General features: G+C 55.4%; 205 protein-coding genes, 2 tRNA genes and 1 other RNA gene (2 of these 208 only partly in view). 46 read left to right on the forward strand and 162 right to left on the reverse strand.

The window, feature by feature from the left end; genetic code table 11:
• The 12 genes from A2V21_304265 to A2V21_304320 all read right to left on the reverse strand — a co-directional run.
• Nucleotides 1-198, reverse strand: the start of a protein-coding gene (locus A2V21_304265) for a tyrosine--tRNA ligase (protein OIJ73544.1). 999 nt of this gene lie to the left of the window's left edge; only the first 198 of its 1,197 coding nucleotides appear in the window; it begins with the start codon at nucleotides 196-198; its stop codon lies beyond the left edge, outside the window.
• An 11-nt stretch (nucleotides 199-209) separates the two neighbouring features.
• Entirely contained in the window at nucleotides 210-1,010 is an 801-nt protein-coding gene (locus A2V21_304270; protein ID OIJ73545.1) for a metallophosphoesterase, read from the reverse strand.
• A gap of 111 nt (nucleotides 1,011-1,121) precedes the next feature.
• A complete protein-coding gene (locus tag A2V21_304275; GenBank protein ID OIJ73546.1) occupies nucleotides 1,122-2,687 on the reverse strand; it encodes a ribonuclease Y in 1,566 nt (521 codons plus the stop codon).
• A 54-nt stretch (nucleotides 2,688-2,741) separates the two neighbouring features.
• Complete coding sequence (locus A2V21_304280; protein ID OIJ73547.1) at nucleotides 2,742-3,353, reverse strand: 5-formyltetrahydrofolate cyclo-ligase; 612 nt, start codon at nucleotides 3,351-3,353, stop codon at nucleotides 2,742-2,744.
• A 202-nt stretch (nucleotides 3,354-3,555) separates the two neighbouring features.
• Nucleotides 3,556-3,730: non-coding RNA, 6S RNA (gene ssrS, locus A2V21_304285), on the reverse strand.
• A gap of 3 nt (nucleotides 3,731-3,733) precedes the next feature.
• Nucleotides 3,734-4,006 (reverse strand): hypothetical protein, encoded by a 273-nt coding sequence (locus A2V21_304290; GenBank protein OIJ73548.1) that lies wholly within the window; start codon nucleotides 4,004-4,006, stop codon nucleotides 3,734-3,736.
• Between the two features lie 7 nt (nucleotides 4,007-4,013).
• Nucleotides 4,014-4,244, reverse strand: coding sequence for a hypothetical protein (locus tag A2V21_304295; GenBank protein OIJ73549.1), 231 nt, complete (start codon nucleotides 4,242-4,244; stop codon nucleotides 4,014-4,016).
• A 128-nt stretch (nucleotides 4,245-4,372) separates the two neighbouring features.
• Entirely contained in the window at nucleotides 4,373-5,104 is a 732-nt protein-coding gene (locus A2V21_304300) for a hypothetical protein (GenBank protein OIJ73550.1), read from the reverse strand.
• A 37-nt stretch (nucleotides 5,105-5,141) separates the two neighbouring features.
• Complete coding sequence (locus A2V21_304305; protein ID OIJ73551.1) at nucleotides 5,142-6,650, reverse strand: glutamate synthase; 1,509 nt, start codon at nucleotides 6,648-6,650, stop codon at nucleotides 5,142-5,144.
• A gap of 65 nt (nucleotides 6,651-6,715) precedes the next feature.
• Nucleotides 6,716-7,792 (reverse strand): hypothetical protein, encoded by a 1,077-nt coding sequence (locus A2V21_304310; protein ID OIJ73552.1) that lies wholly within the window; start codon nucleotides 7,790-7,792, stop codon nucleotides 6,716-6,718.
• Nucleotides 7,793-7,815: 23 nt separating this feature from the next.
• Nucleotides 7,816-8,274: a hypothetical protein gene (locus tag A2V21_304315; GenBank protein ID OIJ73553.1), complete on the reverse strand. Its 459-nt coding sequence runs from the start codon at nucleotides 8,272-8,274 to the stop codon at nucleotides 7,816-7,818.
• 17 nt (nucleotides 8,275-8,291) lie between these two features.
• On the reverse strand, nucleotides 8,292-9,239 hold the full coding sequence (locus A2V21_304320; protein OIJ73554.1) for a hypothetical protein: 948 nt from the start codon (nucleotides 9,237-9,239) through the stop codon (nucleotides 8,292-8,294).
• Between the two features lie 144 nt (nucleotides 9,240-9,383).
• On the opposite strand from A2V21_304320, the gene A2V21_304325 reads away from it, so the two are divergent.
• The gene (locus A2V21_304325) at nucleotides 9,384-9,767 is read left to right on the forward strand and encodes a hypothetical protein (protein ID OIJ73555.1); all 384 of its coding nucleotides are present in this window, start codon (nucleotides 9,384-9,386) and stop codon (nucleotides 9,765-9,767) included.
• Nucleotides 9,768-9,867: 100 nt separating this feature from the next.
• Here the strand turns inward: A2V21_304325 and A2V21_304330 are convergent, their stop codons facing one another.
• Entirely contained in the window at nucleotides 9,868-11,289 is a 1,422-nt protein-coding gene (locus A2V21_304330) for an aldehyde dehydrogenase (GenBank protein ID OIJ73556.1), read from the reverse strand.
• A 112-nt stretch (nucleotides 11,290-11,401) separates the two neighbouring features.
• Between A2V21_304330 and A2V21_304335 the strand changes: the two genes are divergently transcribed.
• Entirely contained in the window at nucleotides 11,402-13,078 is a 1,677-nt protein-coding gene (locus A2V21_304335; GenBank protein OIJ73557.1) for a GTPase HflX, read from the forward strand.
• A 68-nt stretch (nucleotides 13,079-13,146) separates the two neighbouring features.
• Here A2V21_304335 and A2V21_304340 read toward each other — a convergent pair whose 3' ends face one another.
• The 4 genes from A2V21_304340 to A2V21_304355 all read right to left on the reverse strand — a co-directional run bounded on the left by A2V21_304340 (nucleotide 13,147) and on the right by A2V21_304355 (nucleotide 16,711).
• A complete protein-coding gene (locus tag A2V21_304340; GenBank protein ID OIJ73558.1) occupies nucleotides 13,147-14,217 on the reverse strand; it encodes a hypothetical protein in 1,071 nt (356 codons plus the stop codon).
• Nucleotides 14,218-14,262: 45 nt separating this feature from the next.
• Nucleotides 14,263-15,303: a hypothetical protein gene (locus A2V21_304345; protein OIJ73559.1), complete on the reverse strand. Its 1,041-nt coding sequence runs from the start codon at nucleotides 15,301-15,303 to the stop codon at nucleotides 14,263-14,265.
• Nucleotides 15,304-15,643: 340 nt separating this feature from the next.
• A complete protein-coding gene (locus tag A2V21_304350) occupies nucleotides 15,644-16,021 on the reverse strand; it encodes a hypothetical protein (GenBank protein ID OIJ73560.1) in 378 nt (125 codons plus the stop codon).
• A gap of 231 nt (nucleotides 16,022-16,252) precedes the next feature.
• Complete coding sequence (locus A2V21_304355; GenBank protein ID OIJ73561.1) at nucleotides 16,253-16,711, reverse strand: hypothetical protein; 459 nt, start codon at nucleotides 16,709-16,711, stop codon at nucleotides 16,253-16,255.
• Nucleotides 16,712-16,891: 180 nt separating this feature from the next.
• Here A2V21_304355 and A2V21_304360 point away from each other — a divergent pair, with 180 nt between their 5' ends.
• Nucleotides 16,892-17,524, forward strand: coding sequence for a hypothetical protein (locus A2V21_304360; protein OIJ73562.1), 633 nt, complete (start codon nucleotides 16,892-16,894; stop codon nucleotides 17,522-17,524).
• A gap of 106 nt (nucleotides 17,525-17,630) precedes the next feature.
• Here A2V21_304360 and A2V21_304365 read toward each other — a convergent pair whose 3' ends face one another.
• From A2V21_304365 to A2V21_304445, 17 genes are all read right to left on the reverse strand, one after another.
• Nucleotides 17,631-19,355 (reverse strand): hypothetical protein, encoded by a 1,725-nt coding sequence (locus tag A2V21_304365; GenBank protein ID OIJ73563.1) that lies wholly within the window; start codon nucleotides 19,353-19,355, stop codon nucleotides 17,631-17,633.
• Nucleotides 19,356-19,478: 123 nt separating this feature from the next.
• A complete protein-coding gene (locus A2V21_304370; GenBank protein OIJ73564.1) occupies nucleotides 19,479-21,305 on the reverse strand; it encodes a hypothetical protein in 1,827 nt (608 codons plus the stop codon).
• Between the two features lie 118 nt (nucleotides 21,306-21,423).
• A tRNA-Ala gene (locus A2V21_304375) sits at nucleotides 21,424-21,499 on the reverse strand.
• Between the two features lie 272 nt (nucleotides 21,500-21,771).
• The gene (locus A2V21_304380) at nucleotides 21,772-22,659 is read right to left on the reverse strand and encodes a hypothetical protein (GenBank protein ID OIJ73565.1); all 888 of its coding nucleotides are present in this window, start codon (nucleotides 22,657-22,659) and stop codon (nucleotides 21,772-21,774) included.
• Nucleotides 22,656-23,018: a two-component system response regulator gene (locus A2V21_304385; GenBank protein OIJ73566.1), complete on the reverse strand. Its 363-nt coding sequence runs from the start codon at nucleotides 23,016-23,018 to the stop codon at nucleotides 22,656-22,658. The genes A2V21_304380 and A2V21_304385 overlap by 4 nt, the downstream gene beginning before the upstream one ends.
• A 31-nt stretch (nucleotides 23,019-23,049) precedes the next feature.
• Nucleotides 23,050-24,279, reverse strand: a complete 1,230-nt coding sequence (locus A2V21_304390) for a hypothetical protein (protein ID OIJ73567.1) — start codon at nucleotides 24,277-24,279, stop codon at nucleotides 23,050-23,052.
• Between the two features lie 45 nt (nucleotides 24,280-24,324).
• On the reverse strand, nucleotides 24,325-25,323 hold the full coding sequence (locus tag A2V21_304395; GenBank protein OIJ73568.1) for a galactose-1-phosphate uridylyltransferase: 999 nt from the start codon (nucleotides 25,321-25,323) through the stop codon (nucleotides 24,325-24,327).
• 81 nt (nucleotides 25,324-25,404) lie between these two features.
• Nucleotides 25,405-25,767: an RNA polymerase-binding protein DksA gene (locus A2V21_304400; protein ID OIJ73569.1), complete on the reverse strand. Its 363-nt coding sequence runs from the start codon at nucleotides 25,765-25,767 to the stop codon at nucleotides 25,405-25,407.
• A gap of 45 nt (nucleotides 25,768-25,812) precedes the next feature.
• Nucleotides 25,813-26,316, reverse strand: coding sequence for a molybdenum cofactor biosynthesis protein C (locus A2V21_304405; GenBank protein OIJ73570.1), 504 nt, complete (start codon nucleotides 26,314-26,316; stop codon nucleotides 25,813-25,815).
• A gap of 54 nt (nucleotides 26,317-26,370) precedes the next feature.
• The gene (locus A2V21_304410) at nucleotides 26,371-27,936 is read right to left on the reverse strand and encodes a hypothetical protein (protein OIJ73571.1); all 1,566 of its coding nucleotides are present in this window, start codon (nucleotides 27,934-27,936) and stop codon (nucleotides 26,371-26,373) included.
• Nucleotides 27,933-29,048: a molecular chaperone DnaJ gene (locus A2V21_304415; protein OIJ73572.1), complete on the reverse strand. Its 1,116-nt coding sequence runs from the start codon at nucleotides 29,046-29,048 to the stop codon at nucleotides 27,933-27,935. Before A2V21_304415 ends, A2V21_304410 begins: the two co-directional genes overlap by 4 nt.
• A gap of 6 nt (nucleotides 29,049-29,054) precedes the next feature.
• On the reverse strand, nucleotides 29,055-29,597 hold the full coding sequence (locus A2V21_304420) for a nucleotide exchange factor GrpE (GenBank protein ID OIJ73573.1): 543 nt from the start codon (nucleotides 29,595-29,597) through the stop codon (nucleotides 29,055-29,057).
• Nucleotides 29,598-29,760: 163 nt separating this feature from the next.
• Nucleotides 29,761-30,786, reverse strand: coding sequence for a heat-inducible transcription repressor HrcA (locus A2V21_304425; protein OIJ73574.1), 1,026 nt, complete (start codon nucleotides 30,784-30,786; stop codon nucleotides 29,761-29,763).
• 130 nt (nucleotides 30,787-30,916) lie between these two features.
• Nucleotides 30,917-32,101, reverse strand: coding sequence for a hypothetical protein (locus A2V21_304430; GenBank protein ID OIJ73575.1), 1,185 nt, complete (start codon nucleotides 32,099-32,101; stop codon nucleotides 30,917-30,919).
• Complete coding sequence (locus A2V21_304435; protein ID OIJ73576.1) at nucleotides 32,053-32,520, reverse strand: hypothetical protein; 468 nt, start codon at nucleotides 32,518-32,520, stop codon at nucleotides 32,053-32,055. The genes A2V21_304430 and A2V21_304435 overlap by 49 nt, the downstream gene beginning before the upstream one ends.
• 29 nt (nucleotides 32,521-32,549) lie before the next feature.
• Nucleotides 32,550-33,830 (reverse strand): hypothetical protein, encoded by a 1,281-nt coding sequence (locus A2V21_304440; GenBank protein OIJ73577.1) that lies wholly within the window; start codon nucleotides 33,828-33,830, stop codon nucleotides 32,550-32,552.
• A 134-nt stretch (nucleotides 33,831-33,964) separates the two neighbouring features.
• A complete protein-coding gene (locus A2V21_304445; GenBank protein ID OIJ73578.1) occupies nucleotides 33,965-34,834 on the reverse strand; it encodes a hypothetical protein in 870 nt (289 codons plus the stop codon).
• Between the two features lie 230 nt (nucleotides 34,835-35,064).
• Between A2V21_304445 and A2V21_304450 the strand changes: the two genes are divergently transcribed.
• Entirely contained in the window at nucleotides 35,065-35,547 is a 483-nt protein-coding gene (locus A2V21_304450) for a hypothetical protein (GenBank protein ID OIJ73579.1), read from the forward strand.
• 298 nt (nucleotides 35,548-35,845) lie between these two features.
• Here A2V21_304450 and A2V21_304455 read toward each other — a convergent pair whose 3' ends face one another.
• From A2V21_304455 to A2V21_304485, 7 genes are all read right to left on the reverse strand, one after another.
• Nucleotides 35,846-36,277 (reverse strand): hypothetical protein, encoded by a 432-nt coding sequence (locus A2V21_304455; GenBank protein ID OIJ73580.1) that lies wholly within the window; start codon nucleotides 36,275-36,277, stop codon nucleotides 35,846-35,848.
• Between the two features lie 186 nt (nucleotides 36,278-36,463).
• A complete protein-coding gene (locus tag A2V21_304460; GenBank protein OIJ73581.1) occupies nucleotides 36,464-39,115 on the reverse strand; it encodes a hypothetical protein in 2,652 nt (883 codons plus the stop codon).
• Nucleotides 39,112-39,687: a hypothetical protein gene (locus tag A2V21_304465; GenBank protein ID OIJ73582.1), complete on the reverse strand. Its 576-nt coding sequence runs from the start codon at nucleotides 39,685-39,687 to the stop codon at nucleotides 39,112-39,114. Before A2V21_304465 ends, A2V21_304460 begins: the two co-directional genes overlap by 4 nt.
• A 15-nt stretch (nucleotides 39,688-39,702) precedes the next feature.
• Entirely contained in the window at nucleotides 39,703-39,888 is a 186-nt protein-coding gene (locus A2V21_304470; protein OIJ73583.1) for a hypothetical protein, read from the reverse strand.
• 4 nt (nucleotides 39,889-39,892) lie between these two features.
• Nucleotides 39,893-40,231 (reverse strand): hypothetical protein, encoded by a 339-nt coding sequence (locus A2V21_304475; GenBank protein OIJ73584.1) that lies wholly within the window; start codon nucleotides 40,229-40,231, stop codon nucleotides 39,893-39,895.
• A 10-nt stretch (nucleotides 40,232-40,241) separates the two neighbouring features.
• Complete coding sequence (locus A2V21_304480; protein OIJ73585.1) at nucleotides 40,242-42,377, reverse strand: hypothetical protein; 2,136 nt, start codon at nucleotides 42,375-42,377, stop codon at nucleotides 40,242-40,244.
• Between the two features lie 229 nt (nucleotides 42,378-42,606).
• On the reverse strand, nucleotides 42,607-42,774 hold the full coding sequence (locus tag A2V21_304485; protein ID OIJ73586.1) for a DUF1328 domain-containing protein: 168 nt from the start codon (nucleotides 42,772-42,774) through the stop codon (nucleotides 42,607-42,609).
• Between the two features lie 252 nt (nucleotides 42,775-43,026).
• On the opposite strand from A2V21_304485, the gene A2V21_304490 reads away from it, so the two are divergent.
• On the forward strand, nucleotides 43,027-43,668 hold the full coding sequence (locus tag A2V21_304490) for a hypothetical protein (protein OIJ73587.1): 642 nt from the start codon (nucleotides 43,027-43,029) through the stop codon (nucleotides 43,666-43,668).
• 64 nt (nucleotides 43,669-43,732) lie between these two features.
• Here A2V21_304490 and hppA read toward each other — a convergent pair whose 3' ends face one another.
• The gene (gene hppA, locus A2V21_304495) at nucleotides 43,733-45,760 is read right to left on the reverse strand and encodes a sodium-translocating pyrophosphatase (protein OIJ75047.1); all 2,028 of its coding nucleotides are present in this window, start codon (nucleotides 45,758-45,760) and stop codon (nucleotides 43,733-43,735) included.
• Between the two features lie 327 nt (nucleotides 45,761-46,087).
• Entirely contained in the window at nucleotides 46,088-46,762 is a 675-nt protein-coding gene (locus A2V21_304500) for a hypothetical protein (GenBank protein ID OIJ73588.1), read from the reverse strand.
• 125 nt (nucleotides 46,763-46,887) lie between these two features.
• Between A2V21_304500 and A2V21_304505 the strand changes: the two genes are divergently transcribed.
• The 4 genes from A2V21_304505 (at nucleotide 46,888) to A2V21_304520 (ending at nucleotide 56,456) form a co-directional block, all read left to right on the forward strand.
• Complete coding sequence (locus A2V21_304505) at nucleotides 46,888-49,287, forward strand: phosphoketolase (GenBank protein OIJ75048.1); 2,400 nt, start codon at nucleotides 46,888-46,890, stop codon at nucleotides 49,285-49,287.
• A gap of 132 nt (nucleotides 49,288-49,419) precedes the next feature.
• Nucleotides 49,420-51,249, forward strand: a complete 1,830-nt coding sequence (locus A2V21_304510) for a malto-oligosyltrehalose trehalohydrolase (GenBank protein OIJ73589.1) — start codon at nucleotides 49,420-49,422, stop codon at nucleotides 51,247-51,249.
• Nucleotides 51,250-53,670, forward strand: coding sequence for a glycoside hydrolase (locus A2V21_304515; GenBank protein OIJ73590.1), 2,421 nt, complete (start codon nucleotides 51,250-51,252; stop codon nucleotides 53,668-53,670).
• Nucleotides 53,667-56,456, forward strand: a complete 2,790-nt coding sequence (locus A2V21_304520; GenBank protein ID OIJ73591.1) for a malto-oligosyltrehalose synthase — start codon at nucleotides 53,667-53,669, stop codon at nucleotides 56,454-56,456. Before A2V21_304515 ends, A2V21_304520 begins: the two co-directional genes overlap by 4 nt.
• Here the strand turns inward: A2V21_304520 and A2V21_304525 are convergent.
• From A2V21_304525 to A2V21_304665, 29 genes are all read right to left on the reverse strand, one after another.
• The gene (locus tag A2V21_304525) at nucleotides 56,419-57,807 is read right to left on the reverse strand and encodes a hypothetical protein (GenBank protein ID OIJ73592.1); all 1,389 of its coding nucleotides are present in this window, start codon (nucleotides 57,805-57,807) and stop codon (nucleotides 56,419-56,421) included. The two genes, A2V21_304520 and A2V21_304525, sit on opposite strands and share 38 nt — an antisense overlap.
• Nucleotides 57,808-57,818: 11 nt before the next feature.
• Nucleotides 57,819-59,006 carry a hypothetical protein gene (locus tag A2V21_304530; protein ID OIJ73593.1) on the reverse strand — a complete coding sequence of 396 codons (1,188 nt, stop codon included), beginning with the start codon at nucleotides 59,004-59,006 and terminating at the stop codon, nucleotides 57,819-57,821.
• Nucleotides 59,007-59,009: 3 nt separating this feature from the next.
• Entirely contained in the window at nucleotides 59,010-60,050 is a 1,041-nt protein-coding gene (locus tag A2V21_304535) for a hypothetical protein (protein OIJ73594.1), read from the reverse strand.
• Entirely contained in the window at nucleotides 60,047-61,555 is a 1,509-nt protein-coding gene (locus tag A2V21_304540; GenBank protein OIJ73595.1) for a B12-binding domain-containing radical SAM protein, read from the reverse strand. Before A2V21_304540 ends, A2V21_304535 begins: the two co-directional genes overlap by 4 nt.
• Complete coding sequence (locus tag A2V21_304545) at nucleotides 61,552-62,520, reverse strand: hypothetical protein (protein OIJ73596.1); 969 nt, start codon at nucleotides 62,518-62,520, stop codon at nucleotides 61,552-61,554. Before A2V21_304545 ends, A2V21_304540 begins: the two co-directional genes overlap by 4 nt.
• Nucleotides 62,517-63,773 (reverse strand): hypothetical protein, encoded by a 1,257-nt coding sequence (locus tag A2V21_304550; GenBank protein ID OIJ73597.1) that lies wholly within the window; start codon nucleotides 63,771-63,773, stop codon nucleotides 62,517-62,519. Before A2V21_304550 ends, A2V21_304545 begins: the two co-directional genes overlap by 4 nt.
• Entirely contained in the window at nucleotides 63,773-64,555 is a 783-nt protein-coding gene (locus A2V21_304555) for a hypothetical protein (protein OIJ73598.1), read from the reverse strand. Before A2V21_304555 ends, A2V21_304550 begins: the two co-directional genes overlap by 1 nt.
• 275 nt (nucleotides 64,556-64,830) lie before the next feature.
• The gene (locus tag A2V21_304560) at nucleotides 64,831-65,739 is read right to left on the reverse strand and encodes a hypothetical protein (protein OIJ73599.1); all 909 of its coding nucleotides are present in this window, start codon (nucleotides 65,737-65,739) and stop codon (nucleotides 64,831-64,833) included.
• Between the two features lie 58 nt (nucleotides 65,740-65,797).
• Nucleotides 65,798-67,627: a hypothetical protein gene (locus A2V21_304565; protein ID OIJ73600.1), complete on the reverse strand. Its 1,830-nt coding sequence runs from the start codon at nucleotides 67,625-67,627 to the stop codon at nucleotides 65,798-65,800.
• 1 nt (nucleotide 67,628) lies between these two features.
• Nucleotides 67,629-68,324 carry a hypothetical protein gene (locus tag A2V21_304570; protein ID OIJ73601.1) on the reverse strand — a complete coding sequence of 232 codons (696 nt, stop codon included), beginning with the start codon at nucleotides 68,322-68,324 and terminating at the stop codon, nucleotides 67,629-67,631.
• 7 nt (nucleotides 68,325-68,331) lie between these two features.
• A complete protein-coding gene (locus A2V21_304575; GenBank protein ID OIJ73602.1) occupies nucleotides 68,332-69,285 on the reverse strand; it encodes a hypothetical protein in 954 nt (317 codons plus the stop codon).
• Nucleotides 69,282-69,803, reverse strand: a complete 522-nt coding sequence (locus A2V21_304580; GenBank protein OIJ75049.1) for a hypothetical protein — start codon at nucleotides 69,801-69,803, stop codon at nucleotides 69,282-69,284. The genes A2V21_304575 and A2V21_304580 overlap by 4 nt, the downstream gene beginning before the upstream one ends.
• 5 nt (nucleotides 69,804-69,808) lie before the next feature.
• Entirely contained in the window at nucleotides 69,809-71,296 is a 1,488-nt protein-coding gene (locus A2V21_304585; GenBank protein OIJ75050.1) for a B12-binding domain-containing radical SAM protein, read from the reverse strand.
• 1 nt (nucleotide 71,297) lies between these two features.
• Nucleotides 71,298-72,248, reverse strand: coding sequence for a transketolase (locus A2V21_304590; GenBank protein OIJ73603.1), 951 nt, complete (start codon nucleotides 72,246-72,248; stop codon nucleotides 71,298-71,300).
• A complete protein-coding gene (locus tag A2V21_304595) occupies nucleotides 72,245-73,072 on the reverse strand; it encodes a transketolase (GenBank protein OIJ73604.1) in 828 nt (275 codons plus the stop codon). Before A2V21_304595 ends, A2V21_304590 begins: the two co-directional genes overlap by 4 nt.
• On the reverse strand, nucleotides 73,063-74,016 hold the full coding sequence (locus A2V21_304600; protein ID OIJ73605.1) for a GDP-fucose synthetase: 954 nt from the start codon (nucleotides 74,014-74,016) through the stop codon (nucleotides 73,063-73,065). The genes A2V21_304595 and A2V21_304600 overlap by 10 nt, the downstream gene beginning before the upstream one ends.
• On the reverse strand, nucleotides 74,009-74,950 hold the full coding sequence (locus tag A2V21_304605) for a hypothetical protein (GenBank protein ID OIJ73606.1): 942 nt from the start codon (nucleotides 74,948-74,950) through the stop codon (nucleotides 74,009-74,011). Before A2V21_304605 ends, A2V21_304600 begins: the two co-directional genes overlap by 8 nt.
• A 58-nt stretch (nucleotides 74,951-75,008) precedes the next feature.
• Nucleotides 75,009-76,175 (reverse strand): pyridoxamine 5-phosphate oxidase, encoded by a 1,167-nt coding sequence (locus A2V21_304610; GenBank protein ID OIJ73607.1) that lies wholly within the window; start codon nucleotides 76,173-76,175, stop codon nucleotides 75,009-75,011.
• 10 nt (nucleotides 76,176-76,185) lie between these two features.
• On the reverse strand, nucleotides 76,186-77,181 hold the full coding sequence (locus tag A2V21_304615) for a kinase (protein OIJ73608.1): 996 nt from the start codon (nucleotides 77,179-77,181) through the stop codon (nucleotides 76,186-76,188).
• Between the two features lie 31 nt (nucleotides 77,182-77,212).
• Nucleotides 77,213-77,911: a hypothetical protein gene (locus A2V21_304620; GenBank protein ID OIJ73609.1), complete on the reverse strand. Its 699-nt coding sequence runs from the start codon at nucleotides 77,909-77,911 to the stop codon at nucleotides 77,213-77,215.
• The gene (locus A2V21_304625; protein OIJ73610.1) at nucleotides 77,908-79,113 is read right to left on the reverse strand and encodes an aminobutyraldehyde dehydrogenase; all 1,206 of its coding nucleotides are present in this window, start codon (nucleotides 79,111-79,113) and stop codon (nucleotides 77,908-77,910) included. The genes A2V21_304620 and A2V21_304625 overlap by 4 nt, the downstream gene beginning before the upstream one ends.
• Entirely contained in the window at nucleotides 79,113-80,234 is a 1,122-nt protein-coding gene (locus A2V21_304630) for a hypothetical protein (protein ID OIJ73611.1), read from the reverse strand. The genes A2V21_304625 and A2V21_304630 overlap by 1 nt, the downstream gene beginning before the upstream one ends.
• A 15-nt stretch (nucleotides 80,235-80,249) precedes the next feature.
• Nucleotides 80,250-82,004: a hypothetical protein gene (locus A2V21_304635; protein ID OIJ73612.1), complete on the reverse strand. Its 1,755-nt coding sequence runs from the start codon at nucleotides 82,002-82,004 to the stop codon at nucleotides 80,250-80,252.
• 5 nt (nucleotides 82,005-82,009) lie between these two features.
• Nucleotides 82,010-82,633: a hypothetical protein gene (locus A2V21_304640; GenBank protein OIJ73613.1), complete on the reverse strand. Its 624-nt coding sequence runs from the start codon at nucleotides 82,631-82,633 to the stop codon at nucleotides 82,010-82,012.
• Entirely contained in the window at nucleotides 82,630-84,105 is a 1,476-nt protein-coding gene (locus A2V21_304645) for a hypothetical protein (protein ID OIJ73614.1), read from the reverse strand. Before A2V21_304645 ends, A2V21_304640 begins: the two co-directional genes overlap by 4 nt.
• Nucleotides 84,095-85,045: a hypothetical protein gene (locus A2V21_304650; GenBank protein OIJ73615.1), complete on the reverse strand. Its 951-nt coding sequence runs from the start codon at nucleotides 85,043-85,045 to the stop codon at nucleotides 84,095-84,097. Before A2V21_304650 ends, A2V21_304645 begins: the two co-directional genes overlap by 11 nt.
• An 11-nt stretch (nucleotides 85,046-85,056) precedes the next feature.
• Complete coding sequence (locus tag A2V21_304655; protein ID OIJ73616.1) at nucleotides 85,057-86,292, reverse strand: hypothetical protein; 1,236 nt, start codon at nucleotides 86,290-86,292, stop codon at nucleotides 85,057-85,059.
• A gap of 1 nt (nucleotide 86,293) precedes the next feature.
• Nucleotides 86,294-87,550, reverse strand: a complete 1,257-nt coding sequence (locus A2V21_304660; GenBank protein OIJ73617.1) for a hypothetical protein — start codon at nucleotides 87,548-87,550, stop codon at nucleotides 86,294-86,296.
• A 233-nt stretch (nucleotides 87,551-87,783) separates the two neighbouring features.
• Nucleotides 87,784-88,035: a hypothetical protein gene (locus A2V21_304665; protein OIJ73618.1), complete on the reverse strand. Its 252-nt coding sequence runs from the start codon at nucleotides 88,033-88,035 to the stop codon at nucleotides 87,784-87,786.
• A 167-nt stretch (nucleotides 88,036-88,202) separates the two neighbouring features.
• On the opposite strand from A2V21_304665, the gene A2V21_304670 reads away from it, so the two are divergent.
• On the forward strand, nucleotides 88,203-89,516 hold the full coding sequence (locus A2V21_304670) for a hypothetical protein (GenBank protein OIJ73619.1): 1,314 nt from the start codon (nucleotides 88,203-88,205) through the stop codon (nucleotides 89,514-89,516).
• 29 nt (nucleotides 89,517-89,545) lie between these two features.
• Here A2V21_304670 and A2V21_304675 read toward each other — a convergent pair whose 3' ends face one another.
• A complete protein-coding gene (locus tag A2V21_304675; GenBank protein OIJ73620.1) occupies nucleotides 89,546-90,571 on the reverse strand; it encodes a hypothetical protein in 1,026 nt (341 codons plus the stop codon).
• A 285-nt stretch (nucleotides 90,572-90,856) separates the two neighbouring features.
• On the opposite strand from A2V21_304675, the gene A2V21_304680 reads away from it, so the two are divergent.
• Entirely contained in the window at nucleotides 90,857-93,277 is a 2,421-nt protein-coding gene (locus A2V21_304680; GenBank protein ID OIJ75051.1) for a DNA gyrase subunit B, read from the forward strand.
• Nucleotides 93,278-93,340: 63 nt separating this feature from the next.
• Nucleotides 93,341-94,165, forward strand: a complete 825-nt coding sequence (locus tag A2V21_304685; protein ID OIJ73621.1) for an NYN domain-containing protein — start codon at nucleotides 93,341-93,343, stop codon at nucleotides 94,163-94,165.
• 47 nt (nucleotides 94,166-94,212) lie between these two features.
• On the opposite strand, the gene A2V21_304690 is transcribed toward A2V21_304685, so the two are convergent.
• The 6 genes from A2V21_304690 to A2V21_304715 all read right to left on the reverse strand — a co-directional run bounded on the left by A2V21_304690 (nucleotide 94,213) and on the right by A2V21_304715 (nucleotide 98,088).
• Entirely contained in the window at nucleotides 94,213-94,944 is a 732-nt protein-coding gene (locus A2V21_304690; protein OIJ73622.1) for a twin arginine-targeting protein translocase TatC, read from the reverse strand.
• 2 nt (nucleotides 94,945-94,946) lie between these two features.
• A complete protein-coding gene (locus A2V21_304695; protein OIJ73623.1) occupies nucleotides 94,947-95,171 on the reverse strand; it encodes a twin arginine-targeting protein translocase TatB in 225 nt (74 codons plus the stop codon).
• A 5-nt stretch (nucleotides 95,172-95,176) separates the two neighbouring features.
• The gene (locus A2V21_304700; protein ID OIJ73624.1) at nucleotides 95,177-95,638 is read right to left on the reverse strand and encodes a hypothetical protein; all 462 of its coding nucleotides are present in this window, start codon (nucleotides 95,636-95,638) and stop codon (nucleotides 95,177-95,179) included.
• A gap of 96 nt (nucleotides 95,639-95,734) precedes the next feature.
• Nucleotides 95,735-96,889 (reverse strand): nicotinate phosphoribosyltransferase, encoded by a 1,155-nt coding sequence (locus A2V21_304705; protein ID OIJ73625.1) that lies wholly within the window; start codon nucleotides 96,887-96,889, stop codon nucleotides 95,735-95,737.
• A 27-nt stretch (nucleotides 96,890-96,916) separates the two neighbouring features.
• Nucleotides 96,917-97,582 (reverse strand): rhomboid family intramembrane serine protease, encoded by a 666-nt coding sequence (locus tag A2V21_304710; protein ID OIJ73626.1) that lies wholly within the window; start codon nucleotides 97,580-97,582, stop codon nucleotides 96,917-96,919.
• Entirely contained in the window at nucleotides 97,579-98,088 is a 510-nt protein-coding gene (locus A2V21_304715; protein OIJ73627.1) for a hypothetical protein, read from the reverse strand. The genes A2V21_304710 and A2V21_304715 overlap by 4 nt, the downstream gene beginning before the upstream one ends.
• A 133-nt stretch (nucleotides 98,089-98,221) precedes the next feature.
• Here A2V21_304715 and A2V21_304720 point away from each other — a divergent pair, with 133 nt between their 5' ends.
• Nucleotides 98,222-98,872, forward strand: a complete 651-nt coding sequence (locus A2V21_304720; protein ID OIJ73628.1) for a nitroreductase — start codon at nucleotides 98,222-98,224, stop codon at nucleotides 98,870-98,872.
• Nucleotides 98,873-98,879: 7 nt separating this feature from the next.
• Entirely contained in the window at nucleotides 98,880-99,410 is a 531-nt protein-coding gene (locus A2V21_304725; protein OIJ73629.1) for a lipid hydroperoxide peroxidase, read from the forward strand.
• Between the two features lie 8 nt (nucleotides 99,411-99,418).
• Here the strand turns inward: A2V21_304725 and A2V21_304730 are convergent, their stop codons facing one another.
• Nucleotides 99,419-100,243 (reverse strand): aldo/keto reductase, encoded by an 825-nt coding sequence (locus A2V21_304730; protein ID OIJ73630.1) that lies wholly within the window; start codon nucleotides 100,241-100,243, stop codon nucleotides 99,419-99,421.
• Nucleotides 100,244-100,354: 111 nt separating this feature from the next.
• On the opposite strand from A2V21_304730, the gene A2V21_304735 reads away from it, so the two are divergent.
• From A2V21_304735 to A2V21_304745, 3 genes are all read left to right on the forward strand, one after another.
• On the forward strand, nucleotides 100,355-101,128 hold the full coding sequence (locus A2V21_304735) for a hypothetical protein (protein ID OIJ73631.1): 774 nt from the start codon (nucleotides 100,355-100,357) through the stop codon (nucleotides 101,126-101,128).
• A 168-nt stretch (nucleotides 101,129-101,296) separates the two neighbouring features.
• Entirely contained in the window at nucleotides 101,297-101,959 is a 663-nt protein-coding gene (locus A2V21_304740; protein OIJ75052.1) for a deoxyribose-phosphate aldolase, read from the forward strand.
• Between the two features lie 28 nt (nucleotides 101,960-101,987).
• Nucleotides 101,988-102,470 (forward strand): adenosine monophosphate-protein transferase, encoded by a 483-nt coding sequence (locus A2V21_304745; GenBank protein ID OIJ73632.1) that lies wholly within the window; start codon nucleotides 101,988-101,990, stop codon nucleotides 102,468-102,470.
• Nucleotides 102,471-102,484: 14 nt separating this feature from the next.
• On the opposite strand, the gene A2V21_304750 is transcribed toward A2V21_304745, so the two are convergent.
• From A2V21_304750 to A2V21_304800, 11 genes are all read right to left on the reverse strand, one after another.
• A complete protein-coding gene (locus tag A2V21_304750; protein ID OIJ73633.1) occupies nucleotides 102,485-103,558 on the reverse strand; it encodes a two-component system response regulator in 1,074 nt (357 codons plus the stop codon).
• On the reverse strand, nucleotides 103,555-106,572 hold the full coding sequence (locus A2V21_304755; GenBank protein ID OIJ73634.1) for a hypothetical protein: 3,018 nt from the start codon (nucleotides 106,570-106,572) through the stop codon (nucleotides 103,555-103,557). The genes A2V21_304750 and A2V21_304755 overlap by 4 nt, the downstream gene beginning before the upstream one ends.
• A 193-nt stretch (nucleotides 106,573-106,765) precedes the next feature.
• Entirely contained in the window at nucleotides 106,766-107,311 is a 546-nt protein-coding gene (locus A2V21_304760; GenBank protein OIJ73635.1) for a hypothetical protein, read from the reverse strand.
• A gap of 76 nt (nucleotides 107,312-107,387) precedes the next feature.
• Nucleotides 107,388-107,723 (reverse strand): hypothetical protein, encoded by a 336-nt coding sequence (locus tag A2V21_304765; protein ID OIJ75053.1) that lies wholly within the window; start codon nucleotides 107,721-107,723, stop codon nucleotides 107,388-107,390.
• Nucleotides 107,724-108,408: 685 nt separating this feature from the next.
• Nucleotides 108,409-109,173, reverse strand: a complete 765-nt coding sequence (locus A2V21_304770; GenBank protein OIJ73636.1) for a hypothetical protein — start codon at nucleotides 109,171-109,173, stop codon at nucleotides 108,409-108,411.
• 9 nt (nucleotides 109,174-109,182) lie between these two features.
• Nucleotides 109,183-110,037: a protoheme IX farnesyltransferase gene (locus A2V21_304775; GenBank protein ID OIJ73637.1), complete on the reverse strand. Its 855-nt coding sequence runs from the start codon at nucleotides 110,035-110,037 to the stop codon at nucleotides 109,183-109,185.
• A gap of 177 nt (nucleotides 110,038-110,214) precedes the next feature.
• A complete protein-coding gene (locus A2V21_304780; protein OIJ73638.1) occupies nucleotides 110,215-111,840 on the reverse strand; it encodes a hypothetical protein in 1,626 nt (541 codons plus the stop codon).
• Nucleotides 111,840-112,589, reverse strand: coding sequence for a cytochrome c oxidase subunit II (locus A2V21_304785; GenBank protein OIJ73639.1), 750 nt, complete (start codon nucleotides 112,587-112,589; stop codon nucleotides 111,840-111,842). Before A2V21_304785 ends, A2V21_304780 begins: the two co-directional genes overlap by 1 nt.
• 29 nt (nucleotides 112,590-112,618) lie before the next feature.
• Nucleotides 112,619-113,386, reverse strand: a complete 768-nt coding sequence (locus tag A2V21_304790; GenBank protein ID OIJ73640.1) for a hypothetical protein — start codon at nucleotides 113,384-113,386, stop codon at nucleotides 112,619-112,621.
• Nucleotides 113,387-113,404: 18 nt separating this feature from the next.
• A complete protein-coding gene (locus tag A2V21_304795) occupies nucleotides 113,405-113,845 on the reverse strand; it encodes a hypothetical protein (GenBank protein OIJ73641.1) in 441 nt (146 codons plus the stop codon).
• Between the two features lie 281 nt (nucleotides 113,846-114,126).
• Nucleotides 114,127-115,233 carry a hypothetical protein gene (locus tag A2V21_304800; protein ID OIJ73642.1) on the reverse strand — a complete coding sequence of 369 codons (1,107 nt, stop codon included), beginning with the start codon at nucleotides 115,231-115,233 and terminating at the stop codon, nucleotides 114,127-114,129.
• 137 nt (nucleotides 115,234-115,370) lie between these two features.
• On the opposite strand from A2V21_304800, the gene A2V21_304805 reads away from it, so the two are divergent.
• Nucleotides 115,371-115,658: a hypothetical protein gene (locus A2V21_304805; GenBank protein OIJ73643.1), complete on the forward strand. Its 288-nt coding sequence runs from the start codon at nucleotides 115,371-115,373 to the stop codon at nucleotides 115,656-115,658.
• A 56-nt stretch (nucleotides 115,659-115,714) separates the two neighbouring features.
• Here A2V21_304805 and A2V21_304810 read toward each other — a convergent pair whose 3' ends face one another.
• The 5 genes from A2V21_304810 to A2V21_304830 form a co-directional block, all read right to left on the reverse strand.
• Nucleotides 115,715-117,913 (reverse strand): hypothetical protein, encoded by a 2,199-nt coding sequence (locus A2V21_304810; GenBank protein ID OIJ73644.1) that lies wholly within the window; start codon nucleotides 117,911-117,913, stop codon nucleotides 115,715-115,717.
• Nucleotides 117,914-118,071: 158 nt separating this feature from the next.
• Nucleotides 118,072-118,713 (reverse strand): hypothetical protein, encoded by a 642-nt coding sequence (locus A2V21_304815; protein OIJ73645.1) that lies wholly within the window; start codon nucleotides 118,711-118,713, stop codon nucleotides 118,072-118,074.
• Between the two features lie 9 nt (nucleotides 118,714-118,722).
• Nucleotides 118,723-119,919: a hypothetical protein gene (locus tag A2V21_304820; GenBank protein ID OIJ73646.1), complete on the reverse strand. Its 1,197-nt coding sequence runs from the start codon at nucleotides 119,917-119,919 to the stop codon at nucleotides 118,723-118,725.
• A gap of 2 nt (nucleotides 119,920-119,921) precedes the next feature.
• Nucleotides 119,922-121,979 carry a hypothetical protein gene (locus A2V21_304825; protein ID OIJ75054.1) on the reverse strand — a complete coding sequence of 686 codons (2,058 nt, stop codon included), beginning with the start codon at nucleotides 121,977-121,979 and terminating at the stop codon, nucleotides 119,922-119,924.
• Between the two features lie 81 nt (nucleotides 121,980-122,060).
• Nucleotides 122,061-122,597 (reverse strand): hypothetical protein, encoded by a 537-nt coding sequence (locus tag A2V21_304830; protein ID OIJ73647.1) that lies wholly within the window; start codon nucleotides 122,595-122,597, stop codon nucleotides 122,061-122,063.
• Nucleotides 122,598-123,003: 406 nt separating this feature from the next.
• Here A2V21_304830 and A2V21_304835 point away from each other — a divergent pair, with 406 nt between their 5' ends.
• Nucleotides 123,004-123,231 carry a hypothetical protein gene (locus A2V21_304835; GenBank protein ID OIJ73648.1) on the forward strand — a complete coding sequence of 76 codons (228 nt, stop codon included), beginning with the start codon at nucleotides 123,004-123,006 and terminating at the stop codon, nucleotides 123,229-123,231.
• Between the two features lie 274 nt (nucleotides 123,232-123,505).
• Here the strand turns inward: A2V21_304835 and A2V21_304840 are convergent, their stop codons facing one another.
• The 4 genes from A2V21_304840 to A2V21_304855 form a co-directional block, all read right to left on the reverse strand.
• The gene (locus A2V21_304840; GenBank protein ID OIJ73649.1) at nucleotides 123,506-125,215 is read right to left on the reverse strand and encodes a hypothetical protein; all 1,710 of its coding nucleotides are present in this window, start codon (nucleotides 125,213-125,215) and stop codon (nucleotides 123,506-123,508) included.
• 82 nt (nucleotides 125,216-125,297) lie between these two features.
• Entirely contained in the window at nucleotides 125,298-126,029 is a 732-nt protein-coding gene (locus tag A2V21_304845) for a hypothetical protein (protein ID OIJ73650.1), read from the reverse strand.
• Nucleotide 126,030: 1 nt separating this feature from the next.
• The gene (locus A2V21_304850) at nucleotides 126,031-127,137 is read right to left on the reverse strand and encodes an aminotransferase DegT (protein ID OIJ75055.1); all 1,107 of its coding nucleotides are present in this window, start codon (nucleotides 127,135-127,137) and stop codon (nucleotides 126,031-126,033) included.
• 347 nt (nucleotides 127,138-127,484) lie between these two features.
• The gene (locus A2V21_304855; protein OIJ73651.1) at nucleotides 127,485-128,213 is read right to left on the reverse strand and encodes a hypothetical protein; all 729 of its coding nucleotides are present in this window, start codon (nucleotides 128,211-128,213) and stop codon (nucleotides 127,485-127,487) included.
• 764 nt (nucleotides 128,214-128,977) lie between these two features.
• Between A2V21_304855 and A2V21_304860 the strand changes: the two genes are divergently transcribed.
• The 4 genes from A2V21_304860 (at nucleotide 128,978) to A2V21_304875 (ending at nucleotide 136,028) form a co-directional block, all read left to right on the forward strand.
• Nucleotides 128,978-130,885, forward strand: a complete 1,908-nt coding sequence (locus tag A2V21_304860) for a hypothetical protein (protein ID OIJ73652.1) — start codon at nucleotides 128,978-128,980, stop codon at nucleotides 130,883-130,885.
• 29 nt (nucleotides 130,886-130,914) lie between these two features.
• Nucleotides 130,915-132,249, forward strand: coding sequence for a hypothetical protein (locus A2V21_304865; GenBank protein OIJ73653.1), 1,335 nt, complete (start codon nucleotides 130,915-130,917; stop codon nucleotides 132,247-132,249).
• Nucleotides 132,250-132,614: 365 nt separating this feature from the next.
• Nucleotides 132,615-133,754, forward strand: a complete 1,140-nt coding sequence (locus tag A2V21_304870; GenBank protein ID OIJ73654.1) for a hypothetical protein — start codon at nucleotides 132,615-132,617, stop codon at nucleotides 133,752-133,754.
• Nucleotides 133,755-136,028: a hypothetical protein gene (locus tag A2V21_304875; protein OIJ73655.1), complete on the forward strand. Its 2,274-nt coding sequence runs from the start codon at nucleotides 133,755-133,757 to the stop codon at nucleotides 136,026-136,028.
• 196 nt (nucleotides 136,029-136,224) lie between these two features.
• Here the strand turns inward: A2V21_304875 and A2V21_304880 are convergent, their stop codons facing one another.
• From A2V21_304880 to A2V21_304905, 6 genes are all read right to left on the reverse strand, one after another.
• On the reverse strand, nucleotides 136,225-137,943 hold the full coding sequence (locus A2V21_304880) for a hypothetical protein (protein OIJ73656.1): 1,719 nt from the start codon (nucleotides 137,941-137,943) through the stop codon (nucleotides 136,225-136,227).
• Between the two features lie 43 nt (nucleotides 137,944-137,986).
• Nucleotides 137,987-139,027, reverse strand: coding sequence for a hypothetical protein (locus tag A2V21_304885; protein ID OIJ73657.1), 1,041 nt, complete (start codon nucleotides 139,025-139,027; stop codon nucleotides 137,987-137,989).
• A 2-nt stretch (nucleotides 139,028-139,029) separates the two neighbouring features.
• Nucleotides 139,030-139,593, reverse strand: coding sequence for a hypothetical protein (locus tag A2V21_304890; GenBank protein ID OIJ73658.1), 564 nt, complete (start codon nucleotides 139,591-139,593; stop codon nucleotides 139,030-139,032).
• Nucleotides 139,594-139,611: 18 nt separating this feature from the next.
• Complete coding sequence (locus A2V21_304895; protein ID OIJ73659.1) at nucleotides 139,612-140,655, reverse strand: hypothetical protein; 1,044 nt, start codon at nucleotides 140,653-140,655, stop codon at nucleotides 139,612-139,614.
• A 103-nt stretch (nucleotides 140,656-140,758) separates the two neighbouring features.
• Nucleotides 140,759-141,193, reverse strand: a complete 435-nt coding sequence (locus A2V21_304900) for a hypothetical protein (protein OIJ73660.1) — start codon at nucleotides 141,191-141,193, stop codon at nucleotides 140,759-140,761.
• Between the two features lie 15 nt (nucleotides 141,194-141,208).
• Entirely contained in the window at nucleotides 141,209-142,138 is a 930-nt protein-coding gene (locus A2V21_304905; GenBank protein ID OIJ73661.1) for a hypothetical protein, read from the reverse strand.
• 93 nt (nucleotides 142,139-142,231) lie between these two features.
• On the opposite strand from A2V21_304905, the gene A2V21_304910 reads away from it, so the two are divergent.
• The 7 genes from A2V21_304910 (at nucleotide 142,232) to A2V21_304940 (ending at nucleotide 148,731) form a co-directional block, all read left to right on the forward strand.
• Nucleotides 142,232-143,224 (forward strand): hypothetical protein, encoded by a 993-nt coding sequence (locus A2V21_304910; protein OIJ73662.1) that lies wholly within the window; start codon nucleotides 142,232-142,234, stop codon nucleotides 143,222-143,224.
• Between the two features lie 8 nt (nucleotides 143,225-143,232).
• Nucleotides 143,233-143,895, forward strand: coding sequence for a hypothetical protein (locus A2V21_304915; protein ID OIJ73663.1), 663 nt, complete (start codon nucleotides 143,233-143,235; stop codon nucleotides 143,893-143,895).
• Between the two features lie 470 nt (nucleotides 143,896-144,365).
• The gene (locus tag A2V21_304920) at nucleotides 144,366-145,460 is read left to right on the forward strand and encodes a tRNA 2-thiouridine(34) synthase MnmA (protein OIJ73664.1); all 1,095 of its coding nucleotides are present in this window, start codon (nucleotides 144,366-144,368) and stop codon (nucleotides 145,458-145,460) included.
• Between the two features lie 5 nt (nucleotides 145,461-145,465).
• A complete protein-coding gene (locus A2V21_304925; GenBank protein OIJ75056.1) occupies nucleotides 145,466-146,782 on the forward strand; it encodes a tRNA (N(6)-L-threonylcarbamoyladenosine(37)-C(2))-methylthiotransferase MtaB in 1,317 nt (438 codons plus the stop codon).
• A gap of 65 nt (nucleotides 146,783-146,847) precedes the next feature.
• The gene (locus A2V21_304930; protein OIJ75057.1) at nucleotides 146,848-147,531 is read left to right on the forward strand and encodes a ribonuclease III; all 684 of its coding nucleotides are present in this window, start codon (nucleotides 146,848-146,850) and stop codon (nucleotides 147,529-147,531) included.
• Nucleotides 147,521-148,327, forward strand: a complete 807-nt coding sequence (locus A2V21_304935; GenBank protein ID OIJ73665.1) for a hypothetical protein — start codon at nucleotides 147,521-147,523, stop codon at nucleotides 148,325-148,327. The genes A2V21_304930 and A2V21_304935 overlap by 11 nt, the downstream gene beginning before the upstream one ends.
• Before the next feature lie 95 nt (nucleotides 148,328-148,422).
• Entirely contained in the window at nucleotides 148,423-148,731 is a 309-nt protein-coding gene (locus A2V21_304940) for a hypothetical protein (protein OIJ75058.1), read from the forward strand.
• A gap of 46 nt (nucleotides 148,732-148,777) precedes the next feature.
• Here A2V21_304940 and A2V21_304945 read toward each other — a convergent pair whose 3' ends face one another.
• From A2V21_304945 to A2V21_304965, 5 genes are all read right to left on the reverse strand, one after another.
• Complete coding sequence (locus tag A2V21_304945) at nucleotides 148,778-151,612, reverse strand: excinuclease ABC subunit A (protein ID OIJ73666.1); 2,835 nt, start codon at nucleotides 151,610-151,612, stop codon at nucleotides 148,778-148,780.
• Between the two features lie 110 nt (nucleotides 151,613-151,722).
• Complete coding sequence (locus tag A2V21_304950; GenBank protein OIJ73667.1) at nucleotides 151,723-152,742, reverse strand: 4-hydroxythreonine-4-phosphate dehydrogenase PdxA; 1,020 nt, start codon at nucleotides 152,740-152,742, stop codon at nucleotides 151,723-151,725.
• A gap of 34 nt (nucleotides 152,743-152,776) precedes the next feature.
• The gene (locus A2V21_304955; protein ID OIJ73668.1) at nucleotides 152,777-153,712 is read right to left on the reverse strand and encodes a hypothetical protein; all 936 of its coding nucleotides are present in this window, start codon (nucleotides 153,710-153,712) and stop codon (nucleotides 152,777-152,779) included.
• Nucleotides 153,709-154,638 (reverse strand): hypothetical protein, encoded by a 930-nt coding sequence (locus A2V21_304960; GenBank protein ID OIJ73669.1) that lies wholly within the window; start codon nucleotides 154,636-154,638, stop codon nucleotides 153,709-153,711. Before A2V21_304960 ends, A2V21_304955 begins: the two co-directional genes overlap by 4 nt.
• A 44-nt stretch (nucleotides 154,639-154,682) precedes the next feature.
• Nucleotides 154,683-158,159: a transcription-repair coupling factor gene (locus A2V21_304965; GenBank protein OIJ73670.1), complete on the reverse strand. Its 3,477-nt coding sequence runs from the start codon at nucleotides 158,157-158,159 to the stop codon at nucleotides 154,683-154,685.
• 366 nt (nucleotides 158,160-158,525) lie between these two features.
• Between A2V21_304965 and A2V21_304970 the strand changes: the two genes are divergently transcribed.
• A tRNA-Asn gene (locus A2V21_304970) sits at nucleotides 158,526-158,601 on the forward strand.
• 54 nt (nucleotides 158,602-158,655) lie between these two features.
• Here the strand turns inward: A2V21_304970 and A2V21_304975 are convergent.
• From A2V21_304975 to A2V21_304995, 5 genes are all read right to left on the reverse strand, one after another.
• Nucleotides 158,656-161,253 (reverse strand): nitrate reductase, encoded by a 2,598-nt coding sequence (locus tag A2V21_304975; protein OIJ75059.1) that lies wholly within the window; start codon nucleotides 161,251-161,253, stop codon nucleotides 158,656-158,658.
• Between the two features lie 47 nt (nucleotides 161,254-161,300).
• On the reverse strand, nucleotides 161,301-161,606 hold the full coding sequence (locus A2V21_304980) for a nitrite reductase (GenBank protein ID OIJ73671.1): 306 nt from the start codon (nucleotides 161,604-161,606) through the stop codon (nucleotides 161,301-161,303).
• Complete coding sequence (locus tag A2V21_304985; GenBank protein ID OIJ73672.1) at nucleotides 161,603-164,023, reverse strand: nitrite reductase large subunit; 2,421 nt, start codon at nucleotides 164,021-164,023, stop codon at nucleotides 161,603-161,605. The genes A2V21_304980 and A2V21_304985 overlap by 4 nt, the downstream gene beginning before the upstream one ends.
• 34 nt (nucleotides 164,024-164,057) lie before the next feature.
• Nucleotides 164,058-165,272 (reverse strand): MFS transporter, encoded by a 1,215-nt coding sequence (locus A2V21_304990; protein ID OIJ73673.1) that lies wholly within the window; start codon nucleotides 165,270-165,272, stop codon nucleotides 164,058-164,060.
• 422 nt (nucleotides 165,273-165,694) lie between these two features.
• A complete protein-coding gene (locus A2V21_304995; GenBank protein OIJ73674.1) occupies nucleotides 165,695-166,411 on the reverse strand; it encodes a hypothetical protein in 717 nt (238 codons plus the stop codon).
• A gap of 347 nt (nucleotides 166,412-166,758) precedes the next feature.
• On the opposite strand from A2V21_304995, the gene A2V21_305000 reads away from it, so the two are divergent.
• Nucleotides 166,759-168,081: a UDP-N-acetyl-D-glucosamine dehydrogenase gene (locus A2V21_305000; GenBank protein ID OIJ73675.1), complete on the forward strand. Its 1,323-nt coding sequence runs from the start codon at nucleotides 166,759-166,761 to the stop codon at nucleotides 168,079-168,081.
• Nucleotides 168,082-168,207: 126 nt separating this feature from the next.
• Here A2V21_305000 and A2V21_305005 read toward each other — a convergent pair whose 3' ends face one another.
• Entirely contained in the window at nucleotides 168,208-168,996 is a 789-nt protein-coding gene (locus tag A2V21_305005) for a hypothetical protein (protein ID OIJ73676.1), read from the reverse strand.
• Nucleotides 168,997-169,484: 488 nt separating this feature from the next.
• On the opposite strand from A2V21_305005, the gene A2V21_305010 reads away from it, so the two are divergent.
• Genes A2V21_305010 through A2V21_305035 form a run of 6 tightly spaced genes read left to right on the forward strand, consistent with a single transcriptional unit; the run spans nucleotide 169,485 to nucleotide 175,752 of the window.
• Nucleotides 169,485-170,156, forward strand: a complete 672-nt coding sequence (locus A2V21_305010) for an ABC transporter (protein ID OIJ73677.1) — start codon at nucleotides 169,485-169,487, stop codon at nucleotides 170,154-170,156.
• A 2-nt stretch (nucleotides 170,157-170,158) separates the two neighbouring features.
• A complete protein-coding gene (locus A2V21_305015; GenBank protein ID OIJ73678.1) occupies nucleotides 170,159-171,379 on the forward strand; it encodes an ABC transporter permease in 1,221 nt (406 codons plus the stop codon).
• Between the two features lie 3 nt (nucleotides 171,380-171,382).
• Nucleotides 171,383-172,141 carry a hypothetical protein gene (locus A2V21_305020; protein ID OIJ73679.1) on the forward strand — a complete coding sequence of 253 codons (759 nt, stop codon included), beginning with the start codon at nucleotides 171,383-171,385 and terminating at the stop codon, nucleotides 172,139-172,141.
• Entirely contained in the window at nucleotides 172,142-173,821 is a 1,680-nt protein-coding gene (locus A2V21_305025) for a hypothetical protein (protein OIJ73680.1), read from the forward strand. It abuts the gene before it with no gap.
• Nucleotides 173,811-174,713 carry a hypothetical protein gene (locus A2V21_305030; GenBank protein OIJ73681.1) on the forward strand — a complete coding sequence of 301 codons (903 nt, stop codon included), beginning with the start codon at nucleotides 173,811-173,813 and terminating at the stop codon, nucleotides 174,711-174,713. The genes A2V21_305025 and A2V21_305030 overlap by 11 nt, the downstream gene beginning before the upstream one ends.
• Nucleotides 174,697-175,752, forward strand: a complete 1,056-nt coding sequence (locus A2V21_305035) for a hypothetical protein (GenBank protein ID OIJ73682.1) — start codon at nucleotides 174,697-174,699, stop codon at nucleotides 175,750-175,752. The genes A2V21_305030 and A2V21_305035 overlap by 17 nt, the downstream gene beginning before the upstream one ends.
• A 49-nt stretch (nucleotides 175,753-175,801) precedes the next feature.
• Here the strand turns inward: A2V21_305035 and A2V21_305040 are convergent, their stop codons facing one another.
• Together A2V21_305040 and A2V21_305045 are read right to left on the reverse strand one after the other, a co-directional pair.
• On the reverse strand, nucleotides 175,802-176,680 hold the full coding sequence (locus A2V21_305040) for a hypothetical protein (protein OIJ73683.1): 879 nt from the start codon (nucleotides 176,678-176,680) through the stop codon (nucleotides 175,802-175,804).
• 232 nt (nucleotides 176,681-176,912) lie between these two features.
• Nucleotides 176,913-179,177, reverse strand: a complete 2,265-nt coding sequence (locus tag A2V21_305045) for a histidine kinase (protein ID OIJ73684.1) — start codon at nucleotides 179,175-179,177, stop codon at nucleotides 176,913-176,915.
• Between the two features lie 341 nt (nucleotides 179,178-179,518).
• Between A2V21_305045 and A2V21_305050 the strand changes: the two genes are divergently transcribed.
• Entirely contained in the window at nucleotides 179,519-180,355 is an 837-nt protein-coding gene (locus A2V21_305050; GenBank protein ID OIJ73685.1) for a phospholipase, read from the forward strand.
• A 10-nt stretch (nucleotides 180,356-180,365) separates the two neighbouring features.
• Here A2V21_305050 and A2V21_305055 read toward each other — a convergent pair whose 3' ends face one another.
• The 30 genes from A2V21_305055 to A2V21_305200 form a co-directional block, all read right to left on the reverse strand.
• Nucleotides 180,366-181,748, reverse strand: a complete 1,383-nt coding sequence (locus A2V21_305055; protein ID OIJ73686.1) for a PEP-CTERM-box response regulator transcription factor — start codon at nucleotides 181,746-181,748, stop codon at nucleotides 180,366-180,368.
• A gap of 27 nt (nucleotides 181,749-181,775) precedes the next feature.
• Complete coding sequence (locus A2V21_305060) at nucleotides 181,776-183,854, reverse strand: hypothetical protein (GenBank protein ID OIJ73687.1); 2,079 nt, start codon at nucleotides 183,852-183,854, stop codon at nucleotides 181,776-181,778.
• A gap of 11 nt (nucleotides 183,855-183,865) precedes the next feature.
• Nucleotides 183,866-184,498 carry an EpsI family protein gene (locus A2V21_305065; GenBank protein ID OIJ73688.1) on the reverse strand — a complete coding sequence of 211 codons (633 nt, stop codon included), beginning with the start codon at nucleotides 184,496-184,498 and terminating at the stop codon, nucleotides 183,866-183,868.
• Nucleotides 184,482-185,345, reverse strand: a complete 864-nt coding sequence (locus tag A2V21_305070; GenBank protein ID OIJ73689.1) for an exosortase — start codon at nucleotides 185,343-185,345, stop codon at nucleotides 184,482-184,484. The genes A2V21_305065 and A2V21_305070 overlap by 17 nt, the downstream gene beginning before the upstream one ends.
• Nucleotides 185,329-185,982, reverse strand: a complete 654-nt coding sequence (locus tag A2V21_305075; protein ID OIJ73690.1) for a hypothetical protein — start codon at nucleotides 185,980-185,982, stop codon at nucleotides 185,329-185,331. The genes A2V21_305070 and A2V21_305075 overlap by 17 nt, the downstream gene beginning before the upstream one ends.
• A gap of 4 nt (nucleotides 185,983-185,986) precedes the next feature.
• The gene (locus tag A2V21_305080) at nucleotides 185,987-186,916 is read right to left on the reverse strand and encodes a hypothetical protein (protein ID OIJ73691.1); all 930 of its coding nucleotides are present in this window, start codon (nucleotides 186,914-186,916) and stop codon (nucleotides 185,987-185,989) included.
• A 15-nt stretch (nucleotides 186,917-186,931) separates the two neighbouring features.
• Nucleotides 186,932-187,963: a hypothetical protein gene (locus A2V21_305085; protein ID OIJ73692.1), complete on the reverse strand. Its 1,032-nt coding sequence runs from the start codon at nucleotides 187,961-187,963 to the stop codon at nucleotides 186,932-186,934.
• Nucleotides 187,960-189,078, reverse strand: coding sequence for a hypothetical protein (locus A2V21_305090; protein ID OIJ73693.1), 1,119 nt, complete (start codon nucleotides 189,076-189,078; stop codon nucleotides 187,960-187,962). The genes A2V21_305085 and A2V21_305090 overlap by 4 nt, the downstream gene beginning before the upstream one ends.
• Complete coding sequence (locus A2V21_305095) at nucleotides 189,075-190,313, reverse strand: hypothetical protein (protein ID OIJ73694.1); 1,239 nt, start codon at nucleotides 190,311-190,313, stop codon at nucleotides 189,075-189,077. Before A2V21_305095 ends, A2V21_305090 begins: the two co-directional genes overlap by 4 nt.
• A complete protein-coding gene (locus A2V21_305100) occupies nucleotides 190,310-191,446 on the reverse strand; it encodes a hypothetical protein (GenBank protein OIJ73695.1) in 1,137 nt (378 codons plus the stop codon). Before A2V21_305100 ends, A2V21_305095 begins: the two co-directional genes overlap by 4 nt.
• Nucleotides 191,443-192,582, reverse strand: coding sequence for a hypothetical protein (locus A2V21_305105; protein OIJ73696.1), 1,140 nt, complete (start codon nucleotides 192,580-192,582; stop codon nucleotides 191,443-191,445). The genes A2V21_305100 and A2V21_305105 overlap by 4 nt, the downstream gene beginning before the upstream one ends.
• Nucleotides 192,582-193,763 carry a hypothetical protein gene (locus A2V21_305110; GenBank protein OIJ73697.1) on the reverse strand — a complete coding sequence of 394 codons (1,182 nt, stop codon included), beginning with the start codon at nucleotides 193,761-193,763 and terminating at the stop codon, nucleotides 192,582-192,584. Before A2V21_305110 ends, A2V21_305105 begins: the two co-directional genes overlap by 1 nt.
• Nucleotides 193,760-194,557 carry a hypothetical protein gene (locus A2V21_305115; GenBank protein OIJ73698.1) on the reverse strand — a complete coding sequence of 266 codons (798 nt, stop codon included), beginning with the start codon at nucleotides 194,555-194,557 and terminating at the stop codon, nucleotides 193,760-193,762. The genes A2V21_305110 and A2V21_305115 overlap by 4 nt, the downstream gene beginning before the upstream one ends.
• Nucleotides 194,558-194,670: 113 nt before the next feature.
• Nucleotides 194,671-195,753, reverse strand: a complete 1,083-nt coding sequence (locus tag A2V21_305120; GenBank protein OIJ73699.1) for a hypothetical protein — start codon at nucleotides 195,751-195,753, stop codon at nucleotides 194,671-194,673.
• Nucleotides 195,750-196,256, reverse strand: a complete 507-nt coding sequence (locus A2V21_305125) for a hypothetical protein (GenBank protein OIJ73700.1) — start codon at nucleotides 196,254-196,256, stop codon at nucleotides 195,750-195,752. Before A2V21_305125 ends, A2V21_305120 begins: the two co-directional genes overlap by 4 nt.
• Nucleotides 196,253-197,563 carry a hypothetical protein gene (locus A2V21_305130; GenBank protein OIJ73701.1) on the reverse strand — a complete coding sequence of 437 codons (1,311 nt, stop codon included), beginning with the start codon at nucleotides 197,561-197,563 and terminating at the stop codon, nucleotides 196,253-196,255. Before A2V21_305130 ends, A2V21_305125 begins: the two co-directional genes overlap by 4 nt.
• Nucleotide 197,564: 1 nt before the next feature.
• On the reverse strand, nucleotides 197,565-198,695 hold the full coding sequence (locus A2V21_305135) for a hypothetical protein (protein ID OIJ73702.1): 1,131 nt from the start codon (nucleotides 198,693-198,695) through the stop codon (nucleotides 197,565-197,567).
• The gene (locus A2V21_305140; GenBank protein OIJ73703.1) at nucleotides 198,692-200,869 is read right to left on the reverse strand and encodes a hypothetical protein; all 2,178 of its coding nucleotides are present in this window, start codon (nucleotides 200,867-200,869) and stop codon (nucleotides 198,692-198,694) included. Before A2V21_305140 ends, A2V21_305135 begins: the two co-directional genes overlap by 4 nt.
• A complete protein-coding gene (locus A2V21_305145; protein ID OIJ73704.1) occupies nucleotides 200,866-201,546 on the reverse strand; it encodes a uridine kinase in 681 nt (226 codons plus the stop codon). Before A2V21_305145 ends, A2V21_305140 begins: the two co-directional genes overlap by 4 nt.
• A gap of 1 nt (nucleotide 201,547) precedes the next feature.
• On the reverse strand, nucleotides 201,548-202,414 hold the full coding sequence (locus tag A2V21_305150; GenBank protein OIJ73705.1) for a polysaccharide deacetylase: 867 nt from the start codon (nucleotides 202,412-202,414) through the stop codon (nucleotides 201,548-201,550).
• Between the two features lie 44 nt (nucleotides 202,415-202,458).
• Nucleotides 202,459-203,691 carry a hypothetical protein gene (locus A2V21_305155; GenBank protein ID OIJ73706.1) on the reverse strand — a complete coding sequence of 411 codons (1,233 nt, stop codon included), beginning with the start codon at nucleotides 203,689-203,691 and terminating at the stop codon, nucleotides 202,459-202,461.
• Nucleotides 203,692-203,700: 9 nt separating this feature from the next.
• A complete protein-coding gene (locus A2V21_305160) occupies nucleotides 203,701-204,864 on the reverse strand; it encodes a hypothetical protein (GenBank protein OIJ75060.1) in 1,164 nt (387 codons plus the stop codon).
• Nucleotides 204,865-204,883: 19 nt separating this feature from the next.
• Nucleotides 204,884-205,699, reverse strand: a complete 816-nt coding sequence (locus A2V21_305165; protein OIJ73707.1) for a polysaccharide biosynthesis protein — start codon at nucleotides 205,697-205,699, stop codon at nucleotides 204,884-204,886.
• Between the two features lie 31 nt (nucleotides 205,700-205,730).
• Nucleotides 205,731-207,266, reverse strand: coding sequence for a hypothetical protein (locus A2V21_305170; protein OIJ73708.1), 1,536 nt, complete (start codon nucleotides 207,264-207,266; stop codon nucleotides 205,731-205,733).
• Nucleotides 207,267-207,276: 10 nt separating this feature from the next.
• The gene (locus A2V21_305175; GenBank protein OIJ73709.1) at nucleotides 207,277-208,080 is read right to left on the reverse strand and encodes a sugar ABC transporter substrate-binding protein; all 804 of its coding nucleotides are present in this window, start codon (nucleotides 208,078-208,080) and stop codon (nucleotides 207,277-207,279) included.
• Nucleotides 208,081-208,092: 12 nt separating this feature from the next.
• Nucleotides 208,093-209,442, reverse strand: coding sequence for a glycosyl transferase (locus tag A2V21_305180; protein ID OIJ73710.1), 1,350 nt, complete (start codon nucleotides 209,440-209,442; stop codon nucleotides 208,093-208,095).
• Nucleotides 209,443-209,455: 13 nt separating this feature from the next.
• Nucleotides 209,456-212,236 (reverse strand): hypothetical protein, encoded by a 2,781-nt coding sequence (locus tag A2V21_305185; GenBank protein ID OIJ73711.1) that lies wholly within the window; start codon nucleotides 212,234-212,236, stop codon nucleotides 209,456-209,458.
• Complete coding sequence (locus A2V21_305190; GenBank protein ID OIJ73712.1) at nucleotides 212,229-212,606, reverse strand: hypothetical protein; 378 nt, start codon at nucleotides 212,604-212,606, stop codon at nucleotides 212,229-212,231. The genes A2V21_305185 and A2V21_305190 overlap by 8 nt, the downstream gene beginning before the upstream one ends.
• 308 nt (nucleotides 212,607-212,914) lie before the next feature.
• Complete coding sequence (locus A2V21_305195; protein OIJ73713.1) at nucleotides 212,915-214,279, reverse strand: sigma-54-dependent Fis family transcriptional regulator; 1,365 nt, start codon at nucleotides 214,277-214,279, stop codon at nucleotides 212,915-212,917.
• On the reverse strand, nucleotides 214,276-215,283 hold the full coding sequence (locus A2V21_305200; protein OIJ73714.1) for a hypothetical protein: 1,008 nt from the start codon (nucleotides 215,281-215,283) through the stop codon (nucleotides 214,276-214,278). The genes A2V21_305195 and A2V21_305200 overlap by 4 nt, the downstream gene beginning before the upstream one ends.
• A 269-nt stretch (nucleotides 215,284-215,552) precedes the next feature.
• Between A2V21_305200 and A2V21_305205 the strand changes: the two genes are divergently transcribed.
• Entirely contained in the window at nucleotides 215,553-216,266 is a 714-nt protein-coding gene (locus A2V21_305205) for a CAAX prenyl protease-related protein (protein ID OIJ73715.1), read from the forward strand.
• An 88-nt stretch (nucleotides 216,267-216,354) separates the two neighbouring features.
• Here A2V21_305205 and A2V21_305210 read toward each other — a convergent pair whose 3' ends face one another.
• The 7 genes from A2V21_305210 to A2V21_305240 all read right to left on the reverse strand — a co-directional run bounded on the left by A2V21_305210 (nucleotide 216,355) and on the right by A2V21_305240 (nucleotide 221,897).
• Nucleotides 216,355-217,038: a hypothetical protein gene (locus A2V21_305210; protein ID OIJ73716.1), complete on the reverse strand. Its 684-nt coding sequence runs from the start codon at nucleotides 217,036-217,038 to the stop codon at nucleotides 216,355-216,357.
• Nucleotides 217,039-217,231: 193 nt separating this feature from the next.
• On the reverse strand, nucleotides 217,232-217,951 hold the full coding sequence (locus A2V21_305215) for a hypothetical protein (protein ID OIJ73717.1): 720 nt from the start codon (nucleotides 217,949-217,951) through the stop codon (nucleotides 217,232-217,234).
• Nucleotides 217,952-218,087: 136 nt separating this feature from the next.
• Entirely contained in the window at nucleotides 218,088-219,284 is a 1,197-nt protein-coding gene (locus tag A2V21_305220; GenBank protein OIJ73718.1) for a threonine ammonia-lyase, read from the reverse strand.
• A gap of 62 nt (nucleotides 219,285-219,346) precedes the next feature.
• Nucleotides 219,347-220,078: a 23S rRNA (guanosine(2251)-2'-O)-methyltransferase RlmB gene (locus A2V21_305225; protein OIJ73719.1), complete on the reverse strand. Its 732-nt coding sequence runs from the start codon at nucleotides 220,076-220,078 to the stop codon at nucleotides 219,347-219,349.
• Nucleotides 220,075-220,704: a hypothetical protein gene (locus A2V21_305230; protein ID OIJ73720.1), complete on the reverse strand. Its 630-nt coding sequence runs from the start codon at nucleotides 220,702-220,704 to the stop codon at nucleotides 220,075-220,077. The genes A2V21_305225 and A2V21_305230 overlap by 4 nt, the downstream gene beginning before the upstream one ends.
• A complete protein-coding gene (locus tag A2V21_305235) occupies nucleotides 220,704-221,276 on the reverse strand; it encodes a hypothetical protein (protein ID OIJ73721.1) in 573 nt (190 codons plus the stop codon). Before A2V21_305235 ends, A2V21_305230 begins: the two co-directional genes overlap by 1 nt.
• Before the next feature lie 210 nt (nucleotides 221,277-221,486).
• Nucleotides 221,487-221,897, reverse strand: a complete 411-nt coding sequence (locus tag A2V21_305240; protein ID OIJ73722.1) for a hypothetical protein — start codon at nucleotides 221,895-221,897, stop codon at nucleotides 221,487-221,489.
• 141 nt (nucleotides 221,898-222,038) lie between these two features.
• Here A2V21_305240 and A2V21_305245 point away from each other — a divergent pair, with 141 nt between their 5' ends.
• The 4 genes from A2V21_305245 to A2V21_305260 all read left to right on the forward strand — a co-directional run bounded on the left by A2V21_305245 (nucleotide 222,039) and on the right by A2V21_305260 (nucleotide 224,090).
• The gene (locus tag A2V21_305245; protein ID OIJ73723.1) at nucleotides 222,039-222,320 is read left to right on the forward strand and encodes a hypothetical protein; all 282 of its coding nucleotides are present in this window, start codon (nucleotides 222,039-222,041) and stop codon (nucleotides 222,318-222,320) included.
• On the forward strand, nucleotides 222,317-222,595 hold the full coding sequence (locus A2V21_305250) for a hypothetical protein (protein ID OIJ73724.1): 279 nt from the start codon (nucleotides 222,317-222,319) through the stop codon (nucleotides 222,593-222,595). The genes A2V21_305245 and A2V21_305250 overlap by 4 nt, the downstream gene beginning before the upstream one ends.
• 149 nt (nucleotides 222,596-222,744) lie before the next feature.
• Nucleotides 222,745-223,356, forward strand: coding sequence for a hypothetical protein (locus A2V21_305255; protein ID OIJ73725.1), 612 nt, complete (start codon nucleotides 222,745-222,747; stop codon nucleotides 223,354-223,356).
• Nucleotides 223,353-224,090, forward strand: a complete 738-nt coding sequence (locus A2V21_305260; GenBank protein ID OIJ73726.1) for a bifunctional hydroxymethylpyrimidine kinase/phosphomethylpyrimidine kinase — start codon at nucleotides 223,353-223,355, stop codon at nucleotides 224,088-224,090. Before A2V21_305255 ends, A2V21_305260 begins: the two co-directional genes overlap by 4 nt.
• Here A2V21_305260 and A2V21_305265 read toward each other — a convergent pair.
• Genes A2V21_305265 through A2V21_305280 form a run of 4 tightly spaced genes read right to left on the reverse strand, consistent with a single transcriptional unit; the run spans nucleotide 224,077 to nucleotide 227,561 of the window.
• Nucleotides 224,077-224,763 (reverse strand): hypothetical protein, encoded by a 687-nt coding sequence (locus A2V21_305265; protein OIJ73727.1) that lies wholly within the window; start codon nucleotides 224,761-224,763, stop codon nucleotides 224,077-224,079. The two genes, A2V21_305260 and A2V21_305265, sit on opposite strands and share 14 nt — an antisense overlap.
• Before the next feature lie 3 nt (nucleotides 224,764-224,766).
• Complete coding sequence (locus A2V21_305270; protein ID OIJ73728.1) at nucleotides 224,767-225,531, reverse strand: hypothetical protein; 765 nt, start codon at nucleotides 225,529-225,531, stop codon at nucleotides 224,767-224,769.
• 18 nt (nucleotides 225,532-225,549) lie between these two features.
• Nucleotides 225,550-226,848: a serine protease gene (locus tag A2V21_305275; GenBank protein ID OIJ75061.1), complete on the reverse strand. Its 1,299-nt coding sequence runs from the start codon at nucleotides 226,846-226,848 to the stop codon at nucleotides 225,550-225,552.
• Nucleotides 226,849-226,880: 32 nt separating this feature from the next.
• Complete coding sequence (locus tag A2V21_305280; protein ID OIJ73729.1) at nucleotides 226,881-227,561, reverse strand: hypothetical protein; 681 nt, start codon at nucleotides 227,559-227,561, stop codon at nucleotides 226,881-226,883.
• A gap of 69 nt (nucleotides 227,562-227,630) precedes the next feature.
• On the opposite strand from A2V21_305280, the gene A2V21_305285 reads away from it, so the two are divergent.
• Nucleotides 227,631-228,485 (forward strand): hypothetical protein, encoded by an 855-nt coding sequence (locus A2V21_305285; GenBank protein ID OIJ73730.1) that lies wholly within the window; start codon nucleotides 227,631-227,633, stop codon nucleotides 228,483-228,485.
• A gap of 18 nt (nucleotides 228,486-228,503) precedes the next feature.
• The gene (locus A2V21_305290; protein OIJ73731.1) at nucleotides 228,504-228,878 is read left to right on the forward strand and encodes a hypothetical protein; all 375 of its coding nucleotides are present in this window, start codon (nucleotides 228,504-228,506) and stop codon (nucleotides 228,876-228,878) included.
• A 196-nt stretch (nucleotides 228,879-229,074) separates the two neighbouring features.
• Here the strand turns inward: A2V21_305290 and A2V21_305295 are convergent, their stop codons facing one another.
• Both A2V21_305295 and A2V21_305300 read right to left on the reverse strand, forming a co-directional pair.
• Nucleotides 229,075-230,277, reverse strand: coding sequence for a phosphopantothenoylcysteine decarboxylase (locus A2V21_305295; GenBank protein ID OIJ75062.1), 1,203 nt, complete (start codon nucleotides 230,275-230,277; stop codon nucleotides 229,075-229,077).
• 40 nt (nucleotides 230,278-230,317) lie between these two features.
• Nucleotides 230,318-230,686 carry the 3' portion of an MBL fold metallo-hydrolase gene (locus tag A2V21_305300; protein OIJ73732.1) on the reverse strand. The gene runs 279 nt beyond the window's last position, so the window shows 369 of its 648 coding nt (coding positions 280-648); its start codon lies beyond the right edge, outside the window; the stop codon is at nucleotides 230,318-230,320.

Here is a 230,686-nt window from a genome sequence, read left to right on the forward strand (position 1 = left end):
CTCCTGAAAGTGCCTGAGCTTCTGTATGAGGACCGTGTGCCCCAGATGGAGGTCCGGCGCGGTCGGGTCGAAGCCCGCCTTCACGCGCAATGGCCTTCCCTTGGCCGCCGAGGTCTGGAGCTTTTTAAGGAGCTCTCCCTCGGTGATTATCCCTGAGGTGCCTCTTTTGATTATCTCAAGCTGACCTTTAGCGTCCATAGCCCCTTTTTTTACAATTCCTTCTCAAGCGGCATCTTTATCCGCTCGATCTTCCTTGCCTTGCCGTCGCCCAGGCCTATGGTCACGACCACGCCCTGGAGCTCGACCCCCTTGGTGGCCACGTCGAACCTTACCGGCATCTGCCCGAGGAACCTCTCGAGGATTATCTCCTTTTTCATCCCGATGACCGATTCCGTCGGCCCTGTCATGCCAGCGTCGGTTATAAAGGCCGTCCCGCCCGCGAGCACCCTTTCATCGGATGTCTGCACGTGCGTGTGAGTGCCGATGACGGCGCTCGCCAGTCCGTCAAGATGCCACGCAAGGGCCATCTTCTCAGAGGTGGTCTCAGCGTGCATGTCCACAATCACTACCTGTGCCTCTTCCCTGAGCTTCCCTACGAGCTCGGAGCCGACCCTGAACGGGCACTCAAGGCAGTCCATAAAGACCCTGCCCATGAGGTTTACGACAGCGACCTTCGCGCCTCCAGCGCACTCGTATACGCCCCAGCCGCTCCCAGGAGCGCCCGCCGGGTAGTTGGCCGGACGCAGGAGCCTCCTTTCGGAGCGTATGTAATCGTAGATGTCCTTCTTGTCCCAGATGTGGTTTCCGGAGGTGATTACATCGACCTGGAGTTTTTTAAGCTCCTCGGCTATCTCTGGCGTTATCCCAAAGCCGCCAGCGGCGTTCTCGCCGTTGGCGATGACGAGGTCAGGTGAATAGTTCCCCACAAGGCGCGGCAGAAGCTCCCTTACCGCCAGCCTGCCGGGCCGCCCGACTATATCGCCTATGAAAAGTACCTTTAACTCTTCCATCTCACCGTGCCAGCGCACCGCGCCAGGCACGGTCCTGTTTTCAATTCAGTTGATACCTTAATTGGCATGCCTGCCGGATCTTCTCCGGCCGCAAACCCTCTGCAAGACAGACTACTTCGCGAACTCCACGGCCCTTGATTCCCTTACCACCGTGACCTTTATCTGCCCCGGATAGGTAAGGTCCTTCTCGATCTGTCTGGCTATGTCCTTGGAGAGGACCACGGCCCCCTCGTCGCTCACGGCCGTCTCGACTATGACCCTGATCTCCCTGCCGGCCTGAAGGGCATAGGCCTTCTCGACCCCGCCGAAGCCCTTGGCTATCTTCTCAAGGTCATCGAGCCTGTTAATGTAGCTCTCGAGCATCTCTCTTCTTGCCCCCGGCCTCGCAGCGGAAAGCGTATCGGCGGCCTGGACCAGTATCCCGAAGATCGACTCCGGCGTGTCGTCGTGGTGCTGCCCTATGGCTGCGACTATCTTAGGCGCCTCGCCGTACTTCTTGGCCATATCGGCGCCTATAGCGGCGTGCGGCCCTTCTATCTCGTGGTCTACCGCCTTGCCTATGTCGTGGAGGAGCCCGGCCCTCCGGGCTATCTTGGTCGGAAGACCCAGCTCGGAGGCCATGACGCCGCATATGAAGGCGACCTCCAGCGAGTGCGAATAGACGTTCTGCGCGTAGCTCGTCCTGAACTTGAGCCTCCCGATGAGCTTCTGTATCTCCTTGTGTATGCCGTGGAGGCCCGTGTCGAATATCGCCCGCTCGCCGGCCTCCATTATGGCCTGGTTCACCTCGGTTTCGACCTTCGTGACGATTTCCTCTATCCTCGACGGGTGTATCCTGCCGTCGGTTATGAGGCGCTCCAGCGAGAGTTTTGCGATCTCTCTCCTCACCGGGTTGTGCCCGGAGAGTATCACCGCCTCAGGGGTGTCGTCGATTATGATGTCTATGCCTGTTGCGGCCTCGATGGCGCGGATGTTCCGTCCTTCCCTGCCTATGATCCGGCCCTTCATCTCGTCGTTGGGGAGGTTCACGACGGAGACGGTCCTTTCCGCCACGTACTCGCCTGAGTACCTCTGTATGGCCAGCGCGATTATATCCTTCGCCTTCTTGTCGGCCTCGGCCTTGCTCTCATCCTCTATGCGCTTTATGAGTTTGGCGCCCTCGTGCTTGGCCTCGTTCTCCATGTTCTCAAGGAGCATCCGCTTGGCTTCCTCGGCGGAGATGCCGGCAAGCCCCTCAAGCCTGGCCTTCTGCTCGGCTATTACGCCTTCGACCTCTGTCTCCATGTCCTTGAGCTTCTTTTCCTGTGTGGCGACCGTCTTCTCCCTCTTCTGGAAGTCGGCGTCCTTGCGGTCCATCGCCTCAGACTTCTTATCCAGGTTCTCTTCCTTCTGCTGCACCCTCCTCTCAAGGGACTGCAGCTCTTTTCTCCTCTCCCTGGTCTCCTTTTCGAACTCGTTCTTGCCCTCGAAGATCATGTCCTTGGCTTCGAGCTCGGCAGCCTTTTTTACGTTCTCGGCCTCTTTCGTTGCGTCAGCCACGATAGAGTCGGCCGTCTTTCTGCCGGAGTGCAGGTTGCCCTCATCTATCTTCTTCCTTGTGACGAACCCGATCCCGACCCCTATGATAATCGCAAAGACCGCTATTCCAGCAACGATGATGATGGTTGATAATTCCATAACCGGATGTGCCCCTTTCTGCCGTGTATTTAATAGGGGGGGCTAACGACGCCCTCAGACGCCGGATCCTCCCCTTTGCGTCCCCTCATGCGCCCCTGTCAACACGACTCGCTTCTCCGTTACGATAGCCGAGACCGTTACGTCGTGGGGCTCAAGGGGGATTTTTGTTTTAAGAACCTGAAACTCGTAAGCCAGCGCCACTATGGAGCACTTTGCGGAACCGAGTGCCGCGTCATAGTAGCCCTTGCCGAAACCGATCCTGCCTCCGCGCTCGTCAAATGCGACTCCCGGCACCACTATGAGGTCAAACGCCTCCGCCCCGACTGCCGCGGTCCCATCCAGCGGCTCGCGGACCTCGTAGGCGCCTGGCTCCATCTCATCGAGCGAGCGGACCCTGAAGAACTTAAGGGCTCGCCCGTTGCCTGCCGCCACCCTCGGATAGTAGACCTCTTTGCCGGAGCCGATGGCGGCCCTGAAGACCTCGTCGGTGAGGACTTCATTCCCAAAGCTGTAGTACAGGGCCAGCTTCGCCGAATCCCTGAAAAAATGAGAGTCTATGAGCCTTTGCTGGACCTTGAGGCTCAAGGCATAGACATCCTCGAACGAAAGTTCCCTTCTCGTCTCGAGAAGTTCGCCTCTCAGGGACTCTTTTTTGGCAAACCTCATCATTTACCTTTGGAAGGAAGGGGTGGACAGAGCTTGGGTGAGACTGAAGAAATGACAGAAAAGCGTGCGTCCCGGCTGGCGCGGGGTCCTGGGTACTCTATTTCCTCACATCAATCGGTTTTATCATTGGGAAACACGTTATTTAAAAACGAGGTATCTGAATCGGCCTTTAACCAGGTTATCTGCCCCAGCGCTTTTTATACATCCCCCCGCGCAAGCCGTGTCGATTGTTATTTGAACCTGCCATGCAGGTGGGCGCCCTGTGGAAGCTTTCGGCTTTCCCTCAAGGGGACATGCCGGCCGCAGCCAGGGGAGGCTCCCTTATTCAGAGTATTGGTTCGAAATACACTGACCGATCACAAACCTGGCAGGGGGAAAGGCTAACTTACCAGCCTTCTGTCTATCTCATGAGCAAGCTCTTCGGATTTCCTTCCCAGCCTTTCGAGTATCTCCTTTGTCTTGATGACCTCGCCGGTGATATTGAGCGCGGCTAATAAAGCCAGGTCCAGGGTAGATACCGCCTTTGTGCTCTCCTTTACCTCCTCTATCTTAGTGTTAAGGTAATCTTCGACAGCGCGTATGTACTCTTCGCCCTCATCACTTTTGACAAGAAGCTTGTGGCCGAATATCCTGAGCTCAGCTACCTTCTTCAAACGAGCCTCACGCGCCCTGTATCAGGGACTCCATCCTGGCAAGGAGACCGTCGACCTTTTCCCTGACCTGGTCCCGCTCTCCTTCAAGCCTTTTGAGCTTCTCTTTTAACCCTGCAATTTCAAGGTCTTTTGAGCTAACTGCCTCTTTAAACCCCTCTTTTTCAGCTGAAAGCGTCTCGTAGGCGGCCAGAAGGCGTGTCATTCCCTCTTCCAGCCTCTCAAATCTATCCAGGGCCATTAAAAATCCTCCAATACTGTTATATATTACTTTTTTAAACCCCTCAAGTCAAGGGTTATGACCTTTGGCCAAAAGAGCAAAAAAAATCCCTGTCCGGTACAACCGGACAGGGATTTTCCAGGTCTATTTTAATAGGCGTAAAGGTTGCCGTAAGGCCTTGCCGATACCGGGATGAGCTTTTTAAAGCCCTTTTTCATGATATCCTCGAGCTTAAGCCCAAGGTCGGCGCAATAATCGGCAAGGGCCTCTTTAAGAACCTTGATATCATCCTCGTCAGGCTCCATGATGCCCACCTCTGCCCCGCAGAACTCCTTTTCCACCTCTCCCCTTATGAATATGGTCCCGCCGTGCATGCCGGTGCCGAGGTAGTCCCCTACGATGGGGCCGTCATTGCCGAGCCCAAGCAGCACGAGAAGGCCTCCGGCCATGTACTCCCCGAAGAAATCCCCGGCTGTGCCGCCGACTATTATCGTGGGCGCCTGCTTTTTATTGCCCTTCATATGGATGCCGACCCTGTAGCCTACGTCGCCCCGGATGTGGAGCTTGCCGCCCCTCATGCCGTAGCCGAGCACGTCGCCGGCGTTGCCCTCGACGATGACCTTGCCGCTGTTCATGGTATTGCCTATATTGTCCTGGGCGTTCGACTTGATCCTTATCGTGGGGCCGTCCATGAAGGCCGCCAGGTCGTTGCCGGGCACGCCCTCGACCGTGATCGAGGCATTGCCGCGAAGCCCATCGCCTATGTAGTACTGGCCGTTCACGTTCTTGAGGACTATATCCTTCTCGCCCTTCTCTACAGCCTCGCGCACCTTCTTGTTAAGGTCGCGGTAATATGTCCCTGCAGCGTTGATCTCTACCATCTCTTTATATCCCTCTCAAGTTCTCGGTTACCGTCTTCTATCTGCCAGCTGGCTTCACGCCGAGTATGTCGAGCGTGAATGTGTCGAGGCCAACGCCGCGGAGCCTTTCGCGGTTGCCCCTCAGGCTTTCTATCGAGTTTATGCCGAGGGCGCCGAGGATCTCTTTCAGCTCATGGGTCCATGCGTGTATGAGGTTGATGAGCCGTTCGGAGTAGACCTCCGGGTCGAGCCTGGCCGTAAGCTCCGGCCTCTGGCTGGTGATGCCCCAGGAGCAGTTCCCGGTGTAGCACTTGCCGCATGTGGTGCAGCCCATCGTTATGAGGGCGGCTGTGGCGATGCCGACGGCGTCGGCGCCGAGCGCTATGGCCTTTGCCGCGTCAGCGCTGGACCTGATGCCTCCGGCGGCGATGATGGAGGCCTCGTTCCTTATGCCCTCCTGCCTGAGCCTGTCGTCTACGGCGGCTATCGCGTGCTCAATGGGTATGCCGAGGTGGTCCCGTATTATCGAAGGCGCCGCGCCCGTGCCGCCCCTGAAGCCGTCTATATAGACGATGTCCGCGCCGGCCCTTACGATGCCGGAGGCTATGGCCGCAACGTTATGCACGGCGGCGATCTTAACCGAGACAGGCTTGTAGTTGGTCGCCTCTTTTATGGCGTAGATGAGCTGCCTTAAGTCCTCGATCGAGTAGATATCGTGCTGCGGCGCGGGAGAAAGGGCGTCGGTCCCGACCGGTATCATCCTAGTCCTTGCGACTTCAAGCGGTATCTTCTCTCCGGGCAGATGGCCGCCTATGCCGGGCTTCGCGCCCTGGCCTATCTTTATCTCGACCGCTACTCCTGCGTTCAGGTAGTCAGGGTTCACGCCGAACCTTCCGGAGGCGACCTGGACGATTATGTTGTCCTTATAGGGGATGAGGTCCTCGTGGAGGCCGCCCTCGCCCGTGTTCATGACTATGCCGCAGGCCTTGGCCGCCGTCGCGAGCACCTTTTGCGCGTTAAGGCTGATAGAACCGAAGGACATCGGAGAAAAGATTATCGGCACGTCGAGCTTTATCTGCGGGGGCATCGGCTCGGCGAGCTTGAGCTTGCCGTCCTTTGCCTTCTCGATCTTAACGCTCGACGGCTTCTTGCCGAGGTAGGTCCGGAGCTCCATCGGCTCCCTCAGGGGGTCGATGGAAGGGTTCGTTACCTGGCAGGCGTCTATAAGGAGGTTGTCGAAAAGTATCGTATACGGCATGTCGCTGCCCATGCCGGTAAGCGGTATGCCGCCTGTCTCGGCCTGCTTCTTTATGTTCCGTATATTATTGAAGCTCCAATAGGCGTTCTGCTTGAACTTGGTCGGGTTCTCCAGTATCTGTATCGCCTCTTCGGGGCAGTAATGGTAGCACCTCAGGCATCTCACGCATTTAAAGGTGTCTATGAGTATACTTTCACCGCCCCAGGAGTAGACCCCCCAGCCGCAGTTCTGGATGCACCTTTTGCACCGAATGCACTTTACCTTGTCTATTGTCGCCAGATACTCAGGTGGCGCAAGGCTCTTGAACATTTTCCTCTATTCCTCCGTCTACGCCGCCAGGTTCAAGCGGCGCGCCTTCTTTTTTTATTCAACCTTCAGTCTTCCAGGTCGACTATGACCGGGTCTCCGGCCTTTGGCGCCCAGACCTTGTCCGGCGCCGGGCATATCGCCCTTATGGCCGACTCCTCCGAGGCCATGTAGGTCACGTCGTCCTTTATCGCCGCCACAAGGGGACGGAGCTTTATCCTGTCGTTTATCCCGACAAGGCCGTTGCTGTGGCCGAAGAGTATCGAGAACGGGCCGTTAAGGAGCGCGCTCCCGTAAGTGAGCCTCAGCGCGGTAAGCGCCTCTTTCTCCGCCTGGTCCATCCCGTCTATCTTCTTCCAGAACGGGGCGGCCAGCGCCGCGCAGGCAACCGGGATGGAAAGCCCGTGCCTCCTGATAAGCAGGTCGAGCAGATAGGCCGCGACCTCGGTATCCGTAAGGAGAGTCAGCTTGTAGCCGTACATCTCGAGATACCTCTTGTTGATGCCATAAGATGATATCTCGCCGTTATGGACTATCGACCAGTCAAGGAGGGTAAAGGGGTGCGCCCCTCCCCACCAGCCCGGCGTGTTCGTCGGGAACCTCGTATGGGCTGTCCAGATGTAGCCTTCGTACTCCTCTATCTTGAAGAACTCCGCTATATCGCACGGGTTGCCGACGCCCTTGAAGGCGCCCATGTTCTTGCCTGAGCTGAATATGTACGCGCCGTCGATCTCGGAGTTTACCTTCATGACGGTCGAGACCACGAAGTCGGACTCCTTGGCGTCACCCACGATCTTCTCCTTCAAGGGAGAGACGAAGTACCTTACCAGCAGCGGGCTTATGGGTATGGCCTTCACGGGCCTTGTGGGTATCTCCTCTATCTTCTCTATATGGTAGCTGCCCTTGAGGAACTCCTCCACGGTCCACCTGACCGAGGGCTCGTCGAACATTATATGGAAGGCGTAGAAGTCCTTGAACTCGGGGTATATGCCGTAGGCGGCGTACCCGGCCCCAAGGCCGTTGCCCCTGTCGTTCATGAGGCAAAGCGATTTGACTATGTGGCTGCCGCTGAGCCTCCTCCTCTTCCTGCTTATAAGGCCGGTAAGCCCGCAGCCAGATATGTCCTTCTGGTAGTTATGGTTCACAGCTTCACCTTCTCCAAGTAATTTTACTTCTTTGTTTCGCCTGAGCCGGCGCGCCTGTCCTGCATGAGCGCATAGAGCTTCCTGAACTCTTCCGCCCCTGAAGCCTTCGGCTCCGGAAGGCCAAGCTTTTTCCTCGCCGGCAGGGAAGGCTCTCCAAGCCTGCTCGTCTTGACGAACATATCCCAGCCCCTCTTTACCTGCGGCGGGTGCATGCCCTTCCTCGCCGCGATGTTCCTCAGGGCGGCCATGGCGTTCTCGAACCCGTAATGCTGGTAGCACATCTCAAGGCAGTAGTGGCACTCAAGGCACTCCCATATATGGCGGGAAGAGAGCCACTTTTCGTGTTCGCCCTTGAGTATGTCCTGGATGACGGCCCTGGGGTCGTACCCGGGTATGTGCATGCATGAAGGGCATATGGAGTAGCAGCCCCCGCACTTCGAGCACATCTCAAGGAGCTTGAAATCAAGTGTGGCTTCGAACATGGCGGTCCTTGTCTCCCTTAGCCCAGGGCGTTAGGGCCTGTAAGCCCGGCCTCTATGCCCTCTGACGGGGCCGGCTTCTTTGAAAGCGCCTCCCACCTGGCGATAAAGGGGCTGCAGTCGACCCTGTGGCTGTTGATACCGAGCTCTTCGGCGCTGTAGCCCAGGGCAAGGCCAAGGAGCTCTGTGAAATATATTACGGGGATCCCGAACTTCTCCCCTTCCTTTTCCATGAGGAACTGGTTGTTGTCGAACTGAAGGAAACAGGACGGGCAGCAAAGGACGAGCGCGTCAGCGCCTATGGCCTTAAGCTCACGGAGCTTTACCCTTGCGAAATCCAGCGCCCTGTCGTGCTCGTCGACCCTGTCGAGCCCCTGTCCGCAGCACATGAGCTTGCTCATGTGCTGGAGGCTTTCCGCGCCGAGGCCCCTTATGAGGTTGTCGAACTTCTTCGGGTTGAGCGGGTCGTCGTTATTAAGGGCGTGCGAGGGCCTTATCATGTGGCAGCCGTAGTGGAGCGCTATCCGCATTCCTGTAAAGTCCCTCTTTATCTTCTGCCTTATCTTATGGATGCCCACCGCGTCGTGGAAGAACGGGACCAGGTGCTGCAGCCTTGAAGCCCCCTTGAACTCGCGCCCCACCTCTTTCAGAAGGCTATTCACCTCGGCCTTCTCCCTGGGGTTCGCGTTTAGCTCGCCCTTTACGGTGGCAAGGTTGGAAACACAGCCCGTACACGGGCTTACGAGGTCGATGTCAAGCTCGTCCACGACAGCGACGTTCCTCGCGGCCGTCAGCACGAAGGCCCCGTGGTCTATGTTGTTTACGAGCGACTTCTCAGGACAGCACGTGAACCCGTCTACGTCCCTGTACGGAAGCTGGAAGCTATCCAGGACCAGGCGGGTCGATTTCTCAATGAACGGGAAACGGGTCTGTATGGTGCAGCCCCAGAATACGGCAAACTCTCTCATCGAACGGGCCTTCCGCCGCCTTAAAGCGGCAATCAGAAACTCACAGGGAAAGATACAAACAGAAAAAATAACCCCGCTCTACTACCGGGGTCTCAAGAGTCCAGAGCATGCGCCGCCCTGCCTTCAGCGGCAGGGGCAGGCTACATGATCAGAATCAAACACTATACGGCTGCCAACCGATGTAACAGCGGACCCCCATGGGTCCTGCCGCGAACATTAGGCAGGCACGCAGCAGTCGACCGGGCAAACCTCAGCGCACTTCGGTGTGTCAAAATGGCCTTTGCATTCGACGCAGGCATTGGGGTCGATCACATAGATATCCCCCTCAGAGATGGCATTAACAGGGCACTCCGGCAGACAAACCCCGCAAGCAACGCAGTCTTCGGTAATCTTAAGCGCCAATTCCTATCACCACCCTTTCCGGATTTTTTTGGTTTAAAAGAAGCGGATAGAACTCCATTCTTATGTATACAGTATACTAACCCACAAAAAAATGAAATACAAGATTTTTTTGAAAGAGCCTATTGATGCTCTTATACCATTTCCCGGGCCGGTTTATGATGATAAATATCCATATTTCACCACAACATATGGAAAATCCAGCCTGAAAGGCTACTTACGCCTGCCCTCAGCACCTTACGGCAAGGAGCCTTGGCTCTGTCATCTCCTCGATGGCGTACCTGACGCCCTCCCTGCCAAAGCCGCTCATCTTGACTCCGCCATAAGGCATGTTGTCTACCCTGTAGGCAGGCGCGTCGTTTGCGACCACCCCCCCGACCTCAAGCCTGGCAAACGCGCTCATTATCCTGCCCATGTCCCTTGTGAAAAGACCTGCCTGCAGCCCGTAAAGCCCGCTGTTCACCAGATCGATGGCCTCGTCGAATGAATCATATGGCTCTATCGATACCAAAGGCGCGAAGGCCTCCTCTCCGCAGACCTTCATCGAGGGCCTTGTCCCGGTCATGACCGTCGGCTCCATGAAGCTCCCGTGGCGCTTGCCGCCAAGAAGGACCCTGGCCCCCTCTGCCTGAGCCTCCTTTATCCACTGCTCGGTCCTTATCGCGGCGGCCTCCTCTATCATCGGGCCAAGGTCGGTTGGCTCATCGAGCGGGTCTCCCATCTTTATCTTCCGGCACTCATCAAGGTATCTATCCATGAACTCATCGAATACAACCCTGTCCACGAATATCCTCTGCACCGATATGCAAACCTGTCCGGCGTTTGAAAAGGCCCCGATGGCGCACCTCGCCGCGGCAAGCGCCAGGTCAGCGTCCCCGTGGACTATAGCCCCCGCGTTGCCGCCCAGCTCAAGCGTCACCTTCCTCGTGCCAGCAAATTCTTTTAACGCCCACCCGACCTTCGCGCTGCCGGTAAAAGAGAGCTTCTTTATCCTTTCGTCCTGCCAGAGGCTTTGAGCCTGCTCATTCGAGCAGTTCACGATATTGAGCCCGCCGGATGGCCAGCCCGCCTCCGTGACTATCTCGCCCATGAGCAGGGCTGAGATGGGCGTTTTGGGCGAGGGCTTAAGGATAATAGGGTTTCCTGAGGCCATGGCCGGGGCGACCTTGTGGGCGGCAAGGTTCAGGGGAAAATTAAAGGGAGATATGCCGAGCACCGTGCCTATGGGAAACCTCCTCACGATGGCAAACCTGCCCTCAGACCCCGGGCTTATATCAAGGGGGATGACCTCGCCCCCGAGCCTTTTGGCCTCTTCGGAGGCGAGCTGGAACGTATTGACAGCCCTTCTTACCTCGCCACGGGCGTCTTTTATCGGCTTCCCTGACTCTAAAGTTATCGCGGTCGCTATCTCTTTTTCGCGTTCCTCAAGCCCATTGACGACCTTTCTCAATATCTCGGAGCGCCTGTATGCTGGCAGACCTTTGATCTCGCCGAAGGAGGCAACAGAGGCCGCGAGGGCCTCTTCCAGCTGAGCATCGGTTGCCAGAAAGGTCCTGCCCACTACAGAGCCGTCGTAAGGGCTTTTGACCTCCAGGGCCTTATCCGATCTCCTCCATTGCCCTCCTATGAGCATGCCCTTGTCTTTTATCATGATCTTCCTCCCGCTATTTAAAAGGTCTTAACAAAAAACAGAGCCCCAGTCAACTTCTGATAAATGTAACCATAATCAGATTGTTTTCGACCGCCCATATGATATAATTTTAATGGAACTGTTTAAAGAGGAGGTCTTTCGCATAGCACAGGTATTCGGAAACCTCTCCGGCCTCAAGGCGAGCCAGCTGAAGGCCATAGAGAGGATATACACCCGCAAGGTCACGCCTTCAAGGGTCATTACGCCTGAGCTCGGCAGGTCCCTGACCGAGCTTTCAAGGGAGATCAAAAGGCAGCTCGGCATAATCGTCAACAGAAGAGGGGCTATCGCCGCCGTTATCGTGGGCGACGAGCGCGAAATAGTCATCCCTGTACTCTCTGGCTATCCGCTTGGCAGAAAGCACCTTCGCGGGGTGAGGTGCGTACACACACATCTGAAGAACGAACCGCTTTCCCAGGACGACTTGACAGACCTCGCGCTCTTGAGGCTCGACCTCATCGCCGCCATAGGCGTTAAAGAGGACGGCCTTCCGGCAGATATCCATATCGCGCATCTGCTGCCGTACTACCCTGACGGCGAGACCTACGAGGTCGACCAGCCGAAGCCCTTCCACGCCCTCGATATCGACGCCGAAAGCTTCGCTTCATCCCTTGAAGAGGAGATGGGGCGCGCGATAACCCGGGACGTGCGCGACAAGCGGGAGCGGGCCATCCTGGTGAGTGTTGCCACTCGTCCAAGGGAAGAGCAGATGGAATCCCTTGAAGAGCTTAAAGAGCTTGCCAGGACCGACAACGTGGTCGTCCTCGACATGGCCTGCCAGAGGCCCGAAAAGCTCAACCCGAAGTACCTCATGGGCACAGGGAAGATAAAAGACCTCATAATCAAGGCCCTCCAGAAGGACGCCACCCTCCTCATCTTCGACCAGGAGCTTACGCCCACGCAGATAAGGGAGCTCGGCGAGATAATGGAACTTAAGGTAATAGACAGGACCCAGCTCATACTCGACATATTCGCCAGGCGCGCCCATTCAAGGGACGGCAAGGTGCAGGTGGAGCTCGCGCAGCTCAAGTACCTTCTGCCCAAGCTCACCGGCAAGGGGACATCGCTATCGAGGCTCATGGGCGGCATAGGCGGAAGGGGCCCTGGAGAGACGAAGCTCGAGGTAGACAGGCGCCGCGTGCAGGACAGGATAACTCACCTTGAAAAGGAGCTTAAGTCTTTAAGCCGCGGCAGGTACGAGAGAAGACGGAGAAGGGCCGGAAGCGGCATACCCATCATCTCGATCGTCGGCTACACGAACGCCGGCAAATCGACACTTCTCAACGCGCTCACCAGAAGCGACACTCTCGTCGAGGACAAGCTCTTTGCCACCCTCGATACCGCCTCCCGGAGGCTCCGCTTCCCGAAAGAGCGGGACACGGTCATAACCGACACCGTCGGCTTCATAAAAGACCTGCCTGAGGACCTATTCAAGGCCTTCAAGTCTACCCTTGAAGAGATGGAGGACGCAAACCTTCTCATGCACGTCGTAGACCTCAGCAACCCCGCATTTGAAAGCAGGATCAAGACCGTTGAAGACGTGCTCGATGATATAGGGCTAAAAGAGATCCCGCGCCTTCTGGTCTTCAACAAGACGGACCTCATGGACCCCGTGGTGGCGAATAACCTCGCCCGGAGGTATGAGGCCATCAACATATCTGCCATTGACTCAAAGAGCCTGGCCGTTCTTTTAAAAGAGCTTGAAAAGAGGCTCTGGCCCGGAGAGGCGCTTGAGAAGACCGCCAATTGAAAGGTCAGCCGGACAACTTACCTGATATCTTCCAGCCCCTTATTCAGCAAAAAACGATTTTCCCATTATCAGTGCTTATGGAAGTGATGGAGGTCCGGCACATGGGCATGTGAGTGGGCCATGGCCCCGTGCTCGTGATGATGGGAATGTGGTACTTCCGTGCCTTCTTCGTGGTCGTGATGCTCGTCATGGACATGGCTGTGCTCGTGGCTCAAGGCCTCATGCGTGTGCATATGCGCATGGAACTCCTTCATGACGAGCCACAGGCCTCCCGCCATAAATACAAAAGCCGCCGCCAGCATGAGCGTGACCGGCTCGCCCAGTACGACGATGGACGCCGCCATGCCCACGAATGGCGCGATCCCGAAGTATGCCCCTGTCCTTGCCGCCCCGAGATGCCTCAGGGCATAGACGAAAAATACCAGGCTGACCCCGTAGCTCAAGGCGCCAAGAATGAGGGCTGAAGCGAGCGGCGCGGGCTCCGGGATATTCTCGTTCGCGACAAGGGCCAGGAAGAGGCTGGCCGTCCCGGCGGCAAGCCCTTTTATCCTGGCTATAAGGAACGGGTCCTTATGTGACAGGCGCCGGGTAAGATTATTGTCGATAGACCACATGAGGGCGGCTCCGGCCACAAGGACTGGACCGGCGTTTATCCGGAACCATCCGGCCGGGGAAGGACCTGTTGTAAGGACAGAGCCTGCGATGAGCATCAACCCTGCCGCGCACCAGACACGGCGGCCTACCTCTTCCTTAAAGACAAAAGAGGCGATGAGCGCGGTAAACACGACCTCTACATTGAGTATCAGCGAGGCGACCGAGCCAGCCGAGCCCTTTAGTCCCAGGATAAGCAGTATCGGGGCCGCGATGCCGCCCGCGGCTATCGAGCCGACGAGGTAGATGTAATCCCCTTTTTCAAGCCCGGGTTCGCGGACGTATCTCGCGTTAAGTCCCCTTACCAAGGAGACGAGGCATAGCCCCGCCCAGCTGCCGAGATACAATAGGCCGGCGAGCATAAGCGGGCTCATCATCCCCGCGAGGATCTTGGCAAAAGGGGTGCTTAGACCGAAGAAGGCGGCCGCAATGAGAGCCGAGACGACCCCGAAGCGGGAGTACCGCAAATATCCTTTATCTGTACCCATCTTGTAGAAATCAGAAGCGCCGTTCCTGAGGGGGCAGGCACTTCTTCACTCAAGGTTAGAGACCTTCACACCGACCAGCCTTATAGGCCGGTCGAAGTCGACCGCGTCGACGAGCTTCAAAACGGCGGCCCAGATATCGTTCATCGACTCTGTAGTGAGTTCCATCGTCTCTGCCCTTGCAATGGTCCTGAAGTCGTTGAAACGCACCTTTATGGAGACCGTCCCAGCCTTGTACCCCTCGGCCTTGATCCTTCTAACAAGGTCCTGGGTAAGCCCGCTCAAGGTCTCTTTGACGACATGGAGGTCGGTGGTGTCCTCCTCGAAGGTGACCTCCCTGCTGAAGGAAGACGGCTCATAAAAGGGCACCACAGGGCTCAAGTCCACCCCCCTGGCGTGCTCATGCAGGCTCCTCCCGATATTCGGCCCGAAGTTCCTCACAATATGCTGCACGGGCGTCTTTGAGAGATCCCCGACGCTATTTATCCCCAGCTCCTTGAGCCTCGCCTCGGTCTTTGCGCCCACGCCCCAGAGCCTCCTTACCGGCAGGTCACGGAGGAACTTCTCGGCCTCATTCTCCTCCACTACTAAAAAGCCGTCGGGCTTGCCCGCGTCCGTAGCCATCTTTGCCAAAAGCTTATTTGGCGCCACCCCTACCGATACCGTAAGCCCAAGCTCTTTTTTAACGCGTCTTTTCATCTCGCGGGCCATGGCGACCGCGTTCGGGAACGGGTCCTGCCCAGGGCCTTGCTGGACCTCGACAAAGGCCTCGTCAAGGCCGAATGACTCGACCAGGGGACTATAGTCCCTGAGTATCGACAGGAACTTTTCTGAGGCGCTTTCATACGCCTCGAAGTCTACCGGCAGGAATACAGCCTCTGGACAGCGCCGGAGGGCCTGCTTCAAAGGCATGCCGGCCTTTATGCCTTTCTTTCGCGCCTCATAGGATGCGGCCGAGACCACACCCCTTTTCGAGGGGTCGCCGTCTGCGCCGACCACCACAGGCCTGCCCAGCAGTTCCGGCATTTTTTTGATCTCGACCGACGCGAAAAAGGCGTCGAGGTCAAGGTGTATTACAGCTCTACCCATTTATCACCGCGCTCAGAAAAAATATAAAGGCCAAGGGGGTAAACCCAGGGCCTTTGCGAGACAAAAGTATAGCACACGTTGGGACGCCCAGCCAAAAGATTACTTGAGGGAGGTGAAATCTTTTTTGGATGAAAAAGATATGCCGGCAGGACGCTTTTGATTAAAAATTTGCTGAAAAACACAGATTTTCTTAAGGTTCAAAAACCATATGCGAGGCTACCATTAAATCGGGGGGCGAGAAAGGAGGCGTACTCTTCCGCTACTACAAGCTTCTGAAGCCAACGACGCAAATGGACTTTTTCGGCAGCCTGTTAAACGGCGGCATGGAGTGGAATATGGCTCAGGCGTACTTCCTTGCCGAGCGCACTATCTCGTCGGCAAAATACGGCTTCCTTATGAATTCGTCTATCATGCCTTCCCTGATGCCCTGAAGGATGACGTCCTCAGCGTCCCTGAAGTATCCTGTAAAGAGCACCACCCTGGCGTTCGGCCTTATCTTTTTTATCTCCCTGTAGGTATCAAGGCCGTTCATCCCGGGCATGATCATGTCCATAAAGACAAGGCTGTATGGCGTTGCCTTGATGGCCTCTACCGCCTCCTTGCCGTTTACGACGTAAGCTGCCTCAAACCCGTCATCCTTCAGTATCTCGCTTATTCCAAGTCCAACGGTCTCCTCGTCATCGACTATCAGCACCTTGCGTTCGTTCCTGTCAGCCACAAATACCCCTCCACCATGGGCCTTTTCGGAGAAATGCCCATGGTTAAATTGCCTAACAGACGCTTCCATTTTCCGCAGCTCTCGAACCGGCACGTAAACAATATGGCTCAGAGATGCTTTTCTGTCATGCTGAGGGTTATGTGGGTTTGACGGAGAGAGGCTTCAAAGATGCGATATGTGTGTAAATTATAGCGATCTTGACGGATATGTCAACCCGTACCAACGGACAGGTTAATCCTTGCCCATGAAGTAGCTGAAGGCGATGAGGGCCGCGGAGACCAGGGTTATCGCGCCGGCGAACATGAGGGTTTCCCAGGCGTCCTTCCATTTGATGAGGTTTTCAAGGAAGGCTACGGCCATAACGAGGATTATAACGCTCCCCAGCTTGGCCTTGAGGTCATGGAGGTCGTGTACGACCAGCCACTCAGGGAAATCCACCTCGCCTATGAAGAGCTCGTACATGCCGAGGGCGAATATCAATAAAGCGGTCGCTATGAGGAAGGTATCCATTATGGGGATGAGCTCTATTATCGCGTGGCCTTCCTCCATCGTCCCGATGGTGGAGACGAGATGGGCTATCACGCTGACGGTCCTGTAGCCCCCCCAGATGAAGGCGGCGGCGGCGGCCAGAAGGGAGACCGCGACCGGTATGATGACAAGATACCTGCTATTTGAAAGCAACCTGTTCATTTATCATCCCCTTTCGCAGTGGTAATTTACAGAAACCATCGGCGCAAGTCAAGCAATACAGGGGCGCCTGGTTATGGTTTTTATATTTTTTGACCGCGAAAAGCTGGTGCGATATAATGAAAACGAAATTCAATTTCAGTGTTTGGGCCCGATCTCTCTTTTAAAAACGGAGGTGCTATTATGACACGCATGAACTGGAAAAAGAACCTGGCAGAGGCGATCTCGGAGGCGGCCGGCGGCACAAGGCTTCCGCTCCTTGTATTCACGAGCCCCGGGTGCGAAGGCTCTCAGAAGGTCTTGCAGGAGGTCCTCACCGACGAAAAGTGCGTTGCGGCCATCGAGCGCGAAACCGTGCCAGTATCGATCGACATCACGAAAGATACGGAGATGGCCATGAAATACAGGGTCGACTGGACCCCGTCGTTCGTAGTCTGCGACGAGGAGGGCAACGCCCTTGAGCGCTGGGAGGGCTACCTGCCAGCCGAGGACTTCATCCCTCAACTACTGCTCTCCAAGGGGCTGTCGGCGTTCCACATGCAGCGCTTTGATGAGGCCGAACGGGAGTTTGAGATGATAGTAGACGATCACCCAGCCTCAGAGCTCGTGCCGGAGGCCGAGTACTATCTCGGGGCCGCGGCATTCAAGCTCACAGGCGAGACCGACAAGCTCTCGGAGGTCTGCCGCCAGCTCGTGATGACTCACCCAGAAAGCCCCTGGACCAAGAGGTGCTCCATATGGGGGCGTAACGCCAATTACCTTAAGCCGTTCGTGGGGTACAATGGCGGCGGGTCAGCCGGGAGCGGCGCATACTGAGGCTTGCCTGGCAAGGGTTAAAAAAAGCGGCGCGGGCCAAAACCCGCGCCGCTTTTTTATTGCGCTTAAACACCTTTGTCTTCTGTACTGCGTGGTAAAAAAACGGTTACGGCGTCGGCACATCCGACCCAAGGTAGTCGCTCGCCGCGGGAAGCCCCAGCCGGGCGGCCTCCCTTATAAGCTCGATCCCCTTTTCCGACTCTCCCGCCGTTGAGTAGGCTATCCCGAGGTTAAAGAGCGCGGCCGGGTTTCCCGGCCTTATCTCCAGGACCTTCTGGAAGCTCGATATAGCCCCGGAGAGGTCCCCAACTTGAAAAAGAACGGCCCCCTTCCCGGAATAAGCTGCCCCGTTTCGCTCATCCAGGCCGATGACCAGGTCATAGTCCCGGATAGCCATCCTGTTATTGCCTGCCTTCACGTATACCTCCGCCCGCTTCAATAGCAGTAGCTGGAGGTCAGCGGGCGCCTTGTTTATTATGCCCGTATAATCCTCGGCCGCTTTATCGAAGATGCCGGCCTTCTCATATGCCTTGGCCCTTTTCGCGTAGGCCTGTATCATCGTGGGATAGACCTTTATCTGCTGAGTCCAGAGAGAAACGGAGTCCTTCCAGACATATATCTGCTTCACGGTAAGAAAGGCCATGACCAGGGCCGCAGGTATGAATACGGCGGCCAGAAGAACGAGCCTTCTATGGCTTCTTGAGACAAACAAGGCCGCCACGCCGGACAAGAAGAGCACTGGACCGAGGCTCGGCAGGTAGCTGTACCTGTCAGCGGCAGCCATATCGCTTACCTGGACCAGGCCGATGACAGGGAGAAGCGTTATCAGATAGTAGAGGTACGCGGCTGAAAGCGCCCTTCTCCTTAAAACGACAGAGGCCGCCCCGATGGAGGATAGGGCAAAGAGGCTCAGGAAAAATCCAGGATTGTAAAATTCTCCCGCCAACGGCCTCACGTAAAACGGGACAAGATCGGCAGGGAAAAAGAGTTTTTTGAGATAGAAGGCAAATCCCCTTATGGCGATATCTATCCTCTCGCTTATGGGAGAGACCATCAGAGGGGCTATGGCTCTATCCCCGCCCTGTGCCCATACCGTTACCAGGGCTACTACAGGAATAAGCGCGAGGAAAGGGAGCTTCTCGATTACTGCTTTTTTGAGTCCCATAAGCCCATGAGCCCTTCCCAGCGGATAGAAATCAAGGATGAGGAGCGCTATAGGGAGTGTTATGGCCATGGGCTTGCTTAAAAGAGCGAGGGAGAAGGAGATGAAAGAGAGCGCATAAAAATAAGCCCGCCTTCCCTCCCCTTTCGCATAGCGGATATACAAGAGCACGCTCAAGAGGAAAAAGAAGGCGCTTAAGACGTCCTTCAGCTCCGAGACCCATGCCACCGACTCGACGTGTTGGGGGTGAAGGCCGAATACAATGGCCGCCATGAAAGCGCCCGCAAGGACGGCCTTCTCCCGGAGCAGATGTGCGTCGCTGCTTTTTTGAAACGCAAGGACGAACAACTGTGAGGCAAGGACGAAGACCAGAAAGGTATTTGCCGCGTGAAGCAGGACGTTTACGAGATGGTAGCCGAAAGGATCGAAGCCCCAGAGCTCGTATTCGACCCCGTATGTGATGATGGTGAGCGGGTGCCAGTTCGAGTGCACGATAGACGTAAACGCCCACTTGAGGAATTGTAGCCCGGTGAGCCTTAGCCCCTCGCTCTCATAGAGATAGACGTAATCGTCCCAATCGACAAAACCGTTGCCGAGGGCAGGCAGGTAGACAGCAGCTGTAACGAGGGCCGCTATAAGGGCGAAAAAGGCTGTTCTTCTGGATAGCATGGCTTGTAATGGCGGAATGGGCCGGATACCTCGCCGGACACATCCATTCACATCCTGCCAGTTTACATTTTTTGGTTTAAAATGAAAATGAAAAACAGAAAGGGGAGATCATGGGAAAGAGCTTCAGGGCTTTACAGGGGCTTTTCCGGTGGACTTCGTTTTAACGCAGGCAGGGCAGTATTCGTTCAAGGCATGGCCGCAGACCATGCAAAGCCTGCCTGAGCCCCCTGGCACATGCACATGCCCGGCGTCACCGGCTTCCTCGTCCGCGAGGCAGACCACCCTTGAAAGCTCCTCTACGGTTGTCAGGCCTGCCAGGACCTTCCTTAAGCCGTCCTGACGGAGTGTCACCATGCCAGCTTCGATGGCGGCTTCAAGGACCACCTCTTCAGGAGAATCCGAGGCGATGAGGTTTTTTATCTTCCTGTTCACCGTCATTATCTCGAAGATGCCTGTCCTGCCGAGATAGCCGCTGCCGCCGCACTTGCCGCAGCCCCTTCCCCTGTAAAGCATCCCAACGGATGGCCTGGCGCCAAGGAGGTCTAAATCATCCGCGCTCGGGACGTACGCCGCCTTGCAGTGCTCGCATATCTTCCTTACGAGCCTTTGGGCCACTATGCCGTTCAAGGCCGAGGCTATCATGTAGACAGGCACGCCCATGTTCTTAAGCCTTGTTACGGAAGATACGGCGTCGTTCGTGTGCAGGGTCGAGAAGACGAGATGGCCTGTCATGGAGGCCTGGTGGGCTATTATAGCGGTCTCCTCATCCCTTATCTCCCCGACGAGTATGACGTCCGGGTCCTGCCGGAGGACCGACCGGAGCGTATAGGCGAAGGTAAGGCCGGTCTTTTCATTGACCGCCACCTGGTTTACGTCCTTTAGCTCGTACTCTATAGGGTCCTCTATGGTTATGATGTTTATCCTGTCGCTCTTTACGCGGCTTATCATGGAATAGAGGGTGGAGGTCTTCCCGCACCCGGTCGGTCCGGTCACGATGACCACGCCCTGGGGCTTGGAGATGGCCGTTACGAGCCGTTTTGTCTCTTCTTTGGCGAACCCTATATTATCAAAGCTCAAGGCCGCGGCCTTCGGGTCAAGGAGCCTCAGGACAGCTGTCTCGCCGTACTGGGTCGGCAGCGTAGAGACCCTCAGGTCGAGCCCCTTTTTCCCGAGCCTGACCTTGATCCTGCCGTCCTGAGAGACCCTCCTTTCGGCTATGTCCATCTTGGCCATGAGCTTGATCCTCGATACCACCGGGCCGTTGACCCATTTGGGAAGCTGAAGCATCTCCCGCATGATGCCGTCTATCCTGAACCTGAGCTTTACGAAGGTCTCCTGCGGCTCGAAATGGATGTCGCTCGCCCTTTTTTCAAGGGCCTGGATGATGATGGAATCGACCATCTTTATTATGGGCGGTGTCGCGCTCTTCTGGATGTAAGTGGAGAGGTCCTCATAGTCCGTCTCGTGGACGACTTCGACGTACTGGTCCCTCTTGAAGCTCTGGACAAGGTCCTCCATAGGCTCGTTCATGTGGTGATACCTGCTGATGGCCGTTGATACGTCGGCAAGGGTAGCCACGAAAGGCCTTATGTCGAGGCCGGTCGAGAACCTCAGGTCGTCTATGGCGTTAAGGTTCAGCGGGTCCGCCATAGCGACATGCAATACCTTGCCGTCGCGGTAAAGCGGCATAAGGACGTATTTTTTGCAGATAGATTCCGTGACGAGCTTGATGGATTCGAGGTCTATGGTAGACTCGATGTCCACAAAAGGTATGTTCAGCTGGAAAGAGAGGGTCTGGGCGATGTCCATCTCGGTCGCATACCCTTTCTTTACGAGTATGGTCCCGAGCCTCTGCCCTTTGCCCTTGCCCTCCTTAAGGGCTTCGTCGAGCTGTTCCGTGCTTATAAGGCCCGACTCGACGAGTATTTCTCCGAGCTTCTTTACAGCCATTTAAACGCTTCCAATCTTACCGGATTATAGCATGTCTGCTAATGAAATCAAATGGTTTGCCCTGAGGCGATGGATTGAAAACAAAAAAGGGCCGCCTGAGAGCAGCCCCTGATATTGATGGTGGAGGGTACCGGGATCGAACCGGTGGCCTGCACGTTGCGAACGTGCCGCTCTCCCATCTGAGCTAACCCCCCGGGAGAAAAGACAACGATAATTAATAGCAGAAAAAAAAGCCCACCGCAAGATTTAATTGCGCCGCCGGTGGCCGGTTAGGCTCGCTTTTATTAAGGTTGCTGAAAAACACAGTTTTTATTCAGGCTGCTCAAAAAAACTCCATATGCGAGGCCCCATTAAATCGGGGAGCGAGGAACAAGGCGTACTTCTTTGGTACGCCGTAGTAGAAGCGAAGCGACGAGGACAACGACGCAGATGGACTTATTTCATGCTGTTAGCAGATTGCGGACTGTCAGTGAAGATAGGTCTGTAAGCCCTCAGAGAGACTTACCGGCCTCATGCGGAAGACCTCTACAAGGGCGTTCCTGGATGTCGTATTCTCCTCCAGGAGCATCTTGAGGGCATCCCTCGAGAATGGTGGGCTCGGCAGGAGCATTTCCGCGAAAAACGCCGCTACGTTCATAACAGGCATCGGCACGTGCGCCAATGGCCGCCGCCTCCCTATGGCTTCTCCTATCCGGCCTATTATCTCGTCGAATGTCAGGGGCTCCGGCCCCGCGACCTCAAGGGCCTTTCCTATGGTCTCTTTTTTCTTGAGCGATTGAACAAAGGAGCGCGCGACGTCCTCCACGAAGACAGGCTGCATCCTGTTCTGCCCGTTGCCCGGCACGAACACAATGGGCACGAGCCTCATCGCCCTGGCGAATACGTTGGTGAAACGGTCTTCCCTGCCAAATATCACCGAAGGCCTGAATATCGTATACTCGAGGCCTGAGGCGCGGACTATCTCCTCGGCCTCCCATTTGGTCCTGTGGTACTCGCTCGGGGCGAGCGCGCGGGCGCCGAGCGCGCTCATGTGTATGAGCCTGGACACACCCAACCCCTTGCATGCCTCCACGACATTCCGGGTGCCTTCGACGTGCGCCGCCCTGTAGGAAGCGCCCCTTGATTCGGCCAGGATCCCCACGAGGTGCACGACTGCCTCGATCTCCGGCGTTATGGCCTTGAGGACGGTCGAGATGCTGGTCACGTCGCCCTTGAAGAGCTGGCAGCCGGCTTCACCAAGGGCCGCAGCCCTCTCCGGGCGCCTGGCGAGGCAACGCACCCTGTACGAGTTTTTAAGAAGCTCTCTTGCCAGGCTGCTACCGACGAAACCTGTTCCGCCGGTAACAAGGATCATCGCTTCTTTCCGAGGATATCGGTGATGGTCTGCTTGAGCTCGGTGAGGTCAGAGGACTTGGTGATATAGGCGTCAGACGCCCATGTGCCGAAGTCGTGCTTGTAGTGGGGGTACGCCGTGCAGAGGATGACCGGCAGGTCCTTCCATTTCTCCTTTACGCGCCGGAGCACCTCGACCCCGTCCATTCCGGGCATCTTGATATCGAGGAGCACCAGGTCTATGGAATCCTTCTCCAGCTTCTCGAGGGACTCTTCTCCAGAGGACGCAAGCTCTACTTCCCAGCCCTCGTCCTCGAGCTCCTCCTTGTAAAGGAGCCTCAAGCCCTCTTCATCGTCTACGACAAGGATCTTTTTTTTCATAAAGACTCCATGGACATGGATAGGCCGGGCTTCAGAGCGCCTGCCCTTTCTCAGCGGCCACCTCGGTCTCCTTCATCGCGCCGGGTAAAGGGAGCTTGATAGTAAATACGGCGCCAGGGCCCTCGTTAAGGACCTCTATCACCCCTTTATGCCTCATTATGATGGAATTGGCTATGGGGAGTCCCAGGCCGGTGCCGTGCTTCTTAGTCGTGAAGAAGGGGTTGAATATGTAGCCCATGGACTTCGGGTCTATCCCACCGCCGGTGTCAGAGACCTTTGCGACCGAGAACTCGCCCGCCAGAGAGGTCACGACAGAGATCGTGCCTCCCTTCTCCATCGACTGTATCGCATTGGCTATAATATTGTCAAAAGCTATCTTCATCTGCTCCCTGTCCGCAAGCACCGGGAGCGCCTGTCCGCTTGAGCGCCTGTCAACCCTTATCGCGTGGGCCGAAAGCTCGTCGCTGAAAAGCTCGAGAGCGTCATCGACTATCTCGTTAAGGTCATCCGGCTTGAGTTCGACCACGTTGTCCTTGAGGAACCGGATGATGCCGTTCATTATCTTTTCAATGCGCCCTATCTCGGCAGACATCTGCTCGATGTAGCATATCCCGGGAGAGCCGGGAGGAAGCTGCCTTCTAAGCCTTGCGGCGTAGCCGCCGATGCTCAAAAGCGGGTTCCTTATCTCATGCGCCATAGTGGCCGCCATGTCCCCAAGCGCGAGAAGTTTTTCCGAATTAACGAGCTTTTGCTGCATATCGACCAATTCCGCATAGACCCTGTGATGGTCCCTCAGAAGCTCGGAGCTTTTTACGAGGAAGAGGAACTGCATGGCAGAGAGCTTCAGTGCCTGCCTTTTAGGGAGCGTAAGCCTCACCCTCTTCCTTGCCTTCAGGTAAAGGACGCCGTAAGACCTCTCCTTTTCCCTCAGCGGATAGACCAACGCGGTCCTGAATCCCTCAAGGCCCCAGTCCTCCACACCTTCCCAGACCTTGCCCGGAGCCTCCTTATGGACCTCGACCGGCGCCCCTTCCTTCACGGCCAGCCTTGGAAGACCCTCGCCCCTCCTGTACCCGGCCGTGGTATCAATGGGACCGGCGGCAACAGGCTCAAACCCACCGTCATCCCCGATAAGATATACGACACACTGGTCAAAATGGAGATATCCGGCGAGCATACCCGCGGCCCGCCCAAGCTTCTCCTCGACACTGCCCTCCGAGACAGCAAGCTCGCTTACTTGTTCTATTATATCATATTCCATGTGAAAACCCCGGAACAGGGTGAAGAGGCGCCGGAGCGCCTGGCTTTAGACCTTGGCCTCTCTCAGGAACTTGGCAGCCTCCTCCGGAGGGGTCGGATTGATGTAAAAGCCCGACCCCCATTCGAAGCCAGCCACCTTCGTAAGCTTTGGTATCAGCTCGAAATGCCAGTGATAGAACTGGGACGCGCCGTCCTTGATGGGCGCTGCGTGCAGGATGAAGTTGTACGGGGGGAAGTTAAGGACCTTGTCTATCCTTTTCAGCACGTCGGAGAATATGAGCGAAAGGTTCTCGTACTGGTGCTTCTGCGAGTTCTCGAAGCTGCTCTCGTGGACCTTTGGCAGTATCCACAGCTCGAACGGGGCCTTCGGAGCGTACGGGGTTATGGCTATGAAGTCCCTGTTCTCGGAGACTACCCTGTGCCCCTGCATTATCTCCTGCCGTATGATGTCGCAGAAGACGCATCTTTCCTTGAAGTTGAAGTACTCAAGTGAGCCGTCAAGCTCCTCGGCCACCCTCTTCGGTATGATGGGCAGGGCTATAAGCTGGGAATGGCTGTGCTCGAGGGTCGCCCCGGCGGCCTCGCCGTGGTTCTTGAATATCAGTATGTACCTGAGCCTCTGGTCCTTCTTGAGGTCGATCATCCTGTCCCTGTAGGCCCACAGTACCTCTTCGAACTGGCTCGGGGATATCCTGGAGAGCGTGTCCGTATGCACCGGGGACTCGATTATGACCTCATGGGCCCCGACGCCGTTCATCTTGTCATATACGCCGTCGCCTTCCCTGTTGAGGTCGCCCTCGACCTTAAGAGCCGGGTACTTGTTCGGGACCACGCGTACATGCCAGCCGGAGGAGTTCGGAGCGCCGCCGTTTTTGCGGTACGCGAGCACCTCACCCGGGGTCTTGGGCTCGTTGCCCGGACAGAACGGACAAAATCCCGCCTTTACGGTAGGCTGGGTGAACTCAAATTCCGAGGGGCGTTTTCCACGCTCCGTGGAGATGATGACCCATCTCCCTACTATGGGGTCTTTTCTAAGTTCTGGCATTTATGCTCCCCGTTAAAAGAGGCCAAAGAGGATGAGGCGGAAAGTACCTGAGAGTATTTACTTGAGGAGGTCCGGTTGTAGCTATGTGTTTCTCGCCTTTTCGAGCTCTTCTTCTTCCTTTTTACATTCTATACAGCAAGTAGTGACCGGTCTTGCCTCAAGCCTCTTCTCAGAGATGTCTTCGCCGCAAAGTTCGCAGACGCCGAAGGAACCATCGTCGATCCTGCCGAGCGCCTCATTGACCTTCGTTATGAGCTTCCGTTCCCTGTCCTTGACCCGGAGGAGAAAGTTCCTGTCCGTCTCAAGAGACGCGCGGTCTGTAGGGTCAGGGAAGTTCTCTTCCTTCTCGCTCATCCCGGATACGACCTTGCCAGCGCCGTTCAACAGCTCTTCGAGCTTACCGTTGAGGATCGTCCTGTAGTACTCGAGCCTATCCTTTTCCATAATCCAGAAGTATAACCGAAAAAGCTCGGCGATGTAAATAGCAAATTAACCGGCGGTTTCCTCGGCAAGGGTCTCGCCTTTTCTCATAAAGGTGCCGCTTTTGCCCCCGGTCTTCTTTACAAGCCTTATATCCGTGATGGTCATCTCCTTGTCAGCGGCCTTGCACATGTCATAGATGGTAAGGGCAGCAACCGACGCCGCCACGAGCGCCTCCATCTCTACCCCGGTCTGCGAGGAGACCTTCGCCGTAGCGGTTATATCTATGCCCGGAGGCTCGCTTGCCGGTGAGAACTCGACGGCCACGCTCGTGACATTCAGCGGATGGCAAAGAGGTATCAGCTCGCCCGTCCTCTTGGCGGCCATTATTCCAGCTACCCTCGCCACACCGAGGACGTCGCCCTTTTTCACCTCGTTCGCGACAATGAGGTCCAGGGTCTCTTTCTTCATGAGCACCCTGCCCCTGGCGGTAGCTACCCTTTCAGTGGTATCCTTCGCGGTGACGTCGACCATCCTGGCCTTGCCGCGTTCGTCTATGTGCGTAAGCCCCATAACCCTCCTCGGATATACTACGGGTTGCTGAAAACTCAAAATCACGTCAGGCTGCTAATTGCCGGCCTCTACTATGCGCCCGCCCTCTACCGTCAGGATAAAGAGCTTTTTCCGGGCCTCCCTCTTGCTGTTGAAAGAGATATCGCCTGTGGCGCCCCTGAACTCCTTCGTGGACCTGAGCCTTTCCTTTACCCCGTCCCTGTCGGCATCCACACTTGCCGCGTTCAATAGCATCCTCGCCGCGTCAAAGGCCTGGGCCGAGAGGGTCCCCGGGGCGTGGCCGAAGACCGAGCCGTAGCTTCTGGAGAACCCTTCCGCGCTTTCGCCCGCCGCGAAAAACCCGTCAACGAATACAGCCCCCTCGACGTTCTTTCCGGCCAGATCCACGAGCCTCGGAGAGTTCCATACGTTCGGCCCCATGAGCCTTACACCCTTTACATTATAATAATCGAGATAGGGGGCTATGAGGGCCACCGGCTCATGGGAATCCGGTATGAACAGGGCGTCGACCTTGATCGTGGGGTTGAATTCCCTTATCTTCCGCCTCCCCTCCATCCGCTCATTCACCTGAACGCCAAAGAGCCTCTTTATGGTCTCGCTGAAATCCATCGTGCCCTGTGGATAGGAGGCCTTACGGACGACAACCCCGCCTTTTGCCTTGACCGCGGCCTCAAAATGCCTGGCGAGGTCGACCCCATACGCGCTCTGCGGGTGGAGTATGGCGAACCGCCTGGCCGCCATAGGGCCAGCGGCGTAATCGGCAAGCGCCCTGGCCTGGTCCTCTGAGGTAAGAAAATTACGGAAGACGTAATCGCCCGCGTCGGTTATGCCGTCCTTCTGAGAGAGGGTGATAAGGGGGAGCTTCTGCGTCTGCGCGTGCCTGGCGGCCTCTGCGGCGGTAGAGCTCATAAGCGGCCCGATGGCTCCAACGACCCTTTTATTTGAGGCGAGCTCCGCCACCGCGCTCCATACAGATGATGCGTCCGTTATATCTTTTACTATTACATCCACCTCGGCTCCCCCGGTTCCCTGAGAGTCGCCGAAGACACCGGCCGCCATAAGGACCCCTGACAGGGCGTCCTCGCCAAAGGAGGCGTAGTCGCCCTTGAGCGGCAGGAGCACCCCTATGGCCGGAAGGTCTGCCTGGGGCTTCAAGCCGTAAGCGGCCTTTTCCACTTCCTTCAGGAACCTCGCCGAGCGCGCGCGCATCTGAAGGCTGGCGCCCTTATCGCGGCTTATCGCCTCGAAGGCAGCCCTGGCCTCATCTATCCTGCCTGTTCTGTAGTCGATGAGGGCAAGCTCGTAGGCGGCGTCGTTCCTGAACCTGCTCTGCGGGAAGTTCGCCAGGAGCATATGGTAAGCATCTGCGGCCCTCTGAAGCTCCTTCTTATCGCTGTATATGCGCCCCAGCCTCAAAAGGGCCTCGTCGATATACTCCGCTGACGGGTTGCCATCGACATAGGCCGCGAGCTTCTTTACGGTCTCTGCCTGGGCGCCCTTCAGGTCGAGCTCCTCAAAGATGGTCATGAGGTCGCCTCCCTTGCCGGGCCACGCGGCATGGGCCGTTGGGCCGGAGAGCGCGGCAAAGAGGACGAACAGTACTGTTATCGCCTTTATCATTCGAAGATTTCCTTGACCTTTGAAAAGAAGTTCTTCCTTAGAGGTGTTGTCTCCTCGCCGCTTATCTCGGCGAACTCCTGCAAAAGCTCCTTCTGCCTTTTGTTGAGCTTCGTCGGGGTCTCAAGCGTTATGACAACCCGCTCGTCCCCGCGCTTGCCTGTGTGGACCGAGGCTATGCCCTTGCCGGGCATCCTGAAGACCTTGCCGGACTGAGTGCCGGCTGGTATCTTGAGCTTCGCGGGCCCCTCGATGGTGGGCACCTCTATCTCGGAGCCGAGGGCCGCCTGGGCGAAACTTACGGGCACCTCGCAGATAACGTCGTCGTTCTCGCGTTTGAATATCGGGTGGGCGGCTACCGTTATGAAGATATAGAGGTCTCCCGACGGGCCGTTACGTTCGCCGTACTCGCCCTCCCCTGAAAGCCTCAACCTTGAGCCGGTATCGATCCCGGCGGGGATCTTGACGGTGAGCGGGGCAACCGACCTGGTCTTGCCAGCCCCCCTGCACTCCGTGCAGGGGTCCTTTATGGTGACCCCTTTGCCCTGGCAGCCGGGGCAGGTCCTGGCTATGCTGAAAAACCCCTGCTGGAACCTGACCTGGCCGGCGCCTCCGCAGGTGGTACATGTGGCCGGGCTGGTGCCTGGCTTCGCCCCGCTGCCCCCGCATGTATTACAGGCGACCGTCCTCGGCACCCTGATGGTCTTTTCCGTGCCGAAGGCCGCCTCATCAAACGTTATATCGAGGTCGAACCGGAGATCAGAGCCGCGCTCCGGGGCGGGCCTCCTCCTGCCTCCTCCGCCGCCGAAGAAATCAGAGAAAACATCCGTGAAGATACCCTGGAAGTCCGAGCCGAAGCCCCCGTACTCGCCGCCGACACCTGCGCCGGAGCCCGCGTAGCCGAAGCGGTCATAGTTGGCGCGCTTGCCCGGGTCTTTAAGCGTCTCATATGCCTCGTTTATGCGCTTGAACTTCTCCTCTTTTTCCTTGTCGCCGGCGTGCTTGTCGGGATGGTACTGGTGGGCGAGCTTCCGGAAAGCCCTCTTTATATCGTCTTCGGTTGCGTCCCTCGCGACCCCGAGTATCTTATAAAAGTCCTTCTCTTCGCGGTCCATTATCTATCAGTGCACCTCTGGCTTTTTAGCCACAGCCACCATCGCGGGCCTCAGAAGCCTTCCTTTCAGGTAATAGCCCTTCTGGAACTCCTTGACGACCGTCCCCGGCTCGGCCTCAGCTGTCTCTTCTTCCGTTATGGCATGGTGTATCGCCGGGTCGAACCTCTCGCCCGCGGCCTTGATCTCCTGGAGGCCGAACTTCTGGAGCGCGCCGAACATCTGGTCGATGGTGAGCTTGACTCCCTTTCTGAGGGATTCGAGGTTCTCCTCCCCGTTCGCGTGCTGAAGGGCCCTCTCGAAGTTGTCCACTATCGGGAGTACATCTTCTATAAGGCTCTCGTTGGCGAAGCTTATCGCCTCCGCCTTCTCCTTCTCCGTCCTTTTCCTGTAATTATCCAGGTCGGCGAGGGCGCGGAGATACTTGTTATTGTTCTCAGAGGCCTCCCTCGACTTGGCTTCGAGCTGTTCGGTCAAGCGCCGTATCTCCTCTTCCGGGGTCTCGGCTATCTGCGCCCCGGCCTCGTTTTCCTGCATCTCTTCTTTTTCCATGCCTTCGTCCTTCTCCATATGCGAATTCCCCGATAATCATTTTTTAAGGCGCCAGGCGCATAAAGTCATTGCACGGGCCTCAATAAAATTTAGGGCCGTGCGCCCGGAAAATCAACCCCTGGCACAGCGCCCCTTAAAAAAAAGTCTTTTCTGGATTTCCAGGCTACAGGACCTTGCTCAAAAGCCCGGAGGCATAATCCACAAGCGGGATGATCCTCGAATAATCCATCCGGACTGGCCCGGCAACCCCGAGTGTGCCGAGCGTTTCATTCCTGCCGTAAGGCGAGGTGACGAAGCTCAAGCCCTCAAAGCCCTCTACGGCGCTCTCAGAGCCGAGGTATATGCGGATACCGCTCTCCTCGAGGCTCTTGTCGAGTATCCTCACAAGGAGGCTCTTCTCCTCGAAGGCGGCGAATATCCTCTTCATCATCTCGATATCGCCCCTGAATTCGGGCTGCTCGATGATGTTGACCTTGCCCTCCACCACCACATCGCTCTCTTCCGGCCCCAGGTCGTTCTCAAGCGCCTGGGCCCCGAGCCTCAATGCCTTGGCGAGGAGCTCGTCGTAGAGGTTCTTGTCCCTGTGCATCTCCTCCACTATCCTGCCCCTCAGCTCCCTGATGGTCAGCCCCTCGGCTATGGAATTGAGGTAATTCGATATGCTCTCCAGCTCGAGCTTCTCGATGCCGGCCATGCGCACGACCTTGCTCTGCACAAGGTCGTTCCTGGAGACCAGGAGCACTATAAGGCCTGAAGAGTCTATGGGAAGCAGGTTTATATGCCTGATGACGAAGCTCTCGCGCCTGGGTATGAACATCAACCCGGCGCAATTAGTTATGGTCGAGAGCGCCTTGGCCGTGTCTGAAAGGATATCCTCTATGGCGGCGGTCTTCTCGCAGCCCTTCTTAAGGAGGTCCTTGTCCCCCTGCCCGGGCTCTTGAAACTCCCGCATGCTGTCTATGTAGAACCTGAAGCTCTTCTCGGTCGGGACCCGGCCCGCCGATGTATGTGGCTGATGGAGAAAACCGAGGCTTTCAAGCTCGGCCATGACGTTACGTATGGTGGCCGGGCTCACCCCGAGGGAATACTTCATGGCTATGGCCTTTGAGCTTACCGGCTCAGCGGTCCTTATATAGTCCTGTACTATAGCCTTGAGTATATTGCTTGTACGTTCGGAAAAGCCGTTCATACCCCGATAAGACCCCTTAAAGTACGGGCGTTTTTAAAAAAAGAACTGATTCTATTATATACGAATCCCCATCAATAGCCCAATAAAAATAACAGCCGCAAAAAGGCTTGTCAAGGACGTATGGCCAGCGTCAGATAATCCTTACGGCCACCTCGTTTAAAAGAAGAAGGCCCCTTTGCGTAAGACTTATATCCTCGCCTTTTTTCTCTACAAACCCGTCCCTTACAAGTGTATCAAGGCCGCCGAGCGCCTCGATGGTAGACAGGCCGAACCTTTCCCTGAAGCGCGAGCCGTCTATCCCTTCCTCCACCATCCTGAGCCCCAGCATGACGGCTTCGAACATGGCCTCGCGACGTGTAAGCTCCTCGCTGCCATCTATGGGAGGGCTCCCTTCCCCGACCACGCGCATATAATCTTCAGCGCCAGAGATATTCCACCACCTCTTGCCCCAGCCGGGCCCCGGAAGGTAAGAATGTGCCCCGGCCCCAACCCCTATATAGCCAGCGCCTTTCCAGTAGAGCGTATTATGCGCGCTCTCAAAGCCTGGTATGGCGAAGTTTGATACCTCATAGTGCCTGTAGCCCGCGGACTTGAGCACCTCTATCGCCTTCAGGTACATCTCGGCCTCAGCCTCTTCCCCTGGCAAGCCAAGCTTACCAGGGCCGTACTTACGGTAAAAGGGCGTACCCTCCTCCACGGTCATGCCGTAAAGGGAGATATGCTCCGGCCTCAAGGCCGCGGCCCTGGATAAGGTCTCCTCCCACTGGCCTATCTCCTGCCCGGGGGTGGCGAAGATGAGGTCTATCCCGATATTGCGAAAGCCCGCGTCCCTCGCCCATTGGAAGGCCGCGAGCGAGGCTGAAGCCGTATGTCTCCTGCCAAGGGCTATGAGGGCGCTGTCCTCAAGGGACTGAAAGCCGATGGAAAGCCTGTTGACGCCCGCGCCCATATAGCCTCTGAGCTTTTGAGGGCTTATAGCGTCAGGGTTGGCCTCGATAGTCACCTCACGAGGCGCTCCGAGAAGGATTTCAACCGTTTCCATGAAGCGGCCTATTGCATTGGGAGAGAAGATGGATGGTGTGCCGCCGCCGAAGTAGACCGTCGCCGCACGCGCGGAGATACCCTCACTTTGAACGGACGACTCAAGCTCTTTGGCAAGAGAGTCGACGTATCTTTCTTCCGGCGGCCCGGCGGGGGGCGCCTCGACGGAATTGAAGGCGCAGTAGGGGCATTTCCTCAGGCAGAAAGGGATATGGGCGTATACGCCTATCTCGTCTTTTCCGCGTAGTCCCACAGCCTCTTGAATATGTCCCATGGCGAGATTATCCCCAGGAGCGTTCCCCTGTCGTCTACCACCAGGACCGATTCTGCATGTTTTTTCGCGTTCACGAGGAGGGCCGCCACTTCCATGCTCGAAGTCTCCGGGGAGACGGCTATGAAGTCCCTGTCGAGGAGGTCGGCCACCTTCTTTTGCGAAAGGGCGTCTATATTATGGACGAACTCCGGCAGCTCCGGGGCGAACCTTACGTCTGCGATAAGCCCCTCGCTCACATACCTCGGCAATATGGACTTAAGGAGGGTCCTCGGGGTTATTACGCCTACGACCTTTCCTTCCCCGCCAACGACCGGTATCTGCCGCACCCTGGAATCGCGCACCAGCTTGAAGGCGTCGAGCATGGTGGCCGCCACCGGGATCGTCAGCACTTCCTTTGTCATTATGGTAGCCGCTATCATAAGCCCCCTCCTTGAAGACCAATAAATTGCTATCCGAGAAACCTTATATAAATGTAGACCGTCGATATGGCGATGGATAAGAGCATCAGCGGATAGGCTATCAGCATGAACTTGAAGAACCTGATCTTGTGCCCGTTCCTGTGGGCTATCCCGCAGACGACCACGTTTGCCGAGGCGCCTATGATAGTGCCGTTACCGCCAAGGCATGCCCCGAGAGAGAGCGCCCACCAGAGCGGCAGCACCGCCGCGTCCCCGCCGAATGAAGGGGCCATGTCCTTTATAAGAGGTATCATGGTCGCAACAAACGGGATGTTATCGACTATCGATGAGGCGATTGCCGAACCCCATAGTATCACATAACCTGTCGTGGCCATATGCCCGCCGGTCGCCGCTATCATCTTATCGGCCATTAGCCTTATGAAGCCTACCTCGACAAGGCTGTGGACGACTATGAATAAGCCTATGAAGAAGAATATAGAGGTCCACTCGACCTTCTCCATCACGCTGTGCAGGTCCTCTTTGGAGATAAGCAGAAGGAAGGCCGCGCCGAAAAGGGCTATCGTGGCAGGTTCAAGGTGGAGCTGCCTCTGGAGCATGAAGCCCCCGATGACCATTGCCAGCACAAAAAGACACTTTCTGAGGAGAGGCTTGTCGGAGAGCGCCTCCGATTCCCTGAACTCCATTATCCTCTTCTTCTTCTCTTCCGACACCTTGAAGGACTTGCCGTAGATGAACCTCAAAGGTATGAGGGTAGCAATGAATATTATCGGGATAACCGGCCCAACGCCGAATACGAAGTCCATGAAGGTGAGGCCCGTAGCGCTCCCTATCATTATGTTAGGCGGGTCGCCTATGAGGGTCGCCGTGCCGCCGATATTGGACATGAGTATCTGAGAGACCAGGAAAGGATAGGGGTTGACCTCGAGCTCCTCCGCTATGAGGAGAGTTATCGGGACGGTAAGGAGGACGGTCGTTACGTTGTCGAGAAAAGCAGAGAGGATCGCCGTGACTATAGAGAGCGAGATGAGTATCTTCCAGGGGTCGCCCTTGGAGAGCTTCGCCCCCTTTATCGCTATGTACTGGAACATGCCGGTCTTCTGGCAGATGAAGACGATTATCATCATGCCTATAAGGAGGCCGATGGTGTTGAAGTCTATCCCGTGGACAGCGGCCTCCTGGCTGATGACGCCAAGGAGTATCAGCGAAGAGGCGCCGAGGAGCGCGACAACCGCCCTGTTCAGCTTGTCCCATATAAGAAGGGCGTACACGATCACGAATACCGCGATCGCGAGGTAGAGCCTGTGTTCCATATAAGAAAGACTCCGGAAAACGGGATTTAGTGAAGGAGCGGGTATTATTATTGAATTCTATGAAAAAAGTCAAGCGGTCATTAAAGAAGCCGCGGTGCATCAAAAAGTCTTACAAATCAATATGATATAAGCCATCAGGCACCCTTCCCAATGGCCCGGTATTTTTTTGTGAACCCGACCGGCCTGTAGCTCTCCTTTGCCTTTCTTAAGCCGGTATCGCCCAGGTCCTGCTCCCGGTTGATCTGTGTATACTTATCCGGAAGTATGGCCGCGAAGCTTTTGACAACGAACTGCAGAAGCCCCTTCAGCCCTGAGACCCCTTTCTCGAAATGGATGACAAAGGTCGAGCTGTTGAGCTCCTCTCCCAATGTGTAAGCGGCGGGAGAGCCTTCTACAAAATAGATGGCGCCGCAAAGGCCGAGCTCTTCAGAGCGCTCGAGGGCCTCTTTCGCCGCCTCATAATCACCAGGCTCCTGCTGCCTTGACCTCCACTCATCGAGTACCTTGAGGGCCTCTCCCACGTACCCTTCCTGAAAGGGCCTGGCCTCGTAGTTGTAAGATCCCGTAAAATAGTTCACGAGGTTCTTCTTCCTGTGGAACCTGCGCCCGGCAAGCCTTGACAGCTCTTCGCGGGAATAGATGTAATCGTAGTTGTCCCTGTCTTCCGTGACCTCGTAGCCGAGCGATAGCAGCCTTCCGGCAACTCTTTCAGGTACGCATTTCATCGATGAGAACCTGCCGAAAAGCTCGCGCAGCAATTCCGCTGAAGGAAGGCCTGCGGGGAGCATGAAAAAGTCCTCGCCCCTGTCATTGCCGGCGATGACAGGGCTTCCGTCCGGCAGGAGAGATAGCCTGTAGTTGTGGGCAGCCCTGAAAAGATAAAGATTGGCGAAGGTGAACTCGGCTACCTCCGGCTCGAGCCCCCTCAGAAGCGGGTAAAGAAGCGCCCTGGCATCGAGCGTAAGCGAAGTAAAATCAGGATATCTGTCGACCTTGAAAGGCATATCGCTCCTGTCTGAAAAGATCAGCCCTTTAGCCCTTTTAATTTTATCCCACCTTTACTACTTTTAATCGATTTCAGGGCCGATAAGAAACTTCATTTAAAAACCCTATCATTTTCAACTACTTAAGCAACGGAAGAGTCAAGCTTACGTTGAAATACTCACAGCTCCGGTGACCAGGGTCACTGCCCCTTGTAGCTATCGGTGATATAAGAAGGCTGTGTCAGAATCCGTTGAGGAGGAAAAGGGCCATGAAGAGATTCAGCAGGTTTTTAGCGATATCGACTCTGTTCGCATTCGCCTCCGGAATAGCCCAAGCTGAGCTGGTCCCGATCTATGGCCCGGTCTATGTCGCGAAGAGCGAGAAGGACGTCGAGCACAGGGGCACAGAGGCACGGTTCACCTTCTCGGCGCCGGTTGCAGGCAGCGGTAAGATAGTCGTCAAGAACGGCGGGGACTCTGGCAAGAGGTCGCGGGCCGCGAGCGCGGAGATAGAGCTTAACGGGCTTGACGTAGCAAAGCGCAAGGACTTCAACAAGCATGTAGAGGTGCTCGAATACGAGGTAAGCCTCCTTTCAGAGAACAAGATGGAGGTCGAGGTAAAGTCCTGCAGGAAGTGCGAGATAGAGATAACTGTGATGGGAGAGAAGCCTGCGCCATTGCCGGCCCCTCTTCCCCCGGAAAGAGCGCCTCTGCCCCCTGAGAGGCTGCCCTGAGAGGCATAAAGCAAAGAACTCCCGCTCCTACACTCCCTCAGGCCCCGCGTCCATCCCCCCTGACTAACAGGACGCGGGGCCTGCCCACCAAAACAAAGTCCGCTCAATGAACACATCACACACATCACCGCCGCAAGCATCGGAGTATCTGAATATCCTTCTATAACGCTTCTGCTCCCTCTCCACACCGGGGAGAGGATAAAAAACAGCGCGGCAAGCAACTGGTATTAAAACCCTGTGAGAAAATAAAAAAAGCCCCGCGCTCACAAGCGCGGGGCTTTTCAGAAGCTTTAGTCCGCTAACTGGCGATCTTCTCGACCAGGATGCCCAAGAACCTGTTGACTACGTTCTGTCTGGGGAGAAACGATATCATGGGCTTTCTGCGAAGACCCAGGCTCTTCATCTCGCTCAGCAGGGCGAAATGGTCGCTGTCGAACTTGAGCCCCTTCCTGAAGGCCCTCACGGCCACGGACTTCTGGCCGTTAAGCAAAAATATCCTGCCAAGGTTCAGGTATATCTCTGGGTTATAAAACTCCTTTTCAGCCGCCATGAGACAGAGCGATATGGCCTTGTCAAAGTTACCTTCAACGCTTGCCAGGCTCACGGCATAATATGACGTTGCCGTGGGGTGCTGGGTAAAGCAGAGGTCCTGGTCAAAGACCTTTACCGCCTCGTCAAACCTCCCCGCCCGCGCAAGCCCGATACCTCTTTCGATCACTTCATTGCTCATAGATAGCCTCCTAAGGAATGGACCGGTTTATCTGGAGTAAACGTCAGTCAAAAAGGTAGATGAAGTCCGAAAGACGATTGTCGTTGGTTCGATAATAAACCTGAAGAGGATTTTTTTATGTGACGCGGGTCACCGAATTTGGAGGGAAGGCGCTCTGGGTTAAGGCAATCGGTTGGAATTACAATGTCACTGTAGCTTTAGCCCTGTCTCTACGAGCTTTTCCTCAGGGCCGTACTTTACAGCCAACTCTCCGGAAGAGCTTAAGCAGAAGGTCAGGCGCACTTCATCAGGCACATTTTCCCCGAAGGACAATGTCACCGGCTTGAGCCCTGTAAGGCCCGCCTCAGCGGCCTCCTTTATCTCCTGCTTGAGGAACTCGACCCCTTGCTCAGAGACCCACCTCCTTACGAGCGTGCTTTCAGGTATCTCGAAGAGCTCTATCGTGACCTCCTTCTGGAGCCCCAGCTTCCTGGCGGGCTTAACGCTGAAGCTCTTCTCCAGGGGCAGCTGCTCCCCCTTTTCAAGCACGATAGAGTACGAGTGGGTCACGTCCTTGCCATGCGGCGAGTACCTGAGCGCATAGGCAACCGCCAGGTGCCTGTCGGTTACCTCCCTTGTCCCGTAGGAGGCGGCGCCCATACAGACGGCCGTAAGCGGGCTGTGGTCGTATATCAGATTCCTTCCCCTCAGCTCCGGGAATATGTCGCCGATCTTCTCCTTAAAGGACGGTATCTGGGAAGAGCCGCCAGTCAAGAGCACGGCGTCTATCATCTCTTTCCTGAGCCCCACCTTCTCGGCCCTCTTGAGGATACCGACAACGGCCCTGTCTACGGAGCTATAAAATTCGCGCCCGTCAAGGACCTCCTCAAACTCGTCCCTCGTCATCCTGCACGCCTCCCGCCCGTTCCAGATGAACGGGGCATCCCTTCTCTCGGAAAGCCTTATCTTCACCTCTTCGGCGGCGAGCATAAGATTGTACTGGGACGCGCCCTCTATCCCGGCCTTCTTGCCGAGGTACTCCGAGAGCCAGAGGTCTATGTCATGGCCGCCGAGCATAAGAGCCCTCTCGGGCTTCGCCACGATATGGACCTCGTTCATGTTGAGCCTCACGAGCATCGTATTGAAGGTGCTGCCCCCGAAGTCCACGACCATTATGAGCCTGTCCTTCTCATCGACCACCTGGTATCCGACAGCGGCGGCCAGCGGCTCTTCTATAAGCTCTACCCTCGCACCCTTCATGACCTTCCCGGCTATCTCCCTTAGCGCAAAGCTGTAGTCCTGGTAGCCGACCGGCACGGTTATGTATATGACGTCGGCTGCGCTCCTGGGCAGGATGGAGAACCAGGGAGCGCCCGCGGAGGACTTCTTCAACTGCTGATAGAGGATCCTTATGAACCTCTCCATGTGCTCCCTGCCCCGCGGGTTACCTTCAAGGAGCATCTGCTTGATATTGGATATCGGGTCGCCGCCCGCGGCCTCCGCGCCTATGTTGTTGGTATCCGCGCTCAGAAGCGTCGGCACAAGTGAGATGTTGTCGTATTGTCTGGCCGCGGGGCCCAGGTTGATGAATTCCGGCGCCTCGTCCTTTTTCTTCCTCAACACAACGGTATTCGTGGCGCCCAAGTCTATCGAGACGCACTCGGATGACGCAAGGTCCCTCCTGCTGATGACGGCCCCGCCGGATTCAGGATGAAGTTCAGCTATGAATACAGGCCTTTCGACCTCCGCCCCGTGGAATGTGCTCTTCAATGTCTCCAGCCTGTCGACGACCTTCTTTACAGAATCGCGGAGCCCCCTGGGCTGGACCCAGACGTGGGTGTAGGGCTTGAGAGTCTCTAAAAAACGGGTGTCGTTCAGGGCGGCGCCGAACTTCTCGATCTCCTTGCCCAGTGTCTTCGCGTACTTCTCCCGCGCGAACCTGTTCTTCTTCGAATCGGTTATGCCGTTGTCCTCAGCGGAAAGTATGTAATCGACCACGTCGAATACATCCACGTCCTCCATCCATTTCCTGACTGTAAAAAAGGCGAGCGAGCGCTCTAAGGTCTTCTGTATAAGGGAAAAGAACTCACGCGCCCTTGGCGCTATCTGGAAGAGCTCTATCAGGCAGTACTCCCTGGCGAACGGATCTACCATCTCAAGGGTGGCGTCGAAGGCGTCCTCCATAGCCTTTAGCTCAAGGCCCCTCCACTGCCCTGTCTTCGGCAGCTCCCCCGCTATGGAGATGAGCGAGTACCTCCTGTAATACGGCTCGGCTATCGCGTGGGCGGCCGTTATCGCGAGCTCTATCGCCTCTTTATAGACCGGCTGGAAAGGCCCGTCCCTGGGCGCTATCCTCGCTACCCCAAGGAGCGTAAAGCTCGCGAAAAACGATATATCGCTCGCCTTGGGAAGCTCACTGGCTATCTTTTCCATGTTGGGCCTGGCAAAACGCGGGCTATCGGGCAGGCCGAGCGCGAGCCTCCACGCTCTCACCCTGAGGTCCAGAAATTCTTTCGTCCCGGGCAGCTCGTTTGCGAGCCTTGCCAGCTCGGTGACCCTGCGGTTGGTCTCATCGAGGGCATCCGCGGCTGCAAGGGCGGCTTCCATAGCCCTGATGTAGAGGCGCTGGAACGGTATAGTAAAGGGGATCTCTTTTACGAACTCGAGGAGGGCAAGCCTCCTGTCGGAGGGGTCCTCGATCCTGTCGAGGAGGTCAAAGGCGATCGTGAAAAGCTCTACAGCCTCCGCGGTTTTGGGAAGCTCCCTGCCGGCGCGGACTATGAGGCTCCGTATGCTCGAATTGTCCTGGGTATCTCTGGCGGTATCGATGTACCGCCTCGGGGCTTCGAGGTTGCTCATCTTATTTCCGGCCTGGCGGTTATGCGGCTGAACCCGGTCTCCCTCACCATCCCGTCGGCCCCTATGAAGACCTCTGACCTGCCCGGCATATAGAGGTCATGAAGGCTGTACCTCGGCGTGAGAAAATGGAAGCTCTGGTTCGTGGAGCCGCGGGGCAAAAGCGTAGCCTCCTGCCTGGTCTCATCATAAGGCCCGTCTACGAGTACATCTATCGACGCGAGGCAGGCTCTCATCGCGGGGTCCGCTTCTATCTCTTCGATCTTGAAGCCGGTATAGACGAGGGTCGTGAGTCCGCGCGCCCTGGCTGATTCGAGCAGAGCCTTCAACCCCCTTGGTTGCGAAAACGGCTCTCCGCCGCTCACGGTAAGGCCTTCGATATCTATCGCAACGTATCTTTCAAGGATGTCTTCGGCAGGGGTGAGAACGCCAGCGTCAAAGGGGTGCGTGGCAGGGTTAAAGCACCCCTCGCAGCGCCTCTGGCAGCCCTGGAAGAAGACAACGACCCTTTTTCCCGGCCCGTTGACGCTTGAGCGCGGCAGCACCGCGTGTATGTTTATGAGCCCGCCGTCCATAAAAACAGAGACCGGTCAATCCTTGGCGTCGAGCTTGACCCGGACATCGCCATCAAGGATCTCGTCCTTTTCCACAAAGCTCTCTATCTTTCCGAGGTGCTTTGTGAGCTGACTGGCGACCTCCTTGCAGTCATTGTAGACGCTGGAGTCTATCTCGACGCGTCCGTCCGGCGTTATTTTTATCCTTATCTGCCTGTCCATGCCCTTACCCTTTGAGGACTATCTGTATCTCGCCGGCCGTCTCGGTTTCGCTCGCTATCTCGAAATCCAGCGGCAGGTTGTCTTTTATCGATTCATAGGCGTATATCTGTTTGAGCCTGTTGGAGAAGGCGCCGACCACCCGGTTGTCCCCCGCCATCTGGTAGTTGCCTGTCTTCTCCTGCGACATGCTTATGATGTCCCCGTCCCTGTCGACCTCGACCGTATCCTTCCGGACGTTTTCCACGAAGCCGGTTATCTCGCCGCGCTTCTTTAATTCCTCAAGGGCGCAGACAAGATATTTCTTGCTCGAAAGCTCTGTTTTTATGACGGTGTAGAAAGACATCCTCTCTCCCTCACTGGACCGGGTTTTCCCTGAAGAAACGGTTGAGGCCTTCTCCGTTTATGAGCACTTCCCCTACGAGCTTCTCTACGAGGGCCATGACGACCTCTTTATTGTCAGAGACGACCTTGGCTGTGGCCTCCTTGGCCGAATCGAGTATCCTCTGGATGTCCTCCAATACGTCCCCGCCAGAGGTGAGGGCGTAGTCCTGGAGGACCATGAGGCTTTTGTTCCTCATTATCTCGCCGAAACCGTACTCGATGACCATCTTGCGGGCGATCCCGGTTGCCTGTATGAGGTCGTGAGAGGCCCCTACCGTCTTGGAGTCGTTCCCGATTATCTCGTCCTCCGCCACCATGCCGCCGAGTATGACGCCTATCTCCTTTTCAAGGTCCCTCTTTGTGTAGGTGGTCCTTATGGCCTCGTCTACCGGGATGAAGGCGGCGTAAGACTTATAGTTGTCTACGCTTACGAAGGCCGGGGTCTTGTTGAAGTAGAGCTTCATCATGACCGCGTGCCCGGCCTCGTGGATGGCTATGTTCCTCTTTTCCGTATCAGAGAGGGACTCGGCCCTCTGGAGGAAGAGCGACTTGGAGGCCGGCCTCGCCCTCTGGTGGCTCCATGCCCGGAGCTCCTCTATCTCCTCTTTCTTGAGTACCGAAAGGGGCGTTATGTGCCTTATGGACTTAAGGAGGCTCTCCTGCGTTACGTCAAGCGAAAGGAGCCCCTCTATGACCTCTTCGATGTTCCTGCCGCCATGGTCCTCGTGGAGCTGGTTGAAGATGGTCACCACGGCGTCCTTTACCGCCTGCTCTATCTCGGCGCCTGTGAAGCCCTGGCTGTTGAGCGAAAGCTCCTTTACGTCGAGGCGCGAGAGGTTCTGGACCCTCCTTTCGAGGTGTATCCTGTATATCTCCTCGCGCTCCTCCTGGCTGGGGAGGTCGACGAAGAAGACCTCGTCGTAGCGCCCCTTCCTCCATAGCTCCGGCGGCAGGTTCTTGGGCTCGTTCGCGGTCGATATGACGAAGACCGGGTGCTCCTTCTCCTGAAGCCAGGTGATGAAGGTCCCGAAAACGCGGAGCTGGGTGCCCGAATCGCCCTGGTAGCCTCCGATGCCGCCGAAGGCCTTGTCTATTTCGTCTATCCAGAGTATACACGGGCTTACAGCCTCGGCAAGCTGTATGCACCTTCTTATGTTCTTCTCGGATTCTCCGACGGTGGAGCCGAACAGGCGCCCCACGTCGAGGCGCAGAAGCGGCAGGTTCCAGATGCCGGCAAGGGCCTTGCAGCAAAGGCTCTTTCCCGAACCTGGCACGCCTATCAAAAGGAGCCCTTTCGGGACATCGAGGCCGAGGGTGGATATCTTGTCGCGAGAGAGCCTGAAGACGTGCTCCCTCTCTACAAACCACTTCTTTATCTCGCTTAAGCCCCCGATATTCTCTATCGTCTCCCTGTGCGGGTAGTAATCCAGTATCTTCTGTTTTTTGATGATCTGCTGCTTTTCGTCCTGTATATATGAGATGCAGTTCTCGTTAAGGAAGCCGTTATTGAGGCTTATCGCCTTCCTGATGACGCGCCTTATATTATCCATGGAAAGGCCCTGGAGCGACTTGTAGAGGATAGACCTGGTGGAGGCGTGCCAGCTTGCCGGGATCAGATGTCCGTATGTCCTGGAGACCATGTCGGCAATCTCATCGTAGTCCGGAAGCGATAGCTCTAAAACTACTATGTCCTCTTCAAGTTCCGGGGGTATTTCGCTCAAGGTCGGAGAGACGATGCAAACGGTATTGACGGTGTGGCGCTCGTCTATTATCGCCGGGAGGTCGCGGAAGCGCCTCAGGAACTCATGGGAATTGAAGTAGGAGGCTATGTCCTTCAAGAGAAAGAAATTGCTGACATTCTCGCCCTTGATTATCTTCTCCTCTATTACGGAGAGGATCTTCTCCCTGCCTATGGGCTCCCTTTTCTTCTTCTCGCCCCCGTACAGGCCCCTGGATACCGACCAGGACCAGAAACTGAGCTTCATGGAATCGCAAAGCGATTCCACAATCCTTTCCACCCTCCGCTCCTCAAAGGAGACGAGCCAGAGGATGGGGTACCTGGCCTCGATATGTATCCGTATCTCGTTCTCGAAGTCTCTGGCGTTCATACCTGAACCCTTTGGGATATCAAGATATCATAATCATAACACAACATACCCCCGGTTCACACCTGAAAACCTACGTATGAAAAGGGGTTTTTCAGAAAAGGGCACGTTTCTTGTTCCATTTTTGGGGGTGTCGACAATATAGCATATTTACGGGGTTTGGAAATAAAAAAAGAGGCCGCGGGACTCGCTCGCAACCTCTTTTGGCTGACGGGCAAATTGCAAACCTGGTTCAGGCGGCGGGCCTGCCCCTGCCAGCGATGAGAGAGACGACGAAGAGTATGATGAAGACCACGAAAAGGAGCTTCGCGATCCACGCGGCGGTCCCCGCTATCCCGGCGAAACCCAGCACGGCCGCGATTATGGCTATTATGAGGAATGTTATCGCCCATGAAAGCATAAGTATCCCTCCTATTTCCCTGAACGCCTGACCCCGTTGCCAGAAAGACCAGGCTTCAGCGCCTTATTTACCTGATTACCTTGATTATATATCGGAGGGGCGGGGTGTCAAATCGCTCGTAAATACAGGCCTCAGGCGGCCTGGCAAAGGTGCCGTGCCCATATTGAGCAACGTTTAAAGCCGCCATTGACTTGAGCGGCCCGCATAACTTATAGTGTTGTGGTTTCGCACACCCGGACAAAAGAGGGGAATATGGAGCTTATAAAGGATTTCATAGAGATATTCATGCACCTGGACAGGCACCTGAGCGCGGTGATACAGGCATACGGGGGCTGGACCTACGCCATACTCTTTCTCATAATCTTCTGCGAGACAGGCCTTGTCGTAACGCCGATACTCCCGGGCGACTCGCTCCTTTTCGCCATCGGCAACTTCGCCGCCCTCGGTTCATTGAAGATAGAATACCTTGTAGCCGGCCTCTCGATAGCGGCGATACTCGGAGACTCCGTCAATTACGCCATAGGCCGCTACCTCGGCCCCAAGGTCTTCAAAAAGACGGATAGCAGGATATTCAGGAAGGAGTACCTCGACAGGACGCACAGGTTCTATGAGAAGTACGGCGCCAGGACGATAATATTCGCCAGGTTCGTGCCCATAGTCCGCACATTCGCGCCGTTTGTGGCTGGAGTCGGGGCCATGTCCTACGGCAAGTTCCTCATCTACAACATAACAGGAGGAATAGCCTGGATATCGATCTTCGTCTTCGGAGGCTACTTCTTCGGGAGCCTCCCCATAGTGAAGGAGAACTTCACCATCGTCATCCTCGCCATAATAGTGCTTTCGATAATGCCCGGAGTGATAGAGTTCATAAGGGCAAGGCGGCAGACGGCTTAAGGTAAAAGAGCTGAAAAAAAAGGCCCCGGCGGGAGAACCCTCCGGGGCCTTCGTTCATTTCAGCTTACGTGAAGAGCAGCGTCCCGAAGAGCACTGCCACAAGGTTTATGACCTTTATCATCGGGTTGATGCCCGGGCCTGCGGTGTCTTTATATGGGTCGCCGACGGTGTCGCCAGTAACGGCCGCCTGGTGGGCCGGCTTGTGCTTGCCGCCGTGGGCCCCTTCCTCTATGAACTTCTTGGCGTTATCCCACGCCGCCCCGCCGGATGTCATCTTTATAGCCACGAAAAGCCCGGTCACGATCGACCCGACGAGCACCCCGCCGAGGGCCTTGGGCCCAAGGACCACCCCGACCGCTATCGGCGCTATGACAGGTATGAGAGATGGTATGACCATCTTCTGTATGGCCGCCGTTGTGACGATATCGACGCATTTGCCGTACTCGGGCTGGGCGCTGCCATCCATTATGCCCTTTATCTCCCTGAACTGCCTTCTCACCTCGTCGACTATCGCCCCTGCCGCTTTTCCGACGGCCTTCAAGAGCTGGGCGGCAAAGTAGAAGGGCAGCATGCCGCCTATAAAGAGGCCTACCAGCACAAGCGGATCAGAGAGGTCGAATATGACCTGCGCCCCGCCGGTGGAGATGATCCTTGTATACTCGGCAAAGAGGACTATCGCGGCAAGGGCCGCCGAGCCTATGGCGTATCCCTTTGTGACGGCCTTGGTCGTATTGCCGACCGCGTCGAGCGGGTCCGTAATGGCCCTTACGGAACTGCCCATATTCGCCATCTCGGCGATGCCGCCGGCGTTATCTGTAATGGGGCCGAAGGAGTCTATCGCGACGACTATCCCTGCCATGGTGAGCATGGCCTCAGCCGCGACAGCCACGCCGAAGAGCCCGGCGAGGTGGAAGCTCGCGAGTATGGCCCCGGCTATTACCAGGACCGGCAGGGCCGTCGCCTGCTTGCCGACAGCCAGCCCGGCTATGATATTGGTAGCGTGGCCGGATATCGACGCCGAGACTATCTCCTGGACCGGGCTGTAGTGCTTGGCGGTGTAGTAGTCCGTTATCACGACCAGCGCTATCGTAACGGCCAGGCCTATAAGCGCGCACAGGTAATAACTGGACCAGCCTATGCCCCCGACCCCGTCCATCAGGTAGTAGGTGACAGGGTAGAAGGCCGCCGCCGCGAGCACGGCTGTGGCGACGAAGCCCTTGTAGAGGGCGGCCATTATGTTGTTGCTCGAGCCGACCTTTACGAACCAGCTGCCTATTATAGTCATAATTATCGCGGCCCCGCCGAGGACCAGCGGGAAGAGCATCGCCGTCTGCGATCCTGGGAAGAGGATATGGGCCAGCGCCATCGTGGCGACCGTCGTGACGGCGTAGGTCTCGAAGAGGTCCGCAGCCATGCCGGCGCAGTCGCCGACATTGTCGCCGACGTTATCGGCTATTACGGCCGCGTTCCTCGGGTCATCCTCCGGTATCCCGGCCTCTAACTTTCCGACGAGGTCAGCCCCGACGTCCGCGGCCTTCGTATATATGCCGCCGCCGACCCTCGCGAAAAGGGATATCAAGCTGCCGCCAAGGCCGAGGGAGAGTAAAGAGGCCACCGCGTGCCCCTCGTCTGCTACACTTATGGCTACAACATAGAAGCCTGTTACCGCCAGAAGGCCCAGGCCTATGAGGAGGAGGCCCGTTACAGCCCCGCCCCTGAATGCCACCTGCAACGCGGCGTTGAGGCCATTGTGCGCGGCCTGCGCCGTCTTGGCGTTGGCCCGTACCGCCACCATCATGCCGACATAGCCGGAGATGCCTGAGGCCACGCCGCCGACCAGGAAGCCGCATGCGGTAAGCAGGCCAAAGTGCTTTGACCATGAACCAGCTACCCAGAGGAGCACGAATATCACCGCGGCCACAACTGCCACTGTCTTGAACTGCCTCGCCATATAGGCTGAAGCGCCTTCATGGATAGCGGCCTGGATCTTCCTCATCTCCGGGGTCCCGCCATCCAGCCCTTTCACCCAGAAGGCAAGATACACGGCATAGATGATGCCCAGCACCGCGGAGCCCAGAGCGAACAGGATCATCAACGATGAGCTTTCCATTACACGTTTCTCCTTTGCAGATTTGTGATTATGTGCCGCAAACAGAGGTGATCGACGCAGTCAGGTTTATCCGCCTGGGCTGCCGGTGGAACGGGAAACCGAAACAACTGGAACCTCAATTACAGAGCTACAGCCTGTCAGAAACCGTAATCGAAAGTATCTCTGAGCCAGATACGTACAGTTCTCGTCTTTTTTTAGAAGGGAGTTATCAGCAAGGGCCGATAAACTCTGGTTGGATTAGTACAAGGAATGTACCATTTCTAATTGCCCTAAATCAACAATTCTATTCTGGCAGGTTCCAGGAAAATGTCAAAGGAGGTGCCTGTTAGACCTCTCCCAGGCCGTAGCGAGCTGGAATAGCTTGAACTCCTTTTCTTTTCGCCTGAACTCTCTTGAATGGACGCTCATCCTCTCCCCTTTGCGCTCCATGCCGAGGTGGGCGTGAAGCATCTCATGGTAGACGATGAACTCGACAAAGAACCGGGGTACGGCAGGGGAATCGAGGATCGCGGAGACCCTGACGGTCCGGGAGGCGAATGAGTACGAGCCGAGCGTTCTTCTGCGCACCCTGCCGGGCTGTCTCCTTGACCATGTGATAGAGGCGGCTATAGAGCCGCTGAAGTACTCGCGGTTGACAGCGCCGAATATCTCGGCGAGGTCATGGCACCTGCCGCTCGGCCGAAGCCGCTCATTCCTGGGCTTGCCCTGTAGCTCCAGGCGCTTATCCCTTATAAAGCGGTTCACGAGCGGGGTCTTTATACGGCTGCCGGCTATGAAGCGGCCTAACTCCCCGAGGACCTCTTTAGGCGCGGAAAGGAATATCCTGTGGAGCCTTAAGGCTACCTCGCCCTGCCCTCCCTTCGCGGAGACCATCCTCGTTGAATTATCTGTGACTGTAATCGAGACAGCGCGCCCTGAGGCCCGCTCAATGAGTTCCCTTACGTGGCTTAAGTCTTGTGTGAACGGGATCGGAAGCTGTTCCATAAGTGGGCGTATTGTAAGGGCCGGCGCCCCTGTTTTCAAGAAGAAACAAAGAAGGACGGTCTTCTCCTGGCTGTTGCCCGCTTCGATCCTCAGAATGTGATAAAGTTTAATGTATAAATATGGAGGTGACGATGAAGAGCCATGAAAAGGCAAAACGCGATTATGCGGCCGGCACGGCGGTAGACCGGTACTTCAGGGCCGTAAACTATCTCGCCGCCGCGCAGATATACCTTAAGGACAACCCGCTCATGGAAGAGCCTTTGAAGGCCGGGCACGTTAAGGAGCGGCTCCTGGGCCATTGGGGCACCGCCCCCGGCATAAACCTCACCTACCTCCACCTCAACAGGCTCATACTGAAGACCAACGCGAGCGTCCTTTTCGTGACCGGGCCCGGCCACGGCGCGGCGGCCAACCTCGCGAACATGTACCTTGAGGGCGCCCTCACCGAGATATATCCGGAGCTTACGCTCGACATGGAAGGCTTGAGAACGTTCCTCAAATGGTTTTCATGGCCTGACAGGTTCCCCAGCCACCTTAACCCGGCACTCCCCGGGGTAATACACGAGGGTGGCGAGCTCGGCTATGCCCTTTCGACCTCATACGGAACGGTGCTCGACAACCCGGGGCTCATTACCGTCTGCCTTGTGGGCGACGGCGAGGCCGAGACCGGCCCCACCGCCGGGGGCTGGCACTCGAACAAGTTCCTGAACCCGGCTACCGACGGGGCTGTGCTTCCGATACTGCACCTTAACGGCTTTAAGATATCCTCCCCCACCATATTCGGCACCATGACCGACGAGGAGCTTACAAGCCTTTTCAGAGGCTACGGCCACGGGGTTGAGATAGTCTCCGCCGGTACAGACGTGCATGACGAGTATGACGCGGCGCTCGACAGAGCCTACGACAAGATACGAGCGCTTCAGGGCGCATCGAGGGCCGGGAAGATGCCAGAGAGGCCCAAGTGGCCCATGATAATACTCAAGACCCCCAAGGGCTGGACGGGGCCCAAGAAGATGGACGGCAAGATTGTGGAAGGCTCCTTCAGGTCGCACCAGGTGCCTGGAAAGGACTTGATCAAGAACACGGCCCACATGAAGGCCATAGAGGAATGGCTCCGCTCATACAGGCCATGGGAGTTATTCGACAGGGACGGAAGGCCAGCCCAGGATATCCTTTCGCAATGCCCGGCTGGCGAGCTAAGGATGTCCATGAACCCATACAGCATAGGCGGCAGGAAAAGGGTCCCGTTAAAGCTACCGCCGCTCGATGAGCGCTGGGTAGAGGTGAAGGGCCGGGGCGCAAAGGAGGCGAGCGCGATGGAGGCGCTCGGCCAGTACTTTAAAGACCTCATGATAAGGAACCGCGAGGAACGGAACTTCCGTATCGTCTGCCCGGATGAGCTTGAATCGAACAGGCTAGAGGCCGTCCTCGACGTCACCAACAGGCAGTACGTATGGCCGGTGCCGCCAGGGTCCGAGAAGATCGGCCCTGAAGGCATGGTCCTTGAGGTCCTAAACGAGCACAACTGCCTTGGATGGCTCGAAGGCTATCTCCTTACCGGCAGGCACGGGGTCTTCCCGTGCTACGAGGCATTCCTGCAGATAGTGGACGGCATGGCCAACCAATACTCGAAGTTCCTGAAATCCGCCCTCGAGGTGCCATGGAGGCTCCCTATATCGTCCCTCAACTTCATCCTCACCTCGGAGGCCTGGAGGCAGGAGCACAACGGCTACTCCCACCAGGGGCCTGGCTTCATAAATAACCTCCTTACGAAAAAGGGCTATATCTACCGCATATACCTGCCGCCTGACGCGAACACGCTCCTTTGCACCATCAGCAACGCCCTTGCCTCGACCGACCAGATAAACCTGATCATCGCGAGCAAACAGCCGATGGCGCAGTGGCTTACCATGGAGGAAGCCATCGAAGACTGCCAGGCGGGCATAGGCATCTGGAGCTGGGCGTCGACCAACGGCGGCGAGGACCCGGAGCTTGTGCTCGCCGGGTGCGGCAACAACCTGACGCTTGAGGTGATGGCAGCGGCGCGGATATTGAGAGAGGAGGCCCCGGACTGGAGGATACGCGTCGTGAACGTCATAGACATACTCGTGCTCGGCATACCGCAGAAGTACCCGGGCGGGCTCGATGAGGCGCGGTTCCAGAGGATATTCCCTCTCGACTGCCCGGTCCTCTTTAACTTCCACGGATACACCTCAGCCATAAAACAGCTCGTCTGGGAGAGGCCCGGCAACAGCCGCTTCGACATAAACGGCTACAGGGAGGAGGGCACGACCACCACCCCCTTTGACATGCTGGTGCGTAACCGCGTCAGCAGGTACCACCTGGTCATGAAGGCCGCCGAGGAGATAGCCGCCGGAGACCCCGGCAAGGCGGCCCTGGCGGAGAAGCTCGTGATCAAGTACTCAAGAAAGCTCATCGACCACAGAAATTACATAGACCAGTTCGGGATCGACCCGCCTGAGATACTCAACTGGAGATGGCAGCCTGACGGGGGCAGGAGATGAACGGCGTTACCCCCCATCACCTTCGATTGACTTATCCTTATACGGATATAGACTTTATGTAAGCTTTTTACCATGCCGTATCCCGGCCACAGGCCGTATAAGTCCAATAAATGCCGGCCGTTTTCAGGTTCGATGAAGATAGGAGCCATCCTCGAAGACGGAGCATGCCGTTTCACGGTCTGGGCACCTGTTGCTCCCGCGGTCGGGCTTGTCCTTGAAATGCCAGGGGAGTCCCATAAGCGCAGAATAGCAATGGAAAAGGACGGCTCCGGATACTGGCACGCCTTCGTGGCCGACGCCCGCCCCGGGTCGAGGTATTTCTTTTCGCTCAACGGATGCGAGAGGGCCGACCCTGCCTCGCATTATCAGCCTCTCGGGGTCTTCGGTCCCTCGGAGGTCATAGACCACTCTTCCTTTAAATGGAATGACAAGGGGTGGAAGGGACTGGCGCCGGGAAGCCTTGTCATATACGAAGTACACACAGGGACCTTTACAAGGGCCGGGGACTTCGGATCGATAATCACGAGGCTCGACGAGCTTAAGGAACTTGGAATAAACGCCCTGGAGCTTATGCCCGTGGCGCAGTTCCCCGGGAAAAGGAACTGGGGCTACGACGGGGTATTTCCCTTCGCCGTGCAAAATAGCTATGGCGGCCCGCTGGCCCTCAAGAGGCTCGTAGACGAATGCCACAAAAGGGGCATTGCAGTCGTACTGGACGTCGTATACAACCACCTCGGCCCGGAGGGGAACTATATCGCGGACTTCGGCCCATATTTCACGGAAAGGTATAAGACCCCGTGGGGGGCGGCAATAAACTTCGACGGGCCTGAAAGCGACCATGTAAGGAACTACTTCGTGGAGAACGCCCTTTACTGGTTCGAGCGCTTCCATATGGACGCCCTCAGGCTCGACGCGGTACACGCCATAATAGACATGAGCGCGTTTGCCTTCCTGGCCTTCCTGAAAAAAAAGACGGCGGAGTTCTCTTTGGACCAGGGCCGCGCCTTCCATCTCTTCGCCGAATCGGACCTGAATGACACGAAACTGGTCTCAACAGGCGAGTACGGCTACGGCCTTGACGCGCTCTGGTGCGACGACTTCCACCATTCGATACACGCGCTCCTTACAGGGGAACGGAACGGCTACTACGCGGACTTCGGGTCGATATCCCATCTTGCAAGATCACTCAACGACGGGTTCGTCTACTCGGGGCAGTATTCGGCCTACAGGAAAAGAAGCTTCGGGAGCCCATCTGCCCTTATCCCGAAGGAGCGCTTCATAGTGAGCGTCCAGAACCATGACCAGGCCGGCAACCGGATGCTCGGGGAGAGGCTCGCGAAGCTCACCTCTTTCGATGGGCTCAAGCTCTCGGCCGGGCTCCTTCTTCTCTCCCCTTATATCCCGCTTATCTTCATGGGCGAAGAATACGGCGAGGATGCGCCATTCCTCTACTTCGTAGACCACGGCAACGAGGAGCTGATACAGGCAATAAGGGAAGGCAGGAAAAAGGAGTTCGAGGAGTTCCAGTGGCAGGGAGAGCCGCCAATGCCCGACAGCCCGGAGACCTTTCACGCCTCCATGCTCAGGTGGGAGTCCAGGCGTTCGGGGCATAAAAAAACCCTTCTCGACCTGTACAGGGCCCTTATCGAGATGCGCCGGTCAATACCCGCCCTTGGGGTCTCAAGTGAAGCTGTTGCAAGGGCCTGGGGGTCGGAAGAAGAGAAGATCGTATTCCTTTTGAGGGAAAAAAAAGATAGCGCGGCCTTCGCGCTCTTCAGCTTCAATAGAGATACAGCTCGGATACCGGTGCCCTTCCCCCCTGGCAGATGGACGAGGAAGATAGATTCCGCCGGGCCGGAATGGGATGGGCCTGGAGGAAGCCTGCCCGCGGCGGGAGAAGGGGGTGCGGAGCAAGAGGTGAATCCGCTGAGCTTCGCCCTCTACATAAGGGAGCGGGCCTGAATGGAGAAATACATCTGCATACACGGCCACTTCTACCAGCCCCCGAGGGAGAACCCGTGGCTTGAGCATATCGAGCTGCAGGACTCGGCCTACCCTTACCATGACTGGAACCAGAGGATAACAGCCGAATGCTACGAGCCCAACTCGGCAGCCCGCATACTCGGCCCTGATCTCAAGATAATCGAGATAGTCAACAACTACTCAAAGATGAGCTTCAACTTCGGCCCCACCCTGCTCTACAGCATGCAGGAGAGCTCGGACGCCTACAAGAATATCATGGAAGCCGACCGCGCGAGCATGGAGCGTTACTCGGGCCACGGCTCTGCCATAGCCCAGGTCTACAACCACATGATAATGCCTCTTGCCGACAGGAGGGACAAGCGCACCCAGGTCATATGGGGCATAAAGGATTTCAAGTCGCGCTTCGGCAGGGAGCCTGAAGGCATGTGGCTCCCGGAGACAGCGGTGGATACCGAAACGCTCGAAGTGCTCTCCGAGACCGGCGTCAGGTTCACCATACTCGCCCCAAGGCAGGCAAAGAGGGTCAAAAAGAACCATAAGGGCGCCAGATGGAAGGAGCTTACCGATGAGCGCCTGGACACCTCAATGCCATACCTCTGCCATCTGCCTTCAGGCAGGAGCATCGCCATCTTCTTCTACAACGGCGAGATCTCCCATGAAGTGGGCTTCGGCAACCTGCTGGACAACGGGGAGAACTTCGCGAAAAGGCTCGCCGGCGCGTTCCAGTCCGATGAAAGGGCGGCGGCCCTCGTCCATATAGCCACCGACGGCGAGTCGTACGGCCATCACCACAGGCACGGGGACATGGCGCTCTCATATTGCATGCACTTCATAGAGTCGCAGGGGCTGGCGAAGTTCACCAACTACGGCGAGTACCTTGAGAGGTTCCCCCCTGAAAACACGGTGGAGATACACGAGAACTCATCCTGGAGCTGCGCGCACGGCATTGAGCGCTGGAGAGCTGACTGCGGCTGCTCTACGGGCGGCTACCCGGATTGGAACCAGGCATGGAGGGCGCCTTTAAGGGAGGCCTTTGACTGGCTCAAACGCGCGTTCGACCCGATATACGAGAAGGAGGCGTCGGCTTACCTCAAAGACCCGTGGGCAGCCAGGGACGGGTACATAGAGATCATAAACGACAGGTCTGCCGAGAAAGCAGAGGCCTTTTTCGCCAGCCACGCGAGGAGGCCTCTGGGAAGGAACGAAAAGGTAAAGACGCTCAAGCTCCTTGAGGGTCAAAGGAATACGCAGCTCATGTACACGAGCTGCGGCTGGTTCTTCGACGAGGTATCCGGCATAGAAGGCGTACAGGTCATGATGTACGCGGCAAGGGCCATACAGCTCGCGTCTGAAGCCGCGGGCGCCGAGCTCGAAACAGAGTTCGAGGGGATGCTCGAAGGCGCGCCAAGCAACATATACGGGAACGCGAGGAACGCCTACAACATGTTCGTCAAGGTCGCCAGGGTGGACCTGCTGAGGGTCGGCGCGCACCACGCCATATCGTCTCTTTTTTTCGACCACAACAGGAAGACGGAGATTTACGCCTTCAACGCCCTGAACGAATCCCTTGAAAGGATAGAGGCCGGCAAGAACAGGCTCGCCATCGGCAGGACCGTCATAGGATCGAAGGTGACATGGGAAGAAGCAAAGCTCTCTACCGCCGTCTTGCACCTTGGAGAGGTGAGCATAAACTGCGGGATAAAGTACTTCAGGGGCGAGGACGAGTTCACGAGGGCGAAGGCGGACCTTAAAGCCGCCTTCGACAGGGGAGAGATCCCTGACGTCATACGGCTGATGGACAAGCACTTCGGCACCGGGAGCTATTCGCTCTGGCACCTCTTCAAGGACCAGCAGAGAAAGATCATCAACGAGATACTGCTCGCCACATACAAGGACATCGAGGGCTTTCACAGGCACATATTCGAAAGCAACTACGGGACCATGGATTTTCTGAGGAAACTCGGAATACCGCTGCCCAGGCCGCTGGGAGTGTCGGCCGAGTTCATACTGAACCACGACCTTGAGGAGATCCTGAAGGAAAAAGAGCTGGACATCGACGGCCTCGGCGCCACCATAAAGAAAAGCCAGCACCTCTCCGCCCAGATAGACCCGGACACCATAGGCTATGTCGCTGGCGCATGGATCAACGCCCGCATGGAAGAGACCGCCGAGCCTTGCCGTCTTGAGGACCTTGAACGTATAAGGGACGTCTTACGGCTCCTGCGCGCAACGCCTGTGAAGCTCAACCTGTGGAAGTCGCAGAACATCTATTATCAGCTTGGCAGAAAGGTCTACCCCGGCGTTAAGGCAAAGGCCGGGGAAGGGGACGACGGCTCAAGGAAGTGGGTGGCCGTTTTCGATGACCTGGGCAGCTACTTCCATATGAAGGTATCCGGATGAGGGTACCCTCTTCGACCTACAGGCTTCAGTTCAACGCGTCGCTCAGCCTCAAGGACGCCGCCGGCATATTGGCCTACCTCTATGACCTCGGCGTCTCCGACATATACGCCTCCCCTGTCTTTACGGCCCGGAAAGGCAGCCTCCACGGCTATGATATCGTAGACCACAACAGGATAAACCCGGAGATAGGCACGTTCGAGGAGCTGGGATCCCTCCTTGAGAGGCTCAAGACGATGGGCATGGGATGGGTGCAGGACTTCGTGCCGAACCACATGGCCTATGACGGCGCGAACGCGCTTCTGATGGACGTGCTCGAAAAAGGGATGAACTCGAGGAACGCTGTCTTCTTCGACATAGAATGGGACCACCCGTACGAAGGCATAAAGGACAAGGTGCTCGCGCCTTTCCTTGGCAGGATCTACGGCGAGGCGCTGGAGGCCGGGGAGATACGGCTCGTTTATTCAGACGAGGGGCTCAAGGTGACCTACTTCAATTTAAGCTTCCCCCTGAAGATCGATTCCTATGCGGCCTTCCTGACCTACGGCCTGAGAAGACTCACGTTCCAGCTCGGCAGAGAGCACCCTGATTATATCAAGCTCCTCGGCATATTATACGTCTTAAAGAACCTGCCCCCGGCTGGCGAGGAAGAAGAGCTTCAGGACCAGGTGCTCTTCGTAAAGCGGATGCTCTGGGAGCTCTTTACCGGCAACGTCCAGGTCAAAAGGCACATCGACGACAACCTGGCCTCCTTCAACGGCAGCACAGGAGACCCTGAAAGCTTCAACCTCCTCGACAGGCTCCTCTCCGAGCAATTCTTCAAGCTCTCGTTCTGGAAGGTCGCGGCGGAGGAGATAAACTACAGGAGGTTCTTCAACATAAACGGGCTTATTACGCTCCGGACCGATGACGAATTCGTCTTCGAGAAGACCCATTCACTCCTGTTCAAGCTCCTGGAGAGCGGAGTTACAGGCTTGCGGGTGGACCACATCGACGGCCTGTCGAATCCGCTGGCATATCTCAGGAGGCTTAGAGAGCGCGCCGGGGAGGCATACATAATAGTAGAGAAGATACTTGACCACGATGAGGATATCCCGTTCACCTGGCCGGTCGAGGGCACGACCGGGTACGACTTTCTGGCCGCCGTAAACGGCCTCTTTTGCGACGCCGGCAACGATTCGAGGTTCACGAAGATATACTCGAACTTCACCGGTATCAAAGAACGTTACGGGGCGCTTTTCGTTGAAAAGAAAAAGCTCATAACCGAGATCGACATGATGAGCGACGTCGGCAACCTTGCCCAGATGCTCAAGTTCACGCTCAAGAACGACAGGTACGGAAGCGACATAACCCTTCCGGGCCTCAAAAGGGCCATAGTCGCCGTCATGGCCTCTTTCCCGGTCTACAGGACATACATAAGCAACGAGTCTCTCACGGATACCGACTTGAGGTACATAAAAGAGGCGGTCTACAGGGCGATAGCGGAAAACCCGGCCCTTCTGCACGAGCTGACCTTTTTAGAGAAGGTGCTGACGCTTAACTTCCGCGAATACCTGAGCGATGACGAGAAGAACGAGTGGCTCAAGTTCTCCATGCGCTTTCAGCAGTTTACCGGCCCGCTCATGGCAAAGGGCGTCGAGGACACGCTGTTTTACATCTACAACCGGCTCATCTCATTAAACGAGGTCGGCGGTTCGCCCGGACGGTTCGGCGGCACCCTTGAAGCCTTCCATTCAAGGAACATGGGCGCTTCCGAACTTCGCCCCCATTCCATGAACGCGACCTCCACGCACGATACAAAACGGGGCGAAGACGTGAGGGCGAGGATAAACGTCCTCTCCGAGATGCCTGGGGAGTGGGAGGCGGCGTTAAGGAAATGGAGCGCCCTCAACAGGAGAAAAAAGAGGGTCGCAGGCGGCTTGCGCGTGCCTGACAGGAATGATGAGTACTTCCTCTATCAGACCCTCATAGGCTCTTTCCCTTTCGAGGAAGAGCACAGCGCATACAGGGAGCGCGTAAGAACATACATGATAAAGGCCGTCCGGGAGGCGAAGATACACACGGCATGGCTCAAACCGGACAAGGACTATGAAGATGCCTTTATCCGGTTCATGGACGGTATCCTCAAGGATGTACCCGGGAACGCGTTCCTGAAAGCGTTCGTCCCGTTCCAGAAAAAGGTCGCGTGGTACGGGATCATCAATTCGCTCTCCCAGCTCATTGTGAAGGCCGCCTCGCCTGGCGTGCCGGATTTTTACCAGGGCGCCGAACTGTGGGACTTAAGCCTTGTCGACCCTGACAACCGCCGTCCGGTTGACTTCGCAAAGAGGATCAAGCTCCTGAAGGAGGTGCGCGCGGGGCTCGAAAAGGACAGGGCCGGACTTCTGGAAGGCATGCTCTCCGCCCCCGAGGACGGCAGGATAAAGCTCTTCACGACCCATTTGGCGCTTTCAGAGAGGCGAAAGGCCATTGGGCTTTTCAGGGACGGCTCATACCTGCCGATAGAGGCCTGCGGCAGGCACAAAAGAAGTATCATCGCCTTTGCCAGGGTGCTCGGGGATGAGGCCGCGCTTGTCATCGCCCCGCGCTTTATGACCTCCGTAGTACCTGAAAGGAGATGGCCTGCCGGCGGGGATTGCTGGGAGGATACCTGCGTAATTGTGCCGGAGGGCCTTCAAAATACCCGGTGGAAAGAGGCCTTCACTGGCAGAGACTTTTCCTTTACCAGGGAGATGCGGATAGGCGCTCTGCTCACTTCATTCCCGGCAGCGTTCCTTCTGAGGGGATGACGAGGAGCGCGGCTGCCCCCCCGTAGGCCGCAACCCCTACAAGGACCTGCAAAAACATATTGGGGAGCCACAAAACGCACGCCAGCATGCAAAGCCCGGCCGCGCCATATCTTGCGAGAAGGCCGAACGGGAGCCTGAGCCCCTGTCGGCTCAAGACCATGACGTTCAGCGCAAACCCCGCAGCCTCGGTAATGGCGAGCGACCACGCCGCCCCGGTGAGGCCCCATGCCGGTATCAGGGCAAAAGAGAGCGCGATAGAGAGCGCACCCATGGCTGACGAGACCGAGAGGTTGCTACCGCCGAGCGAGACGGCATTGAATGTAGACCGCGCGCACGTATTGAGAAAGGCGAAGGCCGTAGCCCAGATAAGCACCTCTATAGCGCCGCCGGCAGGAGCGAAATCGCTTCCTCCGAAGAAGACCGCTATCTCGTCTGCCGCGGCGGCTGTGGCAAGGGCAAGCGGCATGGCGACAAGTGTCAGCATCCCGAAGCTCCTGGAAAAGATGCCTTGCCGGAGGTCTTCCCTTGCCGAGGCGAGGGCCGGGAATACCGAATTCATGAGCGCCTCCGGGATTATCCGTAAAGAGGTCGTAAGCCGGAATGCGATGGCAAAGTATCCCATGCTCTCGATAGTGCCGTAAAAATAGAGGACGATGGAGCCGGAGATGAGATAGAACGTATTGAGGGTATTGGAAAGGCCTATTGGGAAGGCCTCCTTCAATATGCTGAACGGGGAGAAGGTGACAGCCCTGCCGGCCCCTGCCTCCCTGAAGGAAAGGAGAGCGAGAAGCATAAAGGCCGGGACGTTGGAGAGCACGTAAACTGCCAGAATGACCTCGACGCCCTTGCCCAGGTAGACCGCCGCGAGTACGGCAACGAGGCCCATGAGCTCTGAGGCCATCCCAAGCAGCGCGGGTACGCGCATCTTCAACCACGCCCGGAAAGGTACCTCGAGGAACCACCTGAAGGTAACGTCCCTGAACGATACCAGTAACCCCAGGGAGGCGATGACGATAAGAAGCCGCACGTCCTCCGCGAAGCCCAGGAAAAAGGCCCCGGCTACCGCGAGCCCAATGGCGGCAAGACTCGAGCAGAGGCCCAGGAAGACCCCCTTCGCGAACATTTCCCCCGGCTGCCCTTCCCCGGCCCTTATGCGCCTTATGAGGACGGGCGTAAGGCCCATCTCGGCTATTGAGCTAAAGAGCGTTATATAGAAAAAAGCGAAGGAGAACCTGCCGAAGTCAGCCGCTCCCAGGTAGCGCGAGAGTATGAACACAAGCGCTATGCTCGATACCTTGTTGAAGGCGCTGGCCGAGAGTATCCATGCCGTGTTACTTAAGACGTTTCCCATTGCGCGGTCCTTCAGAGACGGGTTCCGAACCTCTTCTCCATATACGAAAGCAGCTCATCCGCCCTCCTGCCCCAGTCCCATTCTTTAGCCAGACTGACCGCGTCATCCCTTGTCCGCTCGTAGAGCTGCTCATCTTCCAGGAGCCTGAGTATGAGTCGGGCGAATTCCCGAGAGCTGCCCACCGGGGCCTTGAGCATGCCCTTCGGGTAATACCTCTTCAACGCCGGCAGGTCAAAGCCGACCGCCGGGAGCCCCCATGCCATGCCCTCGCACGCGGCCATGCCACCGCTGTCGTATACGGCAGGATGGACTATGACGCGGCTCCTCCGGAATATCCTGTATTTGTCCTCCCCGTCCATGAAGCCGAGGAGGTCTATGCGCTTTTCAAGCCCCCTTGAGGATATCTCTTCTTCTACCATCTTCCTGTACCGGGCTGAGTCGGCCCCTATGAGCGCCAGCCGGGCGGATGGCCGCCTCTTGACCACATCTTCCCATATTCCGACAAGCTCCAGCACCCCCTTCTGGGGATGGAACCTGCCTACAAAGCATGCGTCGTAGTCTTTTCGCAAAGGCAGAGCCCCAACGGGTGCGAAAGCGTCTACCCCGCCCCTTACGGTAACGACATCCTGAGGGGCTCTCCCCGCGCTCAGGAAGACCTCCCTGTCATCTTCGCAGGTGACGAAGACTGCGTCGGCCTTTTTGTTTATGAGCTTATAGACGGGCTTTTGGTGCAGGTAGTAGCATAGCGCCTTCGCGTCGGGGAGCCTCCTCCCGGCATGCGCGCCCCGGAAGCCCTTAAAAGGGGCTGGCGCGAAAAGGTAGAAGCCGGCTATCCAGTTAGCCTTGAGCCTCTTGCTTAGCAGGTAGGCGGGGATAGAGTCAGGCCAGAAATCCGAGGCAGAGTAGACTATATGAGGGCCTTCTTCGGCCTTTTTTCTGAGCGCTCCCAGAGAGCCTTCAACGGTCCTCATCATGTAATTGAGGGCAAAGCCGTACTTTTTGAACCTCCCGGCAGGCCAGAGCACGAACTCGACCCCTTCCAGCCTGTTCCTTTTACACATCTCAAGGCCCTCTTCCCAGACGTAGACCAGGACCCTGTGCCCGCGCGAGGCCCATCTCCCCGCGCATTCCATGAATATCCTGTCTCCGCCGCTGAGAGACTGGCCTATGGCGGCATTTGCGACTATATGGATAAACATCTCCTACTGGCTCCAGCCCTCCCTTTTAAGCTCGCCGCCAAGAAAGCCCGTCAGGGTGCCGAACCCATAGACGATGAGCGTCAGCCAGCACGCGACCGGATGGAAGAGCCAGGCGCTGTTGGGCCTTCTCATATAGCCTCTTGCCGACTGCGAAAGGAGCGGCACGACGGTCACGCACGAGAGGACGAACTTCAAGACCCCGGCCTTGTCCACGCTCTTCCATGGGTACTTCCGGAGGCCCAGCCTGTTGTAGTGTCGGTAATCCCGGAGCCTTCTCTTCTGCTTTCTTATGAAAGTCCTTATGTCGCCGGAGAAGACATGGATGATGCCGGTCTTTACCTTCGCGAACCTTATGCCAGGACGTGTCAGAAGCAGCTCGCATATTATATCGATATCGAAAAGATAGTCTCCTGGCTGACACCAGCCTAAAGCCTCCCTGCGGATAATGAACCCGTTAGCCCCCATTGTCGGGAAACGGCGGGGGTCGAGCTTAAGCTTGAACCACGGCCCCATGTCCTCCGCGAAATACGGCATCCCGGTCCATTTGCCAGTTAGGGCCGAGTACCTGTCGTAATTGCCCAGGAAGAGGCAGAGCGGGTCGTTCATGCCTAAAAACGCGCAGTAGCGCGTAATATACCCGTCATTCGACCTGCATACGTACTCCAGCGGCTCGGCCCCCGCCACTTCGCTGTCGGCAAAGGGCTCGACCATGCGTTTGAGCCATCCCTTGTCAGGGAGGATGTTATCGGAATCGATGAAGGCCACAAGCTCGCCTTTGGCGGACTTGAGCCCGGCGGCCTTGCCGGCTTCTCCGGTCTTGAGGGCGTTCGGCACCACCGCCATCCTCACTGCGCTATCGGACTGGACGAGCCTTACTATGTCCCTGGTAGAATCCGTAGAGCCTCCGTCGGCGATTATTATCTCGATCTTTTCAGCGGGGTAGTCCTGGGAGCAGATGCTCCTCAGGCACTCCTTCAAGGTCCGCTCGGAGTTTAGCGTGGGGATCACGACCGAGATGACAGGCGATCCGTCGATACTCTTCATGAGGCCTCCCGGCCGGCGGCGTTGCCCTTGGCCCTGGCGCTGAAATCGGAGAGGTGGCCCATGAGCTTCATCCCCGCCATGAAAAGGAACCTGAGGTCGTCAACGCTCCTTATCTTCAGCACCTTCCTCGTTATGAAAAGCGGGTTGAGCGCCGCCTTGTAAAGCCCCTTGGTCAGTTTCTTTACGTCATCTTCTGAAATGGGGCTCCTCCAGACCGACTCCCTCATGTCGTACCTGTCCCAGTCCTCGGTCAGGAGCCAGCCTTCACGCCTGGCCTCTTCGTACATGGGCGTGCCAGGGTAAGGGACCACGATGGTTGCCTGAAGGGTGTCGATATACCCTTTCCTGAACATCTCTTTAGCGAAGGATATGGTCTCCCCGGCGTCGGCCTTGCCCTCCCATGGGTAGCCTATCATAGCGGTGACATGAGGCTCGAGCCCGGCCGCCTTGGCGAGTCTAAAGCCCTTCACTATCTGCTCTACCTTAAGCCCCTTATTGAGCCTGTCCAGCGTCGCCTGGTTGACCGACTCGAGCCCAAAGAGCACGAACCTGAAGCCGGCCTTTGCCATGAGCTCGTACTCGGACTTGCCGAGGGCGTTTATCCTCATGTTGCAGCCCATGTATATCTTCTTGTGATACCCCCTCTTTATCATCCCCTTGCAGAAGGTCTCCAGCCAGTCGCAGGCCGGGAAGGAGCCGCTGTCGTCAAAGACCTCTCTCACGCCGTACTTCTCGATAAGCACCCCTATCTCGTCAAGAAGCCTTTCAGGAGACACCGACCTGAAGTCCTTCCCGGGATAGAGCGTCGTCCATGAGCAGAAGCTGCACTTGCCCCACCAGCAGTCCCTGCCTGCCATCGTATACGTGCCGGGCCTTCTTTTGAAGTTGCCGTTCCTTGAGCTGTAAAGGCCCCATTGGGTCAAGTCCCTATCTATGAAGGGCAAGCTTTCGAGGTCGTGCTTTTCGTGCCTCCCCTCCGACTTTACCGCCTTGCCGTCTTTCCGGTACCATATCCCGGGCTCAAGGCCGTCGTACGCACCGCCTGAAGCAAGGGCCTTGCAAAGACAGAGGAGCAGGAAATCGTGATCGCCTCCGGTCAGCACGAAATCAACCCTTGAATTGGCGAGCGACTCTTCGGGCAGCGCCGTCACATGGTCGCCCACGAGCGCTACCAGAAGGTCCCACGACGACCTTTCAGCTTCGTCCTTGAGCCTGTCTATTATCGCCCAATGCCTTTTTACGACCGGCGTCTTCGTCTCGATGACGATGACGTCAGGCCGCTCCTTCTTTATCCTTGAGAGCCACGCCTCGAATTGAAGCCCCTGGGCTATCGCGTCATCCCAGAAGACGTCGAAGCCCTCTTTCTGAAGGAGCGTCGCGGCGTATGCCGGGACTACCGGATATATGTATGTCGGATTATTGAACCACTGGAACTGGCGGTTCTGCGAAAGGAGCGGCACGCCTTTGGCGCTCTCAAGCGGCGGATATGAAATGGCTACCTTCATCTCTTTGCACCTTTCGACGAGATACCCTGCATGAACCTCAATCCGTAGATGAGGTGCGTGAAGAATATGCCGGGCATCGAGAGGGCCCCTACAAGAGGGTCTCTCTCCTTAAGGGTTATGAGCACTGATTCCGAAATAAGGAGCATGAAATAAATGGAGAGCACTCCGAGGTAGAAGATCATGAACGGCCCGCTTACAATCGAGATGGGCCCTCCGAGCAAGAGCCAGAGCACGAAGAGGCTCGGAATGAAATAAGGAAGCCTCATGGAGGTCTCCGGCAGCACCTTCGCGAAGTAGCCCCTGTGGAAGGCGTACCTGCCTACCTGCTTCAGGTGCTCCAGGAAAAGCGGCCTCCTGTGGTGGAAGACGAAGACCCGAGGGTCGTAGATTATTTTTTTGCCGAGTTTTTTCGTGAGGTCCAGGCAAAGTTTGGTATCCTCCCCCGGCCAGTAGGCGGTATCAAAGCCTCCGGCCTCCTCGAAGGCGCTCCTGCGGATGATGAGGTTCACTGTCGGGAAGTCGTCGACCTCGCGCTCTTTCTCCGGCATGTACCTGTACCCGTAATTGCCGCTGGCAAGCCACGAGGAGAAGACCCGGCCGGACGCCCTCTGCCAGACTGAATCGTGCTCCGGGGTGACGGCAGGGCCGCCTACAGCCGCGACGTTTTGGTCATTGAAATGCCGCACCGCCTTTTGAAGCCAGTCCTTGCGGGGGTAGGCGTCGTCGTCGAGGAACGCGAATATCTCTCCCCTGGCGTAAAGCCGCGCCTGGTCCCTCTTCTCGGCCGGGCCGACGGGGCCGGTCGGGATTATCCTTGTTTTCGGGAAAGAGTCGTCAGAGGGGGAGTCAGGGAATATGATCACCTCGAAGTCCTTGTAGTCAAGGGCCTGGATGTGCGCCATGGACTCCCGTATGTAATCGTTTACTTCCTTTACAGGTATGATTATGGATACGAACGGCGTCATCGTCCGGCTATGCCCTCCAGTTTGGCTTGAGCCGGCACGAAAGAACGCCGCTCCCTCATGGCCCCGAAAAGGCCGATGAGCACAAGCGCCAGGTCTACTCCGCCTGCCGCCATAACCGCCTCCGTCATTGAGCCGTGGAACCTGCTCAACAAAAACGGCAGCAGCACGCAAGCCGCCGCGAGCGGGAATATAAAACCACGTCTGCGCGCAAGGCTGAAGCCTGAGAAAACGCTTACGGCAGACATGAGCGCGGCCGCCAGGGCGTAGAGCTTCAATACCGGGGCCGCCTGCGCGAATGGCTCTCCGAAGAGGAAGGCAAGGACGTGGGCGGGGAACAGGACCAGCACAGGCAGGCAGATAAGCGCGGTGGCGAGAACAAACCCAAGCCCCCTGTCGAGGAGCTTTACCGCTTCAACGCCCCCCGGGCCGGGCTCCATGGACGACGGAAAAAGAGACTGTGTCATGTAATACAAGAGGAAGAGTACAGTCTTCCCCAATATGGAGGCCGCTGCATAAAGCCCGGCCTCCTCAGCCGGGAAGTAGTGCTTCACCATCAAAAGATCGATATTGGTAAGGACCGCGAAGAGGAGCGCGTAAGCGAGCGCGGCAGGGCTGCAAATGTATATGGCGGCGGAAGGCGCGGAGTCCCCGGCCCTGAACAGGTATGTCAGAAGAGGGAGCGTGGTCAGAAGGAATACAAATGCTACTGAAAGGACGAGACCGGCTACAGCGCCTGCAAGGCCGTAGCCGGATGCTACGAGGGCTGCGCCTGCCAGGAGGCGCAACGGACTTAAAAAGCCCATGCCCGCGCCGAAATACGATGACCTCCGCAGCCCCTGCAGCAACCCAAGGTTCACCGATAGAACAAAGGCAAAGAAGAGCCCCGCCCCGGTCATCGAGACCAGCCAATCGCTTCCGAAACCGAGGAATTCCGAGACCGGTTTTCTCAAGATAGTCAGTAGTACAAAGAGCGCGCCGCCGAAGAGCGCCATATGAAGCAGACTTCTTCTGTAAAGGGACGGGATGGCCCAGGCGCGTCCGCTCGATGCGAGCGAGAAGACCTCTTTCGACAGGGCTGGCATGGTGGCCGCGGCTGGCACGCCCGCGATGAAAATAATGGAGAAGAGCGCGTTAAGCGAGCCGAAATCGCCCATTGAAAGGGACCTACTCATAACGGCCTGAAAGATACAGTTCGCCACGCTTCCCGCAAGCGTAGCCAGGAAAAGCACCGTGCCGCTTTTTAAGGCATTCATCAGACCATCCCCTTCACCGCAAACGTCCCTTCCTCGAAGGCGCTGCCATAGTGCCTGATAATATGGAGCCTCAGGAATATCGCGAGCGTGTCGAGCGCCATCCTCGCCACGTCAGCCGCCTTTATCCTCCCCCAGCTCATCTGCCTTCTGAAGCTCAGTACGACAGGCGCCTCGGTTACCTTGAACCCCGCCTCATGCGCGTGCGCCAGCAGCTCTATGTCGAACGCGTACCTGCGGCAGATGACCTTTGGGAATGCCTTCTTGAGCGCGGCATGGGTGAATATCTTAAGCCCGGTCTGCGTATCCCTGAGCGGCAGGCCGAAAAGGGCCTTAAGGGCCGCGGCATACGCCCTGCTCATGATCTTTCTCGGAAGCGGGTAATCGAGCCTGGATGCCGGGTGATGCTTGGAGCCGATTATTACGTCAGAGCGCGAATCCCTCATGGCCCTCAGAAGACCTTTTATCTGCAGCGGGTGGAGGTCCAGGTCAGCGTCGAGGAAGATGACGTAGTCTCCCTGGGCGTGCTTGAAGCCCTCTTTAAGGGCGCTGCCCTTGCCCATGTTCACGGCTATTCTTACCGGGATTATGTTGCCGAATTCGAGCGCGGCCCGCCTTGCCTGAAAGAAGGTCGAATCGGCGCTTCCGTCATCGACCAGTACAAGCTCGAAGTCCCTGCCTGTCCTGCTGAAGACCGAATGCGTCTCTTTGAGGTTCTCATATATATGATGCCCCTCATTGTAAGCGGGCATGATCACCGATATCTTTCCCCTGAAGACCCGCATATCCACCCCTGGGAATCACAAAAACGCCTGTATGGCTTAAACATAGAGACTTGGGCAGACCACTCCACCGGAGATTGAATCCCCTGCCTTACGGATATATGCGTCTTGTGCTACAGAGTTCCCGGCGCCCGGCGGTTTTCAAGACCGCCAGGGTATGGCAAGACAGGCTTTTTAATCGTGCGGCTTCCGAACTGTATGATAACTCTAATGCAACTTTCTCCGTTGTCAACCTGCTCTGGTTTTTTTTAAAGCCGCTATTTTTGATGGGCAAAGCTTCAAAGAATGGAGGCCAGCTTGAGCTTTACATACCAGTAGAGGTCAACAAGTCGCGGCCCCGCCACACCACCATGCGCAGGGATGCCGAGCCTTGACGAGGCCTTTTCAGCCAGCCTGCACCATTTGAGCCCGGGCAGGCCCCAATAGAAGTTCTGATAGAAAAGCCTGCCCGGATGCGGAGGCCGCGTGAAATCATAGGACGGGGCCCTTCTGAACCGTTCCACACTTGTCTCGAATTGCTTGAGCGCGTTCCTCTGCGTAGAATAGCAGTTGAACATCTCGGTCTTTAAGGCCCGCTCCTCTTGAGTCAGCCTTATGCTCAACATCGGGGCCGCTGTGGGCAAAAAACTGGAGGTCGCCATCTTTTTTCCGTCAGCGTGATAGGATGTGTACTCTATTATGGCAGGCGGCTCAACGTCCTCGGCTTGCATGATGATAGAGGCGGCCCTCGCGCAAAACGCCGCCGAGTCATGGTCAGGGTGGCCGCCTTCGTAAGGGTGGACAAATACTACAGATGGCTTCAGGCGCCTTAAGACCTCCAGCAGGCGCAGGGTCGCCGGCACGAGGTTATACGAGACCTCAAGGTCTGGTATCCCGAACTCTATCATCTCAACAGGCGCCGAGCGCATGTGGTTCAGGGCCATCATAAGCTCGCCCCTCCTCGCCAGAGCGTACTCACGCCGTGTTGGAAACCCCCTGGCCTTCGCCGCCCGCATGTTCCTTGCCGCCCCGTCCGTGAGATGCAGGTAGGCGACGTTGGTGAGGTTTTTAAGAAACGCGCCCATCCCTATGGCCTCGTCGTCAGGGTGAGCGGCCATGACCAGGACCCTGGCCGAGGGGCCATCTTCAAGAAGCAACCTCATGACCTCTTCATCATATCCGTCGCGGATGAAATCAGACTGGCGCATGATCTATCGGCCTCCCGCAAACTGGTACAGGACTATCTCTAAATGGCAGCTACAAACATTATTTCAAGCTTACAGAGGATTCGCCCCCTGTCAAACCTGAGGCGTCCGGCAGCTCGTAAAGCTCGTCCCCGTCCGCGGACATGACCAGCCTCAGATCTTTTGGCGCAACGGGCTCTGCGCCCCACTCAGGCGGATACCTCTTCTCAGGCGGGGGGGCGGCGAGCCAATCGAGTATCACAAACTTGTTGCCATGCCTGTACTTGTCCCTGTGTATGACCACATACCTTACTCCAGCTGCATTAAGCGCCTCCACCGCCCCAGTACGGTCTATTGTCCTGATGCTGGATACGAACTCATCTGGCAGCGTGCCAGCCGCCGGGCTATTCACAAGCGGCTTTCCATGGGTCCTCTGGTTGAACATGTAATCGTAGGTCGTGTACGGGTCGTCAGGCCCGCCAAAGGGGTACTCGGCGATAGCGAACTCTCCGGGTTGAACGGCAAGCCAGGCGTATACCCTGGGGGATGCGGGCCTTGTAATTCTAAAGTCCGGGAACTCCGCGAATTCGATCATCATTATTACTGAGGCCGCCGCTATCAACGCCTTTCTGGACCTGAAGCGCCTTGAAAAGAGGGAAAAGCCAACGGCTGCAAGCACCGTAAAGGCGAGCATGGCAACACCTCCCGCCCTGGCATAGACACGCACCGAAGGGAGTACCTTGAAGAGGATATACTGCGGGAGAAAGAGTTTATGCTCTGCCGATACCGTCCTTGACCCGGCATCTATATCAAACTCCCCGAGCGGGATGAAGGGAGGGGCCGAGATGAGAAGCATGATGAGTGCGGCGGCGAGGAAGAGGAAAATGGTCTGCCTTGCCTTTTCATCCGGCTTGAACGCCTTATACATGGCGAACCCGGCTAAAAACAGGAGCGCATACCCGATAAAGAGCGTGTGCTCGGTGTACCTGTGCCCTTTGAGCGGACCGATACCGAAGTGCGGGACCGCCCAGCCCAGGAAAGGGTTGTGGACCGAAGGAAGAAGATAGTCGAGCGGCTTGGCAGAAAAGATAAAGAGGTCCGAAAGCCTCCTTGGCTCTACCCCCGCGACCCCTGCCGAAGGGGCGAGCATGCCTTTGATGGCAGGCCATGCCATCGGCAGCACTACGATAGAGAAGGCCACTCCGGCTACGACGGCGCCATTGAAGCAATACCGGAATCCGCTCTTTTTAAGATCAGCGAGATGGAAGGAGAGGAAAACAGGTATGAGCAGGCCGACAAAAAACCCGAAATAGGCGTTGTCTATCGTAAGGAGGCCCCAGAAGAGCCCGAAGAGCGCCGTATTTGAATAGCCCTGCTCCCTCAACGACTTGAGGAGGAACAGGAGCGCGAGCGGGAGCCAGTAGAGGTTGGCAAAATGGGCCATCGTATGGATGACATGATATGGAGAGAAGGCATAGGCCGCGCCGAAGAGGGCGCTCGCGCCCCTGTCTCTGGTCACATAAAAAAGAAGATAATAGCTGGTAAGGGCAAGGAGCGGAAAACTTGCGAGCTTCATCAGGTTGAAGGCCGCTATGTCGCCGAAGAGCTTGACGGAGAGATACTGAATAGTTATGAAAAGGTACGGGAGCGGCGCCCCTGAGAAGTCCCATCCGAACGGGTAAGCAAGCATGCCTACTTCCGTGAACGGCAGCCCTGAAGATGTGCTGAAATCAAGCCACCAGAGCCCCCAGATGCCTGGGAGCGAGTCCCCAGGGAAGCCCAGGAAAGAGCCCCTGATATCAGCTACCAGAGGCCAGGTGTAGATGACGGCCATGAGGGATACGGCACAGAAATAAAAGGGGGCGAAAAAGGCCCCGCTTTTGAAAAGGCCCTGCCCCTTTTCTCCAGACATCTCAGTCACCTTCTTGAGCGCCGCCCTTAACGGACCTGGCCAGTTTCAATAAGACGCCTGAAAGCATAAGAAAGTACGCCGCGGAGGCCGCGACCTCGGCGGTAGCAGGCTGCTTCGCGATCATCAATATGGCCGCCAGCATGAAAAATAAAGTACCGGCGGCCAGGAGCCCTGAAGGCAGCCCGTTGACCATTGAGACGGCCTCAGCAACCAAGCCCCTCGCCATTGAGGCAAGCCTTCGTGCCTCTGCCCCGGCCCCGTATCTATCGGCCAATGAGATTATATGCTTCTCCAGCCGCTTTAAAAAAAAGAGCATGCCAAGGAGCATCGCAATAAACGGGGCCGAGAGGTTGAAGACCAGGAGCGCCTCTTTCGAGTAGCTGAGCGCAAGAGTATTCACAAGGCAGAGATAGGCGGCAAGCATCAACGCGTAATCCGATGTCTTTGCAGCACCGGAGAAGAGCGCGCGACGGATGACATATACAGCGGCGAATATCATTATCGCGGATGGGAACGCTGACTTTATCTCCCATTTAAGCCCTAACGGGAAGGTGCCTGTAAGCGCCCGTACATAAGCCTTGTAAGCGCAATATGAAAGGCTCAATCCTCCCCAGGCGGCAACCGCGTGCAGCGCCGCTCCGGAGAGATATCGCCTTAAAAGAGCGGCATTACCCCTTGATGCATCCAGGGCCTTCATAGGCTACTCACCTCTTTTTTGGCCGCCTTAAGACCAATAGCAGCGCTGATATGGCAAAGGCCGCGGCGGAGACGATAATCCCGGCCCAGATCCTTCTCTGCGGGGCGTACTCTATTACCATCCTGAAATCGCTTTCCAGCGGGTCGACGAGCCATCCGTTCGCGTAGCCGTTTACCAGAAGATGCGCCGCGGCCTCTGCCTCACGCGCATCATTAATAAAGGCCTTCCAGCCGCTGTTATACGATTCGCTGAAGACGAGAGTAAAAGGCCCCTTCGCCCCGGTTACTTGAACCTCGTACCTTGTGGGATCGGCCTTCGTAAAACGTATCTCGGGCATTGGCATGGAGAGCGGATCCTTTGCAGGGCCTATCGACGCTTCCAGCGATTCCGCCCCCTTTACCGAGAACGTGTGTCCGCCTCGCGAAAGGGAGAGCTTTCCATCAAGGCAGGCCTCCTCTCCAGGGGTCTTGCCGCCGGTTGTCACAAGCGCCTTCCCGTCCAGCATAAAAACGGCTGCGGAGCCTTCGGCGACTTTAAGACTGGCCCTTACCGAGTACTCGCCAGCCTCATCGATAAAGATAGTCTTCTCAAAAGGCTCAGGCTCATCGTCACGCTCATGGTATATAAGATGCGTTGTGCGCCAGCCGTCCGGCGACTTCTCCGCAAGCATTCGCCGCTCGGCCTCAAACTCTTGGGAGAAAGCGTTCACGAGCACTATCCTGCCGGCGGATGCCTTGTCGAACAGCGCGTCCAGCTCGCCCTTGTCCTGCATCGATGAGAAGACCACGAAGGGATATCTGCCGGCAAGGTTGAGGTCGAGCATGGGCAGGAGCGCATCCTCGCCTCCGGCCACGACCACAGGGGCGCTCCCGAGGTCGGAGAATTCGCAGGCGCGCCCGGCCCCTGAAAAAGAGACCAGAAAAAGGGCGGCGAATAATACGTGAAAGAGCCAGCGTGTCATGAGCAGATGAGCCTTGCCGCGTCAAAAAGGCTCCCTGCCTGCTCATCTGCCAGCGGATGCCCTTCCCCGATCTTTATCGTCCGGAGACCCGCGGCCTTGCCTGCGAGCATATCCTTCTCCTCGTCGCCAACGAAAAAACTGTTCTCAACGTCTATCGCGACGCCCCTTGACTCGAAGTCCTTCACAGCCTTCAGGACCATGCCCGGCTCCGGTTTTCTGCAAGCGCAGCCCTCGTGGACGTCGTGGGGGCAGAAGTATACGGCGTCGATACTACCGCCGCTCCTTAAGAACTCGCCCATCATCCTCGCGTGTATCTCGGTGAGCTTCTCTATGGTAGAAACACCCCTGGCAATGCACCTCTGGTTGGTCACGACAACGGTTATGAAACCGGAGTCCTTCATAAGCTGGACCCCTTCGCGCGCCCCGGGGAGGAACTCGAATTCATCCCATTCCTTGACATAGTCATGGTTGAGCTTTTTGTTGATAACGCCGTCCCTGTCGATGAATACCGCCTTCATGGTCGTCATTTAACGCCTCCTGTGCAAACCCCTTCTTCGAGGAGCTTTCTTTTTAGACTTGTCGATGACATCCCGGCAATGTGCCTTTTGACCTCAGCCCCAAACCTCTGTTCTATCATCTCCAGATAAGCCGGCGAGCCGAAGTATTCGTGGAATGCCCTGTCCCTGAAGCCGAGGACCTCCCTCGCCGAGAGGCACTTCGTCGGAAGCGGCAGCATCTCGTATGAATGCTGGGAGAAGCCGTGCCATTCCCCTGGCACCGCCCAGTCCTCTTTCACCGCCATTTCATAGAGCTTTGAGCCCGGGTAGGCCATGGCGCAGTAGAAGTTGGCGAACTCGCAGTTAAGGTCAAGCGCCATATCAAGCGTTTCGCGCATCGTGGAGAGCGTATCGCCCGGAAGTCCGAAGATGTAATTGCCTATGACCCTTATCCCAGCCGCCTGTATCGCCCGCACGGTCGCTTTTATGTCCCTGGCGCGCATCCTTTTTTCCGCGCCGTCCCTCACGTCAGGGTTTGCCGATTCTATCCCCAGGGCGAGCCAGTTCACCCCTGCACGCTTCATCTTCTCGAAATTTTCCCTCTTTACGGTATCCACCCTCGCGTACGCCCAGATATTGAGCGGATACCCCCTTTCGATTATGAGGTCCGCTATCTTCATGTAATGGCGCTCGTCGAGCACAAAAAGCTCATCCGATATCTTCAGGTTCCTGACGCCGTACCCCTCATGCAAAAGCCCTATCTCTTCGACGACCAGCTCAGGGCTCCTGTACCTTATGCCGGGCTTGCCGAAGGGGGCATTGATACAGCAGAAGACGCATGACCACGGGCAGCCGAGGCTTGTGTATATGGCCGCGTAAGGCGACCTCTCGGATGGTGAATCAAAGCAGTGCCAGTTGTGCGCCCTGTATCTGTCCATCGGCAGCTCATCCCACGCGGCTATAGGGAGCGCCCTGTCGAGGTCGGCCATAAGCGCTGGCAGAGCGTTATGCCTTACACGGCCGTCCTCACGCCACCAGAGGCCCGGCACGCCGGAGTACTCCCTGCCCCCCGCCTTCAAAACTGAAAGAAGCCCTTCGAAAGTCCGCTGCCCTTCCCCCTCGACGGCGAAATCGACCTTTTCTTCTTCCATCGTCCTTCGCGGCAGGGCCGAGGGATGCAAGCCCCCTATGGCGGTCCTTATCCCCTCATCCTTCAGCGCCCCGCATATCCTGCCGGCTATGGTCATGTTCTGGGTAGAGGCGGAAGGCTGCTGCCCGTAAACGATGACCCCGGCTACGAGCGGGTCCATCTCCTTTACCATCCGCGCGGTCTCTTCAGGCGTGATGTTGAGCGCGTTAGAGTCCACAAGGCGCGCCTTAAAACCGAGCCCCTTGAGATAAGATAGAAGCGAGGCTGCCAGAAAAGGCGGCTCGACAGCCGAGAGCTCTTTGCCAAGCTCCTGATAGACCTGCCTTCTGTCGCCCGGGTTTATAAGCGCTATATCGATGCCCATCTCAAACCCCATGGAACGATCTCTTTATCTCTTTGGCTACACAGACAGGGTCAATGCCTTTGAGCCTGTGAAGAGCCGCCCTGTCACCTATACAAAAAAGATAGCCGCCGTCAAAGCCGAAGCTTGCGAGCTTCGGCTGCGCTCCGCTATCAATGATGGCTGAAGTTATGAGGCTGTCAAGCCCGCCCTTCCCCAAAAAGCCCTCTTCGAGCGTAAATATATGGCTGTAATCCCGTATCAACTTGAGAAAGCCAACGCTATCGAATGGCGAGAGCGTGAATACGTCTATTACGCCCGCGCTTATGCCCTCTTTTTCAAGCATGCCCGAAGCCTCCAGCGCGGTATGCGTCATATACCCGGTAGAGACCAGGCATACGCCCTTGCCTTTTTTCAGCTCTCCAAGACCGGCCTCTATATCTGCGGCCTCTCCGTAGACGCGCTCTACAGGCTTGCCATCGAATCGCAGGTACTTCACCCCGGAACTGCGCAAGGTGTACTCCGCCAGCTGCCCTGCCAGAGCCCAATCGGACGGGGAGAAAACGGCCATATTCGGCAGCGCCCTCATTATGCTCAGGTCCTCGAGGCAATGGTGCGTCGGGCCTGAGACGTCATAGCTTAGGCCGGCGCCGACCCCTATGAGGTTCACGTTGATCTTCTTAAGCTGCCCCTGGAGGGCGAGGTTTACCCTTATCTGCTCGTATGCCCTCATTGTAAGGAACGGGGCTATGGCGTAGGCGTAGACCTTGAAGCCTTCGAGCGCAAGGCCCGCTGCCACGTTCACAAGGTTCTGCTCGGCTATCCCCACGTTTATGAACCTGTCGCCAAAGTCCCTCCTTATGGCGTCAAGCCTGGGGGAGCCGAAATCCGCGCTCAGAATGAATATCGACCCGTCCTCCTCCATGAGCCGATGGAGCCTCTCCAGGAAAACGTCTCTCATCACGCCCTTGCTCATCTCATCCCCTCTATTATCGATTCGGCTTCGGTTGCGCTCACGTTCTTCACATGGCTGAGCGGGTCGCTTTCAAGCGACGGCACGCCTTTACCCTTTACGGTCCTGGCCACTATAGCGCGCGGCCTGCCCGTCCGCGAGTCGGCCTTCGCGGCAAATAGCGCCTGGTAGAGCTGTTTGACGTCATGCCCGTCCACGCTTGCCGCCTCCCAGCCAAAGGCCCTGAGCTTTTCTTCTATCGGCTCTATGTCGAGCACCTTATCGCAGAAATCCAGCATACAGGCCTTATTGGCGTCTATTATGAGCACCAGGTTGTCGAGCTTGTGATGGGGCGCGAACATGACCGCCTCCCATACAGAGCCCTCGTAAAGCTCGCCGTCCCCGGCAAGTACGAAGACCCTCTGCCGCATACCCTTTCTTTTAAGGGCAAGGGCCATACCAGCGCCAACACCCAGCCCGTGCCCCAGCGAGCCGTTCACCGTCTCGACGCCGGGCACAACAGGGTCGGGGATGCCTCCGAGGAATGTCCCCTCCTTGCAGACGCGGGTAAGCTCTGACGGGTCGAAATAGCCAAGGTCTGCCAGGATGGGGTAGAGCGATACAGCCCCGTGCCCTTTGCTTACGATGAGCCTGTCCCTGCCATCCCACGAAGGCTCTTCCGGAGCGAAGCTCATTATCCCTCCGTAGTAAAGGACCGTGAGTATCTCCACGCATGAAAGAGAGGACGCTATCCTCGTCTCCTGCGCGCGGGCGTGTATCCTCAATGTCTCTTTCCTTACCCAGGAGGACTTTACCCTGAGATGGCCTACGAGATCTTCTACCCGCATCTAACCCCCTTTTTCATCTTCAGGTACCATTCGCACGTCCTCCTGATCCCGTCTTGAAGCCCCACCTTCGCGGACCATCCGAGCGAGGCGAACCTTGCGCTCTCAAGGAGCTTTCTCGCCGTCCCGTCGGGCTTCGAGGCGTCCCACGCAATCTCGCCCTCATAGCCGATCTCGCTTGAAATCATCTCCGCCAGCTCCCTTATTGAATAATCGGTCCCTGTGCCGACGTTGTAATGCTCATTTTCCATCTCCCCGGCATGTTCGAGGGCGAATATCGCGGCGTCCGCCGCGTCGTCACAATAGATGAACTCCCGCCTTGGGGTCCCTGTCCCCCATAACGTCAGGCAGGGGAAGCCTCTTTCCCTGGCGTCGGCTATCCTGGCGATGAGGGCCGCCAGGACGTGAGAGCTTACCGGGTCGAAGCTATCGCCAGGGCCGTAGATGGAGTTCGGCACCATGGCGATGAACCTTGTCGAGAGGTACTGTTCGTTGTATGCCTTGCACGCCTTTATGCCGGCGATCTTTGCTATGGCGTAAGGCGCGCTCGTCTCCTCGATAGGCCCTGCGAGAAGGTCATCTTCCGCTATCGGCCTTGCAAGTCCCTTGGGATAGACGCATGACGAGCCGAAAAAGACGAGATCTTCCACGCCATGCCTTTTAGCGGCCTCGAAGAGGTTGTCCTGGATGATGAGGTTCACATGGAGAAAATCCGCCGGCCTGGCAATGTTGGCGGATATGCCGCCCGTAAGGCCGGCGGCGAGAAAGACCACCCTCGGCCTTTCAGCCGCGAAAAACGCATCGACCGCCCCCTGTCTCATAAGGTCAAGCTCGTCACGAGTCCTGGTCACCAGGCGCGAGTAGCCATTCTCCTTAAGCCTCCTCACGATAGCGCCTCCGAGGAGGCCGGCGTGGCCTGCCACGAATATCTTCGAGCCTCTAAACATTGCCGAACCTGCCGTTGTTTATTATGCGGTAGCTCTTCACAAGCTCCCTTATCCCGCCCCTCAATGTGTGCGCCGGGGCGAACCCGGTCCTTTCTATCTTCTCGTTGGATACGATATAGTCCCTCTTGTCCGGGTCTTCGCCTATCGGGGCCTCGACGTAGACGAAGCCGGGTATCTCTTCCTTTATTGCCGCGCATAGCTCGAGCTTTGAAAGATTGGCGTCGGACAGGCCGACGTTATAGGCGTTCCCCTTCATCGCGTCGAAGTTCTCCATCGCGTGCGTGAACGCCCGCGCCACGTCCCTTATATGTATGTAGTTCCTTTTAAAATGGCCTTCAAATACGACTATGAAGCGGTCTTTCACCGCCCTGTAGGTGAAGTCATTGACGAGGAGGTCCAGCCTCATCCTCGGTGAGGCCCCGAAGACAGTAGCAAGCCTCAGGCTTACTGCGTTGCCCCGGTCGAGGATTATCCCTTCGGCCTCCATCTTGGTGCGCCCGTAGGAGGATATCGGGTTGATGGGCGTATCCTCGGTGCAGCAAGAGCCCTTCCGCCCCGCGCCGTAGCCGCTGTTGGTGGTGGGCATGATTATCCTCTGCCCCTTCGACGCAAGCCTCGTGATGAGCGCGACCGCGTCCCTGTTCGTGGTGACAGTGCCGATACTGTCCCGGTCGCAAAGCGGCGCGCCGACAAGGGCGGCAAGCGGTATTATGTAGTCGGCCTCCTTTATGAAGGCCCGGACGGTCCCCTCTTCCCTCGCGTCTCCCCTTTCCACGCTAAAGCGCTCCGAATAGCAGCATTCAAGGAGCGGGCTCTGCCTGTACATGAAATTGTCCAGCACCTTTACGCTATGGCCGAGCTTCAATAGCTCCGGCACCAGCACAGAGCCAAGGTACCCGGCCCCACCTGTAACCGCGATACTTAGATTACCCATATCAAACGCCTCCGATTTAAAAGATCGAAATAACATGCCTTCAAGAATAACGCCCTCATCACAGCCCTACCCTTAGCGTCTCGTAGAGGTGGTCTATCTTGTCCCTTATGTCCTGCGGGTGGTTGCCCACGAAAAAGCCGTTGTAGTGGGCGATGTCCGCGTTCCCGCACCCGGCGACCGTGTAGTCGTAATATCTGACAACGTCATGCCTCAATATGTTCCCGCCGGTTATTATCCTGTACTCGATACCAGCGCCCTTAAGCCTTTCGAGCACCTGTTTCCTCTCAAGGCCGGAGGCCGGGTCTACTATCATCGTGAATGAGAACCATGAGCTCTCCCCTACCTCCTCCTGTATGATGAACCTTCTGTCGTCCTTGAAAAGGCCCACAAAATGCGCCGCGTTCTTTCTCCTCAGAGACACGAACTCGTCGAGCTTCTTTAACTGCCTTTTACCTATCGCCCCGTGTATCTCGCCGGGCCTCAGGTTGTACCCCGGCAATATGAACCTGTAGGCCTCGAAGAAGTCATCGTCATTTCTCTCGAATATCGGGCTGTCCTCGTCCTGGTCCCTTGTCCAGCCGTGGTTCCTCATGGCCTTGAGGAGGTTGTAGACCTCCTTGTCGTCTGTGAGCGCTAACCCTCCCTCCATGGTCGAGATATGATGGGAGAAAAATGTGGAGAAGGTGTTCACCAGGCCGAAGGTGCCCGTGTACCTGCCGCCAAACCTGGCGCCCATCGACTCGCAGTTGTCCTCGAAGAGGATAAGCCCCTTCTCCTCGCAGAGCCGCGTTATCTCGTCGAACCTGCAAGGGTTGCCGAGTATGCTTACCGCTACGATCATGCGCGTGCGCTCGGTGACGGCGGCCTTCAACGCTTCGATGTCGTAGTTGAGGGTCCTCAAATCCACATCGACGAACCTTAGCTTAAGCCCGTACTGGTGGAGAGGATGAAAGGTGGTCGACCAGGATATGCAAGGCACTATAACCTCGTCCCCCCTTTTAAGGGGGTTTTTGCTTCTGTAGAAGAGCGACGCTACCGATATGAGGTTCGCCGAAGAGCCGGAATTGACCATCACCGCGTACTTCATCCCGAAGCGGCTGGCGAACTCCTCCTCGAACTCCCGGACGTGCCGCCCCATGGTATATGAGCCGCCGCTTACCACCTCCAGTATCGCTTCCCTCTCGTCATCAGACCATGTGCTGCTCGCAAGACCGAACCGAGACACGGCGCCCCCCTTACTTGTAGTTTGGTTTATAGACGATTATCTCCGAGCCGTTGAACTCGAACTTGAACGGTATATGAATATACCCATTAAGAGCTTCCTTTACCCTTTCCTGGTCCTCGGGCTCGGCGTAGAAGAGGATAAACCCACCGCCGCCGGCGCCCAACAGCTTCCCCCCGACCGCGCCGTTATTGACCGCAGTGGAGTATAAGGCGTCTATTTCGTCGTTGCTTATCCTCTTTGAAAGCCGCCTCTTTATCTGCCATGTGGCGTCAAGTAGCCTTCCGAAGGGGCTGAAGTCCACGGAGCCTGAGGTGAGTATCCTGTGCGCCTCGTCGACAAGCCCCTGCATCTCGCGAAGCTCCTCCCTGTTCTTCGAGGTGTTCCGTATCTGCTCCTCGGCTATCTCGGATGCGTATCTCGATATGCCCGTAAAAAAGAGCATGAACTTGCTCTCGAAGGCCTTAAGCCTCTTTGCGTCCATGATGATCGGCTTCACCATTATGTTGCCGTTCTGCAGAAATTCGATGGTGTTCAGCCCCCCGCTCGCGGCCCAGACCTGGTCCTGAGAGCCCACGTTCTCTCTTATGAGGTTCTGTTCTATATGGATCGCCTCCCTGTAGAGATCCTCCTTCGTTATTCTCTTCCCCTCTATGGCGTAAAGCGCGTTCAGAAGCCCCACAGTGAAGGCAGAGCTGGAGCCCATGCCTGAGCGGGCCGGGATGTCGCCGTCATGGTGTATCTCCACACCGTAGCCGATATTCAGGTACTTGAGGGTCTCCTTCACGGAGGGGTGCTGTATCTCGTTCATATCCGTGACCGTCTCTACCTTTGAATAGGCTATCCTGTGCCTGTGCTTGAAAAACGGCGGCAGCTCCCTGCATGTTATGTAGCAGTACTTGTCTATGGCGGTCCCGAGGACCTTCCCGCCGTTTTCCATGTACCAGGACGGATAGTCTGTCCCGCCCCCGAAAAACGATATCCTGTGCGGCGTGCGCGTAATGATCATGGCTTTCCTTTCCGCTGCGAATCGTTCTGCGCTACATCCCCTTAAGATATTCCTGGGCCGACCTGTATGTCTCAGGGAGCCCTATGTCTATGAACCTGCCATAGACTATGTACCCGTATCCACCGTACCTGAGATAGCCGGGCAGAAGAGCGGTCTCGAGGGAGAGCGGTCTCACGCGCTCGTCCTCGATCAAAGGCCGTTCAAAGACATAGACGCCGGCGTTTATAAGCCCCGGGCAGGCCCTCTGCTCTTTTTCGCCAAAGGAGACGATCCGGCTCTCGGCGTTCACCTCGACCCTCCCGTACCTCCGGCAGTCGGCTGCCTCTTTCAATACCATGGTGAATGGAGAGCCGCTCTCGCGGTGGAAGCTTAAGAGGTCGGCGATATCAGCTTCGACGTATGAGTCCCCGTTCAGGACCAGCAACTCACTGGAGCCGGTAAGCTTCCCGGCCTTGATAAGGGCGCCTCCAGTGCCGAGCGGCTCGTCCTCGCGGGAGAAGACAAGCTCAAATGAGTAGCCGGAGGCATTGGCGTAGCGCTCTATTATCTTCTCGGCCCTGTAGCCAACGGCGAGGACCACCCGCCCGACCACCCCGGAGCTGTCGAGCTGCTTTAAGAGCAGGTCGAGAAAAGGCCTGCCGTTCACTTCCGCGAGCGGCTTGGGCAGGTCCGGCACCGCGCTCTTTAGCCTTGTGCCAAGCCCTCCGGCAAGTATTACCGCCTCTGTCATAAGCCCCTCCCGTCCTTTTCCACGTAACCGGATACCACGCGCTTCGCGAACTCCATCGAGCACGTGAAGGCCGGTGAAATGGCGTTCAAGATATGTATGCTGTCCTCTGCCCCTTCGACGAGGAAGTCCATGACCAGCTCTTTTTTCTCCCAGTCGACCAGCTGTGGCCTTATGCCGGCCTTTGATGAAGGCTCGAGGTCACTCGAGGAAAGCCCGTTTACAAGAGAGCGCGCGTCCCTGTAGAAAAAACCCGGCAGATACTTCCCGGTCTCCGAGATGGCCACATCCCTGAACGGACGGTTCACGGCGAAAAGGGCCGCCTCACGCCCTATTATCTCAAGCGCCTCCATGCTCAACCCGGAGAGCACTCCGTAATTCTCTCTGCCGAAAGCCGGCATAGCGGTCGGCCCGGCAAATACCTCTCCCGAAGAGCTACGGGTGAAGTGCACACCAAGGAACGGGTTCCTCGGGTCAGGCACCGGATAGATATTGCCTTTCACGAGCCTTGCCTTCTCCTCCTTGAGCCTCCTGTAGATACCCTTGAACGGGATGAGCTTGAGACCAATGCCCGCGCCGAAGGCATGCGCCACGCGGTCGCTATAGGCACCCGCCGCGTTTATGAAGAGGCCGAAGCCTATATTGCCCATGCTTGTCCGGGCCGCGCCACGGGCCGCAAGACCCAGAAAAGAGGTCGCCGTCAGAAGCCTCACCCCGGCGGCGGCGAGGTCGGATTGCAGACAGGCAAGGACCGCTTTCGGATCGATCACGGCCGTGTCGCGGCAGAAAAGCGCTACGGAGCTGGTCCTGGCAAACGGCTCGATCTCCCCAAGCCTTGCCTCGTCTATTATCTCGACATCCGCCCCGTTCCCGGCCGCGCGCCTGTAAAGCCCCTCTATGGCCTCGGCCTCTGATTCGTTCTTCGCCACTATCACCTTGCCCGTTTCGACAAGGGGCACGCCCTTGCGCCTGCAGTACTCCTTCATGAGCCTGTTGCCGCTTGCGCAGCACTCGGCCCTCATGCTGCCGGGGCTGTAGTAGACGCCCGCGTGAAGGACACCGCTCATCCTCCCTGAGGCGTGCCTGCCGGGGGCGTCCTCCTTTTCGATGACGGTGATATCGCGATAGCCTCGCAGCGCGAGCTCCCTCGCGATCGTAAGGCCGACTATCCCTGCCCCGCATATGAGGATCTCTGTCCTGTCCATCAGGCCTCGATAAGCTCCTGGAACTCCACCCTTGGAAGCCCCGCTATATATCCCGAAATATTTTCCCTGAACTCGTCCTGCATCAAATGAAGCTTCAGCGCCGCCCCGACAAATTCTTCTCCCCGGGGCTCTATGACAAGCCCCAGCCTGTTGTCGCTTATCACCCCGGCCATAACGCCAGCCCCCGGTGTCGTTATGACCGGAAGGAGGAACTGGAGGTAGTGAACGAGCTTGCCGGGGATCGTATACGAAGAATAGCTGTCGGGGCTTGTGAGGAGGTTCACCCCGCAAAAACAGTCCGAGACCGCCTGCGGAAGCCTATCCCTTTCAACGAACCCCAAAAGCTCCACGTGCTCCTCTATACGGAAGTCTCCGGCCATCCTCCTTATCCTTTCATAGCCTCCGGATGGGCCTATGAACTTTAGCGCCACGTCCTGCTTCTCCCTTATCTTCTTAAGGGCCCCCATTATTATCTCAAGGCCCGAATCCTCCCTTACGTTCCCCAGAAAACATATCTTCCTTCTCGCGCCCTTTTTGACCTCAAGCGCCTTTACCTTCATGTTGAAATGGTACAGCTCCTCTTTCCTCGCTATCGCCCTGCCCCAGAACCTGAGCCGGGCCTCTGTTATCCTGTGCGTGCTGTTGAGGACAAGGCTTGCGGACCTGCATGCCGCGTAGTCAGCCGCTATGAAAAGCATGCCCCACAGGGACTTTTTGATCCCGGCCCCCCTCTTTTCCGGCATAAGCCAGTCGCCGGGGAGATAGACTATGCTGCCGCAGAGGCCGAACTTCCTCAGGGCCCCCGCGATCGCGGCGGCGAACGTGTTCTCTATCCAGCACAGGCGCGGCCTGTGACGTATGCATATGGCTGTAAAAAGCCTCGCGTAAACGGCAAGGTCGAAAAGAAAAATAAGAGGTGAAAATAAATTGTTGAGCCTTTCTCCCTTGAACCTGAAAAGCCCTACCACCTGTTTGCCCTCGCCCCCGGGCATATGGACGACCTTTATCCTGCCGTCGAAGCCGAGGACAAGGACGATAGAGTCGGCGCTGTAGGCAAGGACGTCCTCTACAAGGGCGTCCGTGTCAAACGAGTCTGTCTTGAATACGAGTATTTCGGCCATGGCGTCCTGTGAGGCTCAGATCCCTGACGAATAGATCCTGGGGAGCATCATTCCTTTCGATTCAAATATCGTGATATCGCCGAAAGAGCGGGAGCCCATATTCCCGGCAAAGAACCTCTTGAGCTCGCCCGCGCTCTCCCGCTCAGCGAACCTGTACCTTGGTATGGCGCTCCTGTTTACGGAGACCATGCCGATGTTATAAAGGCCCAGCAGCCGTTCGTAGCCCGCGTTTCTCAGCCCCGAATACAAGGCCTCGGTGCCTTTGCCATAGATGATGAAAGGCCTCCCGGTATTTGAGAAAACCGGGTCTACGCCGGAGTATAATCTGTCCCCGTACATCCTGAACGTCACAGCGTAATACTCTTTATTGCCGGGAAAGGTAAGCACCCTGAAATCTCCTTTGGCGCGCTCAACGTATCGCCTTGCCTCCATGAAGCCGGGCTTGTCCCTGTATGCCAACGTCTCAACGTCGCCGGCCCATGTGTATCCCTCAATCTCGCCCACCGCCGATTCAGGGAACAACTGCCCGGTGAAGAGCGGAACGCTGAAGAAAAGAAGGTATGCCGAGATGGCGATATCAAACGCCTTCCCGCTCTTCTTAAAGAGCCTTGTCGAGATGAGCATAAGGAGCGCCATAAGCGAGAAGAGGAATAGCACTCCGAATTTCTCTATCGGACCCTTGAAGATATTGAAGAAAGGCGCGTGCTCGAAGAGGAAGGCGTAGAGCAGGCCAAAGGGATGGCTGGTGCCTTTAGCGAGAAATGCCGCTACAAGGCACGCGAGAAAAGCGGTCAGTACTGCCAGATCCCTCCTGCCGTCTATCCGGGTAGCGGCGTACACGCCAGCTATCGCAACTGGAATGGCTGAAAAGAGCACGGCGGGCGCTGAGTTATAAAACGCCCCGAAAAAGTTCTCGTAAGGGTTTACGGTAAAGCCGGTGCGGAGCATCATCACCCTCGGCAGAATGAGGTCGCTGCTCGATACCACAAGGTCCAGAAAAGAGCTTGCGGTCTCACCCGTGTACATCCTCGCCGCTGCCCCGGAAGAGACGAAGGAAAAGAGGTTCACTATCCACCACGCGTTGAAAATGATGAACGACAGGAGGACGATAAGATAATTACCCGCAGCCTCCCTCAAATCGAAGCTGCCGCCTGAGGCAAACCGGGCAAGCAGAACTGAAAGCAATATCGAAAGCTGCAATATCGCCATGAGCGGCGGGTTCGTGTTGGCGAAGGCCAGCAGCGTCGATACGGCCCCGAAATAGAAAAAGAGCCTTAAGCCCTGTCCGTAAAACCTTAAGATGACCCAGAAGAAAAGCATCATGGCCGCCGGCGTTATCGCAAGCGACATGTTGAGCCTCGAAAAATATGAGAACGAAAGCGGGTTCAGCACGAAAAAGGCCGAAAGGAGAAAGCACCTGATCGGCGTGACCTTAAGCTCTACGCAGACGAGGTAAGCGGAGGCGAACATGAGGAAGTAGAGCGAAAAGTTCAGGACGAGCTTGACCGCCCAAACGTCCATGAAGGTCTCAAGGAGCGAGAGCATGGCCGGCAGGGGCCATACCGCCTCTACTGCGTAATTCGGCGTCCCGAGGCCGTCTTCCGACCAGGCGTAGAAATACCTTAGCACGCCTGAGTAGGAGAGATGGAAATCCCCGTCCCCTCCAAGCGGAAAGGACCCGCCGCTGAAGCTCTGGGAGATGCCTATGGCAAGAGCGAGCGAAAAGGCTGCGAAATGGAAGAACCTGTTTTCAAGCAGACCGCCGTACATCGACCTCAGACCTTCCTGCATTCGAATATGGCATTATGGAAAAGCGGCAGGGACAGAAAACGGGTAAAGCCGTACCACCCTGTAACGCCGTAAAAGACCCTGTGCGCCCGTATGACCCTGAACCCGGAGAGAGCGAGAAGACCCCTTAGCTCGCTGAAGGTATATTCCCTCACATGCCTGGCGTAAGGGTCGCCCTCTTTTTCCTCGCCATATGGGAACTTCCTCCTTCCAATGATGCTCAGCAGGACCCCATAGGGCCTGTTCCTGTTCGGGGTCGAGATGACCAGCACGCCGTCCTTCTTTAGGACCCTCCTCATCTCTCCAAGCAGGGACCACGGCGCGGCGAGGTGCTCTATCACGTCAAAAGAGAGCACAAGGTCAAAAGATGCGTCAGGGTACGGCAGCCCCTGCTCCATGATGTCAGCGGTCCTGTGCCTTATTCTCCTCGACGTTTCGGGCGCGAGCCAGTCCTTGAAATCGACCCCGCATACCTTTCTCGTCCCGTCATCGAACAAAAGGGTACGCGTCCCGTCACCGCAGCCGACGTCGAGAAAATCGATCTTCTCCCGGTGTCTACCGGAAACTTCCGAAAGCACCTTCCTTATGGCGTCCATATGCCGTCTTATCATCTGACCTGCTTCAGGTACTCCTTCGCGAGGTCTTTTATCCCCAGGAAGTACTCCCTTTTCTTCCTGCTCATTACGACCCTCTTAAGGTACCCCGGCGACAGGTAATCTGGCAGGAACGTAAAGATGGAGTTGTACTTCTTGTGGTTCCTATAATAAAAATCCGCGAAGTCCATGGAGTGCGCCGCGAAACGGAACCTCTCTTCTTTCACGAGCTTAAGGGGCGGCTCGCCGAGCATCCAGTACTCTGAGGGCTTGAGCCCGAGCCCCGAATCGTTATATATCTCTGTCCCGATATAAGGGATAAAGACGTTGAACGATGTGACCGATGGCTTTATATCGTCCAGGAGCCTCAACGTGTCGTTCACCTCGACCTCGGTCTCCCCGGGCACGTTCACGAGTATGTTGGCGAAGGTGCGCATGCCTATCTTCCTGCAGGCCCGGAATACCTCCTTTGTCTGCCCCACGCTGATCCCTTTTTTAAGCCTCTTTAAGACCGTCTCTGACCCGGACTCGACCCCGAGGTCGACCTGCACGCAGCCCGCTTTCTTCATCTTGGCCAGGACAGCCTCGTTCAGGCTGTTTATCCTTGCCGAGCAGCTCCAGACAAGGTTGAGCTTGCGCTTCAAAAGCTCATCGCATATCCCGGAGACCAGGTCGCGCCGGAGGGTAAAATTGTCGTCTATGAAATAGAACGAATCTATGCCGTACCGTTCCTTCAATAGCTCTATCTCGTCCGCGACGTTCGCGGCGGTCCTGCACCGAAGCGACTTGCCGGGGGCCATGGTCTTGCGTAGCTCGGCGCTCACGCAGAAGGTGCACAGGGACGGGCAACCCCTTCCGACCAGGAGATAGAACGAAGACAGGAAAAGGCCCCTTACCGCGTACGGGTTGGGCGCCGTGTACCAGTTCATGTCGACCTTGTCATAGGCCGGCATGGCAAGAGAGTCGAGGTCGTGCAGCAGCGGCCTCGCGGGGGTCTCCTGATAGCCGCCGCCCTGGTCCTGAAAGGCTATCCCCTTGATCTTCCCGTGCCCTTTGCCACAGTCAAGCAGCTCGCGGCAGAGCTCCGGGAACGTCTCCTCTCCTTCGCCTATTACGGCGAAGTCCACGGGGCTTCCGGGGAAGAAGAAGTCCTGCGGCTTTAAGGTGGCGTGTACGCCCCCGACGACTATCTTTATCCCGCTCAGGCGCTCCTTTATCCTGGCGGCGAGATAGAGAGCGTCGTTGAATTCGGGGGTGAAGCAGGAGATCCCGGCGATCCTGGGCTTCTCCCTTTCGATCGCGCCGAGTATCTCATCGACCACCTCTGTCTTCCTCTGCCCCGACACATCGGAGAAAGAGATAGGGTCGATGATCGACGAGCTTATACCGCCTCTTTCGAGAGCGGAGGCAAGGTACATAAGCGCCAAAGGCGGCCTGTGGTGGTTGTATGCCCTTTTGGGCGGAGAGATAAGGCAGACCTCAGTCCCCATTTTTCTTGTCCTTTCTGCATATGATGAACATCGTCTCCGAGGCTTTCATGACTGACAATACCGGCTTGGCCCCGAGCGAAAGCGCCAGGACTACAGGCGCGAGGGCTATCTTCATCGACCTGGGCCTCAACGCGCCGGTAACGCTGTGGTAAAGGTCGAGCGGGTACTCCATGACAGGGTAAGAGACCTTGACGGGTTTGAGGCCGGCCTTCATGAGCGCGAAAGACGCGCTCTCGCTGTCGTAATGGAAGAGGTGCCTTGGCGCATCGAGGTGGAACCACCTGTTCCCGCCTAGCGCAAAGCCCGCGCCTTTGATATTCGGGATGCCCAGCACAAATACCCCGTTCGGGGCGAGCACCCTCCGTGCCTCTTTCAGAAGCCTTACCGGGTCAGACGCGTGCTCGAGCACATGCCACATGGTAACAGCGTCGAAATGCCCTTCCGGGAAGCCGCACTGGCAGAGCTCGCTTCTGAAGACCCTGATGCCCTTCGCCTTTGTAAGCTTATGCCCTGCCGCGCTCGGCTCTACCCCGTATGCCTTCCAGCCCTTCCTCCCAATGAAACTCTCAAGGAAGCTCCCGTCCCCGCAGCCCACGTCAAGTATCCTGCCGCCTCTTGCGAACCGCTCTATGAGGGCCCGTTTCCTTGCGTTCGAGAAGCTTGTGAACGCCTTCTCAAGTGTAGCCAAAACCCCGGCACGCCTGTAGTATCCCCTGTCATAGCAGGCCTTGAGCCTGGATGCTTCCGGACAGGGGTCGATGTATATGATGCGGCAACCCCTGCACCGCACTAACCTGAAGAGCTCGCCAGACAAGAGACAAGCGCCGTGCGCGTCGGGGGCCTCGATGACCGGCTCTGGCGCTTGTCTGGAACCGCACAGGACGCACCGGCCTTCCACCCTGCCGTCAGCCGCAAAACCATCATGGGTCTCTCCATTCAAGGAAACGCACCTCATGGGTTCTGCCCCATATAGCGCTCGACTATAGACCACGCATTCGCCTCCGAGAAGCGCTCAAGGGCGTAGCCCCGCGCGCGCGATTGCATCTCGGCGAGCCTTAAAGGTGACCTGCAGAGCGCCTCGATCGCGCGGACCAGCTCAGCTGCTGAAGGTTCGACGAGCACGCCGACAGAGCTGTCGATGGCCTCCGGTATGCCGCCTTTTCTTGAAGCCACGACCGGCGTGCCGCATGAAAGCGCTTCTATGATCACCCTTCCGAAGCCCTCTTCGTTCTTCGACGGCACGCAGAGGATATCGGCCGCGCTGTAGTGCAGTGGGAGCATCCTGTTGGCGACCTTTCCCCTGAATATGATGTTACCGGCCTTCTCGGCGGCCGACCTTATCTCCCCGGCGAGCGGCCCGTCCCCTATGAAGACGAAATCGATATCACCAAGGCTCTTTGCGGCCTCAAGGAGAAGCTCCATGCCCTTGACCTCGATAAACCTGCCGACGAAAAGTACGACGGGCCTTTCATCCAGCCCAAGGCTTCTTTTAGCCTCGTCCCTGGACACGGGCCTGAACGTATCCTGGTCCACCCAGTAGGTATAGGTAGAGACAATGCCCTCTTTGACCCCGATGCTCACCATCTCTTTTTTAGATGCCCTTGAAAGCGCGAGCACGGCCTCGGCCCCGGAAAGCGTCCACCTCACGGCCCTGGCTGTAAATGACCCCGGCTTAAAGCCGTATACCGCGTGCGTGCTGGCCATGTAGCGCTTGCCGAAGAGCCGGCATAGGAGCCTTGCCACAAAGGCGGCGTTAAAGCCCTGCGCGTGGACTATATCTATCGAACGCCACTTGAAGGCGAGAAAGACAGCTGTCCAGATGAAGAGCCAGGGGGTTATATAAAGGAACTCGAGCAGCGGATATTTCTCGAGCTTATGAAACAGGCCCATCCCTATCCACGGGACCCGTATTACCGATACGTTCCCGTCGGCCTCAAGATATTTCCCCTTCGCGCGGGTGGTTATGGGCTGAAAGGCAAGTATCGAAACGCCAAGGCGCCCGTCTTTTCTCAGGAACGATGCGAGATCCTTAAGGTGCGTTTCCACCCCTCCGATGTTAGGCTCGTAGAAAGGCGTGAGTATAAGCACGCCTGGCGCGTTTTCATGTAAAAGACCCGCCGCCGGCATGCCCTGGGCCGGCACCTTCTCTTCGTTATCCCTTGAAATTATATTCGATGAGATAGCCATCTTAACCAGCGCTTTCCGCTTTGAGCCTGACCCCGTTCCACGCCTTCCTTTCGCGCATTACAGAGGCCAGGTTATAGGCGGCTACGATGAGATTCACGGCTGTCATCACAAGGACGGTGCTCTTGAGGCTCCCCTGGAACATATTAAGGAGAGCGGCAAGGATGACGCTCCCGGCGATCAGCGAATATATGAAGCCTGTCTTGCCCCTCGCGAGGTTGAAGCTCATCAGCACGCTCACGACCGCCATGGAGACCATCGCGAGCCCATAATATTTCAGGAGCGGGGCTGCCTCCGAGAACCTGGCCCCGAAAAGGGTCCTTATCGCCAGCTCCGGGAAGAGTACAAAGCAGATAACGCCGGCTATAGAGAATACGCAGGTGAGGAGAAGTCCCCTGTCCAGCACCCTGTAGATGTCGCCGCCACGCGCGTGCGAATCCGTTATTATGGGGAATAGCGCCAGCACGAAGGCTGACGGCAGATAGAGGATGGTCTTTCCAAGGACCGATACCGCGGAATAGAGCCCAGCCTCATCCGGGCTGGCCCAGTGCTTTACCGTTATCATGTCGATGTTGGTCATGGCTGTGAACGCGAGCGACGAGACGAGCACGGGGACGCTGTAGGACGCTATGTCAATGGTAGCCTTTCTCGCCCCCGGACTTTTCCTTAAGAGGCCGGCAAGCGGGAATGCCGTCATCGCTATGACGAAGAGGCCCGGGAGGGCCACAGCGGCTACCGCCCCGTTGAGGCCGAGGCCAGCAAGCACGAAGATGACGCCGAGGGCGAGCCTTGAGGCCGAGCCAAGCCATATCCCGGCGCCAAAGTGCCAGAACTTTTGAAGGCCCTGGAGCATCCCCATGTTCACAGTCATGGCGAAGGAAAAGACCAGCCCGAAGCCGACGATTATTATGGGGACCCTGCTGTCGAGCTTAAGATAGGCGGCAACCGGGGCGCTAAAGAAGGCCAGCGCCGCGAAGACGGCCGCCCCGGCGGCGGTGGTGAATAGAAGCGAGTTCCTGTAGAACCGCGCGACACTTTCCGCCTCTCCCCTCGCGTTGAACGTAGACGCGTACCTGGCGACAACAAGCATGACCGTCCCCGTTGGAATACCCAGTATCGATGTCACTGAAAGTACCGCGTTAAGCGCCCCGTAATCGGTCAGGTCAAGCCGCCTGCTCATGAAGAACTGAAAGAAGTAATTACAGAAGTTCCCCGCCATCGAGGCAAGGAAGAGTACGGTACCGCTTTTGAGCAAGCCCATCCATACAACCCCTGGCCGTTTTTCTCCGGCGTACAACCGGAGGATTAATACCGCGCTTTAAGGGGTAACTATAATGCGGTTTTCCTGACTGTCAAATCGGCTGGGGGTTGTTCTGGAGGATGGGCATGCCGAACCGGTCAGGCGGCTTTCATGGGAACAAGCCGCCACGACATGACCCGGAACAAGCGAGCAGAGGCGGCAAAGCTGTTGAAAAGAACGCGACGAGGCGCGCTTCAGGGCTGTAGCCTTTCCTGGTATTCCCTTATAGTGTCGAGCAGCTCTTCGTACTCATGGTATCCCTGGTCGAAATCCTCGACATACGCGGCTATTATCTCAAGCTCGTCCGGGTCTATCGATTCGTCATTGGTAATGGCGTTAAGGACGTTATCGAGCACGTACTGGACGTCCTCCGGATGTTCGATCTGTTCAAGATGGCCCCTGTAATCAGAAAGCAGGTCATAAAGCTCTACGGTGTCTTCGTTCATTTTTCTGTCACCTTGCCTCTGTATTGGTGGTGCGGCGCTAATAGATAATATAGCACAAGCTCGCGTATGTGGCGGCCAGCTCCCAGGGGCTTGTATTCCATGGTTTTTTCAGATTATAATGCAAAAAGGCCAGGATTAAACCCAAGGTCCCGCTGGAGAGGTCGCGTATGGCGAAAATACTGGTGCTCGATGACGATAGTATCTTCCGTAAGACCCTGTGCAGGGCCCTTTTAGCCAGAGGCCATGAGGCGACCCCTGCCGAAGACGGCGCAAAGGCCGTGGACCTCGCGTCAACCAGGCGCTTTGACGTAGCCATCATCGACATGATGATGCCCGGCATGAACGGCACACAGGCGCTTGTGGCGATAAAAGAGGCCCAGCCCTCTGTGGCCTGCATCGTCCTCACGGGCTACGGCTCCATCGCTGACGCCGTGAAATCGATCAGGCTCGGCGGGTATCATTACCTTACGAAGCCGTGCGACATCCAGGAAATAGAAGACCTCATCGCCGCGATAAAGCCCGATAGCGAGCCAGCCGCCGGAGAGGAGCGATACCAGGGGATTATAGGTGTGAGCCCCGGCATAAAGGATGTCGTGCGCTTTATCAAGCGTGTCAAGGACTCCAATCTGCCGGTGCTTATCATGGGAGAGAGCGGCACCGGCAAAGAGCTTGTCGCGCAGGCGCTCCACTTCGACAGCAGGCGCAAGGACGCGCCCTTTATCGCCATGAACTGCGCGTGCTTGAAGCCCGGGCTCCTTGAAAACGAGCTTTTCGGCCATGTAAAGGGCGCTTTCACAGGGGCGGCAGACCAGAAAGAAGGCCTGGTGAAGGCCGCGGACAATGGCACGCTTTTCATAGACGAGATCGGCGACCTTGACCTCTCCGTGCAGGCGGCCCTCCTGCGTTTCATAGAGACCGGCACATACAGGCCGCTCGGGTCGAGCAAGGAGATACACGTCACCACAAGGATAATAACCGCCATAAACAAGGACATAGAGGAAGAGGTGGCGAGCAAACGGTTCAGGCTGGACCTGTACTACAGGCTGAACGTCTGCAGGGTGCACATACCGCCGCTTCGGAGGCGGCCTGAGGACATACCCGCGCTGGCAAACTACTTCCTGAGGAATATTTCAGTCGCCGAGGGGCGCAATTATGCCTTTACGCCGGAGACTATGGAACTCCTTGTAAGGCATGACTGGCCCGGAAACGTGCGCGAGCTTCTACACCTGGTACAGAGGGCGGCTGTTCTAAGCCCCGAGGACGTTATAACGGCCGCCCAGGTGATGAAGTCTATAGGCAGAAGGCATGCGCCATCGACCGCCCAGGCCCAATCGCTTGAGGAGATGGAAAGGGGCTGCATCCTGTCGGTACTCTCCGCGAACGGGTGGAACATAAGCCGGTCCGCGAAGGCCCTCAATATCGACAGAAGGACCCTTCAGAGGAAGATGACCAAATACGCCATCAGAAGGCTGGCCCGCTGAGCCTCTACCGTCCGCCCGCAGGCGCGCCATCATCTGCGGGCAGCCTTGGCGTACGCGCGAAACCTTTTTATCGCCTCTCCGGAACGGAGGCTCGCTTCAGCCCCTTCCCTTGCCTCTTTCAACCCATTGAAAATGCCCGCCGAATAGAGCAGCACCGAGGCGGTGTAGACGGCCCAGCCCCTTCCAGGACCTTCCTTTCCTTCCAGTACGGAGGAATTAAGCGCGGCATCCGCCTTTATATCGGTGAAAGGATAATTCGCCGCCTCGACCCCCATTCCTTTCGGGTCGAACGACTCAGACGTGCTTCCATCAATCGTCCCGCTGATGTACCTGGTCTCCCTCGCCGGGAAAGGCTCGACACCTCCTTCCGCCCCCTTGACGACGGTCCACCTCGTGAACCCGGCCTCTTTCGCCAGGTGTTCGAGGTTCTGGAAGAACGGCTCGTGGAAGATGCCGCATACGAGCTTTGTGGTCCCGAACGGGTTCAACGCCTTCTCGATGACATTGACAAAGGTCCTCATGCCGAACTCCCTTCTTAAGGGGAGTATCCCGAATAGCTCTGGCGAATATACCGACTGATGGGCGTAGGCGAATCCCGCCTCGGCGAAGCACTCCTTTATGCCTTCCTCCCCTTCCGGCATGCCAGCGCCCATCTCAAGCAGGACATCATGGAAGGTCGGCGCGCAATTGGCCGGGACCATGGTAGAGCCGTGGCTTACCGCCTTGAGCCCGGCCCCTGCGGCTATGAATATGGCGGAAGGAAGTATATGGGAGCCCCTTGCCTTGCCGTCGTAGTTCGCCGATATGCACAACGCCTCCGTGCTGCCTGGCAGGTCGATAGTGACCATCGACTCTTTTACCGCGTCCATGAAGCCCGATAACTCATCCCTGGACTCTCCCTTGATCCTCATGGAGGAGAAGAAGGCCCCGGTCTGGATATCTGTCGCCCTGCCAGAGATTATCTCCCTGAAGGCCGTCTTCGCCCCTTCTCTCGAAAGGTCCTTCGAGCCCTCCTTGCCTCTTCCTACCACCTTTATGAATTCCAGTATGCCCATAAAAATCACCCGTCTGATTGGAGTTTTTTTTAAAAACCTTCTCAGTATATCATAAAAACAGGATGGCGGTCCGCAACCCCTTCCATGCACGGTTTTCAACCATTTTTAGCTGAATACAGGCGGATCAGGCCCTCTTCCCTCCCTCTTTTTTCTGGAAAAAATCCGCGTTTTCGTGCTAAAATGATAGTTTGAAATTCCGCCTCTTTCATCTTTATCCACGGCGTAAAACCTAATCTCGTAAGAGAAAGGAACTGAGCATTGAAAAAAGAAGAGACTGACGACACAATGGCCCCTCCGCAGAACGCCTCCTATGACGAAAAATCCATCAAGGTGCTCGGGGGGCTTGAGGCCGTAAGGAAGCGGCCCGCCATGTACATAGGCTCCACCGGAGCGATGGGCCTCCACCACCTTGTCTACGAGGTCGTAGACAACTCGGTAGACGAGGCGCTCGCTGGCTTCTGCAAGAACATCGATGTAGTCATCCACCAGGACAACTCCGTTACCGTGACCGACGACGGCAGAGGCATACCGGTGAAGCTCCACCCTGAGAAGAAAAAACCGACGGTCGAGGTCGTCTTGACTGAACTGCACGCCGGCGGAAAGTTCGAGAACAAGGCTTACAAGATCTCAGGCGGGCTGCACGGGGTCGGCATAACGGTAGTGAACTTCCTCTCCGAGTGGCTTGAGGTCGAAATAAAGAGGGACGGGCAGGTCTTCCAGCAGAGGTACGAGCGCGGGAAACCGGCCAAGCCCCTTGCTGTCGAGGGGAAGACCAAGAAGACCGGCACCACGGTCACATTCAAGCCGGATGCCGAGATATTCGAGGTCATGGAATTCAGCTTCGACACCTTGAGCCAGCGCCTCCGCGAGCTTTCGTTCCTCAACGCCGGGATAAAGATAACCATCAGGGACGAGCGGTCGGACAAGTTCCACGAGTTCCAGTACAAGGGCGGGATAGTGAGCTTTGTAGAGCACCTCGCCAAGTCCAAAAACGCCATCCACAACAAGGTCATCTACATGTCCGGCGAGAAGGAATCGGTGCAGATGGAGATGGCCCTCCAGTGGACCGATTCCTACAACGAGAACATCTATACGTACGCCAACAACATAAACACCACTGAGGGCGGCACTCACCTGACGGGCTTTAAATCGGCCCTCACCAGGTCCATAAACAGCTACGCCTCCGAGCGCGGCCTTATAAAGGACGTCAAGGAATCCCTCCAGGGCGAGGACGTAAGGGAAGGGCTCATCGCGGTCATCAGCGTAAAGCTGCCGAACCCTCAGTTCGAAGGGCAGACAAAGACCAAACTCGGCAACTCGGAGGTCGAAGGCTACGTCAAGGCCATCGTAAACGACGTGCTCGCCACCTTCCTCGAAGAGAACCCCACCGTCGGGAAAAAGATCGTCCAGAAGGCGGTCGAGGGCGCAAGGGCGCGAGAGGCCGCGCGCAAGGCCAAGGAGATAATCCGCAGGAAGGGCGCGCTTGACTCCAGCAGCCTTCCGGGCAAGCTCGCGGACTGCCAGGAGACCAACCCGGCCCTCTCGGAGATATTCATAGTCGAGGGAGACTCCGCCGGAGGCTCGGCCAAGCAGGGGCGCGACAGGAGGTTCCAGGCGATACTCCCCCTTAAGGGAAAGATACTCAACGTCGAGAAGGCCCGGTTCGACAAGGTCCTCTCGAACGAGGAGATAAGGACCATGGTCATGGCCCTTGGCTGCGGCATCGGCAACGATGATTTCAAGCCCGAGAAGCTCCGCTACCACCGCATCATCATCATGACCGACGCTGACGTGGACGGCAGCCACATAAGGACGCTCCTCCTTACCTTCTTCTACCGCCAGATGAAATCCCTTGCCGAGAACGGCCACCTCTACATAGCCGAGCCCCCGCTCTTCAAGGTCAAAAGGGGCAAGGAAGAGAGGTACCTGAAGGACGACTCCCACCTCGAGGACTTCATCTTCGAGCAGGCCCAGGACGACATATCCATCGTGCCAAGGGGCAAGAAGGGCCCTGTGCAGGGCAAGGGGCTGCTCGCGATGCTCAAGAACATCTCCAGGTTCAGAAGGGGGCTTGCGAGGATAGAAAGCAGGGGCAGGGACTCCGAGGTCATAGAGGCCCTCGTCCTGCACGACGGCTTGACCGAAGACTCTTTAAAGAGCGAACTACAGGTCAAAAAAATAATAGACGGCGTGAACGCGCACGTGAAATCCCTGAGCCTTGAGCACACCCCTGTCTTCACGCATGAAAAGGACCCTGAGCACGAATCCTTCACCATAAAGTACTCGTCAAGGCGCAACGGCATATCGACCGAGACGGTCATCGACAGGAACCTGCTGCACTCGGCGGAATTCCTCGAACTCAAAACACTGGTCAAGTCCATGAAAGAGGCGGGCGATCCGCCCTTTACCGTGACGAACGGCGAGGACGCAACCGAGATCCTCACCTTCAGGGGCCTTGTCGAGCATGTGCTCGAGATAGGCAAGAAGGGCCTTTCCATACAGAGGTACAAAGGACTTGGAGAGATGAACCCGGAGCAGCTCTGGGAGACAACGATGGACCCGGAAAAAAGGGTGCTCCTGCAGGTCAGGGTCGAGGACGCGGTAGAGGCTGACGCGATATTCACCAGGCTTATGGGCGACGTAGTCGAGCCCAGGAGGGAGTTCATAGAAAAGCACGCCCTTGAGGTCTCAAACCTGGACGTCTAACCGGTCGGCTCAAAAACTAAAAATCAGACTCAGCCAGCTAAAAGAACCCAGGGGATATAACGAATGCACAGCAAAAAAGCCCAGCGAATAGGCCTTTACATAGACGTCGCCAACATAACCCGGAACGGCGGCTACGGCATGCGCTTTGACGCGCTCCGGGACTTCGCCTGCAGGGACAGCGGCGAGCCGATAAGGCTCAACGCCTACGTCGCGTATGACGAAGAGAGGGCCAAGACCGACCATGATTACAGGGACCGGACCTTCAACTTCCACTCGACACTCAGGGACTACGGCTACAAGGTCATTGAAAAGATCGTCAGCTGGTATACGGACGAGTCGGGGAACAGATTCGGCAAGGCCAACGCCGACCTCGACATGGCCGTAGACGCCCTCCTTCAGTCGGAGAACCTCGATAAGGTCATGATGGCCACCGGCGACGGCGATTTCATACAGGTTGTGAGGGCCCTTCAGAACAAAGGCTGCAGGGTCGAGGCGGTCGCCTTCCAGAACGTATCGTCGAACCTGAAAAGAGAAGTCGACCTTTTCATGTCAGGCTTTCTTGTACCTAACCTCCTCCCCATACAGGACGCCGACCCCAAGAAGAACTGGGGCGAGGTGGGCTCGCGCGTAAGGGGCATCTGCTACACCTTCAATAAATCCAAGAACTTCGGCTTCATGAGGTATCTTTCAAGGATCGGCCCCGGCCTCTGGATAACCGACACCCGCCGCTCCGACTCTCCGTTCGGCACCGCCTTCGCCCATGAATCGAGCTTCGGCCCCGGCATAGACATAGCCATGCTCCCGAGCAGGGACCTCATATTCGAGTTCGACCTCACGCAGGGAGAAAAAGGCATGCAGGCGACGAACATCGTGAAGATATTCCCTTAACGGACCAGATTTAAAAAAGCCCCTGCCGCAACCGGCAGGGGCTTTTTTTATTTCTTCTTCCCGAATATGGAAGCGACGACTATGCCCATGACGTAAAGGACGGCAAGGGGGCCGGCCATGAGCATCTGATTGAATACGTCAGGCGTGGGCGTGAGTACCGCCGAGGCGACGAGGATGGCGACTATCGCGTACCTCCACCAGGCGACGAGTTGGCGGGCAGAGACTATCCCAAGCCTTGAGAGCACGAGTATGGCAAGGGGGAGCTGGAAGACGAGGCCGAAGGCGAGTAGAAGCCTTGTAGCCATCGAGAAGTACTGCCCCATCGATAGAAATGGCTTTAATCCCTGCGTTGAATAACTGAGCAGGTACTTGAAACCAAAGGGGAAGACGACCTTGAAGGCGAAGGCGGCGCCAGAGACGAAGAGGACGACCGAGAATATGACGATGAATATGAACCAACGCCTCTCATCCCTGTAGAGGCCCGGTGCCACAAAGGCCCATACCTGGTAGACAACGACCGGGCTCGCAATGACCAGCCCGGCCAGAAGGGCGACCTTCAGGTAGATGAAAAACGGCTCGACCACCCCGGTAAATACCATGAAGTCCTGCCCCTGGGGCAGGGCCTCAAGGAGCGGAGAGGCCAAAAGCCAGTAGAGCCTGTCAGAGTAATAATAAGCGGCTAAAAAACCCGCGGCGACTGCGATAACGGATATGATGAGCCTTTGCCGCAGCTCGGCCAGGTGGCCGGTAAACGACATCCTCTTTTCTTCCCCGGCCATCCCTACTCCTTATCAGCCTGGCCGGAGACCGGCGCCTCGGGCTTGCCGTCCTTTTGCTCGGCCCTGGCCGCCTCCATGAAACTCTTTTTTACCTCTTCGCCGGCCTTCCTGAATTCAGAATATGCCTTCCCGAGCGCCCTGGCTACAGCCGGGAGCTTCTCCGGCCCCAGGGCGATAAGGGCGACGATGACGACGAGTACCAGTTCGCTTAGACCGATGCCGAACATCCGGATTACCTCGGGGGCGGGACCACAAATACCGGGCAGGCCGCCTTTCTCATGACCCGCTCGGTCGTGCTGCCGAACAATACCCTGTCTATGCGGGCCTTGCCGAATGTGCCCATCACGACAACGTCTATGGCGCTTCCATTTATCACCTTGAGTATTTCCTTATATGGCTCGCCGTCGAGCACGCGAGACTCAAGGTTCCTGTATCCTTTGAACCTCATCTCGCAAAAACGCCTGAGCATCTCTGTCGCGCTCTCCATCATCTCCTCGTCGAGCTTGTCAAAAGGGAGGTGCGGCAGGTAAAAACCCCTGGCCTCGCGCGAGGTATCCACCACATGGACGACGTATAACTTCGCCTTGTAAGCTTCCGCGAGCGACAGGGCGTATGAGGCCGCGTGGATGGATGCGCCTGTAAAATCGGTTGGGAAGAGGACCTTCTGGATCCTGAGCTTCTGTTTTGGGAGCATGGCGGCAACCTCTTTTTATGGCCTCAGGGCTATCTCACGATTCATCTTATATTAAGCATATCAGCTTTTCAACCCCATTTGGGGGCGTCCCTCCCGCTAAAGACAGAGCCCCTTGATCCCATCGACCACCTTCTCCCTGATAGCCTTCGGGCTTGGCAGTTCCCTGCCCTTCATGCCATCCAGTATAAGGGGCTTCAAAAGCCTTTCGAACTCGCCGCCGCAAGAGCACTTTGGGATATTATCCATCGGCACGACCTTTCTTGCCCCGCATGAAGAGCACCTCAGGACGTCCTTGGCTCCAGACCATTTGCCTTTTTTAGCGAGAGGCTTGCCTTCAATCTCCATTATATCCATGCTGAAGTCCACTACAGGGGCGTTGCTTATGCAAGTGCCGACGCCAAAGGCGTCTACCAGCGGGGCAAGCCTTACTACCTCCGCCTCGTCAAGCCCCCCTGAGGCGAAGAGCTTGACCTCTTTAAAGCCCCTAAGGTCGAGTTCCCATCGGACCTCCTCGAAAATCCGGTAGAAGTCCCCGCGCCTGGACGACGGTGTGTCGAGCCTCACGGCGAAAAGTCGCCCCCCCATCGCCTCGGCCACCCTTATAGATTCGAACTTCTCGTCGTTGAAGGTATCGACAAGCGCGACCCTTTTTACCCTGGCGTCAACCGATTCGTCAAAGGCCTTTATCGCCTCGACCGTATCTCCGAGGACGAGTATCAGGGCGTGGGGCATTGTGCCCATCGGGTCAATATCCAGCAACTCTGCGCTCACGATGACCGCCACGCCGTCGCAGCCGCCTATGAACGCTGCCCGTTCTATCATCGGCGCCACGACCGGGTGCATCCTCCTTGCCCCGAAGCTCACGACCGTCCTTTCGCCAGCTGCTATCCTTATCCTCGCCGATTTGGTGGCCACACCGGTTGCCTGGCATAGAAGGCCCAAAAGGGCGGTCTCAAAGACGCAGAACTCCTGGTAGCTCCCCTCTATCTCCATGACAGGCTCCCAGGGGAAGAATACCTCGCCCTCGGCCATAGACCGGATATTGACCTTCCTGCCTTCCATAAGGTAAGCGGCCTCTTCGACCCCGGCGAGCACCCCCCAGCCGTAATCACCCGGGAGCGTTTTGGCGAATAGCTCGGCCCTTACCCTCTTGTCCACGCCCCTTGCCTTGAGTATCTCGAGCGTCCTCGCGAAGTAGACGTCCGTCACCCTGCCAGCCTTGATGTCACGCGGGTCTGATATGTGAAACATCCGGGACCTCCGTCAGGATCGATGTCTTTACATGGCGCGCGCGAACACCTTGTAGAAAAAAGCTACCGCCACGCCCGTAATAAAGCCGCCTATATGCGCGAACCAGGCCACCCCGCCTTGAGCGCCGACACCGGAGCTCAATACCTGGAAAAGGAACCAGACCCCCAGGAATATGACGGCCGGGAGCCTCGTCATGCCTATAAAGAGAGGCAGGATGACAAGGGTATTTACCTGCGCCCTCGGGTACATCAGGAAGTATGCCCCCAGGACACCGGCTATGGCGCCGCTCGCCCCGACCATGGGCATGGTGGAACCGGGCTCGATGGCTATATGGGTCATGCTCGCGGCTACCCCGGCGGCAAGATAGAAGATGAGAAACCTTACATGGCCGAACCTGTCCTCGACGTTGTCCCCGAATATCCAGAGAAAGAGCATGTTACCGCCGACGTGAAGCACCCCACCATGGACGAACATCGCCGTAAAAATGGTCAGCGGGACCGGTATAAGGCCCTTTGGGCCGATATCTGAAAGGGTAGTTATCTCGAGCGGTATGGCGGCTGTCTTGTAGATGAAGCGCTCTACGCCCGCCCCGAGCGTAAGCTCAAAGATAAAGACCGCGACGTTGACGGCCACGAGCGCCACGGTCACATATGGATAGGTGCTCGAAGGTATATTGTCCTTTATGGGTATCATGCGCCGGGCTTCTTCCCTTCACGTACGGGCAGTCCCTCGACAGGCCGGCCTGTCCTTTCCGCCTCCAGACCCGCGAGAGCCACCTCTGTATTATATATTATCTCAAATGCCGTGGTCTTGTCCTTGAACAAGAGTCCTCTCCTGGCATTCACGCTGAGCCTTGTCAATGTCGGCGTAAGCCTCTCAAGGGTGATAGATATGTCATGCGCGCGGGTCGTCGCGGTTATCTCTACATTGTACTCCCCGTGCTCCACCTTATCTACCCGGAGAGACATCATCATGGCGGCCTTGAGGGTGGCGCGCTCGACCTCCTCGACGGGGTTTGTCATCGTCCTGTAAGCTATATTGGTGAGGGTATACGAGATGCCGCCGCCAGCGCCGGCGATGACCGCTGGCAGCGCAACCGGCAGCAGCGGCGCAACCGGCGCCGCGCACCCTGAAAGGCCCGCCAGGGCTCCCAAGACTCCCAGGACTCCGATGATGAGCGCCTTTGCGGCTTTTGACAAGGACATACGCCTCCGTTGGATAAAACAGGGAAGAACAACTAATTATAGCAGAGAGGGGGGATTTGCCGCTTTTTCCATAAAATTGACAGGTTTTCGTAATGTGATACCCTTTAACTAAAGGCTTTTGGTCCATATGAAGGAGGTCCAGATGGACACCATCCATGCGATAAAGGAACGCCGCTCCATAAACTTCTTCGACCCCGCGAAAACACTCTCCGATAGCGCCATAGATGAGCTCCTCCGGCTCGCCAACCTCGCTCCTTCGTCATTTAATCTCCAGCCCTGGAGGGTGGTCGTGGTCTCTCAAGCTGAAAGTAAAAAAACGCTCCGCAGGTGCGCCATGAACCAGCAGAAGGTGGAGGAGGCCTCGGTGGTACTCATCATGGCGGCCGACCCGGACGGCGTTGAGGAGAACATGGACAGGGTGCTCGAAAGCTGGTTGGCGCTTGGCTTCATGAAGCCCGAGATGAGGAAAACCTACTCCGATATGATGTTGAGCCTTTACGGGGCCAGGGACAGCCTTACGCGGAAGCTTTTCGCGGTCAAGAATACGGCCCTTTTCGCGATGAACCTCATGCTCGCCGCCAAGGGCCTGGGGCTTGATACCCACCCGATGGACGGGTTTGACGAGGGCTGTGTAAAAAAAGAGTTCAACATACCGGAGCGGATGATAATCCCCATGCTCGTCGCGATCGGGTCTCTGAAGCCCGGTGTAAACCTCGCTCCGAGGGCATTCAGGAGGGAGCTTGCAGAGTTCGTAAGCCACGAGACTTACGGAAAGTGAGGATAAAATGGAAAGGAAAAACAGGATAACGTTCCTTGGGAAGCCGGTGACACTGGTCGGCCCGGAGCTTAAGGCGGGGGACAAGTCCCCTGACTTCATACTCGTGGACAGTGACCTTAACGAAGTGACTCTCAAGGACTTCAATGGCAAGGTAAAGCTAATAAGCGTGGCGGTATCGATAGACACGAGTGTCTGCGACCAGCAGCTCCGCAGTTTCAACGAAAAGGCGGCCTCGCTCGGCAATGGGGTAGCTGTCCTGAACGTCACGATGGACCTGCCCTTTGCGCTCAAGAGGTTCTGCAGTACCGCCGGCATAGACAGGGCAAAGGCGCTGTCGGATTTCAGGTACGCCTCGTTCGGGGAAAATTACGGGGTGCTCATGAAGGAGTTGAGGTTCCTGGCTCGCGCGGTCTTCGTGGTCGACGCCAAAGACAATATCGCGTACTCGGAGATAGTCTCCGAGGCGACACACAGCGTCAACTTTGAGAACGCCCTTAAGGCCGCCACAGAGCTTATCGCGAAAGGCAAGGCCGCGTAGCAGCCCCCTTAAGGTTTGTAGAACATGAGCTGCCTGGCGTACGGCTCTATCATCTGGGTGAACCTCTGTACCTCTTTGTACTTTAGAGGCTGGAATTCGCTTGCGGCCTCGGCGTTCTCGTTCATCTGGTCTATATTGTCGCATCCTACCACGGCGGTAGATATGGGCTGGGTGAGGGCGTAGCTTAGAAGGAGCCTCCTGGGCGCCTGGAAAAGGCCCTTCATATAGACCTTCATCCCGGCGATGGCGGTGTCTTTGGCGCTTGCCAGCGGCACTACCTCATCGAGAAAGCATTTATAGAAAGGCTCCGCCGGGTTTACGGGCACGAGCACGGCGTCAAAGTCAAAAGACTCAAGGCATTTTTTGATAATCAACGGGTCGTGGTGGCCGGTGACGCCGATGTATTTCACAAGGCCCTTATCCCTTGCGTGGATAAAGCCCTCGATCGCGCCTTCAGGGCCGAAAATCTTATTCACCTCGTCGTCGGTCCTCACGTCGTGTATGTACCAGAGGTCAAGGTAGTCGGTCTTCATGTTCCGGAGCGTCTCCTCAAGGTGCCCAAGGACCCCTTTTTTGTCCCTCGCGTGGGACTTGCTCGCCAGCAACACCTTATCCCTGCGCTCCTTAAGGGCGAGGCCGTAGTAGGCTTCGCTCCCAGAGTATGCCCGGGCCGATTCCATGTAGTTTATCCCAAGGTCGAGGGCGGTATTTATGAGGGCGTCGGCCTCTTTTTCCTTACCGAAGGTCCTTAATACGCCCTCGCCTCCGAGGCCGAGTATAGTAACGTCAACGCCTGTCCTTCCGAACTTTCTTTTTGGTATCGGTCTATCCATATGAGTAGTATAGCGGCCTTTCGGTCTGTTTTGTGTAAAGCTTATTTATATACCAACGGAGTGCCGAGGTAAATGCCAATCTGAGAAGCTTTCCTTGCGGAGGCTGCCAGGATGAAAGAAAGAGAGCACCCCGTAGCGTCGATGCTCAGAAGAAGGGGCTTCGAGGTACTGCTCTCAAACCCGACGGAGTACCTCTTTTTTCCGCCAGACCTTGAGAGCGCGTTCGAAGACGAGCTCTACGAGATGCTCAAGAAGTACTCCTTCAGGCTCTTCATAAGAGAGGTCATAAAGAACAGGCGCTCTTTCAGGGCCGGCGACCTCCTGAAGTACTCGACCCTTGAATGGGTGGAGCGGTATCTAAGGTTCCTCCTCGACCGCGGGGTGATAGACGAGGCCGGGGGCGGGACTTACAGGCTTAAATCAGAGGCGGTATTCAGTTTCGGGGATACACTTGAATGGTTCGTGGCAAACATCTTTGAAAGGGAGTTCTCCTCCCCCGCGCTCTGGGGGGTGAGGCTTGGCGGCGGGTCTGTCGGCGGTGATTACGACGTGGTAGCGGAGGTAGAAGGAGAGCTCGTATACGTTGAGGTGAAGTCCTCTCCGCCGAAGAACATCGAGGAGACAGAGGTCCTGGCCTTCATGTCGAGGGCGCTTGACCTTAAGCCCTCGCTCGCCATATTTCTCGAGGATACGCGCCTTCGCATGAAGGACAAGATCATGCCATTTTTCGAGAAGGTCCTTGAGGGCAGGCATATTGACAGGGTACAGGACGAGACCTTCTCTGCAGAGGGCAGGGTCTTCATAACGAACAGCGCCCCGGGGCTCGTAGCCAACCTCGCCCTGTGCCTCAAGGGGCACTTAAGGCGGCGCGGTTTCTGGGATTAGCCTCCACAAGGAGTATTCTCAGCCCTTGTCTTTCGCTTTATATCATACGCTCCCTTTGTTTAAAAAAGTTACCACCGTTTACGGATCTTAGTCAAATGCCCCGCAGCGCCCCTTCGGGCAAGACTTGCCCGTGAGGCGATTATCTGCTATCTTCGAGCGATGGAGCACATAACGCTTGCCGCCATTATCGACCAGACCCTCCTCAAGCCTGAAGCGACGCGGAGCGATATCGCGAAGTTCATAGAGAAGTCCGCCCCGTACGGCTTCGCCACCCTTTGCCTGCCGCCATGCCACGTAAAAGAAGCCTTCCGGATGCTTAAAGGAAGCCAGGCAAAGATAAGCACCGTCACAGGCTTTCCGCTCGGCTTTCAATCTGAAGGGATAAAACTCCTGGAGGCAAAAAAGGCCGTGGACGACGGCGCCGCTGAAGTCGATATGGTCATGAACATCTCTCTTTTCAGGTCCGGTGAATATGGCGCTGTCGCGGACGAGATAAGCGGGGTGGTCCATGCCCTGCCCGATACGGTCGTAAAGGTCATCATAGAGACTGGTTTCCTTACGGATGATGAAAAGATAAAGGCTCTTGAGGCTTCTGTCAGCGCGGGGGCGCAGTATGTCAAGACCTCTACCGGCTTCAATCCGGGCAAGGCGACCGTCCATGACGTCTTGCTACTCACAAAGGCTGCTGCCGGCAGGATAAAAATCAAGGCATCGGGCGGAATAAGGGGCCTTGAAGACGCGCTCAGGATGATCGAGGCCGGGGCCGGAAGGCTTGGCACAAGCGCGGGGGCTGATATAATAGAAGAGTTGACGGCGCGCGCCGGTATGTGAAGTCATGACGCGACGTATAGGGGGCGAAATGGAGCTTAAATCCATCAAGGTCGAAATACCGGAAGGGGCCAACGTCATCATCGGCCAGACCCATTTCATAAAGACCGTCGAGGACCTCTATGAGATCATAAGGACTACGGTGCCTGAGGCCAGATTCGGGGTCGCGCTCTGCGAAGCGTCTGGCCCGTGCCTTATACGGGTCGAGGGAAACGACGAGGCCATGAAAAAATCCGCCGCTGACAACGCCATCGCCATCGGCGCTGGCCACCTGTTCGTGATAATCCTCAAGGGAGCATTCCCCATAAACGTACTGAACCCGATCAAGGACTGCCAGGAGGTATGCAATATCTTCTGCGCCACCGCCAACCCGCTTCAGGTGATAGTCGCCAAGACAGACCAGGGCAAGGGTGTCGTGGGCGTAATAGACGGCTTTAGCCCTCTTATGGTGGAAAGTGAAAAGGACAGGGAAGAAAGGAAGACCTTTTTAAGGAAGATAGGGTACAAGCTTTAGCTGGCTGCCAAGGCCTAATCCCTGTGCAGCTCATAGATCTCGTCAAACTCGTCAACGGCCTTAAGGAAAGCGTCAAGCACACCCGGGTCGAAATGCTCCGGCTCGGTCCTGCCGTCACCCTGAGTGATTATCCGCACCGTCTCTTCATGGCTCATGGCATTCTTGTAGGGCCTTTTGCTCCTCAAGGCATCGTACTGGTCCACAAGCATTACGATCCTGCCTTCGAGCGGTATATCCTCCCCCTTGAGCCCTGACGGATAGCCGGTGCCGTCCCAGCGCTCGTGGTGGTTCCTTGCTATGACGGCGGCTGCCTGGATGGAAGCATAGGGAGAGTCCAGGAGCATCTTCTCGCCTATGATCGTGTGTCCCTTCATCACCTCGAACTCATCATACGTAAGCGGTCCCGGCTTAAGGAGTATGCCGTCCGGGATGCCGATCTTGCCGATGTCATGCATGGAACTTGCGAAGGTTATCGTCTCGACAAGCTCCGGCGAGGCCCCTACCGCCTCGGCGAGCCTCCCGGAGTACAGCCCTATCCTCCTGATGTGCGCCCCTGTGTCGCTGTCCCTGAACTCTGCTATGTGCGTTATCCTGTAGACCAGCTCCTTGCTTGTGTCCTTTACCATCTGAAGGGCCTGCGCAAGCTCCGAGGTCCTTCTCTTTACCTCCTCCTCAAGGCGGCGCTTGTAGCTCTTCTCCATCTGGATGAGCTTGTTGTACTTCACGGCCTTCTCGATGGCATGCAGGAGGTACTCTGGCTTATACGGCTTTATTATGAAGTCGAAGGCGCCCCTTTTGATGGCGTTTACCGCCATGTCAAGCTCCGCGTACGCGGTCATGAGGATGACAGGCACATCCCTGTCGGCTGACCTTATCTTCTCGAGAAGGTCTATGCCTGAGGTGCCCGGCATCTTTATGTCCGTCAGGACCGCGTCGGGGACAGAGGCCCTGAAACTACTAAGGGCCTCCTCGGCGTTTTTGCAGATCGTCACCTTATAGCCGTAACCGGAGAGCAGCAACGCGGTGCTGTCCAGCACGAAGGCGTTATCGTCCACGACTATTATCGAGCTCAAAGCCTCTGGCGTCATCTGTCCAAGACCTCCCTGACCTTCTTCAGCAGCTCCCCCGGGGATACCGGCTTTGATATGAAACATGCCCCTGGCTCCAAAAAGCCTTTCGCCTTCATGAGATCAGGCGCGTAACCGCTCGTGAATATCACCTTCACGTCAGGCTTGACCTTAATGATCTCGCCGTACGCCTCCTTCCCGCTTTTGCCCGGCATGACCATATCCATTATCAGAAGCCCGATCCTGGCGCTGTATTCCATGTATTTACTGACCGCTTCTTGCCCGTCAGCCGCCTCGACGACATTGTATCCGAACTCCTCGAGTATGCTCCTGTTGACGGCCCTCACCTCGTATTCGTCCTCGGCCAGCAGGATGGTCTCGCTCCCTCCCTTTATCTCGCCAGAACCCTCCGGCTCGGCCATCACGCCGCCTGATTCTGTTATCGGCAGATATATCTTAAAAGTTGAGCCGGAGCCGGGCTCGCTGTAGACATTTATATACCCACCGTGCTGCTTTATTATCCCGTAGACCACCGCCAGCCCGAGGCCTGTGCCCTTCCCGACCTCCTTGGTAGTGAAGAACGGCTCGAAGAGCCTTTTACGCGTCGATTCGTCCATGCCAAGGCCGGTGTCCGAGACAGCTACGAGCGCGTAGAGGCCAGGCTCTCCATAGCCGTGCGTGTTGACGAAGTCCTGCCCTACAGAGACCACCTCTGAGCTTATCGTGAGAAGGCCGCCTTTTGGCATCGCGTCCCTCGCGTTGGTAACGAGGTTCATGATGACCTGCTCTATCTGCGTCGAGTCGGCCTTGACCGTTATCTCGCCTTCGGCAAGCGCGGTCTTAAGCTGGATATCCTCCCTTATGAGCCTGGCCAGTAACTTCTCAATGCCCCTTATGAGGGAGTTGAGGTCGAGGGGTTGGGAGATCATCACCTGCTTTCTGCTGAAGGCCAGGAGCCCCTGGGTAAGATGCGATGCCTTCTCCGAGAGGGTTATCACGTGCTCGGAGTAGCTCTTGACGGTATCATCATCGCCACGCTTCAGTAAAAGGAGGTTGCCGTAGCCGATGATGGCGGTCAGTATGTTGTTGAAGTCGTGCGCGATGCCGCCGGCGAGCTGGCCCACGGCCTCGAGCTTCTGCGACTGCCGGAGCTGTTCCTCAAGGCGCTTGCGCTCGGTGATGTCCTCGAAAATTCCGTCGAAGCAGGCGCCTCCATCCGCGCTGAAGCCCTTTACCGCCGAGATAGCGGCCCAAATCCTTTTTCCCTTGAGGGTTGCCAGCTCGGCCTCTTCGTTCCTCACAAAACCGTATTTATTTATCTTACGGGCGATCGCGGCGCGCCTGGCGCTGTCCACAAAGAAATCCCTCGCCATGCGGCCGGTTACTTCCTCGCTCGAAGAGCCCTCGATCATGCGCACAAACGCCTTGTTCACATCGAAGAACCCGCCGTCCTCGTCCTCGGTATCCCGATAGACCCCTACCGTGATATTGTTGAGAAGGCCCTCATATCTTTGCTGCAGCTCCTGCCTGGCCGCCTCGGCGAGCTTGCGCGCCGTGATGTCCGAGAGCACGCCGTCCGCGAGCCAGACCCCGCCCTTCTCGTATGTGGAACGCGCCCTGTCGTATACCCATATCCAGCGCCCGTTCTTTGTCCTGATCCTGTACTCCTCCTCGAACTGGCGCCCTGAGCTGAAAAGCGCCTCGTTCGCGGCCTTCACCCTCCCCTGGTCATCCGGGTGGACCGAATCGAGCCATATCGATTCGTTGGCGCAGACCTCCTCGGGCGTATACCCGATGACTCTCGTGATGTTTTTGCTGATGTAGACCACCCTGCCGTCCCTGGTGGCTGTCCAGGTTACGTCAGGTATATGGGAGATCAGGGAACGGTACTTCTCCTCGCTGTCCTTAAGGAGCGTGGTCCTTGCCATTATCTCGGAGGACATCCTGTTGAAGCTCCTGGAAAGGACGCCTATCTCGTCGTTGCTATCAACGGGGACCTCTATATCGTAATTTCCGCCGGCTATCGTGGCGGATGCCCCGGAAAGCAGGCGCAGCCTCTTTATTATGTTCCTGTAAAAGACCAGGAACATGAAGACGATGACCCCTATCGAGATGACCCCACCGAAGATGGCGTCCCTCGCTATGTGGCCTACTGGCGCGAGTATCTCGGAAGAATCGACCTCGACCAGGAGCACCCATCTCATGGAGGGGAAGCACATGGACGCGCCTGCCACCTCCACCCCCCTGTAGTCCCTGTAGAAGCCGACGTGCTCCCTGCCGCTCGCCAGGCACTCTGTGACCGGCCTTGAAGTGACCTTCTGCCGAAGCAGCGCGTCCTTTATGAAGATAGACTCGGTTATCATGAGGCTATCCCTGTTCACAAGGTAGACTTCCATGGTCTTCCGTCTGCCCTTGCCCCATGTGAGCGCGCCTAATTCCCTGGTAAGCTCCCCTGTGAGCACCTCGCTTAGGCCGGAGATGTGCTGGAATATCGCCATTACGCCTATGACGCTACCGGTTTCAGGGTCCCTTATGGGCGCGGCTGAGGCCATCTCGGGATAATCCCGGTTATCCAACCGCTCATCCACCGCTGCCGCAACCTTCCCCTTTATGAGGAAGCCCTCCCCGGAGACGTCTATCCCCACTCTGGCCGGGTCTGTGGAGGCCAGCACCATGCCCTCAAGGGAGACGACGTCTATATGGTCGATGTTCTTATCCAGCGGCAGCTTGTATGCCTTGAGATATGCCGAGAGCCTCTCGACATCGCTCTTTTTCCCCTGTTTGATGCCCTTGACCTTGTCTACTATGGTGCCGCCGCTCGCGAAGTCCTGCGCCCTAATTTTGACCATCTCAAGGTAGAAGTAGACCTGCCCCTCATAGGCGTCGGCTACGACTGTAAGGTCGTCGAGAGTTTGCAGCATGAGCTCTTCCCTGTTCTCGAAATAGCCGTGGAAAAATGAGACCGATATGGGGAAGAGGATAAGGAGTACGCCGAGAAGGGCTTTCTGGAGGATGGAGAGGTTTTTGAGCTTCATATATACCGCCCGGCGCTAACTATGGGATTAAAAAGGCAGAGCCGGCCTTTGCCAAGAATGAGGATGGAGGATGGCAGATGGGAATAGTCACTCGGAGGTGCAGGTGCGTACCGGACAACTCGCCACATACGTTGAGGAGAGTTTACCCTGTATTCTGCTTAAGAATCAAGACAATTCGATGAAGGGGCCTCTCTCAGGGCCCATCGCAGGAGTAGGCTACCGATAGCTCTTCCACCCACCCATCGCCTGTTACCAGGGCGATAAGCGTTACGCAGGGCTGGATATCCAAGCGGTACTCGACCAGACCATTGTCCCTGTACGTTTCCGTAAGGCCCGGATTATCGGCCAGAAGCTTTTTCTCGGAAAGGCTTCCGAGTTCGTGGAGCTCGGAGACCATGACGAGTTTTTTTTCGGAGTCGAAGAAAAGGGAGTACATGGTCTGCCAGGGGTTATATACCGTCTTTAGCTCCGGAAGACCATCGGCAGACAGGGCAGGAAAGGCTTCTACAGGGCGTACATCGCCGTCATAAGGGCCCAGCGGAGGCTGAGGGTGCATCCTGACGGCCTCTTCGACGGTAGTCCGGCCCAGGATGAGGTCCCCGGCCTTCTCCCCGTTTGTAAGGATGGAAGGAAAGACATAAGCGGCTTCACCCCCCTTTTTAGCGGGACCCGCGATGGCATTGGAGAAAAAAAGGAAAAAAAATACAAAGACAGCTGAACCGACAGCCGAACTTCTCAAAGAGAGTCTCCTCTACTCAAGGCAGGATGGGCATTTTTTTGAAATTTAACATCATTTCGGGGCTTTTTCAATATCCTTAAGTGGTCTTCGACTCGATGATCTCCCTTACGGCTCGCCTTATCTCGCTTATGGACGCCGGCTTCTGGATGACCTTAAGGTTATTCTCTCTCAATAACCTTAGCCGCTCCGGGTCTGTGGTGGAGGTAAAAAAGACGAACCTGGGTTTAAGCCGCGGGAACCTTTCCACAGCCCTGCGGTAGAGCTCTACCCCGTCCATCACGGGCATGTCTATGTCAGCGATGATGGCGGAGAAGGTCCCCGACCCCAAAATCCTGAGGGCCTCATCCCCGTTCATTGCCGCCTCCAGCGTCCCTTCGCCCTCGAGGACCGACTTGAGGAGCTTAAGGTTCATCTCCCTGTCCTCGACGATGAGTATCCGGTCTTTCAATATCTTCGGGAACTGAATGGCCCTCTTCCAGAGCTCCTCGTATTCGGGCCTTTGCACGAGGAAAGCCTTTATCCGCTTATCGTGCCCCTCAATATCATGAGCTGCTGAAGAGAACTGCCTTGGGGAGCTCTCCTTGAGCTCGTCCATGACATAGAAGAGAAGACTATTCAGCTCTGAGAATTCGATGGAGATGATATGGTCGATAAGCTCATCCTTTGAAAGCCCCCTGCCGGCAAGCTTTTCAGACAGCTCATTGAAGGGCTTTTCTACCTTCCGCCTGGTCTCCGGGTCAATGGATATGAATGAGCCGTCCTGCTGGCCCCGGATGGACTCTCCAGCCGTAACCAACAGCTCGTGGTGCAGCCCTTCATCGATCGAGAGCTGCCGCAAAAGTTCCGAGAGGTCCAAGTCGTCATGAAATACGCGCGCGGCATCGGCGTAAAGCCTTTGCGCCGATGCCTCTACCCTGGAAAGCCAGCCTATGATCTCATTGAGGGTTTTCATCGCGAACATATTCCAAACAGAATATAGCAGAACTTTCATCGATGACAATCAGGGGGAATGCGGGGCGAGGCGGCAAGGTTTAATGGATGCAAAACTGTCCAGCCCGGAAGGGGCCGGACATACAGGGAGGTGAGCGGCGATACGGCTAAATGTCGCCGCTTTTTCTGGCCTTTCGGACCACATAAACGGCTGTGGCCATAAGGCTCGACCAAAACAGAAAACCGAGGCCTATCATGGCGAACATGCTATAGTCGGGCCTGTAGGTCCCTGTCCTGGGGTCGTAGGTATAGCATATGGACTTCAAAAAGCCGATGAGCCCTGATGGCGCCGCGCCATAGGAGGGGCTCTCAAGGTCCCTGGACTGTGCGACGGCGTCAAGAAGGGCCGTACGGTCTATCTCTGTGCCGTAGATGCGCTTGAAGACCCTGCCGTCCGGCCCGATGACAACGGCCATGTTCGGATGGTCAAAGCCTGAATCGGACTTTGTATAGGCGAACCCAGCCTCCTTTATGAGCTTCTCCATCGCCTCCCTGTCTGAGGAGGCGAACCTCCAGGAGCTGAAGTCATCCGTGAACTGGCGGCCGTAGTTGCCAAGGGCTTCAGGGGTATCCCTCTCCGTATCAAAGCCTATGGTAACAGATGTGAAGCCAGTGCCGAAATCAGAGCCTGGGGATGCAAAAATGCCCTTGAGGCTCGCTGTGAGCGTGCCGCATGTATGGACGCAGGAGGTATATATGAAACTTACGACCAGCGGCTTGCCATAAAGGGAGCTCAAGGCGAACCTCCTGCCGCCCTGGTCGATAAGCTTGACGTCGGCCAGCTTCCCCCCCGGAGGGACCTCGGCTGAGGCGCTTCCCAGGGGGGCGAAAAAGACGATCATCGCGAATATGACGGATAGAAAGGTCCTCATAATGGCTATCTACCCCACTCCGACTTCCAGGAACACACCGGCGAAAAGTATCGCCAGATAGGCCATCGAGACCTTGAAGTTCTTCCAGGCTATCTCCTTCGTGGTATTTCTGACCAATCTCGCGTTCCAGTAGAGAAAATAAGCGCCAGCGGCTGTGGCCGCGACCGCATACAGGACGCCGAAGTAACCGAGGAAGACCGGCAGGAGGGAGGAGCCGACAAGCAGGACGGTATTGATCGCGATATAGACGGCGGCCTTCCTGTCGCCGACCACATTGGGGAGCATGGGCACACCGGCCCTCTCATAGTCATCCCTGTGCACAATGGCGAAGCTCCAGAAATGCGAAGGCGTCCAGAAGAACATCACTACCGAGAGCATTACGGCGGTGGCGCAAAACTCCGGCTCGGCAGAGGCGCCGCCGGCGAGCACCGCGAAGCTTCCGGCAAGTCCGCCGACGATGATATTGAGCCAGCTACGGCGTTTGAGCCACACAGTATATACGATAGCGTAGACGAAAGCGCCCAGGAAGAGGTGGAGCGCCACCATGTAATTTAGCTCAAGAAGAGAGATCGCAACCGACAACCCGAGGAGCACAGCCGCGGCGATAGGGGCTGCGGCGGGCGGGCAATTTGAGGCCAGGGGCCTGCCCCTGGTCCTCTTCATCACCGAGTCTATGTCCCTGTCAAAGTAATGGTTGAGCGCGCTGGCGGCTGCCGCCGCGGCCATGGTGGCCAGGACGAGGAAAGCGAACTTCCCTGCCGTCAATCCGTACGGAGCTGCGGCAAGCCCTACGACCGCGCTCAGGGTAATAAGCCAGCATATCCTGAGCTTGAAAAGCGGCAGGTACTTGGCTATCCCGTGCATGGCCTCCTCCTTTTCTGTTTAAGGTTCATGGCTTTCTTGAACGCCTGCACCTTTCGTATATGGGACAGCCGCCCGGCCCCGGCTTGCAGGCCGGGCATGTCCCGGCATCATCGCTTGCTTCCCCTGAAGGCCCCTTTAGGCCGTCATCCGTCCCCAATTGGTCCATACGTCCTTTCGCTATTTGCCGTACCCGTAAGGGTCCCACTTCTCAGGGATCTTCAGCTCTCCGCCCCAGTTGCCGGGAGGCGGCGGCGAAGAGGCATGCGTCCACTCGAGCGAACGCGAGCCCCAGGGGTTCTGCGGGGCCTTCTTGCCCCATATAGCCCCGTGTATCCAGGAGATGAGCACCACTACCGCCCCGAGGAATATTATGTACGATCCCCACGTGGCCCACTGCTGCAACGGCTCTATCTCAGGGAACTGCTGATAGTCGTAGTAGCGCCTCGGCATGCCCATGACGCCCATTATCATCGTCAGCATGAAGGTTATGTTCACCCCTACGAAGAAAAGGAGGAAGCCGAGCTTGCCGAGTGTCTCGTTGTACATCTTGCCGGTCATCTTGGGGAAGGCATAATACGTCCCCCCGATGATAGCCGTTGTCACCGAGACGGCCATAACGTAGTGGAAGTGGCCAGGCATCCAGTAGGTGTCGGTAAGGTGGATGTAGATAGCCGACATGGCGTTGGGTATGCCGGTCAGTCCCCCTATGAGGAAGAGGAAGAGAAAGCCGACCGCGTACCACATGGGGGTCTGGTACAGGATGGAGCCCTTATAAAGGGTCCCGACCAGAGCTATCATAAGGAGCCCGACCGGGACGCTTATGATGAGCGTGGTGAAGACCTGTATGAGGACAAGCCAGTCAGGCACGCCGGCGGTGTAGAGGTGATGCACCCAGACTATGCCGGAGAGCGCCACGACGCCGAGGACACCATAATAGATGGTCTTCTTGAAGTTGAATATCGCGTTCCTGGAGAATGTCGCCACTATCTCGTAGATCATCCCTATGGCGGGCAGGAATATGACGTAGACCGCCGGGTGCGAGTAGAACCAGAAGAGGTTCTCGTATATGAGCGCGCTCCCGCCTGCCGCCGCGTCGAAGAAGTGGGTGCCCACGTACTTGTCGAAAGAGAGCATGGTCACGGCCACGCCGAGGATCGGGACGAATATGAGCTGGATTATGAAGGCCGCGAGCGTGCACCAGACAAACATGTTGAGCTTGCCCCAGGTCACCCCGGGCGCCCTCATGTGGATTATCGTGGTAAGGAAGTTCACGCCGCCCACGATCGATGAGAAGCCGATGAGAAGCACTGTAAAGGTATAGAATGCCGTGTTGCCGCCCGTTACGATAGAATACGGCGGATAGCCGGTCCACATGATGTCCGGAGGGTCGGGGATCACGAACGTAAGGAGCGCGAGCACGACACCCATGAGGAAGAGCCAGAAGCTAAAGGCGTTGAGCCTCGGGAAGGCCACGTCCTTGGCGCCTATCATGAGTGGCACGTAGAAGTTCGCGAAGAACCCGGTAAGCGCCGGTATCTGGAAGCCGAGTATCATAGCGGCCCCGTGGAAGTAGAGCCATACGTTATAGCTGCCAGGGTTATCTGTCACCGTCGGCCCGAGGCTCGCCAGCTCCGTCCTCATGAGCATGGCCATGAGCCCTGCCACGAAGAAGGCGGCGAACGAGCCGATCAGGTACAGGACCGCGACCCTCTTGTGGTCGGTCGTGAAGACCCATTCCTTGAGGCTGAACTTCGAGTGCGCCCCGACGGAGGCATGTACTGGTTCAGCGACTGTTGAGCTCATTATGCTTCACCTCCTGTGCTTTCTGCTTTTTTCGGCTTGTTTTCCTCAACCCATTTCCGGAACTCGGCCTCTGGCATCACGATGACCTTGCCGTACATGCCCGAGTGCATGGTGCCGCAGTACTCGGCGCAGGTCAAGACGTGCTCGCCTATCCCTTTCGCGTTGAACCAGAGATGGGTCTGCGAACCCGGCACCATGTCCCATTTGACCTTGTAGTCGGGCACGAAGAAGGCGTGCACGACGTCCCTGCTGGTGAGGTTCACCTTTATGGCCTTGCCCTCCGGGACCCTGAGCTCGTTGGTGGCGGTGATGCCTTCGGGGTAGGTTATATCAAATCCCCACATATACCCCTCGACCGCTACCTCGTAGGATTCAGCGGGAGGGGTCCTCATCTTCTGCCACTGCTCGAAGTTCTTGGCGGCCAGGAATATGTCATCTGCAATGAAGAGGAAGGCCGGTATGAATATCCAGCCCGCGGCGGCGAGCTGAGAGAGCTTAACTCCCTTGCCCTCCTCATCGCTGTTCTTCCTCCTGTACTTCACGAGAAGATAGATTATGACAATGGCGAATAAGCCGCCTATCAAGCCGATGTCCCACATCATCTCATTCCAGAGGTGCCACCAGCCTTCGGTGATGTCAGGAACCGCTCCAGCCACCGCCGCAGCTTCCCCGGCCGCTTCCTTGGCCATGGAGGCCGCGGGCGCGAGGAGAGCGGGGACTGTCAGCAGCCATTTGATCTTTTTCATCATTCCCTCTCCTTTCATTTTTGTCCTGCGGCCTACCAGAAATAGACCTGCGACACGACAAAGAACCATACTATGTCGACGAAGTGCCAGTACATGGAAGCCGCGCTCACGAACGTCTTGTTGATCTTCCCGGCAAGGGCCGGCAGAAGGACGGCTACGAATATTCCAAGGCCGACCATCACGTGCGAGCCGTGGAAACCGGTAATGGAGAAGAAGGAGGTCGAGAAGATGTTGGTATCGAACTTGAAGCCCTCATGATAGAGCTCTGTCCATTCAAACGCCGACATCCCGAGGAAGCCCAACCCCAAGACCATCGTGGTAACGAGCCAGAAGATGAAGCTGCTCCTGTTGTAGTGCTCCGGCTCCACGTACTTCTCCGCCATATGGATCGTGAAGCTCGACGAGACCAGTATGACTGTCATTATGATAGGCACTATCGTAGATATCTCCGGCGTGCCGGCTGGCGGCCAGAAAGGCGCCGTAAGCCTTGTTGCCCAGTATGCCGCGAAAAAACCCACGAAAAGCAGCGCCTCAGCGACTATGAAGAACGGCATCGCCCAGATGCTTAGACCTTCGCTGATGCCATGCTCGTCCGCGATCCCCTCTCTTACCCAGCCAGCTATCGACAACAGGACCAGCGGGGCGCCGATCCCAAGACAGATGGTCGCGTAAAGCGGCTTCTGGTAAACGAAATAGAAGCCGAAGGAGAGCGGGATCAGGAACAATATGCCCACGCTGACCAGCATGGGCCATATGCTCGTGTGCCAACCCAACTCATGTGCATGCCCGTGCCCGTTCATTCATTCCACCTCCTGAATTTATTTGGATAATTCGGGTCTGTTTAGTCCACTTTTATTGCCAAAAAAAAGCATTATCCCGCCTATATTCTCTGAGGACAGCACCTCCGCCACGCTCTTCGCGCATCTTTTCAAGACCCCGTAGAGCTGGCAGCCGGGTGAGTCCGGGCATTCTTCCTCCTTTCTAATGCATCTTGCTTCGACCGGGCCGTCTATAGCCTCGACCACATCAAGGAGCGTTATCATCCTCGGCGCCCTGGAGAGCATGAATCCGCCGTCCCTGCCCCTTGTAGAGGATATTATCCCCCTTGACGCGAGAGTCCGGAATATCTTCGCGAGATACTGCTTGGATATACCGGTGGCCCTGGATATCTCCTCGACGCCTGTGAAATCATCAGTTTTTGAGGCGATGTACACGAGGCCGGCAATCGCGTACTCGGAACCCTTGCTCAACGTGAACAAAGAGAGCTCCCTTGTGGTGGTTCGCCTGCCGGATGGCCCCGGCCGATGGAACCTGGTTTCTGTACAGATTTACACTCGTATTAATAGCAATGAACGTGCCATGACGGATGGGTTTGATTTTCAAGGCTTTTTATTTGGATTTTTTAAGCGCCAGACAAAAGGTGCGGCAGAATGGCAGTATAAGGCAGGCTGTTGATTCACAAAAAAACGTTAAAAAACAGATAATTGAGCTTAAAATGAGCATTCATGCCGCATGCGGCATGAATTCACATAAATAGAAGCTATATAGAGCTCTCTTCTTCTCCGTCGGGAGAAACTTTTGTCGCGTCCAAAAGGGGGATCAGCAGGTCTACCCTCGTCTGTCCCGGAACGCTTTCTACCCGTATCTCGCCCTTCAGGTCCCTCATGATGCCGTAGCTCACGGAAAGGCCAAGGCCGGTGCCCTTGCCAACCGATTTCGTCGTAAAAAATGGCTCGAAGACCCTCTTCAAAAGCTCCTTCGGTATGCCGGGGCCGTTGTCGGCCACGCTCACCTTTACGAAGCCTGACGCCGCGGATGTGGAGACCTCTACGGCTCCGCCGCCGCTCTCCTCGGCCGCCTCGATGGCGTTTTTGATGACGTTGAAGAGCACCTGCCTGAAACGGTCAGGGTCGGTAAGGACGACAGGCAGCCCGGGGTCGAGCGACTCCCTTAGCTCCACAGGCCCTCCGTGCCTGCCCTTCTTCACGAACTCCAACGTCCTGGAGACCAGGGAATTCATGTCAGTCGGAACGGTGCGGGAGGCCCCGCCGCTTGAGAAACCGAGGAGGTCGTTTATGATGCCCTTGCACCTGTTTATCTCGCCCTTCATGTCGGAGAGGTACTCGCGGAGCATCTCCTTCGGCACTCTCTCCTGAGGCATCTCTATCGCGCGCTCAAGCTCGGCGGATATTATTGAGATGGTCCCGAGCGGGGTGTTGAGCTCATGGGCTATACCTGCCGCGAACTGGCCTATGGCGGCCATCTTCTCGATCTTTTCCATCAGCTCTTCCTGCTCTATCTTTATAAGGCGCTTGCCTGTCACGTCCATTACTATCTCCAGGACGCTCCCTGGCACTCCGCCCTCCCCGAGTACGGGTATGGCTATTACCTCAAGGCTTTTCTGCGTGCCATTTTTTTCAAGGGAGAACTCGTAATGGGCCGGCGTGCTCAAGTCGATGGCCCTGCCTGTCGGACAGATCTTGCAGAACTCCTGGCCGTAGCTGGCTATCCTGTAACAGGCCCTTCTCTGCCCGATGTCAGGGCCGAACCAGCCTCTGGCCTTCAGGTTCATCCATTGTATCCTGTGGCGGCAATCTATGAAGACGACAGCCGCGTCCAGGTTATCAAGCGCCTCTTCTATCTGCATCTTTTCCCGGTAATTCCTTAATGTGATTATACTCTGAACGGCAGCCGCTTCACAAGCTGTGTTACATGCCGGCCAGGGTTTACGCCGGGGCGCGGAATTGGTATAGACTTAAATATGGGAATGAAAGGAGGACCGGTATGGCATACCTTTTTATATACCACGAGGTGGCTGATTTCAAGAGATGGAAACCTGTATACGACGAGCATGAGCCCGCCAGGCGCAAGGCCGGCCTCAAGGAGGTCCTGCTCCTCCAGGGAACTGACAACCCCAGGGAGGTCGTGCTCCTTTTCGAGACCGGGGACATAAGGAAAGCCCGCGATTTTCTGGCGTCCGACGACCTCAAAGATGCCATGCGGCGGGCCGGGGTCACCGGGAAGCCGGATATCCGCTTCCTGGAAAAACCAGCGCTCCGCAAGGCGGCATAAGGGGACCTGAAAAGCATCAAATAAAAGAGGGGTTGCGAAAGAGCGACCCCTCTCTTTTATTTTTTGGGTAAGCGCTTGAGCCTGGCTATCATTTGGCTGGCTCTCGTCTTGTCAAGGCTCCCGGCTTTCGAGCTTTCGATGAACTCTTTATAATGCCCTATCGCCTCATCGTTGGCCCCCTTCGCCATCAAGGCATCAGCGACCCTTAAATGCGCCTCGGTATCGAATGGGTCGATCCTCAATACCACCTTGAACTCCCTTATAGCCTCGTCCATCTTCCCCGAGGCGTAATAGGCCCTGCCCAGGACAAAATGGGAGTCAGCGTTGCCTGGATTGAGGTCAACGGCCACCCTGGATTCTTCAGCCGCCCTGCCGAAGTCGCCCTTTAAAAGATAGAGGGCCCCGAGGTTGTTGTGGGCCTCGGCATAGTCCGGTTTAAGCTCGACGGCCTTCAGATACTCTTTCTCAGCCATATCGAGCCTTCCCGCCAGGTAATGGACGTTTCCGAGGTTATTGCGCCCCACTACATAGCCAGGGTCGGCCTTGAGCGCGGCCATATAAGCCTGCCCGGCCTTATCGAGCATGCGGGCTGTGAAATAGATATTCCCGATGCTGTTGTAGGCCTCCGCGTGGCCAGGGTCGAGCCTTATGACCTCGATGAACTGCTCGATCGCCTCCTCATTCCTTGAACGGGCGCTCAAAACCAGCCCCAGGTTATAGCGGGCGATATTATCAGCGGGGTCTATCCTCAACGCGGCCGTGTACTCCTGTATAGCGGGGTCTGCCAGGTTGTTACTTATGAAGAGGTTCCCCAGGTTGGTATGCGGCTCCGCGTAATCAGGGTCAAGCTCGATGGCCTTTCTATATTCCCGGACGGCGTCGTCCCCGCGCCCGGCGTCCCTGTAGATCTTGCCGAGGTCGAAATGTACGGTAGCCCTCCCGGGGCTCTTGCCGACTATATCCTGGTATAGCGACAACGGGTCCTTCCAGACGAGGTTCCTCGCGTATGTAGCCGCGCCAAGGGAGGCGGTGATGACGATAACGGCAAGAGTAGCCGCGTGCCTTGCCCTGCCCCATCCCTTTCGGCGAGCATATTCAAAGATGAACAACAGGGATCCGGAAGCTGCCGCCGATGCCCCGGCAAGCGGGAGATAGAGCCTGTGCTCGAATATGACGTCCCTTATCGGCACAACGGAAGATTCGACCGAAAGGGCCATGAAGAACCAGAGTACGCCTGCGGAAGCCAGAAGCCCGTAAGGGTTTCTATGCTTACGCGAACGGAAAAAGAGATAGAGCGCTGAAAAAAAGATGGCTGCAAGGAAGACGAACGAGGCGGCCACCATGGGCTCAAAGAAGCCCTTTGAAAGCCTGAAGTCATAGAGGAGGTTCTGGTCTATCGGCAAAAAGAGAAGCCTTATGTACGTTGATACGACCCTGAACTGGGTCATGAGGTAGTCGTATCTTGAAAGGGTAAGAAGCTCGTCCAGCTGCGCCAGCCGTATCTTCTCGTCTATGCCGGACCCGGCTGCCGGGGCGAGCATCTCAAGCGGTATCACCAGGGCGGCAAGCACGAACGGAGCGAGCCTTAAAAGCCTCGCCCTGAGCCTCTCCTGCGAGTTAAAGAAGGCGAAATCATAAAGGACTATCACAAACGGAAGGGTAAAGCTAATCTCCTTTGTCTTCTGCGCGGCAACGGCGCTGACTACAGAGAGAGCGAATATCGACAGGCTCTTCCATGAACGCGAGGCTGAAAGGCGCCATCTTATGAACGTAACGAGCGAAAGGAGATAGAAAAAGGCCGCGAGCGAGGCGAACCTCTGGGTCACGTAGGTCACAGCCTCTGTCTGCACCGGGTGAAGGGCGAACAGGAGCGCGGATAAAGCCCCGGCGTAAAACGCGAGCCCCCCGCGTCCCCCAGTCGCATCGGACATAAGGGGTGTCCTGAAGGTCAACGAGACCAGCGCGAATACCAGGACAGAATTTATCGCGTGGACTATCACGTTCACAAGGTGATAGCCGAAGGGGTCGAAGCCGCCGAGGCTGAAGTTCAGGGCAAAGGAAAGGTAGGCTATATATCTCGTCCCCGCGGGGGGCCAGAAGGCGGAGAGGCTTCTTATCTCGTCGTTTTCCAGGATGTACATCCTGTCGTCCAAAACGAACGGTGAACGAAGGACCTGAGAGTAGACCAGGAGGATCGCGGCAAAGAGCAGCAGTACCAACGCCGGGGTCCTGTATTTTTTGTACGATCCCTTCATCTCTGGTCGAATGCTTCTTGTCCTGCAAGATGGCGATTTTATCGCGTCATTATATACCTTTGAATTTGTATTTCACAATGGATATTTGTTCTAAAGGCGCAAGAGCGGACAGGACAAGACGGCGACAGCGAAAAACGAAACTCATTCAGGCTGCCAAATTACTTCTTGAGCTTGAACCCTATGCTCACCTCCATCCTGCCTGTCTGGCCAGGGGGCCCGTCATTGAACGGCGCGGCCCTCTCGATCGCCTCGCAGGCGGCCTTATTGAGGACATCGCATTTGCAGGGCTTGACCACTTTAACGTCAGCTACGGACCCGTCTGTCTTTATCCTGAAGCTCACGAGCACCTCTCCCTCGTAGCCACGCTCTCTTGCCCACCTCGGGTAGAGCTTCGCCCTGTCTATCTTTCGTATCACATAGCCGCCGAATGCCGCGCCGTCTGCTTCAGCAGGAGTCTCTACAACGGCCGCGGGGGCCGTGGCCTCTGTTTTTATAGCGGCCTGCGGCTTCGCGCCTTCAACGGGCAAGGGCGGAGCCGCTACAGGCGCCCTCGCGACAGGCTCGACAGCGGCATCCATACCGGCCCTGGGCACTTCCGCTTGAGGCTCCATTTGCGCCTTGACCGGCTCCACCCTTCTCCGCGCCTCTTTTTCTTTTTCGATCGTCTCCCCAACGAGTTCTATCTGCGTATAGGCGTATGGCTGATTGACACCTTTTGGGAAAAGGCCACCGAGCGCGGCCAGGAGGATGACATGCGCGATTGCTGAGAACGCGAGCGTTGTATTAAGCTTTACCGCCATTTCAGCTGCCTATCTTCCTATTACGAATATCGTCTTAAAGTTTCTCATGTCCTGCTTTTGCCAGGCGACGAGCACCTCGCCCTTGCCGTTTACAGATATCACGGGGCTGCCTGCTTTTCTGGCGTCGCTATTGAGCTTAAGTCTGAAAGCCTTCCCGCTCTCGCGAGACTCGAAGATAATGTCGCTTGCCACAGGTGTCGTCTCCTGCCATGCCAGCAGCAGCTCCTCTCCCCTCAAGGCCGATGTCACGTTATCAGGGAAACCTTTTTTATGAGCTATCCTTTCCTTCGTGAAGCTCTTTCCCCCATCGGCTGATGCGGCAAGGAATATCCCAGGCTCCCCGTCTATCTCGGCATACCACGAAACGAAGAGCCCGCCTCTGCCATCGGCCATGACAGACGGCCCCCTGTGAGGGCATCCGGCTATTTCCCATCTGTCGTTCCCGACGATTGCCGGGGCGCCAAAGGCCGCGCCTTTTCCGGATGATACGACGACCTCTCTTACATCGCCTGGAAAGGTCTTCCGCCAGGCAACTACGACCGAGCCATCACTGCCTGTGGCGAGCGCTGTCCTGCAGCATGGGCAGGAACCGTAATCGACAGGGGTATTAGCCGCGAAGCTCCTGCCGCCGTCCCTGGATACCGCGATAAAAGTAGCTGGCCCCTTCGCCTCCTTCTCCCTGCCGTCGAGCCATGCGGCATATACAGCGCCGTCAGGGGCGATGGCGATAGAGGCGAAGCCGGCTGACGCGGGGACCTTGTTGTCATTTACCCTGGCCGAAGGCCAGAAGCTCCTTCCGCCATCCGTAGACCTCGCGACCATCAGGTCAGAGGCAAAAGGTCCTCCGCTTCTTTTTGAGCTCCACGCGAGGTAGATCTCTCCCTTTGGGCCAAGCGCCATGGCCGGGGGCTCATGTGCTGACAACGGCGCGTCTTCCGCCCCGTTCACCTTCACTTCAGGGGAAAATCTCTTTCCATAATCGCCGGAGGCGATGAGATAGACCGAGATCCCTTCCTTTTCCTCCTCCGTCCACGCCACATAGAGCATGCCGTCATCTCCCAACAGAGCCGCCGGCGGAGAGACCGACTTTGAACGGTGGTCTATGACGGCCTGCGGGCCGAAAGATACGCCCCCCCGGGCTGCGGGAGGCAAAGAGACAAAGAAGAGCAATGCGAATAACGCTAAAGTATACTTTTTCATGGCCATCCCTATTCCCCCTTCCACCTGTAGACCAGCCCGGCGAATAACGACTGAGGTGTCCCCGGCGTATAGAGCGCTTCGCCGGAAGAGCTCTTTGCCGCCTTTTCAGCGTAATGCCTGTCAAGGAGGTTAGTGGCCTTGAGATAGACTTCCCACTGAGGTGTCAGGTAATACGAGGTCCTTAAGTTCACCAGGTCGTGCCCGCCATACTTTTCGGTATTGGCGTCGTCGAGCCAGTAGCTCCCGAGATGGACCCATTCGATCTCAGCAGCGCCCCCGTTGAGGAACGCCGGGGTGAAATCGACCCTTACGCTCAGGTTATGCCTCGGGGCCACGGGCATCTCTTTGCCGCTGAAATCAGTACTCCCTGATACCCGCCATTCGTCATACTCGTGCATGGAATAAGAGTAGCTTACGCCAAGACCGACCCTGTCGACCGGCTTCACTTCAAGGCCGACCTCTATCCCCTTGTGCACGGTCTTCCCGGCGTTGAGCCTCTGGCTGTCCCCCGGCGCTGCATTGAAGGTCACGATATCGTCCTTCTTCTCCATGTAATAGACTGATGTCTCGAAGCGCGCCTTTTCGCCAAGAGCGCCCTTCAAGCCCGTCTCGTAGCTGTAGACCTTTACCGGGTCGAGGTCGACCGCTGTAGCAGCGGTGCCCCCGGCCCTGAAGATATCCCCTGTTGAGGGTATCCTGAAGCCCTGGTTATAGGAGGCGAAGAGGCTTACCTTATCGGTCAGCTCGTATGTGGCCCCTGCCTTTGGGGAGAGCCTCGACCACGACCTGTAGGTCGATCCGGGCCTGTTCAGGCTTGTGGTGAGGTTGTTCGTGTAGTCATAGGCAAGGTCGTCATAGCGCGCGCCAAGGGTGAGGCGGAGCTTCTCCGCGGGAGAGAGCTCTATCTGCGTATACGGAGAGATGCCGATAAACGTCGCGTCGAAATCGTAGTTATTCGCATCCGACGTAGCATAGCTATAGCCCGTATACTTGAGCGTGGAAGTATCCCTCGTTATGTCGAGCCGCCTCTCTTCGTACTGGCCGGGGCTGTAGTCGAGGTCTACCCCGATTATAAACCGGGTCCTCATCGGCGCGAAATCCCTCCTGTACTTGGCAAGAAGGCCAAGGGAGTAAAAATCAGTCGTAGACTCATAGCCCATGTAGACTGAAGGGTCTGCCCCGGACTTGAAGATGGCCCACTCGGGAAGCAGTTCCATCCTGTTCTTTCTAAAGTACGGGATGACGCTTACGAGTGCGTTATCTCCGATCTCATGTTCGAGGTCGGTCGACAGCCTGAACGAATCGACGTTCCTGTAGTCGAAGGTCTGGTAGTTGTACCAGGGCCTGTCGTCATAGTCGGCCCTGGAAAGGGGCGCGCCTCCGCTCGTCTCCTGCTCTATCCCGGAGTACGAGAGTATCGTCTTCAAGCTCGTCGCATAGGTGCTCACATGGTCCCATCGAAGAGTCGCGCTCTGGCGGTCGTAGAGCTTTCTTTCGCGCCATCCCCCTGAATGGGTAACGTTGAGGTCGAGCCTGTACCCATTATCTCCGATGGTGTTGCCGCCGCTGGCGAGGAGCCTCACCCAGTCGTATGAGCCTATCTCGGGGTTAAGCTCGACCTCAGGCGTAAGCGGGGCGGGCCTGGTCATGATGTTTATCGTGCCGCCGATGGAGTCGCTCCCGTAAAGGGCCGTTCCAGTGCCCTTTATCACCTCTATCCTGCCGGCCCCGGGGACGTTGACCTCATAAAGGGCGTTATGGTTGAAAAAGCCGGTCGACCTTATCGGCACGCCATCCTCGAGGAAGAGATATACCGGGCTTGTCGTAAGGGGCTGGCGTATGGAGGTGGTGTGCCCCTCGCCGCCTGTGGAGCTGACCCAGACGCCAGGGACCCTGTTCATCACCTCGGCCGGGTGGGTGGGCCTCACCCTCTGTATCTCATCTCCTTTTATGGCGCCTGTGGCCGCGGGTATCTCTTTGGCGGGTTCGGCCTCCCTTGTGCCGGTTACGGTTACCTCGCCTATATACTCAGCCTCTTCGGCAAAGGCGCTTTGAAAGATGGGCATGAGGGCCGCAAGGGCCGCGCACAAGCCGGTCTTACTGATAAAGATCCAATTCCTGTACTGCATGGAAGATATCTCCTTGTCTCATTCATTCAGAAGCTTCTCGAAGAACCTTTTTGAAGGACCGCTGTCCCATTCCCTCGGGCCGACTATCCTGCCCTTTATCTTTCCGTCCCTCCCTATTATGTAGCTCGTGGGAAAGACCGTAGCGCCGTACGCCGCCGAGACATCTCCCGCTGGGTCAAGCAGCACGGGGAAGGTGACTTCGTGCATCCTGCACACCTCGCCCACCCTGTGCATGCCGCCCTTGTCTCCTGCTATGGAGACTATGGCAAGCCCACTGGGGCCGAGCTCTTTCCATAGCGCCTCGAGGGCCGGCATCTCTTCAAGGCATGGCTCGCACCACGTCGCCCAGAAGTTAAGGAGCGTTACATTGCCTTTGAAATCAGCAAGGCGCCAGGCCTTTCCGTCAACGCCGGGAAGGGTAAAGTCCGGCGGCAGGGTAAGGCCCCTGGACTGGACTACGCCCATACCGGCATTGTCCTTGCAGTGGGCCGGCATGGCAAAGAGAAATAGCGCAATGACCGCCAATAGAAGCGGCCTCGCGGCTCGACAGCGCATAAAAGACCTCCTTCAGGCCGCAGACGCAATAGCGCTTAATGTTTATTTAAGAGATTTAGCCAGGATGCGGAAAAAATCCAAAACATGTCATTCTGATGGAGCGGCAGCGACCGAAGAATCTCGCGCACCGATTTTCAGGCGAGATTCTTCGCATTCGCTCAGAATGACCGTCAAGTGAGTTTTTTCAGCAGCCTGTCAGGTGAACCGGACTTTAATTGGAAGCTGGCGGCCTGTCTGTGAGGCCTTGTGGAGGGTCTGTATAAACGGTGCTTTGCGAGCAGATATTGGCGCTGCCGCAATCGACGAGACGAACACCGCCCATTGACGTAAGGTAATCAGTTTCGGATATCGTGGAGGAGACCCCCGAGGCGCCTTCATCTTCGCAGGATATGACGCAGCATGGGCTGTGGTCACTATCGGACGAGCTGTTCTCATCTTCCACGTTCGAGACATGGCAGATAAGGCCATTGCCGCCGTCGCCGTCCGCGTGATGGCCATGGCCTGCGCCATGTTTATTACCGTGCATGGGGCAAGCGTCGCCATGGGTGCATTCATGGACAGGGCCGACCGAGCAGGACCCGGCAGAAGCCTTCACAAGCTGGCTGAATATGGGAGAGAGCATGAGCAAGACTAAGATTAAGGAAAGGTACCTGGTCATATCCACAAGGATTTTTAACGTTAAACCGTGAGGAGCAATGATATCCGCAGATGCCGGAGATCAGGTCATGTTCACAGAATATCATTTTTTTCCGCTTGAGGCAAGCAGGGGTTAAACTGGATAAAAAGCGCAAGAGAAAAACCCGCAGGTTAAAATCATCGGCTTATCATCTTTTTTATCCCGAGAACGCCCTTAAGGCGTCCTTCTATTATGAACTCCACGGTGGTCGACACGATGTAAAGCGCGGCGGCTATTCCTTCCTCACATAGACCTTCAAGCGCTCCGATTCGGTCGCTGCTATCGGGGTGCGGTAGAGGTGCCTGATACCCTCGTAGTGCAGGTCCGGGATGTTATTTACCGGATGGTCCCTGACCTGCAAGGCGACCTTCTCGTACTCGGCCTTTTGCATGAAGTAATTGAACGCGTCGACATACGGGAAGCCGGCCCAGGAACGCCTGTGGATTATAACGTCTGGCACCTCTTTCATGTCCTCCCGGATAGTGTTAAATCTATACCCGACCACTACCTTGCTTCCAAGGTAATACATCAAGGAGGCCTCTTCGTAGTTTGTGGCTATGACGAGCCCCTCCGTATTCTCATAATTCTCCTTTACGTAAGAGACTATCGCGTCGACGGGACCGCTATATTGATGGGTAAGCTCGTAGATATGCCCTGAGAGGTCTTTCATCTTATTGAGGCCGTTGATGAAGAGAAGGGCTGCGGCCGCGGATACGAATACTGCCTGCCGTCTCTTTCGGGCGGCTTCCGCCCCCCTGCCCAGGAGAGCGAATATCGAGAAGGCGTCCAGGAGCAAAATGATGGGCAGGACAGGCAACAGGACTATGAAGTAGTGCGTGGACATGATCAACGGATTTACCGCTGTAACAAGGACATGGACTATAAAAAAGAGGGTCAGAAGGTTAGAGACACGGACCTTTTCGGCAGCGGCGCCAAAGGGCCCGGCCCCTGAAAGGCGGTCCCGGACGATAAGGCAGGCAAGGACCCCCTTCATAAAAAGGGCCAGATAGAGGAACTCGTACTGCGCGAAATAATGAATTATATTGGCGATGTTTCTGATGTATTGTCCTGGGCCGAAATTATCCGTGGACGCAACGCTTACGACTTCCATCGTCCTGAAGAAAACGATAGGCGGGACGACGGTCAGAACCGACGCGAAGATCGGGATGAAGGGCTTGAGATCGCGTATGCCTGGAAGAGTAAAGGCCTTGCCTGACCCTTTTAGCGGCCACATACGCTTTACGAGCGCCAGTGATTCACAAAGCCCGATAAAGCCTATCAATACGAAATAGGTCGGGTAAAACGCGTTGTATATGAGAAAGAGCGCGGCTACGGAGACCGCGGCGTAAAGACCGAAGCTCAACCGGCCCAGCAGCCTGTGGTTTATGAAAAAATAGAGCACGATGGCGGATAAAAGTATTACAGGCGAATAATAACGGGCCTCCCTCAGGTGCAGCGCCAGTGAGACAGACAAAAGGGCGAAGAGGGCGAAGAGCGAGTAGAAAAGGAGCTTCCCCGGCCGCCTCTTTTCAAAGAGGCCTCCCGCCAAAGCAGCCATAACGATCATCCCAACGAGACCCGTAAGAGCGAAAGGCGCCCTGAAAAGGAACGTCCTGGCATAGATGTCTTCCGCCTTCTGAGCGAGCCACGCGCCCGGGACAGCCCAGTAGTAGCACAGGAGCGGGTCGGCGGTGAACATGTCGTGTTCGTTGACCCCAAGGCGCATGTCGACAGGATGGACATATAGCACGTTCTTGCCGTCATGGACCTTCGGGTAGCCGTACTCCAGCACACGGGTGGCGAACATGGCCGTGTCGCCCTCGTCGTTCCAGAGGAGCGGATAGGAGAGGTGCTTCCCGACGCTCACGCTGAAGAGTATTGCCAGGACCGCAAGAAGTGCTAGAAGAAGCCTGTTGACGTTTTTATTCTTTTCGCTCGGCATGCCGGTATTTTTATATAATTTCGCTTAAAAAAACAAGCCTGATCAGAAACAGGGAAGGCGCGGAAGCGGTTAATGAACGGGCCTACGGTTTTCTCGCCATGCACGTGACCGAACCGCCTACAGGGAAAGAGATGAGCCCCAATAAACCAGCCTCAAACCTCGGGAACAGAAAAAGAATACGGTTGAGGAGCGGGTTTATCTTCCGCACGTCCGATTCGGATTCTACTCTGCTCCTTTTTTTAAGCAGCCTGAGGATGAGGATGAGAGGAAAAAGGAAAAAATTGAAATAGGAGAGTTTTTCTATTACAAGGCCGCATGAGGCCATAAGCTCCCTCATATCCGCGGCGTTGTAGCGCTTCTTGCCGTGCATCGACTTGTCATGGGGGCCGTACAGGAACATCCACGCGGGTTCGCTCAGGATGACGCGGCCGCCCTTCTTAAGGGTCCTTGCAAGCTCTCTCAGGACGGTCTGGTCGTCGCGGACGTTGCGGTGGTAAAAGACATCTATGGCAGTTACTACGTCAAAGGTCTCGTCTTGGAAGGGCAACGATTCCGCTGTCCCCCGCGCGAGGTTGGGAAGTCCTCTTTTCCTGCAGTACGATAGCGCTGTCGTTGAGAAGTCGATCCCGTATGGGCTGCCGTACCTGCCGAGCTTTGAGAGGAGGCCGCCTGTCCCGCAGCCCACGTCGAGTATCTTCTTGCCTTGAGAGGCCGGCAACCTTTTGAAAAGACCGAGAAGGATCTCATGCTTCCCCCTGAACCACCAGTAGGAATCCTCCATCTCGTACATCTTTTCATATTCCTGCTCTTCCACTTTAACGCCGGGCCTGGATGTCTATTACGGCTTCGGAGACCTGGCGGATGTCGTACTCGCTCAAGCTTGAGGAAGACGGCAGGTACAGGCCTTTAGAGCAGAGGGATTCAGATACCGGGTATGACTGACCCATGTACTGCTTATGGTAGATGGGCTGCAGGTGCATGGGTATGAAGAACGTCCTGGTCTCTATGCCACGCTCCGCGAGCCGCCCCCTCAATTCGTCACGGTTCATGCCGAAGGCGTCCTCAACCATGATGGCGTACATCCAGAATACGTTCTTTACGCCCTGTGCCTGTGGCGGGAGCGTAAGCCCCGGCACGTCTTTCAGAAGGGAGTTGTAAGCTTGCGCGTTCCTTACGCGCGCGCCGACAAGCTCGTCGAAACGCTCCACCTGGGCAAGCCCTATGGCGGCCTGCAGGTTTGTCATGCGGAAGTTGAAGCCCACGTACTTATGCCAGAAGTGCCTTTCCTCGGAGAAGGCATGGTCGCGTATGTTCCTGGCCTTGTCGTAGAACTCCTTGCTGTCGGTGGTTATCATCCCGCCCTCGCCGGTAGTGATTATCTTGTTGGCGTAAAAGCTGAATGTCGACGCGTCGGATATGGAGCCTATCTTCCTGCCGCGATACTCGGCGCCGTGGGCTTCGGCGGCGTCCTCTATGACGGCAAGGCCGTGCCTTTCAGCGATATCCAGTACGGCATCCATCTCGCACGGATGGCCGTAGATATCGACCGGCACTATGGCCTTCGTCTTTTTTGTTATCTTCTCCTCTATCTTGCCGACGTCCATCGTATACGTATACGGGTCCGAGTCCACAAGCACCGGCTTTGCGCCCAGGTGGGTGACGACATTGGCGGTAGCTATCATGGTGAATGTAGGGATGATGACCTCGTCGCCAGGCCCAACGCCTGCCACATAGAGGGCGAGCTGGAGGGCGGTAGTGCCGTTTGTGCACGAGACGCCGTATTTGGCGCCGACCGCCCGCGCAAAGGCCTCTTCAAACTGGATTATCTTCCGGCCGGTGGACGAGATCCAGTTGGTCTCCACGCACTCTTTGAGGTATTTAAGCTCGTTGCCTCGAAGCGTCGGCTCGCACACCGGTATTATCTTCCCGGTCTCCTCGACTACCGGTATCCTTTTGAGGGTCGCCTTTAGCTCAGGGTCCTTGGCGGGTATCACGTTCAGGAGCTTTTCTTCGGGGACGTAATTTTCAGGCTGGATGGTCTTTTTAAGCATGGTAACCCACCTTTTTCCGTCGTCATAATGAAAAGCGCAAGATACGAACACGAAGCGGCGAGAGGGCTTGAAAACGCGCTCAAACAAAAATCAATCTACTATATAAATCCGCAGTCTTCAAGAGGTTTTTGGACGCGATGGGCAAGGGCACACGGTGAGATGGCGGGGCGAAAAGGGCCGACCTTCAGCCCAGACGGAAAGACAAGTTTAAAACCCGGCTATGAGGCCTTTGTCGGAGCGCCTGCATGCAAGAACCTGAGCCTCAGTATCGAGTATATATACTTTCTTCCGCGCACAAAAAATCCGAGAAGGCTCGTGGCCGTCTTCGATTCGCCCTTGAGCCTCGGCACGCAGACGTAAGGCACCTCGACTATGCGGTAGCCCTTCCTGAATGCGCGGTAAAGAAAGTCCAGACAGTACTCTCCGTAGTCGCCCCTGAAGCCCAGCTCCTCGACGAGCTTCTTCCTCGTAGCCACAAAGCCCGTGTTCAGGTCATGGACAGGTATACTCAAGACCGTCCTGGCAAAGAGGCCAAGCATGCGGCTCATAAAGGCGGCGGTCCTTGTGTCGCCCATGTCCTTGCCGCCCAACACGTAGCGCGAGCCGATGGCGATGTCATGGCCTTCAAGGCCGGCAAGCAGTTCGTTTATCTTCTCCGGCGGCATCGAAAGGTCCGCGTCCATCCAGACGACTATATCGTAACGGCTCTCCTTTATGCCGCGGAAGATCGCGGAGGTAAGCCCCTTCTCATTCGTCCTGCGGATGACCCGGACAGAAGGCAAGCCCATCTCCTCTACCGCCTTCCAGGTAAGGTCCGGAGAGTCGTCGTCCACCACCACGACCTCGACGCTCGCCTTCACGGTCTCGAGTATCTTGCGCGAGAGGACACAAATATTCTCTTTTTCGTTGTAGGTCGGGAGTACGACCGTAACTCCATTTTGTACCATTTTTCGGTCCTATGGGCTTGATCCAGGCGTCCGGCCTGCTGGAATTGATGTAATCATAGAACAACCCAACCCGGAAATGCAACAAGGGGCTACGGCATATGCCGTAACCCCTTGATTTGATCTGGTAGCGGGGACAGGATTTGAACCTGCGACCTTCGGGTTATGAGCGCGTTACAATCAAAAATCATAACCGGGCCTTTTACCTGCACTTTATTGAAATATAAGCGTTTTTGGGTCTTCTGTCTTTTATGTATTTCCCGTCGTTTAAGGCCCTTTTGGGAGATTTCGGTTACGATTTGGTTACGCTGAATGCATATTTCACAGCATTATTTTTTAGGCTGAGGTATGCAGCTTCAGATCAATATCGTATTCTGATCTTGCTAAAATTTTCATAACTATGCACTCAAGGGTATTGTTATTAATATCCGAGAAGTTTTTCGGAGAACGATATAAAAGCCTCGTTATGAGATCGCATATAGTAAAGAGCAGAAATATTCGCTATTACGCCAATGCTTTAAGTTCATCAACTTGTCTATTGATTACTAGTTTCTGAGATACTCACCTGTTAAATTGAAATTAGTTTTCAATTGCATTTCAAAAATTAGACTGGTATGGTTTAAGTATTTATTTTGTTTTAACAATCAAAAACAAAATTTCTTATCTACGGTGAACAGTTATAAAAAAAAATTTAAATGAGTTTCCGAATATATTTTGTAAATAAAACTAATATCGGCATTCGAAAAACAATAAGACTAGGTAAATAAATGCGTAAATTTCGGAGTGAGACAGCATCACCATACAACATTCCTAGACCTCCTTTTCGTCGCCTGCGAATTTATTCGATTGACCCAAGCCTTGCCCACAGCCTTGAAACCATCGAAATCCGCGAGGCACGCATTGAACTCCCATGGGAATCAAGCCCGGATGATGAAAAACATGACGGTCCCGCGCCTGGACCGCGAGGTGAGTACCTTGATATAATAGACTATGATCCTTCTACAGATGCCTTTTACAAACCGGTCGACCTGAATGATCCTTATCTCCTAGCGCAGGATGGACTTGCACCCTCCGACGGTAATCCTCAGTTTCACCAGCAGATGGTATATGCGGTAGCTATGAGAACAATTCGAAATTTTGAAGTTGCACTTGGAAGGCGTGCCTTATGGGCCCCCCGCCGATGGGTTGACGAAAGCGGTGCTTATCGTGAAGAGTATGTGTCACAACTTCGCATATACCCTCATGCATTGAGAGAAGCAAATGCCTATTACAGCCCTGAAAAGAAAGCTTTACTTTTTGGATATTTTCAGGCAGCACCGACAGATGTAACGGATCACTTGCCAGGTGGAGTTGTGTTTACTTGTCTTTCACATGATGTCGTTGCACACGAGACAGCGCACGCGCTACTCGATGGTATGCATCGGCGGCTCACCGAACCGAGTAATCCTGACGTACTCGCTTTTCATGAGGCCTTTGCCGATGTTGTCGCTCTCTTTCAACATTTTTCACTTCCGGATGTCGTCCGACACCAGATCAGCAAGACAAGGGGTGACCTGAAAGCAGACAATCTTTTGGCTAAGCTCGCTCGTGAGTTCGGCCGGGCTATTGGGAGAACAGATGCCTTGCGCAGCGCGATCGGCAAGACTCCCGACCCAGCAATGATTGATCGAGTCACTGAGCCACACGAGCGCGGTGCCATCCTCGTCGCAGCTGTTTTTGATGCATTCCTTGCAATCTATAATCGCCGAACTGCTGATCTTTTTCGATTGGCAACCCATGGTTCAGGCATGCTTCCTGAAGGAGCTATTCATCCTGACCTTGTTTCAAGACTCTCCACTGAAGCGGCGAAGGCTGCACAACATGTACTCACTATATGCATTCGAGCGCTTGACTATCTCCCGCCAGTAGATGTCACATTTGGCGACTACCTGCGTGCGTTGATCACAGCTGATTTCGACCTTGTTCCTAATGATAGTCTTGGGTATCGCGTGGCTTTCATGGAGGCATTTAGGCGGCGGGGTATCTATCCAAGAGATGTACGTACTTTGTCAGAAGAAAGCCTGATCTGGGAAGGGTCAAATCTTACATCGAATATAGAAAATCCCCAGATAATTCTTGGCAGTGATGTGAAACTTCAGATGCAAAATTGGAACTTGAGCGGACTTCGGCAAGACATATATCATAAATTGAAAGAAGCTCGTGAGGAAGCTCACACCATAATAGAGCGAACACGCCACTATAAAGAACGACTAATAAAAGGACTGGATTTTGAGCGCAAATTTGAGGTCCATTCCATTCGACCTGTACGCCGATCGGGACCAGATGGTCAACTCCTTTTAGATATGGTAGTTGAAATAACCCAGCGGACACCCGGGTTTCTCGACCTACCTTTAGGCCAATGTCAAAAAGATCTTCAGTCTAATCAGGGACCTGACTTCTGGTTTCGCGGCGGATGTACGCTCATTGTTGATCTGGAAACTGGCAAACTGCGTTATTGCATTTACAAGGATATCAATAGTGAACGACGATATGATCGCCAACGCGCGTTTGTAGATGGGATGAGTGCTGCGCCGTCTCTTAGCGAAACCTACTTTGGGATAACGGGCTATCGTGAGCGAGATGAGGTCTTTGCCTTTGTACATCGTATTCGCGGAGAGGAGAACAAGTGCGACTAAAGGCACCTTCTGATGGTTGCGTGGTCCGTATGTATCGTCACGGCCTCGGAGATTGTTTTCTTCTTGCTTTTGGTACCAAGAATAAAGAACAGAAATACGTATTGATCGATTGTGGGGTATTACTTGGAACCGAGGATGCCACTTCTGTTATGAAGCAGGTTGTAAGCGACATACGTGAAGCAACAGGAGGGCATCTCGATATACTTGTTACTACTCATGAGCATTGGGATCACATTTCTGGCTTCATGCAAGCGCAAGAAGAGTTCAATAAGATAGCAGTAGACCAGGTGTGGTTTTCATGGACTGAAGACCCTAAAAACCCGCTGGCACGGGAGCTACGAAACCGCCGCAAATTAGCACTGGACACCTTAGGGCTGGCGCTCAAACGCCTTCACACTTCGCAGTCGATGTACGCAGCTCGCATTCAAGGTATATGGGAATTTTTTGGAACTGAATTGGGAGCTGCCAGCTTTAGAACTGAGGAGGCGCTTGACTGGATTAAGAAGAAGTGGACCGATCATCGATACTGCAAGCCGGGTGACGAACCATTAACGATTACGGGACTCCCTAATGTTCGTTTCTTTGTGCTTGGCCCGCCCACCGATCGCAAGTATATCCGCAAAAACAGCCCTGTAAAAGGCGAAGTATATTTGGGTGATCGTCCCGGTAGTGAACTGGGATTATATTTAAAAGTGCTCGGCACATTTGAAACACCTGAAAGGCGATTTCCTGATCAACGAGATGAAGGTGCCCCTTTTAACCCTGCTTATGTCTGTAATCCTAATGAGCACACAATTAGCGACCTTTATGAAAGGTACCGCTCTGAAAAATGGCGCACAATCGATACAGACTGGCTCGGAACAGCGGGGGAACTCGCCCTCCAGCTTGATGCTCATACGAACAATACGAGTCTTGTGCTTGCGATTGAACTCTCACCAGGTGGGCATGTACTTTTGTTCCCCGGTGATGCGCAGGTTGGCAATTGGCTTTCGTGGGACGATGTAACATGGTCTGGCAAATACAATCAGGTCACAGCCCAAGATCTTCTTTCCCGGACGGTATTATACAAGGTCGGTCATCACGGCAGCCATAATTCGACTTTGAAAGAGAAGGGACTCGAAAGAATGACAAGCTCAGAACTCGCAGCACTCATCCCTGTTAACCGTAAAATGGCAGTAAAAAAGAAATGGCGCATGCCGTACAAGCCCCTATGGGATCGACTTGCGGAGCTAACTTCAGGGAGAGTAGTTCTTTCCGATCAAGGGCTGCCATCGGCCAATGGGAATGATTCACTGAAGGAATTTCTTCAAGTTTACACAGAAACTGAGCTATTTATAGATATAAAGATAAAGGGTCAGTCCTAAAATTTCATCCCTTCTGATATTCTGAAAAGCAAACGCCTGAGAAACATTCCCACCATTCTATTGCTCGAAAATAAGCAATATTAGTCTTCTTAATCGCTTTCTGCAGCATTGCTCATGTTTAGCGCACATCTGAGCTTTCCCGCTTGTACATATATTGTGGTTGCGAGCTTGACCAGCCACTATATTTTGTGGTATCCTTACGCATGGCTGCACATAACAGCGGAAAGAAAAGAATACTTGATGGTAATCATGAAAGCACCTGATGATTAAGTACCTAATCAGTGCCTCGCTTTGACAGTTGAGCTAAGCTTCACTGAGAGGGCTCAAAAAGACCAAAACAGCAATTCGCACTAAGGAGGGACTGTATTGTGCACCAAATTGTATTTTATCCTGTGGGCAATGGGGACACGAGCCAAATCATTCTAGACAATGGGAAGCGGCTACTTTTCGATTACAGGCACATCAAAAAAACTGAGGATGGTACTGGTCCAGAAATTAACTTAAAGGACAGACTCAAGGATGAGCTGAAGAAGGCAAAAAAGGATGCTTTTGATGTTGTTGCATTTACGCATGGCGACAAGGACCATATCGAAAATAGTACGGAGTTTTTCGAATTACTTCATACCGAGAAATATCAGGGTGAAGGACGCATTAAGATTAACGAGCTCTGGGTACCGGCTGCGATGATATTGGAAACAGCTACTAATGATGAGCAGAGCGACGAGTTTGTCATATGGAGGCAGGAAGCTCGCCATCGGTTTAAGGAAGGAAAAGGGATTAGGGTTTTCTCAAAACCTGAAAAATTAAAAGATTGGCTTGAAGAAAATGGTCTTAGTCTCGATTCTCGCCGTCACCTCATCACCGACGCTGGCCAGATCGTGCCGGACTTCACTATCGACAATGACGGAGTTGAATTTTTCTGTCACTCCCCATTCATCAAACATGTTGATGAGAGTGAGGAACTTCGCAACGAAGCCGCGCTCATATTCAATGTTCGGTTCAAGGCTGGCAATAATACATTTGATTATCTGGCAGTCGGAGACTCACGGTGGGACATCCTGGAAGATATTGTCCAGACGACGAAAGACCATAACCACAAAGATCGCCTGAACTGGGATATTTATAGTATCCCTCACCACTGCAGCTATCTTGCCTTGAGTGACGAAAAAGGTGAAACGGAAACATCTCCAAATCCCCTGGTGGAGGAATTGCTTCAATTCGGCAAAGAAGGAGCCTATATTGTAAGTTCCAGCGGTCCAGTTGAAGACTCCAAAACCGGACGTGAACAAAAACAACCGCCACATATTCAAGCCAAGAAATGTTACGAAAAATACCTTAAGCAGGTTAACGGCGCGAAGCTTCTGATTACCATGGAAGAGCCAAATACTGACAAGCCAAAGCCCATCGTCTTCAAAATTGACAAGGATGGTATAACAAGGGGTGACAAGGCAATCATGTCTGCCGCTGCAATCATTACATCCTCTCCTGCTCCGAGGGCCGGTTAAGTGGCGGTCGAACACATTCTCATCGGAGAAGCATTCTTAGATCTCAACCCTGGCCATCTTACTCTTCCGGTTGCTTTACAGACATTATCTGCTTGCGTAGAACACCATGACTTTGAGGTTGTTGAACTCCGTTCTTTAAAAAGGACTGATGGCAAGGTTTCTGAAATTATTGTTGTAGATTGTATAAATGATCAAGTCCCGTCTCGTAATCCAGTCGGTATAAAAGTAAGAGAGCGCCTTGCTCTTGTTTTTACCCCCTGGCAGGCTCCTGAAGTTAGAGTTCTCCGCAAGGATTTCCCGGAAGAGGTTCCACACCTTAACTATGTTGGTTTAGGGCAGCCCGCATGGCTCTGTATTTATTTCGAACCTTGGAGTACAGTGGAGCGTACCTGGACGCCCCAGAAGTTCTTGCGTCGGATTCTCTGGTGGCTCTCAGAGACGGCAGAAGGAACGCTTCATAGAGAAGACCAGCCTCTGGAAAGAATTTACTACGATAGCCCGTTGGATATTGTTCTTCCACCCGACTTTAAAGACAAAATACAGGATACCCATAGCTCTTTTACCTGTGTCTCCGTTGAGCGCTCAGCAGAAGACATCAAGGTCATACGAGGTATATTTGTCCCAAAGACTGGGAAGCCGGAACATAAAATATTCCGAACTGAAGTGCTCATGCTTGAGCTACTTCCGGTCATACATGGAACCATGGAGGTTTTCCCAAGGACGCTAGGACAGTTTCATGATCAGATTGAGCGTCGAGGTGAGGAATTCATAAGCAAACTCAAAGATCTCGTTAAGGGAAAAATTCCTCCAGCCGGGCTGACTCGTGATCCACAGGCCCGCTGCCTGCTTATATTCTCTATCCCTGTAAAACGGAACGCGGATGCTGATCCTGAATCTCACGAGGTGCGGGCATTCCTTATAGCCCAGGATCTTGCGATACTTGGTGCAACTCTCGGCGTCTTGACTGCTCATAATGGCAAATTCTACTCTATACCAATAATAGGCGCGCCTGATGGAGACAGCTTTACAAAATGGCGCGAGATGGAAGTCATACCGGTACAAGTAAAAAATGAACCGGATAAAACTTTTGCTCGCAAAGCTTCAGGAATTCAAGAGGACACAGCAGACTTTAAAGGCGTCCTTTTAGGTCTCGGCGCGCTTGGTAGCGCATTAGCTGAATTATGGAGCAAGGAATTTTGGGGAGAATGGACTTTCATAGACCCCGAGACTTTTGAACCACATAACATAATTCGCCACGTCGGTAAAAACCAACATATTGGTCGATTCAAAGTAGATGTTGTAAAAGATGTGGTGGAAGCAAATTATCACCTAAATAACTATTATCGAGTTGAGGCCATTGCTGACAGTGCTACAAATAGGGCCAACGGTCGAATAGAAGATGCCATTTCGGGTGCTGACCTGCTTGTCGATGCGACTACCACACTAGATGTTCCCCGGGATTTGTCTCAGCGTGACGGCAAATCTCGCTCCGTATCGGTCTTTCTTACGCCTTCTGGTGAAGGTTCAGTGCTTCTACTTGAACCTGCCGATCTCAGCTTACGACTCGACTCATTAGAGGCCCAGTATTACCGTGCCATCCTCAATTCTGATTGGGGATGGACCCATTTGCAAGGTCATATGGGAATGCTATGGGTTGGCGCTGGGTGTCGTGATATATCAGCTGTAATTTCAAATGAGTCTATTCAACTTCATGCGGCCGTTATCGCAAGGCAGGTTCGCGTACTTCGCGACAAACCCGAACCGCGCATCCGGATTTGGTCGCAAGAATCGGATACCGGAGCCTTGATTTCTCATGACATTCCAGTTCAAAAAAAGATACAGGCTGTCTGTGGAGAATGGAACGTCATATGGGATGCAGCATTCTATCAGAAACTCTGCTCCATGAGACATGCACACCTTCCAAACGAAAGCGGTGGCATTGTGCTGGGATACATTGACCAAAAACTTAAGTCCATTTATATTGTAGATGCTCTGTCGGCTCCACCAGACAGCAGCTCAGACAGGACTGGATTCACCAGGGGCGTTGAAGGCCTTGCTGCTGCTTTAAATGACGTCGCCCGCCGCACTGCTAATATCGTAGGTTACATTGGCGAGTGGCATTCACATCCATCTTTTACCTCAGCTTATCCGAGTGGTTTTGATAGGGCCCTCCTTGAATCACTTGCTAAAACATTAGCTTTAGAAGGGCAGCCTGCCTTAATGATCATTGTGGGCAGCGGGGGCGAAATATCTATTGCCGTGAAGGAAGGATAAGGAGAGAGTCTTTTTTTAACAACCACGGACTGGCTCATCGTGATAGAAACAATCCTTACTAAGAAAATCTGAGAAATAAGTCTTTATTCAAATAAGCCGAATTCCTTTACCGCAATTTCTGACGTCCATAACGCAGTAGAACAGATTTTAAGGACCTACTATTTTTTCCCTTGAGGCCCTTTTCTTTATCTCTGTTTTATTTTTTCTTTCTAACCTTAGCATTTTGAGGATAAGGCTTAATCCGTGTTACTGCAACATCGAAGCCCATCGCACGCATATTTGTGACGCGTTCTATCAAATCTACTTTAGCAAAGGTAGAGAGTGCTCCTTTTAGCACTTCGGATGTTGCCGTGGCTCTGTCCGCAACTAAATGAGATTTCGTATCATCAAAAATCGCAAAGACCACACTCATTTCATGACGTTGATATTGCTTTAGGGAGCGAAGAGTTCTCTTCCCCTTTGCTGCGATAGAACCATTAGCACTAGTCAATTGCCCGTTGTAAATCTTGTCCCGAAATTCGACACTCTCTGAATATAACTTAGCGGATACAAAACCCTGTGCGAAAAGCGCACGCAGAGCTGCGCCTGTAGCATGTTTTACGTGTACCAATAATATACCATTTGTGGATATATTAAGTAGATCACAGAATTCTATACCGCCCCTTTCATTCGCAATTTTGACCAAGTGGCGGTCCATCACAAGCATGTTCTTGTGTGCTGCATTAAAATCCTTCTCTTCGGGAAATTTTAATTTGTCCCACTCTTCAAGCCCAATCTCAATTGGGTTGAGACATTTGATATTGTCCAACTCTTTGGAGATCGTAGTAATGAACTCTTCGCTAGCCCTGTACCACTTTTGATTGTTCAAGAAATAAATGTCATTGTTATGCTCAATATCGCCACACAAAAAGTAAGATAGGGAGCGTACTTCGCACGCCCCATCGTCAAAATCAACTTTCAGATTCATCCGACGAAAGGCCTCGCAACGCTCACGCACCGAGCTCATATTTGAAAGAAGCTCACGAACATGCTCAAATACACCATCAAACGTATTCGCCTCATACTTGCGACGGTTGAAGTGAATTTCATAACTTACAACTCTGTCAGGAAGATATCCAATATCCTCGTTATCAAGAAACAAAGTATGCATTTCATCAGCATTGTATTTGCTCAAAGTATCTATTAGTCTAATCTCTAGCTCTTTAAAAAGCTCACCACCAGCCTTCTTACCAATGTATTCTAATTGTGGAATCGTAATCTTATTAAATCCTAGCGTGACAAGCCTATCTACTTCGACAAGAAATGTTATTATATCCTTAAATCGCTTTCGGCCATTCACAGTCAGAGCGTCACTGGCTTGGATACTATGCCCAATTTTTGCTTGTAGTGGATTTTGTTTTTGCAATGTTCCACGCACGTGGGTCAACACTCTTTTTAAATTGTTTATGTCGCCATGAGGATTATAGATCCCTCGAAACACTCTATCTAGTAAGTTAACAATTCCGCCTGTATCTTTTTGTGACAATCCACGTAACTCCGGCAAAGAAAGAATCCTTTGTGCCAGTTCAATCCCGAATCTATGCTCAATTGACATGTGTTTTCGCAGATGAATATGGCCAATCCCTCCAGTAACACCGTAAAGAGATGTTCCGATTTGAACAATGAGAATAAATCCTGACACTATCGTTTTAGGAATATCTTTCTTTTCAAGCTGAAGATTCAAAGGCAAAAAGACAGGCATCCAACCGGTTTGATGGGGGTCGCTTTTATAAAAAAACAAACGATATTGGTATGCTTGCTCATCCACCAGATAGGTATCGCTGCTGACTAATTTGTATGATGGAATCACAACCGAATCAAGTGTGCTTTCAGTTATTCTATAAACAGTCAATTTCTGAATAGTATTATCTGGCATATTCGTTCACTTTCTAGAATTCTTCAGAGGTTTATTTTTTAATCTATAGTGGTGCATTCTTATTTATCGGGTCACCGAGGCCATAAAGTAACGGTTTTGTATTGCTTCCACGGAACAACGCAACAACAGTTCCGGAACGCAGGTTTTTATCCCTGTGGCCGGTGAACTTCATCCCCTTGCCTTTTTCTTTTCTAATATCCTCCACCGCCATAACAGTGAGTGCATGGGGAAAACCATGCCTTGAATTGTTATCACAAGATGCGATGGTGTATCGAGGAAGAAGCGTCTCAAGCACTTCCAGTGAGATGCCATGCTTACTCATATGGTGCGGCACCTTCAGCACCTGGCATCGAAGCGGTCGATGTTTGATGACATCAGGGTTGATCATCTGTCCCCTATTCTGTGTTCGCTGCAGTTCAGGAAACTCATCTGTGATTCGTGCCCAAGCATCAAACTGTGCATCCCCACCAAGTATGACTGTATTTTGTTTAAGTCGTTCATTTTCGGCGAGGTCCTTTTCCGATGCTTCATCAGTACTTAGGTAGTATGGAGCTATATCTTGAGGGGGGTATTCCATCTTTAATACAATCGAGGCGTTATTAATATTCGTACCGAACGTGTCGTAGCGGTTTTTGAGATGGATGGAAGGGCTGAGGACCAGCACACGCACCTGGTTTATAGTGGTTTCATAGCCACTCGTAGGGTAGACAGTCTTTATTGAATTTTCTCGGAGCATTTTAATGATGTCATAGTGTGTCTTGGAAACATGGCGGAAACCACTGTCCCAAAACTGTTCCGGAACCAAGTTGTTCTTCAAGCACCACGTAAGCAGTTTTGACATACCTCTTGTATGGTCGAAATGTGGATGGGTTGCACAGATGAATGGGATGGTCTCCGGCTCCAGCGCCTCCAGAGCGGCGATCGTCTTTTCGGCATCGTAACAATCCACGACCGCACAGGCTTTCTTTCCATGAATTGGGGGAAACCGTACTATTATGGCATCACCGTCGCCGACATTAAGAACTACGATAGCAAGAGTGCTTTTTGTCATGTTCTTCTTCAGTAGCTTTCCAGCGTCAGCCATGCTTATCTTTCCCCTTTCTTGCTTTGTATCGGGTTCTGATTTTTGAATTTTTCTTCGACCGTCTTTATTATTTCATCCAATTCCTTCTTATCGGCAGTCATTTTGACCGCCGAGAGTTTATAGAATTCCTTTTTAATTTCTGTCCTGGCATTTTCCTTTGATTTGTCTGCTGAGTGAATCAAGTGCATTTTAGAGGCAACTTCTCTTGGAAGTGGCTTTTTATACCTGAAGTCTAGTTTTGTACCATACTTACTGGTAAGCTGGGAGCCATCCGCTATTAAGAAGACATCACCTTCTCTTAGATGCTTCGTCGAAGGAAATCCAACAAACGCTTCGACCTGCCAGGCCTTTATAAAGTATTCCCGTTCGCTATTCCACGCTCCAATGCTCAGGTCCACTGCAGCACTCTTTCGAGTCTTTTTCGCACGGAGAAGTCGTACAGTACCGTCATCGAATATTTCGTCTACAACAACGCGCTCAGACTTTGCGGTTGGTTGAAGGCGTGAGGCATTCTTCTTGGTTATAGTTGCCTTTTGCGTAGGCTTCGTGTTCTTTTTGACAGCCATAGTCTCCCCTCTCAGCAGTTAAATGATTTTCTCTTTAACATTTCCCTTGAGGTCTAACTCGTAGAGCTTTATTGGTTCTCCGGATTCAGGATTATCATTTGTGACAATAAAGGAACCGGCTCTACCTAAACTCTTATCCTCGATGAAACTTCCGTCATTCCACACGTCAATGTCTTTTTGGATCAGACGATTTTCATGTCCTAATGCCTTAGTGCTCTTACGACCTGGCTCGTGAGTATGACCGAATATAAATACATCGGGTCGCTTTTTACGGAAGTAGAGGAGGTACATCTCGATGGCTCTTAACATCTTGGCATTTATAGGTTGGTTTCTGAGTTTGCCGAAGATGTCGATAAGTCCGCTAAGTGCCTTATGGGCTTTGTCTACGAACTCTCTAGTCCCCTTTAGATAAGAGACAGCATTAGCCACTGCCTGATATTGGGCGGTGCCTATGAAGAATTTTCTGACTGCCTTAGCTTCGTTGCCTCCTTCTTTTTGAACAAGTTCATCTAAGCTTTTAAAAAGCGCTTGCTGGTCGTCAAGGTAATGCCCATGCGTGACGAGGACTGAACAGCCAGCCAAGTCAAATTCGTGATCCGGGTATATTACTTCAAATTTGTCCCGCATTCTTTGGGGGGCTATACCACGGATGAAAGGCTGTGAGAAGGTCGCTTCAATAAGCGGTAGGTCTGTTGGTACCTTCCCCTGTGAAATAGGCTGTACGAAGGCTTTATCAGTGGAAAGTATGTTCCATATGATGTAGTCATGGTTCCCAGGAATGTAAACAATTCGCCCGACATCTAATCCACCATCTTCCAGCAGATAAGAAAGCCATGTACGAAACCCGATTTGCTTAGGCCATGATCCAGTTCCTTTCAGCCCTTCAATAGCCTTAGTTAGTGATGAAATATTTGCATCCAATATATCTCCTGCCAGGATGATCTCATCTATTCGCCCTAACCCTTGCAAGAAACTACGTAAGCCTTGCGTTACTAGCTTTCTCCGTAGCGAACATAGTGGATCTCCAAAATGTAGGTCAGAAAAAATTACTCGAATTGACATGGCCCCTTCTCCTTGCAATGCACAGAGAGTGCACAAAATTACTGATGAATTATTCTCTTTTCAGGTTATTCCCCTTTTAGCGATTTTCGAGACAATCGCATTTTTATCTGCAATATGTTTCCCATTCTTTCTCGAACTCACACTGGGTAGAGTCTTTCCTGTCCCAATACCTAATATCTACGCGATTTAAGGAACAACTAAAATCCTCCATGAGCTTAATGCCAGTATCAGGTTTGCACACTACAACGGAGTAAAATTGTCCAATCTGACGCGCTTGTATCCTATAATCCTTCTTAACATTGTCGACCGATAGTTTATCTGGATAAACTTCTTCAAGAATTCTTATAAATTCATTCGCATTAAAATCTTCCGGGATAATTTGATTCTTTTCAGCATAATAAGCTGTAATCTTATACGAAAAATCGGAGAACAATATTTCTGTGCTTGAATAATTAAGCGGTTGTTTTTTACAAAAACTAAAGGAAGTGCAACCGCTGATCGCAACCGAGATCAGCACTAAGAAAGCAATCTTACGCATTCAAAACCCTCCTGCTTACCAAAAATATAGTTTTTCCTCATCCACACCGGTATCGAGGTTCCAGTTCCTTATATACTCGGTACAATTGCTTTGTTGATTTTCCTCTATGTCTTTGAAAAGCTTATCCCAGGTCTTAACGACCTCATTGACTGCCATTTCGAAGGCATCTATAAAATCACCCCGTCTCCCACCAGGGAAGCTCGTATTTGTGAGGTATGTGTTTTTTTCGTAGTCTGTTATCGAGCCTGTCATCTTATAAGCGAGATTTGCCTCTTCACCTATATGCCTGAAAATAGGTATGGGGGTTGAGGCTAATTCTATTTTGGAGAGGAAGCCCTTATGCCAATCGTCTGGATTTATGTACCTGAATTTATCTTTTCCATCAGGATGGCTCATTTCAAGCGTCTTGGTCCAGAATGAATCTAGCGCTGGATTTATATTCCCGGTATCGTCCTCTGAGCACATCTTAATCAAACGAGTATAGTCAGCATAACTTATCTCGACCTTTTTAATCTCCTTGAATATGAAACTATCTTGTATCATTTCGCAGTGCCTGTGCTCAGTTGAGTTAAAAATATACGGACCCACTATGGCATTGACTACTGGATGTATTACCGTATCAGCAATAAGATGAGTTACATAACCGCAAAGCCACGGCAGGCATACCTTGAACTCTTCTTTATCCTTAAGATTCTGAAGGTTTTTAATTCCTTCTATGACGAACCCGCCTGTATTTTCATAATGCATTCTGTCAGCCCAGCTATGGAGTTTTAGAATATTGTTTTTCAGCTCACTCAGATAAGGGTAATCCGGCCCTACAGATCCAAGCATGACAAAATGGTTATTCATCAAGAGGTTCGAAAAATATTTATGCTTAGAGGGGAGCCTGTTGAATTTATCCAGTGCCTTTTCGACAACCATCCAATGCGTAAATGTTCCGGCCATTTTTTGCCCCTTTCATTAATTAATACTTCGCCGGTTCAATAGCGAAGTGCAACACTTGGGAGAGCAGGAAGGAAGATGCTATCCTAAGTGGCTATGCCGAAAAGAGAATATGTTCACCTGTCTTTGTCTGAAAGAGACTTAATAACCACCATGCTTGCCGAGGAGAAGTCCCTCGGGGAAATAGCCAAGGCCCTCGGAAGAAGCAAGAGCACTGTCTCACGGGAACTTCGCCGCAATGCAACGCCTGCGTATCGGCTCTACATGTCCCACAGGGCACACGGCAGAGCCGAAGAGAGAAAGAAACAGGCCAATACGCATCAGAGGCTCAAGAACGAGAGCATCGAGGCCTATGTGCGCTCCATGCTCAAGGATGGCTGGTCGCCGGAGCTAATAGCTGGGAGAATCGAGATCGACCAGCCGGGGCTCTCAATAAGCCACGAGGCCATTTACCAGTACATCTACCATCCTGACACAAAAGACCGTCAGGAGCTTATACGGTGCCTCAGGAGGGCACACCGCAAGCGAAGGAACAAAGGCATCGGCAGAAAAGAGCGTAAGACCAAGATACCCAACCGCGTTCCCATAGACCAGCGGCCTCAAGCCGTTGAAAGTCGCATCCAGTTCGGCCACTGGGAAGGCGACAGCCTGGTCTCCAGAAAGAGCCTTGCAGCCCTCAACTCCTTGGTGGAGCGCAAGAGCAGGTATCTTATGCTTACCAAGCTCGACGCCAAGACAGCGGAGGCCACCTATAATGCCGTTGTGGAGAGACTCGGAGACCTACCGTCAAAGGCCAGACGGACCATGACCTTCGATAACGGCACCGAGAATTCAAGGCATGAGGCCATTACATCGGCAATAGGCATCAAGTGCTACTTCGCGCGCCCCTACGCCTCATGGCAGCGCGGCACAAACGAACATGTAAACGGCCTCATCAGGTGGTACTTGCCCAAGGGCACCGACTTCAGTAAGATAACGGACGACCAGATCGCCAGAATCGAGTTCTTAATCAACAACAGACCCAGAAAATGCCTGGGCTTCAAAAAACCAATCGAAGTAGCTGCTCCCTTCGTTGCACTTCGAGGTTGAATTCGGGTATGCTTGAAAATATGCTCCGCAGTTATTTGATGAACTCGCCTATCAAGATTGGCAAGAGTTTCATTTATAATTCTATCTGCAAAAAAATCGAATCAGAAGAAAAAGTCATTACGACAAAAGATGGTTTTAAACTGCTCTTAAATCCGAATGACCCTTGCCAAAAATACATCTTCTGGTATAGCAGATATAATGAGAATGATGAAGTGCAGCTCGCAAAAAGCCTGCTTAATGAAAACGATTGTTTTATTGACGTAGGTGCGCACATAGGATACTTCAGCCTTACTGCTGCGCACAAGGTTGGATATGGAGGGAAGGTTTTTTCATTTGAACCAAATCCGTACACATACAAACTGCTAGAAAGAAATGTTCAAGTTAATAGTTATAATAATATCGAACTTCACAAAGAGGCTGTCGCTGACTCACAAGGAGCCACATTTTTCTATTTTAAGGAAGCCACAGCTGATTATGGCGCAAGCCTTCACAGAACAGATAAGCATAATTCAGTCCATGAAGTAAAAAAAACGACTCTGGACTCATTTTGCGCTGAACGAAATATATCACCTGCGTTTATAAAGATTGATGCTGAACGTGCTGACAATGAGGTGATTTTAGGTGCAAAAGGACTATTGTCAGCAAAGAGTACCCCCCCCCCGCACTTTTAACTGAGACCTTGGAATCAACTTCAGAAGGTTTCAACCTGCTTACAGCAATTGGCTACGAAAGATTTTGCCTGCTTAAGCACAAATGGAAATACTCCCCTATAGGTTCAACACATACTTCTAACAATACCCTTTGGATAAGGAAAGATTCTCTTGAGTTCTATATAAAGAGAATTAAGCAATTAATACGAGAATGAGCCCAGTGTCGTAGGGTGCGCTCGGCGCACCATGATTTTAGGGTCTGTGCTTTATTCAGCAATATACAAGGGTGGGCACCGGTTGTCGATGCCACAACTCAAGATCATACCCGCCCCACCGCCTCATACCCCTCGACCTCAAACCTTACAGGTGCGCTCTGCGCGACATTTTCCATAAATCCCTCCCCGCCATTTTTCTCTGGTAAATCGCCCTATTCTTTATTAAAATCAAAGGGATTACTCCGTTACAGAAAACTCAGGGCAGAAGACTCAACCATGTCTCGTAAGAAGGCCGTGGTCGCCATGAGCGGGGGGGTCGACTCATCCACAGCCCTTGCTCTCCTTGTGGAGCAGGGCTATGAATGCGTCGGCGTCTCGATGCAGCTCTGGGACTACTCCAAAAAAGAGGACGGTAGCGGCGCGACCCCAGGGAGCTGCTGCACCCTTGACGACATCCACGACGCGAGGCGCGTTGCAGAGAGCCTCGGCGCGCCCTTCTACGTCGTAAACGTCGAAGAGGCCTTCTCAAAAGAGGTCGTCGACTACTTCATCTCATCATATACAAGCGGCTCCACCCCAAACCCCTGCATTAAATGCAACCAGATACTAAAGTTCGAGGTCTTGCTCAATAAGGCCCTCGGCCTTGAGGCAGACTATCTCGCCACAGGCCACTACGCCCGGATAGAGCGGGGCCCCTGGGGCTTCTCCCTTAAAAAGGGGGCTGACCAGGATAAAGACCAGAGCTACTTCCTCTTTACAATGACCCAGCGGCAGCTTGAAAGGGTGCTCTTCCCTGTCGGGTCGCTCACCAAGGCAGAGGTGCGCGAGCGCGCCCGTAAGCTCGGCCTCAAGACCTCCGAGAAGGCCGAAAGCCAGGAGATATGCTTCGTTGAAGAGCCGAGCTACGCCCAGTTCCTATCGGAGCGCGTAGCGAGCGCCCCAGGAGATATCATTGACACGACGGGAAAGGTGTTAGGGGCGCACAAGGGGCTTTTCAATTACACCATCGGACAGAGAAAGGGCCTGAGCCTCTCAGGCGGCCCCTTTTATGTCCTCGATATCGACGTGCCCTCTAACAAGGTCGTTGTCGGCCCCATGGACATGCTCTACTCAAAAGGCCTTGTCGCCAGAGAGGTCAACTGGATAAACCCTGAGTCAAAAGAAAAGGCCGGAAGCGGCCTTACCGGTGTCGAGGCGAAGATACGTTACCGCCATGCCGGGGCAAAATGCGCCGTTACCTCAAGAAATGACGGCTCGATAGAGGTCATCTTCGAAGAGCCTCAGAAGGCTGTAACCCCGGGGCAGGCGGTCGTGATATACAGGGGAGACGAGGTGCTCTGCGGCGGCTGGATAGAGGGGGCGATAAAGTGAGCGGGATGACGGTAGCGATATCGACGCTCGGCTGCAAGTCCAACCAGTACGACTCGTCAGCGCTTGAGGAGGCGTTGAGGCGGGCGTCGTTGCGCGTCGTCCCTTTTCCCGGACCTGCCGACGCCTACATAATAAACACCTGCACTGTCACGGGCAAGACAGACCATGAGTCCCGCCAGACTATAAGGAAGGCGCGGAGATCTAACCCGGACGCTGTCGTCATAGTGACCGGCTGTTACGCGCAGGTTTCCCCGGGCGAGGTCAGCTCCATAGAAGGTGTCGATTACGTCGTCGGGAACCCTGAGAAGGCAAAGATAGTCGAGTACCTCTTGAACGGGCGGCAGTCCTCCACCGTAGAGGAGCTGGGCTCATGGCAGGAGGGCACCCCGTGGACCCTGCGGGCCAGCTCTTCGTCGGGGCGCACCAGGGCAAACCTCAAGATACAGGAGGGCTGCAACAGGGCCTGCTCGTACTGCATAATACCGAGGGCAAGGGGCCTTTCCAAGAGCCTGCCGCTTGAGAAGGTCGAGACCGAGTTCGACACGCTCGTGGAGGCGGGATACAGGGAGATAATATTAACCGGCATACACCTTGGCGCGTGGGGCATGGATCTCGGGGAAGGCATCGACATAACGTCCGTACTCGAGCTGATAGAAAAGAAGGGCTATCCATGCAGGTTCAGGATAAGCTCGCTCGACCCTGACGAGGTCACGGAAAAGCTCATGGATATCCTCAAAAGCTCCAAACATATATGCAACCACCTGCACCTCACCTTGCAAAGCGGTGACGATTCCATAATAAAACGGATGAAGCGGCCATACACCAGGAGGCTCTTCGCCGATAAAGTCATGGACCTCTTTGACGCGGTCGAAGGGATATCCATCGGGGTCGACGTCATCGCCGGTTTTCCGGGAGAAGGGGAGAAAGAATTCGAGAATACCTTCTCGCTCCTGTCAGGGCTACCCGTATCGTACCTCCACATATTCCCGTTTTCAAAGAGGCACGGCACAGCAGCAGCCCAGGACCCGGACCAGGTAGACCAGCGCGCCATAAAGGCACGGTGCGAGAGGCTCCATGAGCTTGACGAAGCCAAAAGAAGCGCCTTCCATTCCCGTTTCATCGGAAGTACGGCGAGCGTGCTCGTCGAAGGCGTCCGCGACAGGTCCGGCCTCCTCAAGGGAAGGGCGCGAAACTACATACAGGTCTTCCTCGAAGGCGCGGACCATCTAAAGTTTCAAATGGTAGACGCAAGCCTTGAATCCCTGACAAAGGGAGGCATGGCAGGCAAGGCAGCACCCTCAAACGACGGAGGTATGGCTTGAAAGACGAATATTCGCTCGACGGTTTTTTAAAGACCCTGCCCTTCAATACGACCGACCAGGCTTTGATGAAAAAGGTCTTTGTCCACAGGTCGTTCCTTAACGAAAAGGAGGGGACCGGGCTTAAGTCAAACGAGCGGCTCGAGTTCCTTGGCGACGCCATCCTCTCGAACATCATAAGCCACATGCTCTTCAGGAAGTTCCCGGATATTCACGAAGGCGAGCTCACCAGGATGAGGGCAAAGCTGGTGAACAGGCTCTCTCTGGCGGGCCTTGCGCGCGAGGTACAGCTCGGTAAATATCTGCTCCTCGGCAAGGGAGAGCGCTTGAGCGGCGGGGTTGAGAACCCGACCCTCCTCGCCGGAGTCTTCGAGGCCTTCATAGCCGCCATATACTTTCAGCAGGGCTTCCATAAGACCTTCGAGTACATCGAGAAGCTCTTCACCCCTCTCATCGAGGACGCCCTCGACGGGCCGGGCCATTTTGATTTCAAGCCCAGGCTCCAGGAGCTTTCGCAAAAGATATTCAAGGAGGCCCCGGTCTATTCCCTCTTGAGCGAAAAAGGGCCGCCACACAGGAAGATATTCGAGGTGGAGGTATCAGTTACCGGGGTAGTCCTCGGCTCAGGGTCGGCCCAGAGAAAGAAGGATGCCGAGCAGGCGGCGGCAGGCGAGGCCTTAAGGAACATGACAGAGCGCTTCGCCGAATTTTTCCCCGGCCACATGCCGGAAAACGGCCTTCATGGCGCATAAGCGTCTCATAATCCCGATCTTCATCCCCTTTGGCGGCTGCCCCCACCAGTGCGTCTTCTGCGACCAGAAAGGGATCTCTGGCGGGAAGAGGCTGCCGGAGCCCCGTGAGGTCGTCGATACGATAGAGCTTTACCTTTCAACCTGGAAGGGGAAAGGGGCGAGGGAGGCCGCATTTTACGGCGGTAGTTTCACGGGCCTGCCCGAATCATCCCAGAGGGAGTACCTCGAAGCCGCCTGCCCGTTCGTAAAAGACGGGCGGCTGGACTCACTCAGGGTCTCGACCAGGCCGGATTATATCGACAGGAATATATCCTCTTTTCTTAAAAGCCACAGTGTAGCGACGGTAGAGCTTGGCGCGCAGTCGATGGACGCTCAGATATTGAGGCTCTCTGGCAGGGGGCACAGCCCTGAGGCCACCGCGTCGGCTGTCGGGACGCTAAGGGATGGGGGGCTCAAGGTCGGCCTCCAGTTCATGCCAGGGCTTCCGGGAGATACGCGCGAGAGCATACTCGATACCACCAGGAAGATAATCGCCCTCTCCCCGGACTTCGTAAGGGTCTACCCTTCGATTATTTTAAAGGATACGGCGATGCACAGGATGTACCTTGGCGGCCAATACATCCCATGGGGGCTGGAAGAGATGGTCGAGGTCTGCGTTGAGGTAAAAAGGCTCCTTGATGAGGCGGGGATACCTGTAATAAGAATGGGGCTTCAGCCCACAAAGGAGCTTGAATCATCGATTATAGCCGGCCCATACCACCCGTCTTTCAGGCAGCTCGTAGAGGCCGCCTCCTGACCGTCCGGCTCGCTTGCCAAAGCTCGAAAGAGAAGCTATCATTATATATGCCTGCCTTTAAAGGCGAGGCGATTTCTTCCTCAGGGAGAAAACCGATGAAAAGGACCGTCTCAGCGCTCATTGCAGCCCTTATGCTATCCATTGCGGTCTTCCCTGCACAGGCGGCCGGTGTCCAGGAGGACGAGCCTACATCATCGGCCATCGTCTTCGATATCCTCCTCGTGAGGCCTCTTGGCATAGTCGCGACGGCCCTTGGAGCCGCGGTCTTCGTGGTAGGCCTCCCCTTCACCATACCGACACGGAGCGTCGGGCTCGCGGCCGACAAGCTCGTTGCCGACCCCGTGAGGTTCACCTTCAAAAGGCCTGTCGGCGACCTGGACGACTTTGGCGACTACAGAAACTGACAAGCCTTCCTCGCCGCCAGGAGCTTAAGCCCCGCCCCCCCTCTTCTCAAACCGGCTTTTTTCTAAGGATATCCTTCAAAAAGGCCCCGGTGTGGGATGCCCTGACCGTTGCCACCTCCTCTGGGGTGCCTTCGGCAACTATGCGCCCGCCGCCGTCGCCGCCTTCCGGGCCAAGGTCTATGATATGGTCGGCCGACTTTATGACGTCGAGGTTATGCTCGATTATCACTATGGTATTGCCAGTCTCGCGAAGGCTTGAGAGCACGTCGAGGAGCTTCTGTATGTCCGCGAAATGGAGGCCTGTGGTGGGCTCGTCGAGTATGTAGACGGTCTTTCCGGTAGCCCTCTTTGAAAGCTCCCTTGAAAGCTTTATCCTTTGGGCCTCGCCGCCCGAAAGGGTCGTGGAGGGCTGCCCGAGCTTGACGTAGCCGAGGCCGACGTCGTGAAGGGTCTGGAGCTTCTCCTTCACGGCCGGTATGTGCTCGAAAAAGGCGAGCGCCTCGGCAACAGAGAGGTCAAGACATTCGGATATGTTCTTGCCCTTGTACCTAACCTCGAGCGTGTCGCGGTTGTACCTGTGGCCGCCGCAAACGTCGCAGGTGACGTAGACGTCAGGCAGGAAGTGCATCTCTACCTTTATGAGGCCGTCCCCCTTGCATGCCTCGCACCTGCCGCCCTTCACGTTGAAGCTGAACCTGCCGGGGCTGTAGCCCCTCGCCTTTGATTCGGGGAGCTGGCTGAAGAGGTCCCTTATGGGAGTAAAGAGGCCCGTATATGTGGCCGGGTTTGACCTGGGCGTCCTGCCTATGGGCGACTGGTCTATGTCTATTACCTTGTCTATGTAATCAAGTCCCGCTATAGACGAGACCTCGCCTGCCCTCGCCTTTGAATCATAGAGCCTTCTGGCGAGGCTCCTGTAAAGGGTATCGACCACAAGGGTGCTCTTGCCGGAGCCTGAAACACCCGTAACGCAGGTCATGAGGCCGAGCGGGAACCTGGCGGTCACATCTTTCAGGTTATTGGCGCGGGCCCCCTTTATGACCAGCGCCCTGCCATCCGGCTTCTTTCTTTCCTTCGGCACCGGTATTTCGAATTCGCCTGAGAGGTACTTGCCTGTAAGCGACTTATCGCTCCTGCATATCTCGTCATAGCTGCCCTCGGCCACTACAGTCCCGCCCCAAAGTCCGGCGCCGGGGCCCATGTCTATTATATGGTCGGCCTCCTGCATAGTCTCCTCATCGTGCTCTACCACTATTACGGAGTTGCCCATGTCGCGGAGCCTTCTGAGGGCCGCCAGGAGCCGCCTGTTGTCCCTCTGGTGGAGGCCTATCGACGGCTCATCGAGTATGTAAAGGACGCCCACAAGGGAGCTTCCTATCTGGGTGGCGAGCCTGATCCTTTGCCCCTCGCCTCCGGAAAGGGTCGCTGCCGGCCTGTCGAGCGAGATGTAGTCAAGGCCCACGTTCGAGAGGAAGCCGAGCCTTTCGCCGACCTCCTTGAGTATCCTCCTCGCTATCTCCTGCTCCACCGCCGAGAGCTTGAGCGACCTGAAGAACTTAAGCGATTCCTTTATCGACATCCTCGTGAGGTCCCAGATAGACCTGTTGTCGAGCTTTATGAAGAGGGCCTCTTTCTTGAGCCTCGCCCCCTCGCAGACCGGGCATGGCTGCGAGTTCATGAACCTCTCAAGGTCTTCGCGCACGTCCTCGGAGCCGGTCTCGCGGTAGCGCCGATCGAGATTTCCGAGCACGCCCTCAAAAGGAGCGGTGTAGGTGTACTTGCTGCGCTCGCCCTCGTGCCTGAACTCTAATTCTTCCTCGCCAGAGCCGTTGAGCACGATATCTTTTATCCTGGACGGGAGCTTTTTATAAGGGGTATCGAGGCTGAATTTATAATGCCTCGACAGCGACGCGAGCATATTAAGATACCAGCCAGCGGCCTTCTTTCCACCGGACCTGCTCCAGGCCGCCACAGCCCCTTCCCTTAAGGAGAGGCCATTGTCAGGGATGATAAGCTCCGGGTCGAAATAGAACTTCTCACCGAGGCCCTTGCACTCCGGGCAGGCGCCGTATGGGCTATTGAATGAAAAAGTGGTCGGGTTTATCTCCGGGTAGCTTATGCCGCACTCGGCGCAGGAGAGTTTTTCGTTGAATAGAAGCTCCCTGCCGCCCAGGCTGTCGACCTTGACGAGCCCTCCAGCGAGGCGGGCGGCCACTTCAAGGGAGTCGGTAAGCCTCCGGAGTATCCCCTCTTTTATGACGAGCCTGTCTATGATGACGTCGATGTAATGCTTTCTCCTCTTGTCGAGGGCGTGGACGTCCTCCAGGTCCTTTGTCTCGCCGTCTATCCTGGCCTTTGTGTAGCCGTCCTTCCGGAGAGACTCCAGCTCTTTTTTGTACTCGCCCTTCCTTCCCCGGACAATAGGCGACAGCAGGACTATCTTCGAGCCCTGCGGAAGCTCCATCACCCTGTCGGCCATCTGCTGGATGGTCTGGGATGATATAAGACGGCCGCAGCTGTAGCAGTGGGGCTTGCCGACCCTGGCGAAAAGGAGCCTCAGGTAGTCGTAGACCTCGGTTACGGTGCCGACTGTCGAACGGGGGTTTTTGGAGGTGGTCTTCTGCTCTATGGAGATGGCCGGGGAGAGGCCTTCGATCGACTCGACATCGGGTTTATCCATCTGCTCGAGGAACTGTCTCGCGTAGACAGAGAGGCTTTCGACGTACCTCCTCTGCCCCTCGGCGTAGATGGTGTCAAAGGCCAGCGAGGATTTGCCGGAGCCGGAGACACCCGTTATGACAACGAGCTTGTCCCTGGGGATCTCTATGTCGATGGACTTGAGGTTATGTACCCTCGCGCCCTTTATTACTATCCTGTCCATTAGCTATTGTGATTGCTTTTCATTTTACGGTTGCGTGTGCGAAAGACCTTCTGCGGCCTGCCGGGCTTTTTTTGGGCATAAGGCTCGGCTCGCTCGTCCAGCCCCCACCCTTATGCCCTAAATAAAAACGCAGGGGAACAAACCAGACTCAGGCTAATGGCCTTTTTTTCTGCGCCCTGCCTGTTCCTGGCCATCTCTACCGCCATCTCTATAGCGGCTACAAGGCTCCTGTGGCTCGCGATACCCTTCCAGGCTATATCATAAGCCGTGCCGTGGTCTACCGACGTCCTTATGATGGGGAGACCGAGGGTAGCGTTGACCCCGTCCTCGAAGTGAAGTAGCTTTAGCGGTCCGAGTCCCTGGTCATGGTACATGGCCACGACGCAGTCGAACTCTTTTTTTCTCACGGCCCTGTAGAAGACCGTATCGGGCGGTAGCGGCCCTATCGCGTTTATCCCCTCTTCCATGGCCTTCCTGACGGCTGGCCCTATGGTCTTTTTCTCCTCGTCCCCGAAGATCCCCGCCTCTCCGGCGTGCGGGTTCAAGCCGCAGACAGCTATCCTCGGCCTCTTCATCCCGAAATCGGTCCTGAACGCCCTGTCGGTGACCCTCAAAGTCCGGAGTATCGACCTCCTTGTGATGAGGCCTGGCACGTCGCGTATGGCCTCGTGTATGGTAACGAGGACTACTTTCAAATCCGTGCCGCCGAGCATCATCACATAATCGTCTGTGCCGGTAAGATGAGCTATAAACTCGGTATGCCCCGGAAACGGGAAGCCGGCCTTCCGGGCCGCCTCCTTGCTTATGGGGCAGGTCACCATGGCAGCGGCGTCCCCTATGGCCGTCATGAAGACCGCCTCTTCTATATAAGAGACGAATGCCTTGCCAGCTTCTTTCTGAGGAACGCCTGCCCTTAGCTTCTTCACGTCCAGGACAGAGACGCTTGCAACATCGCTGTCGCCGGGCCTTTTGAGGCCGAGCTTCCTGGCAAGGAAGGCAAGCAGCCCGGCGTCGCCTATGACGACAGGGTTGCAAAGCGACCTTACGTGCCTGTCCTGCAGGGCCTTCAGGGCCAGCTCAGGGCCGACCCCTGCGGGGTCGCCCATAGTTATCACGATATTTGGCTTCATCTTGTTCTTACTGATAAAAAAAGGCCTCTCTGCCTTAGAGCCTTATCTCTATGTGCGCGTACCTTTTGACCTCGCTCAGCCAGAAGCTGAACTTCTCATCCATTATCTTCTTGAAGAGCTTTTCATGTATCTGCGCCTCGACATCCTTAAGCGGCCTGAGCGCGCGCTCCTGGTATTCGGTCAATTGTACGAAGTAGACCCCTTCGGGCCGTTCTATGGCAGGGCTTCTCTCTCCGGGCTTAAGGCCCCTGGCGGCCTCTTCGAGCCAGCCGTCGAGCTCGCCTGACTTGAGATAGCCGAGATCGCCGCCCTGGGAAGCGGCCGGGCCCTCTGAATACTGGCTCGCCAGTACCTTGAAGTCCGTACCTGCCGCAAAACCTTCACTCACGAGCTTGAGCCTTTCGTTGAGGCTATCATCAGATGGCAGAAAGATGAGGTTGATCCTGAAGCGGGCCGGGCTGTAAAACGCCTTCATGTTCTGGCGATAATAACCCTCGATATCTTCCATCTGTATCGAGATCTTGGACCTGAACTCCTTGTTTATGAACTTTACCTGGCGTATCTGCTCCTTGAGCTGCTCCCTGTACTCCTTCTGAGTAAGCCCGCTTTCGGCCAGGGCCAGCAGGAGCTGCTCTTGCGTAAGCTTGTTCTGCCGCTTTATGTCCTCTATGGCGTTGTCTATCTCCTTTTCGCTTATATCTATGCCGGCCTTGTCGGCGGCCTGCTTGACGAGCTTCTGCTCTATGAGGCTGTCGAGTATATTCCCCTTGACCTCTTTTATCTTCTCCGGGTCTGAAGAGCCCTCTATGCCGAGCTTGTCGATAGCCACGGCCGTTGCGGCGTTCAGCTCGGACATGGTTATGACGCTGTCGTTTATGACAGCCACGATCCTGTCGACCACCTCGGCGTTTATCTGGCCCGGCAGAAAGAGCGCAGCCGAAAGACAAATGCCGGCAATAAGCCTGTTCACAGTAGCTCCTCTCTTATCTCTATCTTTGACGCGCGCTTCCTCACGGCTATCCAGTCGTTCAGGACAGACGCGGCCTTCTCGCCCCTGAGCCTCTCCATTATCTTGCCCTTGGCCTCAGTATAAGAGGACGCGCCGCCCTTCCTTTTATCCTCGAGCATGAATATGTGATAGCCGTAATCGGTCTTCACCACGCCGCTTATCTCCTTCGGCTTTAGGCTGAATACGACAGATTCGAACTCTCCTGGCATATCACCCCTGCCGAAGTACCCGAGATCGCCGCCCTCCTTGCCTTCAGGGCTCAGGGATACCACCCTGGCAACCTCGGCGAAGTTGGCCGGGGTAAGAGAGCCCCTTACCGTCGTGGCCTGCTCCTCGGAGGATACGACTATCATCCTCGCCCTCGCCTGTTCCGGCCTCGCGAACTCGTCCTTGTGCTTCCTGTAATACTCTTGAGCCTCCCTGTCCGTGACCATGGCCCCTCTTGTTACCTCGTCTATGGCCTTCTTGACCAGGAGCTTCTTTTTTATCCTTTCCTCCCAGCCTTCAATGCTTCCGTAGCGCTCTTCAAGGGCCTCTTTGAAAGAGGCTTCGCCGTACTCCTTCTTTATGAGGTCGACCTCGGAGGCGAGCTCATCCTCGCTGACAGTGATCCCCGCCTTCTCGGCCTCTTCGAGGAGCAGCTCCTCTTCGACCATTTCGGTCACGAGCTCCTTTTTAAGCTCGACGAGCTCGTCAGCCTCATGCCCCTTATCCGTTGGCACGAGCCTTTTAAGGGAGTCCCTGTAATCCCCGGCCGTGATGGAACGGCCGTTGACCTTGATTATTACCTCTTTGGAGTCGTCCTTGAGGATCCCGCACCCGGAAACGCCCAGGAAAAGGAGAACGGCAGCTAACTTTGCGAACTTATGTCCGGCGCGGTTTTTCATGGCATTGGCAAGGCCTTTTTGAGAGGCCGCAACATGAAATGATATCACCCCTTAAGAAGCTCTTTCAATACATATCTGGCCGCCTCAAGAGGGGCTTCGTCCTGGCCCATGAAGAGCACGAACCTGCCCTCTGGAGTGACCCTGTACCTCTTCGGCTCCTTGCGCGCCAGCTCCATCGCCTTTCTGGAGGCCTTTTCAGGGGGAAGGCGCCCTTCCGTGCGCTCGAACGATAGATAGAGCCTTGTGCCCTTCTGCGTAAGCTCCCTGGCGTTCAGGGCCTTGAGCATGAGCTTGAGGGTAGCGGCATTTAAAAGGTTCTCGACGAGCGCTGGGACCGGGCCATACCTGTCTTCCAGCTCTTCCATTATCGTATATATCTCGTCCTCCGCGGCGATAGACGAGAAGCGCTTGTAGAGGTTTAGCCTCTGGCGCGCCTCCGGCACGTAATCCTCGGGGATATACTGCGAAAGCCTCAAGTTTATCTCCGGCTCAATGGCCTCCTCGACCACCTCGCCCTTCATCTCCCTTACGGCCTGCTCAAGGAGCTGCGTGTACATATCAAAACCGACCTCGGCGATGTTGCCGGACTGCGCGGTGCCGAGGAGGTCGCCCGCGCCCCTTATCTCAAGGTCGTAAGAGGCGATCCTGAAGCCGGAGCCCGGCTCGCAGAGCTCCTGGATGACCTCTATCCTCTTCCTCGCGTCCCCGGTAATATCTGCCATGGAAGGGCAGACGAAATAGGCATAGGCGCGGTGCTTGCTTCTTCCCACCCGCCCCCGGAGCTGGTAAAGCTCGGCCAGGCCGAACCTGTCGGCCCTGTTTATTATGATCGTATTCGCGGCGGGGATATCGAGGCCGGATTCGATGATGGCGGTCGAAAGGAGTATGTCGGACTCCTTGTTTATGAAGCCGAGCATCTTCTTTTCAAGCTCCCCTTCCTTCATCTGTCCGTGCGCCACAGCCACACGCGCGTGCGGCACGGCGCGCCTGAGCATCTCTTCCATGACCGCTATCGACTGTATCCTGTTATGGACGAAGAAGACCTGCCCCCCGCGCGCAAGCTCCCTCTCTATCGCCTCTCTTACGATATCCTCGTCGAACCTCACCACCTGCGTCTTGATGGCGAGCCTGTCCTCCGGCGGCGTGTTTATTATCGAAAGCTCCCTGATGGAAGCAAGCGACATGTGAAGGGTCCTGGGAATGGGGGTGGCGGTAAGCGTGAGCACGTCTACCTTCGCCCTCAACTTCTTGAGCTTTTCCTTATGCGCCACGCCGAACCTGTGCTCTTCGTCTATTACTATAAGGCCCAGGTCGGTGAACTCTATGTCGCTCTGGAGGAGCCTGTGCGTGCCGATTATTATGTCCACCCTGCCTTCGGCGAGCCTCTTTACTACGTCCTTCTGCTCCGCCCTTGACCTGAAACGCGAGAGCACCTCGACCGTGACCGGATAAGGGGCGAGCCTATTCGAGAAGGTCCTGAAGTGCTGCTGAGCGAGTATGGTGGTGGGCACGAGCATCGCCACCTGCTTTTTATCGAGCACCGCCTTGAACGCCGCGCGTATGGCGACCTCTGTCTTGCCGTAGCCCACGTCACCGCAGATGAGCCTGTCCATGGGCCTCGGCTCTTCCATGTCCTTCAACGTCTCTTCTATGGCCCTGGCCTGGTCCGGGGTCTCTTCATACTCGAAACCTGCCTCGAATTCGTGGAAGAGCCTGTCAGGCGGAGAGAAGGCAAACCCCTCTGCCACCGCCCTTTCGGCGTAGAGCTTTAAAAGCTCTCCGGCGAGCTTCTCGACAGCCTGCTTTACCTTCCTCTTTGTCTTCTCCCAGCCAGGGCCGCCGAGCTTATCGAGATCAGGAGAGCTGCCCTCAAGGCCGTGGTACTTGCTTACAAGGTCCATCCTCCAGACAGGGAGATAGAGCCTGTCCCCGCCCCTGTACTCGACAAGGAGAAACTCGTTTTCGACCCCGTCTATGGATAACTTCTTGAGTCCCCTGTAAAGGCCGATGCCGTGCTGCTTGTGTACTATGAAATCCCCGAGGCTTAAGTCCTGGAGCTGGGTAAGAAAGGCGTCGAGCTTTCTCGAAGGCGGCGCCCTCCTTTTGACCCTTTCACCGAAGACCTCTTCCTCTGAGACTATTACGACCGATTCCGAAGGGAGCCTGAAGCCTGTAGAAAGAGCGCCTGTGGCGATAAAAAGGCCGTTCTCCTGAGCAAGCGGCAGCTCTGCCCTTTCAACCGACGCATTGAGTCCGTACCCTTCAAGCAGCTCCCTTGTCCTTTCAGCCTGTCCCTTGTTATGGGCGATTATAAAGACTCGATTATTGGCCTCTGTCCACGCGGCTATCCTGTCGGCCAGCGGCTTAAAGATCTCTTCGCCCTTTCTGAAGGATATCTCCTGCCTTAAGTCAAGGTTCCCCTCAGTAAAAACTTGCGCGCCTTCGCCCCTTAGCGACTCTATCTTCAATACCGCCCTTTTTGCCAACTCGCTTCTGGCCTCTTCAGCGCAAAGATAGCGGCTGCCGGGCTCAACGAAGAACTCGTTATGGACAGAGAGCCTCCTTGCCGCTTCGGCTACATCATTACCGAAGGCATCCATGCCGCTTGTGACCAGGTCTGGCTCGATGATAGCGACGAGAGAATCATCCCTCAGGTAGTCGAAGAGCGTATCAAGGCCTTTGTAGAATAGCGGGAGGAGAAAATCCATGCCGAGGATGTTACCGTCCCGGAGCTTGTCTGAAAGCGGCTCCCACGCCTCTCGCTTGACGCCCAGCTCTTCGGCCCGATCTATAAGCCGTTCCCTCGCCCCTATCCTCGAAGACCTCTGAAGGGTAGTCTCCCTTGCGGGCAGTATGCGCGCCTCGTCGAGGTCGGCAAGCGACCTCTGGGTCGCGACATCGAAGGCCCTGATCGATTCGACCTCGTCGCCAAAGAACTCGATCCGTATGGGAGAGTCGTACATGGGCGGGAATATGTCCAATATCCCTCCCCTTATGGACATCTCTCCGCGCTCCTCTACCATCGACATCCTGGAGTAGCCCGTCTCTTGAAGGGTGGCTGTAAGAGAGTCCCTTTCGACCTCTTCGCCTTTTTTGATGATGACGACCTTCTGAGAGAGCGCTTCTTTGGGAGTGACCTTCTGCAGCAGGTTCGAGGCGGTGGTGAGCGCGATGAAAACCTTTTTTGAAAGGAGGTCGAAGAGGACCTCCATCCTCTGCGCCTGGATATCCGGGTGGGCTGGCAGGGACTCGAAGGGGAGCACCTCAGGGGCGGGGTACAGGAGCACCTCTTTGCTGCCGAGGAAGAACCTTAAATCATCGGCAAAGGCCTCCGCGCTCTCCTGGTCCGGCAGGACCGCAAGGACCGGCCTGTTGAGCGACCTGAAGGCAGATGCGAGCAGAAAAGCCCTGGAAGAGCCATATAGGCCGCTTATCTTGAACTCGCGCCCCGGCGCGAGGGCTGAGATCTCGCGCACCGCGTTTTTTAAGGTATACTCTTTTTCTGATTCTGATATGGACATGAAAAGTCCGCAAACTCCCTTTCCTGAACGGAAAATTATAACACACCAAGGGCTCTAAAGGAAAAAGGTTTAAACTGGCATGCTGCCTAACATGGGCGCGGGCATCCCGAGCACTTTTGTGAGATGGACTGATTCACTCAGGCCATCGATGATTGGGAAAGTCCTGGACGGACTTTTCCAATCATCCTAATGAGAGAAGCTTGTTATAGCTGGAAACCCTTGAGGAGGCGCAAAGCGCGTTTGGAAATATCCGAGGATAAAAAAATCGATTTAAAAAGCCTTGACGGCTGGCAGAAGAAGTATTATATTTAAGTACTTTAAAAATCCCCCCTGAATGCGAGGGGGATTTTTATTGAAACAACTTATTCCCAGGTAGCTCAGCCGGCAGAGCGGGTGGCTGTTAACCACCATGTCGGGGGTTCGAATCCCTCCCTGGGAGCCAACAAAATCAAGGGGTTAGCTCAATTTGGGCTGCCCCTTTTTCATTGACGTGAACCTACATCCTTGCCGAGAGCATCTCTTTTATCTGAGGCACGCAGGAGCCGCAAGAGGTCCCTGCCGCCAGAAGGGCCTTTATTCCATCGACAGTGCTGGTACCTTTTTCGATGGCGGAGGCTATCGCCGATTCGCTCACGCCCTTGCACGAGCAGACCGTCTTGCAGCCACCCTTCCGGCAGCCGCCCTGCGGTGCAAGGAGCGTCGCCCTTTCAGCGGAGAGATCACCTCCGTTGAGGAGCATGGTCAGCAGGTGCGAGGCCTCGGTAGCCGGTTCTGCCCCTGTCCACCTCACTGCCGCGAGCTTGCCGCCCTTTAGCCATATCTTTCTCATTATCCCGGAGCTTTCATCTGAATAGGTAAGGCTTTCGTCCGACGAAAGCGGGATAAGGCAATCTATCTCCTCTATCTTGTCTCCGTCGAGCCTCCCTTCTCCGGCAAGGTCTATCCTCGTTACCACATGCTCCCTGCCGAGGCAGGCAACCGCCCCGTATGGGTATTTGGCGGCGATGGCCGATCCTGCCCCGACATGCATGCCCGGGATAAGAAGGAGCGCCCTCCATCCCTTGAAAGGCATAACCTCGACAGCGGCGTGCTTGAGCTCAGGCTCTTTGGAATAAGGGTCAGCCTGAGAGGTTGTAAGCCGGTTTACCGCCAGGTTAAGCCCCCAGTGCATCGGGAGGAAGACGACCCCTTCCCTTATTGAGCCGGTCACCTTGACCTCTGCCATGAGCGTACCGCGCCTTGAGGCAACAACGGCGAGAGAGCCGCTTTGAAGCCCCCTCTCTTCCGCGTCCCTGGCGCTTATCTCAAGCTCAGGCACAGGGGTGTGCATCATTAGCTGCGGCACCCTCCCTGTCTTTGTCATCGTATGCCATTGGTCCCGTATTCGCCCGGTCGTAAGGGACAGGGGATAGTCCTCATCGGGAGCCTCGGCAACCGGGCGATATTTTACATCCATGAACCTCGCGCGCCTGTCAGGTGTCGCGAAGAGCCCTTCCTCGTAAAGCCTCTTCCCCTGCCTTCCTTCAGCCGGAAAGGGCCACTGCGCGTGACCGGTGCTGCGCAGGAGCCTGTAGCTTACGCCTGTGATGTCGCAGTCCCTTCCCCTGGTCGTAAGCTTATGCTCCTCGAATATCTCTTCAGTGGAACTATAACCGAATGGCCTGTCAAAATCACTTTCAAGCTCTGCTCCGAGCCTTCTCGCGAAGAGCGCCCCTATCTTCCAGTCAGGGAGGGCCTCTCCGGGAGGGTCAACGGCCTTCTCCAAAAGGCTTATCGACCGTTCCGAGTTCGTCGCCACCCCTTCTTTCTCCGGCCAGGTGGCCGCCGGCAGGAGTATGTGGGCGAAGGAGGCGGTCTCAGTGTTGTAGGCGTCTGATACGATCACCAGCTCCGCCTTCTTTAGCGCTCTTTTTACCAGGTTGAGATCGGGAAGAGAGACCGCCGGGTTGGTGCAGACTATCCATACAGCCTTCACGGCCCCTTCGTCCATCTTCCTGAAAATATCAGTTGCAGTATATCCAGGCTTGGGGGAAATTTTGCCTGAGCCCCAAATCCGTTCCATCTCCTCCCTGTGCTCAGGGTTGTCGAGCTCCCTGTGCGCAGACAGCATAGTAGAGAGGCCGCCCACCTCCCTGCCACCCATGGCGTTTGGCTGGCCGGTAAGGGAGAAGGGGCCTGAGCCGGGCTTTCCTGTCTGGCCTGTAGCGAGGTGAAGGTTTATGAGGGCGTTGCACTTATCGGTCCCCGTGGTGTACTGGTTGAGCCCCATCGTCCAGAAGGAAAGGCTTGGGCCGTCGGCGAAGATATAGGCCGCCTTCGCGATCTCGGCCGGCTCTATGCCGCAGATAGCGGCGGCCCTCTTTGGGGTCATAGAGCCCGCCTCTTTTGAGACGGCCTCAAAGCCGTTCGTGTGGGCCTCTATGAACGCCTTGTCTATCACCCCCTCCCAGAGGAGTATATTGAGCATCGACTGGAGGAGCGCGACATCTGTACCAGGGCGGAGCGGTATGTGGAGGTCTGCTATCGAGGCCGTAGCTGTCCTCCTCGGGTCCACGACCACGACCCTCGCCCCCCTCTCCTTTGCCCGCTCCATGCGCTTGAAGAGCACAGGGTGGGCATACGCCGGGTTTGCCCCGAAGATGAATAAATTCTCCGCAGCATCGATGTCGTCGTAGCAGGTCGGCGGCCCGTCCGCGCCGAAGGCCCTCTTGTAGGCTACCACGGCGGAGGACATGCATAGCCTTGAGTTGGTGTCGATATTGTTAGAGCCTATGAAGCCCTTCATGAGCTTGTTGAAGACATAATAGTCCTCGGTAAGGAGCTGGCCTGACACATAGAAGGCGACACTTTCAGGGCCGTGTTCCTTTATGATGGAAGCGAACCTTCCAGCGGCCTGCCCTATCGCCTCATCCCAGGAAGCCCTCTTGAAAGGCTCATCGGTCGTACCGCGCATCTGCGGACAGATGAGCCTCTCAGCTCCACCGATGGTCGCCATGAGGGAGATCCCCTTGGAGCAAAGCTCGCCGTTGTTTGCGGCGCTTGCCTTATCACCTGAAAGGTAGACTACCTTGCCTCCATCCACCTCGAGCTCCACCCCGCAGCCTGTGCCGCAATATGGGCAGACCGTGCGCGTAATCTTCCTCAGATCCTTATCCATAGCCTGGAGTCCTCTGTTTTTGTCTCGTACCTGGCAACAACGCCGCTCTCAGGCGCAACTACGCGCCCACTATCGAGGTCTATCCTCCAGCCGTGAAGCGGGCATGAAACGAGCTTCCCGGCTACTATCCCTTCCGCAAGCGGGCCGCCGCCATGCGGGCAACGGTTATCTACAGCCGCAACGCTCCCGTTTGAAAGCCTGAAGACGGCGACCTCCTTTCCGTTAAAGCGCACTGTGCGCGCTCCGCGCTCCGGTATCTCTTCGATCGAGCAGACAATATGCCAGCTCATGCCTCCACCTCCGCCATATTCAGCTCTATCGGCGTGTAGTCGGAGGCTTCATAGCCATCTTCATCTTCCTTCGCCCTTACGCGCTCCTCCCACGGGTCAACACCCAGCCCTGAGAGGATATCCGCAAGCTTCTCCGCCAGCACCCTTCTCGACCGGAGGTCATCGACGACCCCATCCTTTATCTTCCGGAGCCCTACCCGCTCTATCCACTCGCTCGTCCTCTCGCCGTACCTGGCGTCATCCCTGTAGAGGGCGATAAAGGCTTTGGCTACTTCGAGCACCTCCGCTTCGTCTTTGGCGGTACAGAGGTGGTCGGCCCCCCTGAGCCTTATCCCGCCGTTGCCGCCGCAATATATCTCCCAGCCGCCCTTTACGCCAACAACGCTCAAGTCCTTGACAGTCGCCTCTGCGCAGTTCCTCGGGCAGCCAGAGACAGCGAGCTTCATCTTCGCGGGTGTCCAGAGCCCTTCAAGGGCCTTCTCGAGCTTGACCCCAAGGCCCATCGAGTCCTGCGTGCCGTAGCGGCACCACCGCTCCCCAACGCAGGTCTTTACTGTCCTCAGTGCCTTGCCGTAGGCGAAGCCGGACGGCATACCAAGTTCCCTCCAGACCTCTGGCAGCTCCTCCTTTCTTATTCCGTATAGCCCAATCCTTTGCCCGCCGGTTATCTTGACCGTGGAGACGTTATGCTTTTTCGCCACCTCGCCTATGCGGATAAGCTCTTCAGGACTGACGACCCCGCCGTATACGCGCGGTATGACCGAGAAGGTGCCGTCCTTCTGTATGTTGGCGTGGAGCCTTTCATTCACCACCCTTGCCCTCGCATCATCCATGCCGTTGCCCAGGGCGCCGAGATAATAGTTGATGGCGGGAAGGCATACATGGCAGCCTTCCCCGTTCCATCCAAGTTCCGTCGTCAGCTCCTTTATGTCGCCATACTCTCCGCCCCTTATCATCTCCTTCAGCTCATCGTGAGATAGCGAGGTGCAGGCGCAGACCGGCTCTGATATCGAGGCCATGTGGCCGTTGACCGAGGCGAGTATCCTCTCGACAGACGCCGCGCACCCGCCGCAAGAGCCAGAGGCCTTTGTGCGGGCTATGACATCCTTCCTTGTCGTAAGACCGAACTCCTTTATCGCGTCTGCAATCGCCTTCTTGCTCACCCCGTTGCAGCCGCAGATTATGTCGGCATCCAAGGGCTCGCGCTCTGCCTCTTCCGCATCTACTCCAAGGAGGAGCGTCGCCCTCCTGTCGCTTATGTCAGAGCGTTCCTCGATAAGCTTCTGGAGCCTCGGCCCGTCTGTCGAATCCCCAAAGAGTATCGCCCCCTTGATGATATCCTTTGATATGAATAGCCTCTTGTATACCCCGCTCTTCTTGTCGAGGTACTCTACAGTCTCGGCGGGGCCGTCGATATCCCCGGCCGAGAAGAGGTCTATTCCCTTTACCTTGAGCTTGGTGGATGTGGTGGGGGTTACGAAAGAGAGCCTCCCCTGCCCTGTAACGTGAGAGGCGAGCACGCGCGCCTGCGCGAAGAGCGGCGCCACAAGCCCGTAGGTCCTGCCGCGGTGCTCGGTGCACTCGCCGACCGCATAGATCGACGGGTCGGTGAATGTCTGCATGTAGTCATTGACAACTATCCCACGCCTGCAGAAGAGGTGGGCCTTGTGCGCGAGGCTCACTTCCGGCCTTGTGCCGACGGAGATCACCACCATGTCGCAATCGATAGCGCCTCCGTCGGAGAAGGCGAGGCCGGTTGCCCGCCCGTCTCCAAGCACCTCCCTGGTGAGCGCGGCGAGATGGAACCTTAGCCCGGCCTCCTCGAGCCTCTCCTTGAGCATGCGGCCGGCGGTTGCGTCGAGCTGCAGGTTCATAAGGGTCGGCTGGTCGTGTATTACTGTCACATCGAGCCCGAGCTTCTGTAGCCCTACAGCCGCCTCAAGGCCAAGGAGCCCGCCTCCTATTACGGCGGCGCTCCTTGACACCAAAGCCTTGGCGGTTATCTTCGCGCAGTCTTCGATCGTCCTGAAGACAAAGACACCCTCCTTGTCGGCTCCAGGCACAGGTATAACGACAGGGCGCGAGCCCGTGGCCAATATGAGGGTGTCATATGGCGAAGACGAGCCGTCAGCGGCAACTACCTTTTTGTACCCCCTCATTATCTCCACAATAGGGTTCCCGAGGTGGAGCGTGACCCCGTTCCGGGAGAACCATCCCCTGTTATTGAGGGTTATCCCCTCGACCGTGGAATCACCGGATATGATCGAGGAAAGGAGTATCCTGTTGTAGTTGGGATGCGCCTCCGCGGAGTATACGCTTACTTCAAAAGCGTCCCTGTCGATGGCGAGGATCTCTTCGAGCGCCTTTATGCCGGCCATGCCGCCCCCGACGACAACAAGCCTTCTCTTGGCAGGCATATTAATTGACCTCCGTTGGTGAGGCATTTGCACGTTACACCCTTGCGGCCGTGACGACCGGCGAGCCCCATGTGGCCCTCCAGCGGCTCTTTACCGCGGAAAGTCCCCCGAAGGCGATGAGCGAGAGCCCGGAGAATATGAGGAAGCCCATCTGATAATCTCCCGTGTACTGCTTGGAGAAGCCGAGGCTCGATGCGAGGTAGAATCCTCCTATGCCCCCCGCCATGCCTACAAGCCCTGTTATTACGCCTATCTCCTTAGCGAACCTCTGGGGCACGAGCTGGAATACCGAGCCGTTGCCCATGCCGAGGGCCATCATGCCCATCATGAAGGCTGCGAGGCCACCCCATACCGAGCCTATGCCGAAGGAGACTATGAACATACTGAGGGCTACCGCCAGATAAAGGAATGAAAGGGTCCTGATGCCGCCGAACCTGTCAGCGAGGTAACCCCCGACCGGACGGAAGCCGGAGCCCATGAAGACGCACGCGGCGGTAAGGTAGCCTGCTGTCGCCGGCTCTACCCCGTACTGGCCGTTAAAGTAGATTACGAGGCTTGAGGCGAGGCCGACGAAGCCGCCGAAGGTAACCGAATAGAAGAACATGAACCACCAGGCGTCCTTGTCCTTCAGGATGGCAAAGTACTCAGTGAGCCTGAGGGGCTTCGCCTTCCCCTCCGGGTCCCTGGCGAGCAAAGTATAGACAAGAAGGGTAACTGCGAGTGGTATGAGGGCCAGCCCGAAGACAGCATTCCATCCGAAGTGGTTGGCGAGCACCGGGGCGAAAAGGGCGGCGAAGACGGTGCCGGAGTTGCCAGCCCCGGCAATTCCCAGGGCAAGCCCCTGATACTGCGGCGGATACCAGCGCGAGGCGAGAGGCAGGGCCACGGCAAAGGAGGCGCCGGCAACACCAAGCAATATCCCCATTATGTAGACCTCTTGAAGATTACCAAGGCCCACAACCCATGCCAACAAAAGACCCAGGATTACAATCACCTGCCCGATGAGACCGGTCTTCTTGGGGCCTATAGAATCGACCATCCATCCGAAGGGGACTCGGAAGAGCGCGCCTGCAAGGACCGGGATAGCGACCATAAGCCCTTTTTCCGCCGGGCTCAAGGCCAGCTCCCTCGCGATGTGGACTCCCAGGGGACCGAGCATCACCCATACCATGAAAGACATGTCGAAGTAGAGGAAGGCCATTAGGAGCGTCGGCGGGTGACCTGCCTTTAGAAAATCGTTTAACTTCATCTCGCTGTTACCTCCTTGGATTTTGGGCGCACGTATGCGCATGCGGATTTGAGCCGGGAGAAATGACCGCCGATGGTCTTCTTTCCAGCTCTATAGACTCTTCTTTGTGTGGATTTACTTCGTTGTGATAACGCTCAGGCTATTCGTTGCCCGTACGCATAAGGGAGGTCAGTAACAGCGGTGTCGCTGACTTGATGTGACGCCTTTAAAGATAGCAACTACCATGCCAATATGCTTTTCTGTTGATTCCGGCTTTTTTTGGATTTGTGCAGGCGGGGTATGCGTAAAAAAGGTGCTCTGTTTTTCTTGTCTGCCTATTTTGCGGGCATTATCTTGAGAGATGCGGCAGAAGAAGGAAAGTCTTTTCACATGTGGCTAACTGGTTTAGCATCGGAGGAACACATATTTCGACCCCGCCTGCCCTATTCCACTTCGTACTCTGCCACCCTGTAAAATCCCTTAAAGACCGGCACATCCTTCCCGTTCCTCTTTATCGTCTTTCTATTGATGGACGCCGCGTTCTTCATGCTCACGTCCAGTTCCTCCCTCCAGAAACCCGGCAGGAACGGTTCTAGCTTGCCTATGATCCATCTGCTCAAGCGGAAACGATATATGGGATTTGCATTAGGTTCGTGGCCGTACTCGGTTATGACCAGCCTGCCTTTTGGCGAAAGGACCCTTATGGCCTCTGACAGTGTCCTGCGCCGCGCTTCAGGCGGCATCTCGTGCATAAGGAAGAATATGAGGACGGTGTCGAAAACACCGTCTCTGTATCCGAGCGACTCGGCGTTCATGCGCGTAGCGACGAGCTTTTCACCGGCCTTCCTCATGGAGATCCCAAGCTGAACGGGGGATACGTCCGTAAGGTGCAATCTTCTGCTATCCAGACCCGCAAGGCTCGGGGTAAGCTTTCCATAAACGCACGAGAGCTGCAGCATCCTGCCTGACGGACGCGCCTGTATTACGCGAAGCGTCTCGCCCATGAGCCTTTGGTATTGTCCGAAGAGGATGGCGTTTATGATAGGCTGGTGGTCGAAGAACCATGCCCCGGGCTTCCAGAGATATGCCCACCAGTAATTGCGCGCGAGGTAGTCCGGGACTCCGTCAAGAAAATATCTGTAAAAAAGCCCTTTCCTCAACCACCGCTCTTCGGCCAAGGGCCGCGAATCCTGCAATTCATAGATGTCCATAGAACTTATTATAATAAATTTCGTCTGAACTTAAAAGCTTTTAAAATCAGGAACTTACATTATGCTTGCGGCCATAACCGCCCTCACCTAACACCCCTGCCGGCAATCGACAGCCGCGGCCAGGACAACCTTTTCATTGAGCGTATGACCTGTTGCCGGGCTCAAAAGCACCCTTTTCTTTTCTTTTGACCGATTCGATTACGAAATAGTAATATACAAAATACTGTCCAGCATATAGGCGGCCAGATCGTCCTCTTGTTTTTACGACAATCCAGTTACAAAATCGGAGGTATTTAATGCCCCAGTTTTTCGATAAGATCATGAGCTCGTTGGAGGAGAGGAGTGCGAAGATAGGCATCATCGGCCTCGGCTACGTGGGCCTGCCCATAGTCCTGAGGTTTTGCGAGGAGCGCTTCCAGGTCATTGGTTTTGACGTAGACCAGGAGAAGATAAAGCTCCTGAACGCGGGCAAATCATATATAAGGCACATACCTTCATCAAAGATAGCCTCTCTTGTAAAAGGAAAGAAGCCGCTCTTTCGTGCGACATCCGACATGTCCCGCCTTTCTCAAGCGGACGCGCTCATAATCTGTGTCCCTACCCCGCTTTCCGACAAGCGCGAGCCGGACCTTACGTATGTTGAGAAGGCAGCCAGGGAGATAGCCAGAAATCTAAGGCCAGGACAGCTCATCTCCCTTGAATCGACCACCTATCCGGGCACGACCGACGAGCTGCTTCTGCCCCTTTTAACGGCAAGCGGGCTCAAGGCAGGCTCTGATTTCTTCCTCGTCTTTTCGCCTGAAAGGGAAGACCCGGGCAGGATCGACTTCACGACCAAGACGACGCCCAAGGTGGTAGGCGGGGTGACCCCGAAGTGCTTGAAGCTCGGCGCCGCGCTCTACTCCAGGATAGTTGACAGGGTAGTGCCTGTATCAACCACGAGGGTCGCGGAGATGACCAAGCTCCTCGAGAACATCTACAGGTCGGTCAATATCGCGCTGGTAAACGAGCTCAAGATGCTCTGCGACAGGATGGGGATGGACATCTGGGAGGTCATAAACGCCTCCAGGACAAAGCCCTTCGGCTACCAGGCCTTCTATCCCGGCCCCGGCCTTGGCGGCCACTGCATACCGATAGACCCTTTTTACCTCACATGGAAGGCACGGGAATACAACTTCGCGACCAGGTTTATCGAGCTCTCAGGCGAGATAAACACGAATATGCCTTATTTCGTCGCTCACAAGGTCATGGAGGCCCTGAACGGAAAGGGGAAGAGCCTCATGGGTTCAAAGGTGCTTGTCCTTGGCGTGGCGTACAAAAAAGACGTTGACGACCTCCGCGAGTCGCCTTCACTCGCGCTCATAAAGATCCTGCTGGAGAAAGGCGCAAAGGTCGCCTATAACGACCCCTACATACCAGTTGCCGAAGGCCACAGGAAAGAGTTCAGGATGCGTTCAACTCCTCTCAATGTAAAAGAGCTTAAAAAGTACGACTGCGTGCTGATAGCCACGGACCACAGCGTCTACGATTACAGGTCTATCGTGGCCAACAGCTCTCTTGTAGTTGATACGAGGAACGCTACCGCGGGTATAAAGAGCAGGAAGATAGTGAAGGCCTGAGATACCAACAGGCTTCGTCCAAAATTCGTCACCGGGGCGTACCGGAAAGGTACGCCTTTGAGCATCCCGAACGTATTTTTGAGTTTTTCAGCGGCCTGCCAGGGAACAGCGGAAAAGCGGAAAAGATTACTTCCTAAGGAACTTCCTCCAGAACAACCCAAGGAGCCCTGAGCCGAGAAGCAATATAGTTGAAGGCTCAGGCACGCTATGACCGGATTCGGCATCATGAGAAAATGGCGCGAAGTCGTTTATGGAAAGGCCCGGCAGCTTCTTCTGGGCCTTTGAATTATAGAGGTCGAAGTGCATGGTATAGTCGCTGTCCAGGCCAGTGGTATCAACGCTGAAAGCGGCGTAATACATGCCAAGGTCGTTGCCTGACGACCCGGACGGAGGGGCATAGGTGGTAAGGTCTATGCTCTCTCCGGCAATGGCCCTGTCCATGGTGTTGTACGCCTCTACGAGATTGGCCGGCATGAATGTAAACGAGAACTCCTTGAAGAAGGTCTCATAGATGCCGTGCTTTGAGAGGTCTCCGGATTCCCAGCCTAAAGCCGCCTCCAGGGGCGGCGCCCCATATTCCATGTCAGCGGTAACGTTTACCGTGCTCGTCACGTTTGTCTGGAGGTCTTTGAATGCAAAGCTCCCGAGGCTATAGTCTGCCGGGCCCGTCTTTGGGACCAGGGCAGCCGCGATGTAATATGTATCGGCCACGCTGTTTGTGCTGTCGGCGAGAAGATAGGCGTAAAGGGTAAATTTGGTCCCTGTCGCCATAATGGTCTGCTCTTCAGGATCGCTATCATAATAACCTCCAGCTATATCAAGCTGAAGGTCGGGGATGGCGTAGCTCACCCCGCTGCTCAGAAGAGAGATAGAAGTAATCCCGGCTATGACCGTGTATTTAATCAGTTTGCGCATGTTGACAACCCGAATCATCAACAATAAGTAAATGCAAGAACAGTGCCACGAAATAGCGAAGCCATGAGCTGCCAACTATCTGTTTTATAAGGATTTTTATCAGCTTCAGAACATTCTTTCCTGCCATATGATCGACCAACTGTTAGAAATCCCGAAAAGCCACCGGCATAATGGACAGGGATCGAGCCGATTACTTGAAAAAAATATGTAAATCCGATAAGTTAGAGCATAAGCCGCTATCGTGTAAGAAATACTAACACCAAAACAATGCCCCAACAGGAACGCGTATTCTTTTAACTTGTTGAAATAGCATCGTTTTTGAGAAAATAGCGCCATGGGCTAGTTGGTTTTCTTTACACTTTTGAAGATTCCCACAATTATTGCGGGGATCTTCCTGGCATCTTCACACTCCTGAACGGCTAAAAAAAGATGGAGAATCCGTTCAGAATTCCGATATATCCTTATAAGTACTTGCCTCAGGGGGATCGGTGGAAGTCATACGGATAAATGGAGCTTGCAAGACCTTCAGGGTGGATAAGAACGAGGTCAATGCCCTCAGCGGGATAGACCTTTCCATAGAGGCCGGCGAATTTCTCGCGATAGTCGGTCCATCGGGAAGCGGCAAGTCAACCCTCCTTAACCTTATCGGATGCATAGAGCGGCCAACTTCTGGCACGATCCTGCTCGAAGGCGCTGACGTCACCAGCCTCTCAGAGGACGAACTGTCGGATATCCGCTCCTCGAAGCTCGGGTTCATCTTCCAGACCTTTAACCTCCTGCCGGTGCTCACGGTCATGGAGAACGTGGAGTATCCGCTCCACCTGAGGAAGGCGGCAAAGGAGCAGAGGGAAGAGAAGTCCGGCGCGATACTCAAGGAGGTCGGCCTGGAGGCGTACGCCGGCCATAAGCCATCAGAGCTTAGCGGGGGACAGAGGCAGCGGGTGGCCATCGCCAGGGCGCTTGTCGGGTCTCCCTCCATCGTGCTGGCTGACGAACCCACGGCGAACCTCGATTTCAAGACAGGCGAGGATATCCTGAAGCTCATGAAAGAGCTCAACAGGAAGCACCAGACCACTTTCGTATTTTCAACTCACGACCCAAAGATAATGAAGCTCGCTGACAGGATAGTAGAGCTTCGCGACGGAAAGATAAACGGCTGACAATGTACTTAAGGCTCGCGTTCAGGAACATATTCAGGAACAGGCTGCGCTCCCTTATAACTCTCGCGGCGATCGCGTTCGGCTGCATTTCGCTCACCGTTGCCGGGGGGTTCATAGAAGACACCTTCGACCAGATGAGGGAGAGCTACATAAGGAGCTTCCTCGGCCATCTGCAGGTATCCAAAACCGGCTACTTCGAGAAAGGCGCCGCCAGGCCTTTCGATTACATGATAGACGAGCCGGAGAAGGCGCTCGGCGCGATAAGGTCAAACCCGAGCGTGGCTTCAGCCACTCCGAGGATAGAGTTTTCAGGATTGCTAAGCACGGGAGAGACCACTATATCCCTTGTCGCCCAGGGCGTAAACCCGAAGTGGGAGAACGAGATATCCACCTTTGTTGAAATGGATTCCGGCAAAAACCTCTCCGAGGGGGATACGTACTCGATAGTGCTGGGCAGGGGGCTCGCGCAGGCGCTTGCCGCAAGGCCCGGCGACCCGCTCATCCTTGTCGCCAATACGAAGAGCGGGGCCATAAACGCCCTCGACGTAGAGGCCAAGGGAGTCTTCCATACAAGCTCGAAGGCATTTGACGACAGGGCCATACGGATACCCATCGATACGGCCCAAAGGCTCCTTCAGACAAAGGAGATCCAGACGATAGCGGTGCTCCTTGACGACACCGGCAAGACCGACGTCGTAAAAGACGAGCTTGAGAGGGCCTTCGCCCAAAACGGCCTCGCGCTCGAAATAAAGCCCTGGTACGAGATGGCGGATTTCTACACGAAGACGGTGAACCTCTACAACAGGCAGTTCTTTGTCTTGAAGCTCATAATCGGCATAGTAGTGGTCTTGAGCGTCTTCAACACGATGAACATGTCGATACTCGAGCGGGTCGGAGAAATAGGGACGCTCATGGCCCTGGGCACAAAGAGGAAGGACGTGATATCGCTTTTCCTGCTCGAAGGGCTCATCCTTGGCGTAATCGGCGGGATAGCCGGGCTCGCGGGAGGCTACATGCTTGCCGCGCTTATCTCATGGGTGGGTATACCCATGCCGCCACCGCCGGGCGCGACCATGTACTGGACCGCGAAGATAAAGATAGTGCCGGAGGTACTGGCGTTCAACTTCGCGCTTGCCGTAATTGCTTCCGTAGTCTCATCGTGCTACCCTGCCGTAAAGGCCTCAAGGCTTGAAATAGCCGCTGCGCTAAGACATAATATCTGAGAGATGCCGGTGATTACTAAAATAAAGATCATCCCGCTTCTTTTCTCCAGCCTCCTCCTCTTCCCGGTCCTTTCCGGGGCAGCCCTTCCGGGCGCCGATGGAATAGTCGCAAAGGCAGATGAAGTGCGAAGCCCGCAACTCGACTATACTGTCGACGTAAGAGTGACCAGCATAAACCCCGATGGCGCTGAAAGGACCTCTGAATACGAGGTGCTTGTAAAAGGCAAGGAGAAGACCATCATAAAAACGCTCTCTCCGGCCGCAGACAGGGGGAGGACTCTCCTCATGCTCGGCAAGGACCTCTGGGCATTTCTGCCTGACGTCTCCAAGCCTATAAGGATATCCCTACAGCAGCGCCTCATAGGCGAGGTCGCCAACGGCGATATCGCGAGGGCCAACTTCGCCGGGGACTATAAGGCAACGCTCCTGAGGGTCGATAAAGCCGGAGGCCGCGACTATTATGTGCTCGAGCTGAACGCGTTATCCGAAGAGGTCACGTATAACAAGGTCGTCTACTGGGTGGACAAGGCCAACTATTACCCGCTCAAGGCAGAGTTCTATACGATCTCCGGAAGGCTTCTGAAGACCTGCTCGTATGAAGACTACAGGCTCCTTGCCGGGGTCAAGAGGCCATCAAGGCTGGTCTTAAAGGACCCGCTCGCAGCAGGCCGCAAGTCTGTAATCGAGTACGTAGGCATGAAGGCGGCCGACCTGCCTGCGAAGTACTTCACCAAAGACTACATGAAGAAGCTCAAATACTGAATGACGCGCTCTGTTCATTCCATTGTGCTCTTACTGGCGCTCGCGTTTGTCCCCAACCATGCGCTCGGAGCGGATCTATCCAGTTTGAAGCGGCCTGTCTCAGTCGAAATAACAGGCATCGAGGCCTCCACCGATGAAAGCGGCACCTCGATCTCCATAAGTCTTTCAGGAAGACCCGATTACAGCATAAGGTCGCAGATAAGCATCTCTGCCATCCACATCGAGATTAAAAACGCCGCGCTCTCACCCAATATCCCGAAGCTCATCGATGTATCGGACGGCAGGGTCGTCGATATCTCGGCCCTGGAAGCAGGAAAGGGGCGCTCCAGGATAACCATAAAAACGAATCCGGGGATGAACTACAAGGTCGTTTCTGATACGGGCCCGGGTTCCGTAATAAATATCTATGTCGAGCCGCCGCCGGCTCTTTACAAACCAGAGACATCTTCACCCAGGGCATCATGGGGCACATCCCTTGACTTGAGCGGCTATCTCAAAAACGAGACCGCGTACAGGATATCCGACCCTGAGGAGTTCACCAAAATACGGAATACCATTTACCTGGCATTGACCGGAACGCTTTCAGAGCATATAAGCTACAAGGCAAGCGGCAGGGCCTTCTATGACGCGGTCTTCGGCCTTACTGACAATTATCCTCAATCCGTAGAGGACGACCAGGAATCAGAGGCTGACCTGAGGGAGACCTATCTCGACATTTCAGCTGGTGACTGGGATGCAAGGCTCGGAAGACAGAACATAGTCTGGGGCGAGGCCGTGGGCCTTTTCTTCGCTGACGTGGTCAATGCCAAGGATTTGCGTGAGTTCGTGCTGCCAGACTTTGATTACATAAGGATACCCCAGTGGGCTGCCGACATAGAATACACCAAAGACGCAATACATCTTGAGCTGGTCTGGATACCAGTGCTGGATTTCAATAAGCTCGGCGGGACAGGCTCCGAATTCCCCATGGCAGTGCCGGTGCCCGACGGGGTCGCGCCTGCCATACTCGACACCAGGGAGCCGGCAAACGGGCTTGAAAACAGCGAGCTTGGGGCCAGGGCATCTTACCTGGTGAACGGGTGGGACTTAAGCCTTTTCCACCTTTATGCCTGGGACAAGTTTCCCGCCATGGAAAGAGAAGTCCTTTCGCCGGCACTCTACCTCTTTTCACCAGACCACAGGAGGATAAATATAAGCGGCCTTACCTTCTCAAAAGAAATAAACGACGCTGTGCTCAAAGGCGAGTTCGTCTATTACAAGGGCAAAAACTTTTCGGTAATAGACGCGGGTGACGATGACGGATTGGTCAAAAAAGATTACATCGACTACCTGGTGGGCGTTGATTATACATTTTTCGACAAACTCGACTTCAACTTCCAGTTCATGCAGCGCGTCATTTTCGGCTTCGAAGACAGGATATTCAGGGAGGAGAGAGTGCGCTCCTCTGTTTCGGTATGGTTAAAGACCGGCTTCCGGGAGGATAGTATCGAACCTGAGCTACTCGTAATAACAGGCCTGGACGAACTTGACATGCTGATACGTCCGAGTCTCTCTTTCAAATTGTTTGAAGGCCTTCAGGCAAAGCTCGGCCTCGACATATTCGAAGGTCCGGTCGATGGCATATTCGGCCAATACCGCGACAGTGACAGGGTCTATGCGGAGGCGAGATATGACTTCTGAAAAAGAAGAGATATACTGGGAAGCCACGAAGAGGAACCTTGGGCTTTTTAGCGAACCCGAGCAGGAACGCCTGCGTAACGCGCGGGTGGCTGTGGCGGGCCTCGGCGGCGTTGGCGGCATCCATCTCGTGACGCTTGCCAGGATGGGCATAGGAAACTTCAACATAGCCGACCATGACATATTCGAGCCCGTGAACTTCAACCGCCAGTACGGGGCCAGCCTCGATACGGTCGGAAGGAGCAAGACCGATGTAATGCGAGAGACCGCCCTTTCCATAAACCCTCTGGCTGGCATAAAGGTCTTCTCCGAAGGGATAGATGGATCCAACATCGACGAGTTTCTCGAAGGCGTGGACCTCGCGGTAGACGCTGTCGATTTTTTCGCCATCGACGCGAGAAGGCTCCTTTTCAACAAGGCCCGCGACAAGGGCATCTACGCCGTTACATCGGGGCCCATTGGCTTCGGCGCGACCCTTCAGGTCTTCTCCCCAACGGGGATGAGCTTCGATGAATACTTCGGCATCTCAGAAGGCATGGACTACGTGCGCAAAATGATAGCCTTCTCGGTCGGGCTTACGCCAAGGCCTCTCCACCTCGGTTATATGGACCTCTCAAAGGTAGATCTCAGGGCAGGCACAGGCCCGTCAATGGCCTCTGCGTGCGCTCTTTGCGCCAACCTTGTGGCAACAGCCGCAGTCGATATACTGCTCAACAGAAAGCCTGTCAAGGCAGCTCCGCATTACTTCCAGTTCGACCCCTACAGGCAGGTCTATAAGAAGGGCTATCTCTTCATGGGGGGGCGTAACCCGCTGCAGGCTTTCAAGAGATGGTTCCTGCGGCGCAAACTCAGACCCATGCTGGGAGGGGCGGATGGCAATGGGAACCGCGGCTGAGGAGATAAGAAAAATAGCCGGATACGGCGTTATGGCGCCGTCGGGAGACAATTGCCAGCCCTGGGCCTTCCGGCTGAAAGGCGACATCCTTGAGGTCATAGATGACCGGACGCGGGATACCTCCTTTTACAATTTCCGCAACACAGCCTCTTACATAGCCCACGGCGCGCTCCTTGAAAACATCAGAATAGCGTCCAGAGCCCTTGGCTATGAACTGACCGAGGAGCTTTTCCCTGACGGCGAAGACGGCCTTACCATCGCGAAGATACGCTTTTCAAAGGCTCACCCGTTGGATGAGCCACTCTTCCCTTTCATTGAAATAAGGTGCACCAACCGGTTCAAATACAACGGCTCGCCTCTTGCCGACGAGACCCGAAGCGCCCTTAACGCATCGGTTGCCGCTGTCTCAGGGGCAGGGCTTCTTCTGGCTGAAGGCCGGGCAAAGGATATCGCAGCGAAAGCGGCAAGCAGCAATGACCGTATACTATTCGAGCACAAGGGGCTTCATGACTTCCTCTTCGACCACATCAGATGGAGCGCCAAAGAGGCCGAAGCGGCCAGGGACGGCATGGACATAAGGACCTTAGGACTCGACCCTGTTCAGCAAAGGCTCTTTCCTCTGTTAAGGTCCTGGAACCTTCTCAGGGTACTTAATTCGCTCGGCTTAAGCCGCATGCTCCCGTTGCAATCCTATATGCTCTGCAAAGGCTCATCGGCCATGGGGCTGGTAGAGGTAAGGGGAAGCGGCCCAAGGGCCTACCTTTCAGGAGGGAGCGCTGTTCAGAGGGCCTGGCTCACGGCCACGATGCTCGGCCTTTCGTTCCAGCCCATGACCGGGATACTCTTTCTGCTAAACAGGTTATATAAAGATGCGGACAGCATCGCGACCGTCCACCGGATAGTGCTGAAGAAAGCTGAAGCCCTTCTGAAGGAAGCCTTCTCTTTGAGTCCCGGCTCTACGCCTGTCATGCTCTTCAGGATAGGTCCAGGCAAGCCCCCCGGAGTATCCTCTCTCAGGATGCCCGTCGTATTGAAATAAAAAAAGGGCGGACCAGACGGTCCGCCCTTTTGATTGGCTCTTTTTCTTATTACTTCCTTACCCTTCTCCTTACATACATGCCGAGGCCGACAAGTCCGCCGCCGAGCAGTAGGAACGTGCCAGGCTCCGGGACCGCGACGTTGAACTGTCCATTGCTTTCCACAGTGGTTATAAAGCCCGTCCCGGTGGGGATGAACCCTGTTACGAGGTTATGGGTATTGAGCAGGCCGAGCGTGACCGGAAGAGAACTGAAATCAGTCCCGGTAGAGGTCTTCCATACGCCGGCGTACGCAGACGTGAAGACCGCTGTCAGGTCGGTCGTGCCGTTAGGTGCGGTTCCGCCAAGGAAGCCCGCGGGCCCCTGTCCGCCTGAAGGGGGTATTATGCTGAATGTAGCCAGTGTCGCCGTGACACCGTTAGTAGGGTCAGCGTCTATATCCAGATAAACGCCCAGGCTGCCTGAGCCTGCGTCGAATGAATAATCAAACGACCAGGTAGAGGGATCGAACGGGTTCGGGGTCGACACATTGTATACGCTGCCTGTAAGCCCGGTGCCGTAGAGGTAGAGATTGTACGAAGTGCTGGTCGATTCATCGAGGAGATCGAATACCTTGTAATTCCCGGAGCCGCTGCCAGGTTCCTGCCAATAGGTCAGGGTCTGCAGCAAGGACATCTCTGTGAATGTGTCCCCGTCGTTGAATATGCCATCCAGGCCAAAGCTCTGATTGACAGTACCATCGCCGCTGACGATGACCCTGTCGATATTGACCGTATTGCCCAGGTTTGAATTGACGGTAGACAGGTCCAGCTGCCAGGCATCAAGTATTAAAGCTGAGGCCTGCCCTGGCACAAAACCTACTGTTCCGAGCGCCAGGCCCGCGAGCAGCGAGGCCTTCAGCACCCCTTTCTTGAAAATAGCACTCTTCATAATCCCTCCTTATCAACTAAGCGGCGGTCGATGTTTGTTTGGTTTCATAACTTGCAAGAACCTTGCCAACCCCATACGATAACTGTCGCTTTACCACAAGTAGCTGATTTTCAAAGATTTTTAGATGCAAACCGGACAGCGAGCCAGTTTGCGTAAATTATAAAAACTGGTCTCAATGTAAAGATTTGCTTAATATTGTAAAGAGTACCGACAGGCGTACGGTATGAAGCGGTCAGGGGGTTTGCTCAAGCGCTTCTGAAAGGGCATTTACGATCCTGGGGTCGTAGGTGGAACCGGCGCTCTCCTCAAGCTCTTTCAACGCCTCTTGATGGGAAAGTATCTTCCTGTATGGCCTCTCCGAGGTCATCGCCGAGTAGGCGTCTATTACCGAGAGCACCCTTGAGAGGAACGGTATCTCCTCTGCCTTGAGCTTGTCCGGGTAGCCGGTGCCGTCCCATCTTTCATGGTGGTGAAGGATTATCTTTTTGACCTTCTCGGAGCACTCGAAATTGCTAAGGAGCCCGAGCGTGTTGAACGGATGGGCCTTTATAGTACGCCGCTCGGAGGCCGTAAGATTTTTCTTATCGAGGACCTCGCCGTCGACTACCATAAGCCCCAGGTCATATACCATGGCCACATAATGGGCCGTTTCGATATCTTCTTTGCCCGCGTTCAATCTTTCGAGCGCCTTTACGAGGAGTTCGTTGAACGCGCCCCTCTTTTTCTGGTATCTCTTCCGGTATCCCTTCTCGGCCTTCAAGAGGCTGTCAAAGGACGAAATGAACCGGTTTATGTCCTCGTCAGGGTAGTCGCCTGAATTCAGGCTATCTATGAATGTGGATATTCGCTCGCTCAACTTGGCTGCAAGGGCAAGATCCTGTTCGCTGAAGGCCCCGGCTGACTTCTTATTATTCAGGTTCAGCACGCCTATTACCTTGTCCCCGGCCTTGAGCGGAAGCGACAGGAGCGACCTGTTGTTATACTGGGGGATGCTCCTTCGGCCGAACCGTGGGTCTTTTTCCAGGTCATCTATAAGGAGGGGTTTGCCTTCAAGAGCCACCCAGCCGGCGATGCTGTCTCCCACTTTTATTCTTGTGCGGTTTATTACGTCCTCACTTAAGCCCCGCGCGCTTTTTATCGTCAGCTCGCCGGTGAACCTGTCGGCCAGCATTATCGAGCAGGTATTCACGTCCAGGAGCTCGGATACGAACTCCATGAACTTCTCCATCGTGATGTCTATTACGGTCTCAACGCGCTCCCTGGCGCTCTTCGGTATCTTTATTCCGATCGAGAAGCCCTTATCGGTATTTTCGGCGCGAAGCCCCCATTTGTGCATCTCGGCGGTCTTGCTGGCGAGATACAGCTTGAGCCTTTCCCTTCCCTCCTCGGTATTAGAGAACTGGGAAGGGACAAAGAGGAACGGTATCGCCGCTTCCGGAAGCTTCCTTGAGACCAGGATATCGACCTCCACGTCCTCGGCCTCGGAGAGGCTTATGGAGATGGAATCGCCGTTCTCGAGGTAGAGGCTCAAGCCCTCCACGAGGTTCATGAAGAGTTGTACGACCCTTATCTTGTCGCCTACGACCTCTGAGACGCCTTTCCTGATGTCGGTCGCCAGATGGAAGTTCCTTCTTGATATAGTAACGTTCAGCAGCCTTGAGCCGATGATGTCCTTCTCGAGTATCTCGCCGAGGTTCAAGACCGTCTTCTTTACGACCCTCATCTCGTTCTCGAGCATGACGAAGTCAAGGAGGTTCTCGACCGTGTGTATAAGCTTGTCGGTCTCACCGGCTATTATGGACTGGAAATCCTTGTGCTCGGCCCTGGCAGACTGGTCCGTGTTCTGAAGGTAGTAAATGGCGCCCTTTATCGAGTTCAGCGGAGTCCTGAGCTCATGGGAGACCCGGGTGAGGAACTCGGTCTTGACAACGTCTGATTCGATGAGCTTCCTGTTGATGTCTTCAAGCTCGGATGCCTTTGCCCGGAGCTGGTTCATCAGGAAGGCGTCCTCAAGGACGATGGCGGCCTGGTTTGAGAGTATCTTGATGAGCGAAAGCTCGTCTTCGGTGAATGGCCCGTCTTCTTTGTCATTGACGTTCAATACGCCAAGAAGCCTGTTCCTGCTCACGATGGGACAGGAGATGAAAGAACGGGTCTTATACCTGTCAAAGCCCCTGCCATGGCTGAAGCGCGGGTCGTTTTCTATATCCTCGACCAGGACAGGTACTCTGTCCGCGGCCACAGCCCCCGCGATGCCTTCCCCTATCTTTACCCGGTAATTGTTGATGAAATGGATATCCATGCCGCGGGCGGCAACTATATATAGCTCGTCCCTGCCGTTTACGAGCATGAGGGAGCCTTTTTGCGCGTCCGTATAATTGATAGCCAGATCGAGGATAAGGTTCGAGATAGCCTTGATATTGTCGGTGGCGACAATGGCGCTCGAGACCTCATTGATTATCGAGAGTTTTTTCTCGAAGAGTGAGGGGTTGTCCATTTCAATAAAATTATCTTGCATTATGGGGAAAAGGCAAAGAAATTTGAGAGTTTATTTGATCGAATATCCCAAAGGACCCGGCAAGACCGGCATTCAGATATATCGGCTGAATACCCGTCGATAGACCATGGACAGTTCTATATTTATTATAAAAGCAAACCCTGTGCCATAAGCAAAATGAACGCCTGCACTATCTTTTTCGAAGCTGCCGAATGGATGCAATGTAAAGACTATCGACAATCTGTAAAATATCCCTGCAATCTGCGGCTCAGGAGCGCCCATATCCGATTGCGCTTCCCAGGCTTCAAATAATTTCCTTAATCTGATATGATTCCTGGGCGATGAATGGAGCATTTGATACTAAAAGACCGGTTACGCTCATGCTCCTCGGCAGCGGCCTCAGGTTTCCGGCATTTATCGGGGCGCTCTCTGCTATTGAGGAGAAAGGCATACAGGTAGAGCGCGTGGTGGGGGCCTCGGCAGGCTCCATCATCGGCTCGCTCTACGCTTCAGGATGGTCGCCCATCGAGATGAAACAGGCCCTCATGGCCCTGGATACTACCATCTTCAAGGACTTCAGCCTCCGGGGGCTTATCGTCGGGAAGGGGCTCTACGAGGGCAAGGTAGTGGAGAAGTACATAGACGGGCTCCTGGCAGGGAAGAGGTTCTCGGACCAGTTCAGGTTCCCTCCCTTCGTTGTGGCCACAGACATACGCAACAGCACGCCTTTCGTCTTCTCGAGGGCGAAGTTCCCTGATCTCAAGCTCTCAAGGGCCATACGCTTCTCGATAGGCCTGCCGCTCGTATTCTCCTATAAACACTTCAGCCATTCAGGAAAGACGCACACCTTTATCGACGGCAACCTCCTTTCCGGGTCAATAGCCGAGATGTTCGCCGGCTCAAGGCTTCTCATATTGAAGGTGGTCTCTAACCGGACCCTTCAGCATGCCTCAGAGAGGTTCAGCTTCGCCTCCTACATAAAAAAGCTCGTTCTGCTAATGATGAACGCGGTGGAAAGGGAGCGGATAGTGGGGAAAAACTGGCAGGAGACCATACTGATATCCTGCGGGGACATCCACATGACAAAGTTCTCGCTGAGCGCCGATGAAAAGCAATACCTGATAGACCAGGGATATACACAGGTCAGGCGGTATCTGGATTACAAGTGGGAGGCTTGAGGCCAGGGCCTCAGGTCAGGTTATGAAGCCCGTGCTTTTTCATGAGGTCGTAGAGGGTCGGCCTGCTTATGCCGAGCTCTTCCGCCGCCCTGGCGATGTTGCCCCTGTTCCTTTCTATCGACGCGGTGACAAATTCCTTTTCGACCCTGTCCCTCGCGTCCTTAAGCGTAATGGCGTCATTCGGGTCGGGCCCTGCCTTTACCCTGCCCTCTCCTGATGAAGCGAAGCCGAGGTCCTGCGTGCCTATTAGCGCCCCTTCCGACATGATGACCGCGCGCTGGACCCTGTTCTCAAGCTCCCTTACGTTGCCGGGCCAGTCGTATGACTCGATCTTTCGCGAGGCCTCGGAGCTGAAGCCCCTTACCTTCTTCCCGAACTGCTCGCTGAACCTCGCCAGAAAGAGGTTTGAAAGAAGCATTATGTCGCCTTCGCGCTCACGTAGCGGGGGAAGGTTGATGGTGATGACGCCGAGCCTGTAATAGAGGTCTTCCCTGAACTTCCTTTCCTGTATGGCCTTCATTATGTCGACGTTTGTCGCGGCTATTATCCTCGCGTCTACGGTGATATCCTCCCTGCCGCCCACGCGTTGTATCATCTTCTCCTGCAGGAACCTCAGAATCTTTACCTGAAGGTTCGCGGGCAGCTCCCCTATCTCGTCAAGGAAGAGGCTCCCCTTGTGCGCGTACTCCACCTTGCCCTGGACCTGCGCGTGCGCCCCGGTGAAGGCGCCCTTCTCATGGCCGAAGAGCTCAGACTCAAGGAGGTTATCCGGTATGGCGCCGCAGTTGATGGGGATAAAGGCCTCGCCCTTCCTTAGGCTCATCGAATGGACGGCCCTTGAGACAAGCTCTTTACCGGTGCCGCTCTCGCCCATTATGAGGATCGACACCTCCGACGAGGCGACCTTCCTTATTGTGGCAGCCACCTCCAGCATCTTCTGGCACTGGCCTATTATGCGCGAGCCCTCACACGTCTTCCCTTCGAGTGCCTGGTGAAGCCTCCTGTTCTCCTCCTCTATGCCGTAGAGGTGAAAGGCCCTCTTCACGACCACCCTTATCTCATTGAGGTCTATGGGCTTCTGGTATACGTCATAGGCGCCGTCCTTGACGGCCTTAAGCGCGTTCTCCCTCTCGTCGTTGCCGGAGATTATGATCACCTTGGCATACGGGTTCTCCTTCAATATCTCATCGAGGCACTTGAAGCCCTCCTCTATGCCGTCGGCGTGCGGCGGTAGCCCAAGGTCAAGGGTAACGACCTTCGGCCTGTGGGCCTTATAGAGGGCAACGCCTTCGCCGCGCTCCCCGGCCTGGACGATGGAGTACTCCTTGGCGAGCCCCCATTTGAGCTGCTTTCTTATCTCTTCGCTGTCGTCTATGATGAGAAGCTTTTCCATACCGCTCCGATAAAGATATCTTATCCGTTAGCCTGCCTGAAAGTTCAACATATTATCATGCAATTTGGCAAGGGGTAATTTGATGGTGAATACCGTACCCTGCCCCGGCTGGCTTGCGACCTCTATGGCTCCGCCGTGGGCCTCGACGACCTGCTTGCACTGGTAGAGGCCTATGCCCAACCCTTTTTTCTTGGTCGTCGAAAAAAGCTTGAAGAGGCGGGTCTCGATGAACTCGGCGCTCATCCCGCACCCGCCGTCCCTGACGGAGATATATGCCGAATCAGAGGAGCCGACCTCGACATAGACCGGGGCACGCACCGGAGAGGCCTCGATCGCGTTCAGTACGATATTGAGGACGACCTTCTGTATCTCGTCAGGGTCAGCCTCGGCGAGGACAGATGGGCCTTCGAGGCGCACGTCGCCAGAGACGCCCCTCAAGGCGTCCTCAGCTATGGCGCGCAGGTCCGCGCTCTGCAGGTTGAGCGCGGTCTTCTCCTTTATGTTCCTGAGCCTGGAGATGAGGACGTTCATCTTCTTGACCGTAGACTTGAGTGAATCAACCATATCCTTCTGGAATTCCGGGTCGTCGATATGCTCATCCGCGTTATCGACCATCATCGAAAGTGAAGATACGTGGTTTTTGAGGTCGTGTACGACGAAGGCGGATACGCGCCCTATCGCCTCCATCTGCCTTGCCCTGGAGAGCTCATCCGAGAGTTTGAGATTATGGATGATGGAAGACGCCTGCCTTGAGAGCGTCTTCATAAGATCGTAGTCCTCGAAGGTATAGACCTCCTTGCCGTTTATTGGCGAACCGAGGGCTATGAAGCCGTTCATGGAGCCACCTGTGAAAAGCGGCACAAGAAAAGATATGCCGTTCTCCTCGAGAAAGCGCTTATCTGTTTCCTGTAGGCCATGGCCGCCGTCAGAGGCGTTCAAAACCCAGCCCTTTGGCTCGATGAAGCCTATGAGGCCGCTTCCATCGCGCAGCTCACGTGCCGATATGTCCAGCTCGTATACCGAGACGCTCTCGTAATTCCCGTCGTTTTCGTTTTTCAGGAAAAAGGCGGCGCCTTTGGTGCCGAAGGTCTCGGAGAAGCCGGAAAGAATGGCTTTGAGCACGCCCTCGCTGGTCTTCGCGGAGGAGACCCGGTCCGTAAAGCTCAGCCACTGCGCCCTGTAGTCGTACTTGTCGCTGAAGAAGTTCTTGCTCAGGAACACCTTTATCTTTCTCTGAATATTTTCAGAGAGAAGCACTATTACGATACCCGCGCCGCCCAGGAAAAAAAGCATCGTCAGGAGGTTCCTGCTCATCTTCTCGCCAAAATGCCGCATCCCCTCGCCTATGATGCCGAGGCCTAAAAGATAGACCCCTACCACAAGGATGACCGTTGACCTGTAAGCCATCTCCTTCGAGATCTGGACCTTGACCCCGTTGCCCCTCATGAGTTTTGAATAGGCCATGAGCCCGATCGCCAGGATCAGCACGATAGACCTGGGCCCGAGAAGGTCCATGTCAAGAGACCTGTAGAGAAGGGCCTGGCTGTAGTAGAAGATGAAGATCGCGAGGATGGCGCCGGCCCCGAGGGTCTCGAACTTTATCTTCCAGCGCTCTACTTTTTGAGCCCCTCTCAGGGTGGCTTCCATGTTTACGGCGGCGACTATCATATAGACGAGGACGCCGGTATAGAAGGTGAACCCGTCTCCTCCAAGGAAGAGTACCTTTTCAAACTCGAAGTCCGGGGAATAGAAGAAAGAGCCGGCAGGCAGCAACAGCGCGGCAACAGGAAATGAGACAGAGACGGCGAGCAGCGCCTTCTGTAACCATGAGACGGACTTAAGGCTTGGCTCCCGTGAATGGATAAGCGATGCCAGGAGCCAACCGGCAGGCAAAAAGGACTCCGTGACCAGCGAAAGCTTCCTCCAGAAAGGAAGCTCGCCTGGCCTGAGCGATGATACGAGGTCGAAGACAAGCAGCAGGGCGGACAGAAGAACGGCCGCCGGCATGGCAAGCGCCAAAGGCCCGCTCCTTTTCCTTATTGCCAGGACTCCGCAGAAGACGGCTGCTTCGATAGCTGCCAATATTACAAGGATGCTTACTGTCATCTCACACCGGTCTACCTCGGGACATGATCATAAAGGACCGGGTAAAAGTCCTTTATGAAATCCAGGGCCAGTTTCCTTGATTCTTCCTCGTTCCTCTCGAGCGGGACCGAGACCCTTATAAAGGCCGAGTCCTTGCGGCCGTAAAGGACCGAATTGAGCACCTCGTTGAACCTCAGGGCGTATTCGCTGGAGACGGCCTTTCCCTTCACCTCGTACCAGTAAACAAAGAGCTCTTTCTGCTCGGCCTTCTGATAGACGGCGGATACCGCCTCGATGGGCGCTCCTCCGGCGTCGACCATGATCTTGTTCTCAGAGTGCCTGTACCATCCCCCGCCGGGCAGGCACTGCTTTGGCGAATGGATCGGCCCGCTCTCCCTGCCTCCGCTGTGATAGCCGATATAAAGCTCGACCCTCTCTCCGTCCGCGTTCGCGTATTTTCTCGCCAGGTAGTCGGTGGGCCGGAGTACGGAAAGGACATCCCGGCTGAAGCTGGTCTGCGAGAGCATCTTCCACTCTCCCATCACGAACGGGAATTCGCTGAAGGGCCTGGACATTGAGACATTTTTGTTCGCGTGCGCCTGGGTGAAGAACCAGACCGACGCCAACAATACACATATGATCGCTATCCTAAGCCTGCTTATCATCTTTTCCCGCTTTCCTCAGGAGCACCCCTACCGCTACCAGCATGGCGAAAGCCATCGCGAAAACAGCCAGGCCGGCGAACTCATGGAAGAAGCCTTCGGCCGCCTTCGACCCGAAATGCTTGGCGAGGATCCCTGTTGTTATTACCCTTATGGAATTTGCGGCTATCGCTATCGGTATGGCGGTGAGCGCGAGTATGAGCCGCTTGAAACCTGTCTTCTGTGTGAAATAAGCCAGCGCGACCGCCAGGGCAAGAAGCGAGAAGAGCGACCTCATCCCGCTGCAGGCGTCGGCCACCTCCAGCTCTATATTTGGAAACATTATGATGTTGCCGTCCCGCCAGACCACTACCCCCACAGCCTGAAGGAACAGGACTGAGTACTTCGCCACCATGAGCTTAAGAGGGAACGCGACGGCATCGTAGACTATATAAGGCAGCGGCACCATGAAGAAAAGGTATCCGAAGGGCATTGAGACCGCCTTAAACGCCATCTTCCCGAAGAGGAAAAGGATGATCCCGGCCAGGACTATGAGGAATGAGACCCTCATTGTGAAATATTCAGTACCGAGATAGCCGGCCAGAAACGCCAGCAGCCCTATCACGATGACAGGCAGGCCCCAGGCGCTTGGCGACAGGATGACCTCCTTAAGGGCAACTCTATTCTGATAGAGCATATAGCCGGAGACCACGGGCACGATAAAGCCGTGCGAATAGTTCGGGTCCGAATACCATTGCAGTATCATGTAGGAAAGGACCGGATAATAGGCCCCTGCCAGTACGAACCCCACGATGGCAAGCGGGACCCTGTTCAGGGCCATGGCTTCCCGGAGCTTAACCGCGCGTTCCATCCATACCCCCGCACTTTTCGTATTCCCTGCTGTTGCCGTTCCATTTAGGCCTGTGGAATATGCCGTAATGGCTTATCCTTCCGGCCTCCTCGAAACCCGCACGGGTGATCGCCTTTATGGCCGGCAAGTTTGTCACATGAGTAGCCATATAAACGGCCGAGAAATTTCTTCCTTTAAGGTACTCGAGCGCTCCCGATATCATAGCCGTGTATATCCCTTTCCCCCTGAACCTGTCAGCGGTAAAGCAGTAGCCTATCTCCGCTTCGCGATCCAGCAGCGTAAAGAACCTGCTCGACCCATTTTTTTCAAAGACCCACATCAAATGCGCCGGCTCCCCCCGGTACATGCCTACAAGGCATCCGCTCGGGCTTGAGTACTTGTCTGCGTAAGCCTCTTTGGTCCTGAACGCGGGATTTTCCCGAAGCGACCCAAGGGCCTCGGCGTCAACTGTCTTTAGCTCGAGGCCGGGGATGCCATTTCCGGAATACCCGCCGGTCTTTTTCAGGTCCGCCCTGAAAAGCACAAACTCATTTCGTCCGGCATAGCCGAATACCGTCCAATACAGGGACTTCAGGAACCCGCCTGTCTTAAGGGCTGCAACCGCTTCGTTCAAAAGCCTTTTTGAGAATAGCCCCATTCCGTTACCTGTACGCCTGATTGCTGAAAAGGTGCTTTCTTATCTTGCTCGCCAGTGACGGCTTGTGCGACCTGATATCGGCAAGCCTTACGATGCATTCACTGCCAAGGGGCCGTCTTTCCATTGAACCGATACCCGCGACCGCATGTGATAACCCTCTCAGAAAGGCCTTGAGATGCCCCGCCCTGATCGAATAAACGAACATCATCGCCGTGTAGAAGACCGTATACTTGAGCGCATAGAGGGCCGGATAGTGCCTGTATGCCAGCCAGACGTTATTCCTGGTGTTGAAGTAGTACGCCCTCCAGTCCGGCCTGGCAGCCATGGACGCGTTATGCGCGACTTCGATCACAGGCGAGTACCATGCCTCCCAACCGTCTGATATGAGCCTGGCGCACAGGTCCGGCCCCTCATGGCCTATGAAGAATGGCGCGTAATACCCACCCGCGGAGAGGAAGGCCTCTTTTCTGAAGGCGCACGCGCCTTCAGAAATATGGTCGGTCTGAAATACCTGACAGCTCCATCGGTCATGGTCCCTGGGATGGCACCAGTCCCTGAGGGAAAGTCCACCGCCTGGCGAGATAACCCTGAAGTTAAGACAGGCGGCCTCAGGCTTAAGGTCGAAGAACTCCGCGACCATTCCAGCGGCACAGCGGTCTTTAAGGCAGACATCGTTGTCGAGCGTGACGACGATGTCTCCTGTCGCAGCCCTCAGGGCAACGTTACGCGCCTCGCATCCCCTGTTAGAGTCCATCTCTATATATCTTGCCGCGGGGAAAACGCTTTTCAGAAGAGCCCCGGTATCATCCGGATGATTATTGATGACGATGACCTCGACTTCCGGATACTCCTGCGCAAAGACGCTCTCAAGCGTCCTGATGAGCTCGTCCTGCCTCTTATAAGTGAGTACGGCTATCGTTATCCTGCGTGCCATTCCCTATCCTTCAGCTCAGAGCGAGATCGATTTCCTGAGGGCCGGCCCGATGGTATTCGCCACGCATAGGGGCAGCTTCTTCCAGGCGGATGCCATGAGCCTGCCTTTGGCCGAATCTGAATCCAGCTCTCCGGTGATCTTTCCGTTCGGGTTGAAACGCCTCCAGTAAAGCTGGACCGGCGCCGCCCCCCACTGGCGCTTGAACTCGAAAGTGCCTGACCCCGGGGTAGATCTGCCGAAATCAAAGACCTCCGCGCCTGTTTCGCATCCCCATGCTATCAATTTCCAGTACAGGCTGATATTCGGATTAAGCTTAAAGGCGCTCCGCAGGCACGATACCCATGGCAGCGACAGGACGCCCCTGTGCCTGAAGTACAGCCCAGCGCCCACGGTCCGCCCGTCGCTGTCGTTTACAGCGATGAGGCCCGCGTTTTCCCCAAATGCGCTCAGTATCTCGGTAAAAAACCTTTTCGAGTGAACCGGCGAGCCGAGGTCCTTCATGTTTTGCGAGAAAACGGCATAGAATCTTTCGATCTCTCCGGGCGCGATGAAGCCCACGTTGAGCCCGTTGTTCTCGGATTTCCTTATCCTGTTCCGGCGTTCAGAAGGGATGCTTTTCAACAGGGCCTTTGGGTCGGGGTTTAGCCCCATGTGCATCGTGACCTTACCGGTGCTTGTCTGCCATCCGATGTCAGACGGGTCCGTGCTCCTCAAGACCACTTCGGACCTCAGCCGCAACGCCAGCTCTCTGGCTGCGTTCACAAGCTCTCTGGTCGCCTCGATAGAATCAGCAAGGCAGCCGCCCGTATCGAGATACGGCATCGACGCCATCTGCCTGCCGAAGAGCCTGCTTTTGATCTGAACAAGCGGGAGCACGCCGGAAAGCCTGCCTTGGTCCCATGCCTCCAGATAAAACGGCTCATGTCCATACGACCTCCGGATAACCTCTTTCCAGCCATACAGATGGGCGAAGGTCGAATCCGGATGGGCCAGCACGTAGCTGTCCCATTCTGCCCTGGAGGCGCTGTTTATCTTCAAGTCGATCATTTGCCCGCCATCCCTCCTCTCGGGTTCCATACCACGTACCTCTCAGACCTGAAGCATCCCAGGAGTCCATGAAAATAAGCCGCGTGCACTACAAAAAAGGCCCAGGCGAGGCTTAAGACCGGCAACCTCGTTTTCGCCACAGACGCCGCAGCCCCGGCTGCGGCAAGACCCAGGTAGGCCAGCACCGGGAAGGCTAGAATATTGAGGCCCGAAGATGCAAGGGCCAGCGCCAGCAGCGTGAGCAGGGCTGGCAGATGAAACCATCTTGAGACCTTATGCGAAAGAAGCACCCAGATATTGACGAACCTGCCTTTGGACGCGAGCTTCGGGACCTGCCTGAAAAGAAGGGCTGCTGCCTGCCCTGCCATCCTCTTCTGCCTTGCATACTCCGCGGCCATGGAATTATCCCCGCTCTCGTAGCCGAATGCGCCATCGATAAAACACGAGCGATAACCGGCAAGGGACGCGGCTATCGGGTGATAAAGGTCGTTTATGTCCCGCGAGTCAAGTGGTGTGTAAAGCTCTTTTCTCATCGCGTAGATCGCGCCGTCAGCGCCGGCTATGATGCCGAGCGCGCTCTCTTTTGCCTTTAAAAATCTCTCGAACCTGTAGAAGGCCCCTTCTCCGTTTCCATGTCCCAATGGGACCGTGCTGCCGGTGACCACGCCCACAGCGGGGTCTGAAAAAGGCTCGGCGAGCTTAATAAGGGCGTCCTTTGAGAAGATGGTATTGGCGTCGGTGAAGACCAGGAGCTCTCCAGTTGCCTCTTTTGCCATCCTGTTGAGCGCCGCGGTCTTTCCAGCTCTCGCCTGCCGCATGACCTTTACCTGCGGCCCCGAATATTTTGCGGCTATCTCAAAGGTCCTGTCAGTAGACCCGTCGGACATGATGACAAGCTCACGTTGGCCGTGGTATTCGAGCGAAAAAAAATTCCTTATCTTCTCGTCTATCACGCCCTCTTCGTTGTATGCGGAAAGCAGTACGCTTACCCGCGGCTCCGCCTTGCCGCGCAGCGGCCTTCCGCCGGGAACGAGCGCGAGCATAAGCGGGTAGACCACATATGGATAGACCACCAATAATACGGCGGCCAGGGACGCGAGCTCTGTCCAGCTCATCTCCTCGACCCTCCACCATATCTGGCGTCAGCGTGCGCTATCGCCGGGGCGACCGGATCCGCGGCGACGGCAACGCGCCCGGCGGGCCGCACGAAATTGCGTGAAGCGGCCACGGCAAAGACTAAAAACCAGTACATCTTCTCGTACTCGGCCGAAAGGAAGATGGCCGCGACAAGAAATCCCGCGAGCCCTGCCTTTATCCCGGTGAATGCCGCGTTAAGATAGGCATCCTGCCGGGTATCCATCCGCCGCGCCCCCGCCTCCCTCCATGCGGTCCAGGCCATGATCGAAAATATCGCAAGCCCGAAGACCCCGAGCTCAGCGGCAAGTTCCAGATAGGAATTATGAGCTATTTGAGCCGCCTTAACGCGCTCGGAATAATACGTGGACATCGCCTTGAAATTACCGGGGCCAACGCCCAGGAAGAGGTTATTGGAAGTCATCTTCATTCCGGACTCCATGAGCGCCAGCCTTGCCTCTGTGGATACTTTTACGCCAGACTCTTCGCTGCTGAAGCGGTGAAAGACATCGTTCGGGGCCAGTATTATGGCAGCCGCGATCACGATACCTACAAGCGCGATGGTCCTCATATGGAACCTCCGGTAGAACAGGACTACCAGAAGCATCGCCGAAAAACCGATCAGCCCCCCTCTTGACTGCGACAGGGCGACGGCGGAAGTCATAAGCAACAGGCTGCCCAGGTAGAATATCTGCAGAAAGCCCTTCTGCGACTGCCTGTAGAGGAAATACGCGACAGGTATCGCGGCCACGGCCGATATCGCGAAGTAATTCGAGTCTCCGAATATCCCGCCCGGCCTGAAGTTTGAGTACAGCCCCCCGTAAAGCGAGAACTCCCTGAACATATAGGCCGAGGCCAGGTCCATGCAGAGGATCACGCTCAGTATCGCGTAGAAAAATCTTTCGCGGCTGTTGAGCAAGACCATGGTGGTTATAAAGAAGAGCCATATGGACGAGAACCTCAGTATCGAGGTGGAATTCCCGTAGTCGGCCGTGAAATGTGATAGCACGAATATGAATGTCAGGAGGAAGAAGAGCCGGCTCTGCCTGGGATCGATGAACCGCCCACCCTTTTTCCTGGAGAAGAACTCAAGAAGGGCATAGATGAAAGCGAGACCTCCGACCACCTTTATCGGTGTCAGGCCGCCGTAGTTATACGAGAGCAGGGGGTGGTTATTAAAAGGCATGAGTATGAGCGTAAGATAATAGAAGATCATAGGCCGCTCACCTTTTTTTCGCTCCTCGCGCAAAGGCCGGAATAGACCGCCTCCGTCTCGTTCATCTGCTTGTCGATCGAGAACTCCTTCTCAGCCCTCTCCCGCGCCGCTCCTGCGAGCCTCGTCCTGAGGGCTCCGTCTCCGCAGAGCCTCAATACCGCCGCAGCCAGCGCGCCGGGGTCAGCGGGAGGCACAAGGAGACCGGTCTTTTCGTGGAGGACCACCTCTTTTGTGCCGTCGACCGCGGTTGCGACTATCGGCACTCCGGCGGCCGAGGCCTCTATGGCAACGAGCGGAAGCCCTTCATAAAGTGAAGGGAGGACGACTACGTCAAGCTGCCTGAGAATGGATGGTATCTGTTTTTGGTAGCCGAGAAAGACTACCCTGTCGGCGACACCGAGGGCCTTTGCCTGCGACTCAAGCTCTGCCTTGAGCGCCCCGTCCCCGGCAAGCAGTATGACCGCGTCTGTCCCGGCCATTATCGCAGGCGCGGCCTCGATCAGGTATTTGTGCCCTTTCTGCGCGTCGAGCCTTCCTATGACCCCGATCCTCAACCTGCCACCGGCATCCGGCAGCCTGAACTCCGCTCCGGCCGGGGACTGGTAGGACGGAAGCTCCCTTCCGTTCCTTATGACGGTTATCTTATCCGGGGCCACTCGTTTGGCGCCTGCAAGATGCTCCCCGGCCGCCGCCGAGACCGCTATGAACCTATCCACGAATTTTGAGAAGAACGTGTCCGCGACATAGCTCCTTTTTATCCAGCTCGTCCTCCACCGTTCCGGCCCGTGGCACGTTTCAACCGTCGCCGCCCGTATACTTGCCTTGGCCAGGGTGGAGCCGAACATGCTTGAGCTGAACATATGCGAATGGACGATATCAGGCCTCTCCTGCCGCAATATCGCGATGAACTCCCTTATGGCGGCAAGGTTCTTCCAGTCCGCAAGGCAGAGCCCGTACACCCTCACGTCTCCCGGGATATCCGCCCCGAACTGGTCAAGAAGCTGGCCGGGGCAGACAAGCACCGCCGTAAAAGAGCTTCTGTCCAGCCCCCTCAAAAGAGAAAGGAGATGCTCTTCCACCCCTGCCCTGGTCGTGGTATTGAGAAAATAAAGTATCTTTGTCTTCCCGCTCAAGACAGACCCTCAAGCAGAACGTTTTTAATATCGGTTATCGAATGCGGCCTTTTCACAGGGGTCTTGCTGGACATGTACATGGCGGTCGAAGACTTATGTGACGGATGGAAGCCATGCATCCCTTTCATTGGCTTGCCGCCCATATAGCTTGGAGAGATGACCGTGCCGGGGTTCATGAGGAAGATCATCTCTCCATACCTGTTGTCGTCGAACTTGATCCTCTCGGCCCGGAGGTCCTCGTCACCAAGCAGCTTTCCTTCGGTCATGGACGAAAGGAGAAGGCGGAACGCATCCCTGCACCTGTCGTTAAAAAACCAGAACCTGGCCATCGTGGAATCATATATCGCAAGATAATCCCTGGAATGCGCGAACCCCAGCTTTCCGACCTCGGAGATGAGGTCGTAAGAGCCTGTCACAAGGGCCATGCCGTGGTCTGAGAAGACGTGCAGGTCGGCAGGCCCTCTGTCCAGGGCTGACCTGAAGACCTCTCTTATCCTTGTCTCATACCAGTCGAGCCTTTCCCGTATCCCGCTCTCCAGATGCCGGTTGTTATGGAGAAAGGCGTCAAGTTCTGAAAGATAAAGGAAATAGAAGGATGATCTTCCGCTTTCGATATCGCTCTTGGCGGCCTTGAAGATCTCTTCGTCTGTATACCCGTGGTATGAATAGACGGAATGCGAAACGCGCCGAGCGCTGAGCTCGTCGAATATCGTCGGAGACCCCTCGATGCCTGCCGGTCCGTAAATATCCTTCTTTTCGCAGATATCGTAATACCTGAGATACTCTACAGGGGTCCCGTAGCATGAGAAATACCCCGTATACCCGCTTATTTTTCTCGAAATCCTTTTAACAAGGTATCTGGTGTACCTGCTCTCTCTCAGGCGCTCCGGCAAAGGCGCAAGCGCCCTGGTCCATCGGAACGGCGAGCTGGCCGGGGAATAATAAAGAAGGTTCCACATGCCATGTTCGTCCACCTGCCGGCCGGTGAGTATCGAGGGGATCGCCCCGGAGCTATAGCCGAGGACCGTCCTCAGAGGCGTCCTGAAAGGGGTGAGGCCGTCAAGAAAGCTCCCTTCTGAGACGAACTCCCATCCGAGTGCGTCTACGAGCACGGCTATCGTGATTTTTTCATTCATCAGCAGTTCCTGAAATAATCTGTCCAGAAGCTGACCAGCTCTGGTATGGATTCACTGCCAAGAGCGCGCGTCTTCAAAGGCATCGTACTCGCGATACTTGAGCTCATCCCGTCCCCTTCGGCCGCTCCCGAAAGCTTAAAATATCGCAGGGCCGCGTTCATGTAGAGCAGGTGCCTTGGATGGCGCAGCGAGAACCTCGCTCCCGCAAGCCCCCGGAGCTTGCGAATACGGATGGCCCTGTACGCAAGCTTGAGCCACTGGACCGCCGCCTCACTACTTGCGCACTCTGCCGCGAAACGTCTGGCGAGCAAGGCCGTCTCCCCGTTCATCGCGAGGATGGCCGAAAGTTCCCATCGCCACACCTCATGCACATAACCCGCCAGCTCCTTCCAGTCGGAGAGCGCTCGCTCAGCCTCCTGTGTGAATACGCTCCGGGTAGGGCTTAACTTCACGCTTGTCCAGTGGTCGACCTTCCTCAAAAGCCCCGCGTACTCTTCCGTTTCCATCAGCCCCGCGGGCCTGAGCGTTTTTAACGCCCCTGCCCTGGCCCTGTAAGTCGGCACATACGCGCCCTCGAAGGTCAGTATGGAAGTGGCCAGGTCGAGATAGAATTTAGCTATGCCGTAAGCCGCTTTTTCAGCAGCGCCGTGGTTCCCGGAACTGAGAGAGCAATAATTCTCAAGCTGCTCCATAATCCTGTTGTTCAGGAGATAGAAGGCATCCATCCTCGGGATATCCGAACGGCTGAAAGATGGCATATCGTCAAGTACCCGGCTTTCGCCCCGGAGCACCTGCCCGTGCGCCTTAAGCTCATAAGCGAATATGCTCGGCCTCGCGTTTCTGAAGTATCGCCTGAGGGCCGGCGTGACGTCGATTTTGCAGTCAACGCCCATCTCCTTAAGCTCATCTCCGAGCGCGGCCTCCTCCTGTTTAAGCCTGGCCGAAATACCGGAGAGGCCTTTGCCGTCCTCGACTACCGCCAGGAACTCGACATCGCTCAGCACCTTGAGCTTGCCGTTTTCCTCAACAAGCGTCCCTTCTCCCCTCGCGAAGCTCCCGGTAAGCACCACGCCCGAAAGGCCTATACCAGCGCGGATGAGCCTGTCAGCGCAATGCTCGATGGCGCCGCGCATCCTGGCGTCAGGGGCGCCGGCGTTTTTTATAAGTTTCATGCTCTTCATGGCTTTTTAGCTACCACCAGCAGCCCGGACCCTTTTTTTATCGGAAAGAGCAGGTCGAGCCCGGCCGCGGCCATGAGGAACGGGAATGCCAGGAGGAAAACGGCAGGGTGAGGCCTGTTGTCGCCGAGGACAAAAAAGAGGTCGAAGCTCAACGTACCCCAGAAACCGTACGTATATTCGCAACTGATGTCGGTAAAGCCGGCGGCCCTGAGTTTCTCGCTTATCCCCTCTATCGAATACCCGTCCCTCACATGTCCGTAGTCCGAGTTCTTAAAGCCTATCCGCCGCTCCCTCCATTCCACCAGCTTTAGATGCTTTCTCTGCGGTATGGACGGGAAGGTCAGGATAAGTGACCCCCCCGGGTTCAACCCCATATAGAGGCCCTTGATCGCCTTTTCGTCGTTCTCTATATGCTCAAGCACATCACAGCAGGTCATGATGTCCGCGCCATCCTCAAGAGGTGACGACTGCAGGAGGTCTCCATGCCTGAGCGTGAGGTTTGCAAGGCCGAGCCTCTTTTTCATCTCCAGGGCCGTTTCGTACCTCTCCCTGTCGTACTCTATGCCGCTCACCTTCCAATCCGGATGTTTTTTCGAGAAATGGACGACGAGGTCTCCCCTGCCGCACCCGGCGTCGAAAAATTTCACTGGCCCGCGGCCTGGATCGAGCCTGGCTACCTTTCTCATCACGTGCCAGGCGCGGAGCCTCCCCGGCACGTGGACCTCACCCAATAGCGCGTACGCGAGCCTCTTTATCCGTTTTTTTTCGTAATATTTTTTCTCGGAACCGAACACCTGGAATCCCTTATCTCCGTTTTCCTGATGGCACTTTGCTTATCGACGCAACTCCATATTTCCTGAAGAGATTCCCGATCATAAAATCATCGGGAATCCCGCAAATCCCACCGTTATACAAAGCTCAACGCCCTGTCAAATGATCTCTCGGCCTCACGGCGCGCCTCATCAAGAGAATAACCGGAAGGGGCGATTGTCCCTCTTGCAAGGCCCAGCAAACCTCTCTCCAGGTCTTTGGGATCTTGTATATCTATCAGCGCGTCGCGGCTAAGCTTGATTTTTTCGGCGAACCCTTCGCATTTCGGATGATAATTGACCATAATAAAGGGAATGGAGGCCATGAAAGCGAATATCCCAGAATGAAGCCGCATGCCCATGAAGTGCGAGCAGGCCTTCACCTGTTCAAATACGCGCACTGGGTTCATGTCGTAGTCGATGATCCTAAGCCTGGACTGGTCTCCTATAAGAGCGCACATTCTCTTGGCAAGCTCTTCGTCCCCGGCCATTTTATTGAATACAAAAAATCTGATCTCGAATCCGTACTCATCGATGACCCTCCTTAACACCCCGGCGAGGTTTTCGAGATACGAGATCTCACCGCTAAGCCCAAAGGCGTCCTTTGCCGGGACCAGTGATACACCGAGCACATTCCCTTTTTCCTCTTTTCCTGCCACAGACCTGTCCATCAGGACGGCAAGATCGAAATGGCCGTCGACCGGAGCCGTGACCCTTAGCCTTTCAGTGACCAGCCTGAAGGAGTCATCGTCCCTTACCGATATATAGTCGGCCATGTTCAGCACCCTTGCCGCGAGCCTCTGGCCCTGCGGGGAACTTAGAGGCCCGACGCTTATTCCAAGGAAAAGGACCTTTTTGCCGAGGGCCTTTGCCGCGGCAATGTTACGGTGCTTCTCTTTGAGGTCGGCAAGCCCGCGATGGTCCTGCAGTACCCCGCCGCCGCCATATACTATGATGTTTGACGAGAGCATCGCTCTCGTCCTGGCAAACCGGACGGTAAGGTCAGGGTAGAAGACCCCGGGATTCCTGTTGCACCAGACCGGGGTCCCGCTCAGGACCGATATGCTTTCAGGCTTGAAAGCGCTCCATAGTCTCTCGATGCAAACGCTTGCGAGCGCGTCGTCCCCGGAGTTGCCGCGGCCGTAATAGCCGCACAGCAGTATCCTGTTCTTTTTTTTCATCTCATCTCAAGCAGAAAGCGCTTGGCCGCAAGCAGCTCTCTGTACTTCGCCTCGTCTCTTTTCGAGACTATGACAGCCGGATTGCCTATCGCGATGCTCATGGGCGGGATGTCTTTTCTTACCACCGCTCCGAAGCCTATGACCGCCCCCTCGCCTATTTCGACCCCCGGAAGTATGGATGCGTTCATCCCGATCCAGACATTATCGCGTATGGTAACAGGTGAGTGGACATAGCCAGTGCCGTAAGGGAGCGCGTCGGCGTCCTTATAGTCGTGCTGGGATGTCATTATAGAGCACCTGTCCGATATTATTACGTTGCTGCCTATCGTAAGCTTGCCCTTCCCGCTCATGTAAAAATTTCTGCCTATGTACACGTTGTCGCCCAATGCGACGGCCTCAGGGTTCGAGAAATAAAAGCCGTCCATTATCCTCACATTTGCGCCCCGCAAGGCAAAGCTGACCTTCCGGCCGCCGCCAAACAGCCTTCTCAGTTTTTCTATCATCCTGTCACCTGCTCGTTTCGGAAGCTGTACCTGATCACAAAAAAGGTATAGATCGCAGCCGCCGCCCGCGTAATAAGCACGGCGACCGCTATGCCCAGAGCGTCATACATATCGACGAGCACGACCCCCAGGGCGATCGTCATCAAAAGACGCAGGACGGCGTCAATAGAGACGTAATATGCCCTCTTCACCCTGTAGAGGAGGGTCGAGTACGAAATAAAGGACAGGTTTATAAGCGCTGCCAGTACGGCTACCTGGAGGATGACCCCGGCTTTCGAGTAATCCCCGCCGTAAAGAATTCCCATTATCGCGTCGGCATTCAATATTATGGCGGCGGCTGGCACCGCAAAAATGGCGAGCAGCCTGGTCACCTTTTTATTGAGAAGCCTTAACTCAGATAACGAGCTCTCCTTCGAATATCTGGGAAGAAGGACTACTGCCAGCGATTCCGCGACAAGGCCGAAGCCGAGCGCTATGTTAAGCGCGGCTGAATACAATCCTACCTGGTCCGGGACCGAGTACCTTGAAAGGATGAGTATCGGCAGGTTCATGGTAAGAATGCTTGAGACCTGGACGATGGCCACCCAGCGAGTATAGGAGAAGATCTTTGTGAAAGCCCCTGTGCTGACCGCGCTCCAGAGGAAGTTGCCGCCCGGCATGATGATGTACGCGAAGATAGCCCCTGCCGCGATCGAAGCTACCGTTATCCATAACGCGTATATTACGGTGAGTCCGAAAAACCAGGCGATGGATGCGACCAGGACGATTTTAAGGACAGCCGTCAGGACCTTGTCAGCCGAATAGGACGCGAACATCTCCTGTTCCTGCAGTATGGACAGGAATGTCTGACCGATGCCGCCGATGAGTATGCCGGCGCAAGCTATCCGTATGTAGGGCGCAAGCTCCGGGTTCTTAAGGAGCCCTGTGCCAACCGAGTCAGCTGAAAGATAGACTATCAGCGCTATAGCAACTGACGCAGCCAGCCTGAAGAGCAGCGATGTCGAGTAGACCTCTTTTTTGGAAATGCCGAGGTCATGGTTGCCGGAAGAAAGCCTGACTATCGACTTTCCCGTGCCGAAATCAGTTATCTGTATGCATATATTCATAAAGACCAGTGTCGCCGAAAGGAGGCCGAAATTGGCCGGCCCCAGCTGCTTTGCGAAGGCGATATTGACTATGAAGCCGCAGAGAGCGCTTACGAGGCTGCCCGTAAGCACCATGATCGAAGTCTTTCCAGTACGGCTGCTCAAGACCTTCGACAAGCTGCCGAAGAACGCGGCAGCGGCTGTCTTTGTGGCTTCGTTCATGTCAGGCGCCTGCCGCGGTCGAACGCAGGATCTCGATCCCCCTTGAGGCCAGGGTCTGCCACGAATAGGCATCAAGGATTTTTTGCCTCTCAGGCGGCCCCTGCTGAACCTCTGCTGAAGCGAGTTCGCCCGCTTTTCTTAAGAATTCGTCTTTGTCCATGGCGACCGTTAAAAGGCCGCCGTAGTCCTGTATCCCATCGTAATGTGTCGATAGCACAGGCTTGCCCATTGCCGCGTACTGGAGCGCCTTGAGCGTGGAAAAAAGGCTCTTTGCCGGCCTGAAAGGTATAAGACAGAGACTGGCGTACTTGATATAAGCAGGCATTTCGCGGTAAGGCCTCGGGCCAAGCAGATGGATGTTCCCGATGCCTTTAAGCTGGGAGTCGTCCACCGCCGAGGGGCCTACTACCACAATAGAGTCATCAGGATAGCTTTCAGCGCATTTCTTCATAAGGTCGAGGTCCACCCAGGACGCCAGTGTGCCTGTGTAGAGCATGATCCTGCCCTTAATGGTCTTGTACTCGGCAGGGATTGGAAGGGCCGCCTCCGGAGAGAACATCTCCGTGTCTATGCCGTTCTCTAAAGAGAAGACCCTTTCGTTCAAGCAGGCTTTCTTGGCCTGCAGCGTTTCCGTCTCGGCGAATACCGCGTCACAGTAGGAAGCGACCTCTTCCTCCAGTAGCTTTACGCGCATTGCGGCCTCCTTGCCATGCGCCTGTTCGGCCATAGCCACCCGCTCATCTCCGCAATCATAGACGACGCTCCACGGCTTGTACTCGTCAATAAGCTCCTTCAATATCAAAGGCTCATACGGCGAATAGGCCCAGATGATAGTCGGCCTGAACCCGGCATCCAGGAGCGCCCCTCTTATCTGCGAGAGTATGACATGTTTGTTAATGGGCTTAAGGAGCTGCACCCTGCCTGCGGGAAGGGCGTATTTCGGCGTAAATACGCTAAACTCTGCGCCTCTGCCCTGCCCGGCCTTCCTGAAGATATTCGTGATCGGCTCTGGCAGGTCTACATAGAAGACATCGTGCCCGAGTTTGTTGAAGGCCTTGGCCCATTGATACGACCTTCCCCACTCGAGAGAGGAATCGGCTCCGAAAAGTATCAGTATTTTTTCCTTTTTCAATGGAGCGCTCCTGCCCTGTATACGTGCACGTCGTACGGGCCGAAGTCATCGGACCAGCCCTGCTCTGATGCCGCTATAGACCTCGACTCTGAATAGACCTCAACGGTGCCGAACCGCTTTTCACCGGCCTTGAACCGCACCCCGGGTACTGACCGCTCAGTGGTGTTGGTCGCGAAGACGTAAACAAAGCCGTCCCCGCCCTCCCTGGCCGTCAATTTGATACTGCTGTCGCTTGCGGAGATGAAAACTTCACTCCGGGACAATATCACTTCTTCGAGGGCCATCACCTCGGTTGAGATCCGCTTGAAATCATCGTAGGCCTTCGGGTCGCATGGTTGGGGGCAATTGCCGCGATACGGGCCGTACCACCTCGACTCCATGCCTGAGGCGCTGACGAACCCCCACCATAGGAGACCCCTGGCTCCAGAGATTATCGACTTCCACGCCATCTTCTTCATATCCTCATAGACCGGGAACCTGCCTCCCTGAGTCCAGAGCTGCAGTACCGCCCAGACAGGCCTGCTCTCTTTGACCGCCTTTACCGCCTCTTCCGTCCAGAAATCCGCCCTTGCGAAGTAAGGCCCGGTAATATCACCGGCCAGATGATCGTCTATAAGGGGTCCGGAACCCAATGGATATATGTCGACCGAGAATACATCCCCTGTATCGCGCCACGCGTATATGGGGGCGGGTTTCGAGAAAACCTGAAGGGTGATACTCCCCTTGTTCGCATCCTTCAGCGACTGGTATTGCCTGAAGACCTCGGATACCGATGGGTGTCCAAAGAGGTCCGGCTCGTCTGCCGCATAGTAGCCCATGAGCCCGTCGTCGGTTATCTTTGTACCTATCGCCCTCCAGACCTCGTCATCGGTCATCCGTGCCGCCCAGTAAGGACGGTACTTGCTGGAGTCATGATAGTTGTTTACGATCTGCAAATGCATCGCGCCCCTTGAGCGAAGCGCCTCCGCCCACGGGTTTATCTGATCTTTGGCCTTATCAGGCAGGCCAGGGTTCGCGGCGGAAAAGGGGCTGAAGTAAATTACCGTATTTGATCTTGTATCCGCGTAGTTGTCGAGGGTCGATAGACCATCGAAGCCGCGTATCGTTTCATAATAGGCCGCTCTCGTGCCAAGACACCCCGAGCACCTGACCCCGCTCATCCTGTCATAGACGCCCCAGACAAACCGCGGTTTACCAGCGTGCACAAGAGTGTTGCCCCCGTCTATCCAGTTATTCAGGCCAGCCCTGAAGGAGGCTGGCTTCTTTACTACCCTGTACGCCGGGTACTCGGCTAATGTCGAGCCGTCGCCAACGCGCTTCAACCTTGCGCTCAGAATGACCTCGGAACCCGTAGAGACCTTGCCGGCATCCCATCTGAACTCATTCGAGCTACCGAGACCGGTCAAGACCATTTTCCCCAGCACATTGAGATCGGCGGCATCTTTTATCGTTATCTCCGCCTCTAAATCATTCAACGAACAGGTCAGGCAGGAGGGCAGGGAGACCTCGACATCCCCCCTTATCACCTGTTCTCCGTCATCCCAGAGAAAGCCCCTGAAGTTCGGATATCTTATAAAGACCTTCAACAACTCCGAGTTTGGGACAAGCTCGAGGTCGTCAAACCACACCGTACCCTCTGTTACCCCCGCCGTATGAAGCCTGTACTCGATGATATCGTCAATGTGGCCGGAGGAGACGTTGCCTTTCACCTCGAACCTTTGCCAATCGTTTGTTCCGCCGCTGCCTGAAACACCCGCCTCAACGAAAGCTCCATGCGTGCTGTCGAAGACCGAAATCCGGGGTATTCCTTTCTGATCGACCCGGTCAGTCTTTATCCATCCCCTGACCGTATACGCGATGGCGCCGCGCTTTAAGCCGGACTGGCGCGTTGAACCGCATTTCGCGGAAGGATCGAACCTGAGGCTTGCCTTTCCTGAACGCGCAACAGCGCCGTCTATCGAGAAACATTTGCCGATATTCCAGCCAGTCGGTCCTTCTTCGAATCCGGGGTTCTTGAGCATATTCGCCCCTTCAAGACTTGCCGGGGGTTCTGCCTCAAGCCCGCCAACCCCTTTAAGCCCTCTTTCCTGTGCGGACAGAGAGCAGCTTCCGGCAAGCTCAAAAAGCAAGGCAACGAGGAGCGCCGCAGAGCGTGAAGATATCTTTTGCTTCATTTCAGGCCCATCGTACCGTGGTCCCTTCGCGCCGCGCTTGCAACCGATGGCCGCGCGCCCTCAAGGCTTAAAAATGAGGCCGCCCCTTTAACGGCCTGCTCAAGGATCTCATCAGGCCCGGAATCGGCGTTTATCACGAGATCCGCCCATTTTCTGCTGGGATGGACGAACTCAAGGTACATGGGGCGCACTGAAAGAGAGTACTGGCTCGCAACCGACTCGACACTCCTTCCCCTTTCGGCCACGTCTCTTTCAAGGCGTCTCAGCAACATCAAATCAAGGCTGGCATCAAGAAATAATCTCAGGTCCAGCATCTGTCTTATCCCGGCCTGGCTGAGTATCAGGTGCCCCTCGACGATAACGACCTGAGCGCCCTTTATCGCCTTGCTGCCCGGCAGTCTCGAATGCGTGCTGAAATCATAGGAAGGGACTTCTGCCTCGGCGCCCTGGCGCAATCTGCCGAGATGTACCGCAAGAAGGTCCCAGTCGATGGCTGAAGGATGATCAAAGTTCACCCGCTCCCTTTGCTCCGTTGAAAGGCGGCTGAGGTCCTTATAATAAGAATCCTGCTGGAGTATGGCAGCGTCATTGCAGCCGATTTTTTTGGCAAGCGCGCGGGAGAGGGTGCTCTTGCCTGAACCGGACCCGCCGCATATGCCAATGAGCACTCTGTCCATATCAGTTCAGTGCGCTGTTGCCCAGGCCAAGTCCGCTGAGCACGCTGCGCATCGGAGCGAACCTGAACGCGGAGAGCAGGCTCGCTGTTTTTTCCATGGTCTTGTCGATATTGGTGTAATGCCTGAAGCTTGACAGAAGGCCTGCATCTATCCGCGGCTGTCCCGGGTCCATCTCCCACGGATGAAAATATAAGACTGCAGGCTGCTTCTCCGATTCGTTTATGTGAGCTATGGCTTTTTTGATCACCCAAAGCGGAAATAGCCTCAAATACCCGCCGCCCGCCACCGGGAGCCTGAACGCGCGCCCCCAGATGCTGAACTCCCTCGTTGAAAGCGGGAACTCGAGTATTGAGCCTGTCGGCCTTTTAATGACGTAAGGAAACCTTTCAGCGCCTGGTATGCCGTACACGTCATGCGTTATCGGGAATATGCTGGAATCGTACGAGAACCCTTCCTCTATTAAAATATCGATGGCCCACAGAGAGTTTCCGGTGATCGAGTAGCTCGGGGCCCTGTAGCCGGTGACCGCCTGGCCGGAAGCGTCCTCGAGTATGGACTTCGCGCGTTTCACGTCAGCCCTGAAGCCTTCCGCCCCAAGCCTGTATACAAGACCGTGACCGTAGCCATGGCAGGCGATCTCGTGACCCCTTTCCTGGATCCTCCTCACCAGCTGAGGAGCCCGCTCAGCCACCCAGCCGAGCACAAAGAAGGTCGCCTTTACCGAATGCTCGTCAGCCATGTCCAGCACCCTCAGGGTATTGTCGACCACCCTGGAGGGCAGGCTGTCCCATTCCCCCTTCTTTATGTACTTCTCAAAGGCGGTAACGTGATAGTAATCCTCCACGTCTATTGTAAGTGCGTTGCGCATGTGCCAGGCCTTTCCTGAGCCCCCACCCCGGGGGCATGCCTTTCTCAAAAAGTCTTAGCGACCCCTACCGCTACCCTGTGGGTCTCGTGGTTGTCGGAGTCTACTGCAGCTGATTCGTAATCGATGAAGTTGTACGTCAGATTTACGGAGGCATCCTCTCCGAGAGAGTACTCAAGCGCCTGGCTCACTATCGTCCTGAAGGTCGTAGCGCTCTGAGGATAAAAAATATACTTCTCCCTGCCCACGCTCGCGGAATAAGCGAGCCTGGAAGTGAAGTCGTGCTTAAGTCCAGCCGTAAAACCGTACCTTCTCGTATCGCGCTTGTCCGTGGCGGTGTTGACGTAATCGCTGAAATTGTGACCGAGCGTAAGTACGGTCCTTGCCCCGGCCTTCTTCACGAGGGTCGCCATGTAGCCATATTGGAATTTCGGGACGGAACGCGGGTCTTCGGCTATCCTGCCTGACGATGTGAACGCCGCTTCGAAATAACCGAGCTCATGCCTTACGGCCAGGTCCCAGACCGGGCTGTCGATATCGCTGCCGTCATCGAAGGTGAGCTTGCTGTAACCGGCTGAGGCTGCCAGTGACGCTCCGGCCGCGTACTCATACTTGAGGTCCGCCCAGGCCTCGACCCTGTCAAAATCGGAAATACGGTTTAACTGCCTGCCGTACTCGGCCCTGAGGCCTCCGGACGTCTTTTGCGACAGGTCGAAAGTAGAGGCGATGAACACGGAGTTCTCTTTCTTATCCACGCTCTCCTCGTCCTTGTACCAGTAATCCGAGTGCCTGTAGCCTGCCCTGAGGGATGTCGAGGATGACGGCCTCAGGACGATATACGGCTCGACCGCGAAAACATTGGCGTCGGTCTGGTTCAGGATGATGCTCTCCTGCAGCCTTTCCCTCGATATGTCCTTCGAGACCCTTGCGTAATCGTCGGTGACCTTCAGAAAGAACACATTACGAAGCAACTCGGCATTGAGCTTAAGAGCGGCCTTGTGGGACTCCAGGCTCTTGTCGCTGTGCCTGGCGAAATTTATCCAGTCGAAGAAATAGGACGCGCTGAGGCTCATCCTTGACGCCTCATACCTGGCGTTGAAGCCGGGGAGTATCCTTGTGATGAAATCCTCTTCCCTGTCCGACCTGGAGGCGAATATATTGTCGTTGTATTCAACGCTCGCCGTTATTGCGGGCTGGATGGCCTTTTCAGACGCTTCGGCTGCGGCAGGCAGTAAGAGCGCGACAACAGCAATGAGTATGTATCCCGATACGATCTTCATCTGCGCCGTTCATCCGAGTATCCGCCTGAAGATGCCCTTTTTCAAAGGCTTCTCCTCCGCGGATATTTTGTTGGTGTACTTTATAACGGTGTCATAAGGCTCAGGCCTCTCGTCTTCTTTTTCCGGGACGGAGTGGTTCTTCTCGAAATGCTCGGAGACAAGCCTTTCAACAAGGTCCAGCCTTCTGCCTAGCTCCCTTGCCGAGAAGACATCGATGCCCGCCGGCCTTTTCTCGATGAGATCCACCCTTTCGCTGACCTCATTGATCATCGAGATGACCTGCTCTGGCTGAGCCTTCGGCGCGGCTTCGACTCTACATCCGCCGTCTTTGTCACCGGCCTTTTCGCTCGCCCAGTACTGGTTCTCGAAATCGAGTTCCCTTACTATGTCTATGGCCGTCCGGGCGTCTATTGCCCTGGCCTTCTCCATGTACGCGGTGAGCATCAGGAAGTCGCATATAATATTGATGAGCCTTGGTATCCCATTGCTGTACCGGTGTATTATGTCGAGCGCTTCCGTGGTGAACGAGACCGCGTTCCTGTTGCCGGCGACCTGGAGCCTGTGGAATATGTACTCCTCGGTCTCATTCCGGAGGAGGTTATACAGATGGCAGCTTATATTGATGCGCTGCCTCAACTGGCGAAGTTCCGGCCTTGCAAGCATGGCCTTGAGCTCAGGCTGTCCCACGAGTATTATCTGCAGGAGCTTGGAGCTGTCGGTCTCGAGGTTGGAAAGCATGCGCACCTCCTCGAGGAGGTCCATCGAGAGGTTCTGCGCCTCGTCGATTATGAGCACCGGGGAGCAGCGCTTCGCGTACATCTCGATAAGAAAGTCGTAGAGCTCCTTCATGAGCACGGTCTTGTCGTTGCCGGATGCCTTAAGGCCGAAATCCGTGTTTATAAGCCTTAAGAGCTGCTCGGAGTCGACCCTTGTGCTGAAGACCTTGGAGACGACGACGTCCTTGCCGAGTCCATTGATCAGGTTGCGTATGAGCGTGGTCTTCCCCGCGCCCACTTCCCCGCTCAACAGTATGAACCCCGCCCTCTCGTTTATGCCGTACTCGAGATACATCGTGGCCTTCCTGTGGGTCTTGCTCATATACAGGAACTCCGGGTTCGGCACCAACTCGAATGGTTTGGCCGAAAGGCCGAAGAATTTTTCGTAGTCTGACATATTCATTCGCCCGCGCGCCTCAATAATTGTAATATGAATAGTGCTGGCTCATCTCTGTTTCAGCCCCGTTGTAGACTATGCCGAGCAGGTTCGAGCCCCTCAGGAGGTTAAGAGCCTCTCCGACGTGCTTTACCGATGCCGCCCTCTCCCTCACCACAAACAGGACGCCATCGACAGACGCGCTGAGGGACAGGGATTCGGCAAAGGGCAGTATCGGCGGGGCGTCTATGATTACGTACCTGTCGGGATACCTCTGTTTAACTCCGGCGATGAAGTCCTTCATCTTCTGTGACGAAAGGAGCTCAGCCGGGTTGTCTATCTTCCGGCCTGCCGGCAGGAACGAGAGCTTTCCCAGGTTGGTCCTTATGAGCGCTTTGGATAGGTCAAGGCCGTCCAGCAGGCAGTCCGTTATCCCAGGCTCGCCCTCCAGGTTCAGGTATTTGTTGAGCGAGGGCCTCCTGAGATCGGTGTCTATCAAAAGGACCGTAAAGTCGTAATCGCGCGACAGAGTGACGGCGAGGTTAAGCGACGTTATGCTCTTGCCCTCGGAACCTATCGAGCTCGTGACCAGTATGGTGTTCCGGAACTCTTCTGCTCCGGTGGTGAGGCCGACGATGATCGATTTGAGCTTCCTGTACTCCTCGGCCACGGCGGAGCCCTGGTCGTTGAGGGCCACTATAAAAGGGCTTACGCAGCTCACGTCAACCACCCTCGCCGGGGTCGAAGGCGTCTCGGCAACCGGCCTGCCTGCAGGCGGCTCCTTATGGGCCTTTTCAGGAGACCTCTGCTCCCTCAGTCTGGCCGCCTTCTCTATCGCTTGGTCGATCCTGCTCATTTTCCAGCTCCGTCTGCCTATTTTCCTGCTATCAAAGCTTTCCTATGTACGCGCCCAGATCCGTCGCCTCGAAGACAAGTATCGCGATGAGGACGACGGCGTATGCCCCGGCTATGGAAAAAGCCAGCATGTCCCTTCTTTTCCTCACGACGGCATCCGCCGGGTTCCTTATGACGGGTATTACCGCCAGCACCGGGACATTGAACTGGCTCAAGTCGTCTGGCCTCTTTGCGGAGGCGCTTAGATAATCGAGCGCGATAACGGCGCCAACCCCTCCCGCTATCCCCAAGAGAAGCCCCAGCAGGATTATCTGCACGCGGTTGGGGCTCACCGGCCTGGCCGATACCATGGCCGGGTCGACTATCCTGAAGGTCGCGGTCTTATCCTGGACCTCCATCTGCTTTGACACCTCAGATTGCCCGAGCTTGGCGACAAGGTCCTCGTAGATGCTCCTGTAAGTGTTCCTTTCCATCTCGAGCTCTGAAAGCTTCGTCTTCTCGGCGGGTATGTTCCTCAGATAGCTCTCCTTGGAGCCCACCAGCCTTCTCATGTGCTCTTCTTTCGCCGCTACGGCCGCCAATTCCCGTTCGGTCTTGTTGTACTCGTCCTTGAGCTGGTGATAGACGGGGTTTATCGTGGAAAGCTCGGTGTCAGCGGCCCCGCTGTCATATGGCTCTCCCTCTTTCCTGTTCTTGAGCATCTCCTTGAACGACTCCATCTCGACCTGGGTCCTCATAACCTCGGGATAATCCTTGGTGTAGGTCATCATCAGCTCGCGGAGCCTCTTCTGAAGCGAGATCAATCGCTCCTGCAGCGAATCCCTGCTCATAAGCGCCACAGTGTACGGCTTCTCCTGGCCGAGCTGCTTTTTTATGACCTCCCGCCTCGCCTCGAGCTCCCTTTTCTGGATCTTTATCGCGTCAAGCCCGTCCTGCACCCCTTTTATGTCAGAGACCACGGCGGTCTCGTTCACCGCCACGAAGACGCCCTTCTCCTTCCGGAACTTGATGACCTCTCCCTCTACCTCGTCCAGCTTTGCCTTGAAAAAGCTTATCTGCTCGGACAGGAACCTGTTCGCGCCGTAGGCCTCTTCCCTCTTGGATGAGATATTTTCCTCGATGTACATACGCACGAGCGTATTGACGTAGTCCGAGGCGAACTTCGGGTCAGCGTCCTTGAAAGAGACCACAAAGAGGTCCATGTCCTTCATATTCACCATGGTCCTGTTCTGCAGGTCCTTGACAAGGCTTTCAACCTGGCGGTCGTCCTTCACGTCCACCCCGAGGGTGTTGACCACCTTCGTAAGGATGTTCCTGCTGGAGATGGCGTATGAAAGGACGCGGAGCCTGTCCTGCATGGAAGGGGTTACCGCTATGTCCTTTATCAGCTCGTTTATCACGTTCTTCTCTATGAAGACAGTGCTCTTGGCCTCGTACGCCTTCGGCAGGGCGTAGCTCAACACGACCGAGCCGGCCGAGATGACGAGCACAACCGCAAGGAACAGGTACCTGTTCCTTATGACGAGCTGGGCGTATTTCCTGATATCAAGACCGCTGTCGCGCTCCATCAAACCCCTCCTAAAAAAGCCCTTCCCTTACCACGACATAATCGCCGGGGCTCAAGGCCAGGTTCTGGCTTAAGTCTCCCTTTTTCGTGAGGTCTTCCGCTCTCACCGGTATCGACGACCTCTTGTTGTCGCCGTTCTTCCTGAAGACGGTGACCCCGTTCTGGTTCGCGAACTTGGTGAAGCCTCCGGCCTCGAGTACGGCCTCCATGACGGTGAGACCCTCCCTGTACTCGATGAACTTGGGGGTATTCACCGCGCCAACGACATAGACGCTCCTTTCAAGGAGCACTGGCATGAATATCACGTCATTGGGCTCGATGACGATGTCATCCGAGGTCTTGCCTGTTATGAAAAGGTCGTAGAAGTCCTCCTTGACCTTTTTGCCATCCCTCTGGACGTAAGCGCGCTTCAGGTCCGCGCCCTTCGTCTCGCTTATCTGGCAGAGCAGCTGAAGGAGCGTCGTCCTTTTGTTAAGGTCCACGACCCCGGACTTTACTCCTCCCCCGAAGACATAGACCTTGCTGTTGTTTATGCCCTCCACTATGACGTTCACGGTCGGGTTCTTGACTATCGACTTGAGCCGCTCGGTCAGGACCTCCTGGAGCCCTGCCGGGGTATAGCCGGTCGCTACGACGTCCCCGATGGCCGGGATCGTGATCTTTCCGTCAGGCCTCACCCTTACAGGGGTGCTGAGCTCCTTGACGCCCCAGACAGATATGACGAGTGTGTCCCCGTCGCCTATGACGTAGTCTCCGGCCCTGGCCTGGCCGGATGCCAAAACAAGAAGTATTGCGAGCAATAGGGTCTTCTTCAAGGTCTCCGTCCTCTATCTCCCGCCTCTTCCGAACAACATGACCTTTGCGGTCTCGACCAATATGAAGATGTCCAGAAGGGGGGAGAGGTGTTTTATGTAGAAAAGGTCGTATCTGAGCTTCTCGAGCGAATCGTCGACAGAGGCGCCGTAAGGGTACTTTATCTGCGCCCAGCCCGTTATGCCCGGCTTCACGTAGTGGCGCTCCGTGTAAAACGGGATGGCCTCGCTGAGCTGGCTTATGAATTCCGGCCTCTCGGGCCTTGGCCCGACCAGGCTCATGTCGCCCCTGAGCACGTTGTAGAGCTGTGGTATCTCGTCGAGCCTCGATTTGCGAAGCCACCTGCCGATGCGCGTAACCCTCGGGTCGTTCTCCTGGCTCCAGACGGCGCCTGTTTCGGCCTCGGCGTCATTTCGCATGGTCCTGAATTTATAGAGGGCGAACTTCTTCCCCTTCTGGCCGACCCTTATCTGCCTGAAGAGGACCGGGCCTGGCGAATCGGCCTTCACCGCGAGCACTATGAATGGAATCATCGGCAGGGCGACAAGCAGCGCCGCGACCGACGTAAACATGTCGAAGACGCGCTTAAGGAGCATCTTCGAATGGGTGATCCTGAAGCCGTCAGAGAATATGAACCAGCTCGGGGTGATGTTCTCTATAAGGAGCTTGCCCGTTACCTGCTCGTAAAAAGAGGGCGCGTCCATCACTTCTATTCCGCCGAGCTTGCAGTCCAGCACGTCGCGGAGCGGGAAAGAGCCGCGCCGCTCTGAAAGGGATACCACTATCTTGTGGGCCTTTTCCTTCTGGACGGTCTCGGCGAGCCCCTCGCCACTGCCGATTATGGAATGCAGCGGCACCAGCACGGTCTCGTTGGTGCAGTTCACGTAGCCGGCCAGCACGTAATTATGGCTCATGCCGTTCATGACCGAGCCCATTTTATTCGCAAGCGGCCCTGTCCCGAGTATAAGCACCCTTTTCGCGAAGGTCGGAAGGCTCGACGATATCCGGAACGCGAGATGCCCCAGGAACTGATATACCGCAAACGACCCGAGCGAAAGCGCGAGCACGCCCCTGCCGATCATAAGCTGCGGAATAAGATAATAGGCGGTCGCCAATATGAAAAAGGACAACGCCATCGAGACGATCACCTTGGCAGAAATTTCTTTTTTTCCAGCGTTTTTCTCCAGGTTATAGAGCTCGCAGAGAAATGATGAGACTATGAGGACAGCCGCGAAAAAGAGAGCGCCGAGCCCAAAAAGAGAGCTTGCCTCAAGCGAGGTCCCGAAGCGTATGAACCACCCCGTATAGACCGCGAGGCAGGCCATCAACAGATCAAAGAGAATGAGTATGGAGACCTTTCCCATCGTTTTTACCTTTTTACCTTCTTACGGGTTCTTTTATTTTCTTCAAAATCTGCCTTGCGCTCTGGGCCTCAGGGAATTCTCCTTTAGCCAGCGCCTTTTCAATCGTCAACGCCGCCTCCCTGTCCAGGCCCTTACCCTTCTGGGCGAGGGCGAGATGATACAATACGGAGGGATTGTCCGGCAGCAGGTCGGAAGACCTTTTTAGCGCCGTGATGGCCTGGTCATACTTCCCGCTCTTGGTCAATATATAGCCGAGGGTGTCGAGGATGCTCGGGTCTTTCGGCGCAAGCACGTAGGCCCTGGCCGCAAGCTGTATGGCAGCCTGCGTATTCCCACCCTGGTCGGCATAGTAGTACGCGAGGTTATTGAGAGCTGGCACATGGTTTGGCGCTATCCTGAGGATCCTCTGATATTCGGTCGCTGCCTGCGCCTTTTTGCCGGTCAATTCAAGGATCGAAGCCGCCTGAAAGATGACCTGGGGGTTATTCGGGCTGACCTTCTCGGCGTCCCTGTATACCTGTAGAGCCGATTTAAAATCCCTTGCCCTGACATGGACAGACCCCAGCATGATATACGGCGTGATGTCCTTTCCTGAAAGGCTTACGGCCTTCTTAAGGCTTCCTACAGCCTTGCTCACGTCACCAGATGACTGTTGCACTATGGACATGGCGATGTACCCGATGGGGCTGCCAGGCCTGTCCTTTATCACATCCCTCGCGGCGGACTCGGCGGCATCCAGCTTGCCCATTGTCGCGTATATGCGGGCAGTCTCCGCCATAAGGACCGGGTTCCCCGGTTCCCTCGCAAGCTCCTTTTTGATCTTGTTCAAGGCGTCCTCGGGTTTCTTCATGGCAAGATACGTATTTACTATGAGGGCAAAGCCCGCCTTCGGGGCCTTCTTCTCTATCTCTTCAAAGACCTTGATCGCCTCATCGAATCTCTTTTCCGTCATGAGCGCCTTGCCTTTCATCTCGAGTACGGCAGGGTTCGAAGGCTCTGTCTTAAGTATCTTGTCCAGATAATCGATGACGGCGCCAAATTCCTTTTTGCCCAGGTAATGGTTCGAAAGCTCCATATAGGCCTGCCTGGTGCCGATCTCTGAGGCCATCTTCAAATAGGAGGCGGCCTCGTCCCTTTTACCGGTGGCCTCAAGGACAGAGGCGAGCATGACCATGGCCTTTGGGTCCTTGGGGGCCTTCGATACGAAGGCCTTGAGCTCCTCGACTACTTTTTCAGAAGCGCCTGAAAAGGAATAGATGGTGGCGAGCGCGAAGTGCGGGGCCGGCAGCTCCGGGTTGAGCTGCTTTGCCTTCTCCAGTATCTTTATGGCTTCTCCGGGCTTGTTCTCCCGGAGCAGTACTTCAGCCATCACTGTATGCAGGACAGCGTCCGCCTTCCCGCCCGAAAGGCCTTTCGAGATGGTCTCTTTCGCCTTCGCGAGATCATTGTGCTTTATATAATGATTTACGAGGATGAGCCTGGAGTTCAACTGTTCAGGGGCGATCTCTACCGCGCTCCTGAAATTGGCCTCCGCGTCCCTGCTCCTGCCCTTCGAGAGGCTATACATGCCCTTTTTAAGATGCGCGTCAACAAGCTTGGGGTCGAGGTCTATGGCCTTATTGAGCTCGGCTATTCCCTGCTCGTGCATATTCTTCGCCATGTAGGCGCTACCGAGCACATTGTGGGCGAGGGCGTTTTGCGGGTCGGTCTCCAAAGCCTTTCCGGCTTCGTTTATCGCGTCGTCAACCCTGCCCTGTATCAGCAGCACCATCGAGAGCATGACCCTCGGCGGCACATAAGAGGGCTCCAGGTCGAGCGATTTCTGGAACTGGCTGGTGGCCTGTTCGAGCTGGCCCCTCTGGTAATGGGCCTGGCCGAGGAAATAGAGCGTAAGCGGGCTCGCTCCGAGGGTTGAAGCCTTCTGCAGAAGCGTAATAGAGTCATCCAGGTTTTTCTTATAGCTGAACGCGACCCCCTTGATAAGGTAACCTTCCGGCCTGTTAGGGTATTTTTCGATGAGCTTCCCGCTCAATTGTACCGCTTCGTCATGCCTGCCCGTGTCCAGCAAGATCGAGCCCTTCCTGTAAAGCGCCTGAAGGTCGTCAGGGTTGCCTTTAAGTACCTGGTCCAGGCTCCTTACCGCCCCGTCGTAGTCTCCTTTGCTGCCGTACACTTCGGCCAGCATGTAAAGGGCGTTCCTGTTGCCTGGCTCTTTCGCCAGCACCTTATCGACGCCGGCCTTCGCCTCTTCCTGCCTGCCCATGGCCATGTATACCTTTGAGAGCAGCAGCTCGGTCTCTGACCTCTGGCCGTTGAGGGACAGGGCATTTTTCATATGGTCTACGGCCCTGTCGTATTCCGCTTTTGACGCCTCTGCCAGGCCAGCGGCCTCGAACGCGTCCGCGTCCGTCGAGCCGTCCGAGATGAGGTCCTTTATCTCGCTGAGGGCTTCATCCGGCCTGTTCTTCTGTACGTATACCTTCGCGAGCTCTATCCTGGCCTCCTTGAGGGAGGGGTTCTGCCTGATTACTTTCTGAAGCTCCTTTTCCGCGGAATCGAAGTTGGCGAGGCTGTAATAGGCCTTGGCGAGCTGGAAGCGCGCCTCAAAATAGTTCGGGTCCTGCTCCAGCGCGTTCTTGAAATATACGACCGCGCCCCTCGAGTTCTTCTCCTCCATCAGCTTTGTGCCTTCCTTGAGGAGCTCCTCCTTCTGTTTGCCCGCGTTGCCGCACGCGGTCACGAGCGTCATGAACAAAAGAAAAGAGACCGAGGCGAAAAACCTTCCCTTAAACAATGTTATATTCTCCTTTTACGTCGTAATCTCCGGCCATCACCTGTTTTATTACGAGCGTGAACTTCTGATAATTAAGGGGCTTGAGCATGCAGTAGGTGGTCTTGTTGTCAAGGACGCTCATCAGTTCCGTGTCTATGTGCGTGGCCAGGATCATGAGCGGGACCGCCCTTTTCTTCAGCTCCTCCAGAAGGACGTTCCCGTACGGGTAGCTCGTGATGACCAGGCCGAACTCGTTCTGGTCGAGCTTCTTCGCGAGCTCCCCCATTTCATTGGCCAGGACCTCTGTTCCAAACCCCTCGGACCCCAGGATTGCCGAGCAGACTTTCGAGAAACCGGCGTCATCGATGATGAGAATGCGCTTCTTGAACATGCCAGTCAGAATTGCAAGTTTCATGCCCAGCTTCCTGGGAGAGTCCAGGTCAAAAGACATGATACGTACCCATCGGTGGAGGGTTTTGATTTTAATAAGGATTTTCAGAAAAGGAGTGGTGACTTAAGGATGGAGTAGGCTTTTCAGATTAGACTGAAATCATACCTTTGGATGAGAGCACTGTTTCCAAAAGAAACACTTTCTGCCAAGATAGCGTTTTAATTGGGGTATGTTTGTATCTTTTCGATACACTTTCAATTTTCCTTTTAAATCCCGCAATTAGGGCTTAAGTGTTTCCATTGGATACATCAAGCCAGTTCAGCCTCTTTAAGCCTCTTGTAGAAGGCCTTTCTGGAGATACCGAGCATCTTCGCGGCCTTTGATTTGTTGCCTTTGCACTCCTGCAGTGTCTTTGTTACAGCATCAAGTGCCATCTCCTTGAGGGTCAGGGCAGATGAGTGGCGCCGTGGGGCGCTTCCAGCGGACCGTGTGCCGAGCAGGAATTCCTCCGGGAGCTCTTTGATCGTTATCCTGTCTTTTTTCGCGAGGACCACGGCCCGTTCAACTACGTTTTTGAGCTGCCTTATGTTGCCGGGCCATGGATAGCCCTCGAAGATCCTCATGACGTCGTCGGATATCGTGAGGAGCTTTTTCTCCCTCAGGCATACCTCGCTGAGGAACTCGGACAATATGAGCGGCAGGTCGGCCCTCCTCTCCCTCAGCGGCGGCACCGTAAGCTGCACGACGTTTATCCTGTAGAAGAGGTCCCTTCTGAACGTGCCATGCTCGACCTCTGCCTTCAGGTCCCTGTTGGTAGAGCATATGAGCCGGAAGTTTACCTTTATCTTCTTGCTGCTCCCGAGCCTCTCCATCTCGCGCTCCTGGAGCACCCTCAGAAGTTTCGCCTGGAGCTGAAGCTCCAGCTCCCCTATTTCATCGAGGAAGAGCGTGCCGCCTTCGGCCTCTTCGAACCTCCCGATCCTTGTGGAGAGCGCGCCCGTGAAAGAGCCTTTCTGGTAGCCGAAGAACTCCGCCTCCATCAGCTCTCGCGGGAACGCGGCGCAGTTCACCGCCACGAAGGGATTCTCGCGCCGCGAGCTCGTATAATGAAGCGTCTTGGCGATGAGCTCCTTGCCGGTGCCTGTCTCGCCGGTTATCAGCACGCTCGAAGCGGTGTTCTTTACAGACTCGATCATCTCGACTATTTTTCGCATCTCGTGCGTGGTGCCAATGATGAAGTGCTGGATATGCTCGGAGGAGAGCCTTTTCCGAAGCGTGTCGACCTCGCGCTTAAGGCGCCTCTGCTCAAGGGCCCTGGCGAGTATGCCTTTTAGCTTAAGGTAGTCCGGCGGCTTGATGAAATAATAGAACGCGCCCCTGGTCATGGCCTGGACAGCCGAATCGACGCTGCCGTAAGCGGTAAGGAAGATGACCGGCACGTCCGGGTGCCTCTCGGAAGCGTACTCGAAGAGCTGCATGCCGTTTTTCCCCGGCAGCTTTATATCGGTTATGACAGCGTCGAGGTCCTCTGAATCCATGAGCTCGATGCCCTGCTCGGCTGTCATCGCGCTCAATATATGATAGCCTTCCTCCGCGAGGATGGCCGAGAGGACCTTTACGGCGTTTGGCTCGTCGTCTATTATCGCTATCTTCGCTCTTACAGTTGAATTCATCCGGCAAAACCATCAGCCGCGGGGATGTACAGGCGCACGAGGGTGCCCCCCTTGCCGCTTTTTATGTCCATGCGCCCGCCGTTCTGCCTTACCAGCTCCCGCGTAAGGAGGAGGCCGAAGCCCTTGCCTTCGCCCTTTTTCGGGAATACAAGGACGTCCTCGCCAAAGAGCTGCAAGCCGGGGCCGGTATCAGATATCTCGATTACGACCATGCAGTTGCCGTTATCATTGTCAACAGATGTCTTTACGCTGAACCCATCTCCTGCCTTCAATACCTCTATCGCGTTATTCACGATGTTGAGTATGGCATGCTCTATCTGGAAGGAGTTGGCCTGCGCCGGAGGGACGTCCCCGTACGAATAGGTGAACCTGATATCCCTGGAAGCGGCCTGCAGGGCCGTCAGCATCTCTATCTTCTTTATGATGTCGTTTACATCCACCTCTGATATCTCGGCTTCAGATACCGAGGAGCTCAAAAACCTTGAGATGAAATCGTTGAGCCGTTTTGCCTCAAGCTCGATAATATCCGTAAACTCCTTCAGGGTACTTTCCTGAGGATACCTTCCCCTCAAATAGACGACCGCGCCCATTATGGCGTTTAGCGGGTTTCTGACGCTATGCACAAACGCGGTCGCCGTCCTGCCGGTATCAATGAGGCTCTGGATGCCGGTCGTCGCGCTCTCGGGCCTGGCGGGATATGTCCGTATCTGGACCTCTGCCCCGCCTGCCCTGTGCCGCTTATCCATGATCGGGCTTATCTCGACGTCGGACTTGACCTGTCCAAGGACGGAGTTGAAGTAATGCCCCTTGATGGCAACGGGGCGGGCGGTCCTCAGCACCTTTACAAGAGCGTCCCTGTTATCAACGAATATCCTGGGCAGCACCATATAATACTTCTTGCCCAGGGCGTTGCCTGCGGCTATGCCGGTAGCCTGTACGGCATCCTGGTTCCAGACGTTCACTATGAGCCTGGAATCGGTCCCGAATTTAAAGCTTTTCTCCATCTCAGATCATCCCCTGTGAAATAACCGCCCCTGCGTAAAAGATGGTTTGAAATCACCCACATTATATCGGATCTACCCGGACCGCCGGCAAAACCTGTTCACAGTCCAGAACCGGACCGTGAAACCAGCTTGCATTCAACTGCGCTATTATGATAAATCTTTTTCGGACGATTCTGAAAAATATTTAATTTTACATGTATTTAGCCGGAGACGGCCCTGCGAAATAAGCAATCGCATTATACATTTTCCTGAATTTTTCCGCTTTCTGAATTTTTCAGCAACAGAAAGGTTGCCCGCTGAGAAGAGATATCCTTGTCCGCGTCCTTCCCTTCGCCCTTTTCATGGCCCTTATCGGCGCCGAGGAAGGACTACGTTATCTTTCCCCCTACCTCGGGCTATCCATCGGTACAGGCGCTGCCGTCTATTTTTATCCCATGAAGATCGTCGCGGCCGGCCTGGCGCTCCTGTACTTCCGGAAAGATTACGACGAGCTATGCTTTCGCGACCTCCTGCGTCCGGCCATGACCGCGCAGAGCATACTGGCCGGACTGGCCATATTCATACTCTGGATAAACATGGATTGGGGCTTCGCGAGGTTCGGCCCGGCGGAAGCCTTCGATCCAGGCTCCATCGAAAATGATACCAACAGAGCCCTGTACATCGCGACCAGGCTTTTCGGAGCGTCTGTACTCGTACCCGTGATGGAAGAGATATTCTGGAGGTCTTTTCTTCTAAGGTACATCGCGAACCCGGACTTCAGGGGCGTGGCGATCGGGGCCTGGGCGCTTACGCCCTTTCTGGCGATCACTGTACTTTTCGGCCTCGAGCATAACATGGTAGCCGCGGGATTGATGGCAGGGGCCGCCTATAACCTGCTCCTCTTCAGGACCCGGAGCATAGCGCAGTGCGTAATCGCCCACTCGACAACGAATCTCGCCCTGGGCATCTACGTTATGATGACCGGGAGCTGGCAGTTCTGGTGATCCGCTTTAGTATCGACTACGGTCCACGGGGATTTTCGCGGGATCTTCAGGCGGCGGATTTTAAGGCCGGTATCATGATCCCACAGATTCAGATACTGTAGGTGCTGTCCCTCTCCCAATCAGTGAAGAAATGGAAGAGCTCTGGTTTGCGCTGGGCTATCTGGCGCTCGATATTGCTTATCCTGGCTATATAGGGGATCCTGTTGCCGTGATACTCCGTGACGTCCCCGATCTGGTTGAAGACCACGCCGGAGACCTTCAGGAGCTGAAAGAGGCTCTTTTCCATTACAGCATACCAATTGACCACGCCCAGCCACTTGCTCTCCCTGTACATGGCCTTGTAAAGCCCGAGCACTATCTCTGGACGGCGGCGCTGGCTGTGGCCCGCTGACGAGGACTCGTCCACGGTAGAGCCGCTGGCGCCGTACAGGTCGTCGCCAGCCCTTCTCCTGTAGAGCTTGCTTATCGCGAGCCGCGAGACCTCTACAGCGCTGTCTTTTGGGACTTGAGAGGTATCGAGCCTGGTCTTGCAGTGTTTCTCGATGGGAAAGCCGAGCTCTGACGACTTTATTAGCCTTACCGTCCCGACTATGTTGTCATGCCTGTCCTTGGCTATGAAGTGCACCGAGTGCTCGTCGTACTCGTCCCTTTCCGTCCCCGAGGGGTGGTCCGCGGTCGACTCAAACCCGCATTCGAGGCAGTAGACCTGGTACCGGAGCTTGAAAACCTCCTTCAGCTCGTCTTCAGTCTCTACCCGCTTGAATGTGAACATAGGAACGCCGCCCTGTATAGGGTTAGTGAGAATCCGCTGAGTGAGTGAGGGCAGGCGTATCATGCCTGCGGGAAAAATACTATCATATTCATCTACTTGCCGCAAAGGAAATCAGGATGAGAGCGGCCACGGGATAAGGGTGTCGCCGGTCCAGGCCTTGAGCCTGGACCGGCAATTAAAGTATTACTCCGTCCTAAATGAGGCCTTCACGCCTGATACGCGTGACCATAACCCCAGCGAGACCTATCCCTAACAAGGCTATGACCGAGGGCTCAGGGACGGCCGTTGGAGGGTCATCGAAAAAAGCATAGCTATTGGTTTCACCATCACCAGCATTCTTTACCTGGTATTGCAGGGTATAAGTACCCGTAGCTGATGCTGTCCAGCTCCAGTGTTCCCACGGAAGGGGCCCAAGATCGACCTCCTCGCCGGTATATTCTCCTTCGGGAGTGGTTATCTTGTAGCCCAGATCAAATGAGTCGGCGTACCAGGGCTCAGCCACGACATCGCCCTCGCCATTCAAGACGCTTATCAAGGCATAGTCGTTGTAATCACTTGCATCAATGGCGGAATACGGAAAATATACCTCATCACCGCAACAGAAAGTAGCCCAGCCTTCGACCGTCTCCCCTTCGTTTAAAGAAAAACTTTGGGAGAGGGTTGTGAAATCACCAGCTACCGTTGTAAGTATCGCAAAATAATTTCCATCCACCGGGGTATAAGTGACTATATCGGGACGCTCGTACCCCCCTTCGTCTGTCGGCCCAGTCCAACTTGTCACTACATCAATTGCGCCATCTTCAACCCAGCCCGATGTATCGCCCGTCTCAAAACCAAGGTTTACCGGCTGCGAGTACGCGTTAGAGGAAAGACCCAGCACAGAAAACGCGGCTACAGCCAAAAGCCTTTTCATAGCCCAGCCCCCCTTTTGCAGGTTGTTTGTTAAAAGTATAACAGAGAAGTTGAACTATGCTGGTTCACCCGCAAAATAAAAGCGGGTCAAGGTTTTATCCCCGAACCCGCAAAAGCACACACAAAAAAGGCGGCCCCTATCCCCCCACCACATAGCCCTTCTCGCCGAGCGCCTTAAGTATCCTCTCCGAATGCTCGTGCCCCTCAACCTCGAGTATTATCTCAAGCCTTATAGAGCCTACAGACACATCTACCGCCTCCCTCTGGTGTATCACATGGAGTATATTGGCCTTGAGCGCGGCTATCTCGGCGGTGAGGCGCGCTAAAGACCCCGGCTCATCGGGTATGATGGTCGTTATCTTCAAGATCCTGCCCTCTCGCAGCAGGCCCAGCCTTATCACCCTGTCAAGGGTGGTTACGTCTATGTTGCCGCCGCTTAAGACAAATACCGCCTTACGGGTCGATCCGGGGAGCTTGCCTTCCATCGCTGCTGCCACAGGCACCGCCCCTGCCCCTTCGACTATGAGCTTTTTCCTTTCAAGGAGCTTTACTATCGCCCCCGCGATAGAGTCCTCGCCGACGTCGACCACCCTGTCGACATATCTTTTTATTACCTCGAATGTCTTCTCCCCGACTCGCTTTACCGCTATGCCGTCGGCTATGGTCGGCCTCTGCTCTACCACGCTCGGCGCGCCCCTTTTTATCGACTCGACGCACGAGCTTGACGCCGCGGCCTCGACCCCGACCACGGTTATTCCACCGCGTGTTTCCTTCAAGGCCGTCGCTATGCCAGAGATGAGCCCGCCGCCGCCCACGGGGACGACGACGGTATCTGCCTGGGGCACGGCCGCGAGTATCTCCAGGCCTATCGTCCCCTGCCCTGCCATGACCTGGTAGTCGTCGAATGGGTGGATGAAGAAGAGCCCCTTTTCTCTGGCAAGGTCTTTTGCGTATCTGTATGATTCGAAAAAATTCCTGCCATGGAATACGACCTCGCCGCCGTAGCCCTTTGTGGCTACGAACTTCACGATGGGCGTCGTCTCAGGCATGACTATGAGGGACCTTACCCCGAGAAGCGTAGATGCCCAGGCCACCCCCTGCGCGTGGTTGCCTGACGAGGCGGTTATGACCCCGGTGGACTTTTCCGCGTCCGTTAGTGACGAGATCTTGAAGTACGCCCCCCTGGCCTTGAACGAGCCGGTCTTCTGGAAGTTCTCCAATTTAAGGAAGCATTCAAAGCCGAAGAGTTGGGAGAGGCTGGAAGAGAATATTACGGGGGTGTTACTTACTATGCCTTTTATCCTTTGGGCGGCCTCCTTTATAAGCTCTATCATAAGCCCCCGTTGAGCTGCCGGTTTTGGCAACCGTGAAGAACTCCGATTATATCCAGGCTGCCCTAAAGCCTCTGCCGCAACGCCTCAAAGATCGCCACAGCCCCGGCCTGCGCCGCGTTCAAAGAGTTCACCTGCCCGCGCATGGGGATCGATACGCAGAAATCACAGCTCTCGCGAACAAGCCTCCTTATGCCCTTGCCCTCGCTCCCTATGACTACGCATAAGTCCCTGTCGAGATCGGCGGTGTAGACCGTATCCCGGCACCCGGCCTCTACAGCCACGGTCCAGACCCCCTCCTCCTTGAGCTTCTCTATCGCGCGTACGAGGTTCACCTCTCTTGCTATCCTCGTATGCTCGGTAGCCCCGGCTGAGGCCTTAACAACGGTTGGCGTCACCTCGCTCGCCCTGTCCTTCGGGATTATGACGCCGTGGAGACCGGCTGCGTTGGCGGTGCGGATAAGCGAGCCCAGGTTCTGCGGGTCCTGGATAGAATCGAGTATGAGGAAGAATGCCTGTTCTTTACTCTCCTTCCAGAAGGAGATGAGGTCCTCTATATCGTAGTATTTGAACTCTTCATGGATCAGCGCGGCCACACCCTGGTGCCTGTCGGTGCCCGCAAGCCTTCTTATCTCTTCCTCGGGCATCCTCGCGACTTCGATATTTCTCTGGCGCGCGTGCCTGATTATATCCAAAGCGGCCTTGCCTGTCCTGCCCTCGGCCAACAGGATCCTGTCTATGGCAGATGCGGCCTTTAAAGCCTCCAGGACCGGGTTTATCCCGTAAACTGTCCTCACAGCCCTTCTTTCCACTCCGGCGCTTTTATCGCCTTGAGCTTCTCTTCTATGACAGAAGCCTTCTCGAGCTTGCCGCTTTTTTCATAAAGCTCGCCTAAGTGAGAATATATCTCTGCAAGCGCCCCAGGGCGCCCGGCAGGCACGGCGTCCGCGGCCTTAAGGAAGCTCCCCTCAGCCGCCTCGTACTCCCCTGCCCTCAACTGGATAACGCCGAGAGTGTCGAGGTAGCTGTAGCCGCCTTCGCCCGACATCCTTACCGCCTTCTCAACCATAGAGCGCGCCCCCTCCATATCGCCCTTTTCCATCAGGAGCCAGCCCAGGTTGTTGTAGAACTCAGGCGCTTCCCTTAGCTCTATCGCCCTACCATAGCTTTTTTCCGCCTTTGGGTACTCCTTCATCCTGAGATAAACATTCCCGATGGCGAAGTAGACGTTCGCCTCTTTCGTATCTATTGATTTGGCGCTGTCGTACTCGCGTAAAGCGAGGTCATACTTGCCCTGAGACTCGTAGATGGCCCCCAGCCTCATGTGCTCGTTTAATGAAAGCGGGTCGGGCCCCGCGACCTTTATTACCCCGCAGGAGGAGAGGATGACGCTTAAAATAAAAAACAGGGTCAGTCTTTTCATCACTTCATCCCCTTGGGCCTGACGGCAAGTGTAGCGTAGCCTGTCTTTGACCATGCCTTCTTAAGCTCAATGAATGAGTATACCTTATCCTGTTCAGTCCCGGAGTGGGCGACGACTACCCTTGCCCGTTCGCTTATCCCTGTGGCCACTATGTAATGGCCGACCGGGTAGAAGTCATACCCGAGGTTAAGAAAGAGGATCAAGGGCGAGCCATCTTTAAGCCTGGCCTGCAGGTCGCCCAAGCTACCCTTGTAAAAGCTCGCATCAAAGCCCTTTTCCTTGGCGTAGGCAAGCAGGTCTATGGGCAGTGTGCCCCTTAGCTTTTCATTGTAGACGGCTCTGCCCACATCGTCCATCGTATCCTCTGAGCCGTAGAAGGCCATGACACCCGCGAGGGCAGCTGGGCCGCACATATACTCGTCCTGAGAGAAAAAGGGCACCCCTTCGATAATCGCCCCTCCCTTCGCGTCCCCTCTCAATGACGCGAGCACCGCCTGCCTGTCGGTGGTAACGGCGCACCCGACAAACGAGAGAAACAAAATAAAAAAAATAAAAGCCCTTAAGAAAGACATTTTTTAATCGCTTAACAGGTTCATATTTTGTTCAGACTGCTCGAAAAAGCTCCATATGCGAGGCGATTCTCGCCGTTTGATGAATGAGGCATACTCATCATGTACGTCGTAGTAGCCAGCGACGAAGACAACGAGGCAGATGGACTTTTTAAGCAGCCTGTTAAAAAGAAAAAGGCCCGGGGCTTCCCACCCCGGGCCTCGTGGGTAAGCCTATCTAATGATTATCTTCCTGTCGGCGAGCTTGAGTATCACCATTACGAGTATGACTATGACAAGGAGCGCTATCACCACCCCGAAGCCGTCCCCGCCCGGATTGAGGCTTTCAAGCTGGGAGGCGAAGGAATGGACCTCCTGGTCGGAAAGCTTGCTTATCTTCGCGTCTATCTCTGACTGAGTAAGCCCGGCCTGATTAAGCCTGTCGGAGACGAGCTTGCTCTCAAGCACCCTCTGGATCCTGGCGATATCGGCCTCTCTCGAATGTTCGGCTGCCTGGGCGACAACCGCATCGGACCCTACCACATAGGCCATGCTCTTTGCCGGGACCGCGCCGAACATGAACATGGTAAGCGCGAGAGCGGCCGCTATGTGCCTGAAGTACCAGCTTTTAACGACTTTCATTATATATTCCCCCTTCTTCTGATTTGCAGGCTTTTATATGGCGAAAAAACTACGCCGGAACGTACATCCGTTAATTTATAGACCAAAATACCCATACTGTCAACACCCTTGCAAACCTGCATATTATGTGCTATTTTCGCATCTATGAAGCTCACGAAGGAACAGGTCGAGAAGATCGTCCGCACGACAATGGACCGGCTCAAGGAAAGGGATCTTGTGGTATTTAAGGCCGACGAACGCAAGGTCCTGGAGCGCATGGTCGAGATATTCCTTGCCGACCTCCGCGCCGAAGACAACCTCGACAGGGAGGTCGAGGAGATACTTAAATCTCACGCCGGGGCCATAGACACCCAGAAGATCGACTACAGGAAGATGTTCAACATGATAAAGGGGAAGCTCGCGAGGGAAAGGGGGCTGGTGCTGTGAGGCTCACCGATGACAGGATAACGCACATAGCGCACCTTCTCTTCGACGGCATCTGGAAAGACGATCTCGTGGACTTTACCGACGAGGACAAGGCCTTGAGCGAGATAAAAAAGGTCCTGACCGAGTACCTCAAGGTCGAGGACGAGGCCGACTCGGCGGCTCGCAACAAGATCCGCTCCCTTTCAAGGGAGGTCCCGGAGGGGAGCAGGGAATGGGACATCCTTTACAAGAAGTACTTCGAGGAAGAGGTCTCGAAAAAGGGCTTCCTCTCGTAACCTGCCAGAACCTTTCTTAAAGAGCTTTCCATATCTTATCCTGTTGCTGAAAAACTCAAAATCACGTTCAGGCTGCTCAAAGCCGCAGTGACGAATTTTGAAGACGACGCCGCAGATTGGCCTTTTTCAGCAGCCTATCGAGGTAATCGATGCACCTTAGCCTTCTCCTGCCCCCATTCATAGGGGCCGTCATAGGCTGGCTTACGAACTACGTGGCCATAAAGCTCCTTTTCAGGCCCCATGTCCCCTTTGAGGTGCTTGGCTGGCGCATACAGGGGGTCATCCCCAAGAGAAGGAAGGAGATAGCGAGGTCGATCGCCCGGACTATCGAAAAAGAGCTACTCTCCTCCGAAGACCTCGCAAGGGCGCTCTCAGGGCTCAAGTGGGAAAAAGAGATAGAGAAGACGGTTGAGGAGGCCGTTGAGCACAGGTTCTCCTCCCGCTTTTTAAAGCTCCCTGTCGTCGGCCTCGTATCCGAGAACCTCAAAAACCAGATAAAGCTCATGCTCACCCGCGAGATAGTCACCCATCTCGACAGGAAAAAAGGGACGCTCGCGGCAAAGGTACGCGACCACATAGACGTAAAGGAGCTCCTGGTGACGAAGATAGACCAGCTCGACCTCATGAGGTTCGAGAGGCTCTTGACCGATTTCATAGCCAGGGAACTAAAGCACCTCGAGTACCTCGGCGGGGTAATGGGCTTCTTTATCGGCCTCTTCCAGTCGGTCTTCACCTACTTCTTCGGCCTCCCGATCCCATGAAGACAGCCCTGACCATAGCTGGCTCTGACCCTTCTGGCGGCGCGGGCCTTCAAAGGGACCTCGCGACCTTCCAGGACTACGGCGTAAAGGGCCTTTCAGCGGTAGCGGCCCTGACCGCCCAGAACTCATCTATTGTAAGCGCCACCCAACCTGTGACAGCGCACTTTTTAGCAAGCCAGATAAGGACCCTTGCAAAAGAGTTCCGGATAGACGCCGTCAAGATAGGCATGACCGGAAGCTCGGAGAACCTCAGGACGATAAGGGCCCTCATAAAAAGCCTCCGGCTCGAAAAAGTTGTCCTCGACCCGGTGCTCCGCTCAACAAGCGGCAAGGCCCTGCTCGACAAAAAAGGAGTAACGGAGCTTGCTTCGATCCTCCCTTTTGTAAAGCTGGTCACGCCCAACCTGCCGGAGGCAGAGGCGCTGACGGGCATAAAAGAGATAAGCGACCTTAAGGGGATGGAAGAGGCGGCCGAAAGACTGCACGCGATGGGCGCCGCATACGCGCTCATCAAGGGCGGCCACCTCAAGGGGGCGCCGGTAGACCTCCTCTTTAACGGCAGGTCGTTCGTATATTTCCAGGGCAAGAGGATCAAGGGAAGGAGCGAGAGGTTTCACGGGACAGGGTGCATCTTATCGGCGGCCATAGCCGCCGGACTCGCTCAAGCCAAGGGCGTCGAAAGGGCTGTCCTTGACGCCAAGGCCTACCTTGCTACAGTGCTCAGGAGTAGGTAACGCGCTTTAACCAGCCGGTCTCCCTGGCGCTAAAATTCCCGTCTGAGCCTGCCACGATGTAGTCGTGCAATAATATATCTATCGACGAGACCGCCTCCTGAAGCTCCTGGGCAAAGGCCTTCTCGGCCTTTGTTGCAGCTCCCTTCCCGGCCTTCGCGCTCACCAGTATTATAGACCTGGCGTTATGGCTGAATGCCTTCTGAATGATCGACTTGGGCGAAAGGGCCGCATCATTGCGCTCTACCTTCTCCACTCCGAGCACCTCGTTCTTGGAATTGAGGTACAGGGTGAAAAGCCCCTCGGCATCTCCATGCCCGGCTTGACGCAAGCATCCGACAGCATCGCCGGGGGAGCACACAGACCCCCTCGCCGGAAGATGCTCTTCGGACAGGTAGGCGGCTGCCGCCTCCTTTACGAGCGCGAAAAGAAGGGCGCTCGCCTCGCCAAGCCCGCTTACCTCTTCAAGCCTGCCGGGAGCGGCCTCAAAGACCCCCTTGAGCCCCTTGAACTCTGAGAGGAGCTTTTTGGCAAGCGGCTTTACGTCCCGCCTGGGGATGGCGTACATGAGGAGGAGCTCAAGGACCTCGTAATCGTGGAAGCCCTCCAGCGAGGACTTCACGAACCGGTCCTTAAGCCTCTTCCTGTGCCCCGATGTCTGGCCCCCCTCACGCATCCGTTATTCCGTCTTAAACCCTTTAATGAACGGCTTCACCAGGTCCATGGGGAGCGGGAATAGTATCGTCGAGTTCTTCTCGGCCGCTATCTCCGTGAGTGTCTGCAGGTACCGGAGCTGTAAAGAGATCGGGTTCTGCGCCATCAGATCGGCGGCGTTCAGTATCTGCTTGGCGGCCAGGAACTCGCCTTCGGCGTGTATTATCTTGGCCCTCTTCTCCCTTTCGGCCTCAGCCTGCTTGGCCATCGCCCTCTTCATCTCCTCCGGCAGGTCTATGGCCTTGACCTCGACCAGCCCCACCTTTATGCCCCAGGGGTCTGTCTGGCGGTCGAGTATCTCCTGTATGTTCTTGTTTATCTTCTCCCTCTCCGTCAGGAGCTCATCGAGCTCCGCCTGCCCGCAGACGCTACGAAGGGTGGTCTGCGATAGCTGGCTCGTAGCGTAAAGGTAGTTCTCGACCGCGATTATGGCCTTATCCGGGTTCATGACCCTGAAGTAGACGACGGCGTTCACCCTTACAGAGACGTTGTCCCTGGTTATGACCTCCTGCGGAGGCACGTCCATCGTAACCGTCCGAAGGCTCACCTTGATCATCTTCTGTATGCCGGGTATCAGGAGGATCAAGCCAGGCCCCTTTACCGACTGGAACCTCCCCAGGAAAAATATTACCCCCCTTTCGTACTCAGGCAGAACCTTTATCGCGCTGTACAAAAAGAGCGCGACGAGCGCCACCAGCACCAACGTGCCCGTCCCAATGCCGAAGTCCATGCTACCCCCTGTCACTTTTTATCGTTTTTTGCCACTGGCCACTTCGAGGTGAAGCCCCTCGACCTTTACTACCCTGACCTTTTCCCCTTTTAATATCTTCTCATCACTTGCTGCGTTCCAGTACTCGCCCTCTATGAAGACCTTGCCCTCGCGCCCCTCCCCGAAGTCTTCCGTTGCCACGCCCTCTTCGCCGAGCAACAGCTCGGTCCCGCTCACGGGCTTTCTTTTATGTATCCTTACGGCGTAGAACATGGCGCCGAGTATGATCGCTGTCATGAGTATTACGGCCGGGAGTATCACGTATATCGAGATGCGGAAGTACGGGGCCGGAGAGTCAAAGAGCATGAGAGAGCCAAGAAACATTGAGATCACCCCCGCTATGGTCAGAAGTCCGTAGCTTACCACCATAAGCTCGACTATGAAAAATATTATGCCGAGCCCGATAAGTATCAGCCCGGCGTAGTTTACCGGCAAGGTCTGGAAGGCGTAGAAGGCGAGTATCAGCGAGACCGCCCCTATTACCCCCGGGAATATGGCCCCGGGGGTTGAAAGCTCGAAGTATATGCCTATGAGGCCTATCATCATGAGTATGTAGGCCACATTGGGGTTGCTTATGGCGTTCAAGATCCTGTACCGGAGGTCCATCTCGACCTCTACGACCCTGGCCCCCGCGGTATTAAGAGCCCTCGCGCCCGAAGCGGTCTCGACCCTCATGCCGTTGAGCTTTCCTAAAAGCTCAACGCTATCGGCTGCCACAAGGTCTATGACCCCGAGCTTCAACGCCTCTTCTGATGTGATATTGACCGACTCCCTTACGGCCTTCTCGGCCCAATCGGCGTTCCTCGCCCTTTTCGCGGCCAGGCCTTTTATATAGGCGACGGCGTCGTTTTCTACCTTCTTCGACATGGTCTCGTCCATCTGCCCTCCCATCGATACCGGATGGGCCGAGCCGATGTTCGTCCCCGGGGCCATGGCCGCGATATTCGCCGCGTAGGTGATGAATACGCCGGCTGAGGCGGCCCGCGAGCCGGCAGGGGCCACATAGACGATGACGGGCACATCGGAAGCGAGGACGCCCTTCACTATCTCCCTCATCGAAAGGTCGAGGCCGCCAGGGGTGTCCATCTGTATTATGACCGCTTCGGCGCCTGTCTCTTTCGCTTCCTCAAGGCCATCAGCAAGGTAGGCGGCCATGACAGGGTTCACAATACCCTCTGTCTTTATATAGAGTATATCCTTTGCGGATGATGAAGACGGGAAGGCCTGGATAAGGAGAACGGTTGTAAGGAAGAGAAAGAACCTGCATAGGGTTAGCATATCGCTGATTCTATCAGGGAATACCGATATTTTCAATTAATCGAGGCAATCGTCTTTATAAATCCCTTTAAATGCGCGAACGACTCTTTTTTAAGCCTTTCATCACTGGCTATCTCATCCGGGGACCAGGTCGCCATCAGCTTTACGCCCCTGGACTCAAATATCTTTCCCATGGCCTCGGCCGCGCCCTTCAAACCGGCGGCAAGGCCGCCCATGAGGAGGAGCGCTTCCGGCTTTTGCCCATCGATCCAGCCGTCGATAAGTGGTGATAAGCTGGAAGATGCGCCACCTTCTCTATCATGGCCTCCCTCAAGGCACCTGCCGGAGGCAAAGAGCCGGAACGTATTTATATCGGGCGCCGGTGAACCGAGCTGGCCGGAGAGCCATCCGAGTATCTTGCCAAGCTGGTCAAGGCCAGATGCGCTGTACGGGATTTCGCTCGCATCAGCTATAGCTTCGCCCCAAACGACAGCGACGTTACCCAGCGTCCATACGCCAAATGCCGCTCCCTGCCATGAGGCGTGCTCAGGGCAGGGGCTAAAGCCCCTGGCTTCCGATGGCATCCCCTCGAAGGTGGCCCAGCCTCTGCGGCAGACCGCGGGCTTCGGCAGCACCCCGACCCCGCCATCGCGGAGCAGAGCGAGCCTTTCCCTTAAGGCCTCGGCTATGAGCCTTAGCTCGTCAACAGGCGATATGTCAAAGTCCTCAGACATCAATTATATCTACTACCTTTTTTTCCGCTTTACAATATCTATTCGTTTTTATAGCATATTACTAAGTGTATGATCGCTGCGGCCATAATCGTCTTTCTATGCGTCCTCGCCTGGCCTGACCAGGCCTTTGCCTGGGGGCCTGCCACGCACCTTGAGCTCGGAAAGACCGTCCTTGAGAACACAAGGCTTCTTATCCCACCGGTAAGGGCGCTCCTCGAGGCCTATCCGAACGACTACCTTTACGGCAACATAAGCGCGGATATCGTCATAGGGAAAAACCTCGTCGAGGACATGAAGCACTGCCATAACTGGAAGGTAGCCTTCAAGCTCCTCCGGCGCTCGGAGAGCGACTCGCAAACGGCCTTCGCCTACGGATATTTAAGCCACCTCGCCGCCGATACGATAGCCCATAACCACTTCATCCCGGAGATGATGATAAGGACCTTCTCGGCCAGGAGCCTCCGCCACATATACTGGGAGATGAGGTTCGACGCCCTCGTGGACAAGAAGATATGGCAGCTGCCGAAGAAGTTCATAAAAGCGGTGCACAGGGACAATGACCGGCTGATGGACGCTACCATCGAGGACACGCCGCTATCCTTCCGCACCAACAAGACCATATTCTCGAGCGTCCTGCTGCTGCACCGCTTCGAGCAGTGGCACAGGATGCTCCGCCTGCTTTCGACCACCTCCAGATGGGCCTTGAGCAAGGAGGAGAAAGAAAAGTACTTCGCCATATCCATCGACAGCATAATCGACCTCCTTACCTTCTCCCAGAAGGCGCACTGCCTTAAGAAAGACCCGACCGGCAGGCACAGCCTCAATGCCGCCAAGTTCATAAGAAAGCGCCTCAACACCATCCGCAGAAAAGGCCGCGACTGGGAATCGGCCATGGATAACGCCCTCAAGTGGGTGCGGATATAAGCCCGTCTTTCCTGCCTTTTGAAGGCTTTCAGGGCCTTCCTTGACATCTCCCCGATTCGGCCTATAGTCAGAATAGACCCCTTAAAAAAAAATGAAAGGCGCGTTCCTGTTAAGGGATTTGCGCTTTTTACCCTGGAGGGGAGCGGGCTTGAACAGGTGTTAAGAAAGGAGAGAACCAATATGAAGATCGACCTAAATAGCACGAACGAAATGGAGCTCATGAAGATCGAGGGGCTCAGCAAGGAAAGGGCGCAGGCCATCATCAACTACCGCGACCAGCACGGCAGGTTCCAGAGCTGGGATGACCTCAAGAACATCCCCGGTTTTTCAGATACCCTGGTAAGCGTCCTCAAACGCTCAGGAGCGACATTCGGCGGGAAGAAAGCAGCGTAAAAAAAACGGCCCCGGAGCTCTGCTTCGGGGCCGTTTCAAGGTTTAGCAGGCCGCTACAAAAACCAATCACATTCAGGCTGCTCAAGGTCAGGATGCAAGGAGTCAAAAAATGAGGAATGAGGCGTACTTTTTTGGTACGCCGCAGTGACGAATCTTGAAGACGACGCCGCGGATTGGCCTTTTTCAGCAGCCTGGGCTACTTCTTAAGCCTGGCCGCCCTGTCCAGTATCCTATCGGCCACCTCGTCTTTTCTCATGGCCGGGAGGACCTCCTTCTTACCGTCGCGGTCTATCATGGTGACCTGGTTAAAGTCGCTATCGAGGCCCGCCGGCGTATTACCGACCACAAGGTCAAGCTCCTTCTCCTTGAGCTTCTTCCTGGCGTTCTCCTCAAGGCTGTCGGTCTCAAGGGCGAAGCCCACGAGGAGCTGCCCTTCTTTCTTATGGCTCCCCATGTACTTTAAGACGTCGGGCGTGCGTTCCATCTCGATGGAGAGGAACTTCGCCTCTTTCTTGACCTTCGTCGGGTAGCTCTTCGTGGGCCTGTAGTCGGCCACGGCCGCGGCCATCACGACGACGGTCGACTGCGTGAAGTACCTGACCGAAGCATCGAGCATCTCCTCCGCGGTTGTAACTGGTATGTACGTTATCCCCGCAGGCCTGGGCAGATATGACGGGCCGGAGACAAGCACGACCTCGGCGCCCCTGCGCCTTGCCGCCTTGGCTATCGCGTAGCCCATCCTGCCTGAAGAGGAGTTCGAAACGAACCTCACCGGGTCTATCGCCTCGCGGGTAGGTCCGGCGGTGACGAGCACCTTCTCTCCCTTTAAATCCCTGGGGCTCAACGCCTCGCGGGCCGCTTCGAGTATGTTCTCTACGGAGGCAAGCCTTCCCTTGCCCTCGTATCCGCAGGCGAGCTCGCCTTCCTCCGGGCCCACGAAAAGATAGCCGGAGGCCTCAAGCCTCCTCAAATTTTCCTGCACGACCGGGTTACCCCACATCCGGGAGTTCATGGAAGGGGCGATAAGGACGGGGGCAGATGAAGCGCACGCGATCGTCGTCAGCAGGTCGTCGGCGATGCCAGAGGCGGCCTTGCCGATAAAGTTGGCGGTGGCCGGGGCCACTATAAGGAGGTCGGCCTTCTGCGCGAGCTCTATGTGCCCTATCCTTGTCTCCTCCGTAAGGTCAAAGAGGCTTGCGGATACCGGGTTCTTGCAAAGGGTAGAGAGGCTCAAAGGGGTTATGAACTCGGTTGCGGACCTGGTCATCACAGGCCAGACCTCGGCCTCTTCCTTTATAAGGAGCCTGGAGAGCTCAAGGGCCTTGTACGCCGATATGGCGCCTGTAACGCCCAGGGTTATCTTTTTATTTTTGAGGACCACCCCGCTACCGCCTTGCATCATGGATTTCAAAGCCGCTAAAGCCTTCAGGTCAACTTCTTTATTTTACCCTTTTCATCTCTACTATAAAAGGGTTTATCTCCTTCTCCTCGCCTATGGTAGAGGACGGACCGTGTCCCGGAAAGACCCTTACGCTATCGCCGAGCGGGAGTATCTTCCTCATGATGGAATCCATGATCTCATCCATCGAGCCGCCCTCGAAGTCTGTCCTGCCTATCGAGCCAGCGAAGAGGGTGTCGCCTGTAAAGAGTAGCTTATCCTCTTTCATATAAAGGCACACACCCCCTTTTGTGTGCCCTGGGGTGTGTATCACCTGAAGACGCAGGGCGCCGAACGAGATAATATCGCCGTCTGCCAGGTACATGTCGGGCTTGGGCTGCTTCGGGGTCTTGAGGCCGAACATCACCGC

The sequence above is a fragment of the Deltaproteobacteria bacterium GWC2_55_46 genome, from assembly GCA_001595385.3.
GTDB lineage: Bacteria > Desulfobacterota > GWC2-55-46 > GWC2-55-46 > GWC2-55-46 > UBA5799.

Coding starts and splice junctions, on each gene's coding strand:
- A2V21_304985 (OIJ73672.1), bottom strand. CDS start 164,023: ATGCCTGCCAAGAGAAGGCTTGTTGTCGTCGGGGGCGGCATGGCCGGC.
- A2V21_304280 (OIJ73547.1), bottom strand. CDS start 3,353: ATGAGGTTTGCCAAAAAAGAGTCCCTGAGAGGCGAACTTCTCGAGACG.
- A2V21_304360 (OIJ73562.1), top strand. CDS start 16,892: ATGACACGCATGAACTGGAAAAAGAACCTGGCAGAGGCGATCTCGGAG.
- A2V21_305065 (OIJ73688.1), bottom strand. CDS start 184,498: ATGATAAGCAGGCTTAGGATAGCGATCATATGTGTATTGTTGGCGTCG.
- A2V21_304620 (OIJ73609.1), bottom strand. CDS start 77,911: ATGACAGAGGCGGTAATACTTGCCGGAGGGCTTGGCACAAGGCTAAAG.
- A2V21_304800 (OIJ73642.1), bottom strand. CDS start 115,233: ATGCAGATAGAAGAGGCGCTTGATAACCTGGACGCGGCTGTCGTCTTC.
- A2V21_304485 (OIJ73586.1), bottom strand. CDS start 42,774: ATGCTTTCATGGGCGATAACATTCCTCATAATAGCCATAATCGCGGCC.
- A2V21_304790 (OIJ73640.1), bottom strand. CDS start 113,386: ATGAACGGGCACGGGCATGCACATGAGTTGGGTTGGCACACGAGCATA.
- A2V21_305020 (OIJ73679.1), top strand. CDS start 171,383: ATGCCGGTGATTACTAAAATAAAGATCATCCCGCTTCTTTTCTCCAGC.
- A2V21_304920 (OIJ73664.1), top strand. CDS start 144,366: ATGTCTCGTAAGAAGGCCGTGGTCGCCATGAGCGGGGGGGTCGACTCA.
- A2V21_304885 (OIJ73657.1), bottom strand. CDS start 139,027: ATGGCTGACGCTGGAAAGCTACTGAAGAAGAACATGACAAAAAGCACT.
- A2V21_304515 (OIJ73590.1), top strand. CDS start 51,250: ATGGAGAAATACATCTGCATACACGGCCACTTCTACCAGCCCCCGAGG.
- A2V21_304745 (OIJ73632.1), top strand. CDS start 101,988: ATGGAGCTTAAATCCATCAAGGTCGAAATACCGGAAGGGGCCAACGTC.
- A2V21_304865 (OIJ73653.1), top strand. CDS start 130,915: ATGTATCGTCACGGCCTCGGAGATTGTTTTCTTCTTGCTTTTGGTACC.
- A2V21_305030 (OIJ73681.1), top strand. CDS start 173,811: ATGACTTCTGAAAAAGAAGAGATATACTGGGAAGCCACGAAGAGGAAC.
- A2V21_304900 (OIJ73660.1), bottom strand. CDS start 141,193: ATGCGTAAGATTGCTTTCTTAGTGCTGATCTCGGTTGCGATCAGCGGT.
- A2V21_304935 (OIJ73665.1), top strand. CDS start 147,521: ATGGCGCATAAGCGTCTCATAATCCCGATCTTCATCCCCTTTGGCGGC.
- A2V21_304725 (OIJ73629.1), top strand. CDS start 98,880: ATGGAAAGGAAAAACAGGATAACGTTCCTTGGGAAGCCGGTGACACTG.
- A2V21_305005 (OIJ73676.1), bottom strand. CDS start 168,996: ATGCGCAAACTGATTAAATACACGGTCATAGCCGGGATTACTTCTATC.
- A2V21_305085 (OIJ73692.1), bottom strand. CDS start 187,963: ATGATCGACTTGAAGATAAACAGCGCCTCCAGGGCAGAATGGGACAGC.
- A2V21_304345 (OIJ73559.1), bottom strand. CDS start 15,303: ATGGGTAGAGCTGTAATACACCTTGACCTCGACGCCTTTTTCGCGTCG.
- A2V21_304780 (OIJ73638.1), bottom strand. CDS start 111,840: ATGAGCTCAACAGTCGCTGAACCAGTACATGCCTCCGTCGGGGCGCAC.
- A2V21_304445 (OIJ73578.1), bottom strand. CDS start 34,834: ATGCCTTTCAAGGTCGACAGATATCCTGATTTTACTTCGCTTACGCTC.
- A2V21_304905 (OIJ73661.1), bottom strand. CDS start 142,138: ATGGCCGGAACATTTACGCATTGGATGGTTGTCGAAAAGGCACTGGAT.
- A2V21_304980 (OIJ73671.1), bottom strand. CDS start 161,606: ATGAGCTGGCATATTGTCTGCTCGATCGAAGAGATACCGGAGCGCGGA.
- A2V21_304380 (OIJ73565.1), bottom strand. CDS start 22,659: ATGATCCTTGTTACCGGCGGAACAGGTTTCGTCGGTAGCAGCCTGGCA.
- A2V21_304270 (OIJ73545.1), bottom strand. CDS start 1,010: ATGGAAGAGTTAAAGGTACTTTTCATAGGCGATATAGTCGGGCGGCCC.
- A2V21_305260 (OIJ73726.1), top strand. CDS start 223,353: ATGAAGACAGCCCTGACCATAGCTGGCTCTGACCCTTCTGGCGGCGCG.
- A2V21_305015 (OIJ73678.1), top strand. CDS start 170,159: ATGTACTTAAGGCTCGCGTTCAGGAACATATTCAGGAACAGGCTGCGC.
- A2V21_304460 (OIJ73581.1), bottom strand. CDS start 39,115: ATGAGCAACCTCGAAGCCCCGAGGCGGTACATCGATACCGCCAGAGAT.
- A2V21_304565 (OIJ73600.1), bottom strand. CDS start 67,627: ATGTCTGGAGAAAAGGGGCAGGGCCTTTTCAAAAGCGGGGCCTTTTTC.
- A2V21_304550 (OIJ73597.1), bottom strand. CDS start 63,773: ATGAATGCCTTAAAAAGCGGCACGGTGCTTTTCCTGGCTACGCTTGCG.
- A2V21_305025 (OIJ73680.1), top strand. CDS start 172,142: ATGACGCGCTCTGTTCATTCCATTGTGCTCTTACTGGCGCTCGCGTTT.
- A2V21_304370 (OIJ73564.1), bottom strand. CDS start 21,305: ATGGCTGTAAAGAAGCTCGGAGAAATACTCGTCGAGTCGGGCCTTATA.
- A2V21_305070 (OIJ73689.1), bottom strand. CDS start 185,345: ATGGAACGCGCGGTTAAGCTCCGGGAAGCCATGGCCCTGAACAGGGTC.
- A2V21_305130 (OIJ73701.1), bottom strand. CDS start 197,563: ATGAACGAAGCCACAAAGACAGCCGCTGCCGCGTTCTTCGGCAGCTTG.
- A2V21_305200 (OIJ73714.1), bottom strand. CDS start 215,283: ATGGAGAAAAGCTTTAAATTCGGGACCGATTCCAGGCTCATAGTGAAC.
- A2V21_304910 (OIJ73662.1), top strand. CDS start 142,232: ATGCCGAAAAGAGAATATGTTCACCTGTCTTTGTCTGAAAGAGACTTA.
- A2V21_304540 (OIJ73595.1), bottom strand. CDS start 61,555: ATGAAGGTAGCCATTTCATATCCGCCGCTTGAGAGCGCCAAAGGCGTG.
- A2V21_304325 (OIJ73555.1), top strand. CDS start 9,384: ATGATCAGAATCAAACACTATACGGCTGCCAACCGATGTAACAGCGGA.
- A2V21_304655 (OIJ73616.1), bottom strand. CDS start 86,292: ATGGCTATCTCATCGAATATAATTTCAAGGGATAACGAAGAGAAGGTG.
- A2V21_305145 (OIJ73704.1), bottom strand. CDS start 201,546: ATGGACAGAGTGCTCATTGGCATATGCGGCGGGTCCGGTTCAGGCAAG.
- A2V21_304475 (OIJ73584.1), bottom strand. CDS start 40,231: ATGTCTTTCTACACCGTCATAAAAACAGAGCTTTCGAGCAAGAAATAT.
- A2V21_305235 (OIJ73721.1), bottom strand. CDS start 221,276: ATGTCTTTCTTAAGGGCTTTTATTTTTTTTATTTTGTTTCTCTCGTTT.
- A2V21_305105 (OIJ73696.1), bottom strand. CDS start 192,582: ATGAATGAAAAAATCACGATAGCCGTGCTCGTAGACGCACTCGGATGG.
- A2V21_305295 (OIJ75062.1), bottom strand. CDS start 230,277: ATGCAAGGCGGTAGCGGGGTGGTCCTCAAAAATAAAAAGATAACCCTG.
- A2V21_304700 (OIJ73624.1), bottom strand. CDS start 95,638: ATGCTCCCAAAACAGAAGCTCAGGATCCAGAAGGTCCTCTTCCCAACC.
- A2V21_305220 (OIJ73718.1), bottom strand. CDS start 219,284: ATGATAGAGCTTATAAAGGAGGCCGCCCAAAGGATAAAAGGCATAGTA.
- A2V21_304575 (OIJ73602.1), bottom strand. CDS start 69,285: ATGACACGCTGGCTCTTTCACGTATTATTCGCCGCCCTTTTTCTGGTC.
- A2V21_304335 (OIJ73557.1), top strand. CDS start 11,402: ATGGAACTGTTTAAAGAGGAGGTCTTTCGCATAGCACAGGTATTCGGA.
- A2V21_304490 (OIJ73587.1), top strand. CDS start 43,027: ATGGAGCTTATAAAGGATTTCATAGAGATATTCATGCACCTGGACAGG.
- A2V21_305045 (OIJ73684.1), bottom strand. CDS start 179,177: ATGGACAACCCCTCACTCTTCGAGAAAAAACTCTCGATAATCAATGAG.
- A2V21_304675 (OIJ73620.1), bottom strand. CDS start 90,571: ATGGGCATACTGGAATTCATAAAGGTGGTAGGAAGAGGCAAGGAGGGC.
- A2V21_305125 (OIJ73700.1), bottom strand. CDS start 196,256: ATGATAGAAAAACTGAGAAGGCTGTTTGGCGGCGGCCGGAAGGTCAGC.
- A2V21_305150 (OIJ73705.1), bottom strand. CDS start 202,414: ATGCGCAACGCACTTACAATAGACGTGGAGGATTACTATCACGTTACC.
- A2V21_304890 (OIJ73658.1), bottom strand. CDS start 139,593: ATGGCTGTCAAAAAGAACACGAAGCCTACGCAAAAGGCAACTATAACC.
- A2V21_305110 (OIJ73697.1), bottom strand. CDS start 193,763: ATGAAGAGCATGAAACTTATAAAAAACGCCGGCGCCCCTGACGCCAGG.
- A2V21_304770 (OIJ73636.1), bottom strand. CDS start 109,173: ATGAGGACCTTTCTATCCGTCATATTCGCGATGATCGTCTTTTTCGCC.
- A2V21_304635 (OIJ73612.1), bottom strand. CDS start 82,004: ATGTACGGCGGTCTGCTTGAAAACAGGTTCTTCCATTTCGCAGCCTTT.
- A2V21_305215 (OIJ73717.1), bottom strand. CDS start 217,951: ATGAAAAGGCTTTTGGCTGTAGCCGCGTTTTCTGTGCTGGGTCTTTCC.
- A2V21_305155 (OIJ73706.1), bottom strand. CDS start 203,691: ATGAAGATCGTATCGGGATACATACTCATTGCTGTTGTCGCGCTCTTA.
- A2V21_304410 (OIJ73571.1), bottom strand. CDS start 27,936: ATGATAAAGGCGATAACAGTACTGTTCGTCCTCTTTGCCGCGCTCTCC.
- A2V21_304555 (OIJ73598.1), bottom strand. CDS start 64,555: ATGCGGGTCTTCAGGGGAAAGATATCGGTGATCATGCCCGCTTACAAT.
- A2V21_304600 (OIJ73605.1), bottom strand. CDS start 74,016: ATGTTTAGAGGCTCGAAGATATTCGTGGCAGGCCACGCCGGCCTCCTC.
- A2V21_304275 (OIJ73546.1), bottom strand. CDS start 2,687: ATGGAATTATCAACCATCATCATCGTTGCTGGAATAGCGGTCTTTGCG.
- A2V21_304750 (OIJ73633.1), bottom strand. CDS start 103,558: ATGACGCCAGAGGCTTTGAGCTCGATAATAGTCGTGGACGATAACGCC.
- A2V21_304415 (OIJ73572.1), bottom strand. CDS start 29,048: ATGGACCGCGAAGAGAAGGACTTTTATAAGATACTCGGGGTCGCGAGG.
- A2V21_304950 (OIJ73667.1), bottom strand. CDS start 152,742: ATGAAGCCAAATATCGTGATAACTATGGGCGACCCCGCAGGGGTCGGC.
- A2V21_304990 (OIJ73673.1), bottom strand. CDS start 165,272: ATGAAGTTAAACGATTTTCTAAAGGCAGGTCACCCGCCGACGCTCCTA.
- A2V21_305195 (OIJ73713.1), bottom strand. CDS start 214,279: ATGAATTCAACTGTAAGAGCGAAGATAGCGATAATAGACGACGAGCCA.
- A2V21_304305 (OIJ73551.1), bottom strand. CDS start 6,650: ATGTTCAAGAGCCTTGCGCCACCTGAGTATCTGGCGACAATAGACAAG.
- A2V21_304295 (OIJ73549.1), bottom strand. CDS start 4,244: ATGGCCCTGGATAGATTTGAGAGGCTGGAAGAGGGAATGACACGCCTT.
- A2V21_304480 (OIJ73585.1), bottom strand. CDS start 42,377: ATGAACGCCAGAGACTTCGAGAACGAGATACGGATACATATCGAGGCC.
- A2V21_304665 (OIJ73618.1), bottom strand. CDS start 88,035: ATGAACGAAGACACCGTAGAGCTTTATGACCTGCTTTCTGATTACAGG.
- A2V21_304690 (OIJ73622.1), bottom strand. CDS start 94,944: ATGGCCGGGGAAGAAAAGAGGATGTCGTTTACCGGCCACCTGGCCGAG.
- A2V21_305120 (OIJ73699.1), bottom strand. CDS start 195,753: ATGAAAAAAAAGAACAGGATACTGCTGTGCGGCTATTACGGCCGCGGC.
- A2V21_304680 (OIJ75051.1), top strand. CDS start 90,857: ATGGCCCCTCCGCAGAACGCCTCCTATGACGAAAAATCCATCAAGGTG.
- A2V21_304625 (OIJ73610.1), bottom strand. CDS start 79,113: ATGGACAGGACAGAGATCCTCATATGCGGGGCAGGGATAGTCGGCCTT.
- A2V21_304510 (OIJ73589.1), top strand. CDS start 49,420: ATGAAGATAGGAGCCATCCTCGAAGACGGAGCATGCCGTTTCACGGTC.
- A2V21_304470 (OIJ73583.1), bottom strand. CDS start 39,888: ATGGACAGGCAGATAAGGATAAAAATAACGCCGGACGGACGCGTCGAG.
- A2V21_304855 (OIJ73651.1), bottom strand. CDS start 128,213: ATGGTACAAAATGGAGTTACGGTCGTACTCCCGACCTACAACGAAAAA.
- A2V21_305060 (OIJ73687.1), bottom strand. CDS start 183,854: ATGACAGTAAGCATCCTTGTAATATTGGCAGCTATCGAAGCAGCCGTC.
- A2V21_305035 (OIJ73682.1), top strand. CDS start 174,697: ATGGGAACCGCGGCTGAGGAGATAAGAAAAATAGCCGGATACGGCGTT.
- A2V21_304895 (OIJ73659.1), bottom strand. CDS start 140,655: ATGTCAATTCGAGTAATTTTTTCTGACCTACATTTTGGAGATCCACTA.
- A2V21_304465 (OIJ73582.1), bottom strand. CDS start 39,687: ATGGACGGCGGGCTCATAAACATACACGCGGTGCTGCCGCGCTCAAGC.
- A2V21_304880 (OIJ73656.1), bottom strand. CDS start 137,943: ATGCCAGATAATACTATTCAGAAATTGACTGTTTATAGAATAACTGAA.
- A2V21_304830 (OIJ73647.1), bottom strand. CDS start 122,597: ATGCGCTGTCGAGCCGCGAGGCCGCTTCTATTGGCGGTCATTGCGCTA.
- A2V21_304765 (OIJ75053.1), bottom strand. CDS start 107,723: ATGAACCTTAAGCTCCTCAAGTCGGTCCTCGAGGGCGAAGGGACGCTG.
- A2V21_304400 (OIJ73569.1), bottom strand. CDS start 25,767: ATGGAAAAGGATAGGCTCGAGTACTACAGGACGATCCTCAACGGTAAG.
- A2V21_304425 (OIJ73574.1), bottom strand. CDS start 30,786: ATGAACGGCTTTTCCGAACGTACAAGCAATATACTCAAGGCTATAGTA.
- hppA (OIJ75047.1), bottom strand. CDS start 45,760: ATGATCCTGTTCGCTCTGGGCTCCGCGGTGCTGGGCATCATCTATGCC.
- A2V21_304520 (OIJ73591.1), top strand. CDS start 53,667: ATGAGGGTACCCTCTTCGACCTACAGGCTTCAGTTCAACGCGTCGCTC.
- A2V21_304455 (OIJ73580.1), bottom strand. CDS start 36,277: ATGAGCAATGAAGTGATCGAAAGAGGTATCGGGCTTGCGCGGGCGGGG.
- A2V21_305230 (OIJ73720.1), bottom strand. CDS start 220,704: ATGAAAAGACTGACCCTGTTTTTTATTTTAAGCGTCATCCTCTCCTCC.
- A2V21_304645 (OIJ73614.1), bottom strand. CDS start 84,105: ATGGGGACTGAGGTCTGCCTTATCTCTCCGCCCAAAAGGGCATACAAC.
- A2V21_304560 (OIJ73599.1), bottom strand. CDS start 65,739: ATGCGCCAGTCTGATTTCATCCGCGACGGATATGATGAAGAGGTCATG.
- A2V21_304940 (OIJ75058.1), top strand. CDS start 148,423: ATGAAAAGGACCGTCTCAGCGCTCATTGCAGCCCTTATGCTATCCATT.
- A2V21_305180 (OIJ73710.1), bottom strand. CDS start 209,442: ATGGGAAAGGTCTCCATACTCATTCTCTTTGATCTGTTGATGGCCTGC.
- A2V21_304330 (OIJ73556.1), bottom strand. CDS start 11,289: ATGATAAAAGACAAGGGCATGCTCATAGGAGGGCAATGGAGGAGATCG.
- A2V21_304775 (OIJ73637.1), bottom strand. CDS start 110,037: ATGCACGGGATAGCCAAGTACCTGCCGCTTTTCAAGCTCAGGATATGC.
- A2V21_304365 (OIJ73563.1), bottom strand. CDS start 19,355: ATGCTATCCAGAAGAACAGCCTTTTTCGCCCTTATAGCGGCCCTCGTT.
- A2V21_304840 (OIJ73649.1), bottom strand. CDS start 125,215: ATGCCGAGCGAAAAGAATAAAAACGTCAACAGGCTTCTTCTAGCACTT.
- A2V21_304405 (OIJ73570.1), bottom strand. CDS start 26,316: ATGGGGCTTACGCACATAGACGAACGCGGCAAGGCCAGGATGGTCGAC.
- A2V21_304670 (OIJ73619.1), top strand. CDS start 88,203: ATGGCGAAAATACTGGTGCTCGATGACGATAGTATCTTCCGTAAGACC.
- A2V21_305055 (OIJ73686.1), bottom strand. CDS start 181,748: ATGGAAAAGCTTCTCATCATAGACGACAGCGAAGAGATAAGAAAGCAG.
- A2V21_304720 (OIJ73628.1), top strand. CDS start 98,222: ATGAAGGAGGTCCAGATGGACACCATCCATGCGATAAAGGAACGCCGC.
- A2V21_304945 (OIJ73666.1), bottom strand. CDS start 151,612: ATGGACAGGATAGTAATAAAGGGCGCGAGGGTACATAACCTCAAGTCC.
- A2V21_304660 (OIJ73617.1), bottom strand. CDS start 87,550: ATGGGCTTGCTCAAAAGCGGTACCGTACTCTTCCTTGCCTCGATGGCG.
- A2V21_305050 (OIJ73685.1), top strand. CDS start 179,519: ATGAATGGAGCATTTGATACTAAAAGACCGGTTACGCTCATGCTCCTC.
- A2V21_305140 (OIJ73703.1), bottom strand. CDS start 200,869: ATGAAGCAAAAGATATCTTCACGCTCTGCGGCGCTCCTCGTTGCCTTG.
- A2V21_304735 (OIJ73631.1), top strand. CDS start 100,355: ATGAAAGAAAGAGAGCACCCCGTAGCGTCGATGCTCAGAAGAAGGGGC.
- A2V21_305080 (OIJ73691.1), bottom strand. CDS start 186,916: ATGGCACGCAGGATAACGATAGCCGTACTCACTTATAAGAGGCAGGAC.
- A2V21_304730 (OIJ73630.1), bottom strand. CDS start 100,243: ATGGATAGACCGATACCAAAAAGAAAGTTCGGAAGGACAGGCGTTGAC.
- A2V21_304810 (OIJ73644.1), bottom strand. CDS start 117,913: ATGAAGGGATCGTACAAAAAATACAGGACCCCGGCGTTGGTACTGCTG.
- A2V21_304525 (OIJ73592.1), bottom strand. CDS start 57,807: ATGGGAAACGTCTTAAGTAACACGGCATGGATACTCTCGGCCAGCGCC.
- A2V21_304430 (OIJ73575.1), bottom strand. CDS start 32,101: ATGGGACATATTCAAGAGGCTGTGGGACTACGCGGAAAAGACGAGATA.
- A2V21_304805 (OIJ73643.1), top strand. CDS start 115,371: ATGGCATACCTTTTTATATACCACGAGGTGGCTGATTTCAAGAGATGG.
- A2V21_304390 (OIJ73567.1), bottom strand. CDS start 24,279: ATGGAATATGATATAATAGAACAAGTAAGCGAGCTTGCTGTCTCGGAG.
- A2V21_304595 (OIJ73604.1), bottom strand. CDS start 73,072: ATGCGGGTAGAAGATCTCGTAGGCCATCTCAGGGTAAAGTCCTCCTGG.
- A2V21_305160 (OIJ75060.1), bottom strand. CDS start 204,864: ATGTCAGACTACGAAAAATTCTTCGGCCTTTCGGCCAAACCATTCGAG.
- A2V21_305245 (OIJ73723.1), top strand. CDS start 222,039: ATGAAGCTCACGAAGGAACAGGTCGAGAAGATCGTCCGCACGACAATG.
- A2V21_304590 (OIJ73603.1), bottom strand. CDS start 72,248: ATGAGCAAGGGCGTGATGAGAGACGTTTTCCTGGAGAGGCTCCATCGG.
- A2V21_304300 (OIJ73550.1), bottom strand. CDS start 5,104: ATGGTAGAGATCAACGCTGCAGGGACATATTACCGCGACCTTAACAAG.
- A2V21_304385 (OIJ73566.1), bottom strand. CDS start 23,018: ATGAAAAAAAAGATCCTTGTCGTAGACGATGAAGAGGGCTTGAGGCTC.
- A2V21_305280 (OIJ73729.1), bottom strand. CDS start 227,561: ATGTCTGAGGACTTTGACATATCGCCTGTTGACGAGCTAAGGCTCATA.
- A2V21_304545 (OIJ73596.1), bottom strand. CDS start 62,520: ATGACGCCGTTCGTATCCATAATCATACCTGTAAAGGAAGTAAACGAT.
- A2V21_305170 (OIJ73708.1), bottom strand. CDS start 207,266: ATGGAGCGCGACAGCGGTCTTGATATCAGGAAATACGCCCAGCTCGTC.
- A2V21_304585 (OIJ75050.1), bottom strand. CDS start 71,296: ATGGGCATCGATATAGCGCTTATAAACCCGGGCGACAGAAGGCAGGTC.
- A2V21_304685 (OIJ73621.1), top strand. CDS start 93,341: ATGCACAGCAAAAAAGCCCAGCGAATAGGCCTTTACATAGACGTCGCC.
- A2V21_305165 (OIJ73707.1), bottom strand. CDS start 205,699: ATGAGCAGGATCGACCAAGCGATAGAGAAGGCGGCCAGACTGAGGGAG.
- A2V21_305255 (OIJ73725.1), top strand. CDS start 222,745: ATGCACCTTAGCCTTCTCCTGCCCCCATTCATAGGGGCCGTCATAGGC.
- A2V21_304630 (OIJ73611.1), bottom strand. CDS start 80,234: ATGGCCGAAATACTCGTATTCAAGACAGACTCGTTTGACACGGACGCC.
- A2V21_304695 (OIJ73623.1), bottom strand. CDS start 95,171: ATGTTCGGCATCGGTCTAAGCGAACTGGTACTCGTCGTCATCGTCGCC.
- A2V21_304640 (OIJ73613.1), bottom strand. CDS start 82,633: ATGATAAGACGGCATATGGACGCCATAAGGAAGGTGCTTTCGGAAGTT.
- A2V21_305095 (OIJ73694.1), bottom strand. CDS start 190,313: ATGATCTTCTATTATCTTACGCTCATACTCATGCCTTTTAATAACCAC.
- A2V21_304315 (OIJ73553.1), bottom strand. CDS start 8,274: ATGTTCGAAGCCACACTTGATTTCAAGCTCCTTGAGATGTGCTCGAAG.
- A2V21_305190 (OIJ73712.1), bottom strand. CDS start 212,606: ATGTTCAAGAAGCGCATTCTCATCATCGATGACGCCGGTTTCTCGAAA.
- A2V21_304615 (OIJ73608.1), bottom strand. CDS start 77,181: ATGATCATTACGCGCACGCCGCACAGGATATCGTTTTTCGGGGGCGGG.
- A2V21_304605 (OIJ73606.1), bottom strand. CDS start 74,950: ATGGGTAATCTAAGTATCGCGGTTACAGGTGGGGCCGGGTACCTTGGC.
- A2V21_304960 (OIJ73669.1), bottom strand. CDS start 154,638: ATGAAAAACCGCGCCGGACATAAGTTCGCAAAGTTAGCTGCCGTTCTC.
- A2V21_304820 (OIJ73646.1), bottom strand. CDS start 119,919: ATGGCCATGAAAAAGTATACTTTAGCGTTATTCGCATTGCTCTTCTTT.
- A2V21_304825 (OIJ75054.1), bottom strand. CDS start 121,979: ATGCCCATCTTTCAAAGCGCCTTTGCCGAAGAGGCTGAGTATATAGGC.
- A2V21_305210 (OIJ73716.1), bottom strand. CDS start 217,038: ATGTTCACATTCAAGCGGGTAGAGACTGAAGACGAGCTGAAGGAGGTT.
- A2V21_305265 (OIJ73727.1), bottom strand. CDS start 224,763: ATGCGTGAGGGGGGCCAGACATCGGGGCACAGGAAGAGGCTTAAGGAC.
- A2V21_304530 (OIJ73593.1), bottom strand. CDS start 59,006: ATGTTTATCCATATAGTCGCAAATGCCGCCATAGGCCAGTCTCTCAGC.
- A2V21_305090 (OIJ73693.1), bottom strand. CDS start 189,078: ATGAGCTGGACAGAGCTCGCGTCCCTGGCCGCCGTATTATTGGTGGTC.
- A2V21_304440 (OIJ73577.1), bottom strand. CDS start 33,830: ATGGAACACAGGCTCTACCTCGCGATCGCGGTATTCGTGATCGTGTAC.
- A2V21_305040 (OIJ73683.1), bottom strand. CDS start 176,680: ATGAAGAGTGCTATTTTCAAGAAAGGGGTGCTGAAGGCCTCGCTGCTC.
- A2V21_305275 (OIJ75061.1), bottom strand. CDS start 226,848: ATGCTAACCCTATGCAGGTTCTTTCTCTTCCTTACAACCGTTCTCCTT.
- A2V21_304705 (OIJ73625.1), bottom strand. CDS start 96,889: ATGTTTCACATATCAGACCCGCGTGACATCAAGGCTGGCAGGGTGACG.
- A2V21_304355 (OIJ73561.1), bottom strand. CDS start 16,711: ATGAACAGGTTGCTTTCAAATAGCAGGTATCTTGTCATCATACCGGTC.
- A2V21_304535 (OIJ73594.1), bottom strand. CDS start 60,050: ATGAAGAGTATCGACGGATCGCCTGTCATCTCGGTCGTGATCCCCACG.
- A2V21_305075 (OIJ73690.1), bottom strand. CDS start 185,982: ATGGGGCTATTCTCAAAAAGGCTTTTGAACGAAGCGGTTGCAGCCCTT.
- A2V21_304930 (OIJ75057.1), top strand. CDS start 146,848: ATGAAAAAGGTCTTTGTCCACAGGTCGTTCCTTAACGAAAAGGAGGGG.
- A2V21_304500 (OIJ73588.1), bottom strand. CDS start 46,762: ATGGAACAGCTTCCGATCCCGTTCACACAAGACTTAAGCCACGTAAGG.
- A2V21_305000 (OIJ73675.1), top strand. CDS start 166,759: ATGCCCCAGTTTTTCGATAAGATCATGAGCTCGTTGGAGGAGAGGAGT.
- A2V21_304815 (OIJ73645.1), bottom strand. CDS start 118,713: ATGGCGGTAAAGCTTAATACAACGCTCGCGTTCTCAGCAATCGCGCAT.
- A2V21_304755 (OIJ73634.1), bottom strand. CDS start 106,572: ATGAAGCTCAAAAACCTCTCCATCCTCCAGAAAGCCCTTCTCGGCGTA.
- A2V21_305285 (OIJ73730.1), top strand. CDS start 227,631: ATGATCGCTGCGGCCATAATCGTCTTTCTATGCGTCCTCGCCTGGCCT.
- A2V21_304710 (OIJ73626.1), bottom strand. CDS start 97,582: ATGATACCCATAAAGGACAATATACCTTCGAGCACCTATCCATATGTG.
- A2V21_304570 (OIJ73601.1), bottom strand. CDS start 68,324: ATGAAGGCCCTGGATGCATCAAGGGGTAATGCCGCTCTTTTAAGGCGA.
- A2V21_305270 (OIJ73728.1), bottom strand. CDS start 225,531: ATGGACTTCGGCATTGGGACGGGCACGTTGGTGCTGGTGGCGCTCGTC.
- A2V21_304340 (OIJ73558.1), bottom strand. CDS start 14,217: ATGGGTACAGATAAAGGATATTTGCGGTACTCCCGCTTCGGGGTCGTC.
- A2V21_304580 (OIJ75049.1), bottom strand. CDS start 69,803: ATGAAGGCGGTATTCATCGACAGGGACGGCGTTATCAACAAAAAGCTC.
- A2V21_304860 (OIJ73652.1), top strand. CDS start 128,978: ATGCGTAAATTTCGGAGTGAGACAGCATCACCATACAACATTCCTAGA.
- A2V21_304395 (OIJ73568.1), bottom strand. CDS start 25,323: ATGCCAGAACTTAGAAAAGACCCCATAGTAGGGAGATGGGTCATCATC.
- A2V21_304420 (OIJ73573.1), bottom strand. CDS start 29,597: ATGGAAAAAGAAGAGATGCAGGAAAACGAGGCCGGGGCGCAGATAGCC.
- A2V21_304915 (OIJ73663.1), top strand. CDS start 143,233: ATGCTTGAAAATATGCTCCGCAGTTATTTGATGAACTCGCCTATCAAG.
- A2V21_304435 (OIJ73576.1), bottom strand. CDS start 32,520: ATGATAGCGGCTACCATAATGACAAAGGAAGTGCTGACGATCCCGGTG.
- A2V21_304785 (OIJ73639.1), bottom strand. CDS start 112,589: ATGATGAAAAAGATCAAATGGCTGCTGACAGTCCCCGCTCTCCTCGCG.
- A2V21_304925 (OIJ75056.1), top strand. CDS start 145,466: ATGACGGTAGCGATATCGACGCTCGGCTGCAAGTCCAACCAGTACGAC.
- A2V21_304965 (OIJ73670.1), bottom strand. CDS start 158,159: ATGTCCATATCAGAATCAGAAAAAGAGTATACCTTAAAAAACGCGGTG.
- A2V21_304320 (OIJ73554.1), bottom strand. CDS start 9,239: ATGAGAGAGTTTGCCGTATTCTGGGGCTGCACCATACAGACCCGTTTC.